The 225,802-nt window shown below is 72.0% G+C and carries 199 protein-coding genes (2 of these 199 cut by a window edge); 83 read left to right on the forward strand and 116 right to left on the reverse strand.

What is annotated here, in order from left to right; translation table 11 throughout:
- Positions 1 to 374: the 5' portion of a DUF2470 domain-containing protein gene (locus ACFYQQ_RS30115; RefSeq protein ID WP_355794056.1), read on the reverse strand. 352 nt of this gene lie to the left of the window's left edge; only the first 374 of its 726 coding nucleotides appear in the window; the start codon lies at positions 372 to 374; its stop codon lies beyond the left edge, outside the window.
- 84 nt (positions 375 to 458) lie between these two features.
- Positions 459 to 1,073 (reverse strand): TetR/AcrR family transcriptional regulator, encoded by a 615-nt coding sequence (locus tag ACFYQQ_RS30120; protein WP_356165483.1) that lies wholly within the window; start codon positions 1,071 to 1,073, stop codon positions 459 to 461.
- Between the two features lie 119 nt (positions 1,074 to 1,192).
- On the opposite strand from ACFYQQ_RS30120, the gene ACFYQQ_RS30125 reads away from it, so the two are divergent.
- A complete protein-coding gene (locus tag ACFYQQ_RS30125) occupies positions 1,193 to 2,683 on the forward strand; it encodes a cytochrome P450 (protein ID WP_356165480.1) in 1,491 nt (496 codons plus the stop codon).
- Here ACFYQQ_RS30125 and ACFYQQ_RS30130 read toward each other — a convergent pair.
- From ACFYQQ_RS30130 to ACFYQQ_RS30170, 9 genes are all read right to left on the reverse strand, one after another.
- The gene (locus tag ACFYQQ_RS30130) at positions 2,645 to 3,490 is read right to left on the reverse strand and encodes a pentapeptide repeat-containing protein (protein ID WP_355788266.1); all 846 of its coding nucleotides are present in this window, start codon (positions 3,488 to 3,490) and stop codon (positions 2,645 to 2,647) included. The genes ACFYQQ_RS30125 and ACFYQQ_RS30130 overlap by 39 nt on opposite strands.
- A 165-nt stretch (positions 3,491 to 3,655) precedes the next feature.
- Complete coding sequence (locus ACFYQQ_RS30135) at positions 3,656 to 3,871, reverse strand: hypothetical protein (RefSeq protein WP_355788269.1); 216 nt, start codon at positions 3,869 to 3,871, stop codon at positions 3,656 to 3,658.
- Positions 3,872 to 3,950: 79 nt separating this feature from the next.
- On the reverse strand, positions 3,951 to 5,252 hold the full coding sequence (locus tag ACFYQQ_RS30140) for an alpha/beta fold hydrolase (protein ID WP_355788277.1): 1,302 nt from the start codon (positions 5,250 to 5,252) through the stop codon (positions 3,951 to 3,953).
- 136 nt (positions 5,253 to 5,388) lie between these two features.
- Positions 5,389 to 6,414, reverse strand: coding sequence for a LacI family DNA-binding transcriptional regulator (locus ACFYQQ_RS30145; RefSeq protein WP_355788270.1), 1,026 nt, complete (start codon positions 6,412 to 6,414; stop codon positions 5,389 to 5,391).
- 360 nt (positions 6,415 to 6,774) lie between these two features.
- Complete coding sequence (locus ACFYQQ_RS30150; RefSeq protein ID WP_355788272.1) at positions 6,775 to 7,095, reverse strand: L-rhamnose mutarotase; 321 nt, start codon at positions 7,093 to 7,095, stop codon at positions 6,775 to 6,777.
- A 17-nt stretch (positions 7,096 to 7,112) separates the two neighbouring features.
- On the reverse strand, positions 7,113 to 8,195 hold the full coding sequence (gene rhaS / locus ACFYQQ_RS30155; RefSeq protein ID WP_356241533.1) for a rhamnose ABC transporter substrate-binding protein: 1,083 nt from the start codon (positions 8,193 to 8,195) through the stop codon (positions 7,113 to 7,115).
- Positions 8,196 to 8,233: 38 nt separating this feature from the next.
- On the reverse strand, positions 8,234 to 9,250 hold the full coding sequence (locus tag ACFYQQ_RS30160; protein ID WP_355788830.1) for an ABC transporter permease: 1,017 nt from the start codon (positions 9,248 to 9,250) through the stop codon (positions 8,234 to 8,236).
- Positions 9,243 to 10,283 (reverse strand): ABC transporter permease, encoded by a 1,041-nt coding sequence (locus ACFYQQ_RS30165; RefSeq protein WP_355788833.1) that lies wholly within the window; start codon positions 10,281 to 10,283, stop codon positions 9,243 to 9,245. The genes ACFYQQ_RS30160 and ACFYQQ_RS30165 overlap by 8 nt, the downstream gene beginning before the upstream one ends.
- On the reverse strand, positions 10,280 to 11,797 hold the full coding sequence (locus ACFYQQ_RS30170; protein ID WP_355788836.1) for a sugar ABC transporter ATP-binding protein: 1,518 nt from the start codon (positions 11,795 to 11,797) through the stop codon (positions 10,280 to 10,282). Before ACFYQQ_RS30170 ends, ACFYQQ_RS30165 begins: the two co-directional genes overlap by 4 nt.
- Positions 11,798 to 12,068: 271 nt before the next feature.
- Between ACFYQQ_RS30170 and rhaI the strand changes: the two genes are divergently transcribed.
- From rhaI to ACFYQQ_RS30210, 8 genes are all read left to right on the forward strand, one after another.
- Entirely contained in the window at positions 12,069 to 13,229 is a 1,161-nt protein-coding gene (gene rhaI, locus ACFYQQ_RS30175) for an L-rhamnose isomerase (protein WP_356241536.1), read from the forward strand.
- Positions 13,230 to 13,734: 505 nt separating this feature from the next.
- Positions 13,735 to 15,774 carry a bifunctional aldolase/short-chain dehydrogenase gene (locus ACFYQQ_RS30180; protein WP_355784594.1) on the forward strand — a complete coding sequence of 680 codons (2,040 nt, stop codon included), beginning with the start codon at positions 13,735 to 13,737 and terminating at the stop codon, positions 15,772 to 15,774.
- Between the two features lie 5 nt (positions 15,775 to 15,779).
- Positions 15,780 to 17,216 (forward strand): rhamnulokinase family protein, encoded by a 1,437-nt coding sequence (locus tag ACFYQQ_RS30185; protein ID WP_356241710.1) that lies wholly within the window; start codon positions 15,780 to 15,782, stop codon positions 17,214 to 17,216.
- Between the two features lie 104 nt (positions 17,217 to 17,320).
- Positions 17,321 to 18,076, forward strand: coding sequence for a (Fe-S)-binding protein (locus ACFYQQ_RS30190; RefSeq protein WP_356165456.1), 756 nt, complete (start codon positions 17,321 to 17,323; stop codon positions 18,074 to 18,076).
- Positions 18,073 to 19,551 (forward strand): LutB/LldF family L-lactate oxidation iron-sulfur protein, encoded by a 1,479-nt coding sequence (locus ACFYQQ_RS30195; protein ID WP_356165453.1) that lies wholly within the window; start codon positions 18,073 to 18,075, stop codon positions 19,549 to 19,551. The genes ACFYQQ_RS30190 and ACFYQQ_RS30195 overlap by 4 nt, the downstream gene beginning before the upstream one ends.
- Complete coding sequence (locus tag ACFYQQ_RS30200) at positions 19,548 to 20,192, forward strand: lactate utilization protein C (RefSeq protein ID WP_356241541.1); 645 nt, start codon at positions 19,548 to 19,550, stop codon at positions 20,190 to 20,192. Before ACFYQQ_RS30195 ends, ACFYQQ_RS30200 begins: the two co-directional genes overlap by 4 nt.
- A 179-nt stretch (positions 20,193 to 20,371) precedes the next feature.
- Positions 20,372 to 21,163 carry an ABC transporter ATP-binding protein gene (locus ACFYQQ_RS30205; RefSeq protein ID WP_356165447.1) on the forward strand — a complete coding sequence of 264 codons (792 nt, stop codon included), beginning with the start codon at positions 20,372 to 20,374 and terminating at the stop codon, positions 21,161 to 21,163.
- A gap of 3 nt (positions 21,164 to 21,166) precedes the next feature.
- Entirely contained in the window at positions 21,167 to 22,477 is a 1,311-nt protein-coding gene (locus tag ACFYQQ_RS30210) for an ABC transporter permease (protein WP_356165445.1), read from the forward strand.
- Positions 22,478 to 22,543: 66 nt separating this feature from the next.
- Here the strand turns inward: ACFYQQ_RS30210 and ACFYQQ_RS30215 are convergent, their stop codons facing one another.
- The 4 genes from ACFYQQ_RS30215 to ACFYQQ_RS30230 form a co-directional block, all read right to left on the reverse strand.
- Positions 22,544 to 24,025 carry an aminotransferase class I/II-fold pyridoxal phosphate-dependent enzyme gene (locus ACFYQQ_RS30215; RefSeq protein WP_355795310.1) on the reverse strand — a complete coding sequence of 494 codons (1,482 nt, stop codon included), beginning with the start codon at positions 24,023 to 24,025 and terminating at the stop codon, positions 22,544 to 22,546.
- 26 nt (positions 24,026 to 24,051) lie between these two features.
- A complete protein-coding gene (locus ACFYQQ_RS30220) occupies positions 24,052 to 24,252 on the reverse strand; it encodes a hypothetical protein (protein WP_356165439.1) in 201 nt (66 codons plus the stop codon).
- A gap of 69 nt (positions 24,253 to 24,321) precedes the next feature.
- Entirely contained in the window at positions 24,322 to 25,041 is a 720-nt protein-coding gene (locus ACFYQQ_RS30225) for a UdgX family uracil-DNA binding protein (RefSeq protein WP_388905841.1), read from the reverse strand.
- A gap of 369 nt (positions 25,042 to 25,410) precedes the next feature.
- Entirely contained in the window at positions 25,411 to 26,205 is a 795-nt protein-coding gene (locus tag ACFYQQ_RS30230; protein WP_356165434.1) for an RNA polymerase sigma factor SigF, read from the reverse strand.
- 466 nt (positions 26,206 to 26,671) lie between these two features.
- Here ACFYQQ_RS30230 and ACFYQQ_RS30235 point away from each other — a divergent pair, with 466 nt between their 5' ends.
- From ACFYQQ_RS30235 to ACFYQQ_RS30245, 3 genes are all read left to right on the forward strand, one after another.
- On the forward strand, positions 26,672 to 28,171 hold the full coding sequence (locus tag ACFYQQ_RS30235) for a metallophosphoesterase family protein (RefSeq protein WP_388905844.1): 1,500 nt from the start codon (positions 26,672 to 26,674) through the stop codon (positions 28,169 to 28,171).
- Positions 28,172 to 28,887: 716 nt separating this feature from the next.
- On the forward strand, positions 28,888 to 30,978 hold the full coding sequence (locus tag ACFYQQ_RS30240; protein WP_356165503.1) for a transglycosylase domain-containing protein: 2,091 nt from the start codon (positions 28,888 to 28,890) through the stop codon (positions 30,976 to 30,978).
- A gap of 58 nt (positions 30,979 to 31,036) precedes the next feature.
- A complete protein-coding gene (locus ACFYQQ_RS30245; protein WP_355791833.1) occupies positions 31,037 to 32,332 on the forward strand; it encodes a hypothetical protein in 1,296 nt (431 codons plus the stop codon).
- 47 nt (positions 32,333 to 32,379) lie between these two features.
- Here the strand turns inward: ACFYQQ_RS30245 and ACFYQQ_RS30250 are convergent, their stop codons facing one another.
- Both ACFYQQ_RS30250 and ACFYQQ_RS30255 read right to left on the reverse strand, forming a co-directional pair.
- Positions 32,380 to 32,832, reverse strand: coding sequence for a hypothetical protein (locus tag ACFYQQ_RS30250; protein WP_355791839.1), 453 nt, complete (start codon positions 32,830 to 32,832; stop codon positions 32,380 to 32,382).
- Between the two features lie 433 nt (positions 32,833 to 33,265).
- Entirely contained in the window at positions 33,266 to 34,180 is a 915-nt protein-coding gene (locus ACFYQQ_RS30255) for an SDR family oxidoreductase (protein WP_356165428.1), read from the reverse strand.
- A gap of 229 nt (positions 34,181 to 34,409) precedes the next feature.
- On the opposite strand from ACFYQQ_RS30255, the gene ACFYQQ_RS30260 reads away from it, so the two are divergent.
- The 3 genes from ACFYQQ_RS30260 to ACFYQQ_RS30270 all read left to right on the forward strand — a co-directional run bounded on the left by ACFYQQ_RS30260 (position 34,410) and on the right by ACFYQQ_RS30270 (position 39,116).
- A complete protein-coding gene (locus ACFYQQ_RS30260) occupies positions 34,410 to 34,865 on the forward strand; it encodes an SRPBCC family protein (RefSeq protein WP_356165426.1) in 456 nt (151 codons plus the stop codon).
- Between the two features lie 60 nt (positions 34,866 to 34,925).
- Positions 34,926 to 36,551 (forward strand): NAD(P)/FAD-dependent oxidoreductase, encoded by a 1,626-nt coding sequence (locus ACFYQQ_RS30265; RefSeq protein ID WP_356165423.1) that lies wholly within the window; start codon positions 34,926 to 34,928, stop codon positions 36,549 to 36,551.
- A gap of 279 nt (positions 36,552 to 36,830) precedes the next feature.
- Complete coding sequence (locus ACFYQQ_RS30270) at positions 36,831 to 39,116, forward strand: FUSC family protein (protein WP_388905849.1); 2,286 nt, start codon at positions 36,831 to 36,833, stop codon at positions 39,114 to 39,116.
- A gap of 10 nt (positions 39,117 to 39,126) precedes the next feature.
- Here the strand turns inward: ACFYQQ_RS30270 and ACFYQQ_RS30275 are convergent, their stop codons facing one another.
- Entirely contained in the window at positions 39,127 to 40,077 is a 951-nt protein-coding gene (locus ACFYQQ_RS30275) for a hypothetical protein (protein ID WP_355790280.1), read from the reverse strand.
- A 246-nt stretch (positions 40,078 to 40,323) separates the two neighbouring features.
- Here ACFYQQ_RS30275 and ACFYQQ_RS30280 point away from each other — a divergent pair, with 246 nt between their 5' ends.
- From ACFYQQ_RS30280 to ACFYQQ_RS30305, 6 genes are all read left to right on the forward strand, one after another.
- Positions 40,324 to 43,116, forward strand: coding sequence for a SpoIIE family protein phosphatase (locus ACFYQQ_RS30280; protein WP_356165419.1), 2,793 nt, complete (start codon positions 40,324 to 40,326; stop codon positions 43,114 to 43,116).
- A 331-nt stretch (positions 43,117 to 43,447) separates the two neighbouring features.
- Positions 43,448 to 43,636, forward strand: coding sequence for a hypothetical protein (locus tag ACFYQQ_RS30285; RefSeq protein ID WP_355792755.1), 189 nt, complete (start codon positions 43,448 to 43,450; stop codon positions 43,634 to 43,636).
- Between the two features lie 11 nt (positions 43,637 to 43,647).
- Positions 43,648 to 44,358 (forward strand): hypothetical protein, encoded by a 711-nt coding sequence (locus ACFYQQ_RS30290; protein WP_355792752.1) that lies wholly within the window; start codon positions 43,648 to 43,650, stop codon positions 44,356 to 44,358.
- On the forward strand, positions 44,355 to 45,347 hold the full coding sequence (locus ACFYQQ_RS30295; RefSeq protein WP_355792749.1) for a DUF6895 family protein: 993 nt from the start codon (positions 44,355 to 44,357) through the stop codon (positions 45,345 to 45,347). The genes ACFYQQ_RS30290 and ACFYQQ_RS30295 overlap by 4 nt, the downstream gene beginning before the upstream one ends.
- Positions 45,344 to 46,264: a DUF6895 family protein gene (locus tag ACFYQQ_RS30300; RefSeq protein ID WP_355792746.1), complete on the forward strand. Its 921-nt coding sequence runs from the start codon at positions 45,344 to 45,346 to the stop codon at positions 46,262 to 46,264. The genes ACFYQQ_RS30295 and ACFYQQ_RS30300 overlap by 4 nt, the downstream gene beginning before the upstream one ends.
- Positions 46,261 to 47,355 (forward strand): serine hydrolase domain-containing protein, encoded by a 1,095-nt coding sequence (locus tag ACFYQQ_RS30305; protein ID WP_388905854.1) that lies wholly within the window; start codon positions 46,261 to 46,263, stop codon positions 47,353 to 47,355. Before ACFYQQ_RS30300 ends, ACFYQQ_RS30305 begins: the two co-directional genes overlap by 4 nt.
- 128 nt (positions 47,356 to 47,483) lie before the next feature.
- On the opposite strand, the gene ACFYQQ_RS30310 is transcribed toward ACFYQQ_RS30305, so the two are convergent.
- The gene (locus ACFYQQ_RS30310) at positions 47,484 to 48,845 is read right to left on the reverse strand and encodes an alpha-lytic protease prodomain-containing protein (RefSeq protein WP_355788384.1); all 1,362 of its coding nucleotides are present in this window, start codon (positions 48,843 to 48,845) and stop codon (positions 47,484 to 47,486) included.
- A 174-nt stretch (positions 48,846 to 49,019) separates the two neighbouring features.
- Positions 49,020 to 50,684, reverse strand: a complete 1,665-nt coding sequence (locus tag ACFYQQ_RS30315; RefSeq protein WP_355788381.1) for an alkaline phosphatase D family protein — start codon at positions 50,682 to 50,684, stop codon at positions 49,020 to 49,022.
- Positions 50,685 to 51,208: 524 nt separating this feature from the next.
- Between ACFYQQ_RS30315 and ACFYQQ_RS30320 the strand changes: the two genes are divergently transcribed.
- Together ACFYQQ_RS30320 and ACFYQQ_RS30325 are read left to right on the forward strand one after the other, a co-directional pair.
- Positions 51,209 to 52,318, forward strand: a complete 1,110-nt coding sequence (locus ACFYQQ_RS30320; protein WP_355788378.1) for a PP2C family protein-serine/threonine phosphatase — start codon at positions 51,209 to 51,211, stop codon at positions 52,316 to 52,318.
- Between the two features lie 59 nt (positions 52,319 to 52,377).
- A complete protein-coding gene (locus ACFYQQ_RS30325; RefSeq protein ID WP_356165404.1) occupies positions 52,378 to 52,740 on the forward strand; it encodes a hypothetical protein in 363 nt (120 codons plus the stop codon).
- 92 nt (positions 52,741 to 52,832) lie between these two features.
- On the opposite strand, the gene ACFYQQ_RS30330 is transcribed toward ACFYQQ_RS30325, so the two are convergent.
- Positions 52,833 to 53,798: a YihY/virulence factor BrkB family protein gene (locus tag ACFYQQ_RS30330; RefSeq protein WP_356165402.1), complete on the reverse strand. Its 966-nt coding sequence runs from the start codon at positions 53,796 to 53,798 to the stop codon at positions 52,833 to 52,835.
- Between the two features lie 178 nt (positions 53,799 to 53,976).
- Here ACFYQQ_RS30330 and ACFYQQ_RS30335 point away from each other — a divergent pair, with 178 nt between their 5' ends.
- Positions 53,977 to 55,005, forward strand: a complete 1,029-nt coding sequence (locus ACFYQQ_RS30335) for an LLM class flavin-dependent oxidoreductase (RefSeq protein ID WP_355791761.1) — start codon at positions 53,977 to 53,979, stop codon at positions 55,003 to 55,005.
- A 58-nt stretch (positions 55,006 to 55,063) separates the two neighbouring features.
- Positions 55,064 to 57,193 (forward strand): glycogen debranching protein GlgX, encoded by a 2,130-nt coding sequence (glgX, locus tag ACFYQQ_RS30340; protein ID WP_356165396.1) that lies wholly within the window; start codon positions 55,064 to 55,066, stop codon positions 57,191 to 57,193.
- A gap of 144 nt (positions 57,194 to 57,337) precedes the next feature.
- On the opposite strand, the gene ACFYQQ_RS30345 is transcribed toward glgX, so the two are convergent.
- The 14 genes from ACFYQQ_RS30345 to ACFYQQ_RS30410 all read right to left on the reverse strand — a co-directional run bounded on the left by ACFYQQ_RS30345 (position 57,338) and on the right by ACFYQQ_RS30410 (position 68,445).
- Complete coding sequence (locus ACFYQQ_RS30345; protein WP_388905860.1) at positions 57,338 to 58,444, reverse strand: YihY/virulence factor BrkB family protein; 1,107 nt, start codon at positions 58,442 to 58,444, stop codon at positions 57,338 to 57,340.
- 140 nt (positions 58,445 to 58,584) lie between these two features.
- Positions 58,585 to 59,442, reverse strand: coding sequence for a DMT family transporter (locus ACFYQQ_RS30350; protein ID WP_355794203.1), 858 nt, complete (start codon positions 59,440 to 59,442; stop codon positions 58,585 to 58,587).
- 63 nt (positions 59,443 to 59,505) lie between these two features.
- Positions 59,506 to 59,802: a gas vesicle protein K gene (locus ACFYQQ_RS30355; RefSeq protein WP_355794204.1), complete on the reverse strand. Its 297-nt coding sequence runs from the start codon at positions 59,800 to 59,802 to the stop codon at positions 59,506 to 59,508.
- Positions 59,799 to 60,047 carry a gas vesicle protein gene (locus ACFYQQ_RS30360; protein ID WP_355794205.1) on the reverse strand — a complete coding sequence of 83 codons (249 nt, stop codon included), beginning with the start codon at positions 60,045 to 60,047 and terminating at the stop codon, positions 59,799 to 59,801. Before ACFYQQ_RS30360 ends, ACFYQQ_RS30355 begins: the two co-directional genes overlap by 4 nt.
- Positions 60,044 to 60,928, reverse strand: coding sequence for a GvpL/GvpF family gas vesicle protein (locus tag ACFYQQ_RS30365; RefSeq protein ID WP_388905865.1), 885 nt, complete (start codon positions 60,926 to 60,928; stop codon positions 60,044 to 60,046). Before ACFYQQ_RS30365 ends, ACFYQQ_RS30360 begins: the two co-directional genes overlap by 4 nt.
- Positions 60,929 to 61,071: 143 nt before the next feature.
- Positions 61,072 to 61,425: a gas vesicle protein gene (locus ACFYQQ_RS30370; protein WP_355788431.1), complete on the reverse strand. Its 354-nt coding sequence runs from the start codon at positions 61,423 to 61,425 to the stop codon at positions 61,072 to 61,074.
- A gap of 15 nt (positions 61,426 to 61,440) precedes the next feature.
- Positions 61,441 to 62,580 (reverse strand): SRPBCC family protein, encoded by a 1,140-nt coding sequence (locus ACFYQQ_RS30375; protein WP_355788428.1) that lies wholly within the window; start codon positions 62,578 to 62,580, stop codon positions 61,441 to 61,443.
- Between the two features lie 6 nt (positions 62,581 to 62,586).
- Positions 62,587 to 64,020, reverse strand: a complete 1,434-nt coding sequence (locus ACFYQQ_RS30380; RefSeq protein ID WP_355788425.1) for a histone protein — start codon at positions 64,018 to 64,020, stop codon at positions 62,587 to 62,589.
- On the reverse strand, positions 64,017 to 64,301 hold the full coding sequence (locus ACFYQQ_RS30385; protein WP_355788437.1) for a gas vesicle protein GvpG: 285 nt from the start codon (positions 64,299 to 64,301) through the stop codon (positions 64,017 to 64,019). Before ACFYQQ_RS30385 ends, ACFYQQ_RS30380 begins: the two co-directional genes overlap by 4 nt.
- Before the next feature lie 5 nt (positions 64,302 to 64,306).
- Entirely contained in the window at positions 64,307 to 65,056 is a 750-nt protein-coding gene (locus ACFYQQ_RS30390) for a GvpL/GvpF family gas vesicle protein (RefSeq protein ID WP_355788422.1), read from the reverse strand.
- Between the two features lie 2 nt (positions 65,057 to 65,058).
- Positions 65,059 to 65,589 carry a gas vesicle structural protein GvpA gene (locus ACFYQQ_RS30395; RefSeq protein ID WP_355788419.1) on the reverse strand — a complete coding sequence of 177 codons (531 nt, stop codon included), beginning with the start codon at positions 65,587 to 65,589 and terminating at the stop codon, positions 65,059 to 65,061.
- 37 nt (positions 65,590 to 65,626) lie between these two features.
- Positions 65,627 to 65,953, reverse strand: coding sequence for a gas vesicle protein (locus ACFYQQ_RS30400; protein WP_355788416.1), 327 nt, complete (start codon positions 65,951 to 65,953; stop codon positions 65,627 to 65,629).
- A gap of 431 nt (positions 65,954 to 66,384) precedes the next feature.
- Positions 66,385 to 67,065: a pyridoxamine 5'-phosphate oxidase family protein gene (locus tag ACFYQQ_RS30405; RefSeq protein WP_355793972.1), complete on the reverse strand. Its 681-nt coding sequence runs from the start codon at positions 67,063 to 67,065 to the stop codon at positions 66,385 to 66,387.
- 414 nt (positions 67,066 to 67,479) lie between these two features.
- The gene (locus ACFYQQ_RS30410) at positions 67,480 to 68,445 is read right to left on the reverse strand and encodes a pirin family protein (RefSeq protein ID WP_355793973.1); all 966 of its coding nucleotides are present in this window, start codon (positions 68,443 to 68,445) and stop codon (positions 67,480 to 67,482) included.
- 156 nt (positions 68,446 to 68,601) lie between these two features.
- Between ACFYQQ_RS30410 and ACFYQQ_RS30415 the strand changes: the two genes are divergently transcribed.
- Positions 68,602 to 68,949, forward strand: coding sequence for a tetratricopeptide repeat protein (locus ACFYQQ_RS30415; protein WP_355793974.1), 348 nt, complete (start codon positions 68,602 to 68,604; stop codon positions 68,947 to 68,949).
- A 308-nt stretch (positions 68,950 to 69,257) separates the two neighbouring features.
- Complete coding sequence (locus ACFYQQ_RS30420; RefSeq protein ID WP_355794336.1) at positions 69,258 to 69,914, forward strand: peptide deformylase; 657 nt, start codon at positions 69,258 to 69,260, stop codon at positions 69,912 to 69,914.
- A 229-nt stretch (positions 69,915 to 70,143) separates the two neighbouring features.
- Here ACFYQQ_RS30420 and ACFYQQ_RS30425 read toward each other — a convergent pair whose 3' ends face one another.
- On the reverse strand, positions 70,144 to 71,577 hold the full coding sequence (locus ACFYQQ_RS30425) for an NAD(P)/FAD-dependent oxidoreductase (protein WP_356241595.1): 1,434 nt from the start codon (positions 71,575 to 71,577) through the stop codon (positions 70,144 to 70,146).
- A 151-nt stretch (positions 71,578 to 71,728) separates the two neighbouring features.
- Here ACFYQQ_RS30425 and trxA point away from each other — a divergent pair, with 151 nt between their 5' ends.
- Positions 71,729 to 72,127, forward strand: coding sequence for a thioredoxin (trxA, locus tag ACFYQQ_RS30430; protein WP_355788410.1), 399 nt, complete (start codon positions 71,729 to 71,731; stop codon positions 72,125 to 72,127).
- 24 nt (positions 72,128 to 72,151) lie between these two features.
- On the opposite strand, the gene ACFYQQ_RS30435 is transcribed toward trxA, so the two are convergent.
- Both ACFYQQ_RS30435 and ACFYQQ_RS30440 read right to left on the reverse strand, forming a co-directional pair.
- Positions 72,152 to 73,330 carry a 4-hydroxybenzoate 3-monooxygenase gene (locus tag ACFYQQ_RS30435; RefSeq protein WP_355788407.1) on the reverse strand — a complete coding sequence of 393 codons (1,179 nt, stop codon included), beginning with the start codon at positions 73,328 to 73,330 and terminating at the stop codon, positions 72,152 to 72,154.
- 18 nt (positions 73,331 to 73,348) lie between these two features.
- Entirely contained in the window at positions 73,349 to 74,383 is a 1,035-nt protein-coding gene (locus tag ACFYQQ_RS30440) for a LacI family DNA-binding transcriptional regulator (RefSeq protein ID WP_355788404.1), read from the reverse strand.
- 189 nt (positions 74,384 to 74,572) lie between these two features.
- Between ACFYQQ_RS30440 and ACFYQQ_RS30445 the strand changes: the two genes are divergently transcribed.
- The 4 genes from ACFYQQ_RS30445 (at position 74,573) to ACFYQQ_RS30460 (ending at position 78,463) form a co-directional block, all read left to right on the forward strand.
- On the forward strand, positions 74,573 to 75,997 hold the full coding sequence (locus tag ACFYQQ_RS30445; protein WP_356165349.1) for an amidase: 1,425 nt from the start codon (positions 74,573 to 74,575) through the stop codon (positions 75,995 to 75,997).
- Between the two features lie 53 nt (positions 75,998 to 76,050).
- Positions 76,051 to 76,269 carry a hypothetical protein gene (locus ACFYQQ_RS30450; RefSeq protein ID WP_355792620.1) on the forward strand — a complete coding sequence of 73 codons (219 nt, stop codon included), beginning with the start codon at positions 76,051 to 76,053 and terminating at the stop codon, positions 76,267 to 76,269.
- Between the two features lie 133 nt (positions 76,270 to 76,402).
- Positions 76,403 to 77,890 carry an SPFH domain-containing protein gene (locus tag ACFYQQ_RS30455; protein WP_388905878.1) on the forward strand — a complete coding sequence of 496 codons (1,488 nt, stop codon included), beginning with the start codon at positions 76,403 to 76,405 and terminating at the stop codon, positions 77,888 to 77,890.
- Positions 77,891 to 78,019: 129 nt separating this feature from the next.
- Positions 78,020 to 78,463, forward strand: a complete 444-nt coding sequence (locus tag ACFYQQ_RS30460) for a type II toxin-antitoxin system PemK/MazF family toxin (protein ID WP_356165344.1) — start codon at positions 78,020 to 78,022, stop codon at positions 78,461 to 78,463.
- 45 nt (positions 78,464 to 78,508) lie between these two features.
- On the opposite strand, the gene ACFYQQ_RS30465 is transcribed toward ACFYQQ_RS30460, so the two are convergent.
- Positions 78,509 to 79,339: a TIGR02452 family protein gene (locus ACFYQQ_RS30465; RefSeq protein ID WP_356165341.1), complete on the reverse strand. Its 831-nt coding sequence runs from the start codon at positions 79,337 to 79,339 to the stop codon at positions 78,509 to 78,511.
- A 258-nt stretch (positions 79,340 to 79,597) separates the two neighbouring features.
- On the opposite strand from ACFYQQ_RS30465, the gene egtA reads away from it, so the two are divergent.
- Genes egtA through egtD form a run of 4 tightly spaced genes read left to right on the forward strand, consistent with a single transcriptional unit; the run spans position 79,598 to position 83,959 of the window.
- Complete coding sequence (gene egtA, locus ACFYQQ_RS30470; protein ID WP_356241603.1) at positions 79,598 to 80,872, forward strand: ergothioneine biosynthesis glutamate--cysteine ligase EgtA; 1,275 nt, start codon at positions 79,598 to 79,600, stop codon at positions 80,870 to 80,872.
- Positions 80,869 to 82,191, forward strand: coding sequence for an ergothioneine biosynthesis protein EgtB (gene egtB / locus ACFYQQ_RS30475; RefSeq protein ID WP_356165336.1), 1,323 nt, complete (start codon positions 80,869 to 80,871; stop codon positions 82,189 to 82,191). The genes egtA and egtB overlap by 4 nt, the downstream gene beginning before the upstream one ends.
- Positions 82,191 to 83,000 (forward strand): ergothioneine biosynthesis protein EgtC, encoded by an 810-nt coding sequence (egtC, locus tag ACFYQQ_RS30480; protein ID WP_356165333.1) that lies wholly within the window; start codon positions 82,191 to 82,193, stop codon positions 82,998 to 83,000. Before egtB ends, egtC begins: the two co-directional genes overlap by 1 nt.
- Positions 82,997 to 83,959, forward strand: coding sequence for an L-histidine N(alpha)-methyltransferase (gene egtD / locus ACFYQQ_RS30485; RefSeq protein WP_356165330.1), 963 nt, complete (start codon positions 82,997 to 82,999; stop codon positions 83,957 to 83,959). The genes egtC and egtD overlap by 4 nt, the downstream gene beginning before the upstream one ends.
- Positions 83,960 to 84,084: 125 nt before the next feature.
- Here the strand turns inward: egtD and ACFYQQ_RS30490 are convergent, their stop codons facing one another.
- Together ACFYQQ_RS30490 and ACFYQQ_RS30495 are read right to left on the reverse strand one after the other, a co-directional pair.
- Positions 84,085 to 85,356 carry an extracellular solute-binding protein gene (locus ACFYQQ_RS30490; RefSeq protein WP_388905885.1) on the reverse strand — a complete coding sequence of 424 codons (1,272 nt, stop codon included), beginning with the start codon at positions 85,354 to 85,356 and terminating at the stop codon, positions 84,085 to 84,087.
- 174 nt (positions 85,357 to 85,530) lie between these two features.
- Entirely contained in the window at positions 85,531 to 86,946 is a 1,416-nt protein-coding gene (locus ACFYQQ_RS30495) for a cellulose binding domain-containing protein (protein WP_356165324.1), read from the reverse strand.
- 216 nt (positions 86,947 to 87,162) lie between these two features.
- On the opposite strand from ACFYQQ_RS30495, the gene ACFYQQ_RS30500 reads away from it, so the two are divergent.
- Positions 87,163 to 87,972, forward strand: coding sequence for a GntR family transcriptional regulator (locus ACFYQQ_RS30500; RefSeq protein ID WP_355794175.1), 810 nt, complete (start codon positions 87,163 to 87,165; stop codon positions 87,970 to 87,972).
- 39 nt (positions 87,973 to 88,011) lie between these two features.
- Positions 88,012 to 88,227, forward strand: coding sequence for a dodecin (locus tag ACFYQQ_RS30505; RefSeq protein ID WP_121407380.1), 216 nt, complete (start codon positions 88,012 to 88,014; stop codon positions 88,225 to 88,227).
- A 48-nt stretch (positions 88,228 to 88,275) separates the two neighbouring features.
- Here ACFYQQ_RS30505 and ACFYQQ_RS30510 read toward each other — a convergent pair whose 3' ends face one another.
- Genes ACFYQQ_RS30510 through ACFYQQ_RS30520 form a run of 3 tightly spaced genes read right to left on the reverse strand, consistent with a single transcriptional unit; the run spans position 88,276 to position 90,580 of the window.
- Entirely contained in the window at positions 88,276 to 88,764 is a 489-nt protein-coding gene (locus ACFYQQ_RS30510; protein WP_355794173.1) for a hypothetical protein, read from the reverse strand.
- A gap of 38 nt (positions 88,765 to 88,802) precedes the next feature.
- Entirely contained in the window at positions 88,803 to 89,573 is a 771-nt protein-coding gene (locus ACFYQQ_RS30515; protein WP_356241614.1) for a TIGR03943 family putative permease subunit, read from the reverse strand.
- Entirely contained in the window at positions 89,570 to 90,580 is a 1,011-nt protein-coding gene (locus tag ACFYQQ_RS30520; RefSeq protein WP_388905891.1) for a permease, read from the reverse strand. The genes ACFYQQ_RS30515 and ACFYQQ_RS30520 overlap by 4 nt, the downstream gene beginning before the upstream one ends.
- A gap of 224 nt (positions 90,581 to 90,804) precedes the next feature.
- On the opposite strand from ACFYQQ_RS30520, the gene ACFYQQ_RS30525 reads away from it, so the two are divergent.
- Positions 90,805 to 91,827, forward strand: a complete 1,023-nt coding sequence (locus ACFYQQ_RS30525) for an MsnO8 family LLM class oxidoreductase (protein ID WP_388905894.1) — start codon at positions 90,805 to 90,807, stop codon at positions 91,825 to 91,827.
- Positions 91,828 to 91,867: 40 nt separating this feature from the next.
- Complete coding sequence (locus tag ACFYQQ_RS30530) at positions 91,868 to 94,225, forward strand: excinuclease ABC subunit UvrA (protein ID WP_355793506.1); 2,358 nt, start codon at positions 91,868 to 91,870, stop codon at positions 94,223 to 94,225.
- Positions 94,226 to 94,392: 167 nt separating this feature from the next.
- Here the strand turns inward: ACFYQQ_RS30530 and ACFYQQ_RS30535 are convergent, their stop codons facing one another.
- The 5 genes from ACFYQQ_RS30535 to ACFYQQ_RS30555 all read right to left on the reverse strand — a co-directional run bounded on the left by ACFYQQ_RS30535 (position 94,393) and on the right by ACFYQQ_RS30555 (position 99,818).
- Positions 94,393 to 95,232: a lysophospholipid acyltransferase family protein gene (locus ACFYQQ_RS30535; RefSeq protein ID WP_356165309.1), complete on the reverse strand. Its 840-nt coding sequence runs from the start codon at positions 95,230 to 95,232 to the stop codon at positions 94,393 to 94,395.
- A 164-nt stretch (positions 95,233 to 95,396) separates the two neighbouring features.
- Positions 95,397 to 96,188: a GNAT family N-acyltransferase gene (locus tag ACFYQQ_RS30540; RefSeq protein WP_355789973.1), complete on the reverse strand. Its 792-nt coding sequence runs from the start codon at positions 96,186 to 96,188 to the stop codon at positions 95,397 to 95,399.
- A gap of 261 nt (positions 96,189 to 96,449) precedes the next feature.
- Positions 96,450 to 97,199 (reverse strand): succinate dehydrogenase/fumarate reductase iron-sulfur subunit, encoded by a 750-nt coding sequence (locus tag ACFYQQ_RS30545; RefSeq protein WP_355789970.1) that lies wholly within the window; start codon positions 97,197 to 97,199, stop codon positions 96,450 to 96,452.
- Complete coding sequence (locus ACFYQQ_RS30550; protein ID WP_355789967.1) at positions 97,196 to 99,145, reverse strand: fumarate reductase/succinate dehydrogenase flavoprotein subunit; 1,950 nt, start codon at positions 99,143 to 99,145, stop codon at positions 97,196 to 97,198. Before ACFYQQ_RS30550 ends, ACFYQQ_RS30545 begins: the two co-directional genes overlap by 4 nt.
- Position 99,146: 1 nt before the next feature.
- A complete protein-coding gene (locus ACFYQQ_RS30555) occupies positions 99,147 to 99,818 on the reverse strand; it encodes a succinate dehydrogenase (protein ID WP_355789975.1) in 672 nt (223 codons plus the stop codon).
- 121 nt (positions 99,819 to 99,939) lie between these two features.
- Between ACFYQQ_RS30555 and ACFYQQ_RS30560 the strand changes: the two genes are divergently transcribed.
- Complete coding sequence (locus ACFYQQ_RS30560; RefSeq protein WP_356241626.1) at positions 99,940 to 100,821, forward strand: LysR substrate-binding domain-containing protein; 882 nt, start codon at positions 99,940 to 99,942, stop codon at positions 100,819 to 100,821.
- A 333-nt stretch (positions 100,822 to 101,154) separates the two neighbouring features.
- On the opposite strand, the gene ACFYQQ_RS30565 is transcribed toward ACFYQQ_RS30560, so the two are convergent.
- The 3 genes from ACFYQQ_RS30565 to ACFYQQ_RS30575 form a co-directional block, all read right to left on the reverse strand.
- Positions 101,155 to 103,290 (reverse strand): EAL domain-containing protein, encoded by a 2,136-nt coding sequence (locus ACFYQQ_RS30565; RefSeq protein WP_356165302.1) that lies wholly within the window; start codon positions 103,288 to 103,290, stop codon positions 101,155 to 101,157.
- Positions 103,287 to 104,099: an SAM-dependent methyltransferase gene (locus ACFYQQ_RS30570; RefSeq protein ID WP_355792282.1), complete on the reverse strand. Its 813-nt coding sequence runs from the start codon at positions 104,097 to 104,099 to the stop codon at positions 103,287 to 103,289. The genes ACFYQQ_RS30565 and ACFYQQ_RS30570 overlap by 4 nt, the downstream gene beginning before the upstream one ends.
- Before the next feature lie 358 nt (positions 104,100 to 104,457).
- Entirely contained in the window at positions 104,458 to 105,396 is a 939-nt protein-coding gene (locus ACFYQQ_RS30575) for an SCO0930 family lipoprotein (protein ID WP_355795806.1), read from the reverse strand.
- 733 nt (positions 105,397 to 106,129) lie between these two features.
- Here ACFYQQ_RS30575 and ACFYQQ_RS30580 point away from each other — a divergent pair.
- The 3 genes from ACFYQQ_RS30580 (at position 106,130) to ACFYQQ_RS30590 (ending at position 107,798) form a co-directional block, all read left to right on the forward strand.
- Positions 106,130 to 106,258, forward strand: coding sequence for a hypothetical protein (locus tag ACFYQQ_RS30580; RefSeq protein ID WP_355794043.1), 129 nt, complete (start codon positions 106,130 to 106,132; stop codon positions 106,256 to 106,258).
- 15 nt (positions 106,259 to 106,273) lie between these two features.
- Positions 106,274 to 107,038, forward strand: a complete 765-nt coding sequence (locus tag ACFYQQ_RS30585; protein ID WP_355794042.1) for a hypothetical protein — start codon at positions 106,274 to 106,276, stop codon at positions 107,036 to 107,038.
- 223 nt (positions 107,039 to 107,261) lie between these two features.
- Positions 107,262 to 107,798, forward strand: a complete 537-nt coding sequence (locus ACFYQQ_RS30590) for a hypothetical protein (RefSeq protein ID WP_356165294.1) — start codon at positions 107,262 to 107,264, stop codon at positions 107,796 to 107,798.
- 89 nt (positions 107,799 to 107,887) lie between these two features.
- Here ACFYQQ_RS30590 and ACFYQQ_RS30595 read toward each other — a convergent pair whose 3' ends face one another.
- On the reverse strand, positions 107,888 to 108,379 hold the full coding sequence (locus tag ACFYQQ_RS30595; protein WP_356165291.1) for a hypothetical protein: 492 nt from the start codon (positions 108,377 to 108,379) through the stop codon (positions 107,888 to 107,890).
- Between the two features lie 332 nt (positions 108,380 to 108,711).
- Between ACFYQQ_RS30595 and ACFYQQ_RS30600 the strand changes: the two genes are divergently transcribed.
- Positions 108,712 to 109,380, forward strand: a complete 669-nt coding sequence (locus tag ACFYQQ_RS30600; protein ID WP_355794225.1) for a class F sortase — start codon at positions 108,712 to 108,714, stop codon at positions 109,378 to 109,380.
- A gap of 108 nt (positions 109,381 to 109,488) precedes the next feature.
- Here ACFYQQ_RS30600 and ACFYQQ_RS30605 read toward each other — a convergent pair whose 3' ends face one another.
- Positions 109,489 to 110,334 carry a polysaccharide deacetylase family protein gene (locus ACFYQQ_RS30605; protein ID WP_356165286.1) on the reverse strand — a complete coding sequence of 282 codons (846 nt, stop codon included), beginning with the start codon at positions 110,332 to 110,334 and terminating at the stop codon, positions 109,489 to 109,491.
- 165 nt (positions 110,335 to 110,499) lie between these two features.
- Between ACFYQQ_RS30605 and ACFYQQ_RS30610 the strand changes: the two genes are divergently transcribed.
- Positions 110,500 to 110,964, forward strand: coding sequence for a universal stress protein (locus tag ACFYQQ_RS30610; protein WP_356165283.1), 465 nt, complete (start codon positions 110,500 to 110,502; stop codon positions 110,962 to 110,964).
- A 37-nt stretch (positions 110,965 to 111,001) separates the two neighbouring features.
- Here ACFYQQ_RS30610 and ACFYQQ_RS30615 read toward each other — a convergent pair whose 3' ends face one another.
- Positions 111,002 to 112,156, reverse strand: a complete 1,155-nt coding sequence (locus ACFYQQ_RS30615) for a CapA family protein (RefSeq protein WP_356165280.1) — start codon at positions 112,154 to 112,156, stop codon at positions 111,002 to 111,004.
- 324 nt (positions 112,157 to 112,480) lie between these two features.
- Between ACFYQQ_RS30615 and ACFYQQ_RS30620 the strand changes: the two genes are divergently transcribed.
- From ACFYQQ_RS30620 to ACFYQQ_RS30630, 3 genes are all read left to right on the forward strand, one after another.
- Complete coding sequence (locus ACFYQQ_RS30620; RefSeq protein WP_355785920.1) at positions 112,481 to 113,029, forward strand: sigma-70 family RNA polymerase sigma factor; 549 nt, start codon at positions 112,481 to 112,483, stop codon at positions 113,027 to 113,029.
- Between the two features lie 135 nt (positions 113,030 to 113,164).
- Positions 113,165 to 113,680: a hypothetical protein gene (locus ACFYQQ_RS30625; protein ID WP_355785923.1), complete on the forward strand. Its 516-nt coding sequence runs from the start codon at positions 113,165 to 113,167 to the stop codon at positions 113,678 to 113,680.
- A gap of 158 nt (positions 113,681 to 113,838) precedes the next feature.
- Positions 113,839 to 114,489 carry a zf-HC2 domain-containing protein gene (locus ACFYQQ_RS30630; protein ID WP_355785925.1) on the forward strand — a complete coding sequence of 217 codons (651 nt, stop codon included), beginning with the start codon at positions 113,839 to 113,841 and terminating at the stop codon, positions 114,487 to 114,489.
- Between the two features lie 11 nt (positions 114,490 to 114,500).
- On the opposite strand, the gene ACFYQQ_RS30635 is transcribed toward ACFYQQ_RS30630, so the two are convergent.
- Together ACFYQQ_RS30635 and ACFYQQ_RS30640 are read right to left on the reverse strand one after the other, a co-directional pair.
- Entirely contained in the window at positions 114,501 to 115,361 is an 861-nt protein-coding gene (locus ACFYQQ_RS30635; RefSeq protein ID WP_355785928.1) for a DNA-formamidopyrimidine glycosylase family protein, read from the reverse strand.
- Positions 115,362 to 115,397: 36 nt separating this feature from the next.
- Complete coding sequence (locus tag ACFYQQ_RS30640; protein WP_355785931.1) at positions 115,398 to 117,473, reverse strand: SpoIIE family protein phosphatase; 2,076 nt, start codon at positions 117,471 to 117,473, stop codon at positions 115,398 to 115,400.
- A 170-nt stretch (positions 117,474 to 117,643) separates the two neighbouring features.
- Between ACFYQQ_RS30640 and ACFYQQ_RS30645 the strand changes: the two genes are divergently transcribed.
- On the forward strand, positions 117,644 to 119,065 hold the full coding sequence (locus tag ACFYQQ_RS30645; protein WP_356165274.1) for a lipase maturation factor family protein: 1,422 nt from the start codon (positions 117,644 to 117,646) through the stop codon (positions 119,063 to 119,065).
- Here the strand turns inward: ACFYQQ_RS30645 and ACFYQQ_RS30650 are convergent.
- The 8 genes from ACFYQQ_RS30650 to ACFYQQ_RS30685 are packed head-to-tail and all read right to left on the reverse strand — an operon-like array spanning position 119,053 to position 126,966.
- Positions 119,053 to 119,892 carry an amidohydrolase family protein gene (locus ACFYQQ_RS30650; RefSeq protein WP_388905911.1) on the reverse strand — a complete coding sequence of 280 codons (840 nt, stop codon included), beginning with the start codon at positions 119,890 to 119,892 and terminating at the stop codon, positions 119,053 to 119,055. The genes ACFYQQ_RS30645 and ACFYQQ_RS30650 overlap by 13 nt on opposite strands.
- Entirely contained in the window at positions 119,889 to 120,203 is a 315-nt protein-coding gene (locus ACFYQQ_RS30655; protein WP_355787018.1) for an L-rhamnose mutarotase, read from the reverse strand. The genes ACFYQQ_RS30650 and ACFYQQ_RS30655 overlap by 4 nt, the downstream gene beginning before the upstream one ends.
- Positions 120,200 to 121,192 carry an aldo/keto reductase gene (locus ACFYQQ_RS30660; RefSeq protein ID WP_355787021.1) on the reverse strand — a complete coding sequence of 331 codons (993 nt, stop codon included), beginning with the start codon at positions 121,190 to 121,192 and terminating at the stop codon, positions 120,200 to 120,202. Before ACFYQQ_RS30660 ends, ACFYQQ_RS30655 begins: the two co-directional genes overlap by 4 nt.
- Positions 121,189 to 121,962: an SDR family oxidoreductase gene (locus ACFYQQ_RS30665; protein ID WP_355787024.1), complete on the reverse strand. Its 774-nt coding sequence runs from the start codon at positions 121,960 to 121,962 to the stop codon at positions 121,189 to 121,191. Before ACFYQQ_RS30665 ends, ACFYQQ_RS30660 begins: the two co-directional genes overlap by 4 nt.
- Positions 121,959 to 123,314, reverse strand: a complete 1,356-nt coding sequence (locus ACFYQQ_RS30670; RefSeq protein WP_355787030.1) for an L-fuconate dehydratase — start codon at positions 123,312 to 123,314, stop codon at positions 121,959 to 121,961. The genes ACFYQQ_RS30665 and ACFYQQ_RS30670 overlap by 4 nt, the downstream gene beginning before the upstream one ends.
- Before the next feature lie 49 nt (positions 123,315 to 123,363).
- On the reverse strand, positions 123,364 to 124,398 hold the full coding sequence (locus tag ACFYQQ_RS30675; protein ID WP_356165264.1) for an ABC transporter permease: 1,035 nt from the start codon (positions 124,396 to 124,398) through the stop codon (positions 123,364 to 123,366).
- Positions 124,391 to 125,893 carry a sugar ABC transporter ATP-binding protein gene (locus ACFYQQ_RS30680; RefSeq protein WP_388905916.1) on the reverse strand — a complete coding sequence of 501 codons (1,503 nt, stop codon included), beginning with the start codon at positions 125,891 to 125,893 and terminating at the stop codon, positions 124,391 to 124,393. Before ACFYQQ_RS30680 ends, ACFYQQ_RS30675 begins: the two co-directional genes overlap by 8 nt.
- Positions 125,890 to 126,966 (reverse strand): sugar ABC transporter substrate-binding protein, encoded by a 1,077-nt coding sequence (locus ACFYQQ_RS30685; protein ID WP_355791857.1) that lies wholly within the window; start codon positions 126,964 to 126,966, stop codon positions 125,890 to 125,892. The genes ACFYQQ_RS30680 and ACFYQQ_RS30685 overlap by 4 nt, the downstream gene beginning before the upstream one ends.
- Positions 126,967 to 127,201: 235 nt before the next feature.
- On the opposite strand from ACFYQQ_RS30685, the gene ACFYQQ_RS30690 reads away from it, so the two are divergent.
- Positions 127,202 to 127,924 carry a FadR/GntR family transcriptional regulator gene (locus ACFYQQ_RS30690; RefSeq protein WP_356165258.1) on the forward strand — a complete coding sequence of 241 codons (723 nt, stop codon included), beginning with the start codon at positions 127,202 to 127,204 and terminating at the stop codon, positions 127,922 to 127,924.
- A gap of 411 nt (positions 127,925 to 128,335) precedes the next feature.
- Here ACFYQQ_RS30690 and ACFYQQ_RS30695 read toward each other — a convergent pair whose 3' ends face one another.
- The 6 genes from ACFYQQ_RS30695 to ACFYQQ_RS30720 form a co-directional block, all read right to left on the reverse strand.
- Positions 128,336 to 131,353 (reverse strand): glycoside hydrolase family 38 C-terminal domain-containing protein, encoded by a 3,018-nt coding sequence (locus tag ACFYQQ_RS30695; protein ID WP_356165256.1) that lies wholly within the window; start codon positions 131,351 to 131,353, stop codon positions 128,336 to 128,338.
- A gap of 27 nt (positions 131,354 to 131,380) precedes the next feature.
- Complete coding sequence (locus ACFYQQ_RS30700; RefSeq protein WP_355781722.1) at positions 131,381 to 133,390, reverse strand: endo-beta-N-acetylglucosaminidase; 2,010 nt, start codon at positions 133,388 to 133,390, stop codon at positions 131,381 to 131,383.
- A gap of 67 nt (positions 133,391 to 133,457) precedes the next feature.
- Positions 133,458 to 134,690, reverse strand: a complete 1,233-nt coding sequence (locus ACFYQQ_RS30705) for a glycosyl hydrolase (RefSeq protein WP_355781725.1) — start codon at positions 134,688 to 134,690, stop codon at positions 133,458 to 133,460.
- Between the two features lie 66 nt (positions 134,691 to 134,756).
- Positions 134,757 to 135,674 carry a carbohydrate ABC transporter permease gene (locus ACFYQQ_RS30710; RefSeq protein WP_355781727.1) on the reverse strand — a complete coding sequence of 306 codons (918 nt, stop codon included), beginning with the start codon at positions 135,672 to 135,674 and terminating at the stop codon, positions 134,757 to 134,759.
- A complete protein-coding gene (locus ACFYQQ_RS30715; protein WP_355781730.1) occupies positions 135,671 to 136,618 on the reverse strand; it encodes a sugar ABC transporter permease in 948 nt (315 codons plus the stop codon). Before ACFYQQ_RS30715 ends, ACFYQQ_RS30710 begins: the two co-directional genes overlap by 4 nt.
- A gap of 6 nt (positions 136,619 to 136,624) precedes the next feature.
- A complete protein-coding gene (locus ACFYQQ_RS30720) occupies positions 136,625 to 137,917 on the reverse strand; it encodes a sugar ABC transporter substrate-binding protein (protein ID WP_355781733.1) in 1,293 nt (430 codons plus the stop codon).
- A gap of 246 nt (positions 137,918 to 138,163) precedes the next feature.
- Here ACFYQQ_RS30720 and ACFYQQ_RS30725 point away from each other — a divergent pair, with 246 nt between their 5' ends.
- Together ACFYQQ_RS30725 and ACFYQQ_RS30730 are read left to right on the forward strand one after the other, a co-directional pair.
- On the forward strand, positions 138,164 to 139,207 hold the full coding sequence (locus ACFYQQ_RS30725) for a LacI family DNA-binding transcriptional regulator (RefSeq protein ID WP_356165242.1): 1,044 nt from the start codon (positions 138,164 to 138,166) through the stop codon (positions 139,205 to 139,207).
- A gap of 182 nt (positions 139,208 to 139,389) precedes the next feature.
- Positions 139,390 to 140,745 (forward strand): amidase, encoded by a 1,356-nt coding sequence (locus ACFYQQ_RS30730; protein ID WP_388905924.1) that lies wholly within the window; start codon positions 139,390 to 139,392, stop codon positions 140,743 to 140,745.
- 21 nt (positions 140,746 to 140,766) lie between these two features.
- Here the strand turns inward: ACFYQQ_RS30730 and ACFYQQ_RS30735 are convergent, their stop codons facing one another.
- A complete protein-coding gene (locus tag ACFYQQ_RS30735; protein ID WP_355794532.1) occupies positions 140,767 to 141,249 on the reverse strand; it encodes a GNAT family N-acetyltransferase in 483 nt (160 codons plus the stop codon).
- A 65-nt stretch (positions 141,250 to 141,314) separates the two neighbouring features.
- A complete protein-coding gene (locus ACFYQQ_RS30740; RefSeq protein WP_355794534.1) occupies positions 141,315 to 141,488 on the reverse strand; it encodes a hypothetical protein in 174 nt (57 codons plus the stop codon).
- A gap of 567 nt (positions 141,489 to 142,055) precedes the next feature.
- Here ACFYQQ_RS30740 and ACFYQQ_RS30745 point away from each other — a divergent pair.
- Entirely contained in the window at positions 142,056 to 142,877 is an 822-nt protein-coding gene (locus ACFYQQ_RS30745; protein ID WP_356241669.1) for an SDR family oxidoreductase, read from the forward strand.
- 4 nt (positions 142,878 to 142,881) lie between these two features.
- Here the strand turns inward: ACFYQQ_RS30745 and ACFYQQ_RS30750 are convergent, their stop codons facing one another.
- The 5 genes from ACFYQQ_RS30750 to ACFYQQ_RS30770 all read right to left on the reverse strand — a co-directional run bounded on the left by ACFYQQ_RS30750 (position 142,882) and on the right by ACFYQQ_RS30770 (position 153,689).
- On the reverse strand, positions 142,882 to 144,366 hold the full coding sequence (locus tag ACFYQQ_RS30750) for an SDR family NAD(P)-dependent oxidoreductase (RefSeq protein WP_355791639.1): 1,485 nt from the start codon (positions 144,364 to 144,366) through the stop codon (positions 142,882 to 142,884).
- 179 nt (positions 144,367 to 144,545) lie between these two features.
- Entirely contained in the window at positions 144,546 to 145,898 is a 1,353-nt protein-coding gene (locus ACFYQQ_RS30755; protein ID WP_356165229.1) for a wax ester/triacylglycerol synthase family O-acyltransferase, read from the reverse strand.
- Between the two features lie 155 nt (positions 145,899 to 146,053).
- Positions 146,054 to 148,393, reverse strand: a complete 2,340-nt coding sequence (locus ACFYQQ_RS30760) for a GH92 family glycosyl hydrolase (RefSeq protein ID WP_356165226.1) — start codon at positions 148,391 to 148,393, stop codon at positions 146,054 to 146,056.
- A 136-nt stretch (positions 148,394 to 148,529) separates the two neighbouring features.
- Positions 148,530 to 150,917, reverse strand: a complete 2,388-nt coding sequence (locus ACFYQQ_RS30765; protein WP_355791441.1) for an RICIN domain-containing protein — start codon at positions 150,915 to 150,917, stop codon at positions 148,530 to 148,532.
- A 168-nt stretch (positions 150,918 to 151,085) separates the two neighbouring features.
- Entirely contained in the window at positions 151,086 to 153,689 is a 2,604-nt protein-coding gene (locus ACFYQQ_RS30770) for a PA14 domain-containing protein (RefSeq protein ID WP_356165221.1), read from the reverse strand.
- 158 nt (positions 153,690 to 153,847) lie between these two features.
- On the opposite strand from ACFYQQ_RS30770, the gene ACFYQQ_RS30775 reads away from it, so the two are divergent.
- From ACFYQQ_RS30775 to ACFYQQ_RS30795, 5 genes are all read left to right on the forward strand, one after another.
- The gene (locus tag ACFYQQ_RS30775) at positions 153,848 to 154,861 is read left to right on the forward strand and encodes a LacI family DNA-binding transcriptional regulator (protein ID WP_355784804.1); all 1,014 of its coding nucleotides are present in this window, start codon (positions 153,848 to 153,850) and stop codon (positions 154,859 to 154,861) included.
- 143 nt (positions 154,862 to 155,004) lie between these two features.
- The gene (locus tag ACFYQQ_RS30780) at positions 155,005 to 156,102 is read left to right on the forward strand and encodes an ABC transporter substrate-binding protein (protein ID WP_388905933.1); all 1,098 of its coding nucleotides are present in this window, start codon (positions 155,005 to 155,007) and stop codon (positions 156,100 to 156,102) included.
- Position 156,103: 1 nt separating this feature from the next.
- Positions 156,104 to 157,723 carry a sugar ABC transporter ATP-binding protein gene (locus tag ACFYQQ_RS30785; protein ID WP_388905935.1) on the forward strand — a complete coding sequence of 540 codons (1,620 nt, stop codon included), beginning with the start codon at positions 156,104 to 156,106 and terminating at the stop codon, positions 157,721 to 157,723.
- Entirely contained in the window at positions 157,716 to 158,678 is a 963-nt protein-coding gene (locus ACFYQQ_RS30790) for an ABC transporter permease (RefSeq protein ID WP_356241681.1), read from the forward strand. Before ACFYQQ_RS30785 ends, ACFYQQ_RS30790 begins: the two co-directional genes overlap by 8 nt.
- The gene (locus ACFYQQ_RS30795; RefSeq protein ID WP_356165209.1) at positions 158,675 to 159,697 is read left to right on the forward strand and encodes an ABC transporter permease; all 1,023 of its coding nucleotides are present in this window, start codon (positions 158,675 to 158,677) and stop codon (positions 159,695 to 159,697) included. Before ACFYQQ_RS30790 ends, ACFYQQ_RS30795 begins: the two co-directional genes overlap by 4 nt.
- Positions 159,698 to 159,727: 30 nt before the next feature.
- On the opposite strand, the gene glgC is transcribed toward ACFYQQ_RS30795, so the two are convergent.
- The 3 genes from glgC to ACFYQQ_RS30810 form a co-directional block, all read right to left on the reverse strand.
- The gene (gene glgC, locus ACFYQQ_RS30800) at positions 159,728 to 160,948 is read right to left on the reverse strand and encodes a glucose-1-phosphate adenylyltransferase (protein ID WP_356165206.1); all 1,221 of its coding nucleotides are present in this window, start codon (positions 160,946 to 160,948) and stop codon (positions 159,728 to 159,730) included.
- 81 nt (positions 160,949 to 161,029) lie between these two features.
- Positions 161,030 to 162,181 (reverse strand): glycogen synthase, encoded by a 1,152-nt coding sequence (gene glgA, locus ACFYQQ_RS30805; protein WP_355793932.1) that lies wholly within the window; start codon positions 162,179 to 162,181, stop codon positions 161,030 to 161,032.
- Between the two features lie 38 nt (positions 162,182 to 162,219).
- A complete protein-coding gene (locus ACFYQQ_RS30810) occupies positions 162,220 to 163,002 on the reverse strand; it encodes a (2Fe-2S)-binding protein (RefSeq protein ID WP_388905939.1) in 783 nt (260 codons plus the stop codon).
- 211 nt (positions 163,003 to 163,213) lie between these two features.
- On the opposite strand from ACFYQQ_RS30810, the gene ACFYQQ_RS30815 reads away from it, so the two are divergent.
- The gene (locus tag ACFYQQ_RS30815; protein ID WP_388905942.1) at positions 163,214 to 164,485 is read left to right on the forward strand and encodes a DMT family transporter; all 1,272 of its coding nucleotides are present in this window, start codon (positions 163,214 to 163,216) and stop codon (positions 164,483 to 164,485) included.
- On the opposite strand, the gene ACFYQQ_RS30820 is transcribed toward ACFYQQ_RS30815, so the two are convergent.
- On the reverse strand, positions 164,475 to 165,644 hold the full coding sequence (locus ACFYQQ_RS30820; protein WP_355793785.1) for a transglycosylase family protein: 1,170 nt from the start codon (positions 165,642 to 165,644) through the stop codon (positions 164,475 to 164,477). The two genes, ACFYQQ_RS30815 and ACFYQQ_RS30820, sit on opposite strands and share 11 nt — an antisense overlap.
- Positions 165,645 to 165,930: 286 nt before the next feature.
- On the opposite strand from ACFYQQ_RS30820, the gene gndA reads away from it, so the two are divergent.
- Positions 165,931 to 167,370: an NADP-dependent phosphogluconate dehydrogenase gene (gene gndA, locus ACFYQQ_RS30825; protein ID WP_388905945.1), complete on the forward strand. Its 1,440-nt coding sequence runs from the start codon at positions 165,931 to 165,933 to the stop codon at positions 167,368 to 167,370.
- 612 nt (positions 167,371 to 167,982) lie between these two features.
- Here gndA and ACFYQQ_RS30830 read toward each other — a convergent pair.
- From ACFYQQ_RS30830 to ACFYQQ_RS30880, 11 genes are all read right to left on the reverse strand, one after another.
- Entirely contained in the window at positions 167,983 to 168,630 is a 648-nt protein-coding gene (locus ACFYQQ_RS30830) for an arylsulfatase (RefSeq protein WP_356165193.1), read from the reverse strand.
- A complete protein-coding gene (locus ACFYQQ_RS30835; protein WP_355795223.1) occupies positions 168,630 to 168,974 on the reverse strand; it encodes a GNAT family N-acetyltransferase in 345 nt (114 codons plus the stop codon). Before ACFYQQ_RS30835 ends, ACFYQQ_RS30830 begins: the two co-directional genes overlap by 1 nt.
- 47 nt (positions 168,975 to 169,021) lie before the next feature.
- Positions 169,022 to 169,441 (reverse strand): aspartate 1-decarboxylase, encoded by a 420-nt coding sequence (panD, locus tag ACFYQQ_RS30840; protein ID WP_356165189.1) that lies wholly within the window; start codon positions 169,439 to 169,441, stop codon positions 169,022 to 169,024.
- A 357-nt stretch (positions 169,442 to 169,798) separates the two neighbouring features.
- Positions 169,799 to 170,644, reverse strand: a complete 846-nt coding sequence (locus ACFYQQ_RS30845) for an aldo/keto reductase (protein WP_355779854.1) — start codon at positions 170,642 to 170,644, stop codon at positions 169,799 to 169,801.
- 273 nt (positions 170,645 to 170,917) lie between these two features.
- Complete coding sequence (locus tag ACFYQQ_RS30850) at positions 170,918 to 171,400, reverse strand: hypothetical protein (protein WP_355779856.1); 483 nt, start codon at positions 171,398 to 171,400, stop codon at positions 170,918 to 170,920.
- A gap of 53 nt (positions 171,401 to 171,453) precedes the next feature.
- On the reverse strand, positions 171,454 to 172,914 hold the full coding sequence (locus tag ACFYQQ_RS30855) for a hypothetical protein (RefSeq protein WP_355779859.1): 1,461 nt from the start codon (positions 172,912 to 172,914) through the stop codon (positions 171,454 to 171,456).
- 18 nt (positions 172,915 to 172,932) lie between these two features.
- Positions 172,933 to 173,418 carry a hypothetical protein gene (locus ACFYQQ_RS30860; RefSeq protein ID WP_355779887.1) on the reverse strand — a complete coding sequence of 162 codons (486 nt, stop codon included), beginning with the start codon at positions 173,416 to 173,418 and terminating at the stop codon, positions 172,933 to 172,935.
- 411 nt (positions 173,419 to 173,829) lie between these two features.
- Positions 173,830 to 175,338 (reverse strand): DUF4246 domain-containing protein, encoded by a 1,509-nt coding sequence (locus ACFYQQ_RS30865; protein ID WP_355779861.1) that lies wholly within the window; start codon positions 175,336 to 175,338, stop codon positions 173,830 to 173,832.
- Between the two features lie 556 nt (positions 175,339 to 175,894).
- Entirely contained in the window at positions 175,895 to 176,653 is a 759-nt protein-coding gene (locus tag ACFYQQ_RS30870; protein WP_355779864.1) for an FAD:protein FMN transferase, read from the reverse strand.
- 1 nt (position 176,654) lies between these two features.
- Positions 176,655 to 177,068, reverse strand: a complete 414-nt coding sequence (locus ACFYQQ_RS30875) for an FMN-binding protein (protein ID WP_355779867.1) — start codon at positions 177,066 to 177,068, stop codon at positions 176,655 to 176,657.
- A gap of 10 nt (positions 177,069 to 177,078) precedes the next feature.
- Positions 177,079 to 178,416, reverse strand: coding sequence for a ferredoxin reductase family protein (locus ACFYQQ_RS30880; RefSeq protein WP_355779870.1), 1,338 nt, complete (start codon positions 178,414 to 178,416; stop codon positions 177,079 to 177,081).
- 90 nt (positions 178,417 to 178,506) lie between these two features.
- Here ACFYQQ_RS30880 and ACFYQQ_RS30885 point away from each other — a divergent pair, with 90 nt between their 5' ends.
- Both ACFYQQ_RS30885 and ACFYQQ_RS30890 read left to right on the forward strand, forming a co-directional pair.
- Positions 178,507 to 179,256, forward strand: coding sequence for a response regulator transcription factor (locus ACFYQQ_RS30885; RefSeq protein WP_355779873.1), 750 nt, complete (start codon positions 178,507 to 178,509; stop codon positions 179,254 to 179,256).
- On the forward strand, positions 179,253 to 180,710 hold the full coding sequence (locus ACFYQQ_RS30890) for a HAMP domain-containing sensor histidine kinase (protein ID WP_355779876.1): 1,458 nt from the start codon (positions 179,253 to 179,255) through the stop codon (positions 180,708 to 180,710). Before ACFYQQ_RS30885 ends, ACFYQQ_RS30890 begins: the two co-directional genes overlap by 4 nt.
- A gap of 39 nt (positions 180,711 to 180,749) precedes the next feature.
- Here the strand turns inward: ACFYQQ_RS30890 and ACFYQQ_RS30895 are convergent, their stop codons facing one another.
- Positions 180,750 to 182,684, reverse strand: coding sequence for an ABC transporter ATP-binding protein (locus ACFYQQ_RS30895; RefSeq protein WP_355779890.1), 1,935 nt, complete (start codon positions 182,682 to 182,684; stop codon positions 180,750 to 180,752).
- Between the two features lie 252 nt (positions 182,685 to 182,936).
- Here ACFYQQ_RS30895 and ACFYQQ_RS30900 point away from each other — a divergent pair, with 252 nt between their 5' ends.
- The 3 genes from ACFYQQ_RS30900 to ACFYQQ_RS30910 all read left to right on the forward strand — a co-directional run bounded on the left by ACFYQQ_RS30900 (position 182,937) and on the right by ACFYQQ_RS30910 (position 189,073).
- Complete coding sequence (locus ACFYQQ_RS30900; RefSeq protein ID WP_356165172.1) at positions 182,937 to 183,899, forward strand: lysylphosphatidylglycerol synthase transmembrane domain-containing protein; 963 nt, start codon at positions 182,937 to 182,939, stop codon at positions 183,897 to 183,899.
- Positions 183,900 to 183,992: 93 nt separating this feature from the next.
- Positions 183,993 to 184,757 carry a crotonase/enoyl-CoA hydratase family protein gene (locus tag ACFYQQ_RS30905; RefSeq protein WP_355784688.1) on the forward strand — a complete coding sequence of 255 codons (765 nt, stop codon included), beginning with the start codon at positions 183,993 to 183,995 and terminating at the stop codon, positions 184,755 to 184,757.
- A 506-nt stretch (positions 184,758 to 185,263) separates the two neighbouring features.
- Positions 185,264 to 189,073 (forward strand): S8 family serine peptidase, encoded by a 3,810-nt coding sequence (locus ACFYQQ_RS30910; RefSeq protein WP_388905954.1) that lies wholly within the window; start codon positions 185,264 to 185,266, stop codon positions 189,071 to 189,073.
- 120 nt (positions 189,074 to 189,193) lie between these two features.
- Here the strand turns inward: ACFYQQ_RS30910 and ACFYQQ_RS30915 are convergent, their stop codons facing one another.
- On the reverse strand, positions 189,194 to 189,667 hold the full coding sequence (locus tag ACFYQQ_RS30915; RefSeq protein WP_355794439.1) for a VOC family protein: 474 nt from the start codon (positions 189,665 to 189,667) through the stop codon (positions 189,194 to 189,196).
- Positions 189,668 to 190,198: 531 nt separating this feature from the next.
- Here ACFYQQ_RS30915 and ACFYQQ_RS30920 point away from each other — a divergent pair.
- Complete coding sequence (locus tag ACFYQQ_RS30920; protein ID WP_388905958.1) at positions 190,199 to 191,227, forward strand: hypothetical protein; 1,029 nt, start codon at positions 190,199 to 190,201, stop codon at positions 191,225 to 191,227.
- 224 nt (positions 191,228 to 191,451) lie between these two features.
- Positions 191,452 to 191,871, forward strand: coding sequence for an organic hydroperoxide resistance protein (locus ACFYQQ_RS30925; protein ID WP_355792617.1), 420 nt, complete (start codon positions 191,452 to 191,454; stop codon positions 191,869 to 191,871).
- Positions 191,872 to 192,124: 253 nt separating this feature from the next.
- On the opposite strand, the gene ACFYQQ_RS30930 is transcribed toward ACFYQQ_RS30925, so the two are convergent.
- The 3 genes from ACFYQQ_RS30930 to ACFYQQ_RS30940 all read right to left on the reverse strand — a co-directional run bounded on the left by ACFYQQ_RS30930 (position 192,125) and on the right by ACFYQQ_RS30940 (position 194,863).
- Positions 192,125 to 192,919 carry a cytochrome b/b6 domain-containing protein gene (locus ACFYQQ_RS30930; RefSeq protein WP_356165162.1) on the reverse strand — a complete coding sequence of 265 codons (795 nt, stop codon included), beginning with the start codon at positions 192,917 to 192,919 and terminating at the stop codon, positions 192,125 to 192,127.
- The gene (locus ACFYQQ_RS30935) at positions 192,867 to 193,589 is read right to left on the reverse strand and encodes a molybdopterin-dependent oxidoreductase (RefSeq protein ID WP_356165159.1); all 723 of its coding nucleotides are present in this window, start codon (positions 193,587 to 193,589) and stop codon (positions 192,867 to 192,869) included. The genes ACFYQQ_RS30930 and ACFYQQ_RS30935 overlap by 53 nt, the downstream gene beginning before the upstream one ends.
- Before the next feature lie 548 nt (positions 193,590 to 194,137).
- Positions 194,138 to 194,863, reverse strand: a complete 726-nt coding sequence (locus tag ACFYQQ_RS30940; RefSeq protein WP_355793916.1) for a hypothetical protein — start codon at positions 194,861 to 194,863, stop codon at positions 194,138 to 194,140.
- A gap of 264 nt (positions 194,864 to 195,127) precedes the next feature.
- Between ACFYQQ_RS30940 and ACFYQQ_RS30945 the strand changes: the two genes are divergently transcribed.
- The gene (locus ACFYQQ_RS30945) at positions 195,128 to 195,700 is read left to right on the forward strand and encodes a TetR family transcriptional regulator C-terminal domain-containing protein (RefSeq protein WP_355793915.1); all 573 of its coding nucleotides are present in this window, start codon (positions 195,128 to 195,130) and stop codon (positions 195,698 to 195,700) included.
- 317 nt (positions 195,701 to 196,017) lie between these two features.
- Here ACFYQQ_RS30945 and ACFYQQ_RS30950 read toward each other — a convergent pair whose 3' ends face one another.
- From ACFYQQ_RS30950 to ACFYQQ_RS30960, 3 genes are all read right to left on the reverse strand, one after another.
- Positions 196,018 to 197,004 carry a nitrilase-related carbon-nitrogen hydrolase gene (locus tag ACFYQQ_RS30950; protein ID WP_355791521.1) on the reverse strand — a complete coding sequence of 329 codons (987 nt, stop codon included), beginning with the start codon at positions 197,002 to 197,004 and terminating at the stop codon, positions 196,018 to 196,020.
- Between the two features lie 393 nt (positions 197,005 to 197,397).
- Entirely contained in the window at positions 197,398 to 198,408 is a 1,011-nt protein-coding gene (locus ACFYQQ_RS30955; RefSeq protein WP_355791524.1) for a helix-turn-helix domain-containing protein, read from the reverse strand.
- Between the two features lie 116 nt (positions 198,409 to 198,524).
- Positions 198,525 to 198,989 carry a MarR family winged helix-turn-helix transcriptional regulator gene (locus ACFYQQ_RS30960; protein ID WP_355791528.1) on the reverse strand — a complete coding sequence of 155 codons (465 nt, stop codon included), beginning with the start codon at positions 198,987 to 198,989 and terminating at the stop codon, positions 198,525 to 198,527.
- A 454-nt stretch (positions 198,990 to 199,443) separates the two neighbouring features.
- On the opposite strand from ACFYQQ_RS30960, the gene ACFYQQ_RS30965 reads away from it, so the two are divergent.
- Positions 199,444 to 199,911 (forward strand): MarR family winged helix-turn-helix transcriptional regulator, encoded by a 468-nt coding sequence (locus tag ACFYQQ_RS30965; protein WP_355791531.1) that lies wholly within the window; start codon positions 199,444 to 199,446, stop codon positions 199,909 to 199,911.
- A 77-nt stretch (positions 199,912 to 199,988) separates the two neighbouring features.
- Here ACFYQQ_RS30965 and ACFYQQ_RS30970 read toward each other — a convergent pair whose 3' ends face one another.
- Positions 199,989 to 200,561 carry an ABATE domain-containing protein gene (locus ACFYQQ_RS30970; protein WP_356165142.1) on the reverse strand — a complete coding sequence of 191 codons (573 nt, stop codon included), beginning with the start codon at positions 200,559 to 200,561 and terminating at the stop codon, positions 199,989 to 199,991.
- Positions 200,562 to 200,946: 385 nt separating this feature from the next.
- Entirely contained in the window at positions 200,947 to 201,513 is a 567-nt protein-coding gene (locus ACFYQQ_RS30975) for an ester cyclase (protein ID WP_356165139.1), read from the reverse strand.
- Positions 201,514 to 201,624: 111 nt separating this feature from the next.
- On the opposite strand from ACFYQQ_RS30975, the gene ACFYQQ_RS30980 reads away from it, so the two are divergent.
- The 4 genes from ACFYQQ_RS30980 (at position 201,625) to ACFYQQ_RS30995 (ending at position 204,844) form a co-directional block, all read left to right on the forward strand.
- Positions 201,625 to 202,245, forward strand: a complete 621-nt coding sequence (locus ACFYQQ_RS30980; RefSeq protein ID WP_355783499.1) for a TetR/AcrR family transcriptional regulator — start codon at positions 201,625 to 201,627, stop codon at positions 202,243 to 202,245.
- 292 nt (positions 202,246 to 202,537) lie between these two features.
- Complete coding sequence (locus ACFYQQ_RS30985) at positions 202,538 to 202,960, forward strand: hypothetical protein (protein ID WP_355783496.1); 423 nt, start codon at positions 202,538 to 202,540, stop codon at positions 202,958 to 202,960.
- Between the two features lie 145 nt (positions 202,961 to 203,105).
- Entirely contained in the window at positions 203,106 to 204,233 is a 1,128-nt protein-coding gene (locus ACFYQQ_RS30990; protein WP_355783493.1) for a CE1758 family FMN-dependent luciferase-like monooxygenase, read from the forward strand.
- Positions 204,230 to 204,844 carry an FMN reductase gene (locus ACFYQQ_RS30995; RefSeq protein WP_355783491.1) on the forward strand — a complete coding sequence of 205 codons (615 nt, stop codon included), beginning with the start codon at positions 204,230 to 204,232 and terminating at the stop codon, positions 204,842 to 204,844. The genes ACFYQQ_RS30990 and ACFYQQ_RS30995 overlap by 4 nt, the downstream gene beginning before the upstream one ends.
- Before the next feature lie 121 nt (positions 204,845 to 204,965).
- Here the strand turns inward: ACFYQQ_RS30995 and ACFYQQ_RS31000 are convergent, their stop codons facing one another.
- A complete protein-coding gene (locus ACFYQQ_RS31000; RefSeq protein WP_355783488.1) occupies positions 204,966 to 205,439 on the reverse strand; it encodes a VOC family protein in 474 nt (157 codons plus the stop codon).
- A 378-nt stretch (positions 205,440 to 205,817) separates the two neighbouring features.
- On the opposite strand from ACFYQQ_RS31000, the gene ACFYQQ_RS31005 reads away from it, so the two are divergent.
- Together ACFYQQ_RS31005 and ACFYQQ_RS31010 are read left to right on the forward strand one after the other, a co-directional pair.
- A complete protein-coding gene (locus ACFYQQ_RS31005) occupies positions 205,818 to 206,303 on the forward strand; it encodes a TIGR02611 family protein (protein ID WP_355783485.1) in 486 nt (161 codons plus the stop codon).
- Between the two features lie 498 nt (positions 206,304 to 206,801).
- A complete protein-coding gene (locus tag ACFYQQ_RS31010) occupies positions 206,802 to 207,278 on the forward strand; it encodes a MarR family transcriptional regulator (RefSeq protein WP_355783482.1) in 477 nt (158 codons plus the stop codon).
- A gap of 196 nt (positions 207,279 to 207,474) precedes the next feature.
- Here the strand turns inward: ACFYQQ_RS31010 and ACFYQQ_RS31015 are convergent, their stop codons facing one another.
- Entirely contained in the window at positions 207,475 to 207,948 is a 474-nt protein-coding gene (locus ACFYQQ_RS31015) for a MarR family transcriptional regulator (protein WP_355781318.1), read from the reverse strand.
- A 185-nt stretch (positions 207,949 to 208,133) separates the two neighbouring features.
- Here ACFYQQ_RS31015 and ACFYQQ_RS31020 point away from each other — a divergent pair, with 185 nt between their 5' ends.
- Positions 208,134 to 208,985 (forward strand): alpha/beta hydrolase, encoded by an 852-nt coding sequence (locus tag ACFYQQ_RS31020; protein WP_355781315.1) that lies wholly within the window; start codon positions 208,134 to 208,136, stop codon positions 208,983 to 208,985.
- A gap of 117 nt (positions 208,986 to 209,102) precedes the next feature.
- Here ACFYQQ_RS31020 and ACFYQQ_RS31025 read toward each other — a convergent pair whose 3' ends face one another.
- On the reverse strand, positions 209,103 to 211,037 hold the full coding sequence (locus tag ACFYQQ_RS31025) for an N-acetylmuramoyl-L-alanine amidase (RefSeq protein ID WP_355781312.1): 1,935 nt from the start codon (positions 211,035 to 211,037) through the stop codon (positions 209,103 to 209,105).
- A gap of 403 nt (positions 211,038 to 211,440) precedes the next feature.
- Between ACFYQQ_RS31025 and ACFYQQ_RS31030 the strand changes: the two genes are divergently transcribed.
- Complete coding sequence (locus ACFYQQ_RS31030; protein ID WP_355781309.1) at positions 211,441 to 211,893, forward strand: MarR family winged helix-turn-helix transcriptional regulator; 453 nt, start codon at positions 211,441 to 211,443, stop codon at positions 211,891 to 211,893.
- 90 nt (positions 211,894 to 211,983) lie between these two features.
- On the forward strand, positions 211,984 to 212,205 hold the full coding sequence (locus ACFYQQ_RS31035; protein ID WP_355781306.1) for a hypothetical protein: 222 nt from the start codon (positions 211,984 to 211,986) through the stop codon (positions 212,203 to 212,205).
- Between the two features lie 136 nt (positions 212,206 to 212,341).
- On the opposite strand, the gene ACFYQQ_RS31040 is transcribed toward ACFYQQ_RS31035, so the two are convergent.
- Together ACFYQQ_RS31040 and ACFYQQ_RS31045 are read right to left on the reverse strand one after the other, a co-directional pair.
- Positions 212,342 to 212,692 (reverse strand): hypothetical protein, encoded by a 351-nt coding sequence (locus ACFYQQ_RS31040; RefSeq protein ID WP_388905973.1) that lies wholly within the window; start codon positions 212,690 to 212,692, stop codon positions 212,342 to 212,344.
- Positions 212,693 to 212,760: 68 nt separating this feature from the next.
- On the reverse strand, positions 212,761 to 213,843 hold the full coding sequence (locus tag ACFYQQ_RS31045; RefSeq protein ID WP_355781300.1) for a hypothetical protein: 1,083 nt from the start codon (positions 213,841 to 213,843) through the stop codon (positions 212,761 to 212,763).
- Between the two features lie 388 nt (positions 213,844 to 214,231).
- Between ACFYQQ_RS31045 and ACFYQQ_RS31050 the strand changes: the two genes are divergently transcribed.
- Positions 214,232 to 214,507 (forward strand): hypothetical protein, encoded by a 276-nt coding sequence (locus ACFYQQ_RS31050; protein WP_356165114.1) that lies wholly within the window; start codon positions 214,232 to 214,234, stop codon positions 214,505 to 214,507.
- A gap of 3 nt (positions 214,508 to 214,510) precedes the next feature.
- Here the strand turns inward: ACFYQQ_RS31050 and ACFYQQ_RS31055 are convergent, their stop codons facing one another.
- Entirely contained in the window at positions 214,511 to 215,353 is an 843-nt protein-coding gene (locus ACFYQQ_RS31055; RefSeq protein WP_355781294.1) for a hypothetical protein, read from the reverse strand.
- A 424-nt stretch (positions 215,354 to 215,777) separates the two neighbouring features.
- Between ACFYQQ_RS31055 and ACFYQQ_RS31060 the strand changes: the two genes are divergently transcribed.
- Together ACFYQQ_RS31060 and secY are read left to right on the forward strand one after the other, a co-directional pair.
- Positions 215,778 to 216,227 (forward strand): MarR family transcriptional regulator, encoded by a 450-nt coding sequence (locus ACFYQQ_RS31060; RefSeq protein WP_355781291.1) that lies wholly within the window; start codon positions 215,778 to 215,780, stop codon positions 216,225 to 216,227.
- A gap of 298 nt (positions 216,228 to 216,525) precedes the next feature.
- Positions 216,526 to 217,833 (forward strand): preprotein translocase subunit SecY, encoded by a 1,308-nt coding sequence (secY, locus tag ACFYQQ_RS31065; protein WP_355781289.1) that lies wholly within the window; start codon positions 216,526 to 216,528, stop codon positions 217,831 to 217,833.
- A 60-nt stretch (positions 217,834 to 217,893) separates the two neighbouring features.
- Here the strand turns inward: secY and ACFYQQ_RS31070 are convergent, their stop codons facing one another.
- From ACFYQQ_RS31070 to ACFYQQ_RS31085, 4 genes are all read right to left on the reverse strand, one after another.
- A complete protein-coding gene (locus ACFYQQ_RS31070; RefSeq protein WP_355781286.1) occupies positions 217,894 to 219,606 on the reverse strand; it encodes an LCP family protein in 1,713 nt (570 codons plus the stop codon).
- A 150-nt stretch (positions 219,607 to 219,756) separates the two neighbouring features.
- The gene (locus ACFYQQ_RS31075) at positions 219,757 to 220,713 is read right to left on the reverse strand and encodes a hypothetical protein (protein ID WP_388905979.1); all 957 of its coding nucleotides are present in this window, start codon (positions 220,711 to 220,713) and stop codon (positions 219,757 to 219,759) included.
- A complete protein-coding gene (locus tag ACFYQQ_RS31080) occupies positions 220,710 to 221,240 on the reverse strand; it encodes a SigE family RNA polymerase sigma factor (RefSeq protein ID WP_355792318.1) in 531 nt (176 codons plus the stop codon). The genes ACFYQQ_RS31075 and ACFYQQ_RS31080 overlap by 4 nt, the downstream gene beginning before the upstream one ends.
- Positions 221,241 to 221,490: 250 nt before the next feature.
- Positions 221,491 to 221,910 carry a hypothetical protein gene (locus ACFYQQ_RS31085; RefSeq protein WP_355792321.1) on the reverse strand — a complete coding sequence of 140 codons (420 nt, stop codon included), beginning with the start codon at positions 221,908 to 221,910 and terminating at the stop codon, positions 221,491 to 221,493.
- 98 nt (positions 221,911 to 222,008) lie between these two features.
- Between ACFYQQ_RS31085 and sigJ the strand changes: the two genes are divergently transcribed.
- A complete protein-coding gene (gene sigJ, locus ACFYQQ_RS31090) occupies positions 222,009 to 222,923 on the forward strand; it encodes an RNA polymerase sigma factor SigJ (RefSeq protein WP_355792324.1) in 915 nt (304 codons plus the stop codon).
- A 180-nt stretch (positions 222,924 to 223,103) separates the two neighbouring features.
- On the opposite strand, the gene ACFYQQ_RS31095 is transcribed toward sigJ, so the two are convergent.
- The 3 genes in view from ACFYQQ_RS31095 to ACFYQQ_RS31105 are tightly spaced (at most 12 nt apart) and all read right to left on the reverse strand, a layout consistent with a single transcriptional unit that may run on beyond the window.
- Positions 223,104 to 223,784 (reverse strand): GAP family protein, encoded by a 681-nt coding sequence (locus ACFYQQ_RS31095; protein ID WP_355792327.1) that lies wholly within the window; start codon positions 223,782 to 223,784, stop codon positions 223,104 to 223,106.
- Positions 223,785 to 223,791: 7 nt separating this feature from the next.
- Positions 223,792 to 225,168, reverse strand: coding sequence for a DUF1254 domain-containing protein (locus ACFYQQ_RS31100; RefSeq protein WP_355785900.1), 1,377 nt, complete (start codon positions 225,166 to 225,168; stop codon positions 223,792 to 223,794).
- A gap of 12 nt (positions 225,169 to 225,180) precedes the next feature.
- On the reverse strand, positions 225,181 to 225,802 hold the end of the coding sequence (locus tag ACFYQQ_RS31105; RefSeq protein ID WP_355785903.1) for a DUF1254 domain-containing protein. Its footprint extends 692 nt past the window's final position; only the last 622 of its 1,314 coding nucleotides appear in the window; its start codon lies beyond the right edge, outside the window — the gene reads right to left on this strand; it ends in the stop codon at positions 225,181 to 225,183.

The raw sequence follows: 225,802 nt of genomic DNA on the forward strand, positions 1-225,802 counted from the left end.
ACCACGACCGACCCGGAGGCCTCCCGCAGGACGGCGCGCGAGGGCTGGAACGCCAGATGCCCCTCGTCCAGGGCGAACCAGCCGGCCAGCCAGAGCCTCGCGCGGATGCGGTCGCGCACCGGGACGGGCGCGACGTCGGCGAACTCCAGCACCGCGGACGGCTCGCCGCGCGGCGCGCAGATCGCGGCCGCGACCAGCGTGCTGTCGTCGGGCACGTGCAGGAGCACCCGGCCGTCCTCGGCGACGGTGTGCGCGCCGACGAACTCCTCGCGGCCGCCCTCGGCGGTCACGGCGCAGGACCATGCGGTGGCGAGCACCGAGCGGGCGCGTTCGGCCGCGGACGGCGCTGCCGCCCAGGTGTGACGGACACCCATCCCAAACCTCCTTAGGTAAGCCTTGCCTAACCTATCGGAGTTCGGGGTGCACGCCAACCACGTCCGGCGGGTCGCGCGCCGGGATCAGGGAGTGATCGCGCCCAGCAGGGCCCGCGCGCACAGATCGCGCACCTGCTCGCGGGAGAGCCCGGGGTCCCGGAGCCACTCCAGGCACACGGCCGTGGTGAACGCCAGCCACCCCCGCACGGCGATCCGCAGCTCCGGGCCCTCGGCGGCGGCGTCCCGCTCCGGGTCCGCCGCGAGCGCCTGGAGGATCTGCCGCTCCTGCGCGGCCAGCGCGCGCTGGTAGACCTTCCGCACGGACTGGTCGCCCGCGGCGTCGGCACGGTGGAAGGCGCGGAACCCGTGCGCGTGCTCCTCGACGTAGCCGAGGAAGGTGTCGAGGCCGGCGGAGAGCTGCTCGCGCACCGGGACGCCGGGCACCGCCGCGGTCATCCGCAGCATGCGCCCGCTCTCGCGCTCGACGACGGCCGCGAAGAAGTCCCGCTTCGTCGGGAAGTAGTGGTAGAGCAGCCCGCGCGAGACACCGGCGATCTCGGCGACCCGCTCGATCCACACCTCGTCGTACGGGCTCTCCGAGAACAGCCGCGCACCGACCGACAGCAGCTGCTCCCGGCGCTCCTCGGTACTGAGACGGCGGCGCGTGCGCTCCGTCCGCTCCCCCTGGTTCCCGGCCATGCCCGCACCTTACTTGACGCCGGTTCAACAACGGGACCAGACTGGCGGCCGCTGTTGAACTCACGTACAACAGGGCGCCGCCGGGCCCAACCCGGCGTGGACGCAAGGGAGATGGCGCGATGGCGCAGACGACAGGGGCCGCGCTGCCCAAGGGGTTCCGCAGCGCCGAGCTGGGCTGGCCCGAGCTCCACCGGATTCCGCACCCCCCGCTGCGGGTCCCGCTGATCGGGGACGTGGTGGGTGCGAACGTGCGGACGCCCGTCCAGGACTCGCTGCGCTTCGGACGCCGGCTCGGGCCCGTCTTCCGCCGCAAGGCGTTCGGCAACGAGATCGTCTTCGTCGGGGGCGCCCGGCTCGCCGCCGAGCTGGCCGACGAGTCGCGGTTCGCCAAGCACGTGGGCCTCGGCGTCGCCAATCTCCGCCCGGTGGCCGGCGACGGACTGTTCACGGCGTACAACCACGAACCGAACTGGCAGCTCGCGCACGACGTGCTGGCCCCGGGCTTCAGCCGGGAGGCCATGGAGGGCTACCACCCGATGATGCTCGCCGTGGCCGAGCGCCTGACCGACCGGTGGGACCGGCAGGCGGCGGCCGGGCACGGCGTGGACGTCCCGGGCGACATGACCAAGCTGACCCTGGAGACGATCTCCCGCACCGGCTTCGGGCACGACTTCGGCTCCTTCGAGCGCTCCCGGCCGCACCCCTTCGTGGACGCGATGGTGGGCGCCCTGACCCACGCGCAGCGGCGCAACGTCGTCCCCGCGCCCCTGGCCCCGCTGGTCCTGCGCCGCGCGAGCCGCCGCAACGAGGCCGACATGGCCTACCTGAACCGGACGGTGGACGCCGTCGTGGCGGCCCGCCGCACCGCGAGCGGCGACGGCGACCTGCTGGACCGCATGCTGGAGACGGCCCACCCGGCGACCGGCGAGCGGCTGTCGCCGGAGAACGTCCGCCGCCAGGTGATCACCTTCCTGATCGCGGGCCACGAGACGACCTCGGGCGCCCTCTCCTTCGCGCTGCACTACCTCGCCGAACACCCCGACGTCGCCGCCCGCGCCCGCGCGGAGGTGGACCGCGTCTGGGGCGACACCGAGCGGCCCGCCTACGACCAGGTGGCACGGCTCCGCTACGTCCGCCGGGTGCTCGACGAGGCACTGCGGCTGTGGCCGACGGCGCCCGCCTTCGCGCGTGAGGCCCGGCAGGACACGGTGCTGGGCGGCGTCCACCCGATGCGGCAGGGCGCGTGGGCCCTGGTGCTGACGGCGATGCTGCACCGCGACCCGGAGGTGTGGGGTGCGGACGCCGAACGGTTCGACCCCGACCGCTTCGACGCGAAGGCGGTACGCGCCCGCCCCGCGCACACCTTCAAGCCGTTCGGCACCGGCGCGCGGGCCTGTATCGGGCGCCAGTTCGCCCTGCACGAGGCGACGTTGGTCCTCGGACTGCTGCTGCGCCGCTACGAGCTGCTTCCCGAGCCGGGCTACCGGCTGCGGGTGGCCGAGCGGCTCACGCTGATGCCCGACGGTCTGCGGCTGCGCCTCGCGCGCCGCTCCCCCGCCGCGGCCGGGCCTTCAGCCCTGCGCTGCCCAGTGTCCGGGACGGGTGACTGACTCCGGCAGCTTCGTGCCGGCGCTGCCCCGGGCCGCGTCCACCTGGGGCTGCGTCAGGAAGAACGCGCCCGTCAGGTCGGCGTCCGAGAGATCGGCGTCGCGCAGGTCGGCGCCGATCAGGTCCGCCGTACGCAGGTCGGCACCGGTGAGGTCGGCGGCGATGAGGTAGGCGCCGCGCAGACAGGCGCCCCTGAGGTCGGCGCCCCGCAGGCGGGCACCCATGAGGTCGGCGCCCCGCCGGTTCTTCTTCCGTCCCCCGCCGGCGCCCGCGCGCACGAGGTCACTCGTCCGCAGCAGGAGCACGTCGACCCGCTGCCGGTGTGCTCCCACGTCGAGGCCCCGCAGCTCGTCCGGGTCGAGCCGGGTGAGCCGCTCGGTCTCGCCGAGCATCCGGCGCAGGTCGGGGTGGACCGGGCGGGCGGCCGGCAGGGACAGCGCCTCGTCCAGGTAGCGGAGCAGTTCGTGCAGCTGCCGTACGACGGGGAACACCTCGAACATCAGGCGGGTCCGCTCGGGCGGTCCCGAGCGCCAGTCCCGCCCGCCGAAGGTGACCTGCGAGACGTGCTGGCCGGCGCCGAAACAGTCGTAGACCGTGCAGCCGGTGAAGCCCGACTCCCGCAGCCGGGTGTGGATGCCGCAGCCGAAGTCCGTCCGCAGGTTCGTACAGGGTTCGCCCGCGTCCTTGTCGGCCGCGAAGTCCGCCGAGCGGGAGAAGGGCAGGGCGACGCAGCACAGCCCGAAGCACCGGCCGCAGTCGGCCCGCAGTCCGGAGCGCCGTTCCTCGGTCGTCTCGTCGTTCTCCCGCATGCCCGTAAGCCTACTGACCTGCGCTCCCGCGCTTGCGGTCGGGCGTCGCCATCCGTGGCGCCGTTCGTCGTCCGCTCCCCCGCGCCGCCTCCCGGCATTCCGTCGGGGCACGGCGGAGGGACCGGCCGGCGCTGTGTCGAAGAGGCCGGCCCGGGGGCGTTCTCGCTATGCCGCCTGGTAGTGGTGCGCGTCCGCACCGCGCCATTTCACCCACGCGGGATCGTCGAGCAGATCCTCGGCGTCGGGCAGACCGGCGCGGCTGAGGAACTCGACGACGTCCTCGTCGGAGAACGCCAGGCCGAGGATCTCGCCGCGTGCCGTCACCCGGCGACCGCCGGTGCCGTTCGGCGGATGCACCACCACAGGGGCCCGTCCGGACATGTCTCCAGGATGGTCCCGGGCACCCGGCCGCGCATCCGGGCGGGCGACCGGGAGCACCCCGGAGACAGGACGGCTCCGGTCAGACCTCGTCGCGGCTCAGGGCCAGCAGCCGGTCCAGCACCCGGGGGCCGCCCGCCCGCACCCCGTCGTGCTCGAACTCGTCGGTCACCCACGTGCGCAGCCCCCGCACGGCACGCGCCGTACGCAGGGAGTGGCCGGTGTCGACGTACATGTCGTCGTGGTAGACGGCGGCGGCGACCGGCACCTCGTTCACCGCGAGCCGGGCCGGGTCGTACAGGGGCTTCCAGTCCCGGCGCGACGCCAGTTCCTCGGCGGTCTCGCGCAGCGGGCGCAGCGCCGGGTCGATGTCGAACATCCAGGGGTGCACGGACTCGCCGGTGAACAGCAGCGGGCCGTCCTCCGTGAGCGCCTTCGCCGCGTCGAACTGCGGGAACTCGGCGCGCACGCGCTCCGCGGACCAGGCGGTGGGGCGGTCGTCCTGGGCGTAGACCGCCTCGTGGACGAGGGCGTACAGGGGGTGTCCCGCGTACGAGAGCAGGCTCTGGACCTCCTCCTGGAACGCGTCCGAGAGGGCCGGACCCTGTGCGGTGCGGACGAAGGCGTGCTCCAGGAGGTAGTGCAGGCGGTGGCTGCCGTCTCCCCCGCCGAGCAGGATGCCGAGGGACTGGAAGGCCTCGACGGTGAGCCGGTAGCCGCCGGGCAGGACCGGCTCGTGCCGGATCAGGTGCTCGGCGATCCGCCGGGCCCGCTCGACGTCCTGCGGGTAGCGGGCGTAGTGCGCGGCGACCTTGCGCTCGATGCGCGGGTAGGCGGCCCGGTAGACGTCGTCCGCGTGGCCGTCGAGCGAGGGCAGTCCGCCGGTGATGAGCGCGGCGCTCAGTCCCTCGGGCGCGGTGGACAGGTAGTTCACGGTGCAGAAGCCGCCGAAGCTCTGGCCGAGCACGGTCCAGGGCTCGCCGCCGGTGAGGGCGGGCCGGATGGCCTCGCAGTCGCGGACGATGGAGTCCGCCCGGAAGTGCGTGAGGTAGTCGGCCTGCTCGCGGGGTCCGCCGTGCAGCGGCAGCGTCTGCCGGTTCGCGGGCGTGGAGTGGCCGGTGCCGCGCTGGTCGAGGAGCAGCACCCGGTACTCCTGGAGGGCCCGGCCGAGCCAGGCCTGCCTGCCGACGAAGCGATTGGCGCCGAAGCCCGGTCCACCCTGGAGGTAGACGAGCCAGGGGAGCCGCTGCTCCGCCCGCTCACTGGCGACGACCTCGCGGGCGAAGAGCTCGATGCGCTCCCCCGCCGGGTGGTCGTGGTCGAGCGGCACGGTGAAGTGCCGGTCGGTGAGGACGACACCGGGCTGACGGTAACTGGTGGTCAACAGGGCTCCCGAGACGTACGGATTCCAGGCCGCGTCCCAGTTGAGCACACGTTCGGCCGTCGGCCGAGACCGGGGATCGGGAAACCGCTGCTGACCGGCCGCTCAGCGCGGCCGACGGCCGGAACTGAACGGCGGGTCAGCGCCCGGCGAGGCTGGAGCTGCGCACCACCAGTTCCGGCTGGAGGACGACCCGGCGGTGCTCGTGCGGGGTGGGCGCGGTCTCCGCCTCGGTCTCCTCCAGGAGGAGTTCCGCGGCGAGGGCGCCCATGGTCACGGCCGGCTGGCGTACGGAGGTGAGCGGGACGGCGGCGGCCGCCGCGAACTCGATGTCGTCGTAGCCGACGATCGCGAGGTCGTCGGGGACACCGACGCCGGCCGCGAACATGGCCTGAAGGACACCGAGCGCGAGCAGGTCGTTGGCGCAGAACACGGCGGTCGGGCGCTCGGCGAGCCCGAGGAGGCGCGCGCCGGCGTCCCGCCCCGCGGCCACGTCGAGCCGCTCGGTGGGCAGTTCGCGCAGCAGGCCGGGGGCGAGTCCCGCCTCCGCGAGCGCGTTCAGGGCGCCCTCCCGGCGGTCCCTGACCTGGTTGAGGCCGGGCGGTCCGCTCACATAGGCGATGGAGCGGTGGCCGGCGTCGACGAGATGCCGGACGGCCAGGGCGCCGCCCGCCACGTCGTCGACCGACACCGAGCACTCCGTGGTGCCCTCGGCCACACGGTCGACGAGCACGAACGGGATGCCGTGCCTGCGGAACGCCGCGATGTTGCGGCCCGTCGCGTCGGCGGGCGTCAGCAGGACGCCGCGCACCCGCTGCTCGGCGAAGAGCGACAGGTAGTCCGCCTCCTCGCCGGCGCTCTGCGCGCTGTTGCAGACCATGACGCCGAGCCCGGCCTCGCGGGCGGCGCGCTCGGCGCCGCGCGCCACGTCCACGAAGAACGGGTTGCCCATGTCGAGGACGAGCAGGCCCATGATCCGGCTGCGCCCGGCCCGGAGCTGGCGCGCGGACTCGCTGCGGACGTAGCCGAGCCGCTCTATGGCGGACTGGACGCGGGCCCGGGTCTCGGAGGCGACCGTGTCCGGGCGGTTGATGACGTTGGAGACCGTGCCCACCGAGACCCCGGCGACTCGGGCGACGTCCTTGATACCCACCGACTGGGCCATCAGGCAGGGACCTCCAGAGGGACGAGAAGCGGCGGGCAGGGGCTCACATTACCCGCGGGCGGGGCGGGATCCGTGGTCGTGCGGGGAGCCGGAAGCCGGGGACCCGCGGCGCGCGGGGGGTGGTGCCGGCGGACCGCTCCGGGTGCGCGGTCGATCGGGTCCCGTCCCCCGGGACGCGCGTCCCGGCCACCAGGACCTCGTCCGGCGCGTCCGGTCCGCCGCCCGTGCGGCGCCGCGCCCACCGGGGCGGTCGCCGTCGGGGTGCGTCTTCTCATGTCCGGGACTCCTGGGTCGGCACGGGTGGGGCGGGTCGAGGTGCGGACGGGCGCGCGGCCGCCCGTCGTGAGCGGCCGCGCGAGGTCAGGCGAGGTGGAACACCTCGCTCAGGGGCCTCATTGCTTCGTCGGGTCGGGCGCCGTCCAGCGATTCGAAGAGCGGCGCCATTTCCGCCTGCCAGCGGGCGTTGACGTCGGTGGCCTCCATGCCGGCCTGTGCAGCGGCGAAGTCCTCGGTCTCCAGGTAGCCGACCAGCAGGCCGTCCTCCCGCAGGAAGAGCGAGTAGTTGTGCCAGCCGGTGGCCGAGAGCGCCTCGCGCATCTCGGGCCAGACGGCGGCGTGCCGCTCGCGGTACTCGTCGAGGCGGTCCGCACGGACCTTCAGCAGAAAGCACACCCGTTGCATCGAGAACCCTCCGCCGACTAGAAGTTGAACTGGTCGATGTTCTTCTTGTCGAAGACGGTGGGCTTACCGAGGCTGATCACGCCGTCCTTGCCGATGGTGTACGAGCCCATGTCGCCGGCCTTGAAGGTCTCGCCCTCCTTGCCGGTGATCTGCCCCGAGGACAGCGCGACCGCGGTGCGCGCGGCCAGTTCGCCGAGCTTCGCCGGGTCCCACAGCTCGAAGGCCTCGACGGTGCCGTTCTTGACGTACTTGCGCATGTCGTTGGGGGTGCCGAGGCCGGTCAGCTTGACCTTGCCCTTGTACTTCGAGCCGGACAGGTACTGGGCGGCGGCCTTGATGCCGACGGTGGTCGGGGAGATGATCCCGGCCAGCTTCGGGTGCTCCTGGAGCAGGCCCTGGGTCTGCTGGAAGGACTGCTGCGCGTCGTCGTTGCCGTAGGCGACCTTGACCAGCTTGATGTCCTTGTACTTCGGGTCCTTCAGCTCGTCCTTCATGAAGTCGATCCAGAGGTTCTGGTTCGTCGCGGTCTGCGCGGCCGACAGGATCGCGATCTCGCCCTTGTAGCCGATCTGTTCGGCGAGCAGCTGCACCTCGGTGCGGCCGAGGTCCTCGGCGCTGGCCTGCGAGACGAAGGCGTTGCGGCAGTCGGCCTTGGTGTCCGAGTCGTAGGTGACGACCTTGATCTTGTTCTTCATGGCCTGCTTGAGCGCCGTGCACAGGGCGCCGGGGTCCTGTGCGGAGACGGCCATCGCGTCGACCTGCTGCTGGGTGAGCGTGTTGACGTACGACACCTGGCCGGAGGTGTCGGTGGCGCTGCTCGGGCCGACCTCCTTGTAGCTGGAGCCCAGCTCCTGGAGCGCCTTCTCGCCGCCCTTGTCGGCTGAGGTGAAGTAGGGGTTGTTGACCTGCTTGGGCAGGAAGCCGACCGTCAGGCCCTTCTTGGTGGCGGCGTTCGGGTCCGCCTTGCCGGCCGGGGCGGCGGCGCCGCCGTCGTCCTTGACGTCGTCCTTGGTGGTGCCGCCGCAGGCGGTGGCCGCGAGGGCCAGGGAGGTGACGGCGGCGAGGGCCGCGCAGGTACGGCGGATCGATGACTTGCGCATGGCGGAGATCCTTTGCGGAAGGTACGCGGGGTACGGGGTTACGAGGCCGGGGTCGAGGTGGCGGCGGCTCTGCGCCCCGCCCTCGCGACGGAGATCTGCCGTGCGACCCGCGGGCCGAGCACGGACAGGACGAGCAGGACACCGGTGACGACGATCTGCGACTGGGCGGAGACGTCCTGGAGACTCATCACGTTCTGCAGCGCGCCGAGCAGGAAGACCCCCGCGATCGCGCCGCCGAGCGTGCCCTTGCCGCCATCGAAGTCGATGCCGCCGAGCAGGACGGCGGCGACGACGGAGAGTTCGAGCCCGGTGGCGTTGTCGTAGCGGGCGCTGGCGTAGTGCAGGGCCCAGAAGACGCCGGTGAGCGAGGCCATGAGGCCGGTCGCGACGAACAGCAGCAGCTTGTGCCGGCGGACGCGGACGCCGGCGAAGCGCGCGGCCTCCTCGTTGGCGCCGACCGCGAACAGCGAGCGCCCGAACGGGGTGGCGTGCAGCACGACCACCGCGATCGCGAGCAGCACCAGGAAGGGCAGGAGGGCGTACGGGATGAAGGTGTCCCCGATGCGTCCGGCGGCGAAGTCCAGGTACTGGGTGGGGAAGTCGGTCACCGCGTCGGAGCCGAGCACGATCTGTGCGATGCCCCGGTAGGCGGCGAGGGTTCCGATGGTGACGGCGAGGGAGGGCAGTCCGAGCCGGGTCACGAGCAGTCCGTTGACCAGGCCGCAGACCACGCCGAGCAGCAGGCAGAGCGGGATGATCGCCTCGATCGTCATGCCCTGGTTCCACAGGGCGCCCATCACGGCGCCGGACAGGCCGGCGGTGGAGGCGACGGAGAGGTCGATCTCGCCGGCCACCACGAGCAGGGTCATCGGCAGCGCGACCAGTGCGATGGGCAGGGTGTTGCCGATGAGGAACGACAGGTTGAGGGCATTGCCGAAGCCGTCGACGAACCCGAACGAGAACAGCAGGACGACGAGGAGGAGGGCACCGACGGCCGAGTCCCACCTTTTCAGGGCGGACCAGCGGGGCGCGCGCGCGAGGGACGGGTCAGCCATGGCGGGCGTTCCTCTTCTTCAGTGCGGTGGCCACGCGCAGCGCGACGACCCGGTCGACGGCGATGGCGAGGATGAGCAGGACGCCGTTGATGGCGAGCACCCAGACCGAGCTGACGCCGAGGGCGGGCAGCACGCTGTTGATGGAGGTGAGCAGCAGGGCGCCGAGCGCGGCTCCGTAGACGCTGCCGGAGCCGCCGGTGAAGACGACGCCGCCGACCACGACGGCGCTGACGACGGTGAGTTCGTAGCCGTTGCCGGTGCCGGAGTCCACGTTGCCGAACCGAGCCAGGTACAGGGCGCCGGCGAGTCCCGCGAGGGCGCCGCAGAAGGTGTACGCGGCGAGGATCCGCTTGCGGACGGGGATGCCGGCGAGGCGGGCCGCCTCCGGGTTGGAGCCGAGCGCGTACAGCTCGCGCCCGCCGCCGAAGTGCTTGAGGTAGTACGCGGTGGCGATCAGCACCGCCAGCGCGATCAGCGCGAGGTAGGGCACCGCCGAGATGCCGCCGGAGCCGAAGTCGATGAACCCGTCGGGCAGGCTCGCCGCGGTGATCTGCCGGGAGCCGACCCAGATGGAGTCGATGCCGCGGATGATGTAGAGCGTGCCGAGGGTGACGACGAGCGCGGGCACCTGGCCGAGGCTGACGAGCAGCCCGTTCACCAGTCCGCAGCCGATCCCGAGCAGCACCGCGAGGGCGATCGCGACGACGGGGTCGCCGCCGCCCTGGAGGTAGGTGCCGGCCGCGAAGGCGCTGATGCCGAGGGTGGAGCCGACGGACAGGTCGACGTTGCGGGTGATCACGACCAGCGACTGGCCGGTGGCGACGAGCACGAGGATCGTCGCGTTGAGGAGCAGGTCCTTGATGCCCTGTTCGGAAAGGAACTCGCTGTTGCCCGTCTGGGTGACGGCGATCATCACCAGGAACACGGCCAGGATGGCCAGTTCGCGCATCTTGAAGACGCGGTCGACCAGCCGGGTGCCGCTGGACCTGGGCACGTCGGCGGCGGGCGCGGGGTCGGTCGCGGTCACCGTCATGCGGCGGCCCTCCCGGTGGCTGCGGCCATCACGGTTTCCTCGGTGGCTTCGGAGCGCGGGATCTCGGCGGTGAGCCGGCCCTCGTGCATCACGAGCACGCGGTCGGCCATGCCGAGGATCTCGGGCAGGTCGGAGGAGATCATCAGGACGGCGACCCCGTCGGCGGCGAGCTGTGACAGCAGGCGGTGGACCTCGGCCTTCGTGCCGACGTCGATGCCGCGGGTGGGCTCGTCGACGATGAGCACCTTGGGGCCGGTGGCGAGCCACTTGGCGAGGACGACCTTCTGCTGGTTGCCGCCGGACAGGGTGCCGACTGCGTCCGCGATCCGCGCGTACTTGACCTGGAGCCTGACGGCCCAGTCCAGGGACCGGCTGCGCTCGGCGCTGCGGTCCATCAGTCCGGCCCTGCTGGTCGAACGCAGGCCGGTGAGGCCGATGTTGCGCTCGATCGACATGTCCATCACGAGGCCCTGCTCGCGCCGGTCCTCGGGGACCAGGGCGAGCCCGGCGGCCATCGCCGTGGACGGGGCGCCGTTCGTCAGTCCCCTGCCGTCGACCTCCACCTCGCCGGCGTCCCAGCGGTCGACGCCGAAGACGGCGCGGGCGACCTCGGTGCGTCCGGCGCCGACGAGTCCCGCGAGACCGACGATCTCGCCGCGCCGGACGTCGAAGGAGACGTCGGTGAAGACGCCCTCACGGGTCAGCCGCCGTACGCTCAGGGCGACTTCACCCGCCTCGACGTCCTGCTTGGGGTAGAGCTCGTCGAGGTCCCGGCCGACCATACGGCGTACGAGGTCGTCCTCGGTCATGCCGTCCAGCGGCTCACTGGAGATCCAGGCCCCGTCGCGCAGGGTCGTGACGCGCCGGCAGATCCGGAAGATCTCCTCCAGCCGGTGCGAGATGAAGAGGACCGCCGAGCCCTGCTCGCGCAGGGTGCGCACGACGCCGAACAGGCGGGCCACCTCGCTGCCGGTGAGGGCGGCGGTCGGCTCGTCCATGATGAGGACCCGGGCGTCGAAGGAGAGCGCCTTGGCGATCTCGACGATCTGCTGGTCGGCGATTGACAGGCCCCGGGCGGGGCGGTCGGGGTCGAGTTCGACACCGAGGCGCTTCATCAGGGCCAGCGTGGCGGCGCGGGTCGCCTTGTGGTCGATACGGCCGAGGGCGCGCCGCGGCTGACGGCCCATGAAGATGTTCTCGGCGATCGACAGGTCGGGGAAGAGCGTGGGTTCCTGGTAGATCACGGCGATGCCCGCGTCGCGGGCGTCGGCGGGACCGTGGAAGACGGTGGGTTCCCCGTCCAGCAGCACCTGACCGGCGTCCGGTCGGTGCACGCCGGCGAGCGTCTTGATGAGGGTCGACTTGCCCGCGCCGTTCTCGCCGGCGAGAGCGTGCACCTCGCCGGGGAAGAGTTCCAGGGACACGTCCCGCAGGGCGCGTACGGCGCCGAAGGACTTCGATATGTCCCTGAGCGCCAGCACGGGGGCCGGACCCGAGTCGGACCGGTGGGTCATGTGGGCTCCTCAACGACGCGGGCGGGGAGGCCTCACGACGTCGTGAAAGGTTTCAACTAGGTTGCCGGGACGTTAGGCAGGTCACCCAGGTCACGTCAATGGGTCCGGGCCGAAATTCTCGATACCCAGAGGTCACGACCAAGTCACGGAAAGCAGTCTCGGCCGGAGGGGTTGACAGCCCTTCGGGGTGCTCATAGCTTCGGCGTTCTGAATCGTTTCAGACAACGCCGTTCAGAACCGAAGTCGCACCCGAAGTCACAGGAGCCCTGAAGTGACCGAGCTCGCCGCCGTGAAGGCCGCCCTCAAGACCCAGGCAGTAGAGACGCCGTCATGGGCGTACGGGAACTCGGGAACCCGCTTCAAGGTGTTCGCGCAGCCAGGAGTGCCGCGCGACCCGCGCGAGAAGCTGGACGACGCCGCGAAGGTGCACGAGTTCACCGGTGCCGCCCCGACCGTCGCGTTGCACATCCCCTGGGACCGGGTCGACGACTACGCCGCCCTCGCGAAGCACGCCGAGGACCGCGGCGTGCGGCTGGGCGCGATCAACTCCAACACCTTCCAGGACGACGACTACAAGCTCGGCAGCATCTGCCATCCCGACGCCGCGGTGCGACGCAAGGCGGTCGACCATCTGCTGGAGTGCGTCGACATCATGGACGCGACGGGCTCCAAGGACCTGAAGCTGTGGTTCGCGGACGGCACGAACTATCCGGGGCAGGACGATCTCCGCGAGCGCCAGGACCGGCTCGCCGAGGGCCTGGCGAAGGTCTACGAGCGGCTCGGCGACGACCAGCGGATGCTGCTGGAGTACAAGTTCTTCGAGCCGGCCTTCTACAGCACCGACGTCCCGGACTGGGGCACCGCGTACGCGCACTGCCTCAAGCTCGGCCCCAAGGCGCAGGTCGTCGTCGACACCGGGCACCACGCGCCGGGCACCAACATCGAGTTCATCGTCGCCACGCTGCTGCGGGAGGGGAAGCTCGGCGGTTTCGACTTCAACTCGCGCTTCTACGCGGACGACGACCTGATGGTGGGCGCCGCCGATCCCTTCCAGCTCTTCCGGATCATGTACGAGGTGATCCGGGGCGGCGGTTTCGCGCCCGAGGTCGCCTTCATGCTCGACCAGTGCCACAACATCGAGGCCAAGATCCCGGCGATCATCCGCTCGGTGATGAACGTCCAGGAGGCCACGGCGAAGGCCCTGCTCGTCGACAGGTCCGCGCTCGGTGAGGCCCAGCGGTCGGGGGACGTGCTGGAGGCCAACGCGGTGATCATGGACGCGTACAACACCGACGTGCGGCCGCTGCTTGCCGAGGTCCGGGCGGAGCTCGGTCTGGATCCCGACCCGGTCGGCGCGTATCGGCGGTCCGGGTGGCAGGAGCGGGTTGCCGCGGAGCGGGTCGGGGGGCGGCAGGCGGGGTGGGGGGCGTAGTCCCTCCGCTCGGGCCGGCCCCCGGGGGCCTTGCCTCCTCCGGGTGGGTGGTCGGCGTCCACCATGCCGGTGGTCCGTCCGGGGTCGGTTGTCGGCTCCGGGACGGTGGTCGGTTCCGCTCGCCGTACGGGCCGCGGCCGGTGGTGGACCTTCGGTCGGGGTGGGCTGGTCGCGCAGTTCCCCGCGCCCCTGACGGGGCCCGGGCCGGCGCGCGCCACCCGCTGGACCCTGACGTGGGCCAGCCCGACATCCGCCACCCGTCCCCCCTGACGGGGCCCAGACCGGCGCCGCCCACCCGCTCGACCCTGACGAGGGCCAGCCCGACACCCGCCACCCGTCCCCCCTGACGGGGCCCAGACCGGCGCCGCCCACCCGCTCGACCCTGACGGGGGCCGGTCCGGGACGCGCCGCCCGGCCGCCCCGCGGTGAGACACATCGATGCTCCCGCCGCTCGGCTTCCGTACGTCACGAGTACTCGTTCACCCTCTCCCTTAAGGAACGGAACATGGCACCCCATCCCGAAGCCGCCGCTCTGCTGGCTCGCTCGCGTCGGCTCGGCGCCGATCCGCGCAACACGAACTACGCCGGCGGCAACACGTCCGCCAAGGGCAGCGAGACCGACCCGGTGACCGGTGGCGACGTCGAGCTGATGTGGGTCAAGGGGTCGGGCGGCGACCTCGGCACCCTCACCGAGTCCGGGCTCGCGGTGCTGCGCCTCGACCGGCTGCGGGCGCTGACGGACGTGTACCCGGGGGTGGAGCGCGAGGACGAGATGGTCGCCGCGTTCGACTACTGCCTGCACGGCAAGGGGGGCGCGGCCCCATCGATCGACACGGCGATGCACGGGCTCGTGGACGCGGCGCACGTCGACCACCTGCACCCCGACTCGGGCATCGCGCTGGCCTGTGCGGCGGACGGCGAGAAGCTCACCGCCGAGTGCTTCGGCGACAGCGTGGTGTGGGTGCCCTGGCGCCGCCCCGGGTTCCAGCTCGGCCTGGACATCGCGGCCGTCAAGGAGGCCAACCCGCAGGCCGTCGGCTGTGTCCTCGGCGGTCACGGCATCACGGCGTGGGGTGCCACCGCGGAGGAGTGCGAGCGCAACTCGCTGCACATCATCCGCACCGCGGAGGCGTTCCTCACCGTGCGTGGGAAGGCCGAGCCGTTCGGACCGGTCCTGCCCGGGTACGAGGCGCTGCCCGAAGCCGAGCGCCGGGAGCGGGCGGCCGCTCTCGCGCCGTACGTACGCGCCGCCGCCTCCCAGGACCGCCCGCAGGTCGGCCACTTCACCGACTCCGATGTCGTCCTGGACTTCCTGGCGAGCACCGAGCACCCGCGGCTCGCCGCCCTCGGCACGTCCTGCCCGGACCACTTCCTGCGCACGAAGGTCCGGCCGCTCGTCCTGGACCTGCCGCCGTCGGCGCCCCTGGACGAGGCCGTCGCCCGCCTGCGGGAACTGCACGCCGAGTACCGCGAGGAGTACGCGGCCTACTACGCCCGGCACGCCGACGCCGGCTCCCCCGCGATGCGCGGCGCGGACCCGGCGATCGTGCTGGTCCCCGGCGTCGGCATGTTCAGCTTCGGCAAGGACAAGCAGACCGCGCGGGTGGCGGGCGAGTTCTACGTCAACGCGATCAACGTGATGCGCGGGGCCGAGGCGGTCTCCACGTACGCGCCGATCGAGGAGTCGGAGAAGTTCCGCATCGAGTACTGGGCGCTGGAGGAGGCCAAGCTCCAGCGGATGCCGAAGCCGAAGCCGCTGGCCACGCGCGTGGCGCTGGTGACGGGCGCCGGCAGCGGGATCGGCAGGGCGATCGCCGAGCGGCTGGTCGCCGAGGGCGCCTGCGTGGTGGTCGCCGACCTGAACGCGGAGGGCGCCGCACAGGTCGCCGAGCAGCTGGGCGGACCGGACAAGGCGGTCGCCGTGGCCGTCGACGTGACCTCCGAGGAGCAGATCGGCGACGCCTTCAGGGCTGCCGTGCTCGCCTTCGGCGGGGTCGACCTCGTCGTCAACAACGCGGGCATCTCGATCTCCAAGCCCCTCCTGGAGACCACGGCCCGCGACTGGGACCTCCAGCACGACATCATGGCCCGCGGCTCCTTCCTGGTCTCGCGCGAGGCGGCCCGGGTGATGGTCCCGCAGGGGCTGGGCGGCGACATCGTCTACATCGCGTCCAAGAACGCGGTCTTCGCCGGTCCGAACAACATCGCCTACTCCGCCACCAAGGCCGACCAGGCTCATCAAGTTCGCCTGCTGGCGGCCGAGTTGGGCGAGCACGGCATCCGGGTCAACGGCGTCAACCCGGACGGTGTCGTGCGCGGGTCCGGGATCTTCGCGGGCGGCTGGGGCGCGCAGCGCGCGGCCACGTACGGCATCGAGGAGGAGAAGCTCGGCGAGTTCTACGCCCAGCGGACCATCCTCAAGCGGGAGGTGCTGCCGGAGCACGTCGCGAACGCGGTGTTCGCCCTGACGGGCGGCGACCTGACGCACACCACCGGCCTGCACGTCCCGGTCGACGCCGGCGTCGCCGCCGCGTTCCTGCGGTGACCGCTGTGCGCACGTACGCCGCGGTCGACCTCGGCGCGTCCAGCGGGCGCGTCATGGTCGGCCGCGTGGGACCCGGGTCGCTGGAGCTCACCGAGGCGCACCGCTTCCCCAACCGCCCCGTCCGGGTGCCGGAAGGGCTGCGCTGGGACATCCTCGGCCTGTACGCGGGTGTCCTCGACGGGCTGCGGGCCGCGGGGCAGGTCGACTCCGTGGGCATCGACAGCTGGGCCGTGGACTACGGGCTGCTCGACGCCGACGGGGCGCTGCTCGGCAACCCGGTGCACTATCGCGACGCCCGCACGGAGGGCGTCGCGGAGCAGGTGTGGGCCACCGTGCCCCCCGCCGAGCTGTACGCGGCGACGGGGCTCCAGTACGCGCCCTTCAACACGCTGTACCAGCTCACGGCGGCCCGTTCCTCCACGCAACTGGCCTGCGCAGAGCGGCTGTTGCTTATCCCGGACCTGCTCACGTACTGGCTCACGGGCGAGGCCGGCACCGAGCTGACCAACGCCTCCACGACCCAGCTGATCGACCCGCGCACACGCGACTGGTCGTACGACGTGGCGGACCGGCTCGGCATCGAGCTGAAGCTGTTCCCGCCGCTGCGCCGGCCCGGTGACCCGGCGGGCACGCTGCGCCCGCACGTCCTGCGGGAGACCGGGCTCACCGGCCCGGTCCCGGTGACCGCCGTCGGTTCGCACGACACGGCGTCCGCGGTGGCCGCCGTCCCCGCCGTGGGCGAGCGCTTCGCGTACATCTGCACCGGTACCTGGTCGCTGGCGGGCCTGGAGCTGGACGCACCGGTCCTCACCGAGGCGAGCCGCGCGGCCAACTTCACGAACGAGCTGGGCCTGGACGGCACGGTCCGCTATCTGCGGAACATCATGGGCCTGTGGCTGCTCCAGGAGTGCGTACGGGACTGGGGCGACCCTGACCTCGCCGGTCTGCTGCGCGAGGCGGCCGAGGTGCCGTCGCTGCGCTCGGTCGTCGACGCGGGCGACGCGGCGTTCCTCGCGCCGGGCCGCATGCCGGAGCGGATCGCGCAGGCGTGCCGGGTGTCGGGCCAGCCCGTGCCGGTCTCCCGGGCGGAGATCACCCGCTGCATCCTCGACTCCCTGGCACTCGCCCACCGCCGGGCGATCGCCGAGGCGCGGGAACTCGCCGACCACCCCGTCGACGTCGTGCACATCGTCGGCGGCGGGACCCGCAACGCCCTGCTGTGCCGGCTCACCGCGGACGCCTGCGGACTGCCGGTCGTGGCGGGTCCGGCCGAGGCGGCGGCCCTCGGCAACGTCCTCGTCCAGGCCCGCGCCCAAGGCCTGGTCGGCGACCGCGCCGCCATGCGTGAACTCCTCGTGCGCACCCAGCCGTTGGTGCGGTACGAACCCGGCGGCGACCCGGCCGCCTGGCGCGAGGCGGAGAGCCGCCTCACCGGCCGGTGAGCGCGGATCCGCCCGTTCCGCACCCTCCCCCGGGTCCGCCACTACGCTGAGCGCGTGGGGCGGTACCCCAGCACCCATCCGATGACCGAACGCGAGGAGCCGCGATGCGTGTCGCCCTGTTCCTGACCTGTGTCAACGACACGCTCTATCCGGACACCGGGCGCGCCGTGGTGAAACTGCTGACCAGACTGGGCGTCGAGGTCGACTTCCCGATGGCGCAGACCTGTTGCGGGCAGGCCCACTACAACACCGGCTACCGGCACGAGGCGGAGCCGATGGCCCGGCATTTCTCCGATGTCTTCGCCGAGTACGAGGCGATCGTGACGCCCTCGGGGTCGTGCGGCGCGATGGTCAGGGAGCTGTACCCGCGAATGGGCGAGCGGGCCCGGGCGGAGGGCCGCGGGGACACCCTCGCGGCCACACTCGCCCCGGTCGTGCCGAAGACGTACGAGCTGACCGAGTTCCTCGTGGATGTCCTCGGGGTGACGGACGTCGGCGCGTACTACCCGCACACGGTGACCTACCACCCGACCTGTCACGGGCTGCGCGGTCTCGGCCTGGGCGAGCGGCCGCGCCGGCTCCTCCAGGCGGTCAAGGGGCTCGAACTGCGGGAGCTGCCCGGGGCCGAGGAGTGCTGCGGCTTCGGCGGGACCTTCGCGGTGAAGAACGCCGACGTCTCGGCGGCGATGGGCGCCGACAAGGTGCGCAACGCCGAGTCGACGGGCGCGGAGGTGCTGTGCGCGGCCGACAATTCCTGCCTGATGCACGTCGGCGGCACGATGGCCCGGCTCCGCACCGACATGCGCCCGGTGCACATCGCGGAGATCCTGGCGAGCACGGAAGAGGAGCCCCTGGCATGAGCGGGACCTTCGTCGGCATGCCGGCTTTCCCCCGGGCCGCGCACGAGGCCGTCAACAACCCCACGCTGCGCGGCAATCTGCGTCACGCCACGCACACGATCCGCGCCAAGCGCGCGCACGCGGTCGCCGAACTCGACGACTGGGCGGCCCTGCGCGAGGCGGGAAAGCGGATCAAGGACCACACCCTGCGCCATCTCGACCGTTACCTCGTGCAGTTGGAGGAGGCGGTGACGGCGGCCGGCGGCACCGTGCACTGGGCCGTCGACGCCGACGAGGCCAACCGGATCGTCGCGGACCTGGTGAAGGCGACCGGCGAGAGCGAGGTCGTCAAGGTCAAGTCGATGGCCACCCAGGAGATCGGGCTCAACGAGGCGCTGGAGGCCGAGGGCATCCGTGCCTACGAGACCGATCTGGCCGAGCTGATCGTGCAGTTGGGCAAGGACCGCCCCTCGCACATCCTGGTCCCGGCCATCCACCGCAACCGCGGGGAGATCCGCGAGATCTTCGCCCGTGAGATGAGCGAGTGGGGCCGCCCCGCCCCCGAGGGCCTCACCGACACGCCCGCCGAACTCGCTGAGGCCGCCCGTCTGCACCTGCGCGAGAAGTTCCTGCGGGCCAAGGTCGGGATCTCCGGGGCCAACTTCATGGTCGCCGAGACCGGCACCCTGGTGGTCGTGGAGTCCGAGGGCAACGGCCGGATGTGCCTCACCCTGCCCGAGACGCTGATCTCGGTCGTCGGCATCGAGAAGGTCGTGCCGACCTGGCGGGACCTGGAGGTGTTCCTGCAGACGCTGCCCCGCTCCTCCACGGCCGAGCGCATGAACCCGTACACGAGCACGTGGACCGGCACCACCGAGGAGGACGGCCCCCGCGACTTCCACCTGGTCCTGCTCGACAACGGGCGCACCGACACGCTCGCCGACGAGGTCGGCCGTCAGGCGCTGCGCTGCATCCGCTGCTCGGCCTGTCTCAACGTCTGCCCGGTGTACGAGCGGGCCGGAGGCCACGCGTACGGCTCGGTCTACCCGGGCCCGATCGGCGCGATCCTCAGCCCCCAACTGCGGGGCACCGGCAGCGAGATCGACGCGTCGCTGCCGTACGCCTCCTCGCTGTGCGGGGCGTGCTACGACGTGTGCCCGGTGGCGATCGACATCCCCGAGGTACTGGTGCACCTGCGGGAACGCGTCGTCCAGGGCGGCCCGGTGACCCGCGAGGGCAACAAGGTGGTGCTGCGTCCGGCGAAGGGACACGCGGCGGAGCGGGCCGCCATGCGCGCGGCCGGCTGGGCGTTCGCGCACCCGGGGGCGCTGCGCACCGGCCAGCGGCTCGCCTCGCGCAGCCGGCGCTTCCATCCGCGTACGCTCCCGGGCCCGGGCCGGGCGTGGAGCGAGACGCGGGATCTGCCACCGGTGCCGGCGGAGCCCTTCCGCGACTGGTGGCAGCGCACGCACGGCGGAGAGGACGGTCGCAAGTGAGCAGCAGGGAACGGATCCTGGGCCGCGTCCGGCGCGCCCTCGCGGACGTGCCCGCGGACGACACCCCGTACGAGCGGGCCGTCGAGCGGACGTATCTGCGCGAGCACGGTCGGCGTGACGTCGGGCGGACGGTGGAGCTGCTGGCCGAGAACCTGGCCGACTACCGCGCGCTCGTGCACCGTACCGACGCCGCCGGGCTCCCGGACCTGATCGCGAGGCTGCTGTCCGCGCACGGCTCGACGTCGGTGCTGGTGCCGTCCGGGCTGGACACCGGCTGGCTGGCGGCGTCGGACGTGGCACGCGTGGCGGACCTCGCCGGGAACACCGCGCACGAGCTGGACCGGGTCGACAGTGTCGTCACGGCGTGCGCGGTGGCGATCGCCGAGACCGGCACCATCGTTCTGGACGGCGGCCCCGACCAGGGACGCCGTCGGGTCACCCTCGTGCCCGACCACCACATCTGCGTGGTGCGGGTGCCCGCCCAGGTGGTCTCCTCGGTGCCGCAGGGGCTCGAACGCCTCGATCCGGCACGTCCGTTGACCTGGATCTCCGGGCCGTCCGCGACCAGCGACATCGAGCTGGACCGGGTGGAGGGCGTGCACGGCCCGCGCACCCTGGAAGTGGTGCTGGTGACTCGGTGACGTGTCCCGGCCCAGGGGCCCGGGCGGTGCGCCGTCGGGCCCCTCGCGGGTGGTGGCCCGTACGGGCGGGCGGGGTGGCGCTGGGTACACCCCGCGATACGGGTTCTGCGCCCCGTGTGCCGCGGCCCGCCGCTCCGTAGCGTCGACGTCGAGGCACAGGGGGTGCCGGACGGAGAGTGATGACGATGTTCCACCGGCCCGCGCGACCTACGCACGACTCGGCGCCCTCCGCCGAGGCGCTGCGCCTGGTCAAGGTCACCAAGACGTACGGCAGCGGCGACAGCGCCGTGACCGCGCTCGACGCGGTGACACTCAGTCTGGCGCGGGGCACCTTCACCGCGGTGATGGGGCCGTCGGGGTCCGGCAAGTCCACGCTCCTGCAGTGCGCGGCCGGCCTGGAGCGCCCCGACAGCGGCATCGTGATGGTCGACGGCGCCGAGATGACCGGGACCGGTGAGGCGGCGCTGACGCGGTTCCGCCGCAGCCGGATCGGCTTCGTCTTCCAGCAGTACAACCTGCTGGACACCCTGACCGTCGCGCAGAACACCGTGCTCCCGCTGCGGCTGGCGGGCCGGCGCGTGGACCGGCGGCGGGCGCGGGAGGTCCTGGCCGCGGTCGGGCTGGGCGACCGGCTCGGGCACCGGCCGGACCAGCTGTCCGGCGGTCAGCGCCAGCGGGTGGCGATCGCCCGGGCGCTGGTGACCGAGCCGAGCGTGGTGCTGGCGGACGAGCCGACCGGGGCTCTGGACCTGCGCAGTGCCCGCGAGGTGCTGGTGCTCCTCCAGGACGCGGTGCGGGTGCACGGCAGGACCGTGGTCATGGTGACCCACGACCCGGTGGCGGCGTCGTACGCCGACTCGGTCGTCTTCCTCGCCGACGGCCGGGTGGCGGGCGAGCTGCGCGCGCCGCGGGCCGACACGGTCGCCGAGCGGCTGGCGCACCTGGGCGACGACGTGACGGCGGGGGTGTGAGCGATGTTCACGCTGGCCCTGCGTTCCGTCCGGCGGCGCCCCGGGCGCTTCACCGCGACGCTGCTGTCCGCGTTCCTCGGCGCGGTGGTCGTCATGACGTTCAACTCGATGCACGACACCGCGGGCCGGCCGGGTGTGGACGCCGAGAGCGCCTCCTCGCTGTCCACCGCGGCGAGCGTCGTCGGCGGCTACGGCACCCTGCTGGTGTTCTTCTCGGTCGCCTCGACGCTGACGGTCAACGTCCGCATGCGGAGCGCCGAACTGGAGCTGCTCCGGTGTTCGGGGGCGACCCCCGCGCAGATCACGCGGATGGTCGTGGGTGAGGCGGTGGCCGTGGCGCTGCTGGGCTTCCTGCTGGCGATCGGTCCCGCGACGCTGGGCGGACGGGCCCTGTTCGACGTGTTCCAGGACAGCGGCCAGGTGGCCCGCTCGGTGGATTACTCCTTCGGCCCGGTGGCGCTGATGTCGGGGTTCTGGATCACCGTGCTCGCGTCGGCGGGCGCGGCGTTCCTCGCGGTGCGGCGGGCGACGCGCGGGGGACGGCGGCGGGGCGGGGTGCGGACGTTCTCGGCGTACGCCGCCCTCGCGGCCGGGGCGGCGGGCGTCTGCTCCACCTTCGCGTTCTCCGCCTCCGACGCCGCGCTGATGGCACCGGCGGCGTACGGGGCGATCCTGCTCTCGGTGGGGTTCGCACTGCTCTCGCCGCGGCTGCTCACGGCGGTCCTGGACCGGATCCCGGTGGCGGGGGCGAGCGGTTATCTCGCCGTTCGGGCGCTGCGCGGGCGGGTCGAGCAGCTGTCCGGCGTCCTGATGCCGCTCATCATGTTCACCGGTGTGGCGGCGGCGACGCTCTCCATGCAAGCGGTCGAGACCGACGCCATCGAGGCGTCCGGCATCCCGAAGTCCGTCGACGCGAAGAACCTGGAGACGCTCAACCTGGTGGTGGTCGGCATCATCGTGCTCTTCTGCTGCATCACGCTGATCAACTCGCTGTACGCGGCGACGTCGTTCCGCGCCCGGGAGTTCGGACAGCAGCGCCTCGCCGGGGCCACTCCGGGCCAGGTGCTCGGCGCGGTCGGCGTCGAGGGCGTCGTCCTGACCGTGACCGGGGTCCTCTTCGGCACGGCGGCCGCTCTCGCCGGGGCGGTGCCGTTCACCGTGGTCCGCACCGACGCGGTGCTGCCGGGCCGGGGTCCGGGCATCTGGCTGGTGGTCGTCGCGATCGCGGCGGCGGCGACGCTGGGCACGGCTCTGGCGACGACGCGGCGGATGCTGCGGGTCCCGGCGGTGGACGCGGTGGGACTCGCCGCCTGACGCGGGACCGGCGCCGGGCGGGAGTGGTCCCCGCCCGGCGCCGGCGTTTTCGGGGCGCGCCACCGGTCAGCCGGGCGGTCCGCCGCCCACCTTCACGCGGATGGTGCGCAGCTCGGGGTCGGCGGCGTCGGGCAGGTTCATCCCCGACTCCAGGCCGGTGCGGAGGTAGTCGAGTACGGGCTCGGTGAGCCGTTCACCCGGGAGGACGGCCGGGATGCCGGGCGGGTACGGCGTGATCATCTCCGCCGAGACCCGGCCCACGGCCCGGTCCAGCGGCACGGGTTCGGCCAGGCCGAAGTACGCGTCCCGGGGGCGCACCGCCTGCTCCAGCCGCATCCGCGCCCCGGAGGGTACGACCATCTCCGGTACGCCGACGGCCAGTTCACCGGCATGGTCGGCCAGGTCGCGCAGGGCGTCCAGCAGCGGTTCGGTGGTGGCCGGCGAATCGCCGTGCGTGATCTGGGCGCTGACGCGCCGATGGTCGGCGAGGTGCATGTTGATCCCGTGCTTCTCGCGCAGCCAGTCGGCGGCCCGGTAGCCCGTCGTGCCGAGGCCGGTCACGTCGATGACCACGGGCAGCGGGTCGAAGTCGACGGACAGCCCGCTGCCCACGAAGTCGTCGTGGCCGAGCACCCGCAGGCCGGGGATCTTCTCGACGGCGGAGCGCACGTCGGACGCCAGCGACAATGCCTCACCGAGCAGCCGCTCACCGTCGAGGACCATCTGGCGGCGCCAGGCGTCGAGCCCGGCGTAGATGAGCACGGAGGGGCTTGTCGTGCCGAACAGGTCGGCCCGCGACTGCAGGAACTCCGCCTCGATCAGGTCGCCCTGGAGGTGGAACACCGAGCCCTGTTCCAGGCCGCTGCCCATCTTGTGGATGCTCGTCACGCACACGTCGGCGCCGGCGTCCATCGCCCAGGACGGCAGCTCGGGATGAAAGGGCAGGTGGGCGCCCCACGCCTCGTCCACGACCAGGGGCAGCCCGCGGGCGTGCAGGACGTCCGCGATCCGGCCGAGGTCGGCGCAGGCGCCGTACGGCGTCGGACTGGTGACCAGGGCTCCCCTGGCGTCGGGATGCCGGGCGAGCGCCTCCTCGAAGGCCTCCGCGTCCGGTGCGTGGGCCAGCCGCTGCTCCTCGTCCCACCGCGGGTCGACCCAGACCGGGTGGATACCGGCGAGGATCAGTCCGGAGATCACCGACTTGTGGGCGTCGCGGCCCACGAGGAGCTTCTCGCCCGGCCCCGCGACGGCGAGCATCGCCGCCTTCACGGAGAGGGAGCTGCCGCAGGTGGTGAAGAAGGTGTGCTCGGCGTGGACCGCGTCCGCCATCAGCGCCTCGGCGCTCTTGAGGACCTTTCCCCTCATGAGCCGGTCGTCGAGTCCGCCGGACGCCAGCAGGTCGGAGCGGTACACGCCCTCGCCGAGGACGGCACGCGCCTGCGGATCGGCGCCGCGGCCCTGCTTGTGCCCCGGCGGCGTGAAGGACAGCTCTCCCTGGTCGTGGTAGCGCCGCAGCGCGTCCAGCACGGGCGCTCTGGTGTGATCCACGGTGTACGTGCTCCTTCGGCGAGGGGTCAGTCGGAGGGGTGCCCCTCGGCGGTCTTCCGGTTGGCGGGACGGCTCGGGGTGACGGGGTCGCCGGTGCCTTCCGGCGCGCCCTCGGTGGTGTCGGTGTCCTCCTGCCTCCCGAGCTCCTTCACCTCTTCCAGGGCCTCTTCCGTCGCGGTCCGGGTCGGCTTCTTGCGCCCGGTCGGACGCGGATCGGTGTCGCTCATACCGGCCGGGTACCCGGAGATCGGCGTTCAAGCCCGATCATCCTCCGGGCCGGTGCGGCGCCGTGACGCTCAGCGGCCCTCGTGCAGCGCCCGCGCGGCCACCCTCAGATCGGCGACGAGCCCCGCGCAGGCGGCCTCGCGGTCGTCGGAGCGCAGCACGGCGGACGGGTGCAGGGTCGCCACCACGTACCGCACGCCCTCATCCCGCCCGCCGGGCCGCGTGTGCTGTTCCGCCTCCTCGCCGGGCAGCGGGAGGAGCGCTCCGCGGTCCTTCGTCACGCGGAACGACTTGCCGGGCAGCGCCTTCCCGGCGGTGGCGCCGAGCGCGACCACCACGTCGGGCCGGACCAGCCGCAGTTCCGCGAGGAGCCAGGGCCGGCAGGCGGTCATCTCGCGCAGGTCGGGCGCCTTGTGGATGCGGCGTCTGCCGCCCGCGGCCGGGGTGAACTCGAAGTGCTTCACGGCGTTGGTGACGTAGGCGTCGTCCCGGTCGATGCCCGCCTCCTCCAGCGCCTTGTCCAGCAGCCGGCCGGCCGGTCCGACGAAGCGCTCCCCCTGACTGTCCTCCTGGTCCCCGGGCTGCTCGCCGACCAGCATGATCCGCGCCGAGGTGTCACCCGCGCCGAAGACGGTCCCGGTGGCGTTCTCGAAGAGGGGGCGGCCCCGGCAGTCCGCCGCGGCACGCCGGTGCGCGGGCATGCCGCCCGGCGCGGGCAGGAAGGGCCCCGCGTCGTACGCCTCCGCGCCGCCCTCGTGCGCCGTGGGCGCGTCGTCGTCGGTCGGGCTCATGTGCGCCTCACCTCCGGACCGCTACGTGCCGTCGGTGCCCGGGCCCTCGCACCCCGGGTGCCGCCGGAGTACCCCGCGCCGCGTTCGTCATGCGGCGGTCACGGCGGCTTCCGGGCACGCTCGGCAGCGTTTCCGCACGGCCACCGTCCCGAACTCCGTCGCCGGACGGAACGCAGCCCCGAGAATCGCCCCGATATCAATCGCCGCGGAATTCCGTGCACGGAATCGGATCGGCCGGCGGCGGTGGGGAGGAGGACGGGACCGGGGAAGAGGCACTCGGGCCTTTCGCCGCCGGGCCGGCCTGGGCCGGCCCGGGGTGACGGTTCCCGCTCGGCCCGTACCCGGGCGGGAGACCGGCTGGGACACGGCTCAGGGCGCGTCGGTGAACGCCTCCTCGCGCAGCTTGTCGTAGCAGCCGCTCAGCAGGCGGGAGACGTGCATCTGCGAGATGCCGAGCTGCCGCGCTATCCCGCTCTGCGTCATGCCGCAGAAGAACCGCAGGTAGAGGATGGTCTGTTCGCGCTCCGGCAGCGCCCGGAGGCAGGGCTTCACCGATTCGCGGTCGACGACCAGGTCGAATCCGCTGTCCGGGGCGCCGAGCGCGTCCCCCAGCGCGTAGCCGTCGTCGCTGCCCGGCAGCTCGGCGTCCAGCGAGAGGGCGGTGAAGCTGTCGAGGGCCTCAAGACCCGTGCGCACCTCGTCCTCGGTCAACTGTGCCTCGGCCGCGATCTCGGCGACGGAGGGGTTCTGGCCGGGTGCCGTCTGTGACAGGTCCTTCACCGCCGTACGGACGCGATTGCGCAGGTCCTGGACCCGGCGGGGCACGTGCAGCAGCCACATGTGGTCGCGGAAGTGGCGCTTGATCTCACCGGTGATGGTCGGGATGGCATAGCTCTCGAAGGCGTTGCCCCGCTCGGGGTCGTAGCGGTCGACCGCCTTGACGAGACCGAGGGCGGCGACCTGGCAGAGGTCCTCGACGGACTCCCCCCTGCCCCGGAACCGGCCCGCGATGCGGTCGGCCATCGGCAGCCAGGCTCTCACCAGCTCGTCCCGCAGTGCCTGCCGCTCCGGGCCGTCGGGCAGGGCGTGGAGGTGTTCGAACGCCGCGGCCGTGTCGGGGGCGTCGTCGTGCGGGTGCTGCTTCGTGCGTGCCGTGACACTCATGGCGCCGCAACTCCCTTCGAAAGGTGTACGTCACCTGGGGAGCTGCACATACGGACGGCACCGGACACACCCGGGATTCTGTTCGGGCCAGCTCCCACGGACGTGCCTCCTGTCCGAAGCACTAACCCGCGAATTCCCGGTCCTGGAATGCGCGAAACGCATTCCGGACGGCGTTGACGCAAGGCGACCGGGTGAGCCCGGGCGGTGACGGATTCGTTGAAAGGAATTCCATCGACAGAACCGTGCCTCTCGACGCCGAGAAATAGCGTCGAGAAATGACATCGAAGGCGAATCCCTTTCCCTGAAACCTTTGCGGCAAGGCTGGTTGAGGGGATCCGCCGCGAAGTGGGCCGGGGGCGCGGCGAGTTGGGCGTGCGCGGCCCGCGGGGCGCCCTGGCGCCGGGCGTGCGTGCCGAAGGTACGGGCTGGTCGTCGGCGCGTCCGGGCGCGTTGTTACGGTTCCCCGATGTCTGACTCTTCACGGGACACGGCCGCGGGCGCCGGCTGGGGCGACTCGGAGCGCGGGGACTACCGGTTGCTGATGCCGCAGCGGGTCGAGAAGCTGTCGTGGCTCGACCCGCGGACGCTGTGGCCGGCCCGCAACGGCGTACTGGCCTCGTGGTTCGGGGACCCCACGGGCCGTACCCGCGCCCGTTGGGCGGAGCAGCGCGCGGCCGCCGACGCCCCCGCCGACCGCGTGATCCGGCGCGACGACCCCGACCACTTCTCCTTCATGGTCATCGGGGACACCGGGGAGGGCGACGACGCCCAGTACGCCGTGGTCCCGGGCTTCCTGAAGGTCGGTCAGGACACCAGCTTCGCCGTCCTCGCCAGTGACGTGGTCTATCCGGTGGGCAGCGCCGACGAGTACGGCACGAAGTTCCACCGTCCGTACCGGGACTACCAGGCACCCGTGTACGCGATACCCGGCAACCACGACTGGTACGAGGACCTCCAGGGCTTCATGCGCGTCTTCTGCGACGCCCCGCCTCTCGCCCCGCAGCCCGCGCCCCGCCCGCTGACACGCGCCTGGCTGCGTGCGCTGCTGTGGCACAGACCCCGACCCGTGGACGAGCAACGTCTGGCCGCAGCACAGGAGTTGCGGTCCGCGCCCGCCCAACAGGCCGTGCAGCCGGGCCCCTACTGGGCGATCGACGCCGGTCCGGTGCGCATCGTCGGCATCGACACGGGGCTGCTGGGGACCCTCGACGCCGAACAGGGCCGCTGGCTGCGGGAGGTGTCGCGGGCGGACGTCCCGAAGATCCTCGTCACCGGCTCACCCCTGTACGTGGACGGCGAGCACCACCCCTGCGCGATCGAGGGCGGCGGCACGGTCGACGACATCGTCCGTGATCCCGCTCACCGCTACGTCGCCGCGATCGGCGGTGACATCCACAACTACCAGCGCTATCCGGTGGCGGTGGACGGCCGCACCGTCCAGTACGTGGTCGCCGGGGGCGGCGGCGCGTTCATGCACGCCACCCACACCATCCCCCGGGTCTCCGTGGCCGGGGTGGGCGAGGACGACTTCCGCTGCTATCCCCTGCGCGGCGACTCCCTGGCCTTCTACAGCAGGCTCTACGGGCGGCGGCTGCGGATGCCCCGCTTCTTCACGCTCGGCGAGGCCGAGGCGACGGCCGTGATCGCCGAGCGTCTGGGCGTCGCGCCGACCCGCTCCCAGGCGGCGCCCGCGCGCGTCACGCGGCGCGTCAGGCTGGTCGCCGGGCTGCTGGGCGCGGGCCGCCGCCCCGGCCGCCGAGCGTGGCTGCGCCTGCCCGTGCGCAAGACGTACACGCAGCTGTTCTCGCCGGGATCGGCGACGTACAGCCCGCCGTTCTTCAAGAGCTTCCTGCGGCTGGACGTCTCTCCGGACTCGGTCCGGCTGCGATGCTTTTCGGCCACCGGAAACCGTGCTCAGGAGCTCGATCCGCCCGTCGAGGACGAAGTGATCATCCCGCTGCGGTGACCCGGGGAACCGCGGGGGCGGGGCACCGCGTCCTTCACGTGACCGAAACGGAACACAACTGTCCGCTTTCTGTCTGGTATCCGACGGAAGCGATCACTGTGACCACTGATAATTTGTGGGGGCCGCGATGTACCGAAAGGTCGGGGAGGGGGGCTCGCAGCCGCGTGCGCGGCAGCTGCATCTACCCGCGCGAGCAAGACTGAGTGCGGAGGGAGACGCAGGCATGTCCACGTCATGGCAGCGAATACATGAGGTGCACCCCGGCGGGGGGCCACGTCCGGAAACCCTCCATGGCTAGGCCCGAGGAGGGCGGCGGCCCGCACCGCCGCGAGGACGCTCCCGGCCGCTCCGGCTCCCCGGAATCCGGCCGCCGCACGCCCGCGCCCGACGGCGAGAAGGCGCCACCGTCACGCCCCGGAACCCCGGACCGTCCCGGCCGCCGGGACATCCCCGACGCCGGTGACCGCCCGCGCACCGACCCGGAGGCCACCATGGCGCTCCGGGTGCCCGAGGACCTGGAGCCCGCCCCCGAGCGCGAGCCCCGCAACGACCCGGAAGCCACCATGGCGCTCCGGACGCCCGACGACCTCAAGGCGCTCGCCGCCCGGCCCCCCCGCCGGACCCCGGACGCCGACCCGGCTCCCCTCTCCCCCGACGACAGCTCCCCGCCCGAGCCCGCCCCGGTCCGGCGGGTCCGCACCGACCCGGAGGCCACCATGGCGCTCCGGGTGTCGGACGTGCCGAAGCCCAAGCCCGTCGAGCCGCGCAGCGGCCCCCGGCGCAAACCCGGCCCGCCCACCGCCAGGGCTGCCGTGACGGCGGCCGTCTCCGCACGGCTGGCCCCCGTCATCGAGGGCGCCGCGCCCTACGTCCGGCGCCTGCGCCCGAAGTACCCGCGGCCGGGCCGTACCGGCTGGCGTCGCTGGATGCCCTCCTGGCGCCAGTGGCTCGGCGCCGTCCTGACGCTCTTCGCCGCCACCGCCTCCCTGCTGGGCGTCGCCTACGCCACCACGGAGATCCCGGACAACCTCAACACGTACGCCACCCAGCAGGACAACGTCTACTTCTGGGAGGACGGCACCCCCATGGCCCGTACCGGCTGGGTACGGCGCCAGGAGATGCCGCTGAAGGACATCCCCGAGCAGGTGCGCTGGGCGGTGCTGGCCGCGGAGAACGAGAGCTTCTACTCCGACCCCGGCATCTCCGCCAGCGGCATCACCCGCGCCCTGTGGCGCACGGTCGGCGAGGGCGACACCCAGGGCGGCTCGACGATCACCCAGCAGTACGTCAAGAACGTCTACCTGTCCCAGGACCGCTCGGTGAGCCGCAAGCTCACCGAGGCCATGATGGCGATCAAGCTCGACCAGAAGATGAGCAAGGACCAGATCCTGGAGGGCTACCTCAACACCAGCTGGTTCGGCCGGGGCACCTACGGCATCCAGCGGGCCGCGCAGGCGTACTACGGCAAGGAGGTCAGCGAACTCAACCCCAGCGAGGCCGCGTTCCTGGCCTCGCTGCTGAAGGGCGCCGGCCTCTTCGACCCCTCCCTGAGCGCGAACAACCACGCGCGGGCCGTGGAGCGGTGGACCTGGATCCTCGACCGCATGGTCAAGATCGGCAAGCTCTCCGCGGAACAGCGCGCCAAGTACACCGAGTTCCCCGAGCCGCTCAAGCAGTCCCGGGTCTACGACACCGGCCACCAGAGCGACTACCTGGTGGAGCTGGCCACCCAGTACGCCAAGAAGTCCGCGCACATCTCGGACCAGGAGTTCGACCTCGGCGGCTACCAGATCTACACGACCTTCGACCGGAAGCGGGAGAACGCCCTCACCGCGGCCGTCACCCGCGCCCGCAAGGACGCCAGGAAGGACGACCCGGACAAGGCGAGGACCGCGCACTACGGAGCCGCGTCCGTCGCCGACGACGGCCGGATACTCGCCGTCTACGGCGGTCCCGACCACCGCAAGCAGGGCTTCAACGAGTCCAACGCGACGACCGTCCCGGCGGGTTCGGCGTTCCTCCCGTTCGTGTACGCGGCGGGCCTGGAGCACGGGGTCCGCAAGGAGCGGGGCACGACGGCCACCACCCCGGTCGGTCCCGACTCCGTCTACAACGGTGACGACGACGTCCCCGTGACCACGCCCGAGGGCCCCTACTGGGACCGCAGCGGCAAGAAGGTCACCGCCCACAACGACGACGGCAAGTCCTGGGGGCAGATCCCCCTGCACAAGGCGCTCGCCTCGTCCGTCAACGCGCCGTTCATGCAGCTCGGCCTGGACACGGGCCTGGACAAGGTGCGCCTGACCGCCCAGGCGGCCGGCCTCCTCTCGTCCAGCATGGGCCCCCAGGTGCCCGAACTGTCCCTGGGCAGCTCCACGCCGAGCGCCATCCGCATGGCCAGCGCCTACGCCACCTTCTCCGCCCAGGGGACCCATACCGAGCCCTACTCGGTGCGCCGCATCACCCGCAACGGCAGCGGCGTCGCCCTGAGCACACCCAAACCGCGCCGCGCGGTCAGGACCGAGGTGGCCGACCAGGTCACCGACGCGCTCACCGAGTCCTTCCGCACCCAGCACCCGGGCGCGGCACCCGACTCGGCGAAGGTCGCGGCCAAGGGGGGCACCAGCCAGAAGGACACCGCTGCCTGGTACGTCGGCACGCACCGCTCGGTGTCCACGGCGGTCGTCACCTACCGCATGGACCTGTCCAAGAGCCTGGAACCCCTCCCGCTGAAGGGCCTCGCCGGTTCGCCCGCCACCTCGGTCCCCTACGGCATCTGGTCGAAGTCCATGAGCCCGCTCAGCTGAAGCGAGCGGCGACGGCACCATTGCGCTCCGCTCTCCCTCCTCGCAGAATGCGCCACCGATGAACTCCAACGCCCACCGCAGGCGCCGCCGCAGCGGCAGCTCCGACGTCCTGGGCCGGCTGACCGCCCGGCCCAGGATCCTGACCGCCGCCATCGCCCTGGCCGTCTCGTGCGTCACCGTTCCCCTGGTCGTGTGGGGGACGGGGGACGACCCCGCGCCCACCGGGTCGTCGGCCGCCAAGTCGCCCGGCGACGGAGCGGGCAAGGGCAAGGAGCCCCAGTGGGACGGCAAGACGAAGGTGATCGGGGACGGCTCCACCTCGTACACCGGGCCGCAGCGCGGTGAGTTCAAGGCCACGAGGCTCAAACCCGGGGAGAAGCCGCCCCAGTTCGTGGTCTTCTCCTGGGACGGCGCCCTCCAGGGCGACGACGAGCTGTTCTCGCACTACCGCGAGATGGCCAAGGAGTACGACGCCCACATGACCTTCTTCCTGACCGGCATCTATCTGCTGCCGAAGGACAAGAAGACGCTGTACCACCCACCGATGCACGACCCGGGCGACTCGGCGATCAGCTACCCGACCGACGAGCACATCCGCACCACGCTGACGGAGCTGGGCAAGGCGTGGGAGGACGGCAACGAGATCGGTTCGCACTTCAACGGCCACTTCTGCGGCGCCAAGGGCGGCGGCGACTGGAGCGTCGAGGAGTGGAAGAGCGAGATCAGGCAGTTCTACTCGTTCGTCGAGAAGTGGAAGACCAACACCGGCTACGACGACCTGAAGGCGCTGCCCTTCGACGCGGAGCGTGAGATCGTCGGCGGCCGCGCGCCCTGCCTGGAAGGCCAGAAGAACCTGCTCAAGGCCATCAAGACCTTCGACTGGCGCTACGACGCCAGCTCCGCCGGCGACTTCCAGATATGGCCGGCGAAGAAGGACGGCATCTGGGACTTCCCCCTCCAGATGCTTCCGTACGAGGGCGGCAAGTACCAGGGCCTGTCGATGGACTTCAACTTCCTCTACAACCAGTCCGAGGGCGAGACCGACGGCGACCCGGCACAGTACGACAAGTGGCGCGAGGAGACGGCCCAGGCGTACCTGGGCGGCTTCAACCGCGTGTACTACGGCAGCCGGGCACCACTGTTCATCGGCAACCACTTCGAGGACTGGAACGGCGGCATCTACATGAAGGCCGTCGACGAGGTCATCAAGAACGTGTGCGTGCGCAAGGACGTGCGCTGCGTGTCCTTCCGCGAGCTGGCCGACTGGATGGACGCGCAGAAACCCGAGGTCCTGGAACGCCTGCGCAGCCTGGACCCGGCACAGTCACCGGACTGGTCGAGCGTCGTCAATTAGGCGGGGGCGCCCCGCGTCCTGGCGGGGCGCCGCTCACGCCGGCCGGGTCACGTCGCGTCCGGGCGGGCCGTGTGGTGGGGGTGGCCCTCGGTGCGGCGGTCCTCCTTCATCTCCGCCTCGTACAGGTGGTCGCGTCCCTCGACCAGGTCGTCCCGTGCCTGTCGCTCCAGGTGCTTGAAGGGCTCGTAGTAGGTGTCGTTGTAGGCCTCGACGATCTGGAACGTCCAGTGGCCGGGGATCACGTTGCGGCCCAGGATCTCCCGCTCCACGCGGTCGCCGTACCCGCCGTGCCCGGACTTGCGGAGCAGCTCCACCGCCCGGTCGAGTTCCAGGTCGGCCGTGCCGGTCAGCTGGTGGAACGCGTACAGGTGCCCGCGGGCCCGTTCCGTCGTCTCCAGTGCCTTGGACAGGGCGCCGAGCGCCTCCACGGTCATGTCGTCGACCCCGTCCGGCCGCCGGTGCGCGCGGTCGGGTCCGTCTCGGTGCTGAGGATCGTTCATGGATCTCCAGATCCCCGCACCGCGGCGGGTCATACCGGTGAGGGCCCGAGATGATCCGCTTGGCGGCCCTCCCGCCGGGCACGGCCGCCCCGGAGATGGGCGCATTGCGGTATGAAGCGGGCGCCGGAGGCATGATCGAGGTGCGGGGGGAACCCGAGAGGTGATCCGCATCCGCCGAGAGAGAAGGTGGCCGATGAGCATCCCGCCGACCGACCCGACCCCGCCCAACCCCACCCCGTCGCCAGGGCCGACGGATCCGCAGCCCGGCCCCGCGCCCGGTCCCGTCCCCGTTCCGCCGCCGGACCCGGTACCGCCGGCGCCGCCGGGACCGGCCGGACCCGACCCGGTGCCGCCGACCCCGCAACCGGGCCCCCTGATCCGGTCCAGCCGCGCGGCCGGACCCCGCTGACCCGCCCCTCCCGGACGGACCGCGTCACCCCGCCGGAGGTGTACGGCTCCTGTGCACCTCGGCGGGGTCGTCGCGCGCCCCGGCTCCCAGCAGCCCCGTCGCCTCGAACCGAGAACGGGCCGCCAGCCGGGGCAGCTCCCTGCGGGAGATCCGGGTGACCACCGGCGGCAGGACCGCCCGCCCGACCTGGGCGAGCCGCAGCCAGGACGGGACGTACACGGCACGGGAGCGGCGTTCGACGGCCGCCACCATGCGCTCCGCGACCTGCTCCACGGGATAGACCCTCCGGGCCGGGGGCGGCATGTGGCGCCGCAGCTCCCGCAGGACGGCGTGCTGGTCCGCGTCCCGGATCATGTCCGTGTCGGTCCAGTTGAGGTAGGCGATCCCGACCGCGACGCCCTGGTGCGCCACCTCGGCCTGAAGGGCGTGCGCGAAGGACTCGACGCCGGCCTTCGAGGCGCAGTAGGCGCTCATCATCGGTGAGGCGCCGAAGGAGGCCAGCGACGCGATCTGGAGGTAGTGGCCGCGCGTGGCGACGAGGTCCGGGAGGAACGCCCGCGCGGTGATCGCGCTGCCGGTCAGGTTCACGTCGATCACGCGCCGCCAGGTCGCCGGATCCGACTCGGCGAACGGGCCTCCCTCGGCGACTCCGGCGTTGGCGACGACCGCGGAGGGCGCGCCGAGCTGTTCACGGATACCGGCGGCCGCGTGGTCCATGGCCGCGTCGTCGGTGACGTCGGCCTCCCACCACCCCGCCCGGCCGGGCAGCGCCGCCGCGACCTCGGCGATCGCCTCGGGCTGGCGCCCCAGCAGGGCCACGACGGCTCCCCGCTCGGAGAGGACGCGGGCCGTGGCCGCTCCGAGGCCGCGCGAGGCCCCGGTCACCACCACGACCCGGCCCGCCAGCGGACCATTTCTACGCATATCGGCATCAGCCATGCGCACCACGCTAACCGCACCGCGCCGCCATGGCCTTCGTACGTGCCGCCGCCCGGGCCGCCCCGACTCCCCCGTGCCGGGTGCGGGCGCCCGGCGGACGCGGACACCGCACCCCGTGCCGCTCGTCACGCCAGAAAAGGCGTAAGTCCCTCAAAGATGGAAACCTGGGTGCAGCCGACCCGGACGGCCCGCGCCGGCCGCGAAGAGCGTTCACTCCCAGGAGGGTTGCATGGCTGTACGGCATCAGCTCATCAAGAGGCCGCCCCATGTGGTGTGGTCCGTACTGGCCGACCCGGACCGCTACAGCGAATGGGTGGTCGGCACATCCGACACCTGGCCCGCCGAGGGCCAGTGGCCGCAGACGGGTGCCTCCCTGACCTTCGAGGTGCGCCTCGGCCCCTGGACGGTGAGCAACAAGACCGTCGTGCGCCGCTGCGATCCGCCCAGGCAGCTCGAACTGGAAGCCAACTCCGGCCCGTTGGGCACGGCCAGGATCGCTCTGGACGTCCGGGAGTGGGGCGAGGACACCCTGCTCATCGTCGACGAGCACCCCCTGCGCGGCGCCGGCGGCACGCTGCACAACGCGGCCTTCGAGGTACTCGTCCAACTGCGCCACCGCGCGATGCTCAACCGGCTGGCGGACCTGTGCGAGAGCCGCCCGCTCCCCGAACCTGCCGGCCGGTAGGACCCCCGGCGGTGCTCCCCCGTGCGAGGCCGGGGCCGCCCTCGTGAACTGGAGGCAGACATGCCGGACGCGGTGGTGATCGGCGCCGGGCCCAACGGCCTGGTGGCGGCCAACCTGCTCGCCGACGCGGGCTGGAGCGTGGAGGTACTGGAGGAACAGAGCGCACCGGGCGGCGCGGTCCGGCACGACCGCGAGGTGCACCCCGACTACGTCAGCGACGTCTTCAGCTCCTTCTATCCGCTGGCCGCCGCCTCCCCCGTCCTCGCCGGCCTGCGCCTGGACCGCGAGGGACTGCGCTGGAGCCACGCCCCGTACGTGCTGGCGCACCCCCTGACCGACGGCAGCTGCGCCCTCCTCGGTCGCAACGTCGAGGACACCGCCGCCGCCCTGAGCGCGTTCAGTCCCGGGGACGGCGAGGCATGGCGGGAGCTGCACCGGATCTGGCAGCGGCTGCGGCCGGACATCCTCGACGCGCTGTTCACCCCCTTCCCGCCCGTGCGCGCCGGGGCCCGGCTCGCCATGCGGCTGCGCGCGGCGGGCGGACTGCGGCTGGCCCGGTCCCTGGTGCTGCCCGTACGGCGCCTGGGCGAGGAGGAGTTCGAGGGCGAGGGCGGCAGGCTCCTGCTGGCCGGCAACGCCCTCCACGCCGACCTCGCCCCCGAGGCGGCGGGCAGCGGCGGTTTCGGCTGGCTGATGTCCATGCTGGGCCAGACGCACGGCTTCCCGGTGCCGACCGGGGGCTCAGGCGTGCTGACCCAGGCCCTGGTGCGCCGGCTGGAGAAGCGCGGCGGCGCGGTGCGCTGCGGGGAACGGGTCACCGAGGTCGTGGTGCGGGGCGGCCGGGCCGTCGGCGTGCGCACGGCGGGCGGGGAGGCGGTCGCCGCGAGCCGGGCCGTGCTGGCCGACGTCTCCGTGCCGGCGCTGTACGGCGGTCTCGTCGACGAGGCGCATCTGCCGGCGCAGCTGCTCGCCGATCTGCGCCGCTTCCAGTGGGACTTCGCCACCTTCAAGGTGGACTGGGCGCTCAGCGGGCCGGTGCCGTGGACCGCGGAACGGGCGGCGTCCGCGGGCACGGTCCATCTCGCGGACGGCATGGACGAGTTGACCAGGTTCGCGGCGCAGATCGCCATGCACCAGGTCCCCGACCGACCGTTCGCCATCTTCGGCCAGATGACCACGTCGGACGCCACGCGCTCGCCGCAGGGCACCGAGTCGGCGTGGGCGTACACCCACGTCCCGCACCGGATCACCGGTGACGCGGGCGACGGTGGACTGACCGGCAGCTGGGACCGGCGCGAGCAGGAGGTCATGGCCGACCGGGTGGAGGCACAGGTCGAGCGGTTCGCGCCCGGGTTCCGGGGGCTGATCAGGGCCCGCCGCATCCTGGCACCGCCCACGCTGGAGAGCATGAACGCCAACCTGCACGGCGGTGCCATCAACGGCGGCACCACGGCCATGCACCAGCAGCTCGTCTTCCGGCCCGTGCCCGGCACCGGACGCCCCGAGACCCCGGTCAAGGGCCTCTACCTGGCCTCGGCCGGTGCGCACCCCGGCGGCGGTGTGCACGGGGCGCCGGGTTCGAACGCGGCGCGCGCCGCCCTGCGCGGGCACCTCCCCACCGGGCTGACCCGGGTCCAGCGCGTGCTGACGCGCCGCGACCGCAAGGGCGACCGCACCGCGAGCTGACACCCGGACCGGCAACTCCGGGAAGGCCCCGGGTGCCGTACGGGAGCCCGGGTGCCGTACGGGATCACGCCCGGCCCGGCCGCACGGGCCCTCCCCCGCTGCCGTCGAGACCGAGCCGACGTGTCCACCTTCCGGCGTGCACCCGCGGCCGCCGGGCATCCGTCCGCGGGGCCACGAGCCGCCGCACGCTGGGGGTCCGCCCCCGGGGAGCGGCCTACGCGGTGCGCCGTGACATGCTGGAACTGCTGATCATGACGGCGAGCGAGGACGTACGGCAGGGTGAGGAAAGCGACACGGCCGACCTGGACGGGTACCTGGGACCGCTTCGCGGCGTCCGACCCGGGGCTGCTGCGGCTCATGGCCGGACTGCGGACCGTGGGCGCCATCGCGCTCACGCTCGCGCTGCTGGCCCTGATGGACGCCGACGTGACGCACATGGTGGGCGGCGCCATGGGGGCCATGGTGGCCACCTTCGCCATCCGGGAGAAGCAGCGGCGCGAACAGGCGATCACCCTCGCGCTCGGCCTGCCGGTGTCCCTCGCGGCGGTGTCGCTGGGCGCCCTTCTGAACACCCACGTCGTCGCGGGTGACCTCTTCTTCCTCGCCCTGATCTTCGGCGCGGTCTACAGCCGCCGCTTCGGCGACCGGGGGACGGCGCTCGGGCTCATCGGGTTCCAGGTCTACTTCATCTCCATGTTCGTCCAGGCCGACGCGGAGACGCTGCCCGGGCTGTGCGCCACCCTCGTCCTCTCGTTCGCGTGCAGCGCGGCGGTGCGCTTCGGTCTGGTGGCGGAGACGCCCGAGCGCATCCTGCTGCGGCTGCGGGAGGCCTTCCGGGCGCGCCTGGCCCAGCTGGTGTCCGCGCAGACCGAGCTGCTGGACGCGGGTCCCGACCGGATGGAGAAGGCCCTGGAGGAGGTGCGGCGGCACACCGCCCGCCTCCACGAGACGGCGATGATGATCCAGGGGCGGCTGGAGGAGGGGACCAGCGACAGCACCGCCGCCTCCCACGTGCAGCGCCGGGTCGCGGAGGCCGAGATCGCCGCCGAGCGGCTGGGCGTCCTGCTGCTGACCGCGCGCAGCGCCGAGCGCGCCGACACGCTCACCCTGCATCTGCCCGACGCGCCCGTGCCGGCGCCGGGTGACCGGTTGCGGGCCGAGGACGACATCACGGCGACCCTGCGGCGCGATCTGAACGCCCTGCGCCTGCTGGTCGTCCGGCCCGCCTCCGGCATCGGCGGCACCGCGCTCGCCCACGTGCGCAACCGGCTGCTGTCCTACCGCGACGAGGAGAACCTGCCGCGCGCCCCCGCCGCCGTCCAGGACGTCTTCCGCGGCATCGGCGAGGCGGCGCACTCGGTCCTCGGCCTGCGACTGGCCTTCGACGGCCCGCAGGACGAGTCCGACGACTCCCCGGCCACCACCCGCTCACGCGAGGAGCTGGACGCCGAGGACATCGCGATCGCCGGTGCCGAGGAGAGCGGCCGGGACGAGGACGAGGACCGCACCGGGCTGCGGCGCCCCACCACGCGCGCCGCCGTCCAGGTGGCGGTCGGCTCGGCACTGGCCATCGCGGGCGGCGAGTTCCTGTCCAGCCAGCGCTGGTACTGGGCGGTGCTCACCTGCTGGGTCGTCTTCCTCAACACGGCGTCCACCGGCGAGATCCTCGTCAAGGGCTACCGCCGGCTCCTGGGCACCGTCTTCGGCGTCGTCGCCGGAGTGCTGCTGGCGGGCGTGGTCGGCAACCACACCTGGACCGCGTTCGGCCTCGTTTTGTTGTTCATCTTCGCGATGTTCTTCACGGCGCCGCTGTCGTACGCCCTGATGTCGTTCTTCGTCACGGCGATGCTGGGGCTGCTCTACACGCTCCTGAACACCTACAGCGCCGAGGTGCTCGTGCTGCGGATCGAGGAGACCGCCCTCGGCGCCGTCTGCGGGGTGGTCGCCGCCGCGCTGGTCCTGCCGGTGCACACCGACCGCCGCACGGACGAGCAGCTCGCCACGGTGCTGGCCCGGCTCGGCGACGTCACCGGCGCGGCGGTGGAGCAGTTGAGCGGCGGGCCCGCGCTGGACCTGCTGGACAAGGCCCGCGACCTCGACACGGCCCTGGAGGACCTGCGGGCCTCCACGCAGCCGCTCACGCACCCCATCACCCCGCTGCGCTCCCGCCGGCAGACCGCCCGCTATCTGGTGGCGCTCCTGGAGACGTGCGCGTACCACGCGCGTTCGCTGGCGGCGACGGCGGAACTGCTGCCCCACAGCAAGACCGTCGCGGCCGATCCCCGGCTGAAGGGGGCGGGCCGGCGCATCGCGCACAACATCGACGTACTCGTCGCCCATGTCGAGAACCGGCCCGACGCGGGCACGGTGGAGACCGGCGCGAGCCTCGCGTCCATGCTGGAGGGCGACCGGCCTGGCGAGGCTCCCCGGCACGACCGGGTCACCGGCCGGGTCCTGCGGCATCTTCAGCGGCTGGACGAGGGAGTGGTCGGCCTGGCCCGTCCACTGGGGGTGCCCGTCGCGGCGTCCGACGGGTCCGCCGCCCGCCGGTCCGCCGCGCTGTGAGCAGGGGCCGTCAGAGGCCCGCCCGGTTCCGCGCGTGCTCGAAGGCGGCCAGCGGGTCGCCTCCGCTGTTCCAGGGCCAGGCGGTGACCGTGTTGCCGATGGCCTCGAAGACGGGGGCGGCCTGCTGCCTGCGGTCGGCGGCCATCAGCGCGTAGGCGAGGAGGTTCAGGTCGGCGAGCGTCTTCGCGTGGTGGAAGAACGACGGCTGCGGCCAGGTGTGGTGGGCCCGCTCCAGCGACTCGACGGCCTGCGGGTTGGTCCAGTGGTTGCGGGCCACCAGGGCGTCCACTCCCCCGCGGGCCAGCGCGGCGTTGTACTGCATCACCTGGGCGGTGAGTTCCACCGCGGCGCAGGGCGCGTTGGCCGGCATCCGGGGGCGTACGGAGTCGATGAAGTCGAGCACCTGGACCCGCGAGCCCGCCTCCTCGGGAGAGAGGTGGGCCAGCATGCTCAGGTACGCCTCCCGGTGCCAGCGGTCCCGCGCCAGGATCTCGTTCCAGGCACCGAAGACGTCCGACTGCGCGTAGCGCTCCAGGCGGGCGATGCCGAGCAGCACGACCCACGGCGCGGGGTCCTGAGGGTCGAGGTCCGCCGCCCGCAGGCACTGCTTGGCGGCGGCCGAGGCGTCGGCCAGTCCTCCCGTGCCGCGGCCTCGGACGAGTTCGGACCAGGCGGCGAGGACGAGCGCGCTCGCGTTGCCCGGTTCACGCGTCGCCCAGGCGGACGGCAGATGCGATTCGGACAGGTAGTCCGCGAGGACGGACAGCCGGTGCGCACGCCGGTCCCAGTCGCCCGGGTCCTGTTCGAACAGGCGGGAGAGCTGGGCCACGCACAGGTCCGTCGTGCCGAAGGTGCCGGACCTGGTCGTCGCGCGCAGTGACTTCAGCAGCCTGCCGAGGTCCCCGTCGTCGAGCTCGGGGGCAAGGCGCGGCTTTCTGCGGCGACTTGAGAGAAAAGACATGATCGCATGCTATGAGTGACAAGACCCGCCACAAGGGGCGCGGCACGATCGTTACCGGATGCTGGCCGACGGCTCGCGCCGCCCGCTCGCGGGGCCGCGCACACGAGGGCGCCGGAAGACGCCCGGCGCGGCCGGTGACGGGAGCCGAACGGGCCCGACACGGGTCGTGAGGGGGCGGTGGGGTCGCCGTCCGTCCCCATGTGTGCCCTCTCGCCTCCTGGCGCCCGGCAGTGTAGACATGGGCACATGGTCCGACTATTGGGTCGATCCCGGGCTCGGTCGACCCGCCGGCACGACGCTCCGCGCACCGGGCGTGAGCGCGCTCGCGGAGCGCACGCGCAGCGAGCGCGGCAGGCGCCGCACAGACCGTCCGAGAGGCGGAGCGCGCCGGGCGGCGGGCACGGGCCCGCCGCCGGTCTGCGGTCGGCGCTGAGCGGGCGCAGTGTCGCCGGCCAGGTGTTCGTGTTCCAGCTGGTGATCGTGCTGATGCTGGTCGTCTCCGGGGTGGTGGCGCTGGTGCTCCAGGTGCGCCACGACACCACGCAGGAGGCCCGCAACCGTTCGCTGGCGGTGGCCGAGACGTTCGCCAACGCGCCGGGCACCCTCGCCGCGCTCAGCAGCCCGGACCCCACGGCGATCCTCCAGCCGCGCGCCGAGGCGGCCCGCAAGAAGTCCAAGGTGGACTTCATCGTCGTGCTGAACACGGACGGGATCCGCTACACGCACCCGAAACCGGACCGGATCGGGAAGAAGTTCGTCGGGACCCTCGCGCCCGCGCTGGCCGGCCGCTCCTTCACCGAGGAGGTCAACGGCACGATCGGGCCCCTGGTCCAGGCCGTGGTCCCCGTCGAGCGGCCCGACGGCTCGGTCGCCGGCATGGTGTCGGCCGGGATCACCACCGCGAACGTCGGCGGTGCGGCCGACCGCCAGCTGCCGATCCTGCTGGCCGCCGCGGGGGCGGCCCTGATCCTGGCGACGGCGGGCGCGGGGCTCGTGAGCAGACGGCTGTTGCGGCAGACGCACGGTCTCGGCCCGTACGAGATGACCCGGATGTACGAACACCACGACGCGGTGCTGCACGCCGTCCGCGAGGGCGTGATCATCGTCGGCGGCGAGGGACGGCTGCTGCTGGCCAACGACGAGGCGCACCGCCTGCTCGGGCTGCCCGAGGACGCCGAGGGGCGGCACGTCCTGGAACTCGGTCTCGACCCCGACACGGCGGAACTGCTGGCTTCGGGGCGCGTCGCGACGGACGAGGTGCATCTGGTCGGCGACCGCCTCCTGGCGATCAACCAGCGTCCCACAGACCTCAGGGGCGGACCGGCCGGCAGCGTCGCCACGCTCCGCGACTCCACCGAGCTGCGTGCCCTGTCCGGCCGCGCCGACGTGGCCCGCGAGCGGCTGAAGCTGCTGTACGACGCCGGGCTGGGCATCGGTTCCAGCCTGGACGTGGTCCGCACCTGCGAGGAGCTGGCGGAGCTGGCCGTCCCCCGGTTCGCGGACTTCACCACCGTCGATCTCGCCGAGGCGGTGCTGGACGGCGAGGAACCCGAGACCATCGGCGAGTTGCGGCGCACGGCGTCGTCCGGCATCCGCAAGGACGCGCCCCTGTACCCGGTGGGCGAGCGCATCGTCTTCGTCGACACCTCGCCGCAGGCCCGCAGTCTGCGCACCGGCCAGGCCCTGCTGGAGCCCGACCTCGAGGAGGCGCCGGGGTGGCTCGCCCAGGACCTGGAACGCTCGGCGCAGGTGGTGGAGTACGGGATCCACTCGCTGATCACCGTGCCGGTGCGCGTGGGCCCGCTGGTGATGGGCGTGGTCAACTTCTGGCGCTCCGAGAAGCCGGAGCCGTTCGACCTGGAGGAGCTGGCCCTCGCCGAGGAACTCGTGGCCCGGGCGGCGGTGTCCATCGACAACGCCCGCCGCTACACCCGCGAGCACACCATGGCGGTGACGCTCCAGCGCAGTCTGCTGCCGCGCAACCTGCCCGAGCAGAGCGCCCTGGAGATCGCCTACCGCTACCTCCCGGCTCAGGCGGGCGTGGGCGGGGACTGGTTCGACGTGCTGCCGCTGTCCGGCGCCCGGGTGGCGCTCGTGGTGGGGGACGTCGTGGGCCACGGACTGCACGCGGCGGCGACGATGGGCCGGCTGCGCACCGCGGTCCACAACTTCTCCGCCCTGGACCTGCCGCCCGACGAACTCCTCGCTCTCCTCGACGAGTTGGTAGGCCGCATCGACCAGGACGAGGCCGCGGAGGACAGCAACGCGGCGATCACCGGCGCCACTTGTCTGTACGCCATCTACGACCCGGTGTCCCGGCGCTGCTCCGTCGCCCGGGCCGGTCATCCGCCGCCGGCGGTGGTCGGTCCCGACGGCCGCGTCGACTTCCCCGAGGTGCCCGCCGGTCCGCCCCTCGGGCTCGGCGGCCTGCCCTTCGAGACGGCCGAACTCGAACTGGCCGAGGGCAGCCGGCTGGTGCTCTACACGGACGGGCTCGTCGAGGACCGGGAGCGGGACATCGACGCGGGTCTGCAACTGCTGAGCACCGCCCTGTCCCAGGCGGACCCCTCGCCGGACAACACCTGCCGGGCGGTCCTGGACGCCATGCTCCCGCCGCGTCCGAGCGACGACATCGCCCTGATCGTGGCCGGCACCCGGGCGCTGGGGCCCGACCGGGTGGCCGAGTGGCAGGTGCCGCCCGATCCGGCGGCCGTCGGTGAGGTCCGCGCCTCGGTCACCCGCCGGCTCGCGGAGTGGGGCCTGGACGACATGGCCTTCACCACGGAGCTGATCCTCAGTGAGCTGGTCACCAACGCGATCCGGTACGGCGGCGCGCCGATCCGGGTCCGTGTGCTGCGCGACCGCAGCCTGATCTGCGAGGTCTTCGACAGCAGCAACACCTCGCCCCATCTGCGCTACGCGGCGAGCACCGACGAGGGGGGACGCGGCCTGTTCCTGGTCGCGCAGCTCTCCGACCGCTGGGGCACCCGCTACACCCCGTCCGGCAAGGTCATCTGGGCGGAACAGCCCCTTCCCTGAACGGGGTGGCCGTACGTCACCCGCCCACTTGCTCCGCGCGGCCTCGGCCCGGCGGGGCAAGTGGCGTACGGCAGAGCCCCGTTGAGCGGCATCGAGGGCGCCGGGACCGTAGGCCCCCCAACGCCCTTTCGCCGCAGACCGGTTCTGCTTTCAATTTTCGGTCGTTCAATCACTTCCTCGCCTTCGCGCGGGTATTCGCCGTCTCCCGGTCGGACGGAATCCCGGATTCCCTTGTCCCCACTGGGCCGGCCCCGTTCCTTTTGCGCATCCGTGCCCGAGGCGTTCAACTGGAAATGGAGAACTACGTATCTCTCGCAAAGGGGATGGTGGTATGTCTTCCACCGAGTTTCTGACCGACGACATCACCGAAGTCCAGGGCATCGACGTAGAGGCGGCGCTCGACCCGGTCGAGGCCGACGGCCAATTCCGCGACAGCCGTGAGTGCGCCGCGCTCGCCCTGTCGTCCGGAGCCGGCAACCTCCTGTTGTCGCCTCCGACGCCGCGGCCCAAGAAGGGCTGACGGGGGAATCCATGGAGCAGTCAGGCACTCCGACCCGATTGTCGGTCGCCGTGCAGGACCTTGCTTCGGACGTGGTCTCCGCCCTTCGGGGCGGGGACCCGTTTCGACTGTCCGGCAAGGTGGCGGCACGCGAGACGACCGAGGCGAACGGCGATCCCGCACTGGCCGCCGTACGGGTCCTCGGCGCCGACGCGCTGCTGCCCGTCGTCCTGCGTCGCGCGCCCGCCGACCCTGAGGACCTGCGGGTCTTCGACCTGGCCGTACGGGCCTTTCCGCCCCCGGCAGACGCCTCCCCCACCTCCGCGTGGAGCCACTGGGCGATGCGGCGGACGCTGACGCGTCTCGACGCGTCCTTCGACGGCGTACCGGAGGATCATGCCGAACCCGGGGCGACGTGGCTGGAGGACGCCTCCTGGCAGGTTCTGACCCGTCAACTCGCCGTGCTGGCACCGCTGGCGGTGCCCGGGGGCGACTGTGCGGTACTCCGCGCGGCCCAGCGGCGCCCCGTCGACGTCGCCCGCGGGTTCGTGCGTGCGGTCCGCCGCCGCGACTGGCTCCAGGCGGCCGGGGCGGGACGCTGGCTGGCCCTCCTCGACGAGGTGCCGGACACCCTTGGACTGGAGACCGGCCTGGAGTTCGTCGCCGGGATGGGGGCCGGCGATCCGCGCGTGGCCCTCCAGGTCCGGGCGGCGCAGCTGATGCGGGCCGGAGCACCGGTGTGACGGCGCACGACGTCCGCGGGGTCGCCGAGGCCGCGCTGGACTGGATCTCCGCCAGCCGCGCGGGGTTCCGGCTCGGCGACGGCGCGCTCGCCCCGGACGGGGACGTGAACACCAGCTGGAAACCGCTCGGTGAGCTCGCCCAGGTGTGCGTGTGCGTGCGCCGGGCCACCGACCCCGCGGACCCGCTGCACCGGACCGCCTCCGACCTGCTCGACTTCGCCTGGCACCAGACGGACAAGGGCGCCCTCTTCCACGAGTTGCAGCACCTCGAACCCTTCGCGACGTACCCGCTGGAGGTCTACGCGGCGTTCGCCTCGGCCGGGCTGCGGCACCGCGGCTACGAGGAGGCCGCCGCGACGGTGGCCCGCACCCGCGGCTGGCGGGTGACGGAGCAGGAGCCCAACCGCAGGCTGAGCGTTCTCAACTCCGAGCGGCGCAGCGGCATTCCGGAGCACGACGGCTTCCCCGAGGCCCTGCGCCGCACCTGGCTCGGCGGCCTCCCGGAGCCCTGGACGTTCGAGCGGGCCGCCGGATACACCCTCACCCACGTGGTCTTCCACCTCACCGACTGGGGCCTGATCCCGCAGGGTCTGCCCCCGTCGGTGGCGACGTATCTGCGGCACTGGCTCCCGCCGTGGCTCGACACCTGCCTGGAGGACGGGCAGTGGGATCTGAGCTGCGAACTGCTGGCCGTGGCGGCGAGTCTGCCGCGGCTGCCCGAGCGGGCGGTGCTCCAGGACGCGTGGACGAGACTCGCGGCGGCGCAGGACGACGACGGCGCGGTGCCCGAGGTCGGCCCCGTCCGGGGCGAGCGGGCGGCGGTCACGGGCTTCGCCGGGTGCTACCACTCGACGCTGATGGCCGCCTTCGCCGCCGTCCTCACTCTCGGCCGCATCGACGGCGACGGGAGCGGAGGCACCGCGGCAGGACAGCACCCCCTCCCGCGGGCGGCACGACCGAACCCGAACGGACAAGGAGCGCCGGGATGACCAGTACCCGTCTCGTCCACACCGTCGGGGTCGGCGCCATCGAGTGGCTGCACGCCCACCGCGACGGCTTCCGACTGGAGACGGACGTCGACCCCGAGGTCGGCTTCCTCGAACGCTTCAAGCCGGTCGGTGAACTGGCCCTGATCTGCAAGGTGTTGTTCCGGGAGGGCGTGGCCGGCTCGCGGCAGGCCGAGCTGGCACGGCAATTGCTCGACCACGCCTGGCGGAACACCCTCGACGGCGGCCGGATGCTGGTCCGCGGACAGCGCACCGAGCCCGTCTCCCCCATCCCGTTCGAGGTGTACCTCCCGTTCAAGGAACTCGGGTACAGCCAGCCCGAGCTGGAGGAGGGCATCCTGCTCAACCACCGGCTCCTGAGCACCGCCGCCTTCGAGATGCCGCCCGTGCGCCGGCTCGGACTCTCCGCGTTCCAGCGCCGCTTCGGGCTCCCGCCCCGGCCGCCGGAGGACGACGTCGTCGGCAGGACGTGGCTGGGCCGCACCCCCGAACCCTGGACCGTCGAGGGGCACATCGCCTACGACATCACGCACACCGTCTTCCACCTCACCGACTGGGGCGAGCGGCCCGAGGCGCTGCCGCCCCGCATCGCCGACTACCTGGCCCTCTGGCTGCCCGTGTGGCTGGACGACTGGCTCGACCTCCAGCGGTGGGACCTGCTCGGCGAACTGCTGGTCGTCGACGCCTGCCTGCCGCACCCCACGCTCGACGAGCGGGCCTGGGAGGGCTTCGCCGCCGCCCAGCAGCCGGACGGCGCGATGCCCGCCGTACGCGCCATGCCGGAGGGTGAGCCCGACGAGGTGTTCGACCTCGTCTACCACCCGACCCTGGTGGCCGCCTTCGCGTCGGTGCTGGCCACGTCCCGCGCGCTGTCGCGCCTGGCGACGGCGCCGGCATGACCGTCCGCCCCGCGCCCTGGCCGGGCGGACCCCACGGCGCCACCGGCACCCCACCGGCGCCGGAGGGACCGGCGGAACCGCCCGTGGACGCGGAGGCGGTCCGGCGGCGGCTCGACGCCGCTGTCGCCGCCGTCGACGCGCCCGACGTCGTCTTCGCGCTGTCCCGGCACGGACACCGGACCGTGTGCTGCGGCGGCACCGCACCGCCGCCACCGGTCCCCCGCGCCGAGCTGCGGTACGAGATCGGGTCGGCCTCCAAGACGTTCACCGGGCTCCTCTTCGCCCAGCTGACCCGCGCCGGGGTCATCTCCGGCGGCGAACCGGCCGCCGCCCTGCTGGACCCGGGCCGCGGCAGGTCCCGGGACCCGGTCACGCTCGCCCACCTGATCACCCACACCTCCGGGCTGCCCGCGCTGCCCGCCGACTTCTTCCTCAGGGCCTTGCCCACCTGGCGCACCAACCCCTACGCGGGCTACCCCACCGCGCGGGTCGTCGACGCGTTCCTGCGGGCCCGGCCACGGCACCGGCCGGGCACCCGCTGGCACTACTCCAACTTCGCCGTCGCCGTGCTCGGCCACGCCCTGGCCGCGGCGACCGCGACACCGTGGGAGGACCTGGTGACGGGCCGGGTGCTGCGTCCCCTGGGGCTGACGGGGGTCGCCCTGCGGCCCGCCGGTCCGGGGACCGACGCCACCGGGCACCGCAAGGACGGCACGACCCGCACGCCGCCGCTGGTCGTCGGCGGGTTCCAGGCGGCCGGCGCCGTCCGGGCCGCCCCGCACGACCTCCTCACGTTCCTGGAGGCCCACTTGGACCCGTCCCGGTCACCGCTGGCGGGCGCGCTGCACGCGGTCCGGCGTCCGGTGCTGCGGCGCGGGTTCGGACACCGGCACACGCACACGGTGGCGTGGTTCCAGCACCCCGCCGAGCACGGGCCGATGTACTTCCACTGCGGGGCGACGCTCGGGCAGCAGGCGTTCCTCGGCTTCCACCCGGGCACCGGCACCGCGCTGGCCGCCGTGTGTACGCGCCGGTTCCGCGCCCGCGACGCCTTCGTGCCCACCGCGTACGCGCTGCTGGCCGAGTCGTAGCGGGCGCACGGGTCGCCGGGACGCCTCCCGCCGCCGTGGGCCGCGCCCCTCGAACGCCGGAGGGGGCCGGGGTCGCCCGGTCCGTCCGGCGTTCGAGAGGGTGGCGGCGGATCCTCGCGGACGCGTCGTCAGAGGCGCTGCCACAGGGCGGGGGTGAGCGCCGGCTGCCAGGCGCCCTGGGCCTGGTGCCCCTGGAGGCACTGGTAGGTGACGCCGTCGAACTTCACCCGGGTCCCCGTGTCGTAGATCCGGCCCGCCGACCAGCCGCCCTGCTGGCCGTCCTGCGCGGTGGGCGTGCCGGACTGGCCGGTGCTGGTCTTGAGGGTGAGGCCGTACTCGCTGAGCAGCGGGTTGATCGGCTGGTAGAACGTCGTACCACCGCTCTTGCAGTCCCCCGAGCCGCCCGAGGTGACGCCCTGGGCCTGGGTTCCCGAGAGGTACGAGCCGCCGGAGTCGCCCGGCTCGGCGCACACCGTCGTGCGGGTCACGTTCTCGACCGTGCCCTGGGAGTAGGTGACGCTGGTGCCGTGCTCCTCGACCGTGCCGCAGTGCCAGCCGCTGGTGGAACCGGAACGGCAGATGGCGCCGCCCACCAGGGCCTGCACGGAGCCCGCGATCTCGACGTTCTTGTCGCCCTCGCCCTTGACGGTGGCGGTCGCGGTCCAGTCGCTGGTGACGGCCACCCACGACATGTCGTTCTTGGGGAAGACGGACGCCTGGAAGGTCCCCTGCGCCACCTTGTTGAAGCCGGTGGTCTTGGCGCCCTGCTTGCCGCAGTGGCCGGCGCTCGCGAAGCCCTGCTGCTCGCCCTTGGTGACGGAGAAGCCGACGGAGCACCGGGCCTGATCGTCGATGTAGTAGGCGTCACCGCCCCTGACGTCGTGCAGGGCGCGCGGCCGGTCCGGGGACACCTTGACCGCCACGAGACCGCGCTCCACCCCGGCCGCCTTGACGACCGCGTCCGCCGCGGCCTGGCTCGTCGCCTGGAGGACGACCTGGTTGGCACGTACGTCGACGTACCGGACCGGCGTGTCGACGCCCTCGGCGCCGGTGGTGGCGCGGTCCAGCTTCGCCTTCAGGGCGTTGAGTTCCGCGAGTCCCCGCTTGACGACCACGGCCTCGGCGCCGCCCGCCTTGATGGCCGCGACGTCGGCGGTATCGGTGGTCGCGACGGTGAGGTCGGCGGAGGTCGGGCCCTTCACCCAGGCTCCCGCGAAGTGCGTGCCCAGCGAGTTCTGGAGCCGGCCGGCGCGGGTGCCGGCCTCCGCCTCGTTCACCAGGCGGGCCTTGGCCTGACTGCCGGTCAGGCCGAGGTCCCGCTGCAGGGCGCGCAGCAGCGTCGTCGACGGCTTGTCGGCGCCGAGCGTCTGCGCGGCGGAGGGCGCGGCCGCCGGCGCGGGGTCGCCGCCCGCGGTCGCGGACCCCGTCAGTGCGAGCGTGCCGAGCACGGTGAGCGCGGCACAGCCTGCGCCGGCGTATCTGTGGACCATCGATGTCTCCTCCGGTTCGGAGCGAAAGGGCTTCGAAACCGTAGGTTTTGCCGCAAAACGATCAAAAGATGTCTGGTTCGCGTCCGTTCCGCGCATCGGCCGACAGGAAGGGGCCCGCCCGGCGGAGTGCCGAGGGCGCCGCCAGGGCGCCTGACGCTCCGCCAGGGGTGTCTCTCAGGCGGGCTTGAGGCCCGGATCGCCCGCCTCCGTCACGAAGGACGCGGCCGTGGAGACCGGCGCGCCCGGCGTCGTCACCGCGGACACCGTCTTGAAGTCGGCCCGCGCCACGTCCTGTCCCAGCTCGACCCGCACGTAGCCGCGCCGCCCGTTGTAGAACTTCAGATGCGGGTTGGCCTTGGTGTACGTCTCCCAGTTGCCCGGCCTGTCGGCGCCGTCCTTGCCGCTCGCCACGGACGTGGCGACGAGCTCCGTGCCGAGGGTCTTCGAGCCGGGGTCGTCGAAGGACTCCTTGATGTCGAAGGCGTAGCCCACGTGGACGTCACCCGTGAGCACCATCAGGTTCTTGATCCCGGACGACTTGACGCCGGCGAGCACCCGGTCGCGGGAGGCGCGGTAGCCGTCCCAGGCGTCCATGGACACCTTCGCCGGATCGTTCAGGTCGAGCTTGCGCTGGGAGAAGCAGACCTGTTGCGGCACCACGTTCCACAGGGCGTTCGAGGAGCGCCAGCCGTTGATGAGCCAGTCCTCCTGGGCCGCCCCCGTGATGGTGCGCCCGGGGTCGTCGGACTCGGGGCCGGGGACGTGCTGCACGTCGCCGTACGCCTGGTCCGAGCGGTACTGGCGGGTGTCGAGGACGTCGAACTGGGCCAGGGAGCCCCACTGGATGCGGCGGTAGAGCTGGGCGTCGGGTCCCTTGGGCAGCTGGGCGGCGCGCAGCGGCTGGTTCTCCCAGTAGGCCCGGTAGGCCGCGGCCCGGCGCAGCAGGAACTCCTCCGGCGGATCGTTCTTCTCGTCGACGGCACCCGCGTAGTTGTTCTCGGTCTCGTGGTCGTCCCAGGTCACGATGAAGGGATGCGCCGCGTGGGAGGCCCGCAGGTCCGGGTCGCTCTTGTAGAGGGCGTACCGCAGGCGGTAGTCCTCCAGCGTCTTGGCCTCGCGGTTGAAGACGTCGGGCAGCTTGCGGTCGGTGTAGCCGCGGGCGCCGCCCTGCGAGTTCACGGCGTACTCGTAGAGGTAGTCGCCGAGGTGGAAGACGATGTCGACGTCGTCCTTGGAGAGGTGGCGGTGGGCCGTGAAGTAGCCGTCGTGGTACGCCTGGCAGGAGACGGCGGCGAAGGTGAGTTTCGCGGTGGCGGCGGCGGTCGCCGGCGCGGTGCGGGTGCGGCCGGTCTCGCTGATGTACGCGCCCGTCCTGAACCGGTAGAAGTACTCGCGGTCGGCGGCGAGGCCCTCGACGTCGATGTGCAGGGAGTGGTTGTACTCGGGGAACGCGGTGGCGATCCCGGTGCGGACGACCGTGCGGAACCGCTCGTCGGACGCCACCTCCCACTGCACGAGCACCGACTGCTGGGCCAGCCCGCCGCCCGGCTCGTACGGTGAGGGCGCGAGCCGGGTCCACAGGAGCACCGAACTGGGGGTCGGGTCCCCGGAGGCGACGCCCAGGGTGAACGGGTTGTCGGAGATCCTGGCCGCGTCGAGCGCCGCGGCGCGGGCGGCACCGGGGGTCGGCAGGTTGGTGGAGAAGGCGAGGGCCGCGGCCGCGGCGGTGACGGTGAGGAAGCGGCGGCGCCCGAAGTGCCGGGCGGCGGCCCGCAGTTCGGGGTCATGGGCGGAGGGCGCTTGCTGCGGCAGCGCTGTGTGACGGCCTGCTCGGGTCATGTGGTCTCCTCTCACGGTGGCGTGCGCGGGGCCCTATGACTTCCGTACGTCGAACGACAGGGCAGCGGACTTGTGCATGCTAAACAGACAATGATCGCAATCCCGGCAAGTGGGGTGCTCCGCGAGCGTCCCGGTCGGGACCGTCGTCCGTACGGCCCGGGGCGAGAGTTGACGGGGCGTCGGATACGGGGCGGCCCGGGTGACGGTGCGTCGGGCGTCACGGCGGGATGAGGGGTGGTGGCACGCCGGGCGTCGTCCCCGTCGGCGGACGGGAGGGGACGAGCCCGGCGGCACCTCGGGCGTCGGGCGGCGGCGGACGACGGGGAGACAGACGCCGGATACCCGGCGGGGCCGGAGTCGCCGTGGTCCCGGCCGCCGCCGGACGCGGGGAACCCCTTTCTGCCCGGTTCGCTCGGTGAAGTCGCCTTCACCGGGCCTCGGCGTTTCCGGGGAGCGGCTCCCGGCGGGCATCCCGAGTGCGGCGGCGGCCCGGACGGAGGAGCGTGGTGGTGAGGAGGGCTGCCATGGGTGTGACCATGTCCCGGCGCGGGGACGGCGGGGACCGCGGCTGGCTGCGCGGCGCGGCACCGCCCCCTCGCTGGGTGCGGGCGCTTCCCGTGGTGCTGCTGCTGGGCGTCGGCGTCGCCGAGCTCGTGAGCAGCAAGCCGCTGGACATCGGCTTCCTGCTGGGCGCCATTCCGTCGCTGGCCGTGCTTTCCTACGGACCGGCGGCCACCGCCGCGTTCGGCTGCGTCGTGGTCGTCCTGCTGAACGTCCCGGCGCTGCACATCAACCATCCGGGCAACACGGACCTGTTGACCATCGCCTTCATCGCGGCCCTGAGCGTCTTCGTGTCCCTCGTCCGCAGCCGGCGGGACGCCCAGCTGGTCACGGTGCGCAGTGTCGCGGAGGCGGTCCAGCTCGCCGTCCTGCCACCGCTCGCCGAGCGCATCGGGCCCGTGCGCTGCACCGGTCTGTACCGGGCGGCGCAGCACGGGACGCTGGTGGGCGGCGACTTCTTCGACGTCCGCGACGGCCCGTTCGGCGTACGGGCGCTCATGGGCGACGTGCAGGGGCACGGCCTGTCAGCGGTCGGGACGGTCGCCGCGCTCCTCGGGGCGTTCCGGGAGGCGGTGCTCGACCGGCGGGACCTGACGTCGGTGGCGGCCCGGCTCGACCGCCGGCTGTCCGTGGACTCGGCCTCGACAGAGCACTCCGAGCTCTTCGCGACCGCCGCGGTGCTGGAGTTCTCCGAGGACGCCGACGCCGTACGGATCGTGTCCTGCGGTCACCCGCAGCCGCTCCTCCTGCGGGACGGTAAGGCCGTCGAGATCGATGTGGAGCCGGCGGCGCCGCTCGGGGTCGGGCTCCTCGGCCTGTCCCCGCCCCGCGAGTGCCGGGTACCGCTGAAGCGCGGTGACCGGCTGCTGCTGGTGTCCGACGGGGTGACCGAGACCCGGGACCCGGCCGGTGCCTTCTATCCCCTGGTGGACCGGCTTACCGCCTTCGCCGACGCCGCGCCCGAGGTCCTGGTCGGCCTGGTCTGGGCGGACCTCGTTCGCTTCGGCACCACGATCCGCGACGACGTCACGATCCTGCTCCTCACCCCGCAGCCGGGGGACGACGGGGACTGACGGCGTGCCTGGGGCGAGGGTTCCGGGGCATACGGACGCCATCGGGGAGGAGAGGTTGCATGAATCTGGCACGAGGAAGCGGCGGCGATCCCGAGGGCTGGCTGTGGGCGCTGGGTGCTCTGGCGCTGTACGCCGTGATCAGTTACGGGCTGCAGTACCGGGCCCGCGTGCGGCGCGGTTCACGGCACCCGGCCAGTGACGCGCTGCACGACCTGAAGGACCGCGAGGAGCCGCAGCGGCCGGCACAGCGCGTGGTCAGCCGCGTGATCATGCTGGGCGGCGCGTGCGTCACGGTGCTGGTCGCGTTCACGACGTCCGGAGCGCTGCGCGTGGTGGCCACCGGGCTCACCGCCCTGGTGGCCGTGGGCGCGTGGGCGTACTACGACCACCGCACGGAGGTCCCCGCCTCGTCCCACCACTGAGACGGGGCGAACGCACCGGGCCGGACTCCGCGGAGTCCGGCCCGGACCGTTTCCCGGAGGGGCCGGGCCCCTGACGGCCCCGGCCCCGTTCCTCAGGGACCCGGTCCCGGGTCCGGCCGCACCGCCTCGGCGATCCCCGCGCGGGCCGCTTCGAGCTGGGCGGCGAACGCGATGCCGAGGAACAGGGCGACCCCGGTCAGGTTGGCCCACAGCAGGAGCGCGACGAAGGCCGTCAGAGGTCCGTACAGGGCGCCGAAGGAACCGCTCTCGGCGACGTAGAAGGCGAGCAGCCAGGTGGCCGCGACCCACAGCACGAGATGCACGGCCGAGCCGAACGCGAGCCAGGTGTAGCCCGGCTGGTCCCGGCGCGGTGCCCAGCGGAAGATCACGGCCGAGGCCACCCAGGCGAGCGCGATGCCCACCGGCACCTGGATCGCGCTCCACCAGTCGAGGCTGTCCCCGCCCCAGCCGAGCGCCTCGACCACCGAGTCGCCCACGGCCTCGCCCGCGACGAGGACCAGGAATCCCAGGACCATGGGCATGCCCGCGGCGAGCGCGAGCAGCAGCGACCTGCCGTACTTGCGCAGGAAGGGCCGGTCGCGCTCGATGCCGTAGATACGGTTGGCGCCCCGCTCGACCTGGCCCATCGCCGAGGCCAGGTTGAGCACCGCGAAGGCCAGGCCCACCCACATGGCGACGGCGCTCCAGACGCCCGTACCGGCGCTGCGCCGCGTCTTGTCCAGGGCGTCCTTCACCAGGTCCGTGCTGGCGCCCGGCACGATCCGGCTGAGGGTGAGTTCGATGACCCGCCCGACGCTCTCGGTGTGCACCGTGGTGGCCACGCCGACCAGGGCGATGGTGAACGGCACCATGCCGAGGACCACCTGGAAGCCGAGGGAGCGCGCGCTCGTGAAGCCGTCGGCGTAGCGGAACCGGGAGAACGCGTCCATGAGCAGGCGGCGGCCGCCGTAGCGGCGCAGCGCGGTCAGCGCCTCGTCGCCGGAGAGCTCCTCCCCGATCATGTCCCGGGTCTGCGGGACGTGCACAGCGGTCCCCATGGTGTGCGTCTCCTCGTGTCATCCGGCCGGCCGCGCGGGCGGGCCGCCCGCCGGGAGCACGGCCCGCCCTACCGTCTCCCCTGCCGCGCGGGATTCAGCCGCTCCGCGGGACGATCACCTGAGACAATCGGAACAGTACTGGTGTACGACCGGAGTTCCGGGGACGTCGGAGGAGATTGTGCCGATCAGTTCGCGACCGTTGCGGAAGCTGGGCTTCCTGACCATCGGTCTGTTCGACGGGGCCGACCCGCGCCGCGGCCACGAGTCGACGCTGGAGATCATCGAGCTGGGCGAGCGGCTCGGCTTCGACAGCGCGTGGGTGCGCCACCGCCACCTCCAGTACGGCATCTCCTCCCCCGTCGCCGTCCTCGCCGCGGCCTCCCAGCGCACCCGCCGCATCGAGCTGGGCACGGCGGTCATCCCGCTCGGCTGGGAGAACCCGCTGCGGCTGGCCGAGGACCTGGCGACGGTGGACCTGCTGTCCGGGGGCCGCCTCAATCCCGGTGTGAGCGTCGGCCCGCCGATGCACTACGACCGCGTCAAGGACGCCCTCTACCCGGACACCGCGGACGCCGAGGACTTCGGCCACGAGCGGGTGCGGCGGCTGCTGGACTTCGTCCGCGGGGAACCCGCCACCGGCTTCAGCGGCACCGAGGGCTTCGAGGTGTTCTCCGACCGGGTGCAGCCGCAGTCCCCCGGGCTGGGGCGGCGCATGTGGTACGGCGGCGGCAGCCTGCGGTCGGCGCGATGGGCGGGCGAGCACGGGATGAGCCTGCTGACGAGCAGCGTCGTGAAGGCCGAGGAATCCCAGGAATCCGAGGACTTCGCCGAGATCCAGCTCTCCCACGTGCGGGCCTTCCGCGCCCACCATCCCGAGGGCGAGCGCGCCCGCGTCTCGCAGGGCCTCGTCGTCGTCCCCACCGACAGCGCCACGGACGGGCAGCGCGAGAAGTACACGCGGTTCGCGGCACAGCGGCTGCCGCGGACCACCGCTCCGCAGGGTCCCGCCCGCCTGATGTTCGCGCCCGATCTGGTCGGCTCCTCGGCGGAGATCGCCGAGCGGCTGCACGACCACGCGGCCTTCCGGGAGATCGACGAGGTGGCGTTCGCGCTGCCGTTCACCTTCGAGCACGAGGACTACGTACAGATCCTCACCGACATCGCCACCAGGCTGGGCCCGGCCCTCGGCTGGAGTCCGGCGCCCTGACAGCTGCGCCGCCGCGGTCGGCGAGCGGTCCTAACTCCGCCGTGGTTGGCTGCGGTTCATGCAGACATGGTCAGGACGTCCCTATCCGCTCGGTGCCTCCTACGACGGCTCCGGTACGAACTTCGCCCTGTTCTCCGAGTGCGCCGAGAAGGTCGAACTCTGCCTGATCGACGACGCCGGCAGGGAGCGGCGCGTCACGCTCCCGGAGGCCGACGGAGGCGTCTGGCACGGCTATCTGCCGGACGTGCGTCCCGGGCAGCGCTACGGCTACCGCGTGCACGGTCCCTGGAACCCCGCGGAGGGCCTCCGCTGCAACCCGGCCAAGCTCCTCCTCGACCCGTACGCGACCGCCGTGGACGGGCAGATCGACGGCGACCCCTCCCTGACGGGGCACCGCCTGGACGATCCCGGGCAGCCCGACGAGCGCGACAGCCTCGGCCACGTCCCGCTGGGCGTCGTCACCGACCACCGGTACGACTGGGAGGGTGACCGCTCACCCGACCGGCCGTACCACCAGTCGGTGATCTACGAGGCGCACGTCAAGGGCCTGACTCAGCTCCACCCCGACGTCCCCGAGGAGATCCGCGGCACCTACGCGGGCCTGGCGCACCCGGCCGTCGTCGACCATCTCCAGAAGCTCGGGATCACGGCCGTGGAACTGATGCCCGTGCACCAGTTCACCCAGGACGGCTTCCTCACCGACAAGGGCCTGTCGAACTACTGGGGTTACAACACCATCGGGTTCTTCGCCCCGCACAACGCGTACTCCTCGGCGGGCAGCAGGGGCGGCCAGGTCGACGAATTCAAGTCGATGGTCAAGGCCCTGCACCGGGCGGGCATCGAGGTGATCCTCGACGTCGTCTACAACCACACCGCCGAGGGCAACGAGAACGGCCCGACCCTGTCGTTCCGCGGTATCGACAACCGGTCGTACTACCGGCTCGTCGACGAGGACCCGGCCCACTACTTCGACACCACCGGCACCGGCAACAGCCTGCTGATGCGCCACCCCAACGTGCTCCAGCTGATCATGGACTCGCTGCGGTACTGGGTCACCGAGATGCACGTCGACGGCTTCCGCTTCGACCTCGCGGCGACCCTGGCGCGGCAGTTCCACGAGGTGGACCGGCTGTCCGCGTTCTTCGACGTGGTCCAGCAGGACCCGGTGATCAGCCGCGTCAAGCTCATCGCGGAGCCGTGGGACATCGGCGACGGCGGCTACCAGGTCGGCAACTTCCCGGCGCTGTGGAGCGAGTGGAACGGCCGGTACCGCGACACGGTGCGCGGCTTCTGGCGCGGTGACGACCACACCGTCGCCGAGCTGGCCGGCCGTCTCCTCGGCTCGTCCGACCTGTACCAGCACGACCGCCGCCGGCCGCGCGCCAGCGTCAACTTCGTGGTGGCGCACGACGGTTTCACCCTGCGCGACCTCGTCTCCTACACCGAGCGGCGCAACGACGCCAACGGCGAGGACGGCCGCGACGGCGAGAGCGACAACCGCTCCTTCAACTGCGGGACCGAGGGCTCCACCGACGATCCCGGCGTGCTGCGGCTGCGGGCCCGCCAGCAGCGCAACATGCTGACCACCCTGCTGCTCTCGCAGGGGGTGCCGATGATCGCGCACGGCGACGAGTTCGGCCGCACCCAGCAGGGCAACAACAACGCCTACTGCCAGGACAACGAGGTCTCCTGGGCGGACTGGGACCTGGACGAGGAGCGCCGCGGCCTGCTGGCCTACACGCGGAAGATCGTGGCGCTGCGGCGCGCGCATCCCGTGCTGCGCCGGCGCCGCTTCCTGCGCGGCCCGGCCGAGGGCACGCCGCCCGAGCGCGCGGACGTGGTGTGGCTGCGGCCCGACGCGAGCGTGATGACCGACGAGGACTGGCAGCGCGGCGACGTCCATGCCCTGGGCGTCTACCTGTGCGGCGACGCCATCGGCGAACGCGGCCCGGAGGGCGAGCGGTTGAGCGACGACTCGTTCCTCGTGCTGTTCAACGCCTGGCACGAGCCGCTGCCGTTCCGGCTGCCGCCCGCGTCCTTCGGGGACATGTGGCGGACGGTCGCCGACACGGCCGACCCGGCGGGCGAGGAGTCCGACGAGACCGAGTTCAAGGCGGGGGTCCGGCTGACGGTCGAGGCGCACAGCATGCTCGTACTGGGCCGCCCCTATCGGACCCCGGACGCCTGACCGCCGGCACCGCGTCCGGTCCGGGCGCGGTGCCGAACGGCCCGGCGGCGGGCACGGCAGAACCGAGCGGCGCGGAGAGGCTGGTCCCACAGCCGTCTTCGCGCCGCTCGGCGTTCAGGGGTGTCGTTCAGGCGGTACCCGGGTTCACGGGCCGTCCATCCGGCGCCGGTCCTGCTCGTCCCACTTGCTCGTGTCGCGCGGCTCGGCGTACGGCTCCTCCTCCGGCGGGTGCCCACCGGCCACCGCGCGCTGCCGCGCCGTCTCCGCGTCGAACTCCAGGCCCAGCAGAATGGCCAGGTTGCTGATCCAGAGCCAGACCAGGAACACGATCACGCCGGCCATGGTCCCGTACGTCTTGTTGTACGAGCCGAAGTTGGCGACGTAGAACGCGAAGCCGGCGGAGGCGATCAGCCAGATCACCAGGGCCAGGAAGCTGCCAGGGGTGATCCAGCGGAAGCCGCGGACCTTGGCGTTGGGGGTGGCCCAGTACAGGATCGCGATCATGACGGTGACCAGGATGACGAGGACGGGCCACTTGGCGATCGACCACACGGTCATCGCCGTGTCCCCAATGCCCAGCGCGGTCCCCGCCTGCCGGGCCAGGCCGCCGGTGAAGACCACGATCAGGGCGCTGACCACGGCGAGGACCATGAGGACCACGGTCACACCGACGCGCACCGGCAGGATCTTCCACACCGGGCGGCCCTCGGGCATGTCGTAGACGGCGTTGGCGGTGCGGATGAAGGCCGCGACGTAGCCGGACGCCGACCAGACCGCCAGGAGCAGACCCACGACGGCGACGATCGATCCGGTGCCGCCGTTGCCCTGGAGCTGTTCGACGGCGTTGGTGATGATGTCGCGCGCCGAGCCGGGGGTGAGCTTCTTGAGGTTGTCCATCACCTTGTCGGTGGTCGACTTGCCCGCGACGCCCAGCAGGGACACCAGGACCAGCAGCGCCGGGAAGAGCGACAGCACGCCGTAGTAGGTGAGGGCGGCCGCGCGGTCGGTCAGCTCGTCGTCCTTGAACTCGCGCAGGGTGCCGCGCATGGCCGCCATCCACGACTGCTTGGGCAGCTTCGTGGGTCCGTCCGGCGCCTTGCGCTCCACGCTGGGGTCGGGACCGTACCGGTCGTCGCCCTCGGTGTCCGCGGAGGTCCTGTCGGGCTCGTCCCGTGCTCCGGCGGCCTGATCCCGCGACTCGTCGGAACGCGCCTCGCGCTCTTTGTGATGAATTCCAGGTATCCGCGCCATGGCGCACCGAGTATCCGCACCGGCGCCGCTCACACGCCGAACGGCCCATCACATTCCGGAATCGCGCCTCACGCCACCCCAAGGGAGGACCCGGACGGGGCACGGCGGCGGCCCCGGCGGGCGGCCTCGGCGGTGCCGGGTCACCCCGCCACGTCCCGGATGTGCGGCACCACGCGGGTCAGCCGCAGGACGCCCCACAGGATCAGCGCCGCCCCGATCGCCTCCGGCAGCAGCCACCACCCGGTGCGCACGCTCTCGTCGAACAGGACGATGCCCAGGACCAGGCTGACCACCGCGTCCCCGATGGTCAGCGCGGGCTGGGAAGCCGCCAGCGGCCCGGCCTGTAGCGCGTTCTCCAGGAGCAGGATGGCGGCGACGCCGGTCAGGGCGAATCCGTAGGTCTGCCACTCGCCGAGGAACGCGCCGAAGCCGTCGTCGGCCAGTGTGCCGGTCGCCGACTTGAGCATCGCCGCGGTCAGGGCGTTGCTGACGGCCGAGGCCGAACCGAGCACGGCGGCCCGGAACAGCGGCGGCCGCCCCGGCCGGGCCACCACGACCGCGACGGCGACCGCGCCGAGGCACACCACCAGCGCGGGGATCCACCGCGCCATGCTCGCGTGGGAGCGCGCCCCGCTGGGAGCCGCCGCCACGAGAAGCAGGGCGAGCCCGGCCACCACGCCCGCGACGGCCCACCAGCCCGCGCCCGGCAGCCGCCGGTGCAGCAGCGGGATGGCGATCAGCAGAGCGAACGGAAGTTCGAGGATGAAGAGGGGCTGCACCAGGGCGAGCGGGCCGTTCACGAGGGCCAGGGCCTGGAACAGCGCGGCGCCGATCACTCCGGCGATCCCGATCACCCAGGCCGGGCGCCGGGCCAGTTCGAGGATGAGCCGCAGGCCGCCGCCGCGCGCGACGGTGGACGCCGCCTTGCGCTGGAAGGCGGTGCCCGCGGCGTTGCTGGCGGCTCCCAGGACGGCGAACAGCGCGGCCAGCTCGATCACTTCTCCACCATGTACCTTCCGTGGGACCGGGGCCCGGTCGGCCCTGTCCGTCGCACCCGCGCTTCAGACCCCGGGGTCCGCCAGCAGGGGGCCCAGGGGGCCGAGATCGAGATTGAGGTCGCCGCGCTCCAGTCCGTGCTGGGCGCACAGGTCGTCCATGCGGCTGTCGAGCAGCATCAGGGCGGTGCCGAGGCGGTCCTCCTGCTCGGCGCTGAGCGTGCCCTCCTCGAAGCGGCGGATCGCCTGGCGCTCCATGAGCTGCCGGATCAGTTCCACCACGGTCAGCACCAGGGCGGCCAGGTCGCCCGCGACCCGTTCGGGGTCGAGGTCCAGGGATCCGGCCCTGGGGGGCGCCGTCACAGCGGCCCGCTGTCGGACCAGGGGGCGGGCACCCTCTCGTTGACCGACGACAGCAGCGCGTGCAGGGAGATCCGCACCAGCGGCACGTCGGCGATCGCCAGCACGAGGTCGCCGCTGACCACGACGCCGGTCGCGAGCACGCGGTCCAGCAGGTCGACGAGCGGTACCCCGATCGGCGCGTACGGTTCGGCGCCGTCCCAGGGGACCGGACTGCGCAGGGCCGGGCGCGCGGGCGGCGCGGTCATGCGTCCACCGTGCCTTCCGCCCCCTGAGGGGCCTCGTCCAGCCGGGCGAAGGAGTACGGGATCCAGGGCCCCGACTCGTCGATCTCCAGCCCGCGGTACCGCTCGTCGGCGCGCAGCCGTTCCAGGGCCTCGCCGAAGGCGGCGCGCTGTCCGTCGTCGAGCAGGTAGGCCGCGTTCAGGAGCTGCGGGGCGCTCCTCCCGGTCAGCTGCTCGTTCTGGAGCCTGTGCCGGGTCGCGGCGACGGCGTGCCGACGCAGCTCCAGGTCGGCCTCGTGAGCGCGGGCCAGGGCGTCCTCGCGCAGGACGCGGTGCGCGCGCCGGCGTGCGCTGGCCCGGCTCAGATAGGCCCGGCCGCCGGCAGGAGGGTCCTCGGTGGCGGCGCCCGCGGCGGGGGCGTCCTCGCGCGGCCCGTCGCCGTCGCGCTCGGCCAGGTGCACCTTGACCGCCCACTCCGTACGGCCCTCCAGCCGGTCGAGGAGGGCGTGCACCGCTGTTTCCCGCGCCGCGACGGCCTCGGACGCGTTGCGGTCGCTGAGGTACAGCGTCGCCAGCGGTAGCGGCACCACGGGACCGAGCCCGGCGGCCGCGTGCACCCCGCGGTGGTGGGCCCTCGCGCAGCGTTCGAGCTGGTAGGGGTCGTTGAACCGGTCCGTCAGGGCCGCCTCGCCGAAGTCCTCGGCGGGCACGTCCTGGACGACCAGAGCGAGGGCCCCGACCCGCAGGACACGCAGCGGACCGCCGCCCTCGTGCCCGACGGCCCCCGGCGGCAGGGTCTCGGACGAGGGCGTGCGGGTCACGGCGAAGACGTAGGTGACCGTCGGCTCGGACGGGCGCTGTCCGGCGACCGCGAGTGGGGTCGGGCGGGTGATGGCAGGTTCCACCCGGGCCCGCCCGGTGACAGCGGGCTCCTTCGTGGGCCCGTCGGCGAGGCCGGGCTCGGGTCCACGGCTCTCCGAAGCGCCCGTTCCAGGTCCCGTCTCCGGAACCGGTCGCGGGAAGGCGGGTCGCGGCTGGGGAGGCCGGCTCATCGGGTGCGCTCCTCTTCCGGTTCCGTGTCGCCGTCGCCGCCCTCCAGCGCGTCCAGCCGCTCACGCAGCCGCGCGTTCTCCTCCGCGAGGGCGTCGCGGTAGGCCCGGGAGGAGAGGGCCGGGTCGGTCTCCCACCAGTCGATGCCCGCCTTCTTGGCGGTGTCCACCGAGGCGATGAACAACCGCAGCCGAATGGTGAGCAGTTCGATGTCGAGCAGGTCGATCTTGATGTCGCCCGCGATGACGATGCCCTTGTCGAGGACGCGTTCGAGAAGGTCGGCGAGGTTGCCGGTCACGGGCCCGGTGGACTGCACACCCGGGCCCGTGTTCCAGCTGCTGACGTCGGTCACAGTGCTCCCAGATGATCAGCGGCGCGCGCGGGCACGGCGTCGACGCGGGACCTCTTCGTCCTCTTCGTCCTCTTCGTCTTCTTCGCCCTCGTCCTCGTCCTCGTCGGCCTCGTCGGCGTCTTCGGCGCCCTCGGCCTCCTCGTCGTAGGGCTCCTCGTCCTCGTCGTACTCCTCGTCCTCGTCGTCCTCGGTGTCCTCGGTGTCCTCGGCGCCTTCCTCGTAGGCGTCCTCGGCACCCTCCTCGTCCTCGGCGCCTTCTTCGTCCTCGGCGCCCTCCTCGTCCTCGTAGGCGTCCTCGGCGCCCTCCTCGCCTTCCTCGCCTTCCTCCTCCTGCCGGCGCTGCTCTTCCTCCTCCATGGCGTCCTCGTGCGACTTGACGACCTCGCTCTCGCGGATCTCGCCGCGCCAGCCCTCAAGCTCGTCGTCGCCGTGCAGGGTGACGTGGCGGGCGAAGTGCTTGAGATCCAGTCGCACACGCCGGCCCACCGCGCGCCAGATGTTGCCGGTCTTCTCGAAGAAGCCGGCCGGGTAGTACTCGATGACCAGCACGATCCGGGTGAGGGTGGGACCCAGCTCGTGGAAGGTGACCGCGCCGCGGGTGCTGCCCTTGGCGCCGTCGGAGGTCCAGACGATGCGGTCGTCGGGGACCTGTTCCTGGACGGTGGCCTTCCAGCCGCGGCTGGAAGGACCGATCTTGGCCTTCCAGTTCGACTCCGTGTCGCCGGACTTGCTGACGCTGCGGACGCCCTTCGTGAAGCTGCTGAAGTCCTCGAACTGCGTCCACTGGTCGTAGGCGGTGCGCACCGGGACGCCGACATCGACGGTCTCCACGATGTTCGTCGCCTTGATGCTGCTGCCCTTCTTCGAGCCGCTGCCGCCCTTCTTGCCGGTGAACTTCTCGACAATGTTGTCCTTGACGCTCTTGCCCTTCTCCATCATCAGGGCCTTCATCGGCGAGTCGCCGCCCATGACGCGTTTGGCGACCCCGCCCAGCAGGCCGGAGCCCGAGCCCTCCGCGGAGTCCGAGAGGTGGCTGGTCAGATCACCCAGCTTGTCCTGGGCCTTGTCCGCGAGTTTGCCGCCCATCGCGCCGACGAAGCCCGTCAGGGCGTCCTTCAGCTCGTCGACGGGTGTCTTCTCCTGTGTGTTGGCCATCTCCGCTCACCTCCCCCGCCGCGCGCCGGAACCCCGGCCGCCGCCGGCGGATCTGCTCGTCTGACGCGACTGGTTGCTTCCGGACGAGCGGGCGGTCTTCTTCGCCGCGCCTCGCCCACTGGTCTTCTTCGCCGGCGCCGTCTTCTTGGCGGCGGCCTTCTTGGCAGGCGCCTTCTTGGCCGGTGCCGTCTTCTTGGCGGCGGCCTTCTTGGCGGGCGCCTTCTTGGCGGGCGCCTTCTTCGCCGCGCTCTTCGCGGGCGCGGCCTTCTTGGCCGGCGCCTTCTTGGCGGGCGCCTTCTTCGCCGCGCTCTTCGCGGGCGCGGCCTTCTTTGCGGGGGCCTTTTTGGCCGGTGCCTTCTTGGCCGCGGCCTGCTTGGCGGGTGCCTTCTTGGCCGGGGCCTCCTTGGCGGGCGCCTTCTTGGCGGCCTTCTTGGCCGGAGCCTTCTTGGCCGCCTTCTTGCCCGCCGTCTTCTTCGCCGGGGCCGAGCCGGAGGACTTCTTGGCCGCCTGTCCGGACGACGTCTTGCGTGCAGCGGCCTTCTTGGCAGGAGCCTCCTTGGCCGGGGTCCTGCCGGCAGCCCTCTTGCGCGGGGGCGGAGGCGCCGCCTTGCGGCTCGCGGACCGCTTCTCGGTGCGCGACCTCCTGCGCTCCTCACGTCCGGGCCGGGGCCGCTCCGAGCCACGCTTCCGGCCGGGCGTTTCCTCCTCTTCCGGCTCCGCGCCCTCTTCCTCCTCTTCCTCTTCTTCTGGCTCCGCGCCTTCGTCTTCCTCCTCTTCCTCTTCCTCTTCCTCGGCTTCCGGCTCCACGTCCTCGTCCGGACCCTCTTCCTCTTCCTCTTCCTCTTCCTCTTCCTCCAGCTCCGCGTCCTCGTCGGGGCCCTCTTCCTCCTCGTCGGGCTCCTCGCCCTCGTCCCGGCCCCTTCCTTCGCGCGTCCGGGCGCCCTCGTCCTCGCCCTCTACGTCTTCTTCGTCCTCGTCCTCTTCGTCCTCTTCCTCTTCTTCTTCGTCCTCTTCGTCCTCGGCAGCTTCGTCCCTGCCCGAGTCCTCGTATCCGTCCTCGTACTCGTCGGATTCGTCGTACTCGTCGTCCTCCTGACCGTCTTCGTCGTCCCGGCCCTTGCCGGTGGAGTCGAGGAGTGCGTCCGTCCGGTCGCGCAGCATGTCGGTGAAGGTCGACAGGCGGCGGTTGGCGGCGGCCGAGACCGCCGAGCGTCCGACGGTCAGCAACTCTCCGCGCACCTGCTCGCTGAGATCCTGGAACTGCGGGGTCTCCTGGAGCTTCGACAGTCCCTGCGAGAGCAGTTGGCCCGGCGAGAGACTGAAGCGACGTCCCGCGAGATAGGTGCCGATGGCGAAGGCCACCTTGGCTTTCTTGGTCCGTCCCAGGACGTATCCACCGGCGACGGCGGCCGCCACGGCCACTTTGCAGCTGTCGTTCATGCGTGCCTTCCAAGCGATGAGGACATGGTCGGGGGTGCGCCGCAGCCCATGTAGCGGACCGGGTGTTCGAGGAGTTCGAGGAGCCGCTCCTCCTCCTGCTCGAAGGCCGCCTCGTCGATGACGCCCTCGTCCAGGTCGCGATTGAGCGCGGCCAGACGTGCCTGCACGGCACGTGGGTCGTGGGCCTGCCGCTCCGCCTCCTGCAGGAGGTGGTCGGCGACCCAGAGGGTGGCGCGCACCGGTGCCAGGGGAAGCAGCAGGACGCCGCTCACGAGCCCCACGTCAGTCACGCCCCGGCCACGGCGGGCGCGGTGTCGACGAAGCTGTAGCAGGGCAGCGGACCGGTGACGCTGAGCGCCAGCCGGTCCCCGAACCGGTGCGCCTGCTCGGCGACCGCCTCCCGGAAGCGCTTCTCGTCGGCCGCGCGTACCAGGAACGACGTGCTCAGCACATGGGTGTCGTCCAGCGTGCCCTGGACGGTCCGTTCGGCGAACGGCGCCAGCCGCGCCAGTACTTCGCGTGCCGCGCGCTGCGCCTCCTGGCGTACCGCGCGCGCGATCGCCTCGCCCAGACGCACGTTGGCGTCGTAGTCCGGCCTGCGCCGGGTCCGCCGTGCCAGGGTGCGCAGCCCTTCGTCCTGGTGAACGAGCCGCGCGAAGTAGCCGGGTACGGTCGCGCCCTTGAGGTTCATCTCGACGCGCCCTTTCAGGCCGTCGAGCTGCGCCGACAAGTGGTCGCGCCCGATGCGGAGTTGCTCCCGGATCGCGTCCGCGTCACGGGTGAGGACGGCGAACTGCATGGGGATCACGGGGGCCTGCGCCGCCAGTTCGTTGAGCACCGATTGATGCGCCATCAGGTCCCGGCGCCGCGCCCGTAGTTGAGTGGGAGCCGCCGACACGGCGGCACACAGCCCGGACTCGGCCAGCAGCTCGACCGGGGCACCGCCCACGCCCGGCGTGCGGGGTGTCCGCAGCGGCGCGGGGGCGATGCCGTAGACGTACAGCGCGTCGAGCGCCGTGGAGGTCGTCGCGGTCACGGTCAGCCCTCCTCTTCCGTGCGACGGCGCGAACGGGAGCGGGGACGTTCCTCGTCCCGGTCACGGCCGGCGCCGCTCTTGCGGCGCTCGGGCGCGGGCCGGCGGCGCGGGCGCTCCTGGCGCTGCTCGCGCTCCTCCGCGTCGTCGTCGTCGGAAAGGTAGTGCTCGTCGTCCTCGTCACCGGGGCTGAGGGCGCCCTTCACGCGGTCGGTGAGGGAGCGCGCCGTCTTCTTGGCACCCGCCTTGCCGACGGCGCCGGCGACCGGGCCACCGAGGCCGCCGAGCAGGTCGGGCACGGTCTTGCTGCGCGCGTCGTGCTCCAGGTCGAGGCGGTTGCACGCCTCGGCGAACCGGAGGTAGGTGTCGACGCTGGCAACGACGATCCGGGCGTCGATCTTGAGGATCTCGATGCCGACCAGGGAGACCCGGACGAAGACGTCGATGACCATGCCGCGGTCGAGGATGAGTTCCAGCACGTCGTAGAGGGTCCCGGCGCGCGGCGCGCACACGACCTCGTCGCTGTAGGTGGTCATGCGGCGGTCCTTCCGAATTGCGGGGCCGGATGGCCGGTCACTGGTCTTGGGCGCCACGCCGGTAGCGGGCGACCCGTCGGTACTGCAGCAGTTCGCCCGACGGGTCCAGTTCGACCTCGTAGGTGGCGAGCAGGCTGGTGGTGTCGGGGATCCGCTCCACCTCCAGCACGTCGACGTTGACGATCCAGCCGTCGTCCTCCGCGCGGGACACCGCGGACACGCCTTCGAGACGGTGACGGATGAGCTCGGTCAGCGCCTCGGCGGCGCGGTGCGCGGCGTCCTGCGCACCGCGCACCTTGCGTCCGCGGGATTCACGTGTCGTGGAGGAGGCCGTACTGCGCCGCCGCTCGCCGGTTTCTGCCATGCGTCCACTGTTGACTCAGGGACGCCGTCGGCGCGTGCTCAGTTAGTCCATCCGGGAAGGCGTGCGTACGGGAGCAGTTGTCCCGCGGGGTGACTCGCACGGGTGCGAGCGCCGGGAGACGCCGCGCAGGGGCGTACGCGAGCGGCACGGCGGGGAGCGGCGGTGACAAGGGAAAGGCCCTCAACCGCAAGGGGGTTGAGGACCATGGGGCCTGACAGCCCGGGGGCAGGAGGCAGGGGCTCAGGGGCAGGGGTGCGGGGCGGGCACGCTCGACACCGGGGCGGCGGGACGGCGGGCGGCGGGCGGCGGGCGGCGGGCGGCGGGCGGCGGGCGGCGGGCGGCGGGCGGCGGAACTGTGAGGCCGCCAGGGCGACGCCGGGAGGCGGCGGGACCGCCTGGCCGACAGGCGTGCCGCCCAGCGCCCCGGTTCCCTAAGCGGCGCGTGTGTTGCCCCGGGCGGCGATGTGCGGCGGCGGTGCGATGTCCCCGGGGAGGTGGGGGTCGGGTTCGGGCTCTCCCCAGGTCGCGGTGAGCGGCAGGACGCCCGCCCAGAGGCCCAGGGCCGCGTCGGGTCCGTCACCGTCATCGGGACCCCCGGTACGGATCTTGACCGACGCCTCCTCCAGGGAGAGGGCGAGCAGCGTGGTGGCGGCCAGCTCCTTGCGGTTGGGCCGCCGGGCGTAGTCCCACTGTCCGGGTGCCGCGTGCTCGGTCAGTCGGCGCAGGCCCGCGAGCTTCTCGTCCGGGTCGGTGACGAGGCGCGGAACACCGTAGATCATCGCGCTGCGGTAGTTCACCCCGTGCTCGAACACCGAGCGGGCGAGCACGAGGCCGTCGACGTGCGTGACGGTCACGCATATCGCAGCGCGCGGTGACGCGACCATGCTCCGGCCGGCGACCGAGCCGTGCAGGTACAGGTGGCTGCCGTCGCTTCCGTAGACGGTCGGCACGACCATCGGGACCCCGTCGACGACCACCCCGAGGTGGCACACGAAGCCCGCGGCGAGCACGGCGTCCAGGTCAGCGCGGTTCACGCTTCCCTGCTCGCGCAGGCGCCGGTGACGCGTACGGTCCGTCTCGGGGAGCGTGGCGGGAAGCTGCTGGTCGGTCACATCGGCTCTTTCGCAGGCGGGATGTCGCGGGCGGCGCGACACGACGGGCGCGTCGGCGGCGCCGTACGCGGACGCGAGGAGCGCCGGCTCCGGTCGGCCGGGCGGCACCGAACCCGCGACACGGCACGGCACGGCGGCAGGCGCGACCGACTCGCGGGTCGCACCTCCACCGTGGGCACACTAACGATATCCACCGCGCGAACACCAGAGGCGTGCGAAATCCGCGCACCAGGACTATGACAACAACGGAAACCGCACCGAGACTGTGGGCGCCGGGAGTCCGCCCCGGACAGGTCAGCAGCCCGTACGGCCCGGCAGTCCGGACGGGTCGGCAGCAAGTACGGCCGGGCAGTCCGGACGGGCCAGCAGCCCCTGCGGCTCGGGAGGTCCGCACGGGTCAGCGGCCCGGACGGGTCAGCGCACCCTGCCTCGCGGCTTCAGGGCCACCGGTGGGAGCGCGGGCGCGGCCAGCGGGTCGCCGTCGTACCCCTTGACCTCGCCGAAGCGGGAGCCGGTCATCCAGTCCTCGCGGGCCTGCTCGATCTCCTGTTGCGTACGGCCGATGAAGTTCCACCACATGATGAGCTCCTCCTCGAAGGGCTCGCCGCCGAGGAGCATCAGGCCCGCGTCCGACTCGGCGCGCAGCGGGAGTTCGGTGCGTCCGCAGCCGAGGTAGAGCATCGAGCCGGGGAGCAGCGGTACGCCGTCGACGTGCGCCTCGCCGGACATGGAGAGCAAGGCGTACTCGAAGTCGGGTTCGAGGGGGAGCCGCAGGTCGGCACCGCGGGTCAGGCTCAGGTCGGCGCCGACGATCGGGCTGTACGTCGTCCCGGGCGAGGTCGCGCCGTCCAGGCCGCCGAGGACGAGCGTGGCGGTGAGGCCGGGCGCGGTGACCGTGGGCAGTTCGGGGTGGTGCTCGAAGTGCGGGTCCGTGTGCCGGTGCACGTCCGGGAGGGCCACCCAGAGCTGCGCGCCGTGCAGGAGGCGGGCGTGCGAGCGGGGGCTCTCCTCGGAGTGGCTGATGGCGCGGCCCGAGGTCATCAGGCCCAGCTCGCGTGGGCGGATGGTCTGCAGGCTGCCGGTGGAGTCGCGGTGCAGCACCTCGCCCTCGTGCAGCCAGCTGACCGTCTGCAGGCCGATGTGCGGGTGCGGCGGGACCTGCATGCCGGGCTCGTCGGCGATGTCGTCGGGGCCGTAGTGGTCGACGAAGCACCAGGCGCCGACCATGCGGCGGCCCAGGTTGGGCAGCAGGCGGCGGACTTCGGTGGACTCGCCGAGGCGGACCCGGCGGGGGCTGAGGAGTTCCCGTACCGGTTCCGCCACCACGAAGCCGCGGCCGCCGCACGGGGCGGGGACCGCCTCGCGGTCAAGATTGCTCATGGCGCCCAACCTAGCCTCGTCCGGGACCCGTCGTCGTGAGTCCGTCATCCCTCCCCCCTTCGGGGCACGCGCGCCGGTGACCGGCGACCCGCACCGGCAAGAGTAGTGGAATATTCAACCAACAGGGTCCGTTGACGCCCCCGAAGGAGGTCAGCAGTGGACATGACGTACTACGACCACGGGACGGCCGCGGAGCGCTGGGAGCGGGCGCGGATGTTCTTCGAGGCCAAGGACTTCGCGGCGGCCGCGCGGGTGCTGGGCGGGCTGGTCGAGGAGGTGCCGGAGCAGGTCGGTCCCCGGCTGCTGCTGGCGCGTTCGTACTACCACTCGGCCCAACTGCGCCGCGCGGAGGCCGAGTTGCGGGTCCTCGTCGAGCGCGACCCGGTCGAGCACTACGCCCGGCTGATGCTGGGCCGCACGCTCGAACGCCAGGGCCGGCACGAGGAGGCGGAGTCCCACCTGAGGATCGCCTCGGCGCTCGCGGGCGACTTCGAGCGCCTGTGATCCGGGCGGCCCCGCGGGGTCGCGGCGGGTCCTGAGAAGTCACACCGGCTCCTGACCGAGCGGTCACACGAGGAGGCCGGGCGCCTGGCGCCCGGCCTCCTCGCCGCACGTCGGTACGACCGCCGCGCCGCGCACTCCCGCCGCGGGCCCGCACCCGGATCTCACCCCACAGGGCGAGAGCGCGCGTCCGGAGCCACTCCCCCGTACCCTCCGCCCCACCACTGCTCCGCACGCCCCGGACACCTGACTCGCCCCGTCCGCCCGCCTGCCGCCTCGCGTCACACCCGTCGGCTTGGCATCCTGGCCGGATGGCTTCCGCAGACGTCCCCAGCAGCTCCCGCCCGTTGAGCGACCAGGTGGAGGAACTCCTCTCCCGTGAGGGTCCGTTGCCGATCGTCGCCGCCGGGGACCCGGTGCTGCGGCGTGGCACGGAGCCCTTCGACGGCCAGTTGGACCCCGGACTGCTGGACCGCTTCGTGGCGGCGCTGCGCGCGACGATGCACGCGGCTCCGGGCGTGGGCCTCGCCGCCCCGCAGGTCGGCGTACCACTGCGGATCGCGGTGGTGGAGGACCCGGCGCCGGTGCCGGAGGAGGTGCGGCTGGCGCGCGGCCGGGTGCCGCTGCCCTTCCGGGTCCTGGTGAACCCGTCGTACGAGCCCGTCGGCGCCGAGCGGGCCGCGTTCTTCGAGGGCTGCCTCAGCGTGCCGGGCTGGCAGGCGGTGGTGGCCCGGGCGGTTCGGGTGCGGCTGACGGCGCGGGACGAGCACGGCCGCGCGGTGGACGAGGTCCTCACCGGCTGGCCCGCACGCATCGTGCAGCACGAGACGGACCACCTGGACGGCACGCTCTACCTCGACCGCGCGGAACCGCGCTCGCTGTCGTCGAACGAGGCGGTGGCCCTGCGCTGGGCACAGCCGACGCCACGAGAGGCCGCGACGGCCCTCGGCTTCGACCTGCCGACGTGAACAGCCGGAGGCACGGCATGGTGGTGAGGGTCCCCGAGCCATGGCCGATCTCCGGGAACCCTCAGGTCAGAAACCCCGCACCGCCGCACGCGCCGGAACCCCGCCGCGGGACCCCACGCCGAGCCGCACCGATCATCGGCGCTCACCAGCACCCCGGCTGCACACCAAGCTCAGGTGGCACCCCCGGGGACCCCGCGGACGCCCGTCGGTGCGGGCGTCCGCCGGTCGGTCACGCGTCCCGGTAGGCCTCCAGGAGGCGGAGCCACACCTCGCTCACCGTCGGGTACGACGGCACCGCGTGCCACAGCCGGGAGACCGGCACCTCGCCGGCGACCGCGACGGTCGCCGAGTGGATCAGTTCGCCGACGCCGGGGCCGACGAGGGTGACGCCGAGGACCGTCTCGCGGGTGACGTCGACGACCATGCGGGCCCGGCCGCGGTACCCGTCGGCGTACAGGCCGGCGCCCGCGACCGAGGAGAGGTCGACGTCGACGGCGCGTACGCGCAGGCCCGCCTGCTCCGCCTCGGCGAGGGAGAGGCCGACGGCCGCGGCCTCCGGGTCGGTGAAGACGACCTGCGGGACGGCCCCGTGGTCGGCGGTCGCCGCGTGGGCGCCCCAGGGGTCCGTCTCCAGCTGGGGGGCGCCGGAGGCGCGGGCGGCGATGGCGGCGCCCGCGATCCGGGCCTGGTACTTGCCCTGGTGGGTCAGCAGGGCGCGGTGGTTCACGTCGCCGACCGCGTACAGCCAGGTGCTGCCCGTCACCCGGAGGGTGTCGTCGACCGCCAGCCAGGAGCCGGGCTCCAGCCCGACCGTCTCCAGACCCAGGTCGTCGGTGCGCGGCGCCCGGCCGGTGGCGAACAGGATCTGGTCGGCCTCGACGCGCTCGCCGGCGCCGGTCACGGCCGTCACGGTCGCGCCCTCGCGCGTCACCCCGGTGACCGACGTGCCGGTGCGCACGTCCACGCCGGCCTCCCGCAGGGACTCGGCGACCATTTCCCCGGCGAAGGGCTCCATGCGGGGCAGCAGGGCCTCGCCGCGGACGAGGAGGGTGACGCGGGAGCCCAGGGCCTGCCAGGCCGTGGCCATCTCGACGGCGACCACACCGCCGCCGACCACGATCAGCCGTCCCGGCACGGCCTGCGCGCTGGTGGCCTCGCGGCTGGTCCAGGGCCTGACCCGGTCGAGTCCCGGCAGGTCGGGAAGCGCCGCGCGGGTCCCCGTGCACACGGCGACGGCGTGCCGGGCCCTGAGCACGCGCCGCCCGCCGTCCGGCCCCTCGACGGTCACCTCACGGGTCCCGGAGAGCCGCCCGTGCCCCCGGTGGAGGTCGGCGCCGATGCCCTCCAGCCAGCCGACCTGGCCGTCGTCCTTCCAGTTCGAGGTGTAGTAGTCCCGGTGGGCGAGGACCGCGGCGGCGTCGAGGGGGCCCTGCACCGACTGGCGCAGTCCCGGTACGCGGCGGGCGTCGGCGCGCGCGATGACCGGGCGCAGCAGGGCCTTGCTGGGCATGCACGCCCAGTACGAGCACTCTCCGCCGACCAGTTCGCTCTCCACGACCGCGGTGGAGAGTCCGGCCGCACGGGTGCGGTCCGCCACGTTCTCCCCCACGGGCCCGGCACCCAGCACCACGACGTCGTACTCGATGGTTTCCGTTTCCGTCATGGGGTCAGTCTGGTAGGTGGTGCGTGCCGTGACCACAACGGGGTGTGCGCCCTGGCCGCACGGGTACGTGCGCGGAATACGCCGTCATGGGGCAGCGTTGTCGACAGCGGCTTGCCCCGAGCCCCGAAACCCAGGAAGAGGGAAACACGCCATGAGCAGCACCGTTGAGCTCACCAAGGAGAACTTCGACCAGACGGTCACGGACAACGAGTTCGTCCTGATCGACTTCTGGGCCGAGTGGTGCGGGCCGTGCCGGCAGTTCACCCCGGTCTACGAGAAGGCCGCGGAGGCCAACCCGGACCTGGTGTTCGCCAAGGTGGACACCGAGGCGCAGCCCGAGCTCGCCCAGGCCTTCGGCATCCAGTCGATCCCGACGCTGATGATCGTCCGCGACCAGGTCGCGGTGTTCGCGCAGCCCGGCGCGCTTCCGGAGGCAGCCCTGGAGGACGTCATCGGCCAGGCCAGGAAGCTGGACATGGACGAGGTGCGCAAGGCCGTCGCCGAGCAGCAGGCCCAGCAGCCGCAGCAGCCCGGACAGGCCGACGCGTAGGCACCGGCCGGAGCCGTCCGGGGCTCACAGCGGGATCGGCAGCCCCGTGTAGTTGGCGGCCAGTTCCGCTGCCGCCGGACGGGACGCGGTGATGCGGCGCAGCCGGGCGAGCTGGAGGCGTTCCTCGAAGGCGTCCCGGTCCGGCCGCGTGTGCAGCATCCGCGTCATGTCGTACGAGAAGCGGGTCGCCTGCCATACCCGTTCGAGACACAACTCGCCGTAGCGGTCGAGGAGTTGGCTCGATCCGGTGAGGTGGAGCTGGGTGAACCCGCGGGCCATGACCCGGACGTCGGACACGGCGAGGTTGAGCCCCTTCGCCCCGGTCGGCGGCACGATGTGGGCGGCGTCACCGGCGAGCAGCAGCCGCCCGTGGCGCATCGGTTCGTGGACGTGACTGCGCATGCCCGTCACGGACTTGGCCGTGATGGGGCCGCGTCGCAGGGTCCAGTCGCCGTCGATCGCGAAGCGGGCGTCGAGTTCGTCCCAGACGCGGTCGTCGGGCCAGTCGCCCGGGTCCGTCCCGTTGGGGACCTGGAGGTAGAGCCGGGAGACGCGGGGCGAGCGCATGCTGTGCAGCGCGAAGCCGTCCTCCCCGCGGGCGTAGATCAACTCCTCGCAGGACGGGGCCACATCGGCCAGGACGCCGAGCCAGGAGTACGGGTACCGGTGTTCGTAGGTGCGGCTCAGCGCGGCGGGGAAGGTGCCCCGCGCGATGCCGTGGAACCCGTCACAGCCCACCACCCAGTCGCAGTGCAAGGACTCCTCGCGGCCCTCGTGCACGAAGCGCACGAGAGGGTTCTCGCTCTCCGGCCGCTCGATCGCCAGGGCCTCCGCCTCGAACAACAGCGGTGGCCCTTCGGCCAGTTGGAGGGCGACGAGGTCCTTCACGACCTCGGTCTGGGCGTAGATGGTGACCGTGCGCCCGCCGGTGAGGACCGGGAAGTCGATGTGGTGCCGTTCGCGGTCGAAGCGCAGCTCGATGCCGTGGTGCACCATGCCCTCGATGTCGAGGCGTTCGGCGGCGCCGCATTCGCGCAGCGCGTCGACGGTGCCCTGTTCCAGCATGCCGGCGCGCTGCCGCCCTTCCACGTGGGCGCGGGTCCGGCGTTCCAGGACGACGCAGTCGATCCCCGTCCGGTGCAGCAGCCGGGCCAGGAGCAGCCCGGCGGGTCCGCCTCCGATGATGCCGACCGTCGTCCGCATGACGCGCCTCCCCGGTGTTCAGCTCGATTCGCGGTGCACGACCCTCGCTCCCAGCACATCGTGCGCCTCCGGTGGGGCGGCCGGTTCGCGCACCGCCCGGTCGACCAGCTCCGCGAGGTCACGTCCGGCCGGCAGCTCGATGTGGACGGTGCTCAGCCGCGGGCGGAGCAGCCGGCCGAGCATCAGGTCGTCGGCACCGATCACGGCCGTCTCCTCGGGGACGATGATGCCCTCGTCCTGGAGGGCCCGCATCAGCAGCATGGCGTACTCGTCGTTGTACGCGAACACCGCGTCCAGGCCGAGTGAACGCCAGTTCCCGGCCAGCCGGGCCGCCGACTCCTCGTCGTAGGCCAGCGGCAGCTCGGTGACGTCGGCGTCCGTGCCGTGCGCGGACCTGCGTACTCCTTCGAGCCGGGGCCGGGAGAAGACCTCGAGGCCGGGCTCCTCGGGGACGACGACTCCGATGCGGCGGCGCCCACGGGCGAGGAGGTGCTCGCCGGCGCGGCGTCCGACCTCTGCGTGGTCCATGAGCAGCGCGTGCGCGCCCTCGACGCGCTCGGTGCCGACGGTGACGACGGCCCGCGCGCCGGAGCGTTTGAGGACGGCCACGCCCTGGCTGCCGAGGTCGCTGCCCGGTACCAGGACGGCGACGGGGCGCAGCTCCGCCCAGGCGCGGGCGGCCTCGTCGCCGTTCAGGCCGACGCTGCCGTACTGCACGACGGTGTAGTCGAGGCGGCCCAGCGCCCCCTGGAGTTCGGTGAGGAACTGGCTGTAGAGCGGGCCGACCGGCACGTTCGGGGCGGGCATCAGCACCATCCGGCTGTGTCCGGCGCGCAGGCTGCGGGCCGCGGCGTGCGGGACGTAGCCGAGCTCCTTGGCCGCCTCGTGGACGCGGCGGCGGGTGGGCTCGCTGATGCGGACGGCGCTGGTGTTGTTCAGGACGTACGAGACGGTCGCGCGGGACACACCGGCGAGGCGGGCCACGTCCGCGCTCGTCGGCACGGGGAGTGGTGCGGGCGACGTCGGGGCGGGGTCGTTCGGTATGGGCACCATGACGGACCGCATCCTTGCAGAAGCCCGGCGCGCCGCTTTGCGCCGGGGGACCCTCCCGTGCCCGCCCCCTGGTCCGGGGTGGCCGTCGGCAGGAACTCCCGCGCGCGGAAAGGAAGTTCGGCGTCCCGTACCGCTGTGGGCGCCCGCACGTTACCGTTCGGTAGAAGCCGCGCATCGGGAGGTGCCCGTATGGCCGACGACCGTGCCCCGGGGCTGGCGGAGTGCGCCCGCGCGCTCGCCGGCGGGGAGCTGAGCGCGCGTGAGGCGGTCGAGCGGTCGCTGGCCCGGATCGAGGCGACCCAGCCGTCCCTGAACGCCTTCCGGCGGCTGCGCGCCGAGGAGGCGCTGGCCGAGGCCGACGCCGCCGACCGGGAGCTTGCGGCGGGCGGCAGGCGCCCGTTGCTGGGGGTGCCGGTGGCCGTGAAGGACGACATGGACGTGGCGGGGCTGCCGACGGCGTTCGGCTGCCGGGGCGAGTTCCCGCCCCGGGAGCGGGACGGTGAGGCGGTAAGGCGGCTGCGCGCGGCCGGCGCCGTGATCGTCGGCAAGACCAACACCTGCGAGCTGGGGCAGTGGCCCTTCACCGAGGGGCCGGCCTTCGGCGCCACCCGCAATCCCTGGCACACCGAGTACACCCCGGGCGGTTCGTCCGGCGGTTCCGCGGCTGCGGTCGCGGCCGGTCTGGTGCCGGCCGCGCTGGGCTCCGACGGCGCGGGCTCGGTCCGCATCCCGGCCGCCTGGACGCACCTCGTCGGCATCAAGCCGCAGCGGGGGCGGATCTCGACCTGGCCGCGCCCCGAGTCGTTCCAGGGGATCACCGTGAACGGCACGCTGGCGCGTACGGTCGCCGACGCGGCCCTGCTCCTGGACGCGGCGAGCGGTCAGCACAGCGGCGACCTGCACCATCCGCCGCTGGTACGCGTGTCCGAGGCGGTCGGCCGCGATCCGGGGCGGCTGCGGATCGCGCTCTCGCTGCGGCCGCCGTTCACGGCGCTGCCCGCCCGGCTCGATCCGCGCGTACGGACGGCGGTCGTCGCGCTCGCTGAACGTCTCGCCGCGCTCGGCCACGTCGTGGAGGAGGCCGAGCCGCGCTACGGACGGATAGGGCTCACGTTCGTCCCGCGTGCCACGGCGGGCATCGCCGAGTGGGTGCGCGAGGCCCCCTTCCCCGACCTCCTGGACCGGCGCACGCGGGAGGCCGCCCGGCTGGGCCGGCTGCTCGGCGGCACGCCGCTGCGGGTCGCGCGCCGGGCGGAGGCCGCGCTGCACCGGCGGATCGGCGCCCTCTTCGACTCCTACGACGTCCTCCTCGCGCCGACGACCGCCGCTCCCCCGCCCCGGATCGGCGCCATGCTGGACCTCAGCGGTTTCGGCACCGACCGCGCCATGATCGCCGCCTGTCCCTACGCCTGGCCGTGGAACGTGCTGGGCTGGCCCGGCGTCAACGTCCCCGCCGGGTTCGTGGGCGACGGACTGCCGGTCGGCGCGCAGCTCCTCGGTCCGGCGCACAGCGAGCCTCTCCTGGTGTCGCTGGCCGCGCAGTTGGAGGACGACCGGCGCTGGCACGTGCACTGGCCGCCGCCCGCCGCTGCCGCCGAGTCCCGCGCCGCGTAGGAGAGTTCGGCGCCGGCACCGTGACCAGCGGCTCCCGGCCGTACGCTGTCGCCATGGACGATGCGTCGATGGTCGGGTTGATGGGGCGGGTCACCGGCACGGTCGGGCCCGGGCTCGTCGGCGAGGTGATCGTCCGGGTGCGGGGCGGGGCCGAGCACTTCCTCGCGTACCCGGCCGCCCCGAAGGAGCGCATCGAGCGGGGCACGGTCGTGATGGTGGTGGAGTACCTGCCGCCGAGGACGGTCTACGTGTCGGCCGCGTACGACAGTTGAGCCGCCCGCGGCCCAGGTGAGGGCCGTAAGCGTCAAGATTGCAACAAGGATCCGCCACCGTGTGTACCCGGGCCCCGCGCGGAGGCACACTCCCCTCGTTCGGTGCCGACAGGGCACCATTCAAAGGGGGCGTATGCCGATGATCGTCGGCGTCGTGGCGGGGGCGTTTGTCCTCGCACTGATCTTCATCTTCGTGGTCTTCAAGCTCATGTGGCGCGTCGCGGAGCCCAACGAAGCACTGATCATCTCGGGTTCGAAGCACCGGACCGAGGGCCTTGAAGAAGGCATGGGGTTCCGCATCGTGACGGGGCGCGGCACGCTGGTCATGCCGGGCGTGCAGGCGGTGCGCAAGCTGTCGCTGGACCTGAACGAGACCGAGTTGTCCGTGGACTGCGTGACCCACCAGGGCATTCCGCTCAAGGTGCGGGGCGTGGTCATCTTCAAGGTGGGCGACGACTTCGTGTCGATCGCCAACGCGGGCCGCCGCTTCCTCGACCAGCAGAAGCTGATGGCGGAGCGGGTGCACAACGTGTTCGCCGGTCATCTGCGGTCCATCGTCGGCGGGTTGACCGTCGAGGACATGATCCGCGACCGGGAGAAGCTCACCGGGCAGACCCGGGCCGCCTGCGGCACGGAGATGGAGAAGCTGGGGCTGATCGTCGACTCGCTGCAGATCCACGAGATCGAGGACCCGACCGGCTACATCAAGAACCTGGCCATGCCGCACGCGGCCGCCGTCCAGCGGGACGCGCGGATCGCCCAGGCCGAGGCCAACCGGCTGGCCACCGAGGCCGAGCAGCAGGCCGCGGCGCGGATGTCGGAGGCCACCCGGGACAGCGAGATCCTCCAGGCCGGCTACCAGGCCGAGCGCGACAAGGCGGCGGCGAAGTCCCGGCAGGCGGGACCGCTCGCCGACGCCGCGTCGCGGCAGGAGGTCGTGGTGCAGGAGACCCGGGTCGCCGAACTGGAGGCGCAGCGGCGCGAGCAGCAGCTCCAGGCGGACGTCCGCAAGCCGGCCGACGCGAAGGCGTACGAGAAGCGCACGCTGGCCGAGGCCGAGCGTGATGTGCGGATCTCCGCGGCGCAGGCCAAGGCGAAGGAGACGGAGCTCGCCGCCGCGGCGGAGGCGACGCGGGTGAAGACGGCCGCGGGCGCCGAGGCGGAGGCGACCAAGGCCCGGGGTGCGGCCGCCGCGACGGCGACGCGTGCCACGGGTGAGGCCGAGGCGGCCGCCGCCCAGGCCAAGGGACTCGCGGCCGCCGAGGCGACCCGCGCGCAGGGTCTCGCGGAGGCGGAGGCCATCAAGGCGCGGGCGGCCGCCCTCGCCGAGAACCAGGAGGCCGTGGTCGCCCAGCAGCTCGCGGAGAACTGGCCCGAGATCGTCCAGGCGGGTGCGAGCGCGTTCAACAACGTCGAGCACATGGTGCTGCTCAACGGCGCCGACGGGATGTCCGACATGTTCGCCAAGGCGCTCACGATGGGCGGCACTGGGCTGGGCCTGGCCCGTCAGCTGCTCTCCTCGATGAACCAGAACGGGACGGCGGCCGACGGGGCCGCCGGCCTCAACGGCTTCACACCGCCGCGCACCCAGAAGGTGCCGGTGGAGAAGGACGACGAGTGAGCTGATCCCGCCGCTGGGCGCCCGGTCCCGGAGCGGCGTCGCGGCCGTGGGCCCTCTCGGGGGACCACGGCCGCGGCGCGTGCGGACCCGCGCGGCGGGCGGGGACCGGTGGCCTCTAACGTGCTCCCTGTGACTGCCAACATCGACGAAGTCCCCGGCCGCTTCGGGCCGTCGGCCACCACGGAGGCCGCCGCCCGCGAGGTCGGCCCGGTGCGGACCGAGTACTCGCCCGCGCACGACGGCGACCCCGACCCGGGCGAGATCGTCTGGACCTGGGTGCCCTACGAGGAGAACGACGGGCGGGGCAAGGACCGGCCGGTGCTCGTCGTCGCCCGGGAGGCCGCGGGCACGTTCCTCGCCGTGCAGCTGTCGAGCAGACGGCACGACGGCGACCGCGACTGGGTGCCGATCGGCAGCGGGCCGTGGGACCGCACCGGGCGCGACTCGTGGGTGGCGGTGGACCGCGTCCTGCGGCTGCACGAGGACGGCATGCGCCGGGAGGCGTGCGCACTGGACCGGATGCGGTTCAACCTGGTGGTGCACCGGCTGCGGGAACGCTACGGCTGGCGCTGACCGCGTCCCGTACGGCGCCGGCGCGGGCCCGCGGGGGCGGTGCGGTCAGGGCCGGCGGACGCCGCCGACGAGGGCGAACGCCTGCTCGAACGCCGCCCGGGTCACCGCGCCCCGGGTCCGGTCGAGCACCCCGAAGACGACGTGGTCGAACGCCCCGGTGAAGCGGCCGCCGTCCGTCAGCAGGGCCCGGAAGGCGCCCGCCACCTGCCCGGGGTCGTTCTGGAAGACGCCGCAGCCCCAGGCGCCCAGCACGAGCCGCCGGTAGCCCTCGGCCACCGCCGTCTCCAGGACACGCTCGGCCCGGACGGCGAGGGCGTGCGGCAGCTCGCCCGCCCGCTCGGGCGCCGTCCGCAGCACGACTCCGGCGTTGGGCGCCGCGGCGGTCAGGAATCCCGCGGTGTAGGGCTCGTCCAGCAGCCGCCCGTGGTCGTCGCGGAAGACGGGCACGCCCGGTGAGTGGATGACACGGTCCGTGTAGAACGGGTCGCGGTGGGTGCGGTGGTGGTCGTAGAACGCGCGGGCGTGCAGCACGCAGGTGTAGAGCGCGGACGCCCGGCACAGGGCCTCCTCCTGGGCCTGCGCGCCGTTCAGATAGCCGCCGCCGGGATTGCGCGCCGAGGCGAAGTTCAGCACGGCGACGGGGCCCGGCAGGCGGCGCGCGGCCTCCAGGCTGCTCTCGCCGGTCACCTCGATCACCGTCTCGACCGGGGTGACCCGTGGCGTCTGCACGGGTTCCGGCCCGTACACGCGGGTGCCGGCGCGGGCGGCGTCGACCGCCGCGGCGATCGGCACCGTGCGTCCGTCGGACGCGCGGTACCGGCCCGCCGCGACGATCTCCTCCGTCTGATGCGCGATCCCGCGCAGCCGTGCGCTCACCGCGCGACCCCCGTACGCGCCGCGAGCGTGTCCCGCGCGATCTCCCCCGTCGTGCTCATGAACGCATCGTGAGCGATGCTGGTCATGCGACGCAACAGAGTTTTCCGGGCGCTCGAACACTGTTCCCCTGACCCCGAAAGCGACGATCTGCACTCTTGTGCGAACCGGCTTTCGTGGTCTTGGGTGGTACGAGCGATGCCGGTCCGGCCCATCAGAAGCCGGACCGGCGGCATGATGGAATCTCAGGAGGATCCCGACATGTCCGATTCGGTGAGTGACTGTACGGAGCACCGCTCCCTGGTCACCGAAGCCGAGGTGGAGGCGCTGGTCCGAGGCATCTGCTTCAAGACCGGACCGCCCCGACTCCTCGGCGTCGAAGTGGAATGGCTCGTCCACGAGCTGCGTGAACCGCGGCTCCCCGTAACACCCGCACGACTCGAAGCGGCATACACCGCAGTGCGGGCCCTGCCCCTGCGTTCGGCGCTCACCGTCGAACCGGGCGGTCAGCTGGAGCTCAGCTCCCTTCCCGCCGCCTCCCTGATGGAGTGCGTCGAGACCGTGTCCGCCGACCTCGCCGCCGTACGTGGGGCCTTGCGCGAGAGAGGCCTCGGCCTCAGCGGATACGGCCAGGACCCCTGGAAACCCCCGAGCCGCTTCCTTCGGGAACCGCGCTACGACGCCATGGAGCGCTGCCTCGACCGCACGGGTCCCGAGGGCCGCGCCATGATGTGCTCCTCCGCCTCCGTCCAGGTGTGCCTGGACGCCGGGTACGAGGAGCCGGGGCCGCTCGGGCACGGGCGGCGCTGGTGGCTCGCGCACCAGCTGGGCGCCGTCCTGGTGGCGGCGTTCGCCAACTCGCCGATGGCCGCCGGGCGGCCGACCGGCTGGCGCTCCACGCGCCAGTCGCTGTGGGCGGCGATGGACCCCGGGCGCTCCGGCGCACCCTCGCTCGCGGGTGATCCGCGGGCCACCTGGGCCCGGCACGTCCTGGACGCGCCGGTGATGTGCGTACGGAACCCGGACGGCCCCTGGTCCACGCCCGAGGGGCTCACCTTCCGGGCCTGGACGCGGTCCGGCTCCCCGCCGGACCGGACCGACCTGGACTACCACCTGACCACCCTGTTCCCGCCGGTGCGCCCGCGCGGGCATCTCGAACTGCGCATGATCGACGCCCAGCCGGGCGACGACGGGTGGATGGTGCCGCTCGCCGTCACCACCGCCCTGTTCGACGACGCGGAGGCCGCCGAGACTGCCTACCGGACGGTGAAACCCCTGGCCGAACGGGCGGGCTCGCAGGCCGCCCCGTGCAATCCGCTGTGGACCGAGGCCGCGCGCGGCGGCCTCGGCGACCCCGAGCTGCGGGAGGCCGCCGCCGTCTGTTTCGCGGCCGCCGCCGAGGCGCTGCCGCGTATCGGCGCGTCCCCCGCGGTGCGGGAGGCGGTGGCCCGGTTCACCGACCGCTACGTGGCCCGGGGGCGCTGTCCCGCCGACGATCTGCTCGACCAGTTCCACGGGAAGGACATCCGCACATGACCGCCCCCGAATCCCTCACGGACCCGGAGTCGCTCAGGGAGCGCGCCCTGGAGGCGCTGGTGACGGCCCGCGACCGCACCGCGCTCCTGACCTCCTGTGTGGAGGAGCCCGAACTCACCGCGCAGCACTCGCCGTTGATGTCGCCACTGGTGTGGGACCTCGCCCACATCGGCAACCAGGAAGAGCTGTGGCTGCTGCGCGCCGTCGCCGGACGGGAGCCGATGCGCCCGGAGATCGACGGCCTGTACGACGCCTTCGAGCACCCGCGCGCCGAGCGGCCCTCCCTCCCGCTGCTGCCCCCCGAGGAGGCCCGCCGCTACGCCGCCGACGTGCGGGGGCGGGCGCTGGACGTGCTGGAGAGCAGCACGTTCCGGGGCACGCGGCTGACCGAGGCAGGTTTCGCCTTCGGCATGATCGCGCAGCACGAACAGCAGCACGACGAGACCATGCTGATCACCCATCAGCTGCGCCGGGGGCCCGCCGCGCTCACCGCGCCGGACCCGGTGGCCGGACCGCCGTTCACGGGACCCGCCGAAGTCCTGGTTCCGGGCGGCCCGTTCACCATGGGCACCTCGGCCGAGCCCTGGTCGCTCGACAACGAACGCCCGGCGCACGAGCGCGACATACCGGCGTTCCACATCGACACCACGCCGGTCACCAACGCCGCCTACCAGGCCTTCATCGAGGACGGCGGCTACGGTGACGCCCGCTGGTGGACGGCCGAGGGCTGGGACCACATCCGCGCGCACTCCATCGAGGCGCCGCTGTACTGGCGCCGCGACGGCGGGCAGTGGCTGCGCAGGCGCTTCGGCGTCACCGAGGTCGTACCGCCCGACGAGCCCGTGCTGCACGTGAGCTGGTACGAGGCCGACGCGTACGCCCGCTGGGCGGGGCGCCGGCTGCCCACCGAGGCCGAGTGGGAGAAGGCCGCCCGCCACGACCCGGTCTCCGGCCGCTCCCGGCGCTACCCGTGGGGGGACGAGGACCCGACCCCGGACCACGCCAACCTGGGCCAGCGCCACCTGCGCCCGGCGCCGGCCGGCAGCTACCCGGCGGGCGAGTCCCCGCTCGGCGTACGGCAGTTGATCGGCGACGTGTGGGAGTGGACCGCGAGCGACTTCACGGCGTACCCGGGCTTCACCGCGTTCCCGTACAAGGAGTACTCGGAGGTGTTCTTCGGGCCGGAGCACAAGGTGCTGCGCGGCGGCTCGTTCGCCGTGGACCAGGTGGCCTGCCGCGGCACCTTCCGCAACTGGGACTACCCGGTCCGGCGGCAGATCTTCTCCGGGTTCCGCACCGCCCGCGACGGAGCCGCCTGATGTGCCGTCATGTGGCGTACCTGGGGCCCGAGGAGCCGCTCGGCGCCCTTCTCGTGGCACCGCCGCACGCCCTGTACCGGCAGTCGTGGGCCCCCCGCCGACAGCGCTACGGCACGGTCAACGCCGACGGGTTCGGCGTCGGCTGGTACGCGCACGGGGACGCCGTTCCCGCCCGCTACCGCCGGCCCGGCCCCATCTGGGGCGACCAGTCCTTCGCGGACCTGGCCCGGGTGGTGCGCTCGGGCGCGCTGCTCGCGGCGGTCCGGGACGCGACGGTGGGCGGCGCAGACGGGGAGGCCGCGGCGGCCCCGTTCGCCGCGGGCCGCTGGCTGTTCAGCCACAACGGCGCCGTCGCGGGGTGGCCCGGCTCGCTGGCCCCGCTCGCGACGACGCTGCCGCCCGCCGCCCTGCTGTCGATGGAGGCCCGCTGCGACTCGGCGCTCGTGTGGGCGCTCGTCCTCGAACGGCTGCGGGGCGGCGACGACGAGAGCCAGGCGCTCTCCGACACGGTCCTGGAGGTCGCCGCGGCGGCCCCCGGATCGCGGCTCAACCTGCTGCTCACCAACGGCGAGACGATCACCGCCACCGCCTGGGGCGACACCCTGTGGTACCTCGCCGAACCGGGCCGCAGCACCGTCGTGGCCTCCGAACCCTACGACGACGATCCGCACTGGCAGGAGGTGCCGGACCGCACGCTGCTCGCGGCGAGCCGCACCGACGTCCTGCTCACCCCCCTCAAGGACCCGCTGGAACAGAGCGCGCCGCAAGGACACCTGGCATCCGCCCCACCCGAGGAGCCCCGCACGTGAGCCCGTTCCTTCTCACCCGCACCCTGCCCGAGGACGCCACGGAGGCGGCGCTGCGCGCCGACGTCCTGCACGGCCTCACCCGCACCCCCAAAACGCTGCCGCCGAAGTGGTTCTACGACGCGCACGGCAGCGAGCTCTTCGAGAAGATCACCGAACTGCCGGAGTACTACCCGACCAGGGCCGAGCGCGAGATCCTCAGCGCCCGGGCCGGCGAGATCGCCGCGGCGACCGGCGCCCGTACCGTCGTCGAGCTGGGCTCGGGCTCCAGCGAGAAGACCCGGCACCTGCTCGACGCCCTGCCGGGGCTGCACACGTACGTGCCGGTCGACGTGAGCGAGAGCGCCCTGAGCCTGGCCGGGCGGGCGCTGGCCGCCGAGCGCCCGGACCTCGGCGTGCACGCGCTGATCGCCGACTTCACCGCGGGTCTCACCCTGCCGGACACCCCGGGCCCGCGGCTCGTCGCGTTCCTCGGCGGCACGATCGGCAATCTGCTGCCGGACGAGCGCGCGGCGTTCCTGGCGTCCGTACGCTCCCTGCTGGCACCCGGCGACACCCTGCTGCTGGGCACGGACCTGGTGAAGGACCCGGCGGTGCTGGTCGCCGCGTACGACGACGCGGCGGGGGTGACGGCCGCGTTCAACAAGAACGTGCTGTCCGTCGTCAACCGCGAACTCGGCGCGGACTTCGACCTCGACGGCTTCGAGCACGTCGCGCTCTGGGACGCCGCGAACGAGTGGATCGAGATGCGGCTGCGCTCGCGCACGGCGCAGACCGTGAAGATCCCGGCGCTGGAACTCGCCGTCGACTTCGAGGACGGGGAGGAGCTGCGCACCGAGATCTCCGCGAAGTTCCGGAAGGAGCGGGTACGTGACGATCTCGCCGCCGCGGGCCTGGAGTTGGCGCACTGGTGGACGGACGAGGAGGGACGCTTCGCGCTCTCGCTGAGCGTGGCCCGGTAGGCGTGTGCCGGTGGGGCGTGTGCCGTCCTGTGTGGCGCCGGCCACCCGTGTGCCCGAACGGGCCGCGCGTGCGGTGCGGTTCGCCGGGGGTCCGTGTCTCCGCGGAGGCACGGACCCCCCGCACGTCACTCCTCGGCGACCGCCAGCGTCTCGGTGATCCGGCGTGAGGCGCGGGCGGCCTCGGCGGCGGGGTCGGAGCCGATGAGGACCTTGGTCATGTAGTCCTTGATCGGGTTGTCCGCCTCCACGGCCGCCCACTCGGGCGAGGAGGGGGTCGCCCGGCCCTGCGCGGCGCCCGCCGCCATGGCCGCGACCCCCTCCTTGTCCGCGACCACACCGGCGAGCGTGGTCTTGTTGGGCACGTAGTCCATCGTCCGGGCCAGTTCCTTCTGCCACTTGGCGCCGGCCAGCGCGGCGATGACGGCGATCGCCCCGCGCCGGTCGTCGGTGTTCTTCGGCACCACCAGGTCGGAGCCGCCGGTGAAGACGGCACCGGGCCGGGCCGCCGTCCTCCCCGGCACCGGGAAGTACCCGAGTTCGTCCTCGAGTTCGGGGTTCGCCTGCACGACGGCCCGGGCGAGGCCGGGCACCGCGACGATCTGCGCGACCTGCCCCTTGGCGAACACCCCTGCCTGCGGCGGGTGTTCCTCGTCGGCGTCGACCGGGCCCTCACCGAGAGACTGGAGGCGCCGGTAGAAGTCCATCCCGCGCAGCGCGGCCGGCGTGTTCAGGGCTCCCTCCCAGGTCCCGTCGGACTCGGTCGCCAGCTCGCCGCCCTCCTCCCAGATGAACCCGGCGAGGGTGTACCAGTCCTGTCCGGCGAGGTAGATGCCCTGGGTGCCGCCGGAGTCGAGCTTGCGCGTGTCCGCGAGCCACTGTTCGCGCGTCCTCGGGGGCTTCTTGATCCCGGCCCGCGCGAAGAGGTCCTTGCGGTAGATCACCACGCGGTTGGCCGCGTACCACGGGATGCCGTACTGCCGGAAGACGTACTTGCCCGGTTCGGCGAGGCCGGGCAGCCAGTCGTCCCTGCCCCAGTCGCGCATCGACTCCAGTGTCAGGTCGAGCAGCCCGTCCCCCGCGACGTACTGGGCGACCTGGGTGTTGCCGACCTCGATCACGTCGGGGGCGTCGTCGGCCGGCCCCTTCAGCGCGGCCTGCACCTTGTCGCCGATCCCGGTCCACTGCTGGATGCGGACGTCGAGCTCGAGGTCGCCGTGGGTCCGCTCGAACTCGTCGGTGAACCGGTCGATGAAGTCCTTGGAGGCGCTGTCCTTCATCAGCCACACCGTGACGGTCCGCCGGTCCGGGCCTGACTCGGGCAGGGCGCCGCAGGCGGTCAGCAGGGACGCGGAGGCCAGGGTGGAGGCGAGGAGTGCGACAGCGGTTCGACGTCTCACGAGGGGTCCTGTTCTGTCTTGCGGACAGGGGAAGGGAGCCCGACATGGGGGGACGAGCGGGTGCGCTCGCACGGGTGTGCTGGATTTTGGTATGGACCAATCGAACCGTCAAGGGCGGAACCGGCCACGCGAGGTGGCGGCACCGGTCCCCCTCGGACCGGCGCCGCCGCCCGTTCAGCTTCCCGGCACGGTGTCCTGGAAGGTCGTCCCGGCACTGCGGAACGCGGCCACCTTGGCCGCCACCTGCGCCGGAGTGAGGACCTGGTCCTTGACGTGCAGGACGTAGTCCACCTGCTCGTCGTAGGCGCGCGGGGTGGTGCTCGTCTGGCCCGCCAGGTCGATCAGCCACTGGTTGAAGTTGATCGACATGGGCCGTTCGGGCAGGTAGGCGGCCCCGTGCGTCCCGAAGACCTGCCCGTCGACGTAGTACGTGATGCTGCTGCCGTCGATGGTCACCACCAGGTCGTGCCAGCCGGCGTAGCTCTGCCGTGCCTCACTGTGCTGGTTGACCGCCTCCCAGGGATCGGGCCGGTAGGTCTCCCAGGACGTCGTGTACAGGATGTTCGACGGCTCGCCCCAGCCGCCGTTGGGGAGGTACTCGAAGTCGTACTCCGCGTAGTCGTCGGCCATCGGGGCGGTCAGGTCGTTGATGGTGAAGAACGTCTGGACGAGGCGGTCGCCGTCCGGTCCGGACCGGGGCGCGTCGGAGAACTTGACGCGCGCCGCGTACGTCCCGTTCTTGAACTTCAGCGCCTTGGTGAGCACTTCGGTCTGCTTCGTCGACGCCCCGGTGCCCGCGGTCGACGTCTCCAGGTTCATCACGGAGTTGCCGTTCGCGTTCACGAAGGTGACGTTCTCGGGGGCCCAGGTGGCTCCGGGCACGCCGGGGCCGCCGGAGTTGGAGCGCACGTTCCAGCCGTGCTCCGAGATCTTCGGGTCGGTGTGGCCGCTGTAGTTGAAGTCGTCGAAGAGCGCGGCCCCGTTCGGCGGCGGGTCCGTGGGGTCGGTGGGCCCGGGACCGGGCTCGTTGCCCGCGGGCGCGGTCCCCCAGACGAGCGCGCCGGCGCGGGTCGCCGTGACCTTGCCCCAGCCGGCGTAGGAGGTCTGGGCGGCGCCGAACGAGTAGTCGTCGCTCTGCTTGAGCGTCTGCCAGTCGGCACGGTAGAAGCGGAGCTGCATGTCCCCGGTGTCGGCTCCGGGGGCCAGCGAGCCGGCGCCGGAGGTGAAGCCGATCTCCAGGTAGCGGTCGGCGGTCGCCGTGGGTGAGGCGAGCGTGCCGAAGGTGCCGGTGATGTTGGAACAGCCCTTCACGGCCCAGGAGCAGGCGAAACGGTAGGTCGTGCTCGGGCTGTCGGCCTTGAAGTAGTACCGGAGCCGCACCTCACTGAGCGGCACGGACGTGCCCGAGGTGTTGGTCACCTTGAGCCAGGGTTCGCTCTGGTCGGCGTTCGCGCCGGTCGCGCTGGTGCGGTACTGGACGCTCAGTCCGTCGCCGGCCGCGTTCGCGGGCAGCGCGGTCAGCCCGGCGAATGCCAGTCCCGCCGCTGCGACGCCGACGGCGATGCGAAGTCTGGTGCCTTGTCGGTTCATGGATGAATCTCCTTTCGGAGTTCCGGAAGCCGCGGCCTTACCAATTGGTCAGCTGACCACTGACGCGTGGTTGAAGGTGGCATAGACCAATGCACGCGTCAAGGCCCGTCACAGCAAAGGGAGTTGACGGCTCCTCCTCGTCAAGTGGTCAAGCGACTGGTTACGATCGGCCTGACCAGCTGTGCCCAGCAACGGAGGGTCGAGCGCATGGACGGAATGCTGAAGCGGGAGCGGGTACGCGATTTCCTGCTCGGCCTGGTCGAGGAGCGCGGCCCCGGAGCCGCGATCCCCTCCGAGCGCACCCTCTGCTCCCAACTCGGCGTCTCACGGCCCACGTTGCGCGCCGCTGTGGACGAACTCGTCGCCACGGGGCTGCTGGTGCGCGAGCACGGCCGGGGCATGTTCGTGGCACCGGAGAAGATCACGCAGGAGATCGTCGCCGGGCACCGGCCGGCCCGCGTACCGCTCGCCGCGGGCACCTGGTCCAGCCGCATCCTGGAACTGACGAGGATCCGCGCCGGCGCCCGGGTCGGCCGGAAACTGCGCACCTCGCCCGCCGCGGAGCTGCTCTACGTCGCGCGCCAGCGACTGGTCGACGGCGTGCCCATGGCCATCGAGCATCTGCACATCCCGGCGGAACTGGTGCCCACGCTCACCGCCGCCGAGCTGGAGGCGGGCGACCTCTACGAGCATCTGCGGGACCACCACGGGATCTCGGTCCACGAGGCGACCCAGTCGATCGAGCCGACCGTCGTCAGCGAGGCCGAGGCGAAGATCCTCGGCGTTCCCGTCCTGTCCCCGGCGCTCCTCATCGAGCGTCTGACCACGGACACCGACGAGCGTCCCGTCGAGTACGTCCACTCCCTCTACCGGGGCGACCGCTACCGCATCGTCTCCCGGCTGTCCCTGGCGCCGCCCCGGCCGGCCGCCGACACCGAGCCGGACCGCGCGGAGAGCGCGGGCGACTTCGCCCACGGGGTGCCCGACATCTCGCGCACGGCCGCGCTCTGGGGCACCGTGGAGTGACGCGTGGCACAGGGGCCACGGCGGAGAGGAGCTACCCGCATGTCCAACCACACCTATCGGGTCACCGAGATCGTCGGCACCTCGACGGAGGGCGTCGACCAGGCCGTCCGCAACGGGATCGCCCGGGCCTCGCAGACCCTGCGCAACCTCGACTGGTTCGAGGTCACGCAGGTCAGGGGCCAGATCGAGAACGGGCAGATCGAGCACTACCAGGTCGGTCTCAAGGTCGGCTTCCGTCTGGAGGACGGCGACTGACGCGCGGCGCCCCGGTACCGCGGTCCCCCGCGGGAGGAGTCGCCCCGGTCAGGTCCGGCCCTCCCGTTCCTGCGCCTCCTCCAGCGCGGCGGACGTAGCCGCCCACCGGGCCCGTACGACGGTGAAGCCGGCCCGCTCGGCGTCCGCGCAGACGAGTTCGTCGTCGTCCACGAAGACGCGGATCTCGCGGTCGCGGGCCAGCCGTCGCAGGATCTCCAGCTTGGTGCGGCGGGCGGGCCTGCGGTCGTCGTCCCGGCGCATCCGCAGCGTCCCCTCGGGCAGCCCCTGCGCGGCGAGCCAGGCGAGCGTGTCGCGGCGGCAGCGCTCGGGGCGGCCGGTGAGGTAGAGCACCTCGCACTCCTCGGCGCTGCCGCGCGCCAGCGCCACGCCCTCCGCCAGCGGCGGGTCGTGCGGCGCCGCCGCGAAGAACGCGTCCCAGTCCCGGGGCTTGCGCTCCAGGAACCGCTGGCGGTGCGCGGTGTCGGCGAGTGTGCCGTCGAGATCGAATACGGCCAGGGGCCGGCTGTTCCTCGTCACGCCGACCACCTTAGGAGCACGGCGGTCCGAGCGGGTCGTCAGCTGTTCCAGCTCTCGTCGTACGGGTCGCGCGGGGCCGGGACGGGCCTGGCGCGGTCGACGTCGATGAACGGGATCCGGCCGCCGTTGACCGGGTCCGTCGTCCGCCGGCCGGTGTAGGTGCCGACGACGACCAGCCAGGTGTCGGGCTGGAGGACGGGCGGGACCCGTCCGGACAGACCGACCTTGACGGGCTGCGCGTCGGCGGCGCAGCAGTTGAGCGCCATGCGGACGAGGTAGGGCGTGCCGTCGCGGCCGAGCGCCACGAACCCGGTGATCTCGACCCGCCGTCCGTCGAGCGAGCGCCCGTGGTCGTAGGCGGCGCGTCCCGCGTAGTCGACGAGGCTGAGGCGCAGGGGGTCGCCGGCGGGCAGTCCGGGGTAGCCGAAGGGCTGCTGCAGCGCCGTACCGGCGTGCATGGCGCTGTAGGAGCCCAGCGCGGGCGGGGCGACCAGGATGAGCGCGAGCAGCGGCAGGACCAGCAGCCAGGCGACGCGCGGCTCCCGGTGGGCGTGCCCGTGCCCGTCCGCCTCCCCGGGGCCTTCGCCGCCACCGTCCGCGGCTCCCCCTCCCTCCCCGGTCTTCGGCGCGGGCCGCCGCAGTTCGTAGCGGACGGTGGCGACGGCGGTGGCGATCAGGACGACTCCGGCCGCGATCAGCAGCGGACGCAGCCCCGCCTTGACGTACCGGAGGTACAGATCGGTGAAGGAGGCGTGCAGCACCGCCGCGCCGGTCAGGAAGAGCACGGCCGCCTGTGCCTGCCGGTTCACAGGATCACCGTCCCGACGAGGGCCGACACGAGGACGGCGAGGGTGAAGGTCGCCGGGGCGAACCGCATGGCGAAGCCGCGCCCGAAGGTGGCGGTCTGCATGGCGAACAGCTTCAGGTCGATCATGGGCCCGACGACCAGGAAGGCCAGCCGGGCGGTGAGCGAGAACTGGGACAGGGACGCCACCACGAACGCGTCGGCCTCCGAGCAGATCGACAGCAGCACGGCGAGAACCGCCAGGGCGAGGATCGCGACCACGGGGTTGCCGGCCGCCGTCCGCAGCCAGTCCGCCGGCACCACGGCCTTGAGCGTCGCCGCCGCCATCGCCCCCACCACGAGGAACCCGCCGGCGTGCATGACGTCGTGCCGCACGGACCCCCAGAACGCCGCTCCCCGGCCGTGGCCCTCGAACGAGGGATGGGCGGGCGGGCGCAGCCAGTCGGCGCGCCCCAGCCGCTGCCACAGCCAGCCCATCAGACAGGCCACCAGCAGACTCGCCACGAAGCGGGCCAGCACCATCCGGGGTTCGCGCGGGAACGCGACGGCGGTCGCGGTCAGGACGATCGGGTTGATCGCGGGCGCGGACAGCAGGAAGGCCAGGGCGGCCGCGGGGGTGACCCCCCGGCGCACGAGCGCGCCCGCCACCGGTACGGACGCGCACTCGCAGCCGGGCAGGACGGCTCCCGCCATCCCGGCCACCGGGACGGCGAGGGCGGGGCGCGCGGGCAGCGCCCGGGCGAAGAACGACGGCGGGACGAACACGGCGATGGCCGCCGACAGCAGGACACCGAGGACGAGGAAGGGCAGCGCCTGCACGACCACCGCGACGAACACGGTCGTCCAGCTCTGCATCACCGGCTCGGACAGGGCCCGGCGGACCGGCCCCTGGAACGCGACCACCACGAGCAGCACCATGGTGAGCACGAGGGGCGAGCTGAACTGCCAGCCCTGCGGATCGCCGGACTCCTGCCGCCGGGCACGCGGCGGGGCTTCCTTGATGGTCGTCACGGGTGAGGTACCTCCGGCGTGGCACGGGCGTGGGCTGATGCCCCTCCCCTTCAGTACGCCGGTTCGGGCGCACCTGCTCAGCCGGGTTCGCACCGTCCTGGAAGTCGCGGGCCATCAGCGGTGTTGTACCGGTAGATCGACAGCGGCACAGCCGAATGCACGGAACCGGCCGGCGAGGACGCCGGCAGGACCGGCGGACCGGCCTTCGGGCGAAGGGATCCCGCGTGGAAGCCACACGTTTCTCCGTACTCGACCGTTCCCGCACCCGGGAGGGGCACGACGGGGCGCAGGCGCTTCGGGACACCGTGGCGCTGGCGCGGGAGCTGGAGACGCTCGGCTACCACCGGGTCTGGGTCTCGGAGCATCACGGTGTGCCCGGGATCGCCGGTTCGGCGCCGACGGTGCTGGCCGCGGCGGTCGCGGCGGCGACCCGCCGCATCCGCGTGGGCACCGGCGGCGTCATGCTGCCGAACCACCGTCCGCTGGTTGCGGCCGAGCAGTTCGGCGTGCTGGAGTCCCTCTTCCCGGGCCGGATCGACATGGGGCTCGGGCGCTCCGTGGGCTTCACGGACGGTGTGCGCCGCGCGCTGGGCCGGGACAAGGAGGACGCCGAGGACTTCGCCGCCCAGCTCGACGAACTCCTCGGCTGGTTCCGGGGCACGTCCCCGACCGGTGTCCACGCGCGGCCGGCGGAGGGGCTGCGGGTGCCGCCCTTCGTCCTGGCCCTCGGCGAGGGCGCCGACGTCGCGGCGCGGGCCGGACTGCCCATGGTCATCGGCGACCTCAGGAACCGCGACCGGATGCGGCGCGGCGTCGACCGCTACCGGGAGACGTTCCGTCCCTCCCCGTGGGCGCGGGAGCCGTACGTGGTGGTGTCCGGCACGGTGGCGGTCGCGGCCACCGAGGAGGCGGCACGCCGTGTCCTCGTCCCCGAGGCCTGGTCGATGGCGTACTCGCGCACCCACGGCACGTTCCCGCCGCTGCCGCCCGCCGAACGGGTGGAGGCACTCGTCATGTCCGCCCGGGAGCGGGAGTTCTACGAGTCCGGGCTGACCGGCCACATCGCCGGCACCGAGGACCAAGTGGCCGACGCCCTGCGGACGCTGGTCGAGGAGACCGGCGCCCAGGAGGTGCTCGTCACCACCAGTACGTACGACCGCGCCGCGCTGCTGGACTCCTACCGGCGCCTCGCCCGGGTCGCCGGACTGACGGCCACCCACCGAGGTGACCTCGCGCGCACCCCGTAGAATCGTGGGGTTTTGTCCCCCGCCCCCGGGAGCCCGGCCCATGCACAGCCCCCACGACCCGTACGTCCGCGTGCGCGGTGCCCGCGAGCACAACCTCCAGGGCGTCGACGTCGACATTCCGCGGGACGCGCTGGTGGTGTTCACCGGGGTCTCCGGATCGGGCAAGTCCTCGCTCGCCTTCGGCACGATCTACGCGGAGGCGCAGCGGCGCTACTTCGAGTCGGTCGCCCCGTACGCGCGCCGGCTGATCCACCAGATCGGGGCGCCGAAGGTCGGGGAGATCACCGGGCTGCCGCCCGCGGTGTCGCTCCAGCAGCGGCGCTCGACGCCCGGTTCGCGGTCCTCGGTCGGCACGGTCACCAACCTCTCGAACTCGCTGCGGATGCTGTTCTCCCGCGCCGGGGACTACCCCGCCGGCGCACAGCGGCTGGACTCGGACGCCTTCTCGCCGAACACTGCCGCCGGGGCCTGCCCGGAGTGCCACGGTCTCGGCCGCGTGCACCGGACGACCGAGGAGTCGCTGGTCCCCGACCCCTCGCTGTCGATCCGCGAGGGCGCGATCGCCGCCTGGCCGGGGGCCTGGCAGGGCAAGAACCTCCGCGACGTCCTCGACGCGCTGGGCCACGACGTGGACCGGCCCTGGCGCGAACTGCCCTCCGAGGAGCGGGAGTGGATCCTGTTCACGGACGAGCAGCCGGTCGTGACCGTGCATCCGGTGCGCGACGCCGACCGCATCCAACGCCCGTACCAGGGCACGTACATGAGCGCCCGGCGCTATGTCATGAAGACGTTCGCGGACTCCAGGAGCGCGACGCTGCGGGCCCGGGCGGAGCGGTTCCTGGAGAGCGCGCCCTGTCCGGTCTGCGGCGGCCGGCGGCTGCGTCCCGAGGCGCTGGCGGTGACGTTCGGCGGCCGGACGATCGCCGAGCTGGCCGCGCTGCCGCTGACCGAGCTGGCCGCGTCGCTGGAGCCGCGGGGGGAGGCGGCGCGGGTCCTGACGGACGACCTGAGGGCGCGGATCGCACCGGTCGTCGAACTGGGTCTCGGCTATCTCAGCCTGGACCGCGCGACCCCCACCCTGTCCGCCGGCGAGCTCCAACGGCTGCGCCTGGCCACCCAGTTGCGCTCCGGGCTCTTCGGTGTCGTCTACGTCCTGGACGAGCCGTCCGCGGGGCTGCACCCGGCGGACACCGAGGCCCTGCTCACGGTGCTGGAGCGGCTGAAGGCGGCGGGCAACTCGGTGTTCGTGGTGGAACACCATCTCGACGTGGTGCGCGGCGCGGACTGGGTGGTCGACGTCGGCCCGCACGCGGGTGAGCGCGGCGGACGCGTCCTGCACAGCGGGCCGGTCGCCGGGCTGGCCGGCGTGGCGGATTCGGCGACGGCCCGCCACCTCTTCCACCGCTCCCCGGAGCCGGCGCGGGAGGTACGCCGCGGGCGCGGGCAGGTGAAGGTCGGGCCGGTCAGCCGGCACAACCTGCGCGGGGTGACCGCCGAGTTCCCGCTCGGTGTCTTCACGGCGGTCACCGGCGTCTCCGGGTCCGGGAAGTCCACCCTGATCGGTGAGCTGACCGGTGAACTGCCGGGCGTGGAGCGGCTCGTGAGCGTCGACCAGAAGCCCATCGGGCGGACGCCGCGCTCCAACCTGGCGACGTACACCGGTCTGTTCGACGTCGTGCGCAAGGTGTTCGCGGCGACCGACGAGGCGAAGCGGCGCCGGTACGGGGTAGGGCGCTTCTCCTTCAACGTCGCGGGCGGACGCTGCGAGACCTGCCAGGGCGAGGGGTTCGTCAGCGTCGAGCTGCTCTTCCTGCCGAGCACGTACGCCCCGTGCCCCGACTGCGGCGGGGCCCGCTACAACCCCGAGACGCTCGAAGTGACGTACCGCGGGCGGAACATCGCCCAGGTGCTAGACCTGACGGTGGAGGGCGCCGCCGAGTTCTTCGCGGACACTCCCGCCGTCGCCCGCAGCCTCTCCGCCCTGCTCGACGTGGGGCTCGGCTACGTGCGGCTCGGCCAGCCCGCGACGGAGCTGTCCGGCGGTGAGGCGCAGCGCATCAAGCTGGCCAGTGAGTTGCAGCGGGTGCGGCGCGGCTCCACGCTCTACCTTCTCGACGAGCCGACGACCGGACTGCACCCGGCGGACGTCGAGGTCCTGACGCGCCGGCTGCACGAGCTGGTCGACGCGGGCCACACCGTCGTGGTCGTCGAGCACGACATGGCGGTGGTCGCCGGAGCGGACTGGGTGATCGACCTCGGACCGGGCGGGGGCGACGCGGGCGGACGGATCGTCGCGGCGGGACCTCCGGCCGAGGTGGCGGCCGTACGGGAGAGCAGCACGGCCCGCCACCTCGCCGCCCACCTCACACGTACGCCGCCCGCGACCCCGCCCGACTGAGAACCCACGCCCACCGACCACCCCGGACGAGGCCGGGGCGTCCTAGGTGCTCGGCGCGGTGCTCGGCTCGCGGGGTGTGGCAGAGCAACACGGAGCCTGACCCCGCGCTGAGGACCCCGGACGCTTGAGCACCGCCCGCCGAACAGCCATGACGACCGAGCCGGGGCTCACCCTCCGTGCGCCGGCGAGCGCCAACCCGTTGGGGCGCCCCCGGACGACAGCCGCCGCACTCCCGCCCTCGGCGACGCGATCCATCCGGACGTCCCCGGCGGCACCGCGCCGCCCGGCTCCACCGCCCGCTGGGCCGCCTGGGCCAGGGCGCGCCGGTCGGTGTGGGTGCCCGGGGCGAGAGGGGCGCGTACCTCCACCTCGGCCACCAGCCCGCGTGCCGTCGCCACGCGCCACAGCGAGGCCAGCAGCGAGTCGTCGCCGACGAAGGCGGGCGCTGTGGTGGCCGCTCCCCCGGCGAGCCGGTAGCGGACGCGCACCGGCTGGACGGCGACACCGGCGTCGAGCGCGGCCTGGAAGACGGCCCGCCGGAAGCGGCCCTGGGCCCGGCCGCACCAGGTGCTGCCCTCGGGGAAGGCCACCACCGCGGCGCCCGCGCGCAGGGCTTCGGTGATCCGCGCGACGGTGTGCGGCAGCGCCCGCAGCCGGTCGCGCTCGATGAACAGGGTGCCGCCGCGCGCCGCGAGCCCGCCCGCCACCGGCCACCGCCCGACCTCCGACTTGGCCAGCATGCGGCCCGGGCGGACGGCGGCGAGGAGCGGTATGTCCAGCCAGGAGATGTGGTTGGCGACGAGCAGCAGACCGCCGGTCGGCGCGGCCGTGCCGGTGATGCGCACGCGGACGCCCGAGGCCCGGACCACGAGCCGGCACAAGCGTCGGACCAGCCGGTCCCGGGGGCCCGCCGGCGTCCTGGCGAGGACGGGGACGAGCGCGATCCCCGTGAGGGTCAGCGCCAGTACCGCCGCCAGCCGGAGGGCGGCCAGCGGCGCCGCGGCCACGCCGCCCGGGTCCGGGACGCAGGCCGGCGGGGAGCAGGGCGCGCTGGGCAGCCAGGCGCTCGCGGCCGCGGGGGTCCCGGCCGGGCGGACGGCCGGGACCCGGGACGGCGGACGCGGCGCGCGCGGGTGCGGAAGCCGCACCGCGCCGGCCGTGGGGGCCCGCATCACGCGGGGACGAGCGAGAGGAAGTGCCGCAGGTAGCGCGGGTCCACCCGGCGCATCGACAGCAGCACGTACAGGTCGGCGACGCCGAAGTCCGGGTCGTGCGCGGGCTCCCCGCAGACCCAGGCGCCGAGGCGCAGATAGCCGCGCAGCAGCGGGGGCAGGTCGCGGCGCCCGACCCCCGGCGCCGGTGTGCGGGCGGACCCGGCGGTGTCCGGCGACCACGGCAGCAGCGGCCGTACGCGGTACTCCTCGGGGGCCAGGTGCTTGGTCCGCACCCGCTCCCAGGTGCTCGCGGCGAGTGCGCCGCCGTCGCCGAGCGGGAGGGAGCAGCAACCGGCGAGCCAGTCGTGGCCGCCCTCCACCATGTAGCGGGCGATGCCCGCCCAGATGAGTCCGATGACCGTGCCGTCCCGGTGGTCGGGGTGCACGCAGGAGCGCCCGACCTCGACGAGGCCGGGGCGGATCGCGGCGAGCGGGCCGAGGTCGAACTCGCTCTCGGAGTAGAGCCGTCCGGCGATCGCCGCCCGCTCCGGGGGCAGCAGCCGGTAGGTGCCGACGACCTGGTCCGTGAGGGTGTCGCGCACCAGCAGGTGGTCGCAGTAGGCGTCGAAGGGGTCGATGTCGAGGCCGGGCTGCGGGGAGGCGAGCAGGGCGCCCATCTCCCCGGCGAAGACCTCGTGGCGCAGCCGCTGCGCGGCCCGCACGTCGGCCTCGTCGCGGGCCAGGGTGACGGTGTAACGGGCGGGGGACGTCGGCTGCGGCGGGCTGGCGAGGGTGGAAACGCCGGTCATGGCACTCTCCTGGTCACGGGCCGGTTCGGCGGAGCGGCGCAGACCGGATCGGTGCGGTCTGCGCGTTCCTGTTCTTCCGATGCCGATTGGCGTGCGCGTGACCTGTGCCAGGAGCAGGGATGTGGGGATGCTGAATGCCCGGGGGCGCCCGTGCCGCGTGCGGACTGCGGGCCCGGGGAGTGCGAGACGGGACCGGGGATGAGCACCACTCCCGGTCCCGCCCGTCCGCACCCTGTCGGCGAACGTCCTGTGAAGAGAGGGCTACCGCCTGCCCGCCTTGCGGGTCGCGCGCAGCCACTCCTTGTTCATGCCGGTGATGGAGACCAGCGGGATGCCCTTCGGGCAGGCGGTGGCGCACTCGCCGGCGAGGGTGCAGCCGCCGAAGCCCTCCTCGTCCATCCGCGCCACCATGTCGAGCACGCGGGTCTCCCGCTCGGGGGCGCCCTGCGGCAGCACGTTGAGGTGGTTGACCTTCGCCGAGGTGAACAGCATCGCCGAGCCGTTCGGGCACGCGGCCACGCAGGCGCCGCAGCCGATGCACTCGGCGTGCTCGAAGGCGAAGTCGGCGTCGGGCTTGGGCACGGGGGTCGCGTGGGCCTCGGGCGCGGCGCCGGTCGGGGCGGTGACGTAGCCGCCGGACTGGATGATCCGGTCGAACGCCGACCGGTCCACCACGAGGTCCTTCACGACCGGGAAGGCGGAGGCGCGCCACGGCTCGACGTCGATCGTGTCGCCGTCCCGGAAGGACCGCATGTGCAGCTGGCAGGACGTGGTGCGTTCGGGGCCGTGCGCCTCGCCGTTGATGACGAGCGAGCAGGCGCCGCAGATGCCCTCGCGGCAGTCGTGGTCGAAGGCGACGGGGTCCTCGCCCTTGAGGATGAGTTCCTCGTTGAGGGTGTCGAGCATCTCCAGGAAGGACATGTCGGCCGAGATGCCGTCCACCTCGTACGTGGACATCGCTCCGTCGGCGTCGGCGGCGCGCTGGCGCCAGACGCGCAGGGTGAGCTTCATGCGTAGCTCCGCTGGGTGGGGTGGACGTACTCGAAGACGAGGTCTTCCTTGTGCAGGACGGGTGCCTCGCCGGTGTCGGTGAACTCCCAGGCGGCGGCGTACGAGAACTCGTCGTCCTTGCGGGCGGCCTCGCCGTCGGGGGTCTGGGACTCCTCGCGGAAGTGGCCGCCGCAGGACTCGGAGCGGTGCAGTGCGTCGAGGCACATGAGCTCGGCGAGTTCCAGGTAGTCGACGACGCGGTTGGCCTTCTCCAGCGACTGGTTGAACTCCTCGCCGGTGCCGGGCACCTTGATGCGCCGCCAGAACTCCTCGCGGATCTGCGGAATGCGTTCCAGTGCCTTGCGCAGTCCGCTCTCGCTGCGGGCCATGCCGCAGAACTCCCACATCAGTTCGCCCACTTCGCGGTGGAAGGAGTCCGGGGTGCGGTCGCCGTCGACGGCGAGGAGCAGCCGCAGCCGGTCCTCCGTCTCCGCCAGCACCTCCTGGACGACGGGGTGTTCGTCCGTGACGTCCTCGTGGTGCGGGTTGCGCGCGAGGTAGTCGTTGATGGTGGACGGCAGCACGAAGTAGCCGTCGGCGAGGCCCTGCATCAGGGCGGAGGCGCCGAGCCGGTTCGCGCCGTGGTCGGAGAAGTTGGCCTCGCCGATCGCGAACAGGCCGGGGATCGTGGTCTGGAGGTCGTAGTCGACCCACAGTCCGCCCATCGTGTAGTGCACGGCGGGATAGATCCGCATCGGCACCGTGTACGGGTCCTCGGCGGTGATCCGGGCGTACATGTCGAAGAGGTTGCCGTACTTCTCCTCGACCTTGGCGCGGCCCATGCGCCGGATGGCGTCGGCGAAGTCCAGGTAGACGCCCTGTCCGCCGGGGCCGACGCCGCGGCCCTCGTCGCAGACGTTCTTCGCGGCGCGGGAGGCGATGTCGCGGGGCACGAGGTTGCCGAAGGAGGGGTAGACGCGCTCCAGGTAGTAGTCGCGCTCGTCCTCGGGGATCTCGTTCGGCGGGCGGGTGTCGCCCTTGGCCTTCGGGACCCAGATGCGTCCGTCGTTGCGCAGCGACTCGCTCATCAGGGTGAGCTTCGACTGGTGCTCGCCGGTGCGCGGGATGCAGGTGGGGTGGATCTGGGTGAAGCAGGGGTTGGCGAACCAGGCGCCGCGCCGGTGTGCCCGCCAGATCGCGGTGGCGTTGGAGTTCATGGCGTTCGTCGACAGGTAGAAGACGTTGCCGTAGCCGCCGCTGGCGAGGACGACGGCGTCCGCGTAGTACGTGTCGATCCGGCCGGTGATCAGGTCGCGGGCGACGATGCCGCGGGCCCGCCCGTCGACCACGATGAGGTCGAGCATCTCGGTGCGCGGGTGCATCTCGACGTTGCCGGCGGCGATCTGCCGGGACAGCGCCTGGTAGGCGCCGAGCAGGAGCTGCTGGCCCGTCTGGCCGCGGGCGTAGAAGGTGCGGGAGACCTGGACGCCGCCGAAGGAGCGGGTGTCGAGGAGGCCGCCGTACTCGCGGGCGAAGGGGACGCCCTGCGCGACGCACTGGTCGATGATCTCGACGGAGATCTGGGCGAGCCGGTGGACGTTGGACTCGCGGGCCCTGAAGTCGCCGCCCTTGACGGTGTCGTAGAACAGCCGGTGGACGGAGTCGCCGTCGTTGCGGTAGTTCTTCGCCGCGTTGATGCCGCCCTGCGCGGCGATGGAGTGTGCCCGGCGGGGCGAGTCCTGGTAGCAGAACTGCACGACGTGGTAGCCCTGTTCGGCGAGCGTGGCGCCGGCCGAACCGCCGGCCAGGCCCGTGCCGACGACGATCACGGTGTGCTTGCGGCGGTTGGCGGGGTTGACCAGTCGGGCCTCGAAGCGCCGGCTGTCCCAGCGCCGGTCGACCGGGCCCGTCGGGGCCTTGGTGTCGACGGCCGGTTCACCGGTCGTGTACTCGGCATAGGAGTTCATGTCAGCTCACCACTCCGGTCATCACGGCCACGGGTACGGAGACGAAGCCCAGCGTCAGCACCAGCGCGAGGGCGTTCGCGGTGGCCTTGAGGGCGCGGTCGCGGGTGCGGCTCCCGGCACCCAGGGTCTGCGCCGCGCTCCAGAAGCCGTGCCGGACGTGCAGGCCGAGCGCGAGCATCGCGACGATGTAGACGACGTCGCCGTACCAGGTCGAGAAGGTGTCGATGACGTTCTGGTACGGGTGCCCGGACTGGAAACCGCCGGAGTGCACGGTGCCGGTCGTCAGGTCGAGGACGTGCCAGACGATGAAGAGGCCGAGGATGATCCCGCCCCAGCGCATGGTGCGCGTGGCGTAGCTCGACCGGGGCTTCTTGTGGACGTACTTGGTGGGGCGCGCCTTGATGTCGCGGCGGCTCAGCTGGTACGCGGCGGTGGCGTGGGCGACGACGGCGGCCACCAGGACGACGCGGACCAGCCAGAGCGTCCACTCGTAGTGCATGAAGGGCTCGCCGACCGTGCGCAGCCAGTGCGCGTAGTGGTCGAACTCCCCTTCACCGAAGAAGATCTTCAGGTTGCCGATCATGTGGACGACCAGGTAGAGCAGCATGATCAGGCCACTGACGGCCATCACCGTCTTCTTCCCGACGGAGCTGTCCCACACCGTGCGTGCGATGGACGGTCGTCGGTCCGTCCGCGTTGCCAGAGCCATGTCACGGAACGCTAGGCCCCGGAACCCCGATCGGTCCAAGACATGGTGCGGCTCGTTTCCATAGGCATGGCCTATCGTTGGCTTCGTGCAGTTCCACCAGCTCCAGTACTTCGTCGCGGTCGCCGAGACCCGGCACTTCACGCGCGCCGCCGACCTGGTCCACGTCGCCCAACCCTCCCTGTCCCAGCAGATCAAGGCGCTGGAGCGGGAGCTGGGGGCGGACCTGTTCCAGCGGGCGCGGGGCAACATCACGCTGACCGACGCCGGCGAGGCGCTGCTGCCGCTCGCGCGCCGCATCCTCGCCGACGCGGACACCGCCCGGCACGAGGTGCAGGAGCTGGCCCAGCTGCGCAGCGGCCGGGTCCGTCTCGGGGCCACCCCGAGCCTGTGCACCGGGCTGCTCCCGGACGTGCTGCGGGCCTTCCACGACCGCTATCCGGGCATCCGGCTGCTGATCGAGGAGGGCGGCTCCCACGATCTCGTACGGGAGCTGGCGCGCGGCGCCCTGGACCTGGCGCTGGTCGTCCTGCCGCTGCCGACGCCGTCCCCCGCGCTGACCACCGTCGAGGTGCTGCGGGAGGACCTGGTGGTGGTGTCGTCGCCGGACGCGCCGGCGCCGGGCCGGGGCCGCACGGTACGGATCCCCGACCTGGAGGGCGAGCGTCTGGTGATGTTCCGGCACGGCTACGACCTGCGCGAGCTGACCGTCGCCGCCTGCCGGGCCGAGGGCTTCGAGCCGGACTTCGCCGTCGAGGGCGGCGAGATGGACGCGGTGCTCGGCTTCGTCCGGGCGGGCCTGGGGGTGGCCGTCGTCCCGCGGATGGTGGCCACCCGGTCGGGGCGCGGACTGCGGGTGACCCCGCTGGCCAGACCGGGACTGCACCGGACGATCGCCCTGGCCCACCGCAGCGACGTGGCTCCGCCGCGGGGGGCGCGGGAACTCCAGCGGATGCTGCTGGAACGCTGAACGGCGACCGCGCCCGGTCCCCACGCGGAGACGGCCCGAGACCCGGCACCGGGAGCACACCGGAGACGGCCACCGGAGCCCGTCGCGGAGGGGACGCCCAAGCCGCGCCAGCGCTGAGAAGGGGCGCCTGCCTCTCGCCCCAGCGAGGGCGAGGGGCGCCGGCGAGGAGGGGCGCCCGAGTCCCACCCCGGCGCGGAGCGAGCGCCGGAGCCCCGTCCGGGCACGGAGGGGGCGTCTGAGCCCCGTGCCGGCGCGGAGAAGGGACGCAGGAGTCCTGCCCCGACGCGGAGAAGGGGCGCCCGAGCGGGCGCCCCTTTTCGCGCGGGTGGTACGTCAGCCCGTGGCGTCCACCAGCGCCAGCTCGTGCAGCCGCTCCGGCGGGCCGGGGCGGGCGTAGTACCAGCCCTGGGCGGTGTCGCAGCCCAGTATCCGCAGCTGCTCGGCCTGGGCGCCCGTCTCGACGCCCTCCACGGTGACCGCGAGGTCGAGGCTGTGGGCGAGGGAGACGATCCCCTCGACGATCTTGAGGTCGACCGGGTCGGCCGGGAACTGCTGCATGCCCTGGGTGAAGGAGCGGTCCAGCTTCAGGACGCTCACCGGCAGCCGGCGCAGGTTGGCGAGGTTGGAGTAGCCGGTGCCGAAGTCGTCGAGGGCGATGTCGACGCCCATCTCGGCCAGCCGGCGCAGCGGCTTGAGGAGATCGTCGTCGGCGCCGATCAGCGCGGACTCGGTCACTTCCAGGCACAGGGCGTCCGGTTCGAGGCCGGCGCGCTCCAGGATGTCGACGGTGTCGGAGACGAGACCGGGATGGGTGAGCTGGCAGGGCGAGAGATTGACGTTGATCCGCAGCGGTCCCGCGTCGGCGTGCCGCTCCTGCCACTGCCGGGCCTGGCGGACCGACTGGTCCAGGACCCAGCGGCCGAGCGGCACGATCAGCCCGGTGTGCTCGGCGAGCGGGATGAACCGGTCGGGACCGAGGACCCCGTGCTGCGGGTGCAGCCAGCGCACCAGCGCCTCGGCGCCCCGGACGCTGCCGTCACCGAGGTGCACCAGCGGCTGGTACTCGATGAAGAACTCGTTCCTGTCCAGCGCCGCCGGCAGCGCGGTGGTCAGCCCGTGCCGGGTGATGGCGCGCAGGTCGGCCTCGGGGTCGGCGAGCTCGAAGCGGTTGCCGCCCGCGGACTTGGCCCGGTACATCGTGATGTCGGCGCTGCGCAGCACCTCGGCGGGGCCGCGCTCCCCGGCGGGTCCCTCGACGACGCCGATGCTGCCGCGCACGGTCAGCTCGCGTCCGTCGATGCTCACCGGCGTGACCAGCGCGTTCATGATGCGCCCGGCGAGTTCGTCGACCTCGCGCTCGGTGTGCGGCCCGGTGGTCAGCGCCACGAACTCGTCGCCGCCGAGCCGCGCGACCATCTCGCCGGGAGCGGTCGCGCAGGACTGGAGGCGGTCGGCGACCTCGACGAGCAGCCGGTCGCCCGCCGCGTGGCCGAGGCTGTCGTTGATGGTCTTGAAGCCGTCGAGGTCGAGGTAGCACAGCCCGAAGCGCTGGCCCTCACCGGCGGACAGGGCCTTCTCCAGCCGCTCGAAGAAGAGGGTCCGGTTGGGCAGGCCGGTGAGTGCGTCGTGGGTGGCCTCGTACCGCAGGCGGAGATTGAGCAGCCGCCGCTCGGTGGTGTCCTCCATCAGCGCGAGCTGGTACTGGGGCCGGCCGTCGGCGTCGCGCAGCAGGGAGACCGTCAGGTTCGTCCACAGGGCGGTGCCGTCGGGCCGGTAGAAGGCCTTTTCGACGTGGTAGTGCTCACGCTCGCCTCTGACCAACTCGTCGTAGAGGCGCCAGACTTGGGGAGCGTCGTCGGGGTGGGTCCAGTCGCTGACCCGGCGGCCGCGCACCGTCTGCTCGGAACCGCCGAACATCCGGAGCAGCGCCCCGTTGACCTGGAGGATGTTGCCCTCGAGGTCGGCGATGCCGATTCCTATGGCCGCGCCCTCGAACACGGCACGGAAGCGCGCCTCGCTCGCGTGCAGGGCCTCGGCGACCACGCTGCGCGCGTTCAGGGCGGCGTGGGAGATGGCTTCCTGCTCGGCCAGTGTGCGGTCCCGCAGGGCCTGCGCGAATCCGGCCGCGATCGCGTGCTGGAGCCGGGCCGAACGGGTCCGCAGGGCCTCGCGGTTGCCGTCGCCGCCGCAGTAGAGGACCAGGTAGGCGTCCACGCAGTCGAGGGAGCGGCTGAGCGCCTCCGGGTCGGTGCAGTGCGCGCCGACCAGGGCGGCGCCGACCGCCCTGCCCTCGGTCGCGTCGTAGGACCTGGCCAGCAGCGCGTCGCTCAACCGGCGCGCGAGGGGCAGCAGTTGCTCCTCGAACTCGGGGCGGGTCAGCGACGTGGAGGTCACCGGGAAGACCGCCCGGCTCCAGATCGTCGCGAACCTGCGGAGTCTGTCCTCCGGTCCGTCCGGTTCCGCGGTCACGCCGCGCGCCCCACGCCGGCGAAACCGGAATAGGAGTACGGATCCTCTTCCTCGGGTCCCGTGTCGGGCCGCCAGTCCGGCATCGGCACCAGTCCGGGTTCCAGCATGTCGTACCCCTCGAAGAACCGCGCGATGTCCTCGCGCGAGCGCATGATCAGCGGGTTGCGGGCTTTCCTGTACACGTCGACCGCGCCCTCGGCCCGCTCCGGCGGGAGCGGGATCCCCTCGTACGAGGCATGGGTGAGCACGAGCAGGCTGCCCGGCGCCAGGGCGTCGCGCAGCTCGGCCACCGCACTGTACGGGTCGTCCGCGTCCTCCACGAAGTGAAGTATGGCAACGAGCAGGAGCGCCACCGGACGGTTCAGGTCGATCAGGCGCTGGACTTGGGGGTTCTGCAGGATGTCGCGGGGCTTGCGCAGATCGGCGGCGAGGACGTCCGCGTGCTCGTTGCCCTGGAGCACCGCCTGGCTGTGGGCGACGGCCACCGGATCGTGGTCCACGTACATCACGTGCGCGCCGGGACTGGCCGCCTGCGCGACCTCGTGGACGTTGCCGAAGGTCGGAATGCCGGAGCCGATGTCGAGGAACTGCGTGATCCCCTCGCCGACGGCGTACCGGACGGCCCGCCGCATGAAGGCGCGGTTGGCCTGCATGATCTTCGGAAGCCCCGGCATGAACTCCATCGCCCTGCGGGCCGCTTCCCGGTCGACCTCGAAGTTGTGCGAACCGCCCAGGTAGTAGTCGTAGATGCGGGACACGCTCGGCACCGAGATGTCGATGCTCCGGGGGGCCCAGGCGGGACGCTCCATCTATCTCTCCAGGCGTAGACGACACGTAGGCGATCCGGTGTTCGAGCTGAGGCTACTGATCGCCCGCCAAAGGGGCGAGCCAAAACGGAAATTGACCATCCGTTACCGGTCACTGCCTCCGGCACGTGCCGCATTGTGCCCTCATGCGGAGGGGCGGACTTTCCCGCCCAATCGGGCGCGCGCAGGCGGACGGCGGCGCGCGCACGGCAGCGGCCCGCCCCCTCCGTGCGGTGCGGAGGGGGCGGACCGAGGTCGCGCGCGTTGTTCCGTTTCGTCGGGCACCCGGTGCCTTGTCGTCAACTCCCTTCCACGTTTCGTCGTTGTGCGGGCGAGACGATCAACCCTGGGGAGGTGATCCTCACTTCGACGCGCCGACCGGCTTTCCGTCGGGCGACACGGCGTACCACGTACCGCCGACGCCCTGACCGTTCGTGTCCCCGGGGGCCTTGTCACCGGAGAAGGTGTAGATGGGCCAGCAGTCCACCGTCATCTGCTTGACACCGTCCGGACGAGTGAAGGCCATCAGGCCCTTCTTCGTGACGCCCTTGGTGTCGTTGGCCTCGACCGGCGCGACCGCGGGCCACTTCTCCAGGCAGGCGCCCTTGCAGTTCGACACGGAGTCGGGCCACGCCTTGTCCTTCATGAAGCGGTAGACCGTCATGCCGTTCTTGTCGACGACGACCTCGCCGAGCTTCGGGTCGTTGCGGACGGACAGACCCGGCAGGTCAGCGGCGGAGGCCTTCTTGCCGTCGGGGGCCGACGCGTACCACGTGCCGCCCACGCCCTGGCCGTTGGTGTCGCCGGCCTTCGCGTCCTTGGCGTAGCGGTACATCGGCCAGCCGGCGATCGTCAGCTGCTTGGTCCCGTCGGTGCGGGTGACCTCGCCGAGCAGCGACTTGTCCACGCCGGTGGCGGCCGTCGCACCGTCCGCGGGGACGGGCGGCCAGGCCTTGGCGCAGTCGCCGTCACAGGCGGACTTGGGCGGCTCGGCGGTGTCCTTGTCGAAGCGGTAGAGGGTCATGCCGGCGCTGTCGGTGACGACCTTCCCGAGCTTCACGTTCTCCGTCACGGAGAGCTGGCCCGCGGTCTCCGCCTCGGCCGCCGTGCCCTGTTCGTCCTTGGCATCGGCGCCGTAGCCGTCGCTGGAGCTGGACCCGTAACCGTCGGCGGCCGGTGCGGCGCCCACGTTCTGGCTTCCCGTCGACTGGGTGCCCTGTTCCTGACCGCACGCCGTCGTGAGCGCCAGTACCGCCGCAGCTGCCGCTACGAGTGAGGCGCTCCGCCAGGAGGTCTTCATGTCAACTCCCGCTGTTCGCTTGGGTGTTGCAGCGTCCTAGTGCGCCGCTCATGGCCCTAGGTACGAGCGGGGGCGGGTGAAGTGTTCAATCCGCTCACAGATTTCTTCCCGGAGATCGCGTTCCGCCCGTCACGGATCGCGCAGATGTACGCAGTCCGGGAGATCTCGCGCGTCGCCCGGCAAACCCTGTCAACGCGGATGTCCCTCCTTCGGGGCAATTCCCCGCCGCCCCGGCGTGCCGGGCCCCCGGGAGACCCATGATCTCGGCGTGCATCCACCCCAACGGACCCGATCCGCCCTCGCCGTACGGGTATTGGCGTTGCTCGCGCTGACCTGGTTCCTCAGTGGCGCGCCGGCCGGGGAGGCGTCCGCCGACGCGTGCGCGTACGCGTCGATAGGTCCGGACGGCTCGGTGGACGCGGTCGCGGTCGCCGGCTCGGGCTGGTGCGGTCCGCCTCCGGTGATCCCGCCCCCCTGCCCCAGTCCCACGCCGGAGCCCCCGCCGCCCCCGCCGCCCAAGCCGACGCCTCCGAAACCGACACCGCCGAAGCCCACGCCTCCCCCGCCGCCCAGGCCCACGCCCCGGCCCGAGCCGCCGGCGCCGCCACCGCCGCCGGCTCCGGCCCCGAGGCCGCACCTCGCGGCCCCGCCGCCGAAGCCGCCGCCCGCGCCGAGACCGTCACCGACGCGCTCCCGCAAGCCCAGCCCACCACCCAAGGCGTCGCCGTCCCCGGTGAGTTATCCGGAGTACCGCACCTCGCCGCGCAAGCACCCGCCGCGCGGCGGTCCGCCGCTGGTCTCACTCACCCTGCTCATCACCGCGCCCGCCGTGCTGGCCGTCGCCGCGCTGCGTCCTCGCTGACCCCTGGAGACACTCTTGTCGGATTGGCTTGTTCTCACCCTCGCGATGGTGGCCGCGTGCGTGGTCGTCCTCGTCGTGACCCTCGTCCGGCACCGCAGAGCCCGGGAGGACGAGGACCCGTCCGAGACGCCGGACGTGATCGAGTACATGACGATGATGATCGGCGTGGTGTACGCCATCGTCCTGGGTCTGGCCATCGCCGGCGTCTGGGAGGGCCGCGGCATCGCCCAGGACCACGTACAGGCGGAGGCGCAGGCGCTGCACGAGATCTCGGAGCGGGTGCGGGTGTATCCGCCGGACGTCCGCGACCGCATCCGGGACGACGTCAACACCTATGTCGGTCATGTCGTCACAACCGAGTGGAAGTCGATGGCGGACGAGCAGAAGCTCAGCCCCGAGGCCGGCCGGCTCTTCGAGCGGATCCGCCAGGACGTCACCGACTACGAACCGCGCACGGACTTCGAGGCGCAGGCCTACCAGCCCCTCCTCGACCAGGTCACCGCCGCCGACGACGCCCGCAACGGGCGCGGCTCGTCCTCGGGGGCGACCATGCCGGGCGTGGTGTGGTTCGGGCTGATCACCGGCGCCGTGGTCACCGTGGGCATGATCTTCGCGCTGCAGATCAGACGTACGACGCGCGAGCTGATCCTCGCGGGACTCTTCTCCGCCCTGATCGCGTTCCTGCTCTTCCTGATCTGGGACCTGGACGCGCCCTACAGCCGGGGCATCGCGGCCTCGGCGGAACCCTTCCGGACCCTGTTCCCGCATCTCCACGGGTGAGGGACCCGCACTCAGGAGCCGCCACCGGGGGACGGACGCCACGCCGCGTCCGTCCCCCTTCCGCACGTACGGCGTCCCCTGTGCGGCCCACACCGTTGCCCCATTCGCGCGACACGGATCGCGCCCTCGCGCACACCTTTCTAGCGTTTCGGTCATCGAGGTGCATTTCTGACGCAGGCGGAAAAAGTCCGCAGCAGGCTCCTCGGGGACCCGGAGGATCACCATGCGCGCGATAGGCGTCGCTTCGGCCGCACTGCTCGGCGTGGCCGCCCTGACCCTGACCGCACCGACCGCGGTGGCGGTCGGCGAGGAGGAGGGCAACATCACGCCCTTCGGCTTCAGCGTCCAGCCCTCGACCGTCGCCCCGGGCGGCCAGGTGACACTGCTGCTGCGACGGGACGGAGGGTGCAAGGGCAACGCCACCGTCTCCTCGGGCGTCTTCGACACCGTCACCATCCCGCGCCGGCAGTCCACGGCCACGGCCACCGTGGACTGGGACGCCAAGCCGGGGGCGGTGTACCAGGTGACGTTCACGTGCGACGGCGTGAGCGGTCACACCGACCTCGGCATCACCGCCGGGCGTCCGGCCGACCTGACCCGCCCGCCGGCCCCCGTGCACCGGGGCGTGAAGGCGGGCGTCGGCGGCAGCGTGGCCGGGTTCGACCTCCACGAGATCGGGCTCGGGGCCGCGCTCATCACCGGTTCCGTCGGCGCGGCGTGGTACGTATCCCGCCGCCGCGGCGCCACCGGCGACTCCTGACGGCACACCGCACAGCCGCTCGCCCCGGACCCCTGCGGGAGGGTCCGGGGCGAGCGGCCGTCACGTGCGCGCTCCGGCGGGGCCGCCGGTCAGATCCGGTTCTCGGTCCTGCGGCGCATCCAGAACACCCCGCCGGCCAGGGCGGCCGTCGCCACGAGCGCGCCGCCGATCGCCATGTCGGTGGGCGTCGCCCCGCTGGAGCTGCTGCCGCCGAGACCGCCGCGGACACCGCCGATGACGGTGAAGGCGGCCGGCCGGGTGAGCGTCTTGTGCTCCCCGCAACGGGCCGTGATGTCGTACGAACCCGGTCGGGCGTTGCGGTCGATGGTGACCGTCGCCGTGGAGGTCCTGCCGCTCACGTGGTGCAGCGGCGTGGTCGGGAAGACCGGCGAGGAGACGGTGCTGCCGGGCATCTGGCAGGACGAGCCGTCCACGGTGACGGTCAGCTGCCCGCCCCGGGCGATGACGCTCGGCATGGCGACGATGTTGCTGGGGCTTTCCCACGCCGTGGCCGCGGGGGCGGCGAGCCCCACGACCGCGGCCGCGACGGCAGAGACCGCCAGGGCACGAGTAGTACGCATGTGTTCCTCCGCGGAAGGCGCCCCGGGAACCGTCCCCGGTCGATCGGCGAGAAAGCGCCTCCCAGACAGACCCTCAGATGCGCTGCTCAGGGCCGCATTTCGGGAATGGTCCGTCCTGGTGAGAGGACACGCCGAAGGAATTCCACGCAGGGCGATGTTGCCGCAGGTCACGGACCGTCAGAAATTTTGTGCGCATGGCAACTCGGATGGCGCACGCCGATGTACGTCACCACCCGTTCGCACGTTCTCCCGTCGCCCGCCGAGCGCGCTGCGCTTAGCGTTCTCATATGCGCGACGGACGCGGCGACGGCTGCGTCGAGAGGGGATTGCGAATGCACTCGTCCGAGCTCGCCGAGGAGGAGGAGCGGCAGAAGAAGCGCGCGCCGTGGGGCGTGATAGCGCTTGTTCTGCTGACCGGCCTCGCTCTCATCCGCAACGGTTCGGGGGAGTTCGACGTCGGACCGCCGCAGCCGGCGACGGCGGCGGCCGCGGACACCCGCACGCAGAACGGCGGCACCTTCCGCAAGGCCACGCCGGACCCGCTGCCGTACTCCGAGGTCGACCGCGTCAGGATCCCCGGCATCCAGGTCGACGCCCCCGCCATGCCCGTGGGCCTGGACACCGAGGGCTGGGTCGACGCGCCGCCCCCCGAGGACCCGAATCTCGCCGGCTGGTTCACCGGCGCGGTCTCGCCCGGCGAGAAGGGCACGGCCGTGGTCGTGGGCCATGTCGACAACCGGCTGGGGCCGGCCGTCTTCTACGGGCTCGGCGCCCTGAAGAAGGGGAACCGCGTCGAGATCCAGCGCAAGGACGGGAAGACCGCCGTATTCGAGATCTACGGAATCGAGGTCTTCGAGAAGAGCAATTTCCCCGGCGACCGCGTGTACGGCAGCAAGGGAAGCCCGGAACTGCGTGTCATCACCTGCGGAGGCGGTTTCTCCAAGCAGCAGGGCTATGACGGGAACGTGGTCGTCTTCGCCCGCCTGACCGAGGTTCGCTGAGCGTTCCCCGAGCGGGCGGGCGAGGCCCTTCGGCGATCCCGGGCGGAATGTCCGCCCGGGCGCTTTTTCATGTGCACCGCTTTAATGCACCACTTTATGCGGACCGCATTATGTGTACTGCCTTCGCGGGACGGTGATGTGGTAGCCGGAGTCCAGCAGCTCCGGAAGGTACTCGCGCAGCGCCTGCACACTCTGCGAACGGTCGCCGCCCGCGTCGTGCGAGAGCACCACGACGCCGGGTGCGGCGCCGTGCTCCACCCGGTCGGCGATCCTGCGGGTGCCCGGCGTGGTCCAGTCGAGGGTGTCGACCGTCCACGCCAGCGGCTCCATGCCCAGTTCGGCACCGAGCTGGAAGGCCGCCCGGTTCCAGGCTCCGTAGGGCGCCCGGAACCACAGGGGCGGCTCCCCGTACGCCTTGTCGATGACCTCGCAGGTGCGTTCCATCTCCGAGCGGATCGCGGAGCGGGAGAGCCGGGTCAGCAGCGGATGCGTCCAGGTGTGGTTGCCGACGATGTGTCCGTCGTCGGCCATCTCGCGCAGCAGGTCCTTGTTGTAGGCGGCCATCTCGCCGCAGACGAAGAACATCGCGCGGACGTCGTGGGTGCGCAGGGTGCGCAGGATGTCGGGGGTGTAGCGCGGGTCGGGGCCGTCGTCGAAGGTGAGCACCATGCTGCGGCCGCGCCCGGACATGCGCAGGAACGGCTCGTGCCGGACGAGGGTCCTGGCCGGGCTGCGGTGCGGCGTGCCGTAGCCGGTGATGGGCTGGAGACGGTACGCGGAGGGCTTCAGCGCGCGGCGCGCCTGAGGACCCGAGACCGGGGCGGGGCGTGGCACCGGGTGCGCGCCCGGGTCGGCGGTGAGCAGGCGGGCCGTGCCCGCCGCCCCGGCCGCGCCCAGCACCGCGGCGCCGGCGAGCAACGCCGTGCGCCGCGTGAGCAGCTGATCCTTTTTCATGACTCATCAGTCGCCCATTTGACCGTCGGCGCGGCCCAGCAACACGGCTGGGGACCCCCGAAAGCACCCGATGGGACCATTCGCCGCCACGGCGGCGGGGCCGCCGGTGTTCCGTGGACGGTGCGGCCGGTCGCCGGGCACCGGGCGTCCGATAACCTCACCGCCGTGACGGATCAGCAGCACTCGCATCAGTTCGAGCGGGGCACGGACGGGCCCAAGGTCATCGTCGTCGGCGTGGACGGCTCCGACTCCTCGCTCCGTGCGGCGGCGTACGCCGGTGGCCTGGCGCGCCGGCAGCACGCGCTGCTCGCGGTCGTCTACGTCCAGCCGGTGATGGCGGCGGGCGCGGCGCTCGGGGTCCCGGTCGCCGACACGACGGACGAGATCGCGGAGGGTCTGATCGCGCAGATCCGCGAGGCCACCGAGCGGGTCAAGGACATATTCGCGGTGCGCTGGGAGTTCCACACCTTCCGCGGCGACCCCTACAACGGCCTCGTCAAGGCCGCCGACGAACTCAAGGCGGACGCCGTGGTGGTCGGCGCGTCCGAGCAGGCCGGGCACCGGATCGTCGGCTCGGTGGCGATCCGCCTGGTGAAGGCGGGGCGCTGGCCGGTGACGGTGGTGCCGTAGCCGGCGAGGGCCTCCTCCGCCGACTCCCCTGGCTCCTCTACTTCCCCATGACGAGGCCGTCCTGGGCCGCGCCCCGGCTCAGGACGACGTCCCGGATCCGGTCGCGTACGGCGGCGGTGTCCGGGGTCTGACGGCCCGTGTGCAGCGGGACCACGCGTCCGGAGCGGACGTCGAACCACTGCGGGAGGAACTCGGCCCGCGTCACCTCCCAGCGGCCGCCCGGACGCGCGGGCGGGGCGAACGTGAACCGCCCGATGCTGCTCTGGTTGCCGCGCGGGTCCGGGAGGCCGTCGTGGCCGACCATCTGGCCGGCGATCTGGTCGCCCATGCCGTAGACGACCCAGGTGCCGTTGACCTTCTCGTAGGCCTGCGGGATGTGGGCGTGCGTGCCGAGGATCAGGTCGATGTCGGGGCGGGAGCCGGTCCGGGAGGCGGTGAGTTCCCGGGCCAGGGTCAGCTGCCGCTCGTCCGGCTCGTCCTGCCACTCGGTCCCCCAGTGCACCGACACGACGACCACGTCGGCGCCGGCCGCCCGTGCGGCGCGGGCGTCCGCGAGGATCCGGTCCCGGTCCATGAGGTTCACGGCCCAGGGCCGCCCGTCCGGGAGCGGGTAGCCGTTGGTGTCGTACGTGTACGCGAGGTGGGCGACGTCGGCGCCGCCGGCCCGCATGACGGTCGGGGCGCTCGCCTCGGCGGCCGTCCGGGCGGATCCCGCGTGGCGTACGCCGGCCCGGTCGAGGGCGTCGAGGGTGCGGTGGATGCCGGCGGCGCCGTCGTCGAGGCTGTGGTTGGAGGCGGTGGAGCAGCCGTCGTAGCCGGTGGCGGCGAGGCCCTTCGCCACCTCGGGCGGGGACTTGAAGGCGGGGTAGCCGCTGTAGTCGCCGTCGGCGCCGTACACCGTCTCCATGTGGCAGATCGCCAGATCGGCGCGCGAGACGACGGGCCGGGCCCCCGCGAGCATGGGTACGAAGTCGTGGCCGCCGCCGCCCGCGTCGGCCCGTGCCCGTTCGATGATCGAGCTGTGCGGCAGGACGTCCCCGGAGGCGACGAGGGTGAAGCCGCGCGCCGTCGCGGGCGCCGCCGGGTGTCCCGCATGCGGTGCCGGCGGCTTCTCGGCGGCCTGACAGCCGGCGGCGACGGCGACGAGTACCGCGCCGAGGCCGATTCCGGCCAGTCGCGCACGTGTGGTCATAGCGAGCCCCGATGTGATCGGATCATCATATTTATTGACACACATGCACATACACGGGCGATGCGAAGTCAACGCGCCACCCCAGCCCGTGCCCCGAACGGAGGACCCCCGCGGGCGCACGCGGTCAGCCCGCCGGCGCCCCACCGTGCGCGCCCGGAACCCGGGCCCCTGGAGACCGCGCGCACCCGGCCCCGCGCGACACGAGGCCCTCTCGCCGCCCCGGCGGACCGTTCGTCGTACCGTTCACCGACGGCATCGACCGCCCACCGCACATCCGCTCCCGGCCCCTGTCCCCGCCGGGCGCCACCCGCTGGCATACAGGCCATGACGGCCGGAACCACCACCATCACCCGCGGCACGACCGCGGAGCACGAGCTGGCCGCGTTGCAGCGCGAGCACGGGCGACCGCTCTTCGCGCTGCTGCTGCGGCTCTCCGACGGCGACCGGCAGCGCGCCGAGGACCTGCTCCAGGAGACGCTCGTCCGCGCCTGGCAGCACCCCGAGGCCCTGCGTGCGGACGACTTCGCCTCCGTGCGCCCCTGGCTGCTCACCGTGGGGCGACGGCTCGCCATCGACGCGCGGCGGGCCCGCCAGGCGCGTCCGGCCGAGGTCGGGGACGAGGTGCTGGAGAGCGCCCGGGTGTGCGCCGATCACGCCGAACGGTCCGCGGCGACGCTCGACGTGCGGGAGGCTGTGAAGACACTCACTCCCGAGCACCGTGAAGTCCTGGTGCAGGTGTACTTCCGGGGGGCGAGTGTGGCGGAGGCCGCGGAGGCGCTCGGGATTCCGCCCGGTACCGTGAAGTCCCGCGCGTACTACGCGCTGCGCGCCCTGCGCCGGGTTCTCCCGGGATACGCGGCCGACCTGCGGTGAAACCGAAGGATCAGTCAAGCCTTCGTAAAGCGCCTTGCTGAGGACCATGGTTGGGCCATCAGCTGTCCTCATCCGTGTTTCCGGACTGGGACCCGGGTCGGGCTGCGCGCACGAACCGGAGGAGGGCAGGAAGGGATGCTGCACAGAGGTCAAGAGAGCACGGGCGGCACCGACGGCGGCGAACTCGCCGTCCCGATGGCCTGGTTGTACGCCGAGTACATCGCCGACGAGCTGCTGAGAACCGGCGACCTGATGCCGCCGACGTCCTTCGAGTTCCGCGCCGGGCGCGACGCCCTGGCGCTGACGATCTTCCTGTCCGACACCGGCGGCGAGCTCTCCGGCATCCGCGTCGTCTCGCAGCTGGAGAACTGGCTGTCGCTCACGGCGTACGACCAGCCGTGGCAGGACTGGGTCCGCGAGCGGATGGCGCGCCTGGAGAAGGAGGCCGCCGAGGCGGGCGGTCCGGCCCCCGACCTGGAGCTGGCGGCGGCCGCCCGGCGCTGGCTGGAGGAGACGGAGCTGCTCGCCCCCGACCTGGACGCGGTCCCCGGCGGCGGCCCGGTTCCCGGCGAGGAGGACGGACCCAAGGTGTGGACCCCGGCCTGGCAACTGGGGCTGCCACTCGGGCATCTGGCGATCCATCTCTTCTAGGAACGGAAAGTTCTTCGAATCCGACCAATCCGCGGGCCGCTCCGCTCCGAATATCTCTCCCGTTTCCCCAGGGGCCTTGAGTGATTCGGCGGTCCGGTGCGTACCGGTGGGCAACAGCAACACCACCCCCACCCAGCCCCCCGGCACGAGGATTTGGTATGAGGTCCCTGGAACGCCATCGCGACGTCGGCGCCTACACGCTCGGCGTGCTGGACGAAGCGGATGCCTTCCGCTTCGAGGACCACCTCATGGGGTGTCCGAGCTGCACCGCGCACGTGAGCGAATTCGGCCCCGCCGCGCGGCAGTTGCTGCTGTACCGCCGGGCGACGCCCCGTGCCGTGCATCCCTTCGCGGCCCCCGGGCCGCGCTTCCTCGACCGGCTGCTGGGCGAGGTGGCCGCACGCCACCGGGCCGGACGCAGGCGGTTGCTGTACGCCGTGGCCGCCGTCGTGGTGCTCGCGGCGGGCGGACCCGCCGTCGCCGTGGTGACGGCGCACGACTCCCCCGCCGACCGGGTCGCCGCGACCGACGCGGGCACCGGGGTGTGGGCGCAGGTCACCTGGGCGGACCGGGTCTGGGGCAGCGAGTTCGACGTGCAGGTCAAGGACGGTGAGGGCCCGCGGGCCTGCCGGCTCGTCGTGGTCGGCAAGGACGGCTCCGAGCAGACGGTGACGAGCTGGACGGCTCCGGCGCACGGCTCCGGCGCCGCCGCCATGCACGGCGGCGCCGCGTTCAGGCCCGGGGAGATCAGCCGGTTCGAGGTGCGCACGCGGGACGGCGAGCGCCTGGTGACGCTGAAGCCGCGCTGACCGGCCGGCGCCTACTTGAGCAGCCGGGACAGCCGGCGGTCCGCGAGCGGCTTCCCGCCGGTCTGGCAGGTGGGGCAGTACTGCAGCGAGGAGTCACTGAAGGAGACCTCGCGGATGGTGTCGCCGCACACCGGGCAGGGCTCGCCGGTGCGGCCGTGCACCCGCAGCCCGCTCTTCTTCTCCGCCTTGAGCCGTCCCGCGGCCACGCCGCGCGAGCGCTCGACGGCCTCGGTGAGCGTGGCGCGCAGTGCCTCGTACAGCCGCCGGGTCTCCTCGGGCGTGAGGGAGGCGGCCAGCTTGAAGGGCGACATCCTGGCCGCGTGGAGGATCTCGTCGCTGTAGGCGTTGCCGACGCCGGCGATGAGGCTCTGGTCCCGCAGCGCGCCCTTGAGCTGCCGCCGCTCGCCCGCGAGGAGCCCGGCGAACCGGTCTTCGTCGAAGTCGGCGGCGAGCGGGTCGGGGCCGAGCCGGGCCACGCCGGGGATGTCCGCCGGATCCCGTACGACGTACACGGCGAGGCGCTTCTGCGTGCCGGCCTCGGTCAGGTCGAAGCCCTCCCCGGTCTCCAGGGCCGTCCGCAGGGCGAGCGGGCCCTTGCCGGGGCGGGGCGGGCCGTCGGGCAGGCTGTCGCGCCAGTGCAGCCAGCCCGCCCGGGCCAGATGGGTCACGAGGTGCAGGCCGTCCGCGTCGATGTCCAGGAACTTGCCGTGCCGGTGCACGGCGGTGACCTCGCGGCCCTCCAGCGCGGTGAGCGGAGGGTCGTAGGTCTTCAGGACGCTGATCGCGACGGGCAGGACACGGACGATCTCGCGGCCGACGAGATGGTCGGCGAGGAAGTCCTTGAGTGCTTCGACCTCGGGCAGTTCCGGCATACGTCCAGAGTGCCACCCGGCGCGGGCGGCGCCACGTCAGTCCCGCTCAGGGACGGTGAACTCGCACCACAGGCACTTGCCGCCGCCTCGGGCCTCCACGCCCCATCCGTCGGTGAGCAGGTCGACGAGCAGGAGGCCGCGGCCGGAGACTCCGGACTCCCCGGCCTCGCGGCGGCGCGGCAGCGCGCTGGAGGAGTCCTCGACCTCCACCCGGAGCCTGCGGTCGGCGCCGCCGGTGAGCGCGCGGAGGGTGACGACGGCGGCGCCCTCGGTGTGCATGAGGGCGTTGGTGATCAGTTCGTCGGCGACCAGTTCGATCTCGTCGGCGCGGTCGTCCGCTCCCCAGGCGCGGACCGCGGCGCGGATCATGTGGCGGGCCTCGCGAAGGGCCTCCGGGTCGCCCGGCGCGACGTGCTGCTGGAGCCGTCCGCCGGTCTGCCGGGTGGGGCCGCGGCGGCGCAGCAGCAGGAGGGCCACATCGTCGTCGCCGCCGCGCTCCTCGGCGACGTCGATGAGCCGGTCGGCGAGCGCGCGTACGTCGTCCGGCCCGGAGCGGACCAGCTCGCGCAGGGTCCGCATGCCCTCGTCGAGGTCGATGCCGGGCTGTTCGACGAGTCCGTCGGTGTAGAGCAGCAGGGTCTGGCCGGGATCGAGTTCGACGGTGTCGACGGGGTAGGTGAGGCCTCCGAACTCCGCGGACAGGCCGAGCGGCAGGCCGCCCTCGACGGGCAGGCGGCGGCAGGTGCCGTCGGTGTGGCGCAGCATCGGGTCGATGTGCCCGGCCCGGACGACCTGGACGACGCCGGTGGACAGGTCGGCCTCCGCGTACAGGCAGGTGGCGAAGCGGTCGGTGTCGAGTTCGTGCAGGAAGACCGAGGCGCGGGCCATCACGGTGGCGGGCGTGTGCCCCTCGGCCGCGTAGGCGCGCAGCACGATGCGCAGCTGGCCCATGACGGCGGCGGCGTGCGTGTCGTGGCCCTGGACGTCGCCGATGACGGCGCCGACGCGTCCGCCGGGCAGCGGGATGAGGTCGTACCAGTCGCCGCCGATGTCCCGGCCGAGGGCGGCGGAGCGGTAGCGGACGGCGAGGTCGGCGCCGGGCACGCTGGGGATGGAGCGCGGCAGCATGGCCTGCTGGAGCCCCTGGGCGAGGTCCTTCTCCTGCTCGAAGAACATGGCCCGCTGGAGGCTCTGGGCGATGCTGCTGCCGAGGGCGACGAGGACGTTGCGCTCCTCCGCCGAGAAGCCGCGCCGGTCGTTGTAGAGCAGTCCGATGGCGCCGATGGGCCTGGCCTGCACGATGAGCGGCAGGTACGCGGCGGAGGTGATCTTCAGGTCGGTGATGTTCGGCCACAGCAGGGGGTAGGACTCGGCGAACTCCTGCGGCGACTCGATGAAGTGCGGGACCAGGGTCCGTACGACCTCGTTCATCGGGTAGGGCTCGTCGAGGCGGGTGACGCGGGTGCCGGGCACGTAGCTGTCCTCGGGGCCGGCGGCGACCAGGCGGACCCGGCCGGCTTCCAGGAGTCCCATGACGAGGCTGGTGGCGCCCAGGTGGGTGATGCCGTGGGTGCTCTCCAGGACGTCGATCACGTCCTGGACGGTGCGGGCGTGGGCGAGCGCCGCGGTGGTGATCTGCACGACGCTCGTCTGTTGCCGGCGGGCCCGGTCCTCGGCGGCCTGCTCGCGCCGCGCGGCGCTCTCGCTCAGCTCGTGGGTGGCGTCGCGGACGATGCCGAGGATCCTGCGGGGGCGGCCGGTCTCGTCGCGGTGGATGTAGCCCTGGGTGTGCGTCCACCACAGGGAGCCGTCGCGGTGCCGGACGCGGAAGTAGGCGCCGTAGTTGGCGCTGCCGTCCTTGAGGGCCTGGGAGACCATGGTGTCGAGGCCGTGGGCGTCGGCGGGCGGGACGCGTGTGCCCAGGGTCTGCGGGTGGCCGTCGTACTCCTGCGGGCTCATGTCGAACACGGCGAGGGCCTGGGCGTCCATGTACATCAGCGCGGTGTCCAGGTCCCAGTCGAAGCTACCCATGCGGTTGAGCGCCATGATCGGGTCCGGGTGGGCGGGCCAGTCGTCCGGGAGTGACAGGGCGCTCGCTCCCCGATCAACCATGCGCCCACCTTGCCAGGATTTACCCGATTGTTCGACTTATGGGCGCCCTTCGTGCGGTCTCCCGCGGGCTCCGGGACGCCGCCGGGACCGGTTGCGGCGTCCGGGTGAGTGTGGCGGGTGCCGACAGCGGTAACGCAGCGTCACACTGGAGGTGGAACGAGGAGGCGGTCGTGGAGTGGTTCTCGGCATCCGGGTACTGGCTGAGCCGGGCGGTCTTCCAGCGCTCGCTGGCCGGCGTGTACCTGGTGGCGTTCCTGACGGCGGCGCTCCAGTTCCGGGCGCTTCTCGGGGAGCGCGGGATGCTGCCCGTGCCCCGCTTCGTCGCCCGGGTGCCGTTCCGCCGCGCGCCGAGCGTGTTCCACCTCCACTACTCGGACCGGTTCTTCGCGCTCTGGTGCTGGGCCGGCTGCGCGGTGTCGGCGGCGCTGCTCGCGGGGCTGGACTCGCGTCTGCCCCTGTGGGGCGGCATGCTGCTGTGGCTGGTCCCCTGGGCCCTGTACCTGTCGGTCGTGAACGTCGGCCAGACCTGGTACGGCTTCGGCTGGGAGTCCCTGCTCCTGGAGGTCGGGTTCCTCGCGGTGTTCCTGGGCAACGACGAGGTGGCGCCGCCGGTCGTCGTCCTCTTCCTGCTGCGCTGGGTGCTGTTCCGGGTCGAGTTCGGCGCGGGGCTGATCAAGCTGCGCGGCGACGAGTGCTGGCGCAAACTGACGTGCCTGGACCACCACCACGAGACGCAGCCGATGCCGGGTCCGCTGAGCTGGTTCTTCCACCACCTGCCCAGACCCGTGCACCGCGTCGAGGTGGCCGCCAACCACTTCACCCAACTGGTGGTCCCGGTACTGCTGTTCGCGCCGCAGCCGGTCGCGACGGCGGCCGCGGCGCTGATGATCCTCACGCAGCTGTGGCTGGTCCTGTCGGGCAACTTCTCCTGGCTGAACTGGATCACGATCGTGCTGGCGCTGTCCGCAGTGCAGTTCCCCGTGTCGGCCCCGGACACCTCCGCGCCGCCGCTCTGGTACGAGGTCGTCGTCCTGGCCGTCGCCGTGGTGCTGCTGGCCCTGAGCTACCGCCCGGCGCGCAACCTCGTGTCCCGGCGCCAGGTGATGAACCGCTCCTTCGACCCACTTCATCTGGTCAACACCTACGGCGCGTTCGGCAGCGTCAGCCGCGTCCGCTACGAGGTGGTCGTCGAGGGCACCGCCGACGAGACGGCGCGGGAGGACGGTAACTGGCGGGAGTACGAGTTCCGCGGCAAGCCGGGTGATCCACGGCGCTGGCCACGGCAGTTCGCCCCGTACCATCTGCGGCTCGACTGGATGATGTGGTTCGTGGGCCTGTCCCCCGCGTACGCCGGGCCGTGGTTCGGGGTGCTGGTGGAGCGGCTGCTGGAGAACGACCGTGCCACGCTGCGGCTCCTGCGCCGTTCGCCGTTCCCCTCGGACAGCCCCCCGCGGTTCGTGCGGGCCCGTCTCTTCCGCTACCGCTACACGACCTGGCGGGAACTGCGCGAGACGGGCGCGTGCTGGCACCGGACGTACGTGCGGGAGTTCCTGCCGCCGACGCGGCTGGACGCGGGCTCTCAGAGGCGGTAGACGCGGGTGGCGGTGCGGGTGAGGACGTCGGCGCGTTCACCGGCGCTCAGCTCCCGCGTCAACTCGTGTGCGGAGTCGACCACTTCGGCGTAGCTCGCGGCGAGGGTGCACACCGGCCAGTCCGAGCCGAACATCAGGCGGCCGGGGCCGAAGGCGTCCAGGACGGTGTCGGCGTACGGACGCAGGTCGCCGGTGCTCCAGTGGGCGGGATCCGCCTCGGTGACCAGGCCGGAGAGCTTGCAGACGGTGTTGGGGAGGGCCGCGAAAGCCCGGACGCCGGAGGCCCAGGGCTCCAGCTCGCCGGAGGCGACGGGCGGTTTGCCGAGGTGGTCCAGGACGAACGTCAGCCCGGGCAGGGCGGCGGCCGCCCCGACGCAGGCCGCGAGCTGCCGCGGCAGGACGACCAGGTCGTACACGAGTCCCGCCGCCGCGACGGCCGCCAGTCCCCGCCGCACCTCGGGCCGCAGCAGCCAGGCCGGGTCCGGCTCCCCCTGGACCTGGTGCCGGACGCCCCGCAGGTACCGGCCGCCGGGCAGTTCCGCCAGCCGTGCCAGTTCCTCGGCAATGTCCGGGCGGGTCAGGTCGGCCCATCCGACCACTCCCCCGATCAGCTCGCTGCCCCGGGCGAGGAGCAGGAGTTCGGGAGTCTCCTCGGGGACGGTCACCGTCTGGACGAGCACGGTGCGTTCCACGCCCGCGGCGCCTGCCTGCGGTTCGAGGTCGCCGAGGGTGAAGTCCCGCCGTAGCGGCAGCAGTTCCGGACCGGTGATCCAGTCCTGGTCGCGGACGGAGAGGTCCCACAGGTGGTGGTGCGCGTCGACGCTCACGGCAGCTCCCACACGACGGGCAGGCCCGCGTCGCCGCCCGCGCCGGAGTAGTCGTGGACGACGTCGAGCAGTTCGGCCATGCGGGCCTGCCAGGCGACGTTCACCGGCAGCCTCTCCAGCTCGGCGAGCAGCCGCCGGTAGTCCTCGCACTCCAGGACGTGGAAGAGGTCGGTGCCGCTGCGCCAGATCGTCCATCGCGTGGCCCCGGCGGCCCGGATCGCGGCGGTCAGCTCCTCGGGCACCTCGCGGTGGGCGGCCTCGTAGGCGGCGACGGCGTCCGCGCGGACCCTGGTGTGCAGGGCGACCCTCACGACGGCTGCTCCCCCGGTACGGGGACGGGGGCGTCCTCGGGCAGCAGGCGCTGCTCGCGCAGCTCCTGCCAGAAGGCGGCCGGCACCGGCGTCGCGAACTGCTCGGCGCAGTCCCGTACTTCGGCGGCCGAGCGGGCGCCGACGAGGACGCTCGCGACCGCCGGATGCGCCGCGGGGAAGGCGAGGGCGGCGGCGCGCAGCGTGGTGCCGTGCCGTTCGGCCAGGGTCTTCAGGCGCAGGGCCCGCTCCAGCAGCTCGTGCGGCGCCGCGGCGTAGTCGTACGTCGCTCCCGGTCGCGGGTCCGCCAGCAGGCCCGAGTTGAAGGCACCGCCGACGACGACGGAGGTGCCGCGTTCCCGGGCCGCGGGCAGCAGGTCGGCCAGCGCCCCGTGGTCGAGCAGGGTGTAGCGGCCGGCGCACAGCACGACGTCGACGTCCGTCTCGCGCACGAAACGGGTGAGCATCGCGGTCTGGTTCATGCCCGCGCCGATGGCCCGCACCACGCCTTCCGCGCGCAGCTTCTCGAGCGCGGGGTAGCCCTCGCGGAACGCCTGCTCGGCGTGGTCGTCCGGGTCGTGGAGGTAGACGATGTCGACGCGGTCGACGCCGAGCCGGGTGAGCGCGGCCTCCAGGGTGCGCCGCACGCCGTCGGCGCCGAAGTCCCAGACCCGGCGGTGGCCGGCGGGCACGGCGAAGCCGTTGGCGAGGTCGTCGCCGCCCGCGTCGGTGGGCTCGAGGCGGCGGCCCACCTTGGTGGAGAGGACGTAGTCGGCGCGGGGCCGGTCGCGCAGGGCGGCACCGAGGCGGCGCTCGGAGAGGCCGAGGCCGTAGTGCGGGGCCGTGTCGAAGTAGCGGATGCCGGCCGCCCAGGCGGCGTCCACCGCCCGTCGTGCCTCTTCCTCGCCGACGGGGGTGTACAGGTTGCCGATGCCCGCCGCGCCGAAGCCGAGGGGGCCGGTCTCGACGCCGCTGCGCCCGAGCGGGCTCACCGGGCGGCCGGACGCGGTCGCAGCCCCTGCATGCCGCCGTCCACGGCCAGGGCGGTGCCGGTGGTGGCGCCGGACAGGGGGCTCGCCAGGTACGCGATGGCCCCCGCGACCTCGGCCGCCGACACGAGGCGTCCGGTGGGCTGCCGGGCTTCCAGCGCGGCCCGCTCGGCGCCGGGGTCGGGAGCCGCGTCGAGCAGGCGTCCCACCCAGGGGGTGTCCACGGTGCCGGGGTTGACGCAGTTGACGCGGATGCCCTCGCGGACGTGGTCGGCGGCCATGGCGAGCGTGAGGGAGAGGACGGCGCCCTTCGAGGCGGAGTACAGCGCGCGCTGGGGCAGGCCCGCCGTGGCGGCGACCGAGCAGGTGTTGACGACGGACGCGTGCGCGGACTCCCGCAGGGCGGGCAGGGCGGCGCGGGTCGTGCGCACGATGCCGAGGACGTTGACGTCCAGGACCCGGTGCCACTGCTCGTCGTCGTTGTCCTCGACCGTGCCCTGGGCGCCGATGCCCGCGTTGTTGACGAGCACGTCGAGTCCGCCCAGCTCCGTCAGCGCGGCGGCCACCGCCGACCGCACGGACGCGTCGTCGGAGACGTCGGCCCGGTACCCGAGCAGCGGGGCGGCCACCCCGCCCGGTTCGAGGTCGAGCACGGCGACGCGGGCGCCGCGGGCGGCGAGGAGTTCGGCCGCGGCCCGGCCGATGCCGGAGGCCCCGCCCGTCACGAGCGCCCTGAGACCCGTGAAGTCCCCGCGTTCCTGAGAGGCCGTCATGCCGCTTTCTCCTTCGGGTCGGTGCGTGACTGCTGTGCGAGGTCGGCTGCCCAGAAGGTACCTCCGGGGAAGGTGTACTCCGCGATGGACTCGGGCCGCATGGTGGCGGAGAAGCCGGGTGCGGTGGGCGCCGCGTAGTGACCCCCGCGGATCACCACGGGGTCGACGAAGTGGTCGTGCAGGTGGTCGACGTACTCGATGACCCGGTCGTCGGTGGTGCCGGCGAGGGACACGTAGTCGAACATCGACAGGTGCTGGACGAGTTCGCACAGCCCCACCCCGCCGGCGTGCGGGCAGACGGGTACGCCGTACTTGGCCGCGAGCAGCAGGATGGCGAGGTTCTCGTTGACGCCGCCGACGCGGGCCGCGTCGATCTGCAGGATGTCGACGGCGCCGGCCTGGAGCAGTTGCTTGAAGACGACGCGGTTCTGCACGTGTTCGCCGGTGGCGACCTTGACCGGGGCGACGGCCCTGCGGACCGCGGCGTGGCCGAGGACGTCGTCGGGGCTGGTCGGTTCCTCGATCCAGTAGGGCTCGAACTCGGCGAGGGAGTCGACCCAGGTGATCGCCTCGTCGACGTTCCAGCGCTGGTTGGCGTCGATCGCGACGCGGATGCCGGGACCGACCACCGAGCGCGCCACCCGCAGCCGGCGTACGTCGTCCGCGCGGTCCGCGCCGACCTTCAGCTTGATCTGGGTGAAGCCGTCAGCGACGGCCTGGGCGGCCAGGCGGGTCAGTTTCTCGTCGCTGTAGCCGAGCCAGCCGGGTGAGGTGGTGTAGGCGGGGAAGCCCTTCTCCCGCAGGGTCGCGGCGCGTTCCGCTGCCCCCTCCCGGCCGTGGCGCAGCAGCGCCAGCGCCTCCTCGGGGGTGAGGGCGTCCGTGAGGTAGCGGAAGTCGATCTGCCCGACCAGCCACCGCGGTTCGGCGTCCGCGAGGAGCTGCCACAGCGGCTTGCCCGCGCGCTTGGCGGCCAGGTCCCAGACGGCGTTGACGACGGCGCCGATCGCCATGTGCATCACGCCCTTCTCGGGCCCGAGCCAGCGCAGTTGGCTGTCGCCGACCAGGTCCCGGCTCAGCGAACCCGGGTCGGCGCACAGTTCGTCGACGGGGCGTCCGGTCACGTGTGCCCGCAGGGCCTCGATCGCGGCGACCTGGACCTCGTTGCCCCGCCCGATGGTGAACGTGAAGCCGTGGCCCTCGTGGCCGTCGGCCGCGTCGGTGCGCAGCACGACGTACGCCGCCGAGTAGTCGGGGTCGGGGTTCATCGCGTCGGACCCGTCGAGTTCGCGCGAGGTCGGGAAGCGGATGTCGTAGGTGTCGACCGCGGTGACGCGGGCGGCGGTTGGGGACACGGGAGGCCTTTCGGTCCGGGACTCGGGGCGTGCGGGCGTCGGCCGGGGGTCAGTCCTGGGCGCGTCCCGTCGTCAGGCGGGCGATCATCAGGGCGACGAGGATGATCCCGCCGTAGATGGCCTGGATCCAGAAGGACGGCACCTGGGCGAGGGTGAGCAGGTTCTGCACGACACCGAGGAGCAGGACGCCGGTGAGGGCGCCGAACATGGTGCCCTTGCCGCCGTCGAGGCTGATGCCGCCGATGACCGCCGCCGCGAACACGGTGAAGATCATGTTGTTGCCCTGGTTGGCGCTGATCGCCCCCACGTAACCGGTCTGCATGATCCCGCCGACCGAGGCGAGGACTCCCGCGACGACGAACACCCCGAGCATCACGCGCTCGACGCGGATGCCGGCCGCCCTGGCCGCGTCCGCGTTGCCCCCGATCGCGTACAGCGCGCGCCCGACCCGGTGGTACTTGAGGACCAGCCCGGCGACGCCGAACGCGACGGCGGCCAGCCACACGGACAGCGGGACGCGCAGGAAGGTGGTGGTGGCCAGGGAGAAGAACGCGTCGGGCATCCCGAACAGCGTCTTGCCCTTGGTGGCGCCGACCAGCAGGCCGCGCAGGATGATCAGCATCGCCAGCGTCACGATGAACGCGTTGAGTTTGAACTTCACGACGAGGATGCCGTTGAAGGCGCCGATGGCGGCGCCCACGACGAGGATCGCGAACAGGGCCAGCGCGGCGGGGAGCTCCGCGCCCCAGCCGGACTGGGCGGCGGGCAGGACCAGCAGCGCCCCGACCGCCGGCGCGATGCCGACGACGGATTCGAGGGACAGGTCGAACTTGCCGGTGATGAGGACCAGCGACTCGGCGAGCACCACCATGGCGAGGGCGGCGGAGGCGCCCAGGACGGAGATCAGGTTGCGCTCGGTGAGGAAGGAGTCGTTGAGCACGGCGCCGAGGACGAGCAGCAGCAACAGCGCGGGGACGAGGGCGAGTTCGCGGGCGCGGCGCAGCAGGACGGACTGCCCGGCGCGGCCCGCGGGCGCGCGGACGGAGGCGGGGGTCGAGGCCGACGGGGCCTTCGTGTCAGCCATGGTCCACTCCTTCGATGGAGGCGATCAGCTCGTGGTCGCGCCAGCCGGCCGGGTGCTCGGCGACGACGCGGCCGTGGAAGAGGACGAGCACCCGGTCGCAGCGGCGCAGGTCGTCGAGTTCGTCGGAGACGACGAGCACGGCGGTGCCGTCCTCGCGGGCGCTGTCCATGCGGGCGAGCAAGGACTCCTTGGACTTCACGTCGACGCCCGCTGTGGGGTTGATCAGGACGAGGAGCCGGGGGTCGGAGGCGAGGGCGCGGGCCATGACGACCTTCTGCGCGTTGCCGCCGGAGAGGTCCGAGACTGGCTGTTCCGGGCCCTCGGTGTGGATGCCGAGGCGCCGGATCAGCTCGCCGGCGAGGCCGCGTCTGCGGTCGGTGCCGATGAAGCCGTGGCGGCCGAGACGGTCCGGGACGGTCATGGTGGCGTTGTCGCCGACGCTCATCGCGGGGACGAGGCCCTGCTCGTGCCGGTCACGGGGGACGCAGCCGACCCCGGCCCGCAGCGCCGCCCGCACGTCGCCGAACGGGAGCGGTTCGCCGTCCAGTCGGGCGGTGCCGGCGGTCGGCGTGTGCAGTCCCGCGAACGACTCGGCGAGCTGGATCTTGCCGCTGCCGCTGGACCCGGCGAGGCCGACGACCTCGCCCTGGCGGACGCTCAGGTCGACCTCCGCGTACGCCTCGGACGAGAGCCCCCGGGTGTCGAGCACGACGGGCGCGTCCTCGTCCACCGCGGCCGTGCGGACCGCGGCCCGTTCGGCGACGGCGAGGGACTCCCCGGCCATCGCCTCCACCAGTGCCGGGCGCGGGAGTTCGGCGACCGGTGCGGTGGTGATCCATCGGGCGTCGCGCAGCACGGTCACGGTCTGGCAGACCTCGTAGACCTCCTGGAGGTGGTGCGAGATGAACAGGAAGGTGACGCCGGAGTCCTGGAGCGCGCGCATGCGGGTGAAGAGGCGGTCGATCTCCCGGTTGTCGAGCTGCGCGGTCGGCTCGTCCAGGACGATGAACCGAGCGCCGAAGCTCAACGCCCGCGCGATCTCGACCATTTGGCGGTCCTCGACCTTGAGGTCCGCGGTCCGGGCGTCCGGGTCGACACGCACGTCCCAGGTCTCCAGCACCTCGGCCGCCTGTGCTCTGAGCCTGCGCCAGCTGATGAACCCGCCGCGGCCCACCGGCTGCCGGTTGACGAAGAGGTTCTCGGCGACCGACAACTCCGGTACCACGGTGGGTTTCTGGTAGACGCACGCCACTCTGCGGCGCCAGGCGTCGCGGTCGGCGAGCGGCGGCGCGCTCTCGCCGTCGAAGCGGACGGTCCCCTCGTCGGGCGCCTGGAGGCCGGTGAGGACGGCGACCAGGGTGGACTTGCCGGCGCCGTTGCGTCCGACGAGCGCGTGCGACTCCCCCGGCATGACGGTGAGCTGGCCGTCCCGGAGCGCGACGGTGGGACCGTACCGCTTGGCTATCCCCCGCGCCTCCACAAGTGGTGTGCTCATCCGACCGTGTTGCCCCACAGCTCGGCGTCGTCGACGTTGTCCTTGGTCACCAGCGGCGCGGGCAGCTGGTCCTCCAGGATTCCGCCGGGCAGCCTGACGATCTCCGAGTCGTGGTCGGTGGGACCGGGCTCGAACGTCTTCCCGCGCATCGCCGCCTTGATGTAGTACATGCCGTACTTGGCGTACGAGTCGGCGGGCTGCGAGACGGTGGCGTCGATCTGGCCCTTGCGGATGGCGTCGAACTCCTGCGGGATGCCGTCGTTCGAGACGATCGTGATGTGGCCCTTGGCACCCGTCGTCCTGAGCATGCCCTTGGACTTGAGCGTCTGCAGGGTCGGGGCGAGGTAGACGCCGCCCGCCTGGAGGTAGATGCCCTTGATGTCGGGGTTGGCGTTCAGGAGGGTGTCCAGCTTCGAGGCGGCGGTGTCGGACTCCCACTTCGCCGGGATCTCCAGGACCTTCAGTTTCGGGTGCTTCTTCTTCACGCAGGTGCGGAACGCCTCGGAGCGCTCCCGGCCGTTGACGGACGCCAGGTCGCCCATGATCTGCACGACCTTGCCCGAGGTGATCTGCTTGCCCAGGTAGTCGCAGGCCTTCTCGCCGTAGGCGACGTTGTTCGCGCGTACGACCATGGCCACCTTGCCCTTCTCGGGGGCGACGTCGACGGCGACCACGGGGACGCCCTTGCGCTCGGCCTGGTCCAGCCCGGCGGCGATCGCGGCACTGTCCAGCGGGGCCACGACCAGGCCCTTCACGCCCTGGTTCAGCTGGTTGTTGATGTCGGTGATCTGCTGCGAGGGATCGCTGTTGGAGTTGACCGTCTTCAGCGCGTCCACGCCCTCGGACTTCGCCATCTTCGGCACGTAGTCGTTGTACGACTGCCAGAACGGCGAGGTCAGCAGGGGCAGGATCACCCCGACCTTGCCGCTGCCGTCGCCCTTCCCGCCGCCGCCGACCGCGGTGTCCTTGGTGCTCCCGCATGCCGTGAGCGCGAGGGCGACGCAGACGGCCGCAGCCGCCGCACGCACCGCCCGTGACGTGCCTCGCCTGTTCCGCACAGTTCTGCCGGCCATCTGACGGCTCCTCATCGAGCGTGATCGAGCAGTGATCGGATGCTGGTCGAGCGCGTGGGCCTACGACCCCGGCACGGCCCCGGCCGGAAGTCCCTCTGCCGACCGCGACGAATATTTATCAGACCACTTGGGAGCCACAACACCCTCCGGAGCCAACTTTTCCCGGTTTCCGGCCGTAGTGGTCCGACCACATGGGTGATTAGACTGCGCGCACCCGGCAACAGGAGGAAGCGGCGTGGACGAGAGCCAGCCTCGGGAAGCGCAGACGGCACCGCCGAAGTGCACGGTGACGCAGCGCGCCATCGAGCGGATCAAGGCGATGATCGGCGAGGGCCGCCTGGAGCCCGGCCAGCGGCTGCCCACCGAGCGGGACCTCGCGGCACAGCTCGGCATGTCCCGCAGCTCGATGCGCGAGGCGATCCGGGCGCTCACCGTCCTCGGCGTCCTGGAGGCCCGGCACGGATCGGGCATCTACGTCACGCAGTTGGAGGCCGGGGACCTGCTGGAGACCTTCGGTGTCGTGGCCGACCTCTCCCGGGGACCGCGGCTCGTCGAACTCCTCGAGGTGCGCCGCGTCCTCGAATCGACGGCGACCGCCCTGGCCGCCGCGCGCATCACGCCCGACCAGCTCGCCGAGGTCGAGAAGCACCTGCTGGCGATGAACGCGACGGACGACCCCGAGGAGATCCTCGCCCACGACCTCGCCTTCCACCGCGCGATCGGCGCCGCGGCGGGCAACGAGACCATGGCCGCGATCCTGGAGGGGCTCTCCTCCCGCACCTTCCGCGCCCGGGTGTGGCGCGGCTACCAGGAGGAGGGCGCCTTCGAGCGCACCCGCCGCGAGCACGCCGCGATCCACCGCGCCCTCGTGGCCCGCGACCCGGAAGCGGCCCGAGCGGCGGCGGCAGCCCACGTGGGCGAGGTGGAACAGTGGCTACGCAGCCAGCTGGAGCCGTGAGAACGGCAAGGGTTCTCCGTGGCCGGCTGAACAGCATGCGGCGCGCAGCTCCAGCCCCTCCGGCGCTTGAGGAGCGGGCCCGAAAGGCCAGGTCCACAAACCCAGCCCCTCCGGCGTTTGAGGAGCGGGGCCCGGGGCGGAGCCCCGAGTCGGGACCGGAGCCGCCCCGTCACCCGACCGGCCCGGGCGCACAAAATCAGCCCCTCCGGCGTTTGAGGAGCGGGGCCCGGGGCGGAGCCCCGAGTCGGAACCGAAGCCACCCCGGAGCGGGGAACCCTGGTCACGCGACCCCACCCCCTCCGGCGCCGGAGAAGCAGGCCCCAGCCCCGACACCGCACGTCGGGACTGAACCCGCCGCCACCCGGCAAGGAACCCCGGGGACACCCCCCAAGGGCCCTCACCGCAAGGTGATCACCCCCGCTTCAACCGAAGCGTCACCAACTCGAACGGCCGCAACGGCATCCGAAGCCGCCCCCCGTCCCGCTCGGGCCCCACCGCATCGGCGAGCGGCCGCTCCAGCAGATCCGTCACGGTGACGTCCTCGAAGGGGAACCCTGCCGTGAGGGTGACCCGCGACCGCCCGCCCCGGGACTCGTGGAACCGGACGACCACGTCCCCGCTCCCGTCGTCGGCGAGCTTGACCGCCGTCACCACGACGGCGTCCTGCTCGACGGTGACGAGCGGCGCGACCTCCTGGGAGCCCGACACCCGCCGCTCCGGCAGGTTGATCCGCCACCCCTCGCGCACCGCGTCACCGATCGCCGCCCCCGGCACCAGCGCGTGCCGGAACCGGTGCACACCCTGGTCGGTCTCGGGGTCGGGGAACCGCGGGGCGCGCAGCAGCGAGACCCGCACGGTGGTGGTCGTACCGGAGTCGCCGTCGCGCACGGTACGGGTCACGTCGTGGCCGTACGTCGAGTCGTTGACGACGGCCACGCCCCAGCCGGGCTCCTCGACGTGCACGAACCGGTGGTTGCAGGCCTCGAACTTGGCGGCCTCCCAGCTGGTGTTGGTGTGCGTCGGCCGGTGGAAGTGCCCGAACTGCGTCTCGGAGGCGTACCGCTCGGCGTGCACGTCGAGCGGGAACGCGAGCTTCAGGAACTTCTCGGTCTCGTGCCAGTCGACCTCGGTGTCGATGCCGAGTCGCTGTTCGCCGGGGGCGAGCGACAGCACCTGGGTGACCCGTGACGCGCCGAAGGAGCGGACGACCCGTACCGAGACACCGTCGTCGCCGGGCGCCACCTCGTCGGCGTCGACCAGGTCGGTGACGGTGTTGCGGTAGAACTCGTCGACGTCCCAGGCGTCCCACATGTTCGGGAAGTCGGGGTGCAGTTGCAGCAGGTTGGCGGCCTGTCCGGGTGCGACCGTCTCGCGGTCGGCGGCCAGGTCGTACGCGGAGACGACCAGGCCCCGCGCGTCGATCTCGACCCGCAGCATCCCGTTGTCGAGGACATAGCCGCCGTCCGGGCGGGGCTCAAGCGCCGTCTCGCCGAGGACGGCAGGGGTCCGGGCGCCGCCCGCCGGGACCCCGTCGCGGGTGTGCGGCGCCGAGTTGAACACCAGCGGCGCGGAACCCTCACCGGCCAGCGCCCGCTGCGCCGCGTCGATGATCGCGTTCAGCTCCTCGGCGACCCGCTCGTACGTCCTGCGGGCCTCGCGGTGCACCCAGGCGATGGACGAGCCGGGCAGGATGTCGTGGAACTGGTGGAGCAGGACCGTCTTCCAGATGCGGTCCAGGTCCTCGTAGGGGTAGGCGAACCCGGTGCGGACGGCCGCGGTCGCCGCCCAGAGCTCGGCCTCCCGCAGGAGGTGCTCGCTGCGGCGGTTGCCCTGCTTGGTCTTGGCCTGGCTGGTGAGCGTGGCCCGGTGCAGCTCCAGGTACAGCTCGCCCACCCAGACCGGCGCGTTCGGGTACTCGGCCTGCGCCTTCTCGAAGAACTCCTCGGGGGTCTCCCAGACGACGGTCGCGGAGCCCTCCAGGTTCCGCAGCCTGGCCGCCTTGGCGACCATCTCGCGTGTCGTGCCGCCTCCGCCGTCACCCCAGCCGGTGGGCGCCAGGGAGTGCCGGGCGACCCCCTTGTCCTTGAAGTTGCTCGCGGCGTGCGCGATCTCGCTGCCCTTCATGGAGCAGTTGTAGGTGTCGACGGGCGGGAAGTGGGTGAAGATCCGGGTGCCGTCGATGCCCTCCCACTGGAAGGTGTGGTGCGGGAACTTGTTGGTCTGCGACCACGAGATCTTCTGCGTCAGCAGCCACTTGGAGCCCGCCGCCTTGATGATCTGCGGGAGGCCCGCGGCGAAGCCGAAGGTGTCGGGCAGCCACGCCTCCTCGTTCTCGACGCCGAACTCCTCCAGGAAGAACCGCTTGCCGTGCACGAACTGACGGGCCATCGCCTCCGACCCCGGCATGTTCGTGTCGGACTCGACCCACATGCCTCCGGCGGGCACGAACCGCCCGTCGCTGACGGCCTTCTTCACCCGCGCCCACACCTCGGGCCGGTGCTCCTTGACCCAGGCCCACTGCTGGGCCTGGGACATGGCGAAGACGAAGTCGGGCTCGTCCTCCAGCAGCGCGGTCATGTTGGACGTCGTGCGGGCCACCTTGCGCACGGTCTCGCGCAGCGGCCACAGCCACGCCGAGTCGATGTGCGCGTGACCGACGGCGCTGATGCGGTGGGCGGAGGGTACGGCGGGCTCGGCCAGCACCCCTTCGAGCCGGGCGCGCGCGGCGGCCGCCGTGCCGTTGACGTCCTGGAGGTCGACGGCGTCGAGAGCGCGCTCGACGGCGCGCAGCAGGTCCCAGCGCCGCGCGGACTCCACCGGCAGCTCGGCCATCAGCTCGCCGGCCACCTCCAGGTCGATCACGAGGTTCCACACCGTCTCGTCGAAGACGGCCAGGTCCATGCGGGTGAGGGTGTACTGCGGCTCGGTGCCGGCGGTCTCCTTGTCGCCGAGGGGGGTGGGCACGAAGGGGTGGTAGTCGAGGATCACCGGGTTGGAGGCGGCCTCGACGTGCAGCAGGACCTCCTCGCCGCCCTCGGCCGGGGCACCGATCCGAACCCACTGGTTGCGGGGGTTCAGCCCCTTCACCGGGGTGCCGTCGGGCCGGTAGACGAGGCCCTCGCACTGGAAGCCGGGCATGTTCTCGTCGAAGCCGAGGTCGAGGATCGCCTCGACGTGGCGTCCCGCCCACTCCTTCGGGACGGTCCCGGTGACCCGGAACCAGCTGGTGCCCCACGGAGCACCCCAGCGCGCGCCGACCTCGATCGGTGCCGGGTCGGCCGCCAGGCCCTCGGCGACCGGCACGGGCTCGCCCGGCGCGTTCCACACCGCCACGTCCAGCGGTACGGACTCGGGATACACGGCGGGGCGGATGCGCTCGTCGAGGACGCGCTTGAGGCGGGCTTCGACCAGGGTGCGGTCGTCATGCATGAAGTGCTCCGTGGGTGTGGGTGCGGGCTACCAGGTATGGGTGGTCGTGGTGGCTGAGGAGATGGTGAACAGCTCCCCCACCGCGCGTACTTCGAACCGCGCGGCGGCCTCCCCCTGTGCGGGGGCGAGGCCCTTGACGAAGAACGCGCGCTGGCAGGTGCCGCCGAGGAAGCGGCGTGTGCCGTCGGGCAGGACGCGGTGCAGCTCGTAGTGGCGTACGGCGCCGGGGGCGGCCTGCCACCTCAGGCGCAGGCTGCCGCCGTCGGCGTCGGTGACGCGCAGGCCGGTGGGCGCGGCGGGGATCACCTTCGCGTTCCGGACGGCGAGCCCGCCCAGCCGCAGGCGGACCGAGGATCCGCGGCGGGCCGGGGTGAGCCGGACGGCGATGGCGTGCGCGGTCCCGGACAGCCCGCTCAGCCGCACGGTGGAGGTCCGCCAGCCGCCGCTGCCCGCCTCGACGGGGAACCAGGTGTACGGCGGGGCCCCGCCCGGCGTGCCGGGTTCGGCGGTGGCGACGCCCAGCTCGACCCTGACCGCGCCCGCGTCGGTGCGGTGGGTCAGCTCGGCCACGGTGTCCGCGCTCAGCGGCAGCCGGGTGGCGTAGAGGTCCAGGGTGACGGGGGCGTCGAGAGTGCCGTCGACGAGCACGCTGCTGCCGCCGCGCCAGGCGTCCGCGAAGTCGAAGGCGACGGCGGGACGCCTCCCGGTGGTGCGCACGACCCAGCGGCGGGAGGGCAGCCGGTCCTGGAGACCGAGGTGGTTCCACGCCGCGTCCGAGGTGACCTTGCCGCCGTCGTACCACTTCAGGCCGTGCCCGGTGTTGAAGGTGGTGGCGAAGGGGACGGCGGTGACGGTGGAGCGGTCGGCGACGGAGAGCGCCGGGGCACGCCAGGTGGCGCCGGTGTCGGGCCGGGAGGGGTCGAGGGAGGCGCCGGTCCAGAACGCGTCGTCGGCCGCGTGGAAGTCGCCGGGGGTGCGGCCGGCGGGCAGGTGGTTGCGGGTCCACTCGGGCCGGTAGAGGCCGAGGGAGACGACGTGGTCCTTGTCGGCGGGCACGATGGCGTCCCAGTCGACGGAGGTGTTCGTGCCGTTGGCCTCGACGTCGACGCCCGCCCACAACTCGTAGGGGATGCGGTCCAGTTGCCGGGCGGTCGTGGCGGAAGAGGAGAGGCTGCTCCGTGACCAGCGGAAGTCGACGAACATGGAGTCGGCGGCCTGGAAGAACGCCTTGTTCCGGTCGTTCAGCGCTCCCTGCCAGCTGACCGAGCCGTTCGTGGTCATCGAGTCGTACCAGGTGACGCGCTGCCCCTTCGCGGTGCCGAGCGTCCTGAGCTCGGCGAGGAAGCCGAGCATGTCGGCGGCCAGGGCGGCGTCGCCGCCGCCGGTCTCGGCGTTGACGAACCAGCCGTCGAAGCCGTACGCGGCGGCGACCGCGACGAGTCGCTCCGCCAGCGGGTGGTGCCCGGACGCGTCCTTCTGCACGAGGTCGCGGGTCCACTGGAGCTGTCCGCCGTAGGCGGCGGGCGGCAGGAACACGTTGCCGAGAACGGGCACGCCGTGGCGGTGGGCCGCGTCGACGATCGGCGCGTTGGGCGCGAGGATCAGTCCCTCGCCGGACGAGCCGCCCCAGAAGACGAGTTCGTCGAGGTACGCCCAGTGGGTGAGGGCGTAGTAGTCGGCCGTCGCCGCGCCCTGGGAGGGGTTGCCCGCGGTCGGGCCGAAGGAGACGAGGGACTGGACCCGGGCCTGGCCGTCGCGGGCCGTACGGTTCGCCGGTGTCGGGGTGAAGCGCGCGGCCAGCGGTACGGACGCCGTGTTGAAGGGCAGGTCGGGGTCGTCCTCGGCCCGCCACGCCTTGAGGCTGCGCCAGGTGATGCCGGCGCCGGGGCTGCCGGCGGGCAGCGAGTCGGGGTACCAGTACGAGGCGTACGGCTGGAGGTCGCCGGTGGCCGCCGCGGCCGCGGTGGACAGGCCTGGGACGAGCCCGGCGGCGACGCCGGCTCCGGCGAGCAGGACGGTGCGTCTGCTGAGGTTCACGGTGTGCTCCGTAACGTTGGGGGACGGACTACGGTGCTTGCGGGGGGGGTGCTGTAGGTGCGCCCGGCTACGACATGACCTGGCCGGGGGTGAGGACCTCGGTGATGCCGCGGGCGGTGAGGTGGTCCTGGTCGGCGGCGCGGCTCGCGAGGACGGTCGTGGGGCGGACGCCGTCGCCGGCCAGCCGCGCGAAGGCCTCGAAGACGGGTCCGCCGGGTGCACAGACCGAGCGGCCCGGCGTGGTGTCCACGACGAGCGCGGTGGTGCGCGGGGCGGGGCGGTGGGTCCGCCGTTCGGCGGCGATCCGGGCGATGACCTCGCCCGCGGGCTTCGTCCGCCGGTCGTTGGTCAACAGGCCGAGCCCGTATTCGAGTTCGGGGAAGTCGGCGAGGCCGCGGCTGACGTCGTGCGAGCACCACCAGGTGACACCCCACAGGTCGGGGCAGTCCAGCGCGTTCGCGACGGTCGCCTCGGTGAAGGCGGCGGCGTGCTCGGCGGGGATCAACGGCGCGGGGGCGCCCACCTCCTGGAGCCAGACGGGCCGGTGCGGGTCGTCCGCCCACGCCTTGGAGAGCTCGACGAGGTAGGCGGCGTGGTGTTCGGTGGCGGTGCCGGTGCGGCCGTGGCGCTGGGCGGTGCCGTTGAACACCCAGGAGTGGACGGCGGTGACCGCGCCGAGCCGTGCCGCGTGGGCGGGTGTGAAGGGCTGGTCGTCCTGGTACCAGGTGGCGTCGTAGGAGGCGTGCAGGTGCAGCTTGCCCGGCGCGCCCTTCTCGCAGGCGCCGAGCAGGGTCAGCAGCCAGGCCTCGGCCTCGGCGGGCGTGACGCGGTCCGGGTCGGGGTGCGGGTCGGCCGCGAACTGGCTGATCTCGTTGCCGACGGTCATGCCGACGAAGTTCGGCCGGTCCGCGAGGGCGGCGGCGAGGGTGCGTACGAACTCCGCCTCCCCCTCCACCACTTGGGGGTCGGTGAAGATGTTCCGCCGGTGCCAGGTCCGGGTCCACGCCGGCAGGTAGTCGAAGCTCGACAGGTGGCCCTGAAGGCCGTCCACGTTGACGTCGAGCCCGCGTTCGGCGGCGGCGTCGGCGAGGGCGACGAGCTGCTCGACCGCGCGCGGGCGGACGAGGGTGCGGTTGGGCTGGAAGTAGGGCCACAGCGGGAAGACCCGGATGTGGTCGAGGCCGAGCCGCGCGATGGAGTCGAGGTCGGCGCGGACGGCGTCGAGGTCGAAGTCGAGCCAGTGGTGGAACCACCCTTCGCTCGGGGTGTAGTTGACGCCGAAGCGCACGGCAGGAGGCATACGGGATCCTTGCGAATCGGGAAGTGGCGGGGAGGTCGGCCGTGAGCACCGCGGGTGCGGCGGGGCTCAGCCCTTGACCGCGCCCTCGCCCACGCCGCGGAAGAAGTACCGCTGGAGGCAGGCGAAGAGGACGATCAGCGGTGCGACGGCGATGATCGTGCCCGCGGCGACGAGCCGTTCGTCGTTGGCGAAGGTGCCGTGCAGGTAGTTGAGGCCGATGGTGAGCGTGAACTTAGACGGGTCGCTCAGCACGATGAGCGGCCACAGGAAGTCGTCCCAGGCGCCCATGAACGCGAAGATCGCGACCACGGCGAGGGTGCCCTTCACCGACGGCAGGGCGATGCGCAGGAACCGCTGCCAGGTGTTCGCCCCGTCGACGACGGCCGCCTCCTCGATCTCGTAGGGGAGGTTGAGGAAGGCGTTGCGCATCAGCAGCACGTTCATCGCGCCGATGCAGCCCGGCAGGACGACACCGATGAGGGTGTTGTTCAGGCCGAGCTCACGCATGGTAGTGAACTGGGCGATGATGATGCCCTCGACGGGGACGAGCATGGCGAGGATGAAGACCAGGGTGGCCGCCGAGCGCCCGCGGTAGCGCAGCCGGGCCAGGGCGTAGCCCGCGAGCGCCGAGCCGACGCAGTTGGTGACGACGTTGGCCGCGGCCACCTTCAGCGAGTTGAGGGCGTAGTCCCACACCGGGATGGTGTCGGCGACCCGGCCGTAGTTGTGCAGGGTCGGGTCGTTGGGCAGGAAGCGGGGCGGCGAGCTGAAGATGTCCTCGGTCGGGCCCTTGAGCGAGGTGGACAGCTGCCAGACGAACGGTCCGACGGTGAGGGCGAGTACGCCCAGCAACAGCAGGTAGCGCAGGGCCAGTTCCCAGGCGCGGACCTGCCGGCCCCGCTCGTCGGTGACGCGCCTCCGGGGGGCGGTCCCGGTGGCGGGCCGCGTCTCGCGGGCCTCGGGGGTCTTCTCGGCGGTGCTCACGCGTCCTCCTTCCGGTCGGCGCGCAGCACGAGCAGCATGAGCGCGACGGTGACGACGAAGACGACGACGGAGATGGCGGAGGCGTAGCCGACCCGGCCGGTCAGGCCGGTGCCGGTGCGCTGGACGAGCATGACGAGGGTGGTGTCCTCGCCCGCCGGGCCGCCGTCCGGGCCCGCCATCAGGTAGACCTCGGAGAACACCTTGAAGGCGGCGACCGAGGAGAGCGCGCCGACCAGCACCATGGTGGAGCGGACGGCGGGCACCGTGACCGTGAGGAAGCGGCGTACCGCGCCCGCGCCGTCCACGGCGGCGGCCTCGTGCAGTTCGCGCGGCACGTTGGCGAGCGCCGCCAGATAAATGATCATGTAGTAGCCGAGGCCCTTCCAGACCGTGACGGCCATGGCGCTCAGCAGGAGCAGCCACTGGTCGCTGAGGAAGCCGACCTTGCCGACGCCGACCGCCTCCAGTAGCGAGTTCACCTGGCCGCGTTCGTCCAGGAGCCACACCCAGATCAGTCCGACCACGACGATGGACGCGACCACGGGGGTGTAGAAGGCCGACCGGAAGAAGGTGATGCCGGGGATGTTCTTCTGGACCAGGAGCGCGAGCAGCAGCGGGAGCAGGACGAGCGCCGGGACGACCCCGACGACGTACAGCGCACTGTTGCGCAGCCCGATCCAGAACATCTCGTCGTGCAGCAGCTCCCGGAAGTTGGCCAGGCCCACGAAGTGGCCCGGGATCAGGGTCCGGCGGTCGGTGAAGGCGTTGACCAGCGTGGAGACGAACGGGTAGAGGATGAACGCGCCCGTGATCAGCAGCCCGGGTGCGGCGAACAGCCAGGGGCTGAAGGGGAGATGGCGTCGCACGCGACGCGGACGCCCGCCCGGCTCCTGCGGCCGCTCGCCGCGTGGACGGCTCACCCGGGACAGGGTGGGACTCGCCATGCCGGTTCAGCCCTGCTGCTGGAGGAGCCGGTCGCAGGCCTTGACAGCGTTGTCAAGAGCTGCTTTCGGGCTCTGCTTGCCCTGGAGCGCCTTGGCGACCTCGTTGCGCAGCGCGGTCTTCATCTGTTCGCTGAACAGCACCGGCGTGTAGTTGACGGCGTTCTTCAGGGACTGCGCGGCGGCGACGCGCACCCGGGTCTCGTCGGTGCCGTCCTGCTCGGTGAAGTACGGGTCGTCGAGCGAGCCGGCGGTGCTCGGGAAGATCGCGACCTTCTTGGCGAAGGACATCTGGTTCTTCGCGTCGGTGACGTAGTGCGCGAAGGCGACCGCGGCCGGCTTCTCCTTGGTGCGCGAGTTCACCATCACGCCCATGACGTACATGTTGACCTTGCCGGTGCTGGTGATCTGGTCCGTGATGCCGATGTTCTTGTAGAGGTTCGGCGCCTGCTTCTTGAAGTTGCCGAGGTCCAGGGCACTGCCGGGGTTCATGGCGACGGCCCCGGTGAGGAACTTCTTGCCCGAGGACTCGGGGGTCGCGGTGAGCGCCTGCGAGTCGAGCGCCTTGGCGTCGTACAACTCCTTGTACTTGGTGAGGAGTTCGACCCCCTTGGCGTCGTTGAACGCGAAGGCGGTGCCTTCCTTGTTCATCAGCTGGACGCCGTAGCGCCCGAAGTCCTCGATGGTGGGCACGTTGGCCAGCGTGGCCACCTTGCCCTTGCTCTTCTTCGCCAACCGGAGGGCGTCGGCGAAGAGTTCGTCGTACGTCTTCGGCGGCTTCGAGGCGTCGAGCCCGGCCTGCTCGAAGAGGCTCTTGTTGTAGAAGAGCGGGCCGGTGTTCAGGTACCAGGGGAACGCGTACGTGCCGGTCATGCCCGGTATCCGATGGCTGGCCCAGGCGCCGTCGAGATACTCCTTCTTGTACTTCGCGGCCGCCTTGTCGAGGTCGAGCGCGAGGCCCGCCTTGGCCAGCGGGGCGACGAGGTCGGGCGAGACGTTGACGACGTCGGGCAGGGTGCCGCCGGCCGCGTCCGCGCTGATCTTGTCGGCGTAGCCCTCGGCGGGCTGGTCGACCCACTTGACGTGCGTGCCGGGGTACTTCTTCTCGAAGTCGGCGATCACGCCCTCGAAGTACGGCTTGAAGTTGGCCCTGAGGTTCCAGGTCTGGAACGTGATGTCGCCTTCGATCTTGCCGGAGGCGTCCGTCGAGCCACTGCCGTCGTCCCCGGAGCCGCAGGCGCTCAGCGGCAGGACGACGGCGACGGTGGCGGCGACAGCGAGGGCTCTGCGGGAGATACGCACGGAAGGGGCTCCTTCGCAGGGGGGATGAACGGGTGCCGTCGCAGACCTTGCACGCAGGTTCCACGGGAAGTCAATGCATTAGCCCGCAGTAAATTCGAAGCGCCCATAAAGCAGCAGGTCAGAGACGCGTGGAAGCGGAACTACAACCAGCCACTAATGCGCTTTAGCTCGTGATCACTCAAGCGCTTTAGTGCGTGCACGTCTGCGGTACGCTGTCGCCCGCAAGCCATGGGAAAGGGGCCAGGTGTGTCAGCGAAGCGATCCCCGGCGCGCCGGCCGACGATGAAGGACATCGCGCAGCGGGCCGGCGTCTCCGAGAGCGCGGTCTCCTTCGCGCTGAACGACCGGCCGGGAGTCTCCGAGGTCACCCGCGACCGGGTGCGTCGGGTGGCCGAACAGCTGGGCTGGCGGCCCAGCACGGCGGCACGGCAGCTCTCCGGCGAGGGCACGGCGACGGTCGGCCTGGTGGTGGCCCGCCCGGCGGACACACTCGGGGTGGACTCCTTCTTCCTGCAGTTGATCTCGGGCATCCAGGAAGTGCTGGCCGAGCGTCATCTCGGCCTGCTCTTCCAGGTGGTGGAGGACGTGGACGCCGAGTGCGCGGTGTACCGGCGGTGGTGGGCCGAGCATCGTGTGGACGGCGTCCTGGTCGTCGATCCGCGCACCGACGATCCCCGGCCGGACCTCCTCGACGAGCTGGGCCTGCCCGCCGTGGTCATCGGCGGCGTCCCCGACGCACGGCACCCCGGGCTGTCCGTCGTGTGGGCGGACGACGCCGGCGCGATGGCCGCCGTCGTCGGCGAGCTGCACTCGCTCGGGCACCGCCGGATCGCGCACATCGCGGGTCTGCCGGGCCTCGCCCACACCGAGCGCCGGATCCGCACGCTGCGCGCCGAGGCCGCCCGGCGCGACCTGCGTGAGGTCCGCTCGGTGACCACGGACTACTCGGACGCGCAGGGCGCGGCCGTCACGCGCCGCGTCCTGGAGCAGGACACCCCGCCGACCGCGCTGGTCTACGACAACGACGTGATGGCGGTCGCCGGAGTGGCCGCCGCGGCCGAGCTCGGCTTCTCGGTGCCGGGGGACGTGTCGGTGGTGGCCTGGGAGGACTCCGCGCTGTGCCGCATGGTCAAGCCGTGGCTGTCGGCGCTCTCCCGCGACACCGTGGAGTTCGGCAGGACGGCGGCGCAGGAGCTGACGGCGCTGCTGGACGGTGGCCCGGCGCGCACGGTGCAGGTCCCGGTGCCCCGGCTGATCGAGCGGGACAGCACAGGGCCCTGCCCGGAGTGACGTCCCGGCGGCGGCGCTCGGACGGCGGGCACGCGTCGTCCGGATTCGTCGCCGTCACCTCTCGACGCGCGGCCTCCTCTGCGGGCACAGTGCTCCTTACTACTCGCGAGTAAGCCCGCCGTGCGCAGCGAGCGGGCCCCTCCGTGCCCGCCGCGCGGCGCACGTACCGACAAGGAGCGCCCGTGACCAGCTGGGCCGGCCGGACCGCCGTCGAGACAGCCGCCGCCGTACGCGAGAAGCGGGTGACGCCCCGCGAGGTGGTGGCCTGGCACCTCGCGCGGATCGAGCGTCTCGACTCCCGGATCGGCGCCTTCCGGACGGTGCGCGTCCAGGCGGCACTGGCCGAGGCCGACGAGGTCGGCTCCCGCCCCGACCTGGCCGGACTCCCCCTGGCGGGGGTCCCGGTGGCGGTCAAGGACAACCTCGCCGTACGTGGTGAGGCGACCCGCAACGGCAGCGCGGCGACGCCGGCGACCCTGGCCGACGAGGACCACGTGACCGTGGCCCGGCTGCGCGCGGCGGGCGCCGTCGTGGTGGGCCTGACGAACGTGCCGGAGCTCTGCGTCTTCGGGACCACGGACGGGGTGCACGGCATCGCGCGCAACCCCTGGGACCTCTCGCGCACGGCGGGCGGCTCGTCGGGCGGCAGCGCGGCGGCGGTCGCGGCCGGCCTGGTCCCGCTGGCGCTCGGCAACGACGGGATGGGCTCGCTGCGGATCCCGGCCGCCCACTGCGGTCTCGTCGGGCTGAAGCCCGGTTTCGGGGTGGTCCCGGCCGGCATCGGGCACGGCGACTGGTTCGGCATGTCGGAGAACGGGCCGCTCGCGACCACCGTCGAGGACGCCCGCCTGATGCTCGCGGTCCTCGCCGGCCCGGACGCGGGCGCGGCGCCCGGCGGCAGCGACGCGGCGGGCCCGAGTATCGCCCTCTCCCTGCGCAGTCCGCTCCTCGGCGTGAGCGTCACCCGGCCGTATACGACGGCGGCACGGGAGGCCGCCGAACTGCTGGCCGGGGCCGGTCACCGGGTACGGCCCGCGGACCCGCCGTACCCGTGGTGGCTCGGAACCACCGCGCTCGCCCACTGGACGGCGGGCACCGCCGTGGACGCCGAGGACCTCGACCCGCGGCGGCTCGCCCGGCGCACCCGGGTCCACGCCGCCGTGGGACGCCGGTTCGTGCGGAGCGTGCGCGCCGGCGACCGGCGCGAGGAACTGCGCCGCCGGCTGGAGCCGTTCTTCGCGGAGCACGACGTGCTGCTGACCCCGGCACTCGCCCGGCGCGGACCGGCCGCGGCGGCCTGGCACGAGCGGGGCTGGCTGCGCAACCTGCTGGCCAACACCGCCTGTTCGCCGCTGACACCGCCGTGGAACCTGACCGGCTGGCCCGCGATGTCCGTCCCGTTCGGCACGCTGCCCTCGGGGGCACCGTGCGCCGTCCAGCTCGTGGCGCGGCCGGGTTCGGAGGGCGTACTGCTCGACGTGGCCGGGCGGTTGGAGGCGCTGCGGCCGTGGCGGCGTACGGCACCGCTCGACGAGTGAGCGGGGCGGGCGGCCGCGGAGTCAGAGGGCCTTGTACATGATGTGCAGTCCCACCAGGCCGTGCCGGGCGTGCTCGTAGGCGTCGGGCACGGTGCCGAGGATCGTGAAGCCGAGCGAAGTCCACAGCCCGACGGCGGGGTTGGTCTCCACCACTGCGTTGAAGACCATGGCGCGGTAGCCGTCCGCCTTCGCGGCGGCGAGGAGGTGCTCGGCGAGCGCGCGGCCGAACCCCTGGCCGGACCGGTCGGGGTCGACCATGAAGCCGGCGTTGGCGATACGGGCGGCGGGGCCGCCGTAGTTGGGCGTGACGTAGGCGGACGCGACGACGGCGCCGGCGTCGTCCTCGACGACGTACACCCGCTTGCCGGGGGCCGTCCACAGAGCGCGGGCGTCCTCCTCGGAGGTGTGCGGGTCCCAGGCGTAGGTCTCGCCGGCGGAGACGATCCGGTGCCAGAACGGCCAGATCCGCGGCCAGTCGTCGGCCGCGGCTTCTCTGATCAGCATGGGCGTGAGTGTTGCACGCCCATGCCGTCAGCTGTCGGGACGGGTCCCCGCGAGGCGCGGGGTGGTCAGTCCACGCTGGGCAGGATATGGGGCTCCGCGAGGTCTTCCTCGTAGCCCGCGAGGCGGATCGGGGCGGACCTGGCCCACACGTCGAGGCTGCCGAGCTTCTTCTCGGGCAGGCCCGCTCGCTCCAGGCGTTCCTTGGAACGTTGATCGAGGTTCGTTTTGTCCGGTGTCACCGCGCACTCCTTATGTGTCGGGTCACCCTCGGGACGTACTGGCTCAGTGTGCTGCTGCGCGCCTGACGCCCGCTCGGGTCTGAGTCGAAGCAGTTCGGACGCGGTGGCGCCGGTAACTCGCGAGAGAGCAGGCCGTGATGACCGGCATGTCCCGGGACGGACCGTGGGTGTGGGTGGGACCCAGGCTGTCTGTCCGTCGGCTACAGAGTAGCCAGATGAGCGGACGTCCGCTCGATGGGGCTGAAAACACGAGGTAACCGTCCTGAGTCGTTCAGCGTCCATCCACCCACGATACGCGGTGATTTGAAACATGCTGCCCCGATTCGCCGCCACCCGTTCGGCCCAGCGGGCGAAAGAAATTGCGGGACAGAACACATCTGCGGGACAGAGGAACCCGGACAGAACAAGCCGGACGACCGGGACGGGCGGGCACGGAACTGGGCCCTACCGCAGGCGCGCAGGGCCGTCCCGGCGGGCCCGGCGGACCGCCGCCGGCACAGCCCGCCGGACGACAGCGGGACGGCCGGCGCCCTGTTGTCTGACGGTCCGTCATGAGACGGTACGCGGATGACGCGGCCGTACGGACTCGACGGCAGGGCCGTCCTCGTCACCGGTGCCTCCCGCGGGATCGGGCGGGCGGTCGCCGAGGAGTTCGCGCGCGCGGGGGCACGGCTGTGCGTCACGGCACGGGACCCGGACGGGCTGCGGCGGACCTGCGAGGAGCTGGGCGCCGTCGGTCTGCCGGGCACGGTCGCGGACCCCGCGCACCTGGCGGCGCTGACGGAGCTGGCGCTGCGGGAGTTCGGACGCCTGGACGTCGTGGTGAACAACGCCGCGACCAACGAACCGTACGGCCCCCTGATGGACGCCGACCCGGACCGCTGGCGCGAGGCGTTCACGGTCAACGTGGAGGCGCCGCTGCGGCTCGTGCGGTGCGCCTGGCGGCTGTGGATGCGCGAGCACGGCGGCTCGGTGGTCAACGTCTGCACCGAGGGCGCCGTCCATCCCGGCCCGCACGTGGGGGCGTACGGCACCAGCAAGGCGGCGCTCCTGCACCTCACCCGGCAGCTCGCGGGCGAACTCGCGCCCCGGGTCCGGGTCAACTCCGTCTCCCCCGGCCTCGTCAGGACCGAGCTTGCCCGCTTCGTCTGGGAGGACTCCGAGGAGGAGATCGCCGCGGGCCTCCCGCTCGGCCGCGTCGGCGAACCGGCGGACGTCGCCCGCGCCGTGGTGTGGCTGGCCTCGGACGCCGCGGACTGGATCACGGGCGCGGACCTGCTGGTGGACGGCGGGACGCGGGTCCGGGCGGCGTACCGGCCGGCGCGGCCCGACCCGGCGGCGTACGCCGTCCACGAGCGCCTGCGGGACCGCGCCCCGCGTCAGCCCTGAGGACTTACCACTTGCCCGGCGCGTAGTCCTTCAGGAAGACGCCGTACAGGTCCTCGCCCTGCTCGCCGCGGACGATGGGGTCGTACACGCGGGCCGCGCCGTCGATGAGGTCGAGCGGGGCGTGGAAGCCCTCGTCCGCGAGCCGCATCTTGTCGGGGTGCGGGCGCTCGTCAGTGATCCAGCCGGTGTCCACGGCGGTCATCAGGATGCCGTCCTTCTGGAACATCTCCTGGGCGCTGGTGCGGGTGAGCATGTTCAGGGCGGCCTTGGCCATGTTGGTGTGCGGGTGGCCCGCGCCCTTGTAGCCGCGGTTGAAGACGCCCTCCATCGCGGAGACGTTCACGATGTAGGTCCGCTCGGCCCGCGACGCCGCCATCGCCGCGCGAAGGCGGCTGATGAGGATGAACGGCGCCGTGGAGTTGCAGAGCTGGACCTCGAGGAGCTCGACCGGCGTGACCTCCTCGACGGACTGGATCCAGCTGTTGGTGTCGTGCAGGTCGGGCACCAGGCCACCGGCGTCGATCGCCGTGCCGGCCGCGATCCGCTCCAGGGAGGCGGAGCCGGAGACCAGCGCGAGGTCGGTCACGTCCTGCGCGGTGAGGGCGCCCCCGCCGGCGACGGGGAGCGCGGAGACGGCACCGGAGCCGAAGGTGCCGATGACCTCGGCCGGGGGCAGCTCACCGGCGGGCAGCGGCCCCGACTCGGCGGCCAACAGCTCGCTGTAGGCGCCCGGGGAACGGCGTACGGTCTGGGCCGCGTTGTTGATCAGGATGTCGAGGGGGCCCTCCGCGGCGACCGAGTCGGCCAGGGCGACGACCTGGGCGGGGTCGCGCAGGTCGATGCCGACGATCTTCAGCCGGCCGATCCACTCGTCGCTGTCGGGCATGGCCTTGAAGCGGCGGATGGCGTCGTTCGGGAACCGCGTGGTGATCGTGGTGTGGGCGCCGTCGCGCAGCAACCGCAGCGCGATGTACATGCCGATCTTGGCGCGGCCGCCGGTGAGCAGGGCGCGCTTGCCCGAGAGGTCGGCGCGGGCCTCACGCCGCGAGCGGTTCTCGGCGGCGCAGGGCTGGCAGAGCTGGTGGTAGAAGTAGTCGACCTCGACGTAGCGCGTCTTGCAGATGTAGCAGGAGCGCGGGCGCTGGAGCACCCCGGCGATCTCGCCGGCGTCCGTCACGGACGAAGGCAGGATGCCTTCCGTCTCGTCGTCGATGCGCTGGGCGGAGCCGGTGGCCGTGGACTCGGTGACCGCCTTGTCGTGGGCGGTCTTGGCGGCCCGGCGCTCCTGGCGGCGGCGCTGTTTGACCGTGCGGTAGATGCCCGCGGTCGCGCGGCGCACCGCGATGGCGTCGGGGTGGTCGACGTCCAGCTTGTCGAGTTCTTCGAGCACGCTCAGGCAGACGGCGAGACGTTCCGGGTCGACGCCCGGGCCCCATGACACCTCCGCGATGTCCGTGGCACCCGCCTGGCTGTCCTCTGTCACCGTCATCGCCGCTGTGTTCCTCGTGTCACTCGTGCACGCGTGCCCGGACGGCCGCGGCGGTTCCCAAAAGGCGGCACCCTATACGCTGCTCGATACATCCCGCCAGCTCGCGAGCATACTGACGCGGCGGGTGTCAGCAAAATGGCCGCATGTCACCCGCCTGCGCGCGGGGCCCCCGCGAGAGGTCAGCTCCGGCCGTCAGCGGCCCTGGGCGCGCTCGCCTCGACGAGTTCGGCGATCTCCTCGTGCAGGGCGCGGGCCAGCACCTCCAGGTCGGGCACGGCCTTCGCGTCGGCGACCAGCCCGTAGTGGACGCGCCCGCGGAACGTCGAGACGGCGACCGCCAGGGACTGCCCGCGCGCCAGGGGCGCGAGCGGGAAGACGGCGGTGAGCGGGCAGCCGCCGAGTCGCAGGCCGAGGCTGGGCAGCGGCACGCTGGTGACGAGGATGTCGAAGAGCAGCCGGGCCGCCTGGCCGACAACGGGTCCGCTGAGCCGGTGCCCGAGGGGCGGCACGTGGTCGGCGAGCAGCGCGACGGCTCCCGCGCCCCGGTGTGGTCCGGCGTCCTTGTTCCGGTCCATGGCCGTGCGCACCGCGCGCAGCCGGCCGAGCGGGTCGGGGTCGTCGACCGGGAGCCGTATGAGGTAGCCCGACAGGCGGTTGCCCTGCGGGTGGGCGGTGCGCGGGCGCCGCCTGGACACCGGGATCAGCGCCCGGGGCGTGACGCCCTCGCTGCCGTCGCCCCGCTCGTCGAGCCAGCGCCGCAGCGCGCCGGCCACGACCGCGATGAGGACGTCGTTCACGGTGCCGCCCACGCTCTTGCGGACGCGGTGCACCTCGTCGAGGTCGATGACGACGCCCGCGGTGCGGCGGGTGCCGGTGGCCTCGGAGGTCAGGGCGGGCGAGGAGCGGACGTCCCAGGTGGCGCGGGCGACGGACGCGCCGATGTCGAGGGCCCGGCCCAGGTCGGAAAGGGTGCCGCGGAGGAGTCCGGGCAGCTCGCGCACGTCGGGGAGCAGGCTCCGGGCGGGCGCGGCGGGGCGCGGCCGGGGTTCCGGCATGTCCGTCGGGTCCATCAGGGCGGCGCCGAGCATGAGCGCACGCAGCCCGTCGGCGAGGGCGTGGTGGAACTTGAAGAGGACGGCGAACGACACCCCGTCCTCGCCGGGCAGCACGTGGGCCTCCCACGGCGGCCGGCCGCGTTCGAGCGGGCGTTCCATGAGCCTGCCCGCGACCGTGTGGAAATCCGCCGTGGGCGCGTGCAGCCGAACGTGTTGCAGCGGGTCGAAGTCGGGCACGGGCTCGCGCGTCGCCCCGCCGAAGGCGAGCGGGAAGGAGAGCGGCTGCCACAGGTCGCGGATCCGCATGCGCAGCCCCGGCACGGCGGCCGCGCGGGACGCGAGGAGGTCCGCCGCGTGCGCGCCCGCGGTGGGCGAGCGGGCCGCGAAGACCCCGAGGGCACCGAGGTGCATGGGGTGCTCGGCGGACTCGATGTTCCAGAACGCCAGGTCGAGGGGTGCGAGCAGGTCAGAGGTCAAAGGCTTGCTCTCGCGTCGACGGACGGGTGCACAAGCAGTCAACCCCTGACAGGCGATTACGGTCAAGTACGATCAAGCTACGCTCAGTTAACAGCAGATTACGTCCCGCCCCTCGAGGAGGGGCGGGACGCAGGCGCCGCGGGAGGTGTGCGGGGTCAGTTCAGGGCGGGCGGTGCCGCCTCTTCGGACGTCCCCCATCCGGACGGTTCGGTGCCGACGGTGAAGGCGAGCGAGCGCATGTCGCGCAGCCCGTCCGTCGTCAGATACGTGCGGTCGTAGCCGTCGCCGTCCACGCGCGCCGACTGGATGTACCGGGCGTCGTCGGAGGTACCCGGCGCCGTCACCGTGAGGGCGCCGCGCGGGTAGTAGCGCCGGTCCAGGGTGAGGTCGACCCGCTCGAAGACGGGGGTGGACAGGCCCCAGCTGTCGTAGCCGGGCTGCACCGGGAAGACACCGATGGACGACAGGACGTTCCAGGCGGACATCGTGCCCAGGTCGTCGTTGCCCGTCATGCCGGTCGGCGTGTCGGTGAACAGGGTGAGCGCCGCGTGCACCACGTCCGTGGTCTTCCACGGCTCACCCGTGGACAGGTACGTGTACGGGGCGATCAGGTCCGGCTCGTTCTGCGGGTTGTACTTGTCGGCGTTGTAGTAGTCGTAGGGACCGTTGACCCACACCTCGCGTGCCGTCTTCGCGGGGTCCTTCAGCAGCTCCTCGTAGGCGAAGAACGAGTCGAGCCGTTCATTGGCCGCCTGCTTGCCGCCGATCAGGTCCACCATGCCCGGCAGGTCCTGCGGGACGAGCCACTGGTACTGCCAGGACGTGCCCTCGTGGAAGCCCTCGCTCCGGGCCGGGTCCTCCGGTCCGGTGAAGGCGCCGGCGGCGTCCCGCGCGCGGAAGAACCCGGTCGAGTCGTCGAAGATCTTCCGGTAGTTCTGCGCCCGTCCGGCGTAACGCGCGGCGTCCGCCTCGTGCCCGAGGTCGCGCGCCATCTCGGCCAGCATGGCGTCCGACAGGGCGTACTCCAGGGTCGCGGACGCTCCGTGGTCGTAGTCCGAGTCGCCGGGCTTCACGTGCGGGCGCCCCTTGACGTAGGGCGCGAAGCCGTTCGCCAGGTACTCCTTGTTGGCCTCGCGGCCGACGGCGGGCGAGTCGGCGGGCGGCACCCCGTCGGCGTTCTTCCTCAGCGCGCGGTAGGCCCGCTCCTCGTACCCCTTGAGCAGCCCCTGCTGGTAGGCGTTGGTGAGGAAGGGGGTGACGGGGTCGCCGGTCATGATGTTGGTCTCGACCGTGCCGTAGCCCCACTTGGGCAGCCAGCCGCTCTCCTCGTCGATCCTGACGACCGAGATCGCCATGTCGCGGGCCTCACGCGGCGCGAGCAGGGACAGCAGTTGCGACTGGGTGCGGTAGGTGTCCCACAGCGACCAGTTCTGGTAGTACGTGAACCCCTTCGCGCGGTGGATCCGCTGGTCCCAGCCGGTGTAGCGGCCGTCGGCGTCGCTGCCGATGTTGGGCGCGAGGAACGACCGGTACAGGGAGGAGTAGAACGTGCGGCGCAGGGTGTCGCCGCCGCCCTTCACCCGTACGTCGTCGAGCCGGTCCTCCCAGGAACGGTGGGCCGCCGCGCGCACCGCGTCGAAGGAACGGCCGCCCTCGGAGCGGAGGTTGAGCGCGGCGCCCCGCGCGTCCACGTACGACAGGGCGGTGGTCGCCTCGACCGTGCGGTCGCCGGTGGTGTCGAAGCGGACGAAGGCGCCGTTGCGTCCGGTGCTCACCGACTTCCTGGAACCCGTGGTGACGGTGTCGCCGTTCCAGGTGCCGGAGGTCTCGAAGGGCCGGTCGAAGCGGGTGACCGTGTAGACGGTGTAGGGCTTCGTGTCCTGGCAGAAGCCGCTGCCGGTGATCGCGGTGCGCACCGTCCGGTTGTCGAGGATCTCGACCTCGGTGGTGATCCCCCGGTGCAGCGACTGGCCCGCGTTCAGCAGGACGTTGGCCTTGTCGGTCGCCGGGAAGGTGTACCGCTGCACGCCGGTGCGTTCCGTGGCGGTCAGCTCGGCCTCGATGCCGGTCTTCAGGCCGACCCGGTAGTAGCCGGGGGTGGCGCTCTCGTCGTCGTGGCCGAACTCGGCCTGGTACGCGGCGTAGTCGGTCCGCGTGACGTCCCCGGTCGTCGGCAGCACGGGCAGGTCGCCGCCGAGGCCGCAGCCGACGCCCGACAGGTGGACGAGGGAGAAGCCGCGGATGTGGTCGTGCGAGTAGTCGTAGCCGGTGTTGTGGCCGGTGTCCGGCGAGAACTGCACCATGCCGAACGGGACCGCGGCCCCCGGATAGGTGTTGCCCTCGTTCTCCGTACCGATGAAGGGATTGACCAGGTCGGTCAGCGGGCCGGCCTGCCGGTCCGCCGCCTGGGCGGCCGGTGCGGCGAGGGAGCCGCCGAGCAGTGCGGCGGCGGCGACCGCCATCCCCGCACCGCGTAGCCGTTGGGTCCATCTCATGGGCGGGAACGCCTCCTCAGCTTGGACAACGTTGTCAAGCGCACAGCGCGCTCATTCTTCGTCGTGTACGTGTACTCGTCAAGAGTCGCGGCCGGGCCCGCCCCGCGGTCGGTCGGACGAGCCCGGTCGTGCGAGGTCAGAGGAAGCGCCAGAGGTGGTCGTCCGTGCCGTTGTCCTCGAACTGCACCACCTGGGCGCTGTTCTGCGTCGACATGCCGTCCACCCCCAGCACCTTGCCGCTGTGCCGGTTGCGCACCAGGAACCAGCCGTCGCCCCGGTCATCGAAGGCCCACAGGTGGTCCTCGGTCCCGTTGTCCTCGAACTGCACCACCCGGGCGCTGTTCGCGGTCGACATGCCGTCCACCCCCAGCACCTTGCCGCTGTGGCCGTTGCGGACCAGGAACCAGCCGTCGCCCCGGTCGATCCGCTGCCACGCGTGGTCGCCCGTACCGGAGTTGTCGAACTGGACCACCCGGGCGCTGTTCACCGTGGACATGTTGTCCACCGCCAGCACCTTCCCGCTGTGCTTGTTCTGGATGCGCCGGAAGGCGGGCTCCGGCGTCCACGGCTTCCCCTCCGGCGCGGCCGTCGGGAAGGACGTGATCCGCAGCCGCGCCGCGCCCATCGGGATCAGCGTGACGCTCTCCACGGGCGCGTCGCTGTGCGCCGGACTCTGCTGGAGGGGCGTGACCACCCGCTCGTCGTCCGCGACCCATTCGGGGATGCGGCGCGCCTGCGCGGTGATGCGGACCGGGCTGGTGGCGTGGGTGAACGGATTGCCCGCGACCGGTCCGTCCGCCCGCCGGAGGTCGAGCGAACCGCCGGGTACGAGGCCGTAGTTCCAGGGGCTGGTGGCGTGGACGTCGTACTCGGGAAAGGTCTCGCTCCCGGCGGTGCGGACGTACTCCTCGCCGATCCGCAGCGCGTAGGTGAGGGGTCCGTGGTCGACGCTCACGGAGTCGTGGTTGCCGTGCCAGGTGCGCAGGGTGGTGCGCTGCGGCAGGCGCAGCGTCACGGTGTCGCCGTCGGCCCAGGTGCGGTCGACGCGGACGAACGCCGGTCCGCTCGGGGCCGGCACGGAGCGCCCGTTCACCTGGAGGGCGGGCGTGGTGCACCAGCCCGGGATCCGCAGCAGCAGGGGGAAGGCGACGCGGCGCGGGGTGCCCATCGTGAAGGTGACCGTCTCGCCGAAGGGGTAGTCGGTGTCCTCGGTCACCGTGACGGTCGTGCCGCCGGCGACCCGCGCCTCGACCCGGCAGGGTGCGTACATGGCGGCGGCCAGCCCCCGGTCGGGTGTGGCCAGCCACAGCTCCTCGGTGAAGTAGGGCCAGCCCATGCCGTAGTTGTGCGGGCAGCAGCGGTACTGGTCGACGCCCGGCTGGTACGCCTGCATGGCGAAGCCGTTCTGGAACTGCCCTTGCGTCTTGCGGGAGTTGTCCAGGTCGACGCTGTTGGCGCTGGTGACGTAGTGCACCGCGCGGCCCTCGGGGTCGAGGGAGGCGGGCAGCAGGTTGAAGGCGAGGTCCTCGCAGCGGTCCGCCCAGACGGGGTCGCCGGTGATCCGGGTGAGCAGCTCGTGGCTGGCCATGAACTCGACGATTCCGCAGGTCTCGAAGCCCTGCCGGGGGTCGCCGAAGCCGGGCCTGAGGTTCTCGTCGCCGGCGATCCCGCCCCCGGGGAACTGACCGTAGGCGCGCATGACTTGGTCGTACATAAGGTAGGTGGCCCGGGTCAGCTCGTCGGCTCCGGAGCACTGGGCGTACTGGGCCGGTTCACGGAAGCCCTGCGCGATGTTGACGTTGTGCGGGGTGGGCAGCTCGCCGGTCCAGTCGGCGCCGTAGGCGTGCATCTTGTCGACCAGGTCGAGCAGGAAGGCGTCCCCTGTGCGGCGGTGGAGCCACAGGGCCACGTCGATGCCGTCGCCCCACCGCAGGGAGACCCAGCTGGTGTCGAACGCGCCGCGTCCCTGGGCGTTCACGAACCGCAGGAAGCGGGTGAGGAAGGGCACGACGCGCCGGTCGTGCGCGTACTCCTCGTAGCTGCGCAGGGCTTGGAGCAGCGGGAGGAAGGGCCAGAAGTCGGGGCCCCCGTTCAGCGAGGTGCGCAGGGCGCGGGGGCCGAAGAAGCCCTCGCTCTGCTGGGTGGCGAGGATCGCGTCGATCCAGCGGCGGGCCGCGTCGAGGGCCGCGGAGTCCCGGGTGGCGATGGCGAGGGGGACGTATCCGCGCAGCCAGTAAGGGAGTTCCTCCCAGCCGGCGTTCTCCGGGTGCGTCCAGCCGCTCGTGGCGGGGTCGAGGAAGTGCGAGCGCTCGGCGTAGCGGCCGCACAGGCCCGCGAGTTGGAGCCGCAGCTGGCCGTCGAGCCATCCGCGGGCGGTGATGCTGCCGGGTGGCAGCCGGGTGAAGGCGTCGGGCAGGACACCGTCGGCCCGGCCGGCCGCGGTGGCCGGCGCGGTGGCGCCGAGGGCGAGCGCGCCCAGCGTCAGGGAGCCGGTCCGCAGGAAGTGACGTCTGCCGAGGGGCATGGGGATGCTCCTGTCGGGAGGTGACTGGTCGGGGGCCGCGCCGGTCGGGCACGGTCCGCCCCTGTGGGAGGGCGGACCGTGCCGTCGACCCGTCGGCGGGCCGGGGGCGGGACGCTCACCGGGGAGGCGGGGAGGCGGGGAGGTGCCGCCCGGTGAGCGCCCTCGCCGTCAGGAGCAGCCCGCCGGCGCCGGCTGCGACGCGCCGCCGATCAGCGCCTCATGGGCCGCCTTGAGCCGCCGCACGTCGGGCTTGACCACCTTGCGGTCGTACGTCACCAGGCCGTTCAACTCGCCCTCCACGTCGGAGATCTGGGTGTAGACGGCGCCGTTGCCTCCCTTGCAGGTCAGCTTCTGCACCTCGGCGAGCCGGGCGAGGTAGTCGTCCGTGTACGTCGAGGGGTCCACGTCCACGTACGACTGCTGCACCGACCAGGCGTGACCGGGCACCGCCAGGCCGAGACCGCCGTACTCGCCGCTGACCAGGGCCCGTTCACCGTCCGGGTGGGGTGGCAGCGCCGGGCTCGGGTAGCCGTGCTCGTCGATGATGTCGCCGGTGCCGCCGTCGACCCCGAGGTTGATGCCCGACATGCTGTTGACCAGCCGGGTCGGGTCCCAGGACTTGGCCTGGTCGGCGATGCGGGCCTCGTCGTACTGGCCCCAGCCCTCGTTGAAGGTCACCCACATCACGATCGACGGGCTGCTGATGTGCTCGTCGATCATCTGCTTCATCTCGCGCTCGTACTCGGCGCGGGACGCGGCGTCCGGGTTCACGCCCGCTGTCATGGCGGGCATGTCCTGCCACACCAGCAGGCCGAGCCGGTCGGCCCAGTAGAACCAGCGGTCCGGTTCCACCTTGATGTGCTTGCGGACGGAGTTGAAGCCCATCCGCTTGTGCAGCTTCAGGTCGTACGCGAGCGCCTCGTCGGTCGGGGCGGTGTGCAGTCCGTCCGGCCAGAAGCCCTGGTCGAGGGTGGCCATCATGAAGACGGGCTTGCCGTTGAGGACGGTGCGCGGGGTGCCGCCCACCTTCTCCACGGCGATGGACCGCATCCCGAAGTAGCTGCCGACGCGGTCGCCGCCGACGCTCACCTTCAGGTCGTACAGGAACGGGTCGTCGGGCGACCACAGGTGCGGGTCGTCGATCTTCAGGACCAGCGGCTGCCCGGTGCGTCCCCGGACCGTGGCGACCTTGTGCTTCCCGGCGTACGCCGTCGCCGTGACCGCGAGTCCGTCGCGGACGCCCTCGGTCTCGACGGTCAGCCGGCTCCTGGCCACGTCGGGGACGAGCTTGAGCGCGTCGACGTGGTCCGCCGCGACCGGCTCCATCCACACCGTCTGCCAGATGCCGGAGGACGGGGTGTACCAGATGCCGCTCGGGTCCAGGCGCTGCTTGCCCACCGGCGGGTTCTCGCCGCCCTGCGCGTCGGTCGGGTCGTAGACGCCGACGATCAGCTCCTGGGTGCGGCCGGGCTTCAGCGCGTCGGTGATGTCGGCGCTGAACTTGTCGTAGCCGCCCTTGTGTTCGGCGACCTTCGTGCCGTTCACGTAGACCTCGGACCGCCAGTCGACGGCGCCGAAGTTGAGCCGCAGCCGCTTGCCGGAGCCGACCTTCCAGTCGGCCGGGACGGTGAAGGTGCGGCGGTACCACATGCGGTCCTCGTGCCGTTCGATCCCGGAGAGCTGGGACTCCACCGGGTACGGGACGAGGATCTTCTCGGCGAGGTTCCGGCCCACCGGCGGCTGCTCGCCCGCCTTGGCGGAGGCGAACTGCCACGAGCCGTTGAGGTTGCGCCAGGCGTCGCGGGTGAGCTGCGGCCGGGGGTACTCGGGCAGGGCGTTGCGCGGCCCGACGTCGTCCGCCCACTTGGTCCGCAGTTCGTACGTGGAGTGGTTGGGGCCGCTGCTCCAGAACGCGTTGACAACGTTGCCGTCGGCTCCGAGCAGGCCGCCCTGGCCGTCGTAGCGCAGGTCCGCGGTGCCGCGGGCGGTGCCGGTCTTGTTGCCGACGACCGGTTCCTTCAGCGCGATGTTCAGGGCCTTGGGGTCGGACCGGTCCAGCGTGGCCTTGCCGAGCGGCCACTTGGCGCCGCCGATGACGGCCTCCACGTGGTCGGTGAGGCCGGCGGGCGGTGCCTTCAGCTTCTGCGCGAAGTCGAGGCGGAGCGTGCGGCCGTCCTTGAGGACCGTGGTGCTGATGGCGCCGTCGTAGTCGTAGCCCGCGGGCAGGCGCAGCGCCGACTGCGGCACGGCCTCCTTGGTGCCGCCGGGTTCGGTCCAGCGCAGGTGGAGGTTGGAGCCGCCGAAGTGCTCGAAGTACTCGACCTTGATGTCGTAGGCGCGTCCGGCGGTGAGGTCCACGGGGGCCGAGGTCTGCTCGCGGTCCCAGTCGTCGACCCAGTGGTCGATGACCGGTTTCCCGTCGATCCACAGCCGGAAGCCGTTGTCGCCGGTGATCGCGAAGGTGTGGGCGCCGGTCTTCTCCGGCACGATCCGGCCGGTCCAGCGGACGTTGACGTCGTCCGACTGTCCGGTGGCGAAGTCCAGGCGCGGCTCCAGGTTGTCGAAGTCGAGGTGGGTGTCGAAGCCGGTGGCCTTGAGCTCGTGGAAGTCGAAGGCTCCGGGGGCGGACTGGGTGTAGTACTCGCCCTTGAGCCCGTGGACCTCGACGGGGTCGTCGGCGGCGGTCGCGGCCGGGGTGGCGGTGAGTCCCGCCATCCCGAGCGTTGCCGCGAGCAGGAAGGCCATTCGGATTCTGAGTCGTCTGATGCGCACGGATCCTCCTTGCTGAGGAAGGGTGGCGGCTCGGTGCTTCAGTCTGTACAACGTTGGAAGGAACGGCAGTTGGCATGAGAGCACGGCTCCCGGCCGCTGTCCAGGGTCATGACAAACGCCCCGGTGAGAGGGGCGTACATCGATGCGGAGGAGATCCCTTGCGGGTCAGCCTGAAGGACGTCGCGGAGCGCGCCGGCGTCTCGATCAAGACGGTCTCGAACGTCGTGAACAACTATCCGCACGTCACTCCCGCCATGCGGGCCAAGGTCCAGGAGGCCATCGACGAGCTGGGCTACCGCCCCAATCTGACGGCTCGCCACCTGCGCAAGGGCCGTACGGGCATCATCGCGCTGGCCGTGCCCGAGCTCGGCAACCCGTACTTCGCGGAGCTGGCCGGCGCCGTCATCGACGCCGCCGCCGAGCACGAGTTCACCGTGCTGCTCGACCACACCCGCGGCGACCGTGAGCAGGAGGTGCTGGTCAGCCAGGGCTTCCGCGCCAACGTGATCGACGGTCTGATCCTGAGCCCGCTGGAGCTGGAGGCCGAGGACCTGCGGTCCCGCACCGACGACGTGCCGCTGGTGCTGCTCGGCGAGCGGGAGTACGACCTGCCCTACGACCACATCGCCATCGACAACGTGGCCGCGGCCCGCGCCGCCGTTCGGCATCTGCTGAGCCGCGGGCGGACGAGGATCGCCTACCTGGGCGCCCGCACCGACTCGGCCAACCGGCCCGCCCATCTGCGCCTCGCCGGCTGGCGCGCGGAGCTGGCGGCGGCCGGGGTGCCCGCTCCCGAGGAGCTGGTGGTGCCGGTCGGCGGCTGGGACCGGGACGAGGGCGCCCGCGCGATGGCCCGGGTGCTGGACTCGGGGGTGCGCCCGGACGCGGTGTTCGCGTACAACGACCTGGTCGCGATCGGTGCGATGAGAGTGCTGCACGAGCGCGGGCTGAGGGTCCCGTGGGACGTGGCGGTGGTCGGGTTCGACGACATCGCCGAGGGCCGGTTCGGGGCGGTCACGCTGACCACGATCTCGCCGGACAAGCAGGCCATCGCGCGGATGGCCGTGGCCTCGCTGCTGCGCAGCCTGTCGGGCCGAACGGACCCCGGCGGGCGTGAACTCACCGCCGAGTTCAGGCTCGTTGAGCGGGAGAGCACGCTGGGCCGGCGCTGACGGGATTTCGGACAGAAGGCTTTACAGCCTCCTTCCAACGATGTAAAAACCTCCCCTGAACGACGTGCACGCAGAGTTGACCGCAAGAGCCGAACATCCCCGGGAGCGCTCTCAGCGCCGGGGCCGCGCCGTTTGGGGACTCCATGAAGCCGACCGCATTCCTCCGCCGCACCTCCGTCCGGACCCTCCTCGCCACCGGCCTCGTCACGAGCCTCGCGCTCGTCTCCGGATGCGCCAAGTCCGAGGACGACGACGGGAAGGACAAGAACTCCACCAGCCAGGGCGACTCCGGCCAGGTCGTCGCCTCGCCCGACGCCGGCTCCGGACCGACCTGCGCCATCGACGCCTACGGCGGCAAGAAGATCGACCTCAAGACCGCCACCGTCGGCTTCTCCCAGTCCGAGAAGGAGGCCAACCCCTTCCGTATCGCGGAGACGGCCTCCATCAAGGCCGAGGCCAAGAAGCGCGGCGTGAAACTGCTGACGGCCAACGCCCAGTCGCAGTTCTCCAAGCAGATCAGCGACGTCCAAGACCTCATCGCCAAGGGCGCCGACCTCCTGGTCATCGCACCGCTCAACTCCGACGGCTGGGAACCGGTGCTGCGCTCCGCCTCCGCCAAGCACATCCCGATCGTCACCATCGACCGCAAGATCAACGCCACCGCGTGCAAGGACTACGTGAGCTTCATCGGCTCGGACTTCGTCGAGCAGGGCAAACGGGCCGCGGACCGCATGATCGAGGCCACCGGCGGCAAGGGCGACATCGCCATCCTGCTCGGCGCGGCCGGCAACAACGTGACGACCGAGCGCACCAAGGGCTTCGAGGACCGCGTCAAGGAGAAGGCGCCCGGTCTCAAGGTCGTCTTCAAGCAGACCGGTGAGTTCGCGCGCGAGAAGGGCCAGTCGGTCACCGAGAACCTCATCCAGTCCAAGCCCGGCATCACCGGTATCTACGCCGAGAACGACGAGATGGGCCTGGGCGCCGTCAACGCCCTCAAGGGTGCCGGGAAGAAGCCGGGCGCCGTCAAGATCGTGACGATCGACGGCACCCGCAACGCCGTCCAGGGCATCGTCGACGGCTGGATCGACGGGGTCATCGAGTCCAACCCGCGCTTCGGGCCGCTCGCCTTCCAGACCCTGGACACCTTCACCAAGGGCGACAAGGTCGCGCAGGACGTCGTCATCCAGGACAGCGCCTACACCACCGACAACGCCGAGTCGGACCTGGGCAAGGCCTACTGACATGCTGTCGGTGACCGGTCTGTCCAAGACCTTCCCCGGCGTGAAGGCCCTGTCCCAGGTGGACTTCACGGCCCGCGCCGGGGAGGTGCACGCGCTCGTCGGCGAGAACGGCGCGGGCAAGTCGACCCTGATCAAGGTCCTCACCGGCGTCTACCGTCCCGACGAGGGCGAGGTGGTTTACGACGGTTCCCCGGTCCGCTTCGCCACGCCGCTCCAGGCCCAGCACGCGGGCATCTCCACCATCTACCAGGAGGTCAACCTCGTCCCGCTGATGAGCGTGGCCCGCAACCTCCTGCTCGGCCGCGAACCCCGCGGCCGGCTGGGCCTGATCGACTTCCGCCGCATGCACCGGGAGGCGGACGACGCACTGCGCGGCCTCGGCATCCGGGTCGACGTCCGCCGGCCGCTGCACGAACTGGGCGTCGGCGCACAGCAGATGGTGGCCCTCGCCCGCGCGGTGTCGGTCGACGCCCGGGTCGTCGTCATGGACGAGCCGACCTCCTCACTCGAACCCCGCGAGGTGCGGACCCTGTTCGGGGTGATCCGCATGCTGCGCGAACGCGGGATCGCGGTGATCTACGTCAGCCACCGCCTCGACGAGCTGTACGAGATCTGCGACGCCGTCACCGTGCTGCGTGACGGCAAGGTCGTGCACACCGGCCGGATGGCCGACCTCGACCGGCTCAGGCTCGTCTCGCTCATGCTCGGACGGGACGTCGGCGACGTACGGGACGAAGGGCTGACCAAGTTCACCGGCGGCCACGACGCGCAGGCCGAACCCGTTTTGCAGGCAATGGAACTGACGGTCCGCCACCACCTTCAGTCGGTGTCCGTGAGCGTACGGCCCGGCGAGGTCGTGGGGCTCGGCGGGCTGCTCGGATCGGGGCGCAGCGAGACCGCTAAGGCCATCGCGGGCGCGCTGCCCGTCGACTCCGGGCGGGTCGTGGTGGCGGGCGCGACGGTGCGCACCGGTTCGACGCCCGCCGCGATCCGGGCCGGCATCAGCCTGCTGCCGGAGGACCGCAAGGCGGAGGGCATCGTGCCGGGGCTCTCGGTCCGCGAGAACATCGCGCTGGCCGCGCTGCCGGGGCTGTCCCGGTTCGGGCTGGTGGACGAGGCACGCGTGGACCGGATCGTCGACACCTTCATGAAGCGGCTGCGCATCAAGGCCGCGGGCCCGCACCAGAAGGTCGGCGAACTGTCGGGCGGCAACCAGCAGAAGGTCCTGCTGGCCCGCTGGCTGGCCATGCATCCCAAGGTGCTGCTCCTGGACGAGCCGACCCGGGGCATCGACGTCGGGGCCAAGGCCGAGGTGCAGCGCCTCATCGACGAACTGGCCGACGACGGCCTCGGCGTGGTGCTGATCTCCTCGGACACGGAGGAGCTCATCGAGGGCAGCGACCGGGTGATCGTCCTGAAAGACGGCGCGGTGATCGACGAGCTCACCGGCGACGCCGTCACCGAGGAGCGGCTGATGCGGGCCATCGCGTCGGCGCCCGCCGCGACCGCCCGCACGACACCGGCCCCCGCGACCGTGGTCGCGGCAGGCGGCCCGCCTGCCGCGACCGGCCCCGAGAAGACCCCGCCCGCCTCCCCCGGCACCGGAGAACACGATGACTGACCTGAGCCTGGGCCGGGTGAGCGCGGACCGCGACCGGCTGCTGCGCCTGCTCCAGGACTACGGCGTCTACCTGGGCGTCGCCGTCCTGCTCCTGGCGAACCTGGCCTTCACCCCGCACTTCCTGTCCGCCGAGAACTTCCGCACCCAGGCCGTCCAGGTGGCGCCGGTGCTGATCGTGGCGCTCGGCATGGCGCTGGCGATCGGCAGCGAGGGCGTCGACCTGTCGGTGGGCTCCGTGATGGCCCTGTCCACCTCCCTGCTGTCCCTGTATCTCGGGTACGGGCCGTGGGTCGCGGCCCTGACGGCGCTGGTGGGCGGTGCGGTGATCGGTCTCGCGTCCGGCTCGCTGATCGCCTTCGTGGGCGTCCAGCCGATCGTCGCGACGCTCGCCCTGATGGTCGCCGGCCGGGGACTCGCCCTGGTCCTGCTCCCCCAGCTCAAGGACGTCCGCGACCCGGGCATGGCCGAGCTGGGCTCCGGCGCCGTGCTGGGGGTGCCGTACCTGGTGCTGATCGCCGCCGCGCTCGCGCTGCTCGTCGCCTTCGTGATGCGGCGCACGACGTTCGGCCGGCAGCTGCTGGCCATAGGCGACAGCAGGCCCGCGGCCCGGCTCGCCGGTCTGCCGGTACGCCGCGTGCTGATCCTGGTGTACGTCGCCTCCGGCGTCCTCGCCGCGATCGCCGGGGTGCTGGCCACCGCCCGCCTGACCGCGAGCGACCCCACCTCCCTCGGCAACCTGATGGAACTGTCCGCCATCACCGCCGTCGTGGTCGGCGGCACCCCGCTGAGCGGGGGGCGGGTCCGCATCGGCGGCACCGTCGCCGGCGCCGCCCTCATCCAGCTGCTCACCACCACGCTCATCAAGCACGATCTGCCGCCGTCGTGGACCCAGATCGCCCAGGCCGTGGTGATCGTCCTCGCCGTCTACGCGGCCAGGGAACGGGGAAAGCGATGACGACCGAAGTGGACACTCCCCCGCACGCGCCGGCCGCCCCCGAGGTGGAGCCGGCCGGCGCCGGCCGCTCCGAACGGCTCAGCGCCTTCGCCCAGCAGCACGGCGCCCTGGTCACCCTGGCCGTCGCCATGATCGCCGCGTCGATCGGCTTCGACACCTTCCTCACCAGCGACAACCTCAGGAACATGGCCCTGTCCTCGGCGTTCCTCGCCGTGGTCGCCCTCGGCATGACCTTCGTGATCATCACCGGCGGCATCGACCTGTCGGTGGGCTCGCTGTTCGCGCTGGGCGGCGTCCTCGCGGCCTGGGGCTCCCGGTACGGGACGGTGGTCGCGCTGCTGCTCCCGCTGGCGGTGTGCGGGCTGATCGGCGTGGTCAACGGGCTGCTGATCGCCCGCTCCCGGCTGGCCCCCTTCATCGTCACGCTGGCCGCGATGCTGGGCGCCCGCGGCATCCTCCTCGCGGTCACCGACGAGGGCTCGACGACCTACCGGGTGGACACGGACTCGTTCTTCGCCACGCTCGGCCAGGGCGCAATCCTCGGCATCGGCGTGCCCGTGTGGATCACCGTCGCGCTGTTCGTCCTCGGCGCGCTCGTGCTGCGGCGCACCCGCTTCGGGCAGTACGTGTACGCGGTCGGCGGCAACGAGGACGCAGCGGCGCTGATGGGCGCCCCCGTGGCCCGTACGAAGATCGCCGTCTACACGCTGTCCGGACTGTGCGCCGGACTCGCTGGCGCCCTCAACGCGGCCTGGCTGGTGTCGGGGGTGACGATCCTCGGGTCCGGCATGGAGCTGGAGGCGATCTCGGCGGTGGTGATCGGCGGCACGCTGCTCACCGGCGGATTCGGGTTCATCAGCGGCTCGTTGGTCGGCGTCCTGCTCCTGAAGGTCATCCAGAACGTCATCAACCAGATCGGCTCGCTGGACTCCGCCTACCAGCAGGTGGTCAGCGGGGCGTTCCTCGCGGTCGTGGTGATCGCCCAGACGTGGCTGGGCCGCAGGCGGCGGGTGCTGTGACAGCGGCGCCCGCCGCACCTCCGCGCGGGTCTACGGGACGCGCTGGCCCTTGCCCAGGCCGATCACTCCGCCCTTGGAGACCGTGTAGAGCTCCGCGTCGCGCTCGGGGTTGACGCCTATCGTCGCGCCGGGAGGGACCTCGACGTTCTTGTCGAGGACCGCGCCCCGCACCACCGCGCCCCGCCCTATGTGGACGTTGTCGTGCAGGACCGAGCCCTGCACTACGGCTCCGGGGTCGACGACGACGCCGGGCGAGAGCACGGACCGGGTGACCTGCCCGCGGATGAGGCAGCCCGCGCTGATGATCGACTCGCTGGCCATGCCGCCGGCGTTGAACCGCGCGGGGGACAGCTGACCGGAGTGGGTGTAGATGGGCCAGCTGCGGTTGTAGAGGTTGAAGGCGGGGCGTTCCGCGATCAGGTCCATGTGGGCGTCGTAGTACGCGTCGAGGGTGCCGACGTCACGCCAGTAGCCCTGGTCCCGGGTCGTCTCACCGGGCACGTGGTTCTCGCTGAAGTCGTACACCTGCGCCTCGCCGCGCTCGGTGAGCATCGGCAGGATCGAACCGCCCATGTCGTGCACGGAGTTCTCGTCCTCGGCGTCCTGGTGGAGCGCCTCGATGAGGGCCTTGGTGGTGAAGATGTAGTTGCCCATAGACGCGAAGACGCACTCGGGGTCGCCCGGCAGGCCCGGCGGGTCGGCGGGCTTCTCCAGGAAGCCCTGCACGGTCTGCCCGTCCGAGCCCGGGGTGATGATCCCGAACGCGGAGGAGTCGGCGCGGGGCACCCGGATGCCCGCGACGGTCACCCCGGCACCGCCCTCGATGTGCTGTTCCAGCATCTGCCGCGGGTCCATGCGGTACACGTGGTCGGCGCCGAACACCGCGATGTAGTCCGGCTGTTCGTCGTGGACGAGGTTGAGGGACTGCAGGATCGCGTCGGCGCTGCCGAGGTACCAGCGCGGGCCGAGGCGCTGCTGGGCCGGGACGGGAGTCACGTAGTTGCCGAGGAGGCTCGACATCCGCCAGGTCGTGGTGACGTGCCGGTCCAGCGAGTGCGACTTGTACTGCGTCAGGACGCAGATGCGCAGGATGTCGGCGTTCACCAGGTTGGACAGCACGAAGTCGACAAGGCGGTACGTGCCGCCGAAGGTGACCGCGGGTTTCGCGCGGTCAGCCGTGAGCGGCATGAGTCTCTTGCCTTCTCCGCCCGCCAGTACGATGCCCAGCACCGAAGGTCCACCGCGCCGCATACCGCCGCCCCTCTACGCCCGGTCGGGCCGCGCCCCGTGATCGAGCCGGCTCCGGTTTCCTCGACTACGCCTGTCTGACGGCTACCCCGGTTTGCGGACTTCCTCGTACAACTGGACGGTCCGGCGTGCCACCGCGTCCCAGCCGAACTCCCGCACGGCCCGCTCCCGTCCGGCCTCGCCCATCCGCCGGGCGGTCTCCGGGTCGGCCAGCACCGAGTCCAGGGCCTGGGCCAGCCGCGCCTCGAAGTCCCCCTCGACCGGCACGAGCAGCCCGGTGCGTCCGTGGTCCACGACCTCGGGGATGCCGCCGACGCGGGAGGCCACCACGGCCGTCCCGCACGCCATCGCCTCCAGGTTGACGATGCCGAGCGGCTCGTACACCGAGGGGCAGACGAACACGGCGGCGTGCGTGAGGAGTTGGATGACGTCCGGACGCGGCAGCATCTGCGGGATCCAGTGCACCCCTTCGCGTACGCCGCTCAGGTCCCGGAACAGGTCGCGGAACTCCCGGTCGATCTCAGGGGTGTCGGGGGCGCCGGCGCACAGCACCACCTGGACGGCCGGGTCGATGTCCCGTACCGCGCGCAGCAGATGGGGCACGCCCTTCTGGCGCGTGATGCGGCCGACGAACAGGACGTACGGGCGGTCCGGGTCGAGGCCGACGCGGGCCAGGACGTCGGTACCGTGGTCCGGGCGGTAGAGGGAGGTGTCGATGCCGTTGTGCACGACGCGCACCTTGGCGGGGTCCAGCTCGGGATAGCAGCCGAGGATGTCCTCGCGCATCGCGCCGGACACGGCGATCACGGCGTCCGCCGACTCGACGGCCGTGCGCTCCGCCCAGCTCGACAGGGCGTATCCGCCGCCCAGTTGCTCCGCCTTCCAGGGGCGCAGCGGCTCCAGGGAGTGGGCGGTCATCACGTGCGGGATGCCGTACAGCAGCTTGCCGAAGTGGCCGGCGAGGTTGGCGTACCAGGTGTGCGAGTGGACGAGGTCGCGGCCTTCGAGGGCGGCGGCGATGGCCAGGTCCACGGAGAAGGTGCGCAGCGCGTCGTTGGCGCCGTCGAGCGTGGGCCAGGGCCGGTGGCGGACCACCCCGCCCGCGGCGCCCTCGCCCCAGCAGTGCACGTCCAGGTCGACGAGGGACCTCAACTCGCGGGCGAGGAACTCGACATGCACCCCCGCGCCGCCGTAGACATCGGGTGGATACTCCCGTGTCAGCAGTCCCACACGCACCCAGAACCTCCCGTCGAACCGGCCGGATTCCTTCATGGTCACTCAGATGTGGCCCCTGGGGAAGAGCGCGGTGTCCGGGAACCGGCCCTCGTGCGCGGCACCCGGTCGAAGCAGCAGTCGCCGCACAGGCCCGCGCCGGGCAGCCGGTAGTAGAGGCAGCAACTGCGGCGGCGGAGCGTGCCGGGGGCCAGCGTCCACGACAGGTCGGGGTGGGCGAGGAGCGGAGCGGCGAGGGCGCGGACACGCTCCGCCGCCTCCGGCCGGCCGGTCTCCCGCGCCCACCGGTCGAGCAGCCGCACGGCCCCCGCGAGGGCGGCGCCCACGTTGCCCCAGAGCAGGCGCGCGGAGACGGTGTACCGGGCCCGCAGGGCGGCCGCGAGCGGCACGAGGTGGCCGTCCAGCACCATCTCGCCGAGCGCGGTCGCGGGCAGGGCGCGCACCTCGGAGAGCCACAGTTCCTCCGGAGTGCTCGCGTCCGGATCCCAGGCCAGGAGCCGGGGGTCCAGGTCGGGCAGGGTCCCGTACAGCGCGGCGGCGCCGAGGGAGACCGACCACAGCCGGGCCGCGAGCGCCTGCTGCGCCACCGACACCGCGATCCTGGTCTCGGGCGCCCGGAGACTTTTCGCGACCTTCCGGACACGGAAAATTATCGGATCTCCGTAAACATCCGATCCGCCGTCGTCCGGCGGCGGTGCGTACGCCCGCGCGAGGGTGGGCAGAAGGCTGCCCGGGGGTACGCCCGTGCGTAGTACGGAGAAGCCGCCGAGGGTGCGAAGCGCGGCGAGATCGAAGTCGAGGTCCACGAACAGCAGTAGTACCAAGCCCCCTAGGGGGTCACACCCGGGGGGAGGGGGCCGCTGTCACCCACCCTGGGGAGGACGGGGGCCCCGCTCTACTCCATCGGCAGTAGGACTCAATGCCTGCTCAAGGACGACGACATGGACTGTTTCGCGAGGCATCGTTGTTAACCATGGAAGCCGACCGTTCGTCGCGCCGGGCACAGCGCCCTCGCCGCACGCAGAGGAGGGACTCGTGAACGCCCTCTCGCTGTCCGTGGTGCTCTCGCTCGTCTCCGCCGTCGCCTACGCGGGCGGGGCGATCGTCCAGGAGCAGGTCGCGGTGACGTCCCCGGACCGGACCTACGCCCCGCTGCGCAGGCTGAGCTGGTGGGCGGCCGTCGCGCTGAACGGCCTCGGCGGGCTGCTGCACGTGGTGGCGCTCGCCTACGGCCCGCTGAGCCTCGTACAGCCGCTCGGCGCGCTGACGATCGTGTTCGCGCTCCCGATGGCCGCCCTGTTCGTCGGCCGCCGGGCCGGGTCGACCGCCTGGCGCGGCGCGATCATGGCGACGGTCGGTCTCGCGGGTCTGCTGTCGCTGGTCGGCACCGCCGAATCGCATTCCCTGGGCGGCGCCCAGCGGGTGGTCCTGGCGCTCGTGACGGGCGGCGCGGTGGTGACGCTCATGGTGGCGGCCCGCGCGGCCCACCGCCACCCGGCGGTGCGCAGTGTGCTGCTCGCGGTCGCCGCCGGTCTGGCCTTCGGCATCTCGTCGGTGTTCACCAAGACGGTCGCGGTGGACTGGACGGGCGGCGTCTCCCTCGCGGACCTGCCGTCCCTGGGCGTCATCGCTGTCCTCGCCACGGCCGGCATGCTGCTCTCGCAGGCCTCCTACCGGGGCGGCGGCCTCGCCGCCCCGCTCGCCACGCTGACGGTGGTCAATCCCGTCGTCGCGGCGGCGGTGGGCATCACGATGTTCGGCGAGACCTTCCGCTACGGCAGCACGGGCACGGCCCTCGCGCTGGGCTGTGGTGTCGTGGCCGCGGGCGGACTCATCCTGCTCACCACGGAGCGGCTGGGCGGCGTCCGCCGCGCGGACCCGCAGGCGGCCGCCCCCGGCGCACCCGCCGCCGAGCCGGAGACGGTGGGCGTGCCGGACGCGGTCGTCCCGGACACGTTCGCGGGCCCCCGGGCGCCGGTCGGCCCGGGCGGGTTCCCCGCACCGGACGCGCTCGCCGTGCCCGAGAGCCTCGCCGGGCGGGACGGGCTGGTGGCGTCCGAGGTGATCGAGGAACTGCTGACGCGGCTGGCGGAGCAGCCCCTCGCCACGGTCCCCGCGGACGTCTTCCCCGTCGTGACGGTCCCCGAGGACGTCTTCGTACCGGTCCCGGTGCCCGCCCCGGACGGCGCGCACGAGGACCGGGAAGCCCCCGACGACGAGATGCCGGACTACTTCGGCCCTTTCCACGGCGCGCCGTTCGTGCCGCTGCCGCGGCGCAACCACCGGCGTACCCGCGTCAGATCCTGACGCCGCCCGCGCGCAGATAGGCGACCGGGTCGATGTCGCTGCCGAAGCCGGGTCCCGTCCGCACCTCGAAGTGCAGATGGGGCCCTGTGCTGTTGCCCGTCGACCCGGAGCGTCCGATCCGCTGCCCGGCCGTCACGTTCTGCCCGCCGCGCACGGAGATCGCGGACAGGTGGGCGTACTGGCTGTAGCGCCCGTCGGAGTGCCGGATCACCACCTGGTAGCCGTACGAGCCGCCCCAGCCCGCGCTGACGACGTGACCGGCCCCGACCGCCTTCACCGAGGTCCCGGTGGCCACGGGGAAGTCGACGCCCGTGTGGTAGCCCTTCGACCAGGAGGAACCGGCGGCGCGGTACGGCGTGCCGGTCGACGCGTTCACCGGCGCGACGAGGGTGTGGGTCCTCGTCGCCGTGTCCGACGCCGGCTTCTGGGGCGCCGGCTTCTTGGTGGCGGCCTTGTGCTCGGCGGGCTTCCCGGTGGCGGGCTTCCGGGCCGGCGCCTTCGTGTCCGCGGTGTGCGTCGGGGCCTTGGCGCGCAGGTTCAGCCGCTGGCCCGGGACGATCAGGTCGGGGTCGGCGCCCACGGTCGCGCGGTTGGCCGCGTACAGCCGCTGCCAGCCGCCCTGGACCCGCCGCGCGTCGGCGATGCCGGAGAGGGTGTCGCCTCGGACGACGGTGTACATCTCGGCGGTGCCCGCCTGCGACTGCGGCGTGGTCTGCGGCTGCACGTCCTTGACGGTGCGCTTGGGCGTGCGCGGCGAGGTGTCGACGGCGGGCGTCTCACCGCCCCGGGTGAGACCCGCCCGGGCGGAGCACACCGGCCAGGCCTTGGGCCCCTGGCTCTTGAGCACCTTCTCCGCGATGGCGATCTGCTGGTCCTTGGTGGCCAGGTCCGCTCGCCGCGCGTACACCCTGCCGCCGTACGCCTCCCAGGTGGACTGGCTGAACTGCAGGCCGCCGTAGTAGCCGTTGCCGGTGTTGATGCTCCAGTTGCTGGTGGACTCGCAGGCGGCGACCTTGTTCCAGGTCCCCACGTCCGCGGCGTCCGCGACACCGGCGCCGATGAGCGGGATCGCCATGCCCGCGCCGCCCGCCGTGACGGTGAGCGAGGCCCGGTTGATCCTGTTCGGCTGATACCGGCGATGCCGGCCGCGCACGGCCATGATGAAGCCCCCCTCGACACCCGTCAGGAGCGGCAAAAGTAAGCGCGTCTTCCCGGCCATGACAAGGCGGCAATCGGCCGTGCTGTTGCCCTTTCAAGGGTTTGCTCAGGTCAGCGGCGGACGGTCTGGCCGAAACCCGATGCCGTGTGTCGGTGCCGCCCGATGAGGCGCGGACGGGTTCTTCTGCGTACACACCGTCGGCGAGTCAGGATGTCCGGAGGGCAATACTGACGAGCACGACGAGCACGACCGGCATCAGCGGCAACAGGACCTCTCAGGAGTACCTATGAGCACTTCAGCGCAGATCGGCGTCACGGGCCTCGCGGTCATGGGCCGCAACCTCGCCCGCAACTTCGCCCGCAACGGCTACGCGGTCGCCCTGCACAACCGGACCTCCTCCAAGACGCACGCCCTGGTGGAGGAGTTCGGGCACGAGGGCGATTTCGTGGCGGCCGAGACCGCGGAGGAGTTCGTGGCGGCCCTGGAGCGCCCGCGGCGCCTGGTGATCATGGTCAAGGCCGGTGACCCCACCGACGCGGTGATCAAGGAGTTCGCCCCGCTCCTCGAACCCGGGGACATGATCATCGACGGCGGCAACGCCCACTTCGCCGACACCCGCCGCCGGGAACGCGAGCTGCGCGAGCAGGGCATCCACTTCGTCGGCACGGGCATCTCCGGCGGCGAGGAGGGCGCCCTGCACGGGCCGAGCATCATGCCCGGGGGCTCCGAGGAGTCGTACGCGTCGCTGGGCCCGATGCTGGAGAAGATCTCCGCGAAGGCGTCGGACGGCTCCCCCTGTGTGACGCACTGCGGCCCCGACGGCGCCGGGCACTTCGTGAAGATGGTCCACAACGGCATCGAGTACGCCGACATGCAGCTGATCGGCGAGGCCTACCAGCTGCTGCGCGACGTGGCCGGGTACTCCCCCGCGCAGATCGCGGAGATCTTCCGGACCTGGAACACGGGCCGGCTCGACTCGTACCTGATCGAGATCACCGCCGAGGTCCTCTCGCACGTGGACGAGGCGACCGGCAAGCCGTTCGTGGACGTCGTCCAGGACCGCGCGGAGCAGAAGGGCACGGGCCGCTGGACCGTGCAGATCGCCCTCGACCTGGGCGTCCCGGTGTCCGGCATCGCGGAGGCGGTCTTCGCCCGCTCGCTGTCCGGCCACGCCGACCTGCGGGCCGCCTCGCGCGACCTCGCGGGCCCGAAGGCGGCCAAGCTCGGAGAGGGCGAGGCCGCGGCCTTCGCCGACCGCGTGGAGCAGGCGCTGTACGCCTCGAAGATCGTGTCGTACACCCAGGGCTTCCACGAGATCAGCGCGGGCAGCGCGGAGTATGGCTGGGACATCGACCTCGGCGCGGTCGCCTCCATCTGGCGCGGCGGCTGCATCATCCGTGCCGCCTTCCTGGACCGCATCCGCGCGGCGTACGACGCCCGGGCCGACCTGCCCAGCCTGCTCTCCGACGAGACGTTCGCCCGGGAGATCGCCGACGCGCAGGACAACTGGCGCGAGGTGCTCGTCGCGGCCACCCTCCAGGGTGTCCCGACGCCCGGTTTCGCGGCGGCGCTCGCCTACTACGACGCGCTGCGGGCGGAGCGTCTGCCCGCCGCCCTCACCCAGGGCCAGCGCGACTTCTTCGGCGCGCACACCTACCGGCGCACGGACCGCGAGGGCTCGTTCCACACGCTGTGGGGCGGGGACCGGTCGGAGGTCGAGGCGTAGGACGCCGCTGCGGGACAGACCGATGGCCCGGTACGGAAGGGGTTCCGTGCCGGGCCATCGGTGCAGTGAGGTGAGGTGGGGTGGGTGCGCCTGGGTGGGCCGTCGTGTGACGGGCCGTCAGGCGCGACCGGCGGCCCGTGTGCCGCGCGTGCGCCCTCCTAGGAGAGGGGTCCCGGCTGCGGCTCGGGCTCCGGAACGGGGTCCGGCCCCGGCGGCTTCGGCACGGGGGACGGAGACGGCGGCTCCGGAGTGGGCTGCGGACCGGGGCCCGGACCCGGCGGAGGGGTCGGGTTCGGCGGAGGGGTCGGGTTCGGCGGCGCCGGATCCGGGAACGGCTGCGGGTCGGGGACCGGTCCCGGAGTGGGACTCGGCGGTACGGGAGTGGGGAACGGCTCGCTCATGATGTCCTCCAGCCAGTCGGTACGTCGGCCCTGGACTTTTCCCACGCCTACCCGACCCCGCCGCCCCCAGTCACCCCGTCGCCCCACGGAAGCCGACCGGGTGGGGCCAATCGGAGGCATGGGGCGGGGATGGAGGGGGCGGGGGGCCGTCCGTCGTAGAGGGCGTCACCGCTGGTGCGGAGCATGCAGGACCTCTGACACACGGCGCCCGTCACCGTCGGTGCAACGCGTCCGCTCCCGCAGCCAGGCCCGGCCGGGGGCTCGCCAGCACCGGTACGGCGGTCGTCGTCAGGTGCTGGGCGGGGGCCATGGAGGCCTGGGCGAGGACGATCACGTCGGCGTCGGTGACCGCGTCGGCGGCCTTCGCGACGAGCCGGGCACAACCGTGCGTGTCGCCCGCCTCGAAGCGGGCGAAGGCGCCGTCGACGAGGAACGTACGGACGTCGGCCGGGCGTCCGGCCCGGCGCGCTTCCTCCTCCACCAGGGCCACCGTCGGCGCGAGGGTGCTCTCCACCGTGGCCAGGACGACGACGCGCGGGCCGACGGCCACCGCGGCGGCGGCCATCGGCCGGTCCACGCGCAGTACCGGCACCCCGGCGCCCGCCGCCTCGGCGACCGCGCCGATGGTCGAACACGTGCAGAGCACGGCACCGGCCCCCTCCGCGACGGCCCGGTCCAACGCGGCGCGCACGTCACCGGTCACGGCGTCGGGCCCCTCGACGCGGGCGCGGGCGAGCAGGTCCTCGGCCACGAGGTGCCGCAGTCGCAGCACCGGGTGGAACTCGTCGCGCAGGGCGTCGAAGACGGGGATGTGCGCGGGCGAGGTGTGGAGCAGGGCGAGTGTGCCTGGTCCGGGCATCAGAACCGGCCCGGGTGGGCGTCCAGCCAGTCCATCGCCGCCTGCACCAGTGCGGGGTCGGCGGCCGGGGCCTCCTCGGGGTGGCGGGCGGCCCACTTGACGACGTACGGGCAGAGCGGGGCGACGGGGACGCCCTCGCGCCCGGCGATGGCGTACAGCTCACGCGCGAGGGAACCGGCGATGCCCTGGCCCTCGTGAGCGGGCTCGACGATGGTGTGCACCGGGACGAGGGCGCGCTCGGGGGCGTCGAGGACGAAGTACTCGATACGGCCGACCACTTCGTCCCCGGCGAGGGCCTCCAGACGGCCGGCGCCCCGGTCGTCGCGGATCCGGATGTCGCTCATGGTGCACTCCTCGGGATGGGGTGCGGACCCGGACGGCGAAGTGCGGCTCAGGCCGGGACGGCCTGCGGGCTGCGCTCCTGGTCCGAACCCGGCACCGGCTCGGACGGATCGGCGCCCAGGGCGACGATCCGGTTGTCGCGGTCCACGTGCACGACGCGCGGCTCCAGCGACCGCGCCTCGGCGTCGGTCACCTGAGCGTAACTGATGATGATCACGAGATCGCCGGGGTGCACGAGGTGGGCGGCGGCGCCGTTGATACCGACGACGCCCGAGCCGCGCTCACCCTCGATGACGTACGTCTCCAGGCGGGCGCCGTTGGTGATGTCGACGATGTGCACGAGTTCACCGGGCAGCAGGTCGGCGGCGTCGAGGAGGTCCGCGTCGATGGTCACCGATCCCACGTAGTGCAGGTCGGCCTGGGTGACGGTGGCGCGGTGGATCTTGGACTTGAACATGGTGCGGAACATGGCGAAGCTCCCGGGTCGTCTGCTCCCTGCCTGCCTCTGCAGGTCAAGGGCGGTCTCCGGAGCGTACAACGGTTCGCATGTCCGGTCAGCTGCCTCGGGATGTTCCGGGGCTCACACCGACCCCTTGCCTACTGTCTGATGCCGCGCTTCCGGCAACCCAGCCGGCGCCTGGTCAGCCCGGTACGGAGTGGTGCGCCAGGGCGAACTGCTTCACGACGGCGGCGCAGCTCATTCCTTCGAGTTCGAAGGTCGCTCCCTCTTCGCCCGGCAGAGCAGCGTGAACGCGCGGGCGTTCCGAAGCGGCGTCCACAGGCGAGCGCCTACGACGCGCGGGAAGCGCGCCGTCCTGCGACTTCCTCAGAGCATCTCCAGGGGCGTGGGCCCGCTGGGCGGCGCGAACGCCGCGTCGAGGGCGTCGAGCGCCTCGGCGGGGAGGTCCAGGTCCGCAGCGCCGCGGTTCTCCCGAACGTGGTCGGGTGATCCGGAACGCGGAATCGCGGCCACTCCCTGTGCCAGCACCCAGGCGAGTGCCACCTGGGTCGGCGTGGCGTCGAGGTCCCGGGCCACGGCCTCCAGGGTCTCGACCTTCAGCAGTCGCCCCTGCTCGATCGGCGAGTAGGCCATGGCCGTCACGCCGGCCTCGCGGCACCACGGGAGCAGATTCCACTCAATGCCGCGCCGGGAGAGGTTGTACAGCACCTGGTCGACGGCCACGGCGTCGCCGCCGGGGAGGGCGGTGAGCTCGACCATGTCGGCGACGTCCAGATTGCTCACTCCCCAGTAGCGGATCTTCCCCGCCTCCATCAGGTCGGTGAATCCCGCGAGGGTCTCCTCGAGTGGCCACCGTCCGCGCCAGTGCAGCAGGTACAGGTCCAGCCGTTCCGCACGGAGCCGCCGCAGGCTGCCCTCGCAGGCGGCGACGGTGCCTTTCCGGTCGGCGTGGCCGGGCAGCACCTTGCTGACGAGGAAGACCTCGTCACGGCGTCCCCGGAGGGCCTCCCCGACGAGCTCCTCGGCTGCGCCGTCGCCGTACATCTCCGCCGTGTCGACGACGGTCATGCCCAGGTCCACGCCCAGCCGCAGCGCGGCGATCTCCTGTTCACGCCGGGCCGGGTCCTCACCCAGATACCAGGTGCCCTGCCCGAGCGCCGAGATCTCCTCTCCGGAGGGGAGTGCAATCGTTCTGGCCGATTCCGCAGACATCTCGTGCCTCCCGTCGGCCGCGGATCCGTGTCACGCGACCCGCACCGGGTACCCAGGGCCGAGCCCCCCAGACAACCGGTGTCACATGCGTCGCAGGGAGGCCGGGAGGAGCGAGCGGACCGCGCCGAGAGCGCGCCGGGGGCAGATGCGCGGTCGCGCTGGGCGACGGCGACCTACGCCACGGCGCCGCAGGAGAGGACCGCCGCGCGCAAGGGGGCTCGGCCGCTGAGACGGCACGTTCGACTCGTTGCAGGGTGCCGTGGAGCGCGCTCGTCAGTCGACAGCCTTGAGGTAGACCCGGCTCTGGCTGTCGTCCAGCCTGTGCACCGCGATCGCCAGGGAGTTCAAGTCTCCGCCGCAGGGGGCGCAGACCTGCCCTTCCCGTACGCCCGGCAACGACTCGGGTTCGGGGAGTCCGAGGTGCGAGAAGGGGGTCATGGGCTTCGCGACGCTCTTGCGGGGCTCGTCGCGCTGCCTCAGCTCCCTCTCGGGCCGGAGCCGCTCCACGAAGCCGTTCACCGCGGAGGTGGGGAGGGTGAAGGCCAGTAGCAGCCCGTCGTCCTGGAATCCGTTCTGACGGGCCGCGCGTACATCGCCGGCCTTGGAGGGAAGGTCGACGTTCATCTGCCGGCTGACCGTCGCAGGGGTGGCTTTGTCGTCCCAGTCGGGCACTTCGCTGGTCCTGTCGGCCGACCCGGACTCGGTCGCGGCCGTGCAGCCGCCGAGGAGCGGGCCGGTCAGAGAGAGTACGGCCACGGCGCCGGCGGCGCGGACGACGTACCTTACTCGCGAACGGTGAAGTGTCCGCGTCATCGGGCGTCCCCGTTCCGACTCGGATCGGTGCGTGTTCCGTCGCGTCCCGGGTCCGCTGGGACGGGAAGGCTGCCGTTCGAACCCAGGTCGTGATGTTGCACCGATCCGCTGCCTCGCATGTCGAACTCCCTGGCCAGGCCTGTGGTGTGCAACCGGGCCATGTCGGCGTCGGTCACCGTCGTCGGGCCGATGGGGGTCTCCTTGCCGGGGTCCCAGTTGTACCGGTCCCATACGTTCACCTGGTAGTCGAGACCGACCTTTGGCTCACCGTTCTCACCTGGCACGACCGTGACCGTACCCGTCGTATTGGTCATGCCGCTGCCAACAGCCAGGTACCAGTTGCGGTCGCTGTGGGTGTAGCTCTGCGGCCGGGTCTCCACCGGGATGGCCACGGGTTCACCGCCCGACTTCTCGAAAGCCGCGAGAGCCTGCTCCCGCCACTTCTCCTGTTCATCCTGGATGGCGTACTCCGCGGTCTGCCGAAGTGCCGCGTCGTCTGTGAGCATCCGGTCCACGTCCAGATCCACCGGGGTGCCGAGCCCGCGTAGGTAGTGATCCATGTGATGCGCAGCATCGGTGTTCCCGATCACGTCGCCCGCGTTCGACATCGCCACCGCCTGTGCCTGGATCCACTGGTCGTGTGCGGTGGGAGCCTGGACGTCGTACTCACCCGCCCCTGGGTCGGCGGCGATGCGCTTCGATCGGGGCGTGAGGATCCCGGCGGCGAGAAGATCGCCCTTGTGTTTCCCCCACAGCTCGCCTCGAGCATCGGGGCTCAGCGACTGCCACAGCCGCCGCAACTCCTCCCGCTGTCTGTCGCTCGCGTCCTCGCCGAGCGAGGCGAGCTTCATCGCTCGCGGCAGCTGGTCCTCGTCGAGCGAGGTGTACGTGGCATGGCCCGCATTATGCGGGTCGCCGCCGTGGGACTTTCGGAGAGCTCGGGTGACCGCGGCGTCTATCTCGGATGCGTGAGCGACAAGGCCGGTGAGGGTGTCCGCGTACCATTGCATCCTGTCCTTGGTGCGCTGGGACGTTCCGTTCACTTCGCAAACCGCCTCGATGACCTTCACCGTCCCGCTTCCGCCGTCCGTCACGACCAGACCGCGGTCGGGGTCGGGGGATCGGTCCGGGTCGCCTCTGTGCGCTTCGTCTGTCAGCGCCTTCGCCCTCTTCTGGATCTGCAAGAGCTCGGTGTGGGCGTCGGCGAGCACGGCGTGGATGCTCTGAGCCTCCTTGAGGAGATCACCGAACTCCTTGGCGGTCTTGCGCACGAAATCCCTGGTCACGGTCGCGTTGTCGCCGCGCCAACGGGCCGCTTCGGCCTTCTTCAGCAGACCGTCCCTGGCATTGGAATGCAGTGTGGCAAGGTTCCCGACCGTCGTCTCCCAGTCGGTGACGGCGGTGCTGAGCCTGCCGAGGTCCAACGCGATGAGATCGGAATAGGTGAACGTACCCATCGATGTGCCACCCTCTCGTCAGCGCACGTACCTGGAGATCTCGGAGACCGGCATGGCAGCTCCGTCCCGGCCACGAACGGCAGCCGCGATCGCCGCGTCATCGTTGGCGTGCAGCTTCTTCGAGTAGTCCAGGTGGTTCGAGATATGTGCGCACATCTGCAAGACGGTCTTTACCTGGGAGTCCCATACGGACAGCGTGGTATAGAGCTCGCCACCCATGGCCAGGTTGCGGTCCGCGAGTTCCCTGGCGGCCCGTGCAGTGGAGCCCTCTCCGTTCCGGTCGGCGCCCGCACCCACGATGTCGACTCTCTTGTGTAGTTCGCCGTGGAGCAGGAACGCCTCATGCCCGACCGCCCCGAGATCATCCTGCCTGACCACAAGGTCCGTGCCGGCCTCGCCACTCGTAGCGCCCGATCCCGGCTCCAGCTGATTGAGCCGCATCCCCGCGGACTGGCGCTGCCTGGCCATAGAGACCAGCTGCTCCCACTCGTCGCCGAACGTCATCGTCTCCCCCGTTCCGATCACTGACTCCATGCCAAACGTTAGCAACAGCCCCGAATGAGACCATTGTTGCTGGTGTGGTGCCTCGTCATCGATGAAGCGCCGGGAGCTCGACGCCATCGCCAGGCGACTGCTCACGCCTCCCCCAGGCACTGCGACCATCCGCTCCGATCGGGTCGGCACACGGGTGGCCACTCGAACTGACTCCGCCATGGCGAGTGGCTCTCGACCCGACAGTTCTGCCCACGCTGCGTCAGACGTGCGCGCCTGTGGGAGAACACCGGCACCGAATACCCTGGGTCTCCCCCGACCGCACCAGAACGGCCATGCCGTGCCACTCGCACAACACGAGAAGTACGGCATAGCACTCCAGGTCATCCCTCGGCCGGACGGATCCCCACCCCTCCGAGCCGTTCAGTGCTCGCAGAGGGAGAACTCCCGCTCGTAGAGCTGCTCATTGTGTTCGGCGACGAAGAACTTGCGTTCCTGCATGAGCTGTTCGCGGTACGCCTTGGCCTGGTCGAGGGTCATGGTCGACGTCTCGGACCACGGCTGTTGCGGGGGCACGTCGGACGTCGAGACGATCTTTTCCGCCGGGTCGACCAGGAAGAACGCGAGAATCTTGCGGTACCCCGGACGGGTGGGGTCCGCGAGGCGGAACGGGCTGACGCGGTGCTGCAGGACGTTCGGGAACGCCAGGCAGCGGCCGGCCGGGGTCGCCACCGACCCCAGTACCTGGTTCAGCGCGTCCTCGTCCTCCAGGCCGTAGACCTCGCGAAGGCCGTTGTCGTCGTTCTGCTCGTAGGAGGGGTCGTCGAGCGCCGCCCGGAAACCGAGCCGGCTTTCTGTGATGTTCTCGCTGTCCCAGTAGTAGAGGCCGGTCGAGACGATCCGCTCGTTCAGCATCCCCTCGACATGCCACGAACCGCCCGCGTACTCGGGCTTGTCCGGGGCCAGTTGGATGGTGGCGAGCTTGACGATGACCTGGAGGCTGCGGCCGCGCAGGACGACTCGCTCGGCCGCGTCGGGCAGGGCGGGCGGCGTGAAGGCGGGGGCGTCCGGGACGACGGGGCGGCGGTTCTCCCACCAGTCGTCCTGGGCCGTTTCATAGGCAGTGACGGCTTCCTCGTAGGCCGCGTCGTCACTGTAGGCGGCCTTGTCCGGGTACTGCGGCTCCGAGTCGTACCAGCCGTAAGGGTCGGCCTCGATGCGCGGCGGCCGCGGGTGACGCAGGTCGGTGAGCACGTTCTCCAGCAGCGGCAGCATGCGGGCGAACAAGTCCGGCAGCACGGAGGCCAGTTCGCGATGCTTCTCCGGGTGGACGTTGTTGACGTACGAGCGGAAGGCGACCTCGCCGCCATCACTGACGTCGACGTCCGTGGGCAGCCACTGGAACCTCTCCGAGAACTCGTACTTCGAGTAGCGGTTCGTCGGGTTCTGCCAGGCCCGCTCGGGCGCGCCGCTCACGTCCCTCACCAGACAGAACAGAGAGGGGTGGACCAGATCCAGGACCTGGCCGTCCGATCCGGGGTGCCAGTCCTTCTCCGCTTCGGGAACCTCCTCCAGAACCCGGACCGCCTCGCGCAGCCGGGACCTGAGCCGGTCGTCGACCAGCGTGTCCGACTGCCACACCCCGTCGACCGCGGAGACCTCGACGCCGGTCCGCCTGTCCCGCAGCGCCGCGTAGTGATGGAGTTCGGCGAGCACGTAACGGACCTGCGCCTCGGTGAGACCCTGCGCGAGCGCTTCCTTCGTCCACCGGGCGACGATGCCGTCGTCGTTCATCTTCTCGAACCACTGCGACTTCGCCCGGATGTGCGAGCTGCACTCCATCATCTGAAGTTCCCGCAACGTGCGCGGTGTCGCGAAGCCTATGGAACGAGAGGCATGAAAGGGCAGCGGGAAGGCAGACAGGGCAGACAATTCTCAAGGTCCTTCGACTTGACGAGCGGTGGCGGGAAGCCTACTGGAGCCGACTGACACCACGGCCGTGGTCCCTTCCCCCGTTGCCCAGTGAGCTGGTCCCGTGGCTGACCCAACACCGCTGCTGGCAACCGAGGTTCGGCCGAATCTGACTACGTCCGCCTCGTGCCCGTCCGACGCCGATCGTGCGCGTCGGGCTTCGGCGCGACCGACCTATCGCGGTGGGAGTCCGACGGGATCCAGGCCGTTGTTCGATGCTGTGCTGCAGCGCGGTCGTGAGATCGACGGCAGGTTCGGCCGAACCATGGGCGTCAGCCGCCTCCGCCTCCGCCGCTGGTGTTGTCCGGACCGAGGTCGTACTCCCGGCTCTGGTTCGCGCCGGATCCCCAATGCTCGTAGCAGATGAGCCCCGCTCCGATCAGCAAGACGATCCCCGTAGCTATCAGCGATATCCATGCGCCGACGTCCATGCTTGCGGATGTACCCACCGCTGTCAGTGCGAAGCCTCACCCGGGCCTCCATCGATCCGACGTCCCGGGAACGGGATCTTGCTGCTTTACGGAACTGCTGCCCTCGGCGACACCCCCTCCCCCGCAAACCCCTCCGTCCTCAACACCCGTCGCCCCGCGTCCACCGCGAAGACCTCGCAGTCCCGTTGGGTCGCCGCCCACGTCACTCCCTCGTGCCCCATCGCGAACGCCGCCGTCGCCACGGCGTCCGCGGTGGTCAGTGTCGGGGCCAGGACCGTCAAGCTGAGCAGGTCCGTCGACGGGTGGCCCGTGCGGGCGTCGATGATGTGGTCGCCGCGTTCGTAGCGCGCGGAGGTCGCGACCGCGCCGTCCGTCAGGTGCAGGACCGTGCACAGCCGGTCGGCGTGTTCGGGGTGCCGTACGCCGACGCGCCAGGGGCCGCCCGAAGTCACCACGTCACCGCCCGCGTTGAGGCAGAACCCGCGGACGCCGGCCCGCGTCAGCAGGTCCGCCGCCCGCTGCACCGCCCAGCCCTTGACCACCCCGCAGGGGTCCAGGCCCCGGCCGGGCAGGCGGACGTCGAAGGCGCCGCCGGTCGCCTCCCGGTAGTGCTCGCACAGGTCCAGGATCTCCCGCAGGTCCGCGGAGATGCCGTCGACGGTGAGTTCGCCCCGGTCCAGCCGGGACACCTCACTGTCGGCCCTGAACGGGCTGAAGCGGGCGTCGGCCTCCCGCAGCCATCCGAACACCGCGTCCGCGGCGCCCTGTTGGACATCGTCGGGGGCGTCCTCGTCGTCGATCCGCAGGGACACCGGGAAGCCCATGACGTGCTCGACGCGGCGCACCTCAGGCGTCCTCCGCGTCGATCGCGGCCTGGAGAGACTTCCGGTAGCCGTCGCTGGTGACCGTGGCGCCCGACACCGTGTCGACGTCCGCGCTCTGCGCCCGCAGCGTCTCCGCGACCAGTTTCGGGACGGCCGCCGCGGTCTGCGGATGGTCCGGCTGCCGGAGCATCCGCACCGAGGCGATCCGGTCCTTCTCGAAGGTCACCTCGACCTGGACGGGCCCCTTCTCGGTGTCCACGGTCGGGCCCGCGACGACCCGGGAGGACGCCGAGGGCGCCGAAGAGGACGTGGAGGACGTGGGACTCGGCGGCGCCGCGGGCGCCTGGGCTGCGGAGCTGTCGGGCGACGCCTCGTAGCGCCAGACCGGGATCAGGCCCGCGACGCTCAGGACCAGGACGGGCAGTGCTCGTTTCACGGTGTGCTCCTCATCCCGCCAGGCTGAAGCGTTCGAAGTGGATCTGCGGCTTGGGTACGCCCAGTTCGCGCAGGCTGCCGAGCACCGCGTTCATCATGGGCGGCGGTCCGCACAGGAAGACGTCCCGGTCCCTGACGTCCGGCACGAGGCGCGCCAGCTCGTCCGGTGCCAGTCGGTCGGGCGCGGCGGGCCCGGTCACCAGGTGCAGCTCGGCCCCCTTGGCGCGGGCCAGCTCACGCAGTTCGTCGTAGAGGACGGCGTCCCGGTCGGTGGCGACCCGGTGGACGACCACGGCGTGCCCGTGCAGCTCCTCCAGCAGCGCGCGGATGGGGGTGACGCCCACGCCGCCCGCGATGAGCAGGGCGTCCGGGCGCGTCCTGTGCAGCGCGGTGAACGCGCCGTAGGGGCCCTCGGCGAAGACCCGGGTGCCCGGCTTCAGGTGCCGCAGGGCGGCGGTTCCCTCGCCCGCGGTCTTCACGGTGAGCCGCAGGGTGCGCCCGTCCGGGGCGGCCGACAGGGAGAAGGGGTTGGCCTGCCACCAGCGGTCCCGGGTGAGGAACCGCCACAGGAAGAACTGCCCTGCCCGGGCGGGCAGTCGGTCCAGGTGGCGGCCGGTGACGTACACGGAGACGACGTGGTCGGACTCGGGGACGACGGCGCTCACGCGCAGCCGGTGGCGCAGGTTGCGCCGGACCGGCAGGACCACCCGGCCGAGGGCGACCGAGCCGAGCGAGGCGCCCCACAGGGTGTACCAGTAGGCGGTGGCCGCGGGTGACGAGGTGAACGTCGTCCCGGCCGCGACCTGGTGGGTGAAGGCCAGCACCACGGCGACGTAGGTGTACAGGTGGACGAAGTGCCAGGTCTCGTAGGACAGGCGGCGGCGGGCGTAGCGGGCCGAGACGGCGCCGACCGTGACGAGGATCGCGAGGGCGGTGATCGCGCGCAGGACGCCCTCGGTGGTCTCGGCGAGGTCGACCAGCTGGTTCACCGGATCCAGCGTCGACGACTCGGCGTAGCCGAAGGTGATGAGGACGGCGTGGGTGAGCAGCGTCCAGAGGATGCCGAAGCCGGTCCAGCGGTGCCACGAGGTGAGCCGGTCCATGCCGATACGGCGGTCCAGCCAGGGCAGCCGGGCCACCAGCAGGAGCTGGAGGGCCATCAGCAGGGCGCCGTACAGGCCGGCCAGGCGGCCCAGCACGATCAGGGCGTTGGAGGCGAATCCGGCCTGCGCGAAGAAGTACGCGACCGCGGCTACGTTCGCGGCGAGCAGGGCGCACAGGGCCGTGCGGGCCACCACCCGGGGGCGTATCGCCGTGGGGGGCGCGGGAGGTGCGTGGACGGTCGTCACGGACAGAGCTCCTCGATCGGGTCCTGGGACACCGAGCTTGGCCGTCGGAACCTGTCGATCAGCTGTCGTACGACTTTCAAGTGGTTATCGATGTGGCCACGGGGACCGTCCGCCCTCGGGGGCGGTGGGCGGGTGCAGCAGTATGAGCGGGTGGAAAAAGTACGACTCCTCGTCGTGGACGACGACCCGCCGATCGCCGATCTCGTCGCGACGGTGGCCCGCTACGAGGGCTGGGACGCGGTGACCGCGAACTCCGGCGAGGAGGCGCTGCGGCGTGCCGCCGAGTTCCGCCCCGACATCGTGGTGCTGGACCTGATGCTGCCCGACGTCGACGGGTTCGGTGTCCTGGACCGGCTGCGCGGCTCCGGGACGATGGTGCCGGTGGTGTTCCTGACCGCCCGTGACGCGGTCGCCGACCGGGTGGCGGGGCTGACCCGCGGCGGTGACGACTACCTGGTGAAACCGTTCGCGGTGGAGGAGTTGATGGCCCGGCTGCGGACCGTGCTGCGGCGCAGTACGGGGCCGGGGTTCGAGCGCTCGGTGCTGCGGGTGGCGGACCTGACGATGGACGAGGACACCCGTGAGGTGCGGCGCGGCGAGACGCTGCTCACGCTCACCCCGACCGAGTACGAGGTGCTGCGCTATCTGCTGCGCAGGTCGCCGACCGTACTGACCAAGGCGCAGATCCTCGACCACGTGTGGGCGTACGGGTTCGGGGGCCGCTCCAACGTCGTGGAGCTCGTCGTCAGCCGGCTGCGCCGCAAGGTCGACGCCGAGGGGGACCCGCTCATCCAGACCGTCCGCGGCTTCGGTTACGTGATACGGCGGGCGGCCACGTGACGGCGCTCCCGCGTCGGCCGCTGACGACGTACCGCCGGCTGCGCCTCGGCACCCGGCTCGCCCTCGGCCTCGGGGTGCTGGCCCTGATCGTGTTCGCCATCGTCGGCACCGCGCTGACGACGTACATGCGGGACTACCTGGAGCGTCAGCTCGGCGACCAGCTGAAGCTCGTGCAGGTCGTGCAGTCGAAGGACGCGGAGGCGCACGGCACCGTGCGGCGGCAGCCCTACTACGGCTGGTACACCGCGGTGTACGACGTGTCGGGCGGCGCCGCCGACCTGCGTACCCCCGCGGACGTGCCCGCCGACACCCGTGGGCTGACCGCCGTGGCCGAGGCGATGGCGGACTCGGACACCGAGGTCACCCGCACCGTGCGGATCGACGGGCAGGGCACGTACCTGCTGCGCGCCTGCGAGGTCGAGCCCGGTGTCGTCCTGGTCAGCGCGGCGCCCACCGGGGACATCGACGCCACGATCCGGCAGCTGATCACCGTGCAGGTCGTGGCGTTCGCGGTCGCGCTGCTGGCGCTGGTGGTCCTCGGCCGGCGGATGCTGCGGCGCGGGCTGAAGCCGCTGAGCGACATGGCGCACACCGCGCACGGCATCACCTCGCACGATCTGACGGAGTCGGCGGCGCGGCTGCCGTTGCGCGCCGCCGGGCGGGACGGGGGTCCGGAGGTCGAGGAGCTGCGCTCGGCGTTCAACACGATGCTGGAGCACATCGACGACTCCCTCGCGGTGCGCGCGGAGGCCGAGCAGCGGCTGCGCCGGTTCGTCGCGGACGCCTCCCACGAGCTGCGCACGCCCCTGATGTCGGTACGGGGATACGCGGACCTCTTCCAGTACGCCGCCGCCAACGCGCCCGAGGAACGCGACCGGCACCTGGCGCGGCTGCGTGCCGAGGCCGCGCGGATGGGCGTCCTGCTGGACGATCTGCTGCTGCTCGCCCGGCTGGACGCGGCGGAGGCGGAGACCCCGTTGCGCCCGGCCGACGCGGACCTGGTGGAGCTGGTCGCGCAGGCGGCGGACGCCTTCCGTGCGAGCCACCCCGACCGCCCGCTGACGGTGGCGGCCGGGCCCGGGAGTCTGCGGATGCGCGTGGATCCGCAGCGCGTCCGCCAGGTTCTCGACAACCTGCTGACGAACGCCGCCGTGCACACCCCGGCGGGTACACCGGTGTCGGTGGCCGTCTCCGTGGCCGCCGGGCAGGTCCGGGTGCGCGTGGCGGACGCGGGTCCGGGCGTCCCGGCCGCCGACCGGGAGCGGGTCTTCGACCGTTTCTACCGCGTCGACAAGGCCCGCAGCCGTGACCGCGGGGGCAGCGGTCTCGGCCTCGCGGTGGCCCGTTCCCTGGTGCGGGCGCACGGCGGCACCATCGAGCTGGGCACCGAGCCGGGCGGGACGGTGTTCACCGTGCTTCTTCCGCTCGGCCGACCGGAGCAGACGGGCCCGTGACCGAGCCGACGGCTCGACCCGGGCCGTCGATGCCACCGTTCACACCACCGCCGTCTCCGTCTCCGTCACCTCGTCCGCGATCGGGCCGGACCTGCCCGCCGCGTCCTCGTGGGCGGTTCCCGCCTTGGCGAACTGGGTCCGGTACAGCTCCGCGTAGCGGCCGTCGGCGGCCAGCAGTTCGTCGTGGGTGCCGCGCTCCACGATGCGTCCCGCCTCCACGACGAGGATGACGTCGGCGGCCCGCACCGTGGACAGCCGGTGGGCGATGACGACGGCCGTCCGCCCCTCCAGCGCCTCGGTGAGCGCCTCCTGGACGGCCGCCTCCGAGGTGTTGTCCAGGTGGGCGGTGGCCTCGTCGAGGATCACGACACGCTGGCGGGCGAGCAGCAGCCGGGCGATGGTCATGCGCTGGCGCTCACCGCCCGAGAGCCGGTAGCCGCGCTCGCCGACCACCGTGTCCAGGCCGTCGGGCAGGGACCGTACGAGGTCCTCCAGTCGGGCCCGGCGCAGCACGTCCCACAGGTCGTCCTCGGTCGCGGACGGACGGGCGAGCAGCAGGTTGTCCCGTACCGAGTCGTGGAAGAGGTGGCCGTCCTGGGTGACCATGCCGAGGGTCTCGCGCATCGACTCGGCACTCAGGTCGCGCACGTCGACGCCGCCGATGCGGACGGCGCCCTCGTCGGTGTCGTAGAGGCGGGGCAGCAGTTGGGCGATGGTGGACTTGCCGGCGCCGGACGACCCGACGAGCGCGACGGTCTGGCCGGGTTCGGCGCGGAAGGAGACGCCGTGCAGGACCTCGGCCCCGCCGCGGGTGTCGAGCGCGGCGACCTCCTCCAGCGAGGCCAGGGAGACCTTGTCGGCGGAGGGGTAGGCGAAGCGGACGTCGTCGAACTCCACGGACACCGGGCCCGCGGGGACCACACTGGCGTCCGGCTTCTCCTCGATGAGCGGGCGCAGGTCGAGGACCTCGAAGACCCGCTCGAAGCTGACGAGGGCGCTCATGACCTCCACCCGGGCCCCGGCGAGGGAGGTCAGAGGTGCGTAGAGGCGGGTGAGCAGCAGGGCGAGGGAGACGACGGCGCCCGGCTCCAGGCTGCCGCGCAGGGCGAACCAGCCGCCGAGTCCGTACACGAGCGCGAGGGCCAGGGCCGACACGAGGGTCAGCGCGGTGATGAACGCGGACTGCGCCATGGCCGTCCGCACGCCGATGTCCCGGACCCGGCCGGCCCGGGCCGCGAACTCGGCGGACTCGTCGCCGGGCCGGCCGAAGAGCTTGACGAGGGTGGCACCGGGAGCCGAGAAACGCTCGGTCATCCGGGTGCCCATCGAGGCGTTGAGGTCGGCCGCCTCGCGCTGGAGCCTGGCCATGCGGCTGCCCATGCGGCGGGCCGGGACCACGAAGACCGGGAGCAGCACCAGGGCGAGCAGGGTGATCTGCCAGGACAGGGTGAGCATCACGGCGAGGGTCAGCAGCAGCGTGACGACGTTGCTGACGACGCCGGAGAGGGTGTTGCTGAAGGCCCGTTGGGCACCGATCACGTCGTTGTTGAGTCGGCTGACGAGCGCGCCCGTACGGGTACGTGTGAAGAACGCGACCGGCATGCGCTGCACATGATCGAAGACAGCCGTGCGCAGATCGAGGATGAGTCCCTCGCCGAGCGTCGACGACAGCCAGCGGCCGACGATCCCGAACGCGGCCTCGGCCAGCGCGATGACCGCGATGAGGACGGCCAGGCGCACCACCGTGTCCTCGTCCCCGTCGGACACGATGACGTCCACGACGTGCCCGGCGAGAACCGGGGTGGCCACGGCGAGCAGGGCGGTCACCACGCTGAGCAGCACGAAGCAGGCGATGCGGCGGCGGTGCGGGCGGGCGAAGGCGGTGATGCGGCGCAGGGTCGCGCGGGCCAGGGGTCGGCGCTCCTGCTGCGCGTTCATGACGCTGTGCAACTGTGTCCAGGCTGTGGTCTCCATGCTCATGGAGGAGACGGTAGGACCTCAAGCAAGCTTGAGGTCAACCGTTCACCGGTTTCCCTCCCGTCCGGTCCGCGGTGTTCCCGCGCTTCCCGTGCGGCTGACCCGGCTCCTCCGGCCCGTTCACCCGTTCTTCGTACACCGGGCCGTACGGGGTCGGCGTACGGTTCCTCCGCGCCTTGCCCAGCGTGTCAGCCGGCGTCCTCGCGCGCGCAACCCCACGTTGGTGCGGTGTGGAAAACCTCTCCGGATGTGACTGCCGTATCCCTTCCCGAATCGCTTCCCCGACGCGTGCCGGTCCGCAAGGTCCTGTGCCTGCTTCCGATCGCCCTCGTGGTGTGGGTCTCACTGCGTCACCGCTCGGTGCTCCAGGAGGGCTTCGGGCAGCTGCGGGGCGCCGAGTGGCCGTGGCTGGCGGTGGCCGCCGCGGCGACCTGTCTCACCTGGGTGGCCGCCGCCTTCACCCGGCAGGGCGCGGTCGTCGAGCGGCTGCCCGCGCGCCGGCTGCTCGCCGCGCAGTTCGCGGCGGGCGCCGCCAACCACCTGCTGCCGACGGGGCTCGGCGCGGGCGCGGTCAACCTCCGTTTCATGACGGTGTGCGGTGTGCCGCTCCCCCGCGCCTCCGCCGCCCTCGCGCTGTATCTGCTCGCCGAGTCGGTCAGCCGCCTGGGCCTGCTGCTCGTGCTGCTCCTCGTGTTCCCGGACGCACTGCGGCCGGGGACACTCGTGCCGTCGGACGCGGTCGGCCCGCTGCTGTTCGCCGGGGCCGCGGCCGTGTGTGCCGTGGCCGCGGTGCTGCTTCTCGTGCGTCGCGTGCGGACGGCCGTCGGTTCCTTCCTGCGCACCGCGCTCGGTGAGGCGCGGTCCGTCCACGTCAGTCCCGCGCGGGCGTTCGCCCTGTGGGGCGGAGCGCTGGCGTTCCCGGTGCTCCAGGCGGCCGGACTGGCCGCGGTGGGGCGGGCGTTGGACGTGCCGGTGCCGCCCGCGCATCTGGCCGTCGCGTATCTGGCGGCGACGGTCGCCGTGGCGCTGGTGCCGGTTCCGGGCGGCATCGGTTCCGTGGAGGCGGCGCTGATCGTCACGCTCGTGGCCGCGGGGAGTCCGGCGGCCCTGGCGACGGCGGCGGTCCTCGGCTACCGCATCATCACCGTGTGGCTGCCGCTGCTCCCGGGGGCGTTGACGCTGGGCGCGCTGGTACGGCTGCGGGTGATCTGACGCCCGGAGCGGAGCGGGCGTACCGGGCGGCTCGGCGCACCCCGGGTAACCTGCCGCATCCGAGCGGGAGTCGAACGGGAAGAGGAGCGGCCGATGCCGGTACGGATCGAACGTCAGGGTCACGTCACCACCGTCGTCCTGTCCCGGCCCGAGGCCCGCAACGCGGTGGACGGTCCCACGGCCGCCGCGCTCGCCGACGCCTTCCGGGAGTTCGAGGCGGACGAGTCGGCGCGGGTGGCGGTGCTGTGGGGCGAGGGCGGTACGTTCTGCGCGGGCGCCGACCTCAAGGCGATCGGGACCACACGCGGCAACCGGGTGGCGGAGGACGGCGACGGGCCCATGGGACCCACGCGGCTGCGGCTGTCGAAGCCGGTCGTCGCGGCGGTCGCGGGGCACGCCGTCGCCGGTGGACTGGAGTTGGCGCTCTGGTGCGATCTGCGGGTGGCCGAACAGGACGCCGTCTTCGGTGTGTTCTGCCGTCGCTGGGGTGTGCCGCTCATCGACGGCGGCACCGTGCGGCTGCCCCGGCTGATCGGCACGAGCCGGGCGATGGACATGATCCTCACCGGCCGTCCGGTGCCCGCCGCGGAGGCCTACGAGATCGGTCTCGCCAACCGTCTCGTACCAACAGGTCGGGCGCGTACGGAGGCGGAGGCGCTGGCCGCGGAGATCGCCCGCTTCCCGCAGTCCTGCCTGCGCGGCGACCGTGCCTCCGTGCTCGACCAGGAGGGCCTGGACGAGCCGGCGGCGCTGCGCGGTGAACTCCGTCACGGAATGGGCGTACTGAACGAGAGCGTGGAGGGCGCCGCCCGCTTCACGGCGGGTGCGGGGAGGGGCGGTTCGTTCACCGACCTGTGAGGCGGCACCGGATCGGCGTACGGCGTCGGCGGGCACGGGGTGCGGCCGATGGCGTACGGCGTCCCCGGGTGCACGGCGGCCGGTCCGCCCGTCCGACGGCGGGAATCAAACAGGCGGACCCGAACGGGAGGGTGCCGGTCAGCCTGTCGCCTCGCAGTCGGTGTCGAGCAGCTGGATCGGCCGGGTGGCGTCCAGGTCGACGTACGCCTCGAGGGTGGCGGTGTCCGCACCGTTCTCACCGGCAGGCGCCGTCCCCCGCCCCGCCCGGCACCGCCATGACGGCCGTGCCCGGTGGCCGCGTCCGCCCCGCCCGATACCGCCGCTTCTGTCGAGGCGACCCCGACGGACAGCCCGCCGGGCAGGACCGTCACGGCGGTGCGCCCGCGTCCGTGTCGCCGTTGCGACATGTCGCCTGTTCGCCAGGCGAGGGTGCTGACAGGCCTCTGGCGTGCGCAGATTCTGTCGTACAGCACCTGACTTCGTGCTGTACGAAAGGTTGTTGACTGATGGCATGGATCCGCTTGTCGGCGGCGATATCGACCGTGCTGGTGGTGACGTTGGGCAGTGTGTCGCCCGCCTCGTCCAGCACGGAGGCGGACGGGACAAGGGAGTTCACCGGCACCGGCCAGAAGGCGGCGTCCGCCACCGTGCGGTTGCTGACCGGCGACCGGGTGACCGTGACGTCCGTGCCCGGAGGACGCCGCACCGCGTCGGTGCGGCCGGGCCCGGGACGCGAACACGTCTCCTTCCGCACCCTTGAGGGAGACGACAAGGCACTGACCGTGCTGCCCTCGGACGCCGAGGCACTGGTGACCGGAGGCGCCCTGGACCGCCGCCTCTTCGACGTGACGGGACTGATCGCCCAGAAGTACGACGAGGCCCACTCGTCCGCGCTGCCGCTGATCGTCTCCTCACAGCCGTCCGCGGACGGCACCGCACGCACGGCGCGGGAGTCGAGGTCCGCCGCCGCGACGGCGGACCGGCTCACGGCGCTGAACGCCCCGGCCGGCCACGCGCGCACCCTGAGCAGCATCGACGCGCGGTCCGTGCGGATCGCCGGCAAGGACCTGGGCCGGTTCTGGAAGACGCTGAACGCCCCCGAGGGGACGGACAGCGCCCGAGCGGCCCTCGCTCCGCACGTCTTCCTGGACGGCAGGGTGAGGGCCGTACTGGACCGCAGCACGGCGCAGATCAACGCGCCGGCCGCGTGGAAGGCGGGGTACGAGGGCCAGGGCGTCAAGGTGGCCGTCCTGGACACCGGTGTCGACGCGAACCACCCCGACCTGGCCGGACGCATCGCGGAGGCCAGGAACTTCTCCACCAGCGCGGGCACGAACGACATGTTCGGCCACGGCACGCACGTCGCCTCGACCGTGGGCGGCACCGGTGCCGCGTCCTCGGGGACCCGGCGGGGTGTCGCGCCGCGGGCCGACCTGCTGATCGGCAAGGTGCTGGGGGACGACGGCTACGGCAGCGAGTCCGCTGTCGTCGACGGCATGGAGTGGGCCGCCGGTCAGCACGCCGAGGTCGTCAACATGAGCCTCGGCTCGGAGAGCCCGAGCGACGGCACCGATCCGATGAGCCGTGCCGTGAACACCCTGAGCGCCTCGACCGGCACGCTGTTCGTCGTCGCCGCCGGCAACGCGGGCGAAGGGGGTCCGGCCACGATCGGCTCCCCCGGCGCCGCCGACGCCGCCCTCACCGTCGGTGCCGTGGACCGCGACGACTCCCTCGCACCTTTCTCCAGCCGAGGTCCACGTTCCGGTGACGGCGCGGCCAAGCCCGACGTGACCGCCCCCGGCGTCGACATCGTCGCCGCCCGCGCGGCAGGCACCGCCATGGGCAAGCCCGTTGACGCCAACTACACGGCGTCGTCCGGCACTTCGATGGCGACTCCGCACGTGGCGGGCGCCGCCGCGCTGCTCGCGCAACAGCACCCGGACTGGAAGGCGCAGCAGCTCAAGGACGCCCTGGTCAGCACCTCCCACACGGTGCCCGGGACCAAGGTGACCGAACAGGGCGGGGGTCGCGTCGACCTGGCCACCGCCATGGGTCCGGTGACCGCCACCGGTTCCCTCACCCTGCCGACCCTCCGGGCCGGCGACCAGGACCGGACGGACGCGGGCACCGTCCACTACGCCAACACCGGTGACCGGCCGCTGACACTGACCCTGGCGGTCCGGTTGGCCACCCCCGCCGGACGCGCGCTCCCCGAGGGTGCCGTCCGTCTCGGTTCCGGCACCGCGGAACTGGCGCCCGGCGCGAGGACCGAGGTCCCGCTGCGGGTCGACGCTTCGAAGGCCGTCCGCGGCGAGTACTACGGGTACGTCACCGCCACCTCGGCCGACGGCACCGTCGTGGCCCACACGACGCTGGCCCTCGTGGTCAGGGGCAAGCAGCACCGGCTGACCGTCGTCTACCGCGGCCGTGACGGACGTATCGTGCCCGGCGCACTGCCGAACATCTGGGGCGGCAGCGAGGGGAACGGCTTCGTGACCTACACGGACCGGGACGCCGCCGTCGCCGTCGTCGAGGAGGGCACCTACCACCTCACGTACAGCTTCTACGACGAGAACGCCGACGGTGCCGAGGTCGGTGAGATCGTCAGCCCCGACGTGAAGGTCACCGAGGACACGACGGTGACACTGGACGCCTCGGACGTGACCGAGGTGAAGATCCGCACGCCCCGCCCGGCCGAACAGCGAGGTGTGCTCGGTGACACCTTCTACCGCCGGATCGACGGACGCGGGCTGATCCAGGGCCACTTGATGTTCGACCTCGTCAAGCACCTGTACGTGAGCCGCGTCGCCCCGGTCACCGACGGCACGTTCGAGTTCCACTCCCGCTGGCAGATGGTCGCCCCGCAGCTGCAGGCGCGTATGCCCGGCGACTCGCCGGCCCTGACTCCCTACTACGAACCGGAGTCCGCCGTCTTCGACGACCGGGGCGCGCACCTGGCCGCCGCGGACGCCGGCACCGCCGAGGCACCCGCGTTCCGCGGCACGCGCGGAAAACTGGCCGTCATACGCGTCCAGTCGATCGCCGAGAACACCAGGGAGCTGGCACGCAAGGCCCATTTGGCGGGCGCCGAGGCGCTGTTGATGGTGTGGCCGGAGAACGAGCTCCCCTGGACCAGGTGGCGTCCGGACGGCCCGCGAACGGCCGTGCCGCTCATGCGCATCTCGTACACGCAGGGTTCGGCCCTGCTGAAGCGGGTGCGTGAGCGCACCACGACGGTGGACTTCTCCGGAACGGTACGCAGCCCCTACCTGTACGACGTGGCGCAGGTCTCGAAGGGAGAGATTCCCGCGAACCTGGTGCACACCGTCTCCAAGCGCAACAGCACTGTCGTACAGGCCACTTACACCCGCACGGGCGAGTCGGCCTGGGCGAGCGAGCAGCGCTTCGGGTGGCGGCCGTACCAGGAGACCGCCTGGAACCAGCACAGCCGGTACGTACCGGTGGGGATGACCCGCACCGAGTACGTCAGCAGCGGGGACACGCTGTGGAAGCACACCGTGCACCACGACATCACCGATCAGCCCGACGACGTGCTACGCCTCGGCATGCAGGACCGTCCCCACACCTACCGGGCCGGCGGAACCGCGACGGAGCGGTGGTTCGGGGCCGTGGTGCGGCCGTCGATCCCGCGTGAGGCGGCCTGGCCGTCGGTCCGCGAGGGCGACACCCTGTCCGTGTTCGTCCCCGAGTTCACCGACTCCGGCGCCGTCCACTACTCGGTGGCCGAGGCCCCTTACTTCGGCAAGGCCGACCTGGCCACGGCACGGCTGTACCGCGACGGCCGGCAGATCGCCGAGTCGGGCATCGGCGCGTGGGGTGACATCGAGGTCCCCGCCGGCGACGCCGCGTACCGGCTGGACCTCACCACCGGCCGCGACTCGGGCGACTGGGCCTTCGGTACGAGGACCCACACCTCGTGGGCGTTCCGGTCGGACACCACGGCGCAGAAGTCCCGGCTGCCGCTGCTCCAGGTGGACTACGACGTACCGGTCGACGCGCGGAACGCGGTGAGCCGGGCGAAGACGCACAGTCTGGAGCTCGCCGTGCGCATGCAGGACGGCATGGCGTCGCCACAGGGCGTCAAGGTCCAGGTGGAGGCGTCCTACGACGACGGGCGGACCTGGGTCGTCGCCACGACGACTCGCAAGGGCCACGGCTTCACCTCCGCCGTGGAGCGTCCGTCCCGCGTGCGCGGTGACGCGTACGTGACGCTGCGCGTGACCGCCAAGGACGCCGACGGCAACTCCGTCGAGCAGCGGGTGGACCGCGCCTACCTGCATCCCGGCACGCGCTGACAGTCGCGGCTCTCCCTCTCCGGCAACGGGTGAGGGAGAGCCCGGGATCAGCCGTCACGGCGTCGTCCCCGGGCCGAGGGCCCGGGGACGACGCCGTGACTCGTGCGGGCGGTCGTCGCGTCAGCGGCCGGGGGCTCGCTGCGTGATCTCCTGAAGGATCCAGCCGTTGCCGTCGGGGTCACTGAACGTGGCGTAGGAGCCGTAGGAGGCGCCGTCGGGGTGCCGGCCGGCGAGACGGCCCTGGCCGGGTACGTCATGGGTGACGGTCCCCTTCGCGTGACCGTGGAACAGGAGCCCCTTGTCGTCATGGAACACCTCGCTCACCTCGACGCCTCGCTCCAGGAGCCCCTGACGGGCCGCCTCGACGTCGGTGACGGCGAGGTACAGACCCTGCGTGGAGCCGGGCTCGGCGGAGGTGAGGCCCTTGCCGAAGATGATCGACGTCTCCGACCCGGGGGGCGTGAGGTGGACCGCGCGCCACTCGGGGACCGGAGCGCGGTCGAGGTCGAGGCGGAAGCCGGCCCTCTCGTAGAAGGCCTTGGCGCGGTCGACATCGGATACGGGCAGGACGAGGAGTTCGAGCTTCAGCTTCATGTCTTCTCTCAGGTTCCGTGAGGTCGATGACCGGGGCGGGGATCGTCACCGGCTCGACTGGTGCCGAGCGTGCACCCTGAAGCGTCACCTGTCAAGGCGGTGACGCAGTGACCGAGGCGTCTGCGGAGGCGGTGCGGGACCACAGAACGGCCATCCCTCCAGGTCAGACACTTGAAGAAGGCCGACCAAGATCCAGAAGTGCCGGAAGATCGGACAGATCAGCCAAGCGACGGCGGCGACCGCCGCACGGGCGCCCGCGACACGACACCGTGACCGATCGCCACCACGGAGCACATCGAGCAGAGGTCCACCCGACGCCATCCCGCACCCCAAGTGCACCTACAGACAGGACAGTTCGACCGAACAGGACGAAGAAAGTGCCGCAACGGGCGGCCTGCGACGACTCGACGGCGACCATCCCCGACCGGGCAGCCCTTGCCAACTCCAAGATAGGAGCATATGCTCGTATCACGAACTGAGGCACCGCGCCTCCCTTCCCCTTCCACCTGCCCCCTCTCCAAAGGTCACGCCATGACTACTGCTGAGCGCGAGCACACGCTTCCCGCCACGGCAGAGCAAGCTCCGAAATCGAGCCAGGGCCCCCGCCGACCGCCTCTGAAGGCATGGCTCCAGCCGCTCCTGATCTCGCTCGTCGTCGTGGCGGCCTTCATCGCGTCCTACGTGGGCCTCCAGCGCGATCCACAGCCACACCACGTGCCCATCGCCGTCACCGGCCCCAGCCTGCCGGGCGAGGTGCAGAAGGCACTCGGCGGCGCCGTCGAGGTCCACCCCGCCGCGGACGCCGCGACGGCACGGGCCGCCCTGGAACACCACGACGTCGTGGCGGTCCTCGGCGCCGACACCCCCGACCACCTGAACCTGCAGATCACCGGGGCCGCCGGCAACTCCACCACCTCGGCCGTCAGTCACCTGGTCGGCGCGTACGCCCACGGGACCGGCGCACAGTTCACCACCGAGGACGTCGTCCCGCTGGTCCACCACGACGCGCGGGGCCTCGCCGGGTTCTACGTGGCCTTCGGCGTCTCCCTGGCCGGTTTCGTCCTCGGCTCGAACGTCCTGGGCCTGGCCGCCGCGATGCGCCTGCGCCATCGGATCTACCTGCTGGCCGGCGCCTCGGCCGCCGTGGGTGTCGTCGGCGCGATCCTGGTCGGCCCGGTCCTGGGCGCCGCCCCGGCACCCCTGATCCCCCTCATGTTCGTCCTGGCCCTGCTGGCGGCCTCGGCGGCGTTCACCACGACCCTGCTGGGAACCGTGCTCGGTCCGATCGGCCTGCCGATCACCACGCTGCTCCTGCTGACGGTCGGCAATGCCACCAGCGGCGCGGTCATCGGCGCCGACCTGCTGCCCGCCGGGGCCCGGGCGATCTCCGCGCTACTGCCGCCCGGCGCCGCCGTCCGCGCCATCGCCGACCTGAGCTACTACGGCGGCGCACACCTGGTCACCCCAGTGCTCACGCTGGCCGCCTGGGCGGTCGTCGCCGGGACCGCGCTGGCCCTGCGTCCCCGCCTGAAGGGACGCCGCACCGCGGCCGCCGCCTGACCGTCATACAGACCCCTCAATGTCGCCGCCCCGCCGGGAGAAACCCGGCGGGGCGGCGACATTGCTCCGCACCACCCTCCGTGCGTCACCTCCTTGACAGGTGACGCACGAGATTGCCACTATGTGGTCACCGGTCGAGCGGGTGACGCAAGGAAGCGTCCCGCCGAGAGGTTCACCGACGTACGGGTCTCCCCCGCGTCCCCGTCTTTCGAAGAGGATTCGTCATGCCGAACTACACCGCCCACGTGAAGGTCACCGGCGAAGGCCGCAACGGCGGGCGCGCCCGGTCCGACGACGGCCTGCTGGAGACCGACCTGGCGCTGCCGAAGGAACTGGGCGGGGCCGGTACGGCGACCAATCCCGAGCAGCTGTTCGCGGCCGGCTGGGCGGCCTGCTTCCTGGGCGCGGTCCGGATCGCGGCGGCCGAGCGCAAGATCCGTCTGGCCGGCACCGAGATCGACACCGACATGACGCTGAACCACGGCGACGAAGGTTTCTCCCTGGCCGCCGTCCTCAACCTCCAGGTCGGCGGTGTGACCCAGGAGCAGGCCACCGAACTCGCCGAGGCCGCCCACCAGATCTGCCCGTACTCGAAGGCGATCCGCGGCAACATACCCGTCACCATCAACGCCGTCGCCGTCTGACCCCACCGGGCCGGCGCAATCGGCCCCTCCCCCGCCCCGCAGGCCCCGCACACGCACCCCGCGCGTGCGGGGCCTGCGCGTGGCCGTGCACCAGGACGCCGACCCTCACGCCTCTTGCCCCGAGCGGACACAGGGGCGACTCCGGCCCTGCCGACAGCAAGAGACCGCCCCACCGACCGCGGTGGGGCGGCCTCTGCCGCTCGATTCCGTGTTGCCGCGCCAACCCTGTCGTCCCGCGGGCTCCTTGGTGGAATCAGTTCCTGAATTCCGTGGACGGGTCTTCGTCCTGGCCCGCGGGCCGGTCCTCGCCCCGGGACTCGGGTCGGCCCTCACCGTGGGACCGGAGCCGGCCCTTGTTGTCCTGGGACTCGGGTCGGTCCTTGTCCTGGGCGGGGTCGTCCGAGAGCCACCGGGGGTGCAGTCGAGCGGCCCAGGCGCGGTCGACGTATCCGGTCCGCATTCCCTGCAAGGCCCCGGGGTCCGCCCGCGCCTTCCGCATGTGCGCGAGGACGACAAACGTGATCGCCCAGGCGACGACATCGTGCACGAAGATCGCGCTGGTGCGGGAGATGAACGGCAGGAAGCCCATGAACCACATCAGCAGTCCGGTGAGCAGCATGACCAGGACGGCACCGGCGATCCAGCCCGCGTAGAGCTTCTGCCCGGCGTTGAACTTGCCGGCCGGCCGCGCGCCGGGGGACATCAGCCGGTGGCGGGCGGCGCGCAGCCACTGCCTGTCGTACTCGGCGAAGCGGTTGAGCCGACGCAGGTCCGCCCGCAGCTCGGTCGAGAAGAGTCCGAGCAGCACCGGGACGGGGATGAGGATCCCCGACCACTTGTGCACGGTGGACACCAGGTAACGCTGGCCCACGAGTTGGGCGAGGGGCCCGATGTAGAGGCAAGCGGCCGTCAGCAGGCAGACGAGCACCAGCCAGCCGGTCGTGCGGTGCACCAGGCGCTCGGCGCGGCTGAAGCGCCGGACCCTCCCGGAGGCGTCAGGCCGCGGCTTTGCCCCTGTCGGCCCCGTCGAGCCAACCGTCGACGTCATATCCGCGTTCCTCCCAGTAACCGGGTTCCACCTTGCTGGTGACCGTGATGCCCGACAGCCACTTGGCCGACTTGTAGAAGTACATCGGCGCGACGAAGAGGCGGACCGGCCCGCCGTGGGCGTGCGTGATCGGCTTGTCCTGCATGTCCAGCGCGACCAACACATCGGCCCGGCGGGCCTGTTCGAGGGTGAGGCTCTCGGTGTAGGCGCCGTCGAAGCACGTGAAGTGGACGGCCGTGCCCTTGGCGCGCACCCCCGCGGCGTCCAGGAGGTCCGACAACTTCACGCCGCTGAAGGGCGTGTCGTCCACGCGCCACCCGTCGGTGCACAGCACGTCGGCGACGACCCGGGTCTGCGGCATCGCGCGCAGCTCATCGAGGGTGTAGGTCTTCGGCCGGTCCACCAGGCCGCCGATGGTCAGCTCGTAGTCCGTCGCGTCCTTGTGCGGGACCGACGTGACGACGCTGAAGTACCGGAAACCGCCCGGGTTGGGCAGGAGGCCGGTGAGGCCGGTCGGGTCGGCCTGGGAGGAGGACGCGAGGAACCGCTCCCAGCCGTTCTGCAGATAGGGGGCACCGGCGAGGCCGGCGGCACCCGCGGCGAACATGCCGAGCATGGCCCGGCGCGCGATCGGCGCTCCGTCGGCCGGACGTTTCGACTTCCCAGTCATGACCAACAGTCCTTCGCCTCGCGGCGATCGCGGCGCATACGTGGCCACCGTGCCGGCCGTGGGTGTGCGCGGGTTCGTACGGCGGGGGTGCCGGGCAGCGCCCGATCCGGCTGCCCTGACACCGACGGCGAGCGGACGTCCGCCGCTCGTTGCCGACGTCGACAGCAGACTCCGTCGACAGCGACTCGTCACCCCCTGAAGTGGTGTACGCATGCTGCCACGCTGATTCGTCACCAGTCAATGCGGTGACAGTGTGCCCACCGTCACCCGAGCCGTAGGCACTGGTGCCGGGTTCGCGGGTTACGGACGGACGGTCTGAGCCCCGAGTTGTCGTCCCAACGGCTCATCGGTGAGTCGCCCGACGCGATGCAATTGGTCACCGTATCGACAGGTGACCGACGCACAGTGCAGCCATCTCGGGGCCGACAGCGCGTAGGGGAGGTCGGGAGAAGTGAACCCCTTACGGGGAACTGCGAGCCCGGAGCGTTCCGCACCGCGTCGCAGTCCCCTGCTGTCCACATACGGGCCGGAAGGCCCGCTCGGGTCGATCAGGCGAAGACGACGTCGTCGATGTCGATCGTGACGAGCTCGATGTCCCGGATCGGGGCGCCGTCCTCACCGATCGGATAGACGCGCCGCTTGGTCGGAACCATGATCCCGCCGAACTCCTTGTAGTCGAAGCTGTAGTGCGCGGCCGGCCCGGAGTTGAGAACCTCGGCGGTGTAATCGTGTCGGCGCAGCAGCCCGGCCTCGTCGAAGTAAAAGACCTGCTCCTTGGAGTGCGTGGCGATGTTGTCGGGGAAGGTCACCTTGAGCCGCCGCAAGGTGGCGCCCCCCTCGGTCACGGGCGCCAGCTCCTCGGTCTTGAACTCGGGCGAGGCGAAGGTGAACGGGCTGGTCAGATAGGTCCACATCGCGTAGCCGGCGAAGTAGGCGAGGTGCAGGTCGTCCCACTGGCTCTCCAGGGTGTGGCCGGCGAAGGACGCGCGCGGGTCGAGCCGCTCGGCCTGCACCTCACCCCGGTCGTTCTCCACGGCCACGCGCTGGGCCGTGAAGGACGTGCGCAGGTCGGGCGCGGTGAAGGGGCTGTGGCTGGCGTACTGCTCACGGGGGTCGAGACCGACCCGCACGGTGGCCGAGTCGAGGATTCCGCTCTTCCCCTTGAGTCCCCACAGGCCGCCGCCGGTACGGAAGGCGACCGTGGCCTTGCGGTACGCCCTGTACCGGTCCAGGCCTCCGTGGGCGTCGATGACAGTGGTGGTGAGGTCGGTCATGGGGTCCTCATTCGCAGTGGAGTGTCCGTTCCGGACTGACGACTCGACCATAACGACCGGTCGTCTTAAAAGCAACGGACTCCCGGTCGCCGGGGGCGTGACACGGCCCACGCCGGGCCACGAGCAGGGCAAAAATCGCCCATCTGGCACGTCACAGCGATGGCGACGGCGTGAGCGAGCAGCGATACGGACGGCCACTCCTCGGGTGCCGCGACAGCGAGTGGTAACCTAAGACGATCGACCATCTTGCAAGGAGGCGTCATCGTGGCTCGGGCCAGTTTGCGCGAAAACATCATCGAGGCAGCCGTCGACCGCTTCCATTCGCACGGGTACGCGGCGACGGGGGTGAAGGACATCACCGATGCCGCCGGCGCCCCCAAGGGGTCCTTCTACAACCACTTCGAGAGCAAGGAAGCGTTGGCCGTCGTGGCGCTGGAGCGCTACGGCGCCAGTCGCCGGCTGGACATGCTGACCGACGACTCGGTGGCCCCCCTCGCCCGGGTGCGCCGGCACTTCGAGTTCCTCCGCGACGAGAACCTGGAGGCCGGTTTCGCCCGCGGCTGCATGGTCGGTGACATGGCGGTCGAGGTGGCCGACCACAGCGAGGCCGTGCGGGCCAGCGCGTTCGAGAGCTTCACCTACTGGCGCGAGGCGCTCGCGGTGGCCATCCTCGACGCCCAGGAGGCGGGCGAGGTGTCCAAGGCGCAGGACGCCGCCACCCTGGCAGCCTTCGTGCTCAACGCGTGGGAAGGCACCCTGATCGCCACCAGGACCGACCGCTCGGCGAAGCCGTTCGAGTCCTTCTTCACGATCGTCTTCGGCGTCGTCCTGCGCTAAGGCCTGCCGTTCGAGCTGGTGGTCCTGGTGCTCGGCACCGGACGGCTCGGATCAGGCCTGGCGGACGGACCGCGAGTCCCGAACGCAAGCGGCATCCACCGGGGAACGGATGCCGCTTCCGTTCGGGACTTTTCGCCATCCGCTCCCCCGCCGCCGTCCCGGGGTGCCTTCACACTGGAAGCTCCCGGCCCCACCGCGGGTCTACGGACCTGGCGTGGGACGACGTCGTATGTTCCCGGCGGACGCGTGTCGCGCCCGCCGGGGACCCTGCCTCGCAAGGCCGGCCGTTCCGTGTGTGAAGTGGCCCTGTTCGCAGCTCACTTGGCCTCTGCGGGGCGCCCCTCCTCGGCCGGGTACGTGTCCGGCGCGACCCGGGCGGCGCGCTCGTGGACGTGGGGTGCCGGCGAGCGGTCGATGTTCAGGCTGAGCAGTTCGGGGCGGCTGTAGTGACCGCTCGCATCCATCAGGCGCTTGCGGCGGTCGATGAGGGCGAGGTCGAGATCGGCGATGACCTCGCCTTCGCCGGAGGTGAGGGGCTCACCGATGAGCTTGCCCTCGGGGTCGACGATGGCGGTGAAGAACCCGCCGGAGACCGCCTGGACGGGGCCGCCGGTGTCCTTGGCGATCTGCGCCTGCTGGTCGGCGTCGAGCCAGGCGGTGGCGTTGACGACGAAGCCGGCCGATTCCAGGGCGTGCTGCCGGATGTTGACCTCGATCTGCTCGGCGAAGAGTTCACCACCGAAGGCGCCGGGGTACATCGCCGCGTGGATCTGCTCGCCGTCGGCGATGAGGGCGTAGCGGGCCAGCGGCTGGTAGTGCTCCCAGCAGGCGAGCTGGCCGATGCGGCCCACGGTGCTGTCGACCGCGCGCAGCCCCGAGCCGTCTCCCTGACCCCAGACCATGCGCTCGTGGTAGGTAGGCGTGATCTTGCGGCGGCGCTGGATGAGAGTGCCGTCGGCGTCGAAGAGCAACTGGGTGTTGTAGATGGTGCCGCCGTCGCGCTCGTTGACGCCGATGGCGACGACCATGCCGGCCTCGCGGGCGGCGTCGCCGATCGCTTCGGTGTCGGCGGAGGGCACGGTCACCGACTCCTCCAGCAGGCGCAGGTGCTCCTTGGCCTGCGTGTACGGGGGCTGCACGAAGGAGAAGTAGGGGTAGTAGGGGACGACGGTCTCGGGGAAGACCGCGAACTCGACCCCCTGCCGCCCCAGTTCGCGGATCTTCGCGACGACCTTCTCGATCGTCCCGGCGCGGCTGTAGAGCACCGGACTGATCTGTACCGCGGCTGCCTTCACAACAGTCATGACAAAGCTCCTCATGGATGTGCGGTCCTGGATGACCCGGGGTCGCGTCTGCCGCCCTGGCGGGGACGCGACTGACCTGCGGCTCGATCGGCCGCGGGGTGATGGGTGCGCCCTCTGTCGGGCTGCTGCGATGCCGTCGGCCGACTGCTGTCGCCGACACGGCCTCACCGGCCCGCATCACAAATAGGAGCATATGCTCCTATCTGTCGAATGGCAAGGGCTCGCTCTCACCGTCTGCCTCCTACGGTGGACGCTGGGCCTGCGCGCTCGCCGAGCCGGGCCCCGCACGCTCGGGAACCGGCCGCGCGACCGCACCCAGCCGACCCCCCGCTGCGAAGCGGAGCTGACCCCTGGGCACGCCACAGAGTCAGCCCGGCAGGTCGCCGAACGGCTCTAGAGCCAGCCTCGGCGGGCCGCCTGCCAGGCCAGTTGCATACGGGTCACCGCGCCGGCGAGGGCCATCATGTGCTGGATGCGCCGCTGGACGGTACGCCGACTCAGTCCCATCTGGCTGGCGATCGCCTTGTCGGTGATGCCCGCGACCAGGAAGGCGAGCAGCCTGCGGTCGGTCTCCCGCAGAACGTCGGCACCCTCGTCGTGATCGGCGCCTGTCGCGCCGTCGATGGCGCCGGACGCGCTGATGTTCAGGGGGACGGCGTCCTCCCAGTAACGCTCGAAGAGGGCGATCAGCGCCTCCAGGAGACTGCTCCCCCGCAGCAGCGCGGCCGTCGGCTCACCTGGGCTGCCGGACGGGCCTCCAGGCACCAACGGGCAGATGGCGATCTCCCGGTCGGCTATGGCGAGCCGCAGCGGGAGATGTGACACGGAGCGGGCGATCTCGCCGGCCTGCACTCCCGAGACAACGTTATCGACGGCCCCGGGATCGTCGAAGAAGGCCCGCTCGTAGACGACCCGGTAGCGGACCCCGCGCGCGAGGGCCTCGTACTCGGCGTGGTTGCTCCCCGACGACATGGCCACGTACTGGGCCTTGCAGAACCAGAGCATTTCGTGGCGGGCGTTGCCCTGGAGTTGGCGCAGGTGCTGGCGCATCGCCTCGGCGCCGGTGATGACCTCGATGAGGTGCCCGGGGTCCTGGTGCCGACGGCTGCTGCGGTAACTGCCGAGGAGGTCGGTGACGGCGGCCCGGGCCTCGTCCAGCGCCTCGGCGCGCCGCTGCAGACGCGGCAGCAGCGTGACGTCCGGAGGGGACGCGGCGTAACGGACGGGCGCGCTGTCACTGGTGCTGGCGAGCCCTTTGCCCACGAGCGCGGCGAGAACGGACTCGGCTTCGACGGGGGCGAAGCGGGAGTGAGACGTGATCTCCTCGACCGAGGCCGTCGACGTGGCGACCAAGAGCCGGTAGACGGTCTCCTCCGCGGGGGTGAGGCCAGCCGCCTCGAGCATTGCCGGGTCCTCCTGGCATGAGGGGTTCGCGCGCAGGGGTGACCGCGAACGGTGGAGGTGATGGAGAACTGGACGCGGGAGCGGACGGGACGCAGGGGCGCGCCCGGTCCGTCCGGTCAGGTGGCGATGTTGCTCAGGGCGGCCGCGAGCTTCTTGAGGTCGAGCCCCGTCAGGTGGTCGAGGAAGTGGCGGCGCACGGAGGCCAGGTTGCTGGGCCACGCCTCTTCGAGGCGCGCGAAGCCCTCGTCGGTGAGGATGGCGTTGTAACCGCGGGCGTCCTCTTCGGAGCGCACGCGCTTGATGAGTCCCTGCGCCTCCAACCGGCTCGCCAGTCGGGTGATCCCGCTGAGCGACATGTCGATCGCGCCGGCGAGGTCGCTCATGCGCAGCTGCCGGTTCGGGGCCTCGGAGAGGTTCATCATCGCCAGGTACTCGATGAGGGAGAGCCGCTGTTCGCGGATCATGTCGGCGTCGATGGCACGCGGCAGGGTGTAGATGACGCGGCTGAGGGACCGTACGACGGCCTCCTCCTCCGGCGTGAGGGGCTGCAACGGCTCTGACTGCGATGCGACGCGTGACATGGACCCACTTTACTTGTTCGGCCAAGGAAATTTACCGCGCAACCAGATTCGGGCGGAACGCTTACGGGTTCCACCCAGATCTCTGCGCCCGCCACACCCAAGGGGCGAACGGCGTTTCCCGAATGGTGCGCTTCGCTACAGGGCGCTCAGTCCGGGAGATGAAACGAGACGGGGCAGACGCAGAACTTCCTGTCACGCGCCACCACGAATCTCAAGCCGCGAATCGCAGGCCCCACGACTGCTCCGGGGCACGCTACAAGACATTGCTTCGCGTAGCAATATGATGGCATGATGGGTACTGCCCGACCCCTCTGCCGGTCTGCCGCCAGTCCGGTACCGGTCAGGCCCGCGCAGTGCGACGCTCCGCAGCCGAGGCCGTCCGGCCGTGGCGGGGCCCTGAGCCGCCCCGCCACCGGTGAGGCGGCGCGCTGCCCACGTAGGAGGAAGACCGCCCGTGACACGGAACTCGGCACCAGGCCCGGAAGGGGTGCGCCCGCTAGACCCGGACGAAGAGGCCGTCGTACGGTCCCTGCCCCACCTCATCTACGCCCTGCCCAACGCCATCGACGGTGAGATGACCCGTGAGCAGCGACTGTCGGCCACCGAGTACCTGACGCTGATGCACCTGTCCGAGGCACCCGACCGGCGGCTGAGGATGGGTGAGCTGGCGGAGGCGTGCGCCATGTCGTGCAGTGGCATGACCCGCATCGTGCGCCGGCTGATGAGCCAGGACCTCATCGGCCGCGTGCAGTGCGACCGGGACGCCCGCAGCTGGAAGGCGGAACTGACCGACGCCGGTCTCGCGCGACTGGAGGAGGCATGGCCGACGAACCTGGCCGCCGTACGCCGCCACTTCCTCGCCCACCTGAAGGACCTGGACCTGAAGGAACTCGCCGCCGCCTTGCAGAAGGTGGCCACGTAGAGGCGTGTCACACCCTTGGGTCGGGCCTCCGTGCGCGCCCGCTGCGACAGGGGGACACGAGAACCGCCGACGCGTCGTTACGGGCGCACGGACGCCGTCGCCTTACGGCCGCTCAGCCTCTTGCGGGCACGGTAGGCCGCGGCCTTCATCCGGTTGCCGCACGGGTCCATGGCGCACCACTCCCGCAGCGCACCCCGCGACCGGTCGATGTAGACCTGCGAGCACTCGGGGTTGCCGCACTCCTTGAGCAGCGACGCCTCCGGTCCGCCGAGCACCGAGACGGCGTTCTGGGCGACGGCGGCGAACGCCTGCTGGAGCGACGCCTCGACCTGACGGCCGGCCCGCGTGAGCTGCGGTACCGGAGTGGGCCGACGGGCGTAGTCGTTCACGAGGGCCAGGGCGTCCGGGTCGTAGGCGTTGCCGGACATCCGGTCGAGGATCAGCCGGTAGACCGCCTCCCTGAGCACCAGCGCCTCACGGAGGTCCGAGAGCTCGCAGGGGATCTCGTACTCGGTGATACCGCTCTCACGGAACCAGACGCCGAGGCTCTCGGTCGAGTGCAGGTCTTCACGAGGTACGGAGCGGTGCCTGTAGCGCAGTGTTCCTGCGAAATCGAGCGCCGGGGCACCTCCAACGAATGCGTGCATCATGTCACCATGCTGGGCGGTGACGCACCGGAATGCAAGAAGTGCACTTCAGGACGCCAGAGAGCCGAGGCGATCAATGAAATTGCTGGCCCGCAGGGACTCGGGTACAGACACGCACGTCACGTAGAAATGGTGGCCGCCCAAGGTGACGCTCCCGTCCGCCACCTCATGGGCGGGTGACGCGCCGAATCGTCCAGTGGCCGCCGACGGGCCGGTCAGACTCGGCGTCCCGGACTTCGTCGCCGTCCATGTCGCCATGTCGACAACGGCATCCCTGACCTGGCAGCGGCGACCTTCCTCCGCACTGTGGCAGCGTCGCGCTTCCCCCGCGCGGCTGCCCGCGTGCGGCGCTCGCCGGGTCATCCCCACCCGGCGGGCGCCCGCCTCCTCAGCCGGCCTGGCGCACGAGGGCGGCGGCTTCGGCCGCCTGCGCCGCGACCTCGGTGGCAGCGCGGGCGGCCCGCCCGGTCACCTTCCAGCCGACCATGCGCAGCGCGGCCGCCGGGGTGGGCGGGAAGACGCCGAGCTGGCCCAGCATGGTGATGTCGTCACGCACCGCCTCGTGGCCGACGACCTTGCCGTCGCGCAGTTCGAGGACGTGGATCTGCTCGAAGTCGATCTCGCGTCCCGTCGGAGGTACGGCCTGGTCGAGCGCGCCGTCCTGGTAGCGGACGAAGGCCCCCGTGTGGCGTCCCCGCATACGCAGCCGCACCCAGACCTGGTGGTCGTTGCCGGCCGTCTCCGTCACGGGGAAGCGCAGCTCGCTGAACGCCGACCGCATCCACGCACTGGAGGCCAGTACGCCCGCGGGGCCCGGAATCGAGCAGGCCGCGGGTGATACGGCCGCCTCGCGGTTACGGAAGTCCTCCGCGACCACCTCGGCGGCCAGGTCCGCGTCTCCGGTCTCCAGGACGCGAAAGAGTCCTCGGGCAAGGTCGGTGGCACCCATCGCCATGATCAGTCACAACCCTCTCGTCACCTGGCGATCCGCGAGGCGCGATCACCCTATTGAGGTAACAGCGTACCTAATCATTAGCGCATCACTGTACCGACGTAGGATGGTGCGATGCCCCCCAAGCGCTCCTATGTCTCCCCCTTGCGCGAGCAGGCCGCCGCGCGGACCCGGGAGCAGATCCTCCAGTGCGCCACCGAGCTGTTCGCGAGTCGTGGGTACGGGCTGGTGACCGTCGCGGACATCGCGTCGGCCGCGGGCGTGTCGTCGAAGACGGTGTTCGCGAGCGTGGGCAGCAAGAGCGACGTCCTGGACCAGATCGTCACCCGCGGAGTGGCCGCGTCGGGTTACGAGGACGCCGTCCGCCAGGTGCTCGAACAGCGGACCTCCGAGGCGGTCCTGGGAGTGCTCGCCGGAGGTACGCGCGCGGGCAACGAGGAACTCTTCCTGGTGCACGAGGCGATCCACCGGGCCTTGCCGGTGCACGAGAACGGCGAGGCGCTGTGGCAGCGCGCTACGGCGGACTACCGGGCCGCCCTGGTCGCCATCGCCCGCCATCTCCACACGCTGACCCCCGCCCCCGTCGGCACTCAGGAGGAAACCGCGGACTGGCTGTGGTTCTGGTTCGGCCCCTCCAGCTGGCGCGCGCTGGTGGTCGAGAACGGCTGGACCTGGGACCACGCCGAGGCGTTCCTCGCGCGTACGGCTGTCGCCACGCTGCACGAGCAGGCGTAGCGACCGACGAGAACAACCGCCTGCCAGGCACGCTGACGGGCAGCCGTCGGTCCGACTGCCGCATGACCCGCGCCGCCGCACTGCCGTTGGGCACCCACGCTCTCCCGCCATATATTTGCTTCGCGTAGCAACTTATGTTCAACTTTTCGTACGCCCGGGCCCGACGGCACACCGCCTGAGCCAGTCGCCGGCAGCACCTCGGCCCACCCGGGACGGGAGAGCGCCGCTCCTCCCGTCACCACCGGCCGGCATCCGTTCCGATCCCTCCACGAAACCACAAGGGAGAAGCCACATGCCCTACGCGACCGACGACCTCGAACCCGACTGCATGCGACCGGCCGGCTCCCTCGTGGGCTCGGGCACCGGCCAGCACCGGGGCAGGCGCGCCGAAGACGACCGATACCTGCCCGGCAGCGGTACGCAGGCCGGGCACGGCCGGCACCGCCGAGTCGCCCGCCCGCCCCTGGTCCAGCGGCCGGACGCACCCGGCGGGCGCGGCAGCCACGGCCCCGAACCGGCACAGCAGGACTCCTGGAGTGACGGCACGGTCGTCGACTGGGGGCCCCTCACCGTGAATCTCAAGGCCTCCGAAACTCTGGTGCCGAGCGGCATCGCAGCCGAGGCGCAGGCCGTCCCGCCCGATCAAGTCGGCATCCTCACGAGCGAGTTCGGCGTCGCCGACACCGTGGCGGCAGGAACCGCCGGAGCACTGTGAGGTCCTGAGCAACGGCCCGGAGCACACGGCTTCACGGCCCAGCCTGCCGGACCGCGACCCGCCCCCCACCGACAGCGCCCTCACCGTCGATATCGACATCGCTGTCGACGACAAGACGATCGACACATCAGACAGGACGTGCAAGATGCAAATCGGGATCTTCGGTGTGGGGGACCTGGCCCGTGACCCGGTGTCCGGGCACACCCCCACGGAGCACGAGCGGATCAAGGCGCTCGTGGACTACGCGAAACTCGCCGAGGACGTGGGCCTGGACGTCTTCGCGCTCGGCGAGCACCACAACCCGCCCTTCGTCCCCTCCTCCCCCACCACGCTGCTCGGGCACATCGCCGCGCGGACGGAACGCATCGTCCTGTCCACCTCGACCACCCTCATCACCACCAACGACCCGGTGAAGATCGCCGAGGACTACGCGATGCTGCAACATCTCGCGGACGGCCGGGTGGACTTGATGATGGGCCGGGGCAACACGGGCCCGGTGTATCCGTGGTTCGGCAAGGACATCCGCGACGGCATCGCGCTGGCGGTGGAGAACTACGCGCTGCTGCGCCGGCTGTGGCGCGAGGGCGTCGTGGACTGGGAGGGCAACTTCCGTACTCCACTTCAGGGGTTCACCTCGACTCCGCGCCCGCTGGACGGCGTACCGCCGTTCGTCTGGCACGCCTCCATCCGCACCCCGGAGATCGCAGAGCAGGCCGCGTACTACGGCGACGGCTTCTTCCACAACAACCTCTTCTGGCCCAAGGAGCACGTCCGCCGACTGGTGAACCTCTATCGGCGCCGCTTCGAGCACTACGGGCACGGACCCGCCGACCAGGCCGTCGTGGGTCTTGCCGCGCACCTCTTCGTGCGACCGAACTCGCAGGACGCGATACGGGAGTTCCGGCAGTACTTCGACGGCTCCTCCGCGTACGGGAACGGCCCCTCCTTGGAGGAGACCATGGCGCAGACCGCGATGGTGGTGGGGAGCCCACAGCAGGTGATCGAGCGTGTGCTGTCCTTCCGCGAGCACGCGGACGGCGACTACCAGCGTCAGTTGTTCAACGTCGACGGCATCGGTGTCCCACGCAAGACCGTGCTGGAGCAGATCGAACTACTCGGGGAGATCGTGCCCGTCCTGCGCAAGGAGTTCGCCGTCGGCCGCCCCGCCCACGTCCCCGACGCCCCCACTCACGCCTCCCTGACCGCCGCCGCGCGGGCGCAGAATCCGGGTACCGAGGCGCAGGGCTCGCTTGCGAAGGAGGACTTGCGATGAAGCGCACCCTCGCGATCGTCTCGGCCGGACTGCGACTGCCGTCCACGACCCGGCTGCTGGCCGAGCGGATCGCCGCCGCCGTCCAGGACGATCTGGAACAGCGCGGCACCCAGGTCGAGATCGAGTACGTCGAAGTCCGGGATCACGCCCACGACTTGGTCAACCACCTGATGGCGGGCTATCCGTCTCCCGAACTGGAGCAGGTCTTCCGCACCGTGGCCGCGGCGGACGGGCTGATCGCGGTGACGCCGACCTTCACGGCCTCGTACAACGGGCTCTTCAAGATGTTCTTCGACTGTATCGACGACACCGCGCTGACGGACAAGCCGACGCTGATCGCGGCCACGGGCGGCACGGGGCGGCATTCACTCGTGCTGGAGCACGCCCTCAGGCCGGTGTTCGCCTATCTGCACGCGGCGGTCACGCCCACAGCGGTGTTCGCCGCGCCGGAGGACTGGGGCGGCGGCGCGACCCCGCAGGGAGCGCTTGCCGCTCGCATAAAACGAGCTGCCGGAGAACTCGCCCGTGCGGTGGAGCAGCGGGAGGCGCCGGACGCGGCCGACCCCTACGACCAGCCGGTGTCGTTCGTGGAGCTGTTGCAGGGGCGATAGCCGGGCCGCTCACCTGCGAGCCGGCACGCACGCAACTGCGGTGCGGCTGTCGGACGCAGTTCTGCGACCGCCGCGTCCGGGGCGGTCCGAGCCCCTGTTACGCGGGCGGAGAGAGCGGACGTCAGCGGCCCGGGGCTCGCTGCGTGATCTCCTGCAGGACCCAGCCGTTGCCGTCGGGGTCGCTGAAGGTGGCGTAGGAGCCGTAGGAGGCGCGGTCCGGGTGGGGGCCCGCCTGGCGTTCCTGGCCCGGGATCTCGTGCACGACCGCACCGTCCGCGTGACCGTGGAAGAGCAGCCCCTTGGCGTCGTGGAACACCTCGCTCACGTCGATGCCGCGGTCCACGAGTTCCCCTCGTGCCGCCTCGACGTCGGTGACGACCAGGTACAGGCCCTGGGTGGAACCGGGCGGGGCAGAGGTGAGGCCTTTGCCCAGCAGGATGGCGCACTCGGAACCTGGGGGTGTGAGATGCACTGCCCTCCATTGGTCAGTGGGGCTTGCGTCGAGGTCCACACGGAACCCGGCCTTTTCGTAGAAGGCCTTCGCACGGTCGACGTCGGACACAGGCAGAACGGCGAGTTCGAGTTTGAGGTCCATACTCCAGTCACCCTCTCGAACCGGGTTTGCGCAACAGCAGGATTCCGAGGCGGCGGTGCCCTTCCGCAACCCCGTTGACGTGCAACGACGTTGAGTTCCGGATCGCGCCTCGCCGCCGATGTGAGGACCGCCGCGACGCCCGCTCCCACGAGGCCGTTCACCGCGCCGAGGAGAAGGTCACATCCCCGCATCCGTTATGGCGGGAATACTCGCGAAGAGTCACCCCTTGGAAGGGTTACGCCCGGTGTGCCGCGCCCGTCGCGGCTCACCGGTCACGTCACACGGATCGGAGCGCAACCCCGCACGCAAGGGAATCGCAATGCCCCGGCTCTCCGTTTTCGAGCAGATCTTGTGCAGCGAGACACGATGGTGGATTTCATGACTGAGGCAGGTCGAGTACAGGAGCAGGCCAGGCGCCACGGCTCACGGACCGGGCCGTCGGCAGCTACGGCGGACCCGGCCGGCGAGAATGTCACCCCGTCGACGAAGACCGCGGCGAGACCGTACGGCTCCAGGGCGCCCCTCTTCATCAAGCGGTCGAGACTCCTGCACCTGTTCTGGCGGATCGGCGTCTTCTTCACCGGCCTCGCCGTAGTGGGCGCCGGCATCATCCTGCTGCCCCTGCCCGGCCCGGGCTGGGTGGTGATCTTCGCGGGTGTGGCCATCTGGGCCGGCGAGTTCACCTGGGCACAGGCGGTCCTGCGCTGGACGAAGCGGAAGGTGACCAGCGCGACACAGCAGGCTCTGCGACCGGAGGTGAGGCGGCGCAACATCGCCCTCACGGCGGCGACCCTCGTGACCGTGGCCACGGTCGCGGCGATCCTCGTCGTACGCCTCGACCTTCTCAGCCGGTCGATCGTCTGACAGCCCTGGGCCCACCCTGCGGCACCGTCATCCGTATCGGCGGGGACGGCGAGAAGGGACACCGGAATACCTCGTCGGCAGCGAGGAGGCCCACACTTGCCAAATCTATACTTGCCTGGTCAAATATAAAACTGGGGCGTGTGCCGCTCCGGTCGGCGGAAGCGGCGCACCCCCTCCAGTCGCCTGACCTGCGCATTCCTCCCACCAATGCCCTTGACTCGGCGATTTCGAAGGAATCAGGTTGTAGGGTAAAGTAAGCACTGCGGCCCAACGGTCATCCCCCGTCCGTTGGGCCGCATTTCATTTCGGCTGCGGGCGAGGCATCTTGCCCCGTGTCATTCCCACGCAGACCGCACGTCGGCCACGAACAAGTCACCGCGGCGGCCCCCTCCGACACCCGGCCCCCGCCCCGCGACTGCGACACACTCGCCAGGAGCCGCGCGAGCGCCGGGGGTACGGCCCGCCGAACGCCCACCATGCCCCACCTACACTGTGTGCATGGTCAATGTGTCGGCGATCGAGCCCCTCAACCCCGACGAGGAAGCCTTCCTCCGGGCACTCGGCAGGGTGATGTCCTTCCTGCCTCGCGTCGTCGACGCCGACATGCTCGAAGAGCAGCAGATCTCCGGCACCGAGTACATGGTGCTCGTCCACCTCTCCGAGGCCCAGCACAACCAACTCTCCATGAGTGAGCTGGCCAATACCTGCGGGCTCTCCATCAGCGGCATGTCCAGGCTCGTCAACCGGCTGGAGAGCCAGGGGCTCGTCCTGCGGGCGCAGTCCCCCAAGGACGGACGGTCCCTGCTCGCCGTACTGACGAACTCGGGGCGGGCGCGGCTCGAACAGGCATGGCCCACCAACCTGGCCAGCGTCCGGCGGCACGTGTTCTCCCGTCTCGACGGCTGTGACGTGGCCGCCGCCGCCGAGGTGCTGACGCGGATCGCCCGGGGCGATCAGGAGGATCAGTCCCGGTAGGCGCATGCCGCCACGACGTAGACACGTGCGGCCGAGACCGTGCCGCGCGCCCTCGCGGCGAAGCCGCAGTCACCCTGGACTCACCGGCCCTGCGGGGGTGGGAGTGACCTCCCGCCCCATGTAACTGCCGTACAGCGCACGGCAGTTCACGTGGGGGCGTCTCAAGTGGCCGCCGGGCACCAGGCTCTGCATCACCTCAGTCGCGTGCGGCGGCGGAACCCTGCATCACGCTCACCGTCAGCCGGCGCAGCAGGCTCTGCACCGTCTGGAGTTCAGCCGCGGTAAGCCCCATGCTGCCGCCGACCGCCGGGGCGATGTCGAGGACGCGCTCGCGCAGTGCGGCGCCCTCGGGCGTGAGGGCGACCTCGACGACCCGCTCGTCGTCCGCCCGCCGCCGGCGCTGGACCAGGCCGTTGGCCTCCAGCCGCTTGATCAGGGGCGTGAGCGTCCCGTACTCCAGGTGCAGCGTGGCCACCAGGTCCTTGACCGGGGCTGTCTTCTGCTGCCAGAGCACGACCATCACCAGGTACTGGGGATAGGTGAGCCCGACGGCGTCCAGCAGGGGCCGGTACGCGCTGGTGACGGCGCGGGAGGCCGCGTAGAGGGTGAAGCAGACGTGATCTTCCAGGAGCATCCTGAACTCGTCCGGCGCCTGCGGGTCTTCGGTCACGGTTGGTTCCCCTCTTCCTCTGTTCCGACGTGCTGCCGGACGCACTCCCCCAGACATGCCGGGCAAACCGATTCTATCGGACCCACTTAACTTGTGCACGAGGGAATCGTGCACTAGCTTTCTCGTTGTCGCCCCGGCCAGCAGGCAGGAAGGCGAAACGAGACGTGTACGAATGGGGAGTCACCATGTCCGTCAAGAAGACCGCGTTCCGCCTCACCCGCAAGCACGTGGTCGCGCTGGGTGCCGCCGCCACCGTCGCGGCGCTCGCCCTGACCCCCGCGGCCTCGGCCAGCGCCCGGAAGGACGAAGCCCGCACCTCCCCGGCCAAGCCGACGGTGGTCCTGGTGCACGGCGCCTTCGCGGACTCCTCCAGCTGGAACGGGGTCGTCGAGCGTCTGCGGAAGGACGGCTATCCGGTCCTCGCGGTCGCCAACCCGCTGCGCGGACTCGCCTCCGATGCCGAGTACCTCCACAGCGTCCTGGACCACGTGAAGGGCCCGGTCGTCCTGGCCGGACACTCCTACGGCGGGGCCGTCATCAGTGAGGCCGCCGCCGACTCGCCCCAGGTGAAGGCGCTCGTCTACATAGCCGCCTTCAGCCCCGACAAGGGCGAGAGCGCGCTGGAACTGTCCAACAAGTACCCCGGCAGCACCCTGGGCCCCACCCTCGACGCGGTGCCCTTCCCGCTGCCCGGCGGAGGCACCGGAACCGACCTCTACATCAAGCCCGACAAGTTCCACCACCAGTTCGCCGCCGACGTCCCCGCCCGCGTCGCCGACCTGATGGCCGCCACGCAGCGCCCGGTAGCCTCGTCCGCCCTGGAAGAAGGCGCCACGGCCGCCGCCTGGAAGACGATCCCCTCCTACACCCTCATCGCCACCGAGGACTACAACATCCCGCCGGCGGCCCAGCGCTTCATGGCACGCCGCGCCCACGCCCACACCACCGAGGTCAAGGCCTCCCACGCCGTCACGGTCTCGCGGCCCCAGGCCGTCACGCGCGTCATCGAGCAGGCCGCTCGGGACACCGCCGAGTAGGACCCACTGTCCGCCGACGCCGAACAGCAGGCGGCGATGTGCAGACCGAATACCTGATGGGCCGAGCATCGCCGCTCGGCCCATCGGTGTCGGTACAAGGCCCGTCGTCGGGCCGGGTCAGTCGGCAGGGGTGGCGGAGACGTCGTCCGCGTACACCCAGACCAGGCGGTGGTTGTACTGGATGGTGTACATCTTCCTGGCGCCGAGGACGACCTTGCCGCTGGAGGCGAAGTAGTCGTCGGTGACCGCGGGAGCGGCGGTCGCGACATACGCCTGGCCGGCGGGGAGGCCGTACATGCTCAACGGGGCCTGGGTGGAGGGCGAGAGGCCCTCGGGGTATTCGGCGGCGTCCGGGTAGGTGGTGCCGTACACCGGAGCGGGCGGCGTGGCGGGCGCGAATCCCGCGTTCCGGACGACCGTCACGCCGTGCGCCGGAACGGTGTTGCGGCCCTCGGGGTTGTGGAACCACACCTTGAGACCGCTGTACCAGATCGCGGTCCAGTTGCCGTCCTTGTCGGCGACCACGAACTGCTGGCCGTCCTGAGCCGTGCTTCCCCAGTCGGAGATCCTGCGCGTACCGGCGCCGCCGGGGTGGATCGCCTGGTCGCCGAAGAGGGGAGCCGTGCTGCTCGGCGCGGTCCGCAGGTAGACGAAGTTCGCCGGCTTCTCCACGTTCGCGCACTCGGTCGTGGCACCGGTGGGATCGTCGGCGGGCCACACCTGAACGGTCTGCTCGTTGTCGGCGAAGCCGGGGGCGATGGTCACCACCGAGCCGATGTCACCGACGCCATGGGGCTCCCCCGTAGGCGCGTCGAGCAGGTCCATGAAGTGCGCCCAGTCCCAGGACGGTCCCGGGTCCCAGTGCATGCCGGAGACCAGGGACGACTTCGGCCCGACAACGTTGTCGTGACCGATGACGTGCTGCCGGTCCAGCGGGATGTCGAAGCGGCCGGCCAGGTACTTCACCAGATCGGCGGTGGCCTCGTACTGCGCTTCGGTGTACCAGGAGCCGCCGTGCGCTGCGTAGCCCTCGTGCTCGATGCCGATCGAATGCATGTTGGCGGAGTAGTTGCCGGCGTGGAAGGCGATGTCCTTGGTGGCCATCATCTGGGTCACCGCGCCGTCGGAGGACCTCATCACGTAGTGGGCCGCTCCCCCGCCCGGCTTCTGGAACGTGGAGATGGCGGACTCGTAGGAGGACTCCGTGTCGTGGATGACGATGGAGTCGATCCTGACACCGTTGGCCGGGCGGTTGGAGACCTGGCCGTTGGAGGCGGCGCCGGGAACGAAGGTGCAGTTCACCGTGTCGGGGCACTCGGTCGCGGTCGCCGCCGCCCGGGAGGCCAGGCGCAGCTTGTCGAGTTGTCCGGTCGCGGGACGGATCCGGGGCGTGGCGGGCAGGTCCATCCGCTGTCCGTCGGAGGTCGTCCGCCGCGCGCCCTGCCTGACCGTGGCGAACACCCGGTCCGCGAACGCCTCGGCGCCCTCGCGTTCGGTCGCCTGGCCGTAGCGGGCGACGGCTCCGTACCAGTCCGCCGCGTCCGTCGACGTGGTTCCGGTCAGGGACTTCTGGTAGGAGGCGAGCAGGGCAGCGCCGCCGCGGATGTTGGCCCGTGGGTCCTTGCGCAGCGTGCCGACGGGCAGGTCGGTCAGTTCGGCCGCCGCTTCGAGGGTGTGCAGCGACGGTTCGGCCGCCTGCTCACGGAGGTCGCCTCGCCCGGCGGCGCCGGCGGGACCGGCGGCCAGCATCGCGGGGGTGACGTCGGTCAGGTGCATGGGCCCGTAGCCGCCGCTCGCGCTGTGGCCCGTGTGGGCGTCCCAGGTCGACTCCTGGTAGCCGACGGCCAGGAGCACCTTCTCGGGAACGTGGTACTCGGCCGCCGCCGCGGCGAAGTCCCGCTGCCGCCCGGTGTGGTCGGTGGCGGCCGGGGCCTCGTTCGCGGCCTGGGCCGTCATCGGCAGGACGATCGCTCCGCCGACGGTGAGCGCCCCGACCGAGGCCAGCATGGCCAGTCGGGAGGTGCGCGGGCGGGTGCCTCTAGTTGCTGTCATGGAGAGTCCGGGGTGGTGAGGGGGAAGGTTCCCCGATGTCGGATACGCGCTCGGCGGCACGGCGGCCGGGACCTGGGCGGCGGCCGGTGGGGCAGGCCTGTAAGGGGACCCGTCCGGGCGGCCCGTCATAGGCGGATCTCGCTCCGCGTGTCCCGGGTCCGGCGATCGCGCGCTCGGGCGTACGTCGGCTCCTGACCCCCCGCGTGCTGGATCGCAGCCGCAGGGCGGGACGGCCAGGAGGTTGTTGCTTGCGCAAGTAAGTAGATCAACAAAGTACTGCGCAGCGCAAACTCCGGGCACGCCGCCACGCCGGGGTGCCGACCCGCCAAGTCACCAATGAAACGGGCGCGGCGATTACGAGTAACCGCTCATATCATGGAAGGGAGACGCAACGGAGGAAACCATGACCCCTACGCCGACGGACCGCGGTGACGCGTGCAACAACCTGGCCCTGCGCAAGGCCGCCCGCTATCTCGGCGCGACCTACGACAAGGCCCTGGCTCCCGTCGGCCTGCGGTCGACCCAGTTCAGCATTCTGCAGAAGCTGCACTCCCAGGGGGAAGTGACGATCACTCAGCTCGCGGACATGATCGCCATGGACCGTACGACCATGGCGTCGAACCTCAAGCCGCTCGCCCGGGAGGGACTGGTCACCGTCGAGACCTCGCCGACCGACCGCCGGGCACGGATCGCCGCGATCACGCCGGAGGGCGTCGTCCGGCTCAAGGAGGCGCTGCCGCTGTGGCGGGCGGTCCAGGCCCAGTTCGAGGACAACTTCGGCACGACCGAGGCGGCACAGCTGCGCGCGGCCCTGAACGCCGTACTGGACACGGGGTTCGAGCCCTGGGCCGAGTAGGGGCGGTGCTCGTGGTGCGCCGGAGTCATGGCTGCAAAATCAACGTCCGTTGGCCGGTGGGTAGTTGCTTCCACATATGGGGGATTTCGAATGACACGTGACCCGGTGGATCCGGGGAGTGTCACGGTGGAGATGGCCGTGCAGATCCGCGGATGGCGAGTCGACGACGACTACAGCTGGCGCGCTGTGGCACAGGCCGCGTCCGAGCTCTGGGGCTCCGGGCACGGCGGGAACCAGCTCCACGGCCGGCATCTCTGCGCGGCCGCCGCGGAGGTGCTGGGCGAGGATCCCCACCAGGAACCCTGGAACTGACACCTTCCCGGGTGTGGGTCCGGAGAGGTCCGAGAGGGTCCTCACCCCCTCGTCGGGATGTGAGAAGGTGCCCCGACCTGGGTCGGAGCACCGCGTCGTCGTGGAGGGGGCGGGGCGTTGTCGCCGGCCCCTCGGGTCAGGCCGCGCGCCTGCCGTTGATGGTCTCCTGGCGGGTGGCGGTGACGGTCTTCGTCCTGAGCCAGGTGCGGCAAAGGCCGTTGACGGCGTCGTAGCCGACGAGGAGCGCGGTCAGGCCGAAGGCCATGAGGCTGTCGCTGTCGTGGATGGTGTTGCTGAAGTGCAGACCGGCCGTGGTGGCTATCGCGGGGAGGGCGAGACTCCCGGTCGGTCGACGGACGGCTTTGATCTTCCGGTAGAGCTCGGCGCGGACGTCCTTCGGCGGGATCACGCGGAACCACGCCGTGGTGGCTTCCGCGGGGGCGGGGGAATCACCGACGTCGATGAGGGTGAGGTGTTCGCTGTTCACTGTCATGTCCTTGAGGGGTCCGGCCGACGCGCACAGGTCGGCGGGGGCGGGCGTCGTCGTACGGAGGGTCAGGCGTCGGGTCCGTCGAAGCGGAAGCCGTCGTCCTCGTCGATGTCGTCGAAGGGCATGAGCGGGTCGAACTGGTCGGGGTCCTGAGAGGTCACGTTCCTCACCACCCGGATCACGCGGCGCGCGTCCAGCAGACGCCGGGCGACGACCAGGCCCTCGCCGAACTCGGTCTCCCCCTTGAGGGCTTTGAACAGGTACTTGCTCGCCGCCCAGGGCTTCTCGAGGATCTCGCCACTGTCCTGGAACATGACGATCATGCCGTGCCCGATCGCGACCGGGATGATCGCGGAGTCCAGGACGTGCTCGGTGACGTGGACCGCGGCCGGCACGGCCCCACCGAGCACGGCCTGCGCGATGGCGCTGCTGGTGTCGTAGGGAAACATCGGGCTCGTGTAGTGCTTGCGCAGCTGAGGCGCCCGGTCTTCGAGGGGGCGCGGCAGGACGACGTATCCGGGGTGTTCGTCGGCCACGAGGGGGACGCCGCTCATCGCCAGCCATCCGTCGGCCAGGGTCATGCGCCAGGAGCCGGCGCAGTCCGACAGGAGGGCGGCCTCGGGTGTCACCTGGGCGGCGTAGACGGGCCGCTCGGGTATGTAGGTGAAGGTGGACAGGGATATCGCCATGGTGTCGCGGGCCGCGAGCCAGCGGGAGAAGGAGCCGGTGGCCGAGACCGAGACGACGGGGCGGCCTCCGCGGACGCAGGCGCGGAACTCGGCGAGGCGCTCGTCCAGGGTGCCCTCGTCCCCGAGCACCGCAGGGACCTGGCCGGAGACGTTCGCCACCTCGGTGACGGCGTGACGGACCTCGGCGGTCACCTCACGCATGCAGCGCCGGGCCATCTCGTCCCAGTGGGCTTCCCTGTGGGGTGCTCCGGGAGGGACATACCGCATCTCGTGGAGGTCTCGGACCTTTTCCAGCATTTCCGCTTCGGAGGGGGTCTCGTCGATGTCCGGACCGTTGTGCACCCTGCGGGCGAAAGCGTCCAGAGCGCGGAGACCGGCCGACGCGGCCAGGCCAGTTGTGGCGTCGGCGCCGTAGGGGGCCTCGGGGGTCCCGTTGCCTTCGAAGGGCAGATTGTCCACTTCAACTCCTTATGTACCGGGTTCACTTCGCCCGGCGTGCGCGGGGCGTACGCGAGTGAATCCACTACGTGACGGCCACTATGTCATGACCGATCTGTAGTCCATGAGGAGGATCGCACCTACGGCTATCTCGCGTGGTCGACACCGTGTAACCCGTGTCGTGTCGTAGGCCACACCAGCGGATGTACAGCAGGTGACTTCGCACCGATGTGCGGCTCAACACATTTCGCGATGGGAACTCCTGCGCACCTTGTAGTGCCGTAGTCTGAATCGAGTTCAGTCAGCGAAGGTGCTGGGCTGCCCGATGGCCGGCACCTGCGAAGCGGGAATGGCACGCCCCGATCCCTGGCACGAACGGGGCGGCCGGGCCCCGACGAAGGGAATCAGTGTGTCCACGGAGCGCAACAAGACAGAGGAAAAAGACAAGCAAGTCGTTGTGTCTGTCCGCTTTCCCAGTCACCTACTCGACCGCATCCAGGCCCTGGCCGCCGTTCTGTCCACCACTGCCAACGCTGTCATCCGCGACGGCATGGAGGCTCATGTGAAGGCCGTGGCGGCCAGCCCCGACTTCAAGAAGGCCAGTGAGCAGTACATCGCCGAGGCCCAGGCCCGGGTGGCGGCGGTTCTGCAGGACACGTCCAAAGACGACGGTCTACGCGTCTGACCCTTACAGCCCTTGGATCCCAGGCGACTTGTGCACCACATGCTCAATATCTGATCCATAGAACCGGTCCCACCGAGCCGAGGTCCGCACGACGGACCTCGGCTCCGCTGTGGTCCGCGGGAGTCGCGAGTCGGCACCGGGGCGGCCATTCTGCGGGCCGCACACGGCAACGGCCGAAGCCTCGACATCACCATGTCGTGCCCAAGTGCCGCCGACCTCGATCCCACGGCCGGCGATCGGCACCCGCGCGAGGCTCAGCGGCTGACCACGATGTCCAGCCGTACATTCACTCAGGTCGATCGCAACCAGCAGCTCCGCCCAGACCGGTGCGCTCATGGCCGTGCGACGGTACGCGCGTCGTACCGTCGGGAACAGCAGACCGCCCGTCCCGGTGAAGTCGTAGACGTACTGTGCGGCGGGCAGTCCGCCGGCGATGTCGACTTGGTAGTCGTGGCGGCGCAGGAGGTCGTCCGGGCCGAAGTAGAAGTCCTGGACCGGGCCGTGGCCCGCCATGTGGGCGGGGAAGACCGCCCGCAGGCCCCGCCAGAGCTCGCCTTCCTCCCACCGCGTCGCCAGTGCCGAGATGTCGACGCCGGGCAGGGCGCGGAGGAACGGTGCGGTCAGGTAGGTCCACAGGGCGTAGCCGTTGAAGTAGGCCCGGTGCAGCGGGTCCCAGGGCGTCAGCGTCCCGTGGCCGTCGAATGAGGCCCTCGGATCCTCACGCTCCGCCACGACTCGCCCGTCCAGCTTCTCGACGGCGATGCGGGCGGGGGTGAAGTCGGTGCGCTGGTCGGGGGCGCCGAAGGGGTGCACGGAGGCGTGCTGGGTGTGTGCGGACACGGTCATCTCACGCGGATGCGCATCCTGCCGGAGTCCCTCCATCGCCCAGAGGCTGCCTCCCGTGACGATGGTGGCGCGAACGGTTTCCACCTGCCGCCAGCGCTCCAGCCCTCCGTGCGCCTCCAACACATCCCCCAGCAGGTCGCGACCAAGCCGGTCGGGGGTCCGTGTTCGCGTCATGGGTCGGGATGCGGACTCTGCGCGCATCCGGGTGGGTGTCCGCCGCGCCGGAGGGCTGGCGCCTGCGCGGGGAGGCAGGGCGCCGTCTCCATGCCCCCGGGGTGAGACGTGGGCGTGGTGCCGAGCGAGGTGACCGGCGCCTTCCGTGCCGTGCGCCGTCGGCGGGGTACATCTCGTGACCGACGCCACCCGCCGCCTCCCCCACTAGGAGCATATACTCGCATTATCGCGACGGGACCTGGAGGGCACCATGGAAGGGACACGGGACCTTGCCGAGACGTGCAACAACCTCGCTCTGCGCAGGGCGGCCCGGTACCTCGGCGCCGCCTACGACAAGGCGCTGGCTCCCCTGGGGCTCCGGTCCACGCAGCTCAGCGTTCTGCGGGAACTCACCCGCGTCCCGACGATGACGATCACCGGCCTCGCCGAGAGGATCGCCATGGACCGGACCACGCTGGCCGCCGCGCTCAAGCCGCTCGTGCGGGAGGGTCTGGTGACCGTCGAGCCCTCGCCCGCCGACCGTCGCGTCCGCGTGGTGAGCGTGACGCCGGAGGGGCGTTCCCGGGTGGAGGCCGGCCGGGCCCTGCTGGAGACGACCGACAGCCGGTTCGAGGCCGCGTACGGAGCCGGCGACGCGGCGCGTCTGCGCGCCTCACTCGGACGGGTCCTCGCCTCCGGATTCCACCCCTGGGCGGAGTAACGCCGAGCAATCCCCCGTGCGCCCTTCCTCGACCCCGGCGCCCGGCCCCGGTCTCGACGGCCGACGGCGGCGTCCCCTCGTACGACCGCGATCTCGGCCGCTCCGCGCTCCGGAGCCGGGTTGCGAGCCTCTTGCACTGCTCCAATCATGAAGTTCTCGCCCTTCTCGGCGGAGCCGCGCGGTAATTCCCCTTGACCCGTCGCAGGCCGAGTCGGGCGGGTGATCGCGCTGCCCTGAATCGACCCACACAGACCTCACTTCCCGAGTCGGCCGGAGGTAGGGAAGGACGAGACCGGACATGCTCACCAAATTCGCTCAGATCTTCACGCACCGCGAACTGCGGAACAAGATTCTCTTCACGCTGGGCATTCTGGTGATCTACCGTCTCGGTACGCATGTCCCGCTCCCCGGCGTCAGTTACGCACGGGTGGAGGAATGCACCAACGCATCCACCTCGCAGGGCCTGCTCGGCCTCGCCAACGTGTTCAGCGGGGGCGCACTCCTGCAGATCACGATTTTCGCGCTGGGAATCCTGCCCTACATCACGTCGAGCATCATCGTGCAATTGCTGACGGCCGTCATTCCGAGGCTGGAAGACCTCAAGAAACAGGGCAGCGCGGGACAGACCAAGATCACCCAGTACACCCGCTACCTGACGGTCGCGCTCGCCCTCCTCCAGGGCGCCGGTCTGGTCGCGGCCGCCCGCAGCGGCGCCATCTTCTCCAGCTGCCCCGTGGCCGACCAGGTCGTACCCGACGATTCCCTGTTCACCGCCGCCGTCATGGTCATCACGGTCACCGCGGGGACGACGTGCGTGATGTGGCTGGGCGAGCTCATCACCGACCGCGGGATCGGCAACGGCATGTCGATGCTCGTCTTCATCGCCACCGCGTCCACGCTTCCCCGCACACTCTGGGCGATCAAGCAGAGCGGCGAGATCGCGGACGGCTGGATCAGTTTCTTCAGCGTCATCCTCATCGGCCTGGCGCTGGTGGGCGTCGTGGTCTTCGTGGAACAGGGGCAGCGACGCATTCCGGTGCAGTACGCGAAACGCGTGGTCGGCCGGAAGTCCTACGGCGGGACATCGACCTACATCCCGCTCCGGGTGAACCAGGCCGGCATCGTCCCCGTCATCTTCGCCTCGTCGATCCTGTACGTCCCCCCGCTCGTGGCGCAGTTCTCGGGATCCGGCTCCGGATGGGCGACCTGGGTGCAAAGGAATTTCACCCAGGGAAACCATCCGTACTACCTGCTCGCCTATTTCTTCCTGACGCTGTTCTTCTCCTTCTTCTACGTCTCCATCACGTTCAACCCGGACGAGGTGGCGGGCAACATCCAGCAGGCCGGCGGCTTCGTCCCCGGGTTGCGCGCGGGGCGAGCCACCGCCCAGTACCTGGGCTACGTCCTCAACAGGCTCACCTGGCCGGGCTCCATCTATCTCGCCTTCGTCGCACTGGTACCGACGGTGGCGTTCGCCAGTTTCGGCGGGGCCAACCAGCTCAGCGGCACCAGCATCCTCATCATCGTGAGCGTGGGCATCGAGACCGTGAAGCAGATCGACAGCCAGCTCCAGCAGCAGCAGTACGGGGGATTCCTCCGCAGCTGAACGGCACCGGGCGGCACGCGACGGCCGTACGGTGGCCTCGCGCGCGATGGTGGCTCGGCGTCACCAGGTGTAGTCCGGGTTCACCGGCATGCACTTGCCCTTCTCTGCCGCGTTCAGGGCGTCCGCGGAGGACGGGAGTCCGTCGTCCCGCTTCGGTGCCTCGTACGTGGTGCCGGACCGCCAGTCGGCGCCCACGATGAGCGTGACGCCCGGGACGGACGGGGACCTCGTGACCGCGCGCAGCGGGATTCCGAGGGATCGGGCCACCCGCTGGGCGTCGCCCTCCAGTGCGGCGTCCGGGTAGCGCACCGCGGTCGTGGCCTCGGCGAGCGCCCCCGAGGTGTCCGCCTTCGCCTTGGTGAAGCCCTTCCCGGTCAGTACCCGCGTCACCTCGCTCGCACGTCCGCCGACCGGGGCGAGCGTGTCGGTACGGGTGCCGTTGCGCACCCGTACGACGATCTCGTCCTCGTCGGCGGCCGGATCGTCGGAGACCCTCGTCTCGGCCGCCTTGCTGTGCTTGCCCTTGCCGGTCAGCGCGATGTCCTCGCGCACGAGGCGGAACAGCGTGAAGGCGTCCTCCGTGGGCTTCACCCGGGCGCCGGCGTACCGGTTGGGCATCGTCGTCATCGTGATGCCCTTGGTGGGCACCCTGCGCAGCTCGGTGGCGAGGTCGTACAGCTTCTTCACCGTGCCGAGGCCGTCGTCGACGGTGAGGGCGCCGGTGGCGGTCTCGGCGAGGGAGCGCAGCTTGCCCGGGTTGGTGAGGGTGGCGTTCTCTCGCAGCCGGCGGACCATCGCGTTCATGTACATGTGCTGGGCCCGGGCGCGCATCAGGTCACTGCCGTCGCCGAAGCCGTAGCGCGTACGCAGCCACTGCAACGCCTGCTTCCCCTTGACGGGGTGGGTGCCCTTAGCCAGCTTCAGTCCCGATCCGTGGCCCTGGCGGTCCCTGGAGAGGATGTTGGCGTCCACGCAGACCGGGACGCCGCCGATCGCGTCCGCCATCGACACCACACCGGCGAAGTCGATCTTCATGAAGTGGTCGATGTGGATGCCGGTGAGCTTCTCCCAGGTCGCCACGGTGCAGCCGGGACCGCCGCGGCCGAGTGACTGGTTGACGGCCGTGGGCAGGACGGTGGCCGGGTAGACCTTGCCGTCGTCGGGGTCCGTGCACTTCGGTATGTGCACCAGCGTGTCGCGCGGCACGCTGACGACCGACATGTTGGAGCGGTCGGCGGAGAGGTGCAGCAGCATCTGGACGTCCGCGAGCGGCACGCCGTCGAAGGTGTCCCTCGCGGCGCCGAGCTTCTGGTTCTCCTTGGTGTCCCGCGCGTCGGAGCCGATCAGGAGGATGTTGAGCGGTGTCTGGCCCGCCGCGTTGGCCTCGGCCTCGGCGGGTCTGTCCTTCTCGTCGCCGAGGTTCAGGTCGTCCTTCCTGATGTTGCCGTTCAGGTGCTGGTAGTAGAGATAACCGGCACCCGCGGTGCCGAGTATCAGGACCGCCAGGACCGTCAACGACCAGCGCAGGGCCCGGTGTCCGCGCCGCCTGTGGGCACTGCGGCTGCCCCTGGGGCGTCTGCCGTGCCCGCCGTCCACCGGCCCTGTCGCCGCCGTGCCTCTCGCGGCCTCCTGGGCGGACTCGGCGCGCGCCGCGGACTCGTCCCCGGGCCGGACGCGGTGGCCTTCGTCGCCGTACGGGCTGTGGCGGCGTCCGGGTTCACCGGTGTGGCGAAGGCGTGGCCGTGCCGTCTTCCCACGTGCTCTCGTCCCCATCTCGTCACCTCTCGCTGCCACTTGACGGATTCCGGTACGCCGGGAGCGGGGCGGAAGGCACGACGGGCCCGTCGGTTCTTCCGCGCGCACCGGTACGCGGGTCGGCCGACGCGACGACCCCTGTGCGGCGCCTCGGCCGGCCCGGGCTCGTCACGGCAGCATCCGGGGCCAGTACGTGTCCTCGTCCGAGTCGTAGACGAGGTCGCCGGCGTCGTCGTAGCCCTTGATGTGCGGCGCCGCCGTGACCTGCCGGTCCAGGACGCCGGAGGCCACGAACCATCCGTGGTCCAGGACGGCCCGGTGTGTGGCGCCGCCGTAGGAGACGCTCACCTCGGTGACGGAGGGCTCGACCGTCCCCACGACCCCCCAGCGGAACGGGAGTTGCCAGTCGCCCTTGGCGGCGAGCGGCTGCCGGAACAGCTCGCTCGCGTTGACGTCCGGCACGACCGGGCCCGCGTCGGGGGGATCGCTGTCGCGGGTGCCCGTGCTGATGCCGGACGGCTCACCGTCCTCGATGTCGCAGACCACCCGCAGACCCGCCAACCGCTCGCTCACGCCGACGACATGGAAGCCGTCGCGGGTGGCCCGCCCACCGGTGCTCTTCGCCGCCAGGATGATCCGGTAGTCCTCGGCCTTCCCCAGATCGGGGCCGCGCCCGGACGACCCCGCGCCCTCCGCGGTCAGGCACGTCTCCAGTCCGGCCGCCGCCTCGGCGAAGGTGATGCCGTCGAGCAACTGCCCCTCGCTGACAGGATGGTTGGGTCCCGACGCCTTCGCGGACGAGGGCGCCGGCGTGGTCCGCGACATGCCGTCCGACGGTTCGACCGCCGCCGTCCGCGCGCCGCGCCCCCCGTCTCCGCCGGCCAGGGCGTACGCCCCCACGGGCAGCGCGACCAACGACATCAGCACGGCGCCGGTCACCGCCGCGCGCCGCCTGCGCTCGCTCACACCGCGCCGCCGGATCTCCGTGTACGGCACGGGCGAGGGCCTGATGGTGTACGCGTCCTCGGCCAGCAGCGCGCGCATCCGCTCCTCGAAGCCGGGGTCCCCGTCCCGCGCCCCGTCCGTCCCGAAGCCGGACGTCCGCTCGTCTTCCGCCCCGTTCACCTGCCGCCTCCCTGACCGCCGGACACCGGGCGGCCCGCGGCCAGCCCCGGATACGTACGCAACTTCGCCAGCCCCTTGGACGCCTGGCTCTTGACCGTGCCGGTCGAGCAGCCGAGCGCTTCGGCGACCTCCGCCTCCGACAGGTCCTCCCAGTACCGCAGCACCACCACCGCCCGCTGGCGCGCGGGCAGTTGGGCCAGACCGGCGAGCAGGGAACCGCGCTCCTCCACCCGGCCCGCGTTCTCGTCCCGCCTCGCGGTGTCCGGCGGAGCGGCGGTCAGCGACTCGGCGACCCGGCGCTTGCGGAAGCGGTCGCTGTTGCAGGTCACCAGCATCCGCCGGACGTACGCCTCCGGGTTGTCGGTGCGCGAGATGCGCCACCAGGACCGGTACGCCTTGGCCAGCGCGGTCTGCGTGAGATCCTCCGCGTGGTGGACGTCCCCCGTCAGCAGATACGCGGTCCGCACCAGTTGTGACCACCGCGCTCTGACGAACTCCTGGAACCGGTCCTCTTGTTCGGCCTGCATCGAGCACCCTCCCTCGCCCTCCAGACCACCGTCCGCACGGATTCGGTTGCCTCTGATGCGAAACGAGAGCGGAGGGGTTCCTGCGAACAGGGGGTTCCGCGCCCAGGGCTGGAGTCCGTCGTCTGGATCATGCTGGCGTCGCGGGTTCTGGCGCGCATAGCTGCGGCGTTGTCGTCGGTCGCCGAATCCCCCGGCTCGGGTCGGCCGGGCCGAACCGTTTCCGCGGCCGGCCTACTCCCAACGGAAGGCCCTACCGCCCACGAGCCCCGGTTGCCGGCCTGAGCGCCGCACCCAGCGCCAGCATGCTCAAGCCGAACATCAGCACACCCAGAGGAAGATGGACCGAGGGGACGTGTGCGATGCCGAGCACGACCTGCACCGAGGCGAGCACGAGGAAGACCGACGCGTGCCCGATGGGCCGGGCCGGACCGCCGCCCGGCTTCCATGCCAGCACCGCGGCCAGCACGTACAGCATCGACGCCCCGTACATCACGCGGGCGCCGACACCGTGCAGCGTCTCACCCACCGACGAGGTCAGCAGGAGCCCGGCCGAGACCGCCTGCAGGAAGATCGTCAAAGTCTGCAGAGCGATCGCGATCCGCAGGAACGAGAGGCCCCGCCGGACCTGCACCCTGGTCGCCGTCGTCGTCGCCGTCACCTCAGTGGCCATGTCACAGTCCCCGTTTCCGCCCTCGGGCAGCAGATCGATTAAGGTCTCTCACCAGCCCGACGACACAGGGCTGCGAAAGGTAAGGCGGGGGCCGCGACATGGAGATCGTCGGGGACGGCACGGACGCGATAGCCGGCGAGCGACGCCAACTGATCAATGTGGCCTACCGGCTGCTCGGCTCGCTGACCGAGGCCGAGGACGCCGTGCAAGACGCCTACACCCGCTGGTACACGCTGCCCCCGAGCCGACAGCAGGAGATCCGCTCCCCCGGCGCCTGGCTGACGACGGTGACCGGCCGCATCTGCCTCGACCTGCTCGGCTCGGCACGCTCCCGCCGCGAACGCTACGTCGGCGCGTGGCTGCCCGAACCGCTGCCCGACCGCACCGAATGGACCCCCACCGGCAGCGCTCCCACCGGCCCCGAGGACCCCGCCGACCAGATCGTCCTGGACGAGACGATCACCATGGCCTTCCTCGTCGTCCTGGAAACGATGACGCCCGCCGAACGGGTCGCGTTCGTCCTGCACGACGTCTTCCGCTACCCGTTCGCCGAGATCGGCGACATCCTCGGCCGCACCCCCGCGGCCTGCAAACAGCTGGCGGCCTCCGCCCGCCGGCGAGTGCACCCCATGGGCGCACCGGTGCCGGCCACGGGCCGGGCCGACGTCGTCAGACACGTCAAAGAGGCTTGGGAGAACAAGGACATCGCGACCCTGGTCGGTCTTCTCGACCCGGCCGCCGTGATGACCGCCGACGGCGGCGGCATGGTCGGCACCGTCCTGCGCCCGGTCGAGGGCGGCGCGCGTATCGCCGAATACATGATCGCCATCGCCGACAGAGCCCCCGGACTCCAACTCCTGCGGCGCACCGTCAACGGCGCACCTGGCCTGGTCGCCCAACAGTCCGGCATCGTGATGACCGTAGCCGCGTTCGACATCACCGACCGGCGCGTCACCCGAATCTGGGCGACTCGAAACCCGGAGAAACTACGGCCGTGGACACGGAGCGGCTAAGGGCTGTTCCGCAAGTACGGCCGTCATGGCCTGCGACCGGCTCGGCAGGGTCAGGGCCACAGCCGACGGGAGAGGGTCGAGCGATGGTGACCACGATCATCTGACGCGTGGGGCGGCCGCATGGCGCCGGCATCGTCAGCGCCCTTCACGATCGCCTGCCGCGCGCTGCTGTCAGGGGGTTCAGGCTGCCAGCCCACTGATTGCGTCGCCGATGTACTTCGCGCCGAGGATGATCAGGACGGTGGTCATGATGGCCGTGTTGTGGGCGGCCATCCATGCCTTCCACTCGCCGAGCACTTTCGCCGACTTCTGGCCGCCAAGGAGGTAGACGCCGAGCGGCAGCAGGGTGCAGAGGGACGCGATCAGGACCATGAGGAGGGCGGCGGCTGTCTTCCCGCCCGTCGAGGCCGTGCTCGCGGCGATGGAGACGGCGCCACCGACGGCCAGGACAAGGTTTTTCGGGTTGGCGACGGCGAGCGCGGCGGCGAGTCCTGCCGATTTGCCGGGGGTGAAGGTGTCGATCGCTTTCATCCAGCCCGGCGGCTCGGCCGCGTGGCCCTCTCTCGGCCGGCCCTTCCACTGCTTGACGCCCATGAGCAGGAACAGCACGCCCAGGCCCAGCTTCAGCCACAGCGTCCAGGAGGCAGGACCGTCATCGTCGCCGGATGCGCCGCCTCCCGAGCCGGCGAGGACGACGACCGTGACCAGCGCGGCGAGCGAGACCAGCCAGCCCGCCGTGAAAGCAATGCCGTTGGCCCGTCCCTTGGGGGTGGCCAGCATGAGGATCACGGCGATCAGGGGCAGGGGGCTGATGGCGATGCCGATCGCGGAGGCGAGCATCTGCCCGACGGCGTCTCCCACGGTGGACTCAGCCCTTCGCCACGATGGGCGGCAGCTGGTAGGTGCCGTCGAGGACGGACTGCCTGGGCGTGTAGAGGCGGATCATGGGCCGGAAGTCGCCCTCCGGGGCGGGCAGCCAGTTCGCCGCCTCGGCCGGGCTGTCGGGCCGTTCCCGTTGGATGACGACGGTCAGCGAGCCGTCCTCGTCGTATGCCAGGCCGGGGGTGCGGTCGCCGAGTGAGTAGCGGCCCGCGGGGTTGGCGACGAGGTAGTAGTCGGGGGTGTCGTACATCGTCACGGACCAGAACGACTCGACGGGCGGCGGCTGTTCGAAGCGCAGGGTGTAGGACCGGGATCCGTTCAGCTGTTCGCCGTCGGAGTCGGTGAAGGTATGGGCGTACACCGCCTCGTAGCCGTGGTTGCCCCACAGTGCGGCCCGCGCCGCGGCGGCCCGTACGAGGTAGGACGCCTCCCGGTCGGCGATCTTCCACTGCGGCGCGTCGATCGTCCCGATGCCGAGGTGGTCGAGGTTGTAGTCGAACAGGTGCGGGTTGGCCTCCCAGGCGCCCGGCGGTCGTCCGTCGTCGGCAGGGGGATTCGACGCGGCTTCGACCCGCGCCTTGCCGGCCGCCAGCCCGTCGGTGAGGGCTTTGACGAGGGCGGGGTCGGCGTCCACGTACGGCGTGGGGCCTTCTTCGAGCAACTCCAGGGGTTGGAAGCGTTTCTGGTAGTCCTGGTCGGGGCCGGGGGGCGGGAAGTTCGCCATCCAGAGGCGTAGCTGCTCGTAGAAGCGCAATTCCTCGGGCACGGCGGGATCCGGTGCGGGCAGGCCCATACGGTGGGTGGCTGTGTCGAGCGGGGTGAGTGTGAACCGCTGCTGCAGGGCCTGGACGCGGGGCATGTCTTCGGGGCCGTCGCATGCGTTGCGGCCCACGATGGAGATCACCGTGGTTGGTGCTTCGATCACCCCGCGCACCTTGTCGGGTGCGGTGCCGGACCAGCCGGGCGGGACGATGAGCCAGTCACCTTCTTCCGTACCGGTGGCGCGTTTTCCCAGGTAGGCGAAGTTGTTGCTCCATACGTCCACGAACTGCAGGACGTAGTACGCGCCGGCGGTGTCCGGGACGTGGAGCAGGATGGGGCCGCCGGACAGGTCGACCTGGGCGATGGAGTAGACGGTGTCGTTGTTCACGGACACGAAGTGGGCGTCGGGGGTGGCCAGTTTGGTGGAGTGCCCGAACTGGTTGAAGGGGGTCGGCGCCAGCGAGCCGAAGCCCTTGTGCATGAACGCGGAGATCATGGAGACGTCGAAGACGAGGGGGTAGCCGTAGACGTACGCGTCGGCGGCCAGGTCGGTGAGGCTGTCGGCGCCACTCGCACTGCTCTGGCTGGTCTTGCTGGTCATGGCCGGCTCCTGTCAGGCGTCGACGCTCAGGGCGGGCAGGGTCCAGGAGCCGTCCAGGACCGAGGTCTCGGGGCCGTACACGCGGATGGCGATGGTGAAGGGCCCGTCGGGCGCGGGCAGCCAGTTCGCCTCCTGTTTCGGGTCGGCCGGGCGGTGTTTGCTCACGTAGAGGGTGAGGCCGCCGTCGTCGTCGTGGACCAGTCCGGGGGTGCGGTCGCCGATCGAGTACCGGTCGATCTCGTTGGCGACGAGGAGCCGTTCGGGCAGCCGGTAGATCGTGGCCGACCAGAAGTAGCGGGCCGGTGGCAGCGCGCCGGGGGCGAAGTGGATGACGTGGTCGTGCGTGGAGGCGTTCGGCGGCCGGTTGCCCTGGTCGTCCTGGGCCCATCCCGCGTACCACGCCTCAGCCGCCGGCAGTCCGTACAGGCCCTTGTCGACGCCGACCGCCCTGGTCAGGTAGTCGTTGCCGTGCTCCGCGCGGGTGCCGAACCAGTGAGTGGAGTCAGCGGCGTCCTTCTTCGCTTCCTCCAGGTGTGCGCGGGCGTCCGCGATGCCCTGCTCTGCCGCGGCGCGGATCTCGGGGGTCAGGGCGGCGGGCTCGAATTCGCCACTGCCGGTGACACCAAGCGCGGCG

It is taken from the genome of Streptomyces sp. NPDC005496 (assembly GCF_042872045.1).
Classification (GTDB): Bacteria; Actinomycetota; Actinomycetes; order Streptomycetales; family Streptomycetaceae; genus Streptomyces.

Excerpts from the sequence above, each read along its gene's own strand:
- ACFYQQ_RS30785 (WP_388905935.1), top strand. The coding sequence starts at position 156,104 with ATGCTGTCGGTGACCGGTCTGTCCAAGACCTTCCCCGGCGTGAAGGCC.
- ACFYQQ_RS30930 (WP_356165162.1), bottom strand. The coding sequence starts at position 192,919 with ATGACGTCGACGGTTGGCTCGACGGGGCCGACAGGGGCAAAGCCGCGG.
- ACFYQQ_RS30400 (WP_355788416.1), bottom strand. The coding sequence starts at position 65,953 with ATGGCAGAAACCGGCGAGCGGCGGCGCAGTACGGCCTCCTCCACGACA.
- ACFYQQ_RS30320 (WP_355788378.1), top strand. The coding sequence starts at position 51,209 with ATGGGTGTGACCATGTCCCGGCGCGGGGACGGCGGGGACCGCGGCTGG.
- panD (WP_356165189.1), bottom strand. The coding sequence starts at position 169,441 with ATGTTCCGCACCATGTTCAAGTCCAAGATCCACCGCGCCACCGTCACC.
- ACFYQQ_RS30780 (WP_388905933.1), top strand. The coding sequence starts at position 155,005 with ATGAAGCCGACCGCATTCCTCCGCCGCACCTCCGTCCGGACCCTCCTC.
- ACFYQQ_RS30425 (WP_356241595.1), bottom strand. The coding sequence starts at position 71,577 with ATGACGGAAACGGAAACCATCGAGTACGACGTCGTGGTGCTGGGTGCC.
- ACFYQQ_RS30750 (WP_355791639.1), bottom strand. The coding sequence starts at position 144,366 with ATGACGGTGACAGAGGACAGCCAGGCGGGTGCCACGGACATCGCGGAG.
- ACFYQQ_RS30630 (WP_355785925.1), top strand. The coding sequence starts at position 113,839 with ATGAGGTCCCTGGAACGCCATCGCGACGTCGGCGCCTACACGCTCGGC.
- ACFYQQ_RS31025 (WP_355781312.1), bottom strand. The coding sequence starts at position 211,037 with ATGACAGCAACTAGAGGCACCCGCCCGCGCACCTCCCGACTGGCCATG.
- ACFYQQ_RS30760 (WP_356165226.1), bottom strand. The coding sequence starts at position 148,393 with ATGAGATGGACCCAACGGCTACGCGGTGCGGGGATGGCGGTCGCCGCC.
- ACFYQQ_RS30505 (WP_121407380.1), top strand. The coding sequence starts at position 88,012 with ATGTCCAACCACACCTATCGGGTCACCGAGATCGTCGGCACCTCGACG.
- ACFYQQ_RS30310 (WP_355788384.1), bottom strand. The coding sequence starts at position 48,845 with ATGGTCCACAGATACGCCGGCGCAGGCTGTGCCGCGCTCACCGTGCTC.
- ACFYQQ_RS30265 (WP_356165423.1), top strand. The coding sequence starts at position 34,926 with ATGCCGGACGCGGTGGTGATCGGCGCCGGGCCCAACGGCCTGGTGGCG.
- ACFYQQ_RS30960 (WP_355791528.1), bottom strand. The coding sequence starts at position 198,989 with ATGTCACGCGTCGCATCGCAGTCAGAGCCGTTGCAGCCCCTCACGCCG.
- ACFYQQ_RS31010 (WP_355783482.1), top strand. The coding sequence starts at position 206,802 with ATGGTCAATGTGTCGGCGATCGAGCCCCTCAACCCCGACGAGGAAGCC.
- ACFYQQ_RS30695 (WP_356165256.1), bottom strand. The coding sequence starts at position 131,353 with ATGCATGACGACCGCACCCTGGTCGAAGCCCGCCTCAAGCGCGTCCTC.
- ACFYQQ_RS30165 (WP_355788833.1), bottom strand. The coding sequence starts at position 10,283 with ATGACGGTGACCGCGACCGACCCCGCGCCCGCCGCCGACGTGCCCAGG.
- ACFYQQ_RS30330 (WP_356165402.1), bottom strand. The coding sequence starts at position 53,798 with ATGGGGACCGCTGTGCACGTCCCGCAGACCCGGGACATGATCGGGGAG.
- ACFYQQ_RS30675 (WP_356165264.1), bottom strand. The coding sequence starts at position 124,398 with ATGGCTGACACGAAGGCCCCGTCGGCCTCGACCCCCGCCTCCGTCCGC.
- ACFYQQ_RS30345 (WP_388905860.1), bottom strand. The coding sequence starts at position 58,444 with ATGGCGCGGATACCTGGAATTCATCACAAAGAGCGCGAGGCGCGTTCC.
- ACFYQQ_RS30250 (WP_355791839.1), bottom strand. The coding sequence starts at position 32,832 with ATGAACGATCCTCAGCACCGAGACGGACCCGACCGCGCGCACCGGCGG.
- ACFYQQ_RS30920 (WP_388905958.1), top strand. The coding sequence starts at position 190,199 with ATGACTACTGCTGAGCGCGAGCACACGCTTCCCGCCACGGCAGAGCAA.
- ACFYQQ_RS30985 (WP_355783496.1), top strand. The coding sequence starts at position 202,538 with ATGCCCTACGCGACCGACGACCTCGAACCCGACTGCATGCGACCGGCC.
- ACFYQQ_RS30130 (WP_355788266.1), bottom strand. The coding sequence starts at position 3,490 with ATGCGGGAGAACGACGAGACGACCGAGGAACGGCGCTCCGGACTGCGG.
- ACFYQQ_RS30445 (WP_356165349.1), top strand. The coding sequence starts at position 74,573 with ATGGCCGACGACCGTGCCCCGGGGCTGGCGGAGTGCGCCCGCGCGCTC.
- ACFYQQ_RS30360 (WP_355794205.1), bottom strand. The coding sequence starts at position 60,047 with ATGACCGCGCCGCCCGCGCGCCCGGCCCTGCGCAGTCCGGTCCCCTGG.
- ACFYQQ_RS30635 (WP_355785928.1), bottom strand. The coding sequence starts at position 115,361 with ATGCCGGAACTGCCCGAGGTCGAAGCACTCAAGGACTTCCTCGCCGAC.
- glgC (WP_356165206.1), bottom strand. The coding sequence starts at position 160,948 with ATGCGGCGCGGTGGACCTTCGGTGCTGGGCATCGTACTGGCGGGCGGA.
- ACFYQQ_RS30860 (WP_355779887.1), bottom strand. The coding sequence starts at position 173,418 with ATGACGTTCGGCGACGAGTGGGAGCAGCTGGTCTCTATGGCCAGGCAG.
- ACFYQQ_RS30170 (WP_355788836.1), bottom strand. The coding sequence starts at position 11,797 with ATGACCCACCGGTCCGACTCGGGTCCGGCCCCCGTGCTGGCGCTCAGG.
- ACFYQQ_RS30765 (WP_355791441.1), bottom strand. The coding sequence starts at position 150,917 with ATGCCCCTCGGCAGACGTCACTTCCTGCGGACCGGCTCCCTGACGCTG.
- ACFYQQ_RS30530 (WP_355793506.1), top strand. The coding sequence starts at position 91,868 with ATGCACAGCCCCCACGACCCGTACGTCCGCGTGCGCGGTGCCCGCGAG.
- egtC (WP_356165333.1), top strand. The coding sequence starts at position 82,191 with ATGTGCCGTCATGTGGCGTACCTGGGGCCCGAGGAGCCGCTCGGCGCC.
- glgX (WP_356165396.1), top strand. The coding sequence starts at position 55,064 with ATGCAGACATGGTCAGGACGTCCCTATCCGCTCGGTGCCTCCTACGAC.
- ACFYQQ_RS30570 (WP_355792282.1), bottom strand. The coding sequence starts at position 104,099 with ATGGAGCGTCCCGCCTGGGCCCCCCGGAGCATCGACATCTCGGTGCCG.
- ACFYQQ_RS30280 (WP_356165419.1), top strand. The coding sequence starts at position 40,324 with ATGGTCCGACTATTGGGTCGATCCCGGGCTCGGTCGACCCGCCGGCAC.
- ACFYQQ_RS30790 (WP_356241681.1), top strand. The coding sequence starts at position 157,716 with ATGACTGACCTGAGCCTGGGCCGGGTGAGCGCGGACCGCGACCGGCTG.
- ACFYQQ_RS30605 (WP_356165286.1), bottom strand. The coding sequence starts at position 110,334 with ATGAAAAAGGATCAGCTGCTCACGCGGCGCACGGCGTTGCTCGCCGGC.
- ACFYQQ_RS30820 (WP_355793785.1), bottom strand. The coding sequence starts at position 165,644 with ATGGCCGTGCGCGGCCGGCATCGCCGGTATCAGCCGAACAGGATCAAC.
- ACFYQQ_RS30625 (WP_355785923.1), top strand. The coding sequence starts at position 113,165 with ATGCTGCACAGAGGTCAAGAGAGCACGGGCGGCACCGACGGCGGCGAA.
- ACFYQQ_RS30975 (WP_356165139.1), bottom strand. The coding sequence starts at position 201,513 with ATGGCGATGGGTGCCACCGACCTTGCCCGAGGACTCTTTCGCGTCCTG.
- ACFYQQ_RS31000 (WP_355783488.1), bottom strand. The coding sequence starts at position 205,439 with ATGGACCTCAAACTCGAACTCGCCGTTCTGCCTGTGTCCGACGTCGAC.
- ACFYQQ_RS30120 (WP_356165483.1), bottom strand. The coding sequence starts at position 1,073 with ATGGCCGGGAACCAGGGGGAGCGGACGGAGCGCACGCGCCGCCGTCTC.
- ACFYQQ_RS30160 (WP_355788830.1), bottom strand. The coding sequence starts at position 9,250 with ATGGCTGACCCGTCCCTCGCGCGCGCGCCCCGCTGGTCCGCCCTGAAA.
- ACFYQQ_RS30255 (WP_356165428.1), bottom strand. The coding sequence starts at position 34,180 with ATGGCTGATGCCGATATGCGTAGAAATGGTCCGCTGGCGGGCCGGGTC.
- sigJ (WP_355792324.1), top strand. The coding sequence starts at position 222,009 with ATGGAGATCGTCGGGGACGGCACGGACGCGATAGCCGGCGAGCGACGC.
- ACFYQQ_RS30375 (WP_355788428.1), bottom strand. The coding sequence starts at position 62,580 with ATGGCCAACACACAGGAGAAGACACCCGTCGACGAGCTGAAGGACGCC.
- ACFYQQ_RS31060 (WP_355781291.1), top strand. The coding sequence starts at position 215,778 with ATGGAAGGGACACGGGACCTTGCCGAGACGTGCAACAACCTCGCTCTG.
- ACFYQQ_RS30620 (WP_355785920.1), top strand. The coding sequence starts at position 112,481 with ATGACGGCCGGAACCACCACCATCACCCGCGGCACGACCGCGGAGCAC.
- ACFYQQ_RS30745 (WP_356241669.1), top strand. The coding sequence starts at position 142,056 with ATGACGCGGCCGTACGGACTCGACGGCAGGGCCGTCCTCGTCACCGGT.
- egtA (WP_356241603.1), top strand. The coding sequence starts at position 79,598 with ATGTCCGATTCGGTGAGTGACTGTACGGAGCACCGCTCCCTGGTCACC.
- ACFYQQ_RS30495 (WP_356165324.1), bottom strand. The coding sequence starts at position 86,946 with ATGAACCGACAAGGCACCAGACTTCGCATCGCCGTCGGCGTCGCAGCG.
- ACFYQQ_RS30135 (WP_355788269.1), bottom strand. The coding sequence starts at position 3,871 with ATGTCCGGACGGGCCCCTGTGGTGGTGCATCCGCCGAACGGCACCGGC.
- ACFYQQ_RS30615 (WP_356165280.1), bottom strand. The coding sequence starts at position 112,156 with ATGACCACACGTGCGCGACTGGCCGGAATCGGCCTCGGCGCGGTACTC.
- rhaS (WP_356241533.1), bottom strand. The coding sequence starts at position 8,195 with ATGCGCAAGTCATCGATCCGCCGTACCTGCGCGGCCCTCGCCGCCGTC.
- ACFYQQ_RS30410 (WP_355793973.1), bottom strand. The coding sequence starts at position 68,445 with ATGAGCAATCTTGACCGCGAGGCGGTCCCCGCCCCGTGCGGCGGCCGC.
- ACFYQQ_RS30420 (WP_355794336.1), top strand. The coding sequence starts at position 69,258 with ATGGCTTCCGCAGACGTCCCCAGCAGCTCCCGCCCGTTGAGCGACCAG.
- ACFYQQ_RS30705 (WP_355781725.1), bottom strand. The coding sequence starts at position 134,690 with ATGCCTCCTGCCGTGCGCTTCGGCGTCAACTACACCCCGAGCGAAGGG.
- ACFYQQ_RS30995 (WP_355783491.1), top strand. The coding sequence starts at position 204,230 with ATGAAGCGCACCCTCGCGATCGTCTCGGCCGGACTGCGACTGCCGTCC.
- ACFYQQ_RS31100 (WP_355785900.1), bottom strand. The coding sequence starts at position 225,168 with ATGACCAGCAAGACCAGCCAGAGCAGTGCGAGTGGCGCCGACAGCCTC.
- ACFYQQ_RS30955 (WP_355791524.1), bottom strand. The coding sequence starts at position 198,408 with ATGCTCGAGGCGGCTGGCCTCACCCCCGCGGAGGAGACCGTCTACCGG.
- ACFYQQ_RS30260 (WP_356165426.1), top strand. The coding sequence starts at position 34,410 with ATGGCTGTACGGCATCAGCTCATCAAGAGGCCGCCCCATGTGGTGTGG.
- ACFYQQ_RS31035 (WP_355781306.1), top strand. The coding sequence starts at position 211,984 with ATGACACGTGACCCGGTGGATCCGGGGAGTGTCACGGTGGAGATGGCC.
- ACFYQQ_RS30380 (WP_355788425.1), bottom strand. The coding sequence starts at position 64,020 with ATGAACGACAGCTGCAAAGTGGCCGTGGCGGCCGCCGTCGCCGGTGGA.
- ACFYQQ_RS31055 (WP_355781294.1), bottom strand. The coding sequence starts at position 215,353 with ATGACCGTGTCCGCACACACCCAGCACGCCTCCGTGCACCCCTTCGGC.
- ACFYQQ_RS30235 (WP_388905844.1), top strand. The coding sequence starts at position 26,672 with ATGTCTGACTCTTCACGGGACACGGCCGCGGGCGCCGGCTGGGGCGAC.
- ACFYQQ_RS30305 (WP_388905854.1), top strand. The coding sequence starts at position 46,261 with ATGACCGTCCGCCCCGCGCCCTGGCCGGGCGGACCCCACGGCGCCACC.
- ACFYQQ_RS30315 (WP_355788381.1), bottom strand. The coding sequence starts at position 50,684 with ATGACCCGAGCAGGCCGTCACACAGCGCTGCCGCAGCAAGCGCCCTCC.
- ACFYQQ_RS30245 (WP_355791833.1), top strand. The coding sequence starts at position 31,037 with ATGAACTCCAACGCCCACCGCAGGCGCCGCCGCAGCGGCAGCTCCGAC.
- ACFYQQ_RS30435 (WP_355788407.1), bottom strand. The coding sequence starts at position 73,330 with ATGCGGACGACGGTCGGCATCATCGGAGGCGGACCCGCCGGGCTGCTC.
- ACFYQQ_RS30830 (WP_356165193.1), bottom strand. The coding sequence starts at position 168,630 with ATGCCCGGACCAGGCACACTCGCCCTGCTCCACACCTCGCCCGCGCAC.
- ACFYQQ_RS30665 (WP_355787024.1), bottom strand. The coding sequence starts at position 121,962 with ATGACGGCCTCTCAGGAACGCGGGGACTTCACGGGTCTCAGGGCGCTC.
- ACFYQQ_RS30845 (WP_355779854.1), bottom strand. The coding sequence starts at position 170,644 with ATGTCTGCGGAATCGGCCAGAACGATTGCACTCCCCTCCGGAGAGGAG.
- ACFYQQ_RS30145 (WP_355788270.1), bottom strand. The coding sequence starts at position 6,414 with ATGGCCCAGTCGGTGGGTATCAAGGACGTCGCCCGAGTCGCCGGGGTC.
- secY (WP_355781289.1), top strand. The coding sequence starts at position 216,526 with ATGCTCACCAAATTCGCTCAGATCTTCACGCACCGCGAACTGCGGAAC.
- ACFYQQ_RS30835 (WP_355795223.1), bottom strand. The coding sequence starts at position 168,974 with ATGAGCGACATCCGGATCCGCGACGACCGGGGCGCCGGCCGTCTGGAG.
- gndA (WP_388905945.1), top strand. The coding sequence starts at position 165,931 with ATGAGCACTTCAGCGCAGATCGGCGTCACGGGCCTCGCGGTCATGGGC.
- ACFYQQ_RS30500 (WP_355794175.1), top strand. The coding sequence starts at position 87,163 with ATGCTGAAGCGGGAGCGGGTACGCGATTTCCTGCTCGGCCTGGTCGAG.
- ACFYQQ_RS30925 (WP_355792617.1), top strand. The coding sequence starts at position 191,452 with ATGCCGAACTACACCGCCCACGTGAAGGTCACCGGCGAAGGCCGCAAC.
- ACFYQQ_RS30940 (WP_355793916.1), bottom strand. The coding sequence starts at position 194,863 with ATGACCGACCTCACCACCACTGTCATCGACGCCCACGGAGGCCTGGAC.
- ACFYQQ_RS30715 (WP_355781730.1), bottom strand. The coding sequence starts at position 136,618 with ATGGCGAGTCCCACCCTGTCCCGGGTGAGCCGTCCACGCGGCGAGCGG.
- ACFYQQ_RS30600 (WP_355794225.1), top strand. The coding sequence starts at position 108,712 with ATGCACTCGTCCGAGCTCGCCGAGGAGGAGGAGCGGCAGAAGAAGCGC.
- ACFYQQ_RS30895 (WP_355779890.1), bottom strand. The coding sequence starts at position 182,684 with ATGGAGACCACAGCCTGGACACAGTTGCACAGCGTCATGAACGCGCAG.
- ACFYQQ_RS30915 (WP_355794439.1), bottom strand. The coding sequence starts at position 189,667 with ATGAAGCTGAAGCTCGAACTCCTCGTCCTGCCCGTATCCGATGTCGAC.
- ACFYQQ_RS30220 (WP_356165439.1), bottom strand. The coding sequence starts at position 24,252 with ATGAGCGACACCGATCCGCGTCCGACCGGGCGCAAGAAGCCGACCCGG.
- ACFYQQ_RS30855 (WP_355779859.1), bottom strand. The coding sequence starts at position 172,914 with ATGGGTACGTTCACCTATTCCGATCTCATCGCGTTGGACCTCGGCAGG.
- ACFYQQ_RS30970 (WP_356165142.1), bottom strand. The coding sequence starts at position 200,561 with ATGATGCACGCATTCGTTGGAGGTGCCCCGGCGCTCGATTTCGCAGGA.
- ACFYQQ_RS30205 (WP_356165447.1), top strand. The coding sequence starts at position 20,372 with ATGACGATGTTCCACCGGCCCGCGCGACCTACGCACGACTCGGCGCCC.
- ACFYQQ_RS30735 (WP_355794532.1), bottom strand. The coding sequence starts at position 141,249 with ATGCTGATCAGAGAAGCCGCGGCCGACGACTGGCCGCGGATCTGGCCG.
- ACFYQQ_RS30325 (WP_356165404.1), top strand. The coding sequence starts at position 52,378 with ATGAATCTGGCACGAGGAAGCGGCGGCGATCCCGAGGGCTGGCTGTGG.
- ACFYQQ_RS30980 (WP_355783499.1), top strand. The coding sequence starts at position 201,625 with ATGCCCCCCAAGCGCTCCTATGTCTCCCCCTTGCGCGAGCAGGCCGCC.
- trxA (WP_355788410.1), top strand. The coding sequence starts at position 71,729 with ATGAGCAGCACCGTTGAGCTCACCAAGGAGAACTTCGACCAGACGGTC.
- ACFYQQ_RS30905 (WP_355784688.1), top strand. The coding sequence starts at position 183,993 with ATGCCGGTACGGATCGAACGTCAGGGTCACGTCACCACCGTCGTCCTG.
- ACFYQQ_RS30285 (WP_355792755.1), top strand. The coding sequence starts at position 43,448 with ATGTCTTCCACCGAGTTTCTGACCGACGACATCACCGAAGTCCAGGGC.
- ACFYQQ_RS30190 (WP_356165456.1), top strand. The coding sequence starts at position 17,321 with ATGCGTGTCGCCCTGTTCCTGACCTGTGTCAACGACACGCTCTATCCG.
- ACFYQQ_RS30680 (WP_388905916.1), bottom strand. The coding sequence starts at position 125,893 with ATGAGCACACCACTTGTGGAGGCGCGGGGGATAGCCAAGCGGTACGGT.
- ACFYQQ_RS30210 (WP_356165445.1), top strand. The coding sequence starts at position 21,167 with ATGTTCACGCTGGCCCTGCGTTCCGTCCGGCGGCGCCCCGGGCGCTTC.
- ACFYQQ_RS31070 (WP_355781286.1), bottom strand. The coding sequence starts at position 219,606 with ATGGGGACGAGAGCACGTGGGAAGACGGCACGGCCACGCCTTCGCCAC.
- ACFYQQ_RS30990 (WP_355783493.1), top strand. The coding sequence starts at position 203,106 with ATGCAAATCGGGATCTTCGGTGTGGGGGACCTGGCCCGTGACCCGGTG.
- ACFYQQ_RS30685 (WP_355791857.1), bottom strand. The coding sequence starts at position 126,966 with ATGGCCGGCAGAACTGTGCGGAACAGGCGAGGCACGTCACGGGCGGTG.
- ACFYQQ_RS30125 (WP_356165480.1), top strand. The coding sequence starts at position 1,193 with ATGGCGCAGACGACAGGGGCCGCGCTGCCCAAGGGGTTCCGCAGCGCC.
- ACFYQQ_RS30455 (WP_388905878.1), top strand. The coding sequence starts at position 76,403 with ATGCCGATGATCGTCGGCGTCGTGGCGGGGGCGTTTGTCCTCGCACTG.
- ACFYQQ_RS30640 (WP_355785931.1), bottom strand. The coding sequence starts at position 117,473 with ATGGTTGATCGGGGAGCGAGCGCCCTGTCACTCCCGGACGACTGGCCC.
- ACFYQQ_RS30590 (WP_356165294.1), top strand. The coding sequence starts at position 107,262 with ATGCGCGCGATAGGCGTCGCTTCGGCCGCACTGCTCGGCGTGGCCGCC.
- ACFYQQ_RS31085 (WP_355792321.1), bottom strand. The coding sequence starts at position 221,910 with ATGGCCACTGAGGTGACGGCGACGACGACGGCGACCAGGGTGCAGGTC.
- ACFYQQ_RS30540 (WP_355789973.1), bottom strand. The coding sequence starts at position 96,188 with ATGACCGGCGTTTCCACCCTCGCCAGCCCGCCGCAGCCGACGTCCCCC.
- ACFYQQ_RS31005 (WP_355783485.1), top strand. The coding sequence starts at position 205,818 with ATGACTGAGGCAGGTCGAGTACAGGAGCAGGCCAGGCGCCACGGCTCA.
- ACFYQQ_RS30180 (WP_355784594.1), top strand. The coding sequence starts at position 13,735 with ATGGCACCCCATCCCGAAGCCGCCGCTCTGCTGGCTCGCTCGCGTCGG.
- ACFYQQ_RS30795 (WP_356165209.1), top strand. The coding sequence starts at position 158,675 with ATGACGACCGAAGTGGACACTCCCCCGCACGCGCCGGCCGCCCCCGAG.
- ACFYQQ_RS30225 (WP_388905841.1), bottom strand. The coding sequence starts at position 25,041 with ATGAGCCCGACCGACGACGACGCGCCCACGGCGCACGAGGGCGGCGCG.
- ACFYQQ_RS30300 (WP_355792746.1), top strand. The coding sequence starts at position 45,344 with ATGACCAGTACCCGTCTCGTCCACACCGTCGGGGTCGGCGCCATCGAG.
- ACFYQQ_RS30885 (WP_355779873.1), top strand. The coding sequence starts at position 178,507 with ATGTGGCCACGGGGACCGTCCGCCCTCGGGGGCGGTGGGCGGGTGCAG.
- ACFYQQ_RS30195 (WP_356165453.1), top strand. The coding sequence starts at position 18,073 with ATGAGCGGGACCTTCGTCGGCATGCCGGCTTTCCCCCGGGCCGCGCAC.
- ACFYQQ_RS30950 (WP_355791521.1), bottom strand. The coding sequence starts at position 197,004 with ATGACTGTTGTGAAGGCAGCCGCGGTACAGATCAGTCCGGTGCTCTAC.
- ACFYQQ_RS30910 (WP_388905954.1), top strand. The coding sequence starts at position 185,264 with ATGGCATGGATCCGCTTGTCGGCGGCGATATCGACCGTGCTGGTGGTG.
- ACFYQQ_RS30440 (WP_355788404.1), bottom strand. The coding sequence starts at position 74,383 with ATGGTGCCCATACCGAACGACCCCGCCCCGACGTCGCCCGCACCACTC.
- ACFYQQ_RS31030 (WP_355781309.1), top strand. The coding sequence starts at position 211,441 with ATGACCCCTACGCCGACGGACCGCGGTGACGCGTGCAACAACCTGGCC.
- ACFYQQ_RS30550 (WP_355789967.1), bottom strand. The coding sequence starts at position 99,145 with ATGAACTCCTATGCCGAGTACACGACCGGTGAACCGGCCGTCGACACC.
- egtB (WP_356165336.1), top strand. The coding sequence starts at position 80,869 with ATGACCGCCCCCGAATCCCTCACGGACCCGGAGTCGCTCAGGGAGCGC.
- ACFYQQ_RS30575 (WP_355795806.1), bottom strand. The coding sequence starts at position 105,396 with ATGAAGACCTCCTGGCGGAGCGCCTCACTCGTAGCGGCAGCTGCGGCG.
- ACFYQQ_RS30290 (WP_355792752.1), top strand. The coding sequence starts at position 43,648 with ATGGAGCAGTCAGGCACTCCGACCCGATTGTCGGTCGCCGTGCAGGAC.
- ACFYQQ_RS30275 (WP_355790280.1), bottom strand. The coding sequence starts at position 40,077 with ATGTCTTTTCTCTCAAGTCGCCGCAGAAAGCCGCGCCTTGCCCCCGAG.
- ACFYQQ_RS30545 (WP_355789970.1), bottom strand. The coding sequence starts at position 97,199 with ATGAAGCTCACCCTGCGCGTCTGGCGCCAGCGCGCCGCCGACGCCGAC.
- ACFYQQ_RS30240 (WP_356165503.1), top strand. The coding sequence starts at position 28,888 with ATGGCGCTCCGGGTGTCGGACGTGCCGAAGCCCAAGCCCGTCGAGCCG.
- ACFYQQ_RS31080 (WP_355792318.1), bottom strand. The coding sequence starts at position 221,240 with ATGCAGGCCGAACAAGAGGACCGGTTCCAGGAGTTCGTCAGAGCGCGG.
- ACFYQQ_RS30595 (WP_356165291.1), bottom strand. The coding sequence starts at position 108,379 with ATGCGTACTACTCGTGCCCTGGCGGTCTCTGCCGTCGCGGCCGCGGTC.
- ACFYQQ_RS30935 (WP_356165159.1), bottom strand. The coding sequence starts at position 193,589 with ATGACTGGGAAGTCGAAACGTCCGGCCGACGGAGCGCCGATCGCGCGC.
- ACFYQQ_RS30450 (WP_355792620.1), top strand. The coding sequence starts at position 76,051 with ATGGACGATGCGTCGATGGTCGGGTTGATGGGGCGGGTCACCGGCACG.
- ACFYQQ_RS30230 (WP_356165434.1), bottom strand. The coding sequence starts at position 26,205 with ATGAGTGTCACGGCACGCACGAAGCAGCACCCGCACGACGACGCCCCC.
- ACFYQQ_RS31020 (WP_355781315.1), top strand. The coding sequence starts at position 208,134 with ATGTCCGTCAAGAAGACCGCGTTCCGCCTCACCCGCAAGCACGTGGTC.
- ACFYQQ_RS30150 (WP_355788272.1), bottom strand. The coding sequence starts at position 7,095 with ATGCAACGGGTGTGCTTTCTGCTGAAGGTCCGTGCGGACCGCCTCGAC.
- ACFYQQ_RS30395 (WP_355788419.1), bottom strand. The coding sequence starts at position 65,589 with ATGACCACCTACAGCGACGAGGTCGTGTGCGCGCCGCGCGCCGGGACC.